The sequence below is a fragment of the Solibacillus isronensis genome, from assembly GCF_900168685.1.
In the GTDB taxonomy this organism is placed as follows: Bacteria; Bacillota; Bacilli; order Bacillales_A; family Planococcaceae; genus Solibacillus; species Solibacillus isronensis_A.
In genome coordinates, this window is the sequence record NZ_FVZN01000013.1 from 230,686 (window position 1) to 420,155 (window position 189,470).

The 189,470-nt window shown below is 39.6% G+C and carries 178 protein-coding genes, 17 tRNA genes, 2 rRNA genes, 1 other RNA gene, 2 pseudogenes and 1 other annotated feature (1 of these 201 running past the window's edge); of the genes and pseudogenes, 58 read left to right on the forward strand and 142 right to left on the reverse strand.

The window, feature by feature from the left end; genetic code table 11:
- On the forward strand, nucleotides 1-543 hold the 3' portion of the coding sequence (locus tag B5473_RS07765; RefSeq protein WP_254865271.1) for a GGDEF domain-containing protein. It extends 57 nt beyond the left edge of the window; the window shows 543 of its 600 coding nt (coding positions 58-600); its start codon lies beyond the left edge, outside the window; it ends in the stop codon at nucleotides 541-543.
- A 787-nt stretch (nucleotides 544-1,330) separates the two neighbouring features.
- Here B5473_RS07765 and B5473_RS07775 read toward each other — a convergent pair.
- Nucleotides 1,331-2,086, reverse strand: a complete 756-nt coding sequence (locus tag B5473_RS07775; RefSeq protein ID WP_413078755.1) for a DUF2935 domain-containing protein — start codon at nucleotides 2,084-2,086, stop codon at nucleotides 1,331-1,333.
- Between the two features lie 490 nt (nucleotides 2,087-2,576).
- Between B5473_RS07775 and B5473_RS07780 the strand changes: the two genes are divergently transcribed.
- Nucleotides 2,577-2,819 (forward strand): ABC transporter, encoded by a 243-nt coding sequence (locus B5473_RS07780; protein WP_079524358.1) that lies wholly within the window; start codon nucleotides 2,577-2,579, stop codon nucleotides 2,817-2,819.
- 206 nt (nucleotides 2,820-3,025) lie between these two features.
- Here B5473_RS07780 and B5473_RS07785 read toward each other — a convergent pair whose 3' ends face one another.
- On the reverse strand, nucleotides 3,026-4,594 hold the full coding sequence (locus B5473_RS07785) for an IS1182 family transposase (protein ID WP_079523334.1): 1,569 nt from the start codon (nucleotides 4,592-4,594) through the stop codon (nucleotides 3,026-3,028).
- A gap of 366 nt (nucleotides 4,595-4,960) precedes the next feature.
- Between B5473_RS07785 and B5473_RS07790 the strand changes: the two genes are divergently transcribed.
- Together B5473_RS07790 and B5473_RS07795 are read left to right on the forward strand one after the other, a co-directional pair.
- Nucleotides 4,961-6,102 (forward strand): IS3 family transposase gene (locus tag B5473_RS07790; RefSeq protein ID WP_139377712.1). Its coding sequence is split into 2 segments (ribosomal slippage): nucleotides 4,961-5,234 and nucleotides 5,234-6,102, totalling 1,143 coding nucleotides; the frame shifts between segments, so codons are not numbered across the junction.
- Nucleotides 6,103-6,381: 279 nt separating this feature from the next.
- Nucleotides 6,382-6,537: pseudogene (locus B5473_RS07795) on the forward strand (UV DNA damage repair endonuclease UvsE); the annotation flags it as partial.
- 180 nt (nucleotides 6,538-6,717) lie between these two features.
- Here the strand turns inward: B5473_RS07795 and B5473_RS07800 are convergent.
- The 7 genes from B5473_RS07800 to B5473_RS07835 form a co-directional block, all read right to left on the reverse strand.
- Nucleotides 6,718-7,470, reverse strand: a complete 753-nt coding sequence (locus B5473_RS07800; RefSeq protein ID WP_079524359.1) for an SDR family NAD(P)-dependent oxidoreductase — start codon at nucleotides 7,468-7,470, stop codon at nucleotides 6,718-6,720.
- A 230-nt stretch (nucleotides 7,471-7,700) separates the two neighbouring features.
- Entirely contained in the window at nucleotides 7,701-8,879 is a 1,179-nt protein-coding gene (locus B5473_RS21065) for an SEC-C metal-binding domain-containing protein (protein WP_303047309.1), read from the reverse strand.
- A gap of 621 nt (nucleotides 8,880-9,500) precedes the next feature.
- Nucleotides 9,501-9,980 carry a hypothetical protein gene (locus B5473_RS07815; RefSeq protein ID WP_079524362.1) on the reverse strand — a complete coding sequence of 160 codons (480 nt, stop codon included), beginning with the start codon at nucleotides 9,978-9,980 and terminating at the stop codon, nucleotides 9,501-9,503.
- 250 nt (nucleotides 9,981-10,230) lie between these two features.
- On the reverse strand, nucleotides 10,231-11,118 hold the full coding sequence (locus tag B5473_RS07820) for a DMT family transporter (RefSeq protein ID WP_079524363.1): 888 nt from the start codon (nucleotides 11,116-11,118) through the stop codon (nucleotides 10,231-10,233).
- A 157-nt stretch (nucleotides 11,119-11,275) separates the two neighbouring features.
- Nucleotides 11,276-12,067, reverse strand: coding sequence for a putative hydro-lyase (locus B5473_RS07825; RefSeq protein ID WP_079524364.1), 792 nt, complete (start codon nucleotides 12,065-12,067; stop codon nucleotides 11,276-11,278).
- Nucleotides 12,068-12,097: 30 nt separating this feature from the next.
- Nucleotides 12,098-13,336 (reverse strand): NRAMP family divalent metal transporter, encoded by a 1,239-nt coding sequence (locus tag B5473_RS07830; RefSeq protein ID WP_079524365.1) that lies wholly within the window; start codon nucleotides 13,334-13,336, stop codon nucleotides 12,098-12,100.
- Nucleotides 13,323-14,108, reverse strand: a complete 786-nt coding sequence (locus B5473_RS07835) for a LamB/YcsF family protein (protein WP_079524366.1) — start codon at nucleotides 14,106-14,108, stop codon at nucleotides 13,323-13,325. Before B5473_RS07835 ends, B5473_RS07830 begins: the two co-directional genes overlap by 14 nt.
- A gap of 271 nt (nucleotides 14,109-14,379) precedes the next feature.
- On the opposite strand from B5473_RS07835, the gene pxpB reads away from it, so the two are divergent.
- Nucleotides 14,380-15,114: a 5-oxoprolinase subunit PxpB gene (gene pxpB / locus B5473_RS07840; protein WP_079524367.1), complete on the forward strand. Its 735-nt coding sequence runs from the start codon at nucleotides 14,380-14,382 to the stop codon at nucleotides 15,112-15,114.
- Nucleotides 15,111-16,106 (forward strand): 5-oxoprolinase subunit C family protein, encoded by a 996-nt coding sequence (locus B5473_RS07845; RefSeq protein WP_079524368.1) that lies wholly within the window; start codon nucleotides 15,111-15,113, stop codon nucleotides 16,104-16,106. Before pxpB ends, B5473_RS07845 begins: the two co-directional genes overlap by 4 nt.
- Nucleotides 16,107-16,231: 125 nt before the next feature.
- Here B5473_RS07845 and B5473_RS07850 read toward each other — a convergent pair whose 3' ends face one another.
- From B5473_RS07850 to B5473_RS07860, 3 genes are all read right to left on the reverse strand, one after another.
- Nucleotides 16,232-16,987 (reverse strand): IclR family transcriptional regulator, encoded by a 756-nt coding sequence (locus B5473_RS07850; RefSeq protein ID WP_079524369.1) that lies wholly within the window; start codon nucleotides 16,985-16,987, stop codon nucleotides 16,232-16,234.
- Between the two features lie 349 nt (nucleotides 16,988-17,336).
- Nucleotides 17,337-17,930 carry a hypothetical protein gene (locus B5473_RS07855; protein WP_079524370.1) on the reverse strand — a complete coding sequence of 198 codons (594 nt, stop codon included), beginning with the start codon at nucleotides 17,928-17,930 and terminating at the stop codon, nucleotides 17,337-17,339.
- Nucleotides 17,931-18,092: 162 nt separating this feature from the next.
- Entirely contained in the window at nucleotides 18,093-18,476 is a 384-nt protein-coding gene (locus tag B5473_RS07860) for a RidA family protein (protein ID WP_079524371.1), read from the reverse strand.
- A 105-nt stretch (nucleotides 18,477-18,581) separates the two neighbouring features.
- Between B5473_RS07860 and B5473_RS07865 the strand changes: the two genes are divergently transcribed.
- Both B5473_RS07865 and B5473_RS07870 read left to right on the forward strand, forming a co-directional pair.
- Nucleotides 18,582-18,923, forward strand: a complete 342-nt coding sequence (locus tag B5473_RS07865) for a winged helix-turn-helix transcriptional regulator (RefSeq protein ID WP_079524372.1) — start codon at nucleotides 18,582-18,584, stop codon at nucleotides 18,921-18,923.
- Nucleotides 18,924-19,014: 91 nt separating this feature from the next.
- Nucleotides 19,015-20,034 carry a VanZ family protein gene (locus B5473_RS07870; protein WP_254865272.1) on the forward strand — a complete coding sequence of 340 codons (1,020 nt, stop codon included), beginning with the start codon at nucleotides 19,015-19,017 and terminating at the stop codon, nucleotides 20,032-20,034.
- A 112-nt stretch (nucleotides 20,035-20,146) separates the two neighbouring features.
- Here the strand turns inward: B5473_RS07870 and B5473_RS07875 are convergent, their stop codons facing one another.
- The 4 genes from B5473_RS07875 to lexA form a co-directional block, all read right to left on the reverse strand.
- Nucleotides 20,147-20,650, reverse strand: coding sequence for a DUF421 domain-containing protein (locus B5473_RS07875; protein WP_079524373.1), 504 nt, complete (start codon nucleotides 20,648-20,650; stop codon nucleotides 20,147-20,149).
- 433 nt (nucleotides 20,651-21,083) lie between these two features.
- A complete protein-coding gene (locus B5473_RS07880; protein WP_254865273.1) occupies nucleotides 21,084-22,043 on the reverse strand; it encodes a nucleoside hydrolase in 960 nt (319 codons plus the stop codon).
- Between the two features lie 805 nt (nucleotides 22,044-22,848).
- Nucleotides 22,849-23,490: a ribonuclease H1 domain-containing protein gene (locus tag B5473_RS07885; RefSeq protein WP_079524375.1), complete on the reverse strand. Its 642-nt coding sequence runs from the start codon at nucleotides 23,488-23,490 to the stop codon at nucleotides 22,849-22,851.
- Nucleotides 23,490-25,928, reverse strand: coding sequence for a transcriptional repressor LexA (gene lexA / locus B5473_RS07890; RefSeq protein ID WP_079524376.1), 2,439 nt, complete (start codon nucleotides 25,926-25,928; stop codon nucleotides 23,490-23,492). Before lexA ends, B5473_RS07885 begins: the two co-directional genes overlap by 1 nt.
- Before the next feature lie 212 nt (nucleotides 25,929-26,140).
- Between lexA and B5473_RS07895 the strand changes: the two genes are divergently transcribed.
- The 4 genes and pseudogenes from B5473_RS07895 (at nucleotide 26,141) to B5473_RS07905 (ending at nucleotide 30,217) form a co-directional block, all read left to right on the forward strand.
- Nucleotides 26,141-26,527, forward strand: a complete 387-nt coding sequence (locus B5473_RS07895; RefSeq protein WP_303047311.1) for a DnaB-like helicase C-terminal domain-containing protein — start codon at nucleotides 26,141-26,143, stop codon at nucleotides 26,525-26,527.
- A complete protein-coding gene (locus B5473_RS20640) occupies nucleotides 26,520-26,669 on the forward strand; it encodes a hypothetical protein (RefSeq protein WP_176142051.1) in 150 nt (49 codons plus the stop codon). Before B5473_RS07895 ends, B5473_RS20640 begins: the two co-directional genes overlap by 8 nt.
- A gap of 230 nt (nucleotides 26,670-26,899) precedes the next feature.
- A pseudogene (locus B5473_RS07900) lies at nucleotides 26,900-28,446 on the forward strand (IS3 family transposase).
- 413 nt (nucleotides 28,447-28,859) lie between these two features.
- Nucleotides 28,860-30,217, forward strand: a protein-coding gene (locus B5473_RS07905; protein WP_139377713.1) for an IS3 family transposase whose coding sequence is annotated in 2 segments (ribosomal slippage) — nucleotides 28,860-29,313 and nucleotides 29,313-30,217 — 1,359 coding nt in all. Because the reading frame shifts where the segments join, the coding sequence is not laid out codon by codon here.
- A 79-nt stretch (nucleotides 30,218-30,296) separates the two neighbouring features.
- Here B5473_RS07905 and B5473_RS07910 read toward each other — a convergent pair.
- The 5 genes from B5473_RS07910 to B5473_RS07930 form a co-directional block, all read right to left on the reverse strand.
- Nucleotides 30,297-30,875, reverse strand: a complete 579-nt coding sequence (locus B5473_RS07910) for a hypothetical protein (RefSeq protein ID WP_079524378.1) — start codon at nucleotides 30,873-30,875, stop codon at nucleotides 30,297-30,299.
- A gap of 171 nt (nucleotides 30,876-31,046) precedes the next feature.
- Nucleotides 31,047-31,709, reverse strand: a complete 663-nt coding sequence (locus tag B5473_RS07915; protein WP_079524522.1) for an HAD family hydrolase — start codon at nucleotides 31,707-31,709, stop codon at nucleotides 31,047-31,049.
- A gap of 105 nt (nucleotides 31,710-31,814) precedes the next feature.
- Entirely contained in the window at nucleotides 31,815-32,195 is a 381-nt protein-coding gene (locus B5473_RS07920) for a hypothetical protein (RefSeq protein WP_079524379.1), read from the reverse strand.
- A gap of 317 nt (nucleotides 32,196-32,512) precedes the next feature.
- Entirely contained in the window at nucleotides 32,513-34,645 is a 2,133-nt protein-coding gene (locus B5473_RS07925) for a heavy metal translocating P-type ATPase (RefSeq protein ID WP_079524380.1), read from the reverse strand.
- Nucleotides 34,638-35,006 (reverse strand): ArsR/SmtB family transcription factor, encoded by a 369-nt coding sequence (locus B5473_RS07930; protein ID WP_079524381.1) that lies wholly within the window; start codon nucleotides 35,004-35,006, stop codon nucleotides 34,638-34,640. Before B5473_RS07930 ends, B5473_RS07925 begins: the two co-directional genes overlap by 8 nt.
- Nucleotides 35,007-35,591: 585 nt before the next feature.
- Here B5473_RS07930 and istA point away from each other — a divergent pair.
- From istA to B5473_RS07955, 5 genes are all read left to right on the forward strand, one after another.
- The gene (gene istA / locus B5473_RS07935) at nucleotides 35,592-37,112 is read left to right on the forward strand and encodes an IS21 family transposase (protein WP_368483368.1); all 1,521 of its coding nucleotides are present in this window, start codon (nucleotides 35,592-35,594) and stop codon (nucleotides 37,110-37,112) included.
- Between the two features lies 1 nt (nucleotide 37,113).
- The gene (istB, locus tag B5473_RS07940; RefSeq protein ID WP_079523243.1) at nucleotides 37,114-37,866 is read left to right on the forward strand and encodes an IS21-like element helper ATPase IstB; all 753 of its coding nucleotides are present in this window, start codon (nucleotides 37,114-37,116) and stop codon (nucleotides 37,864-37,866) included.
- Between the two features lie 121 nt (nucleotides 37,867-37,987).
- Complete coding sequence (locus B5473_RS07945; RefSeq protein ID WP_079524382.1) at nucleotides 37,988-38,446, forward strand: hypothetical protein; 459 nt, start codon at nucleotides 37,988-37,990, stop codon at nucleotides 38,444-38,446.
- Nucleotides 38,447-38,842: 396 nt separating this feature from the next.
- Nucleotides 38,843-39,151 (forward strand): hypothetical protein, encoded by a 309-nt coding sequence (locus B5473_RS07950; protein ID WP_079524383.1) that lies wholly within the window; start codon nucleotides 38,843-38,845, stop codon nucleotides 39,149-39,151.
- The gene (locus B5473_RS07955) at nucleotides 39,138-39,521 is read left to right on the forward strand and encodes a type II toxin-antitoxin system PemK/MazF family toxin (RefSeq protein WP_079524384.1); all 384 of its coding nucleotides are present in this window, start codon (nucleotides 39,138-39,140) and stop codon (nucleotides 39,519-39,521) included. Before B5473_RS07950 ends, B5473_RS07955 begins: the two co-directional genes overlap by 14 nt.
- A gap of 43 nt (nucleotides 39,522-39,564) precedes the next feature.
- On the opposite strand, the gene B5473_RS07960 is transcribed toward B5473_RS07955, so the two are convergent.
- The 3 genes from B5473_RS07960 to B5473_RS07970 are packed head-to-tail and all read right to left on the reverse strand — an operon-like array spanning nucleotide 39,565 to nucleotide 45,881.
- Entirely contained in the window at nucleotides 39,565-42,555 is a 2,991-nt protein-coding gene (locus B5473_RS07960) for a type I restriction endonuclease subunit R (RefSeq protein WP_079524385.1), read from the reverse strand.
- A gap of 15 nt (nucleotides 42,556-42,570) precedes the next feature.
- On the reverse strand, nucleotides 42,571-43,845 hold the full coding sequence (locus B5473_RS07965) for a restriction endonuclease subunit S (RefSeq protein ID WP_079524386.1): 1,275 nt from the start codon (nucleotides 43,843-43,845) through the stop codon (nucleotides 42,571-42,573).
- On the reverse strand, nucleotides 43,842-45,881 hold the full coding sequence (locus B5473_RS07970) for a type I restriction-modification system subunit M (RefSeq protein ID WP_079524387.1): 2,040 nt from the start codon (nucleotides 45,879-45,881) through the stop codon (nucleotides 43,842-43,844). Before B5473_RS07970 ends, B5473_RS07965 begins: the two co-directional genes overlap by 4 nt.
- Before the next feature lie 332 nt (nucleotides 45,882-46,213).
- On the opposite strand from B5473_RS07970, the gene B5473_RS07975 reads away from it, so the two are divergent.
- The 4 genes from B5473_RS07975 (at nucleotide 46,214) to B5473_RS07990 (ending at nucleotide 49,368) form a co-directional block, all read left to right on the forward strand.
- Nucleotides 46,214-47,068: a rolling circle replication-associated protein gene (locus B5473_RS07975; protein WP_139377715.1), complete on the forward strand. Its 855-nt coding sequence runs from the start codon at nucleotides 46,214-46,216 to the stop codon at nucleotides 47,066-47,068.
- Nucleotides 47,069-47,174: 106 nt separating this feature from the next.
- Entirely contained in the window at nucleotides 47,175-47,792 is a 618-nt protein-coding gene (locus B5473_RS07980; RefSeq protein ID WP_079524389.1) for a hypothetical protein, read from the forward strand.
- Between the two features lie 203 nt (nucleotides 47,793-47,995).
- Complete coding sequence (locus tag B5473_RS07985; RefSeq protein ID WP_079524390.1) at nucleotides 47,996-48,178, forward strand: helix-turn-helix domain-containing protein; 183 nt, start codon at nucleotides 47,996-47,998, stop codon at nucleotides 48,176-48,178.
- 632 nt (nucleotides 48,179-48,810) lie between these two features.
- The gene (locus tag B5473_RS07990) at nucleotides 48,811-49,368 is read left to right on the forward strand and encodes a hypothetical protein (protein ID WP_079524391.1); all 558 of its coding nucleotides are present in this window, start codon (nucleotides 48,811-48,813) and stop codon (nucleotides 49,366-49,368) included.
- Nucleotides 49,369-49,424: 56 nt separating this feature from the next.
- Here B5473_RS07990 and B5473_RS07995 read toward each other — a convergent pair whose 3' ends face one another.
- The gene (locus B5473_RS07995) at nucleotides 49,425-49,673 is read right to left on the reverse strand and encodes a helix-turn-helix domain-containing protein (RefSeq protein WP_254865275.1); all 249 of its coding nucleotides are present in this window, start codon (nucleotides 49,671-49,673) and stop codon (nucleotides 49,425-49,427) included.
- Between the two features lie 210 nt (nucleotides 49,674-49,883).
- Here B5473_RS07995 and B5473_RS08000 point away from each other — a divergent pair, with 210 nt between their 5' ends.
- Together B5473_RS08000 and B5473_RS08005 are read left to right on the forward strand one after the other, a co-directional pair.
- Nucleotides 49,884-50,342, forward strand: a complete 459-nt coding sequence (locus B5473_RS08000) for a helix-turn-helix domain-containing protein (RefSeq protein WP_303047310.1) — start codon at nucleotides 49,884-49,886, stop codon at nucleotides 50,340-50,342.
- Between the two features lie 55 nt (nucleotides 50,343-50,397).
- On the forward strand, nucleotides 50,398-51,558 hold the full coding sequence (locus tag B5473_RS08005) for a site-specific integrase (RefSeq protein ID WP_079524393.1): 1,161 nt from the start codon (nucleotides 50,398-50,400) through the stop codon (nucleotides 51,556-51,558).
- Between the two features lie 59 nt (nucleotides 51,559-51,617).
- Here B5473_RS08005 and B5473_RS08010 read toward each other — a convergent pair whose 3' ends face one another.
- The 11 genes from B5473_RS08010 to B5473_RS08060 form a co-directional block, all read right to left on the reverse strand.
- Nucleotides 51,618-52,631: a hypothetical protein gene (locus tag B5473_RS08010; RefSeq protein ID WP_079524394.1), complete on the reverse strand. Its 1,014-nt coding sequence runs from the start codon at nucleotides 52,629-52,631 to the stop codon at nucleotides 51,618-51,620.
- A complete protein-coding gene (locus B5473_RS08015) occupies nucleotides 52,621-53,118 on the reverse strand; it encodes a Panacea domain-containing protein (RefSeq protein ID WP_176142053.1) in 498 nt (165 codons plus the stop codon). The genes B5473_RS08010 and B5473_RS08015 overlap by 11 nt, the downstream gene beginning before the upstream one ends.
- Nucleotides 53,119-53,313: 195 nt before the next feature.
- Nucleotides 53,314-53,670, reverse strand: a transfer-messenger RNA (tmRNA) gene (ssrA, locus tag B5473_RS08020).
- A gap of 159 nt (nucleotides 53,671-53,829) precedes the next feature.
- Nucleotides 53,830-54,207 carry a helix-turn-helix domain-containing protein gene (locus B5473_RS08025; protein ID WP_254865276.1) on the reverse strand — a complete coding sequence of 126 codons (378 nt, stop codon included), beginning with the start codon at nucleotides 54,205-54,207 and terminating at the stop codon, nucleotides 53,830-53,832.
- A gap of 190 nt (nucleotides 54,208-54,397) precedes the next feature.
- Nucleotides 54,398-54,862, reverse strand: coding sequence for an SsrA-binding protein SmpB (gene smpB / locus B5473_RS08030; RefSeq protein ID WP_079524396.1), 465 nt, complete (start codon nucleotides 54,860-54,862; stop codon nucleotides 54,398-54,400).
- Nucleotides 54,863-54,931: 69 nt separating this feature from the next.
- Entirely contained in the window at nucleotides 54,932-57,340 is a 2,409-nt protein-coding gene (gene rnr / locus B5473_RS08035) for a ribonuclease R (protein WP_079524397.1), read from the reverse strand.
- 269 nt (nucleotides 57,341-57,609) lie between these two features.
- Nucleotides 57,610-58,356, reverse strand: a complete 747-nt coding sequence (locus B5473_RS08040; protein ID WP_079524398.1) for an alpha/beta hydrolase — start codon at nucleotides 58,354-58,356, stop codon at nucleotides 57,610-57,612.
- A 309-nt stretch (nucleotides 58,357-58,665) separates the two neighbouring features.
- Nucleotides 58,666-58,893, reverse strand: coding sequence for a preprotein translocase subunit SecG (gene secG / locus B5473_RS08045; protein ID WP_008408959.1), 228 nt, complete (start codon nucleotides 58,891-58,893; stop codon nucleotides 58,666-58,668).
- Nucleotides 58,894-59,007: 114 nt separating this feature from the next.
- Nucleotides 59,008-59,853 carry an ABC transporter ATP-binding protein gene (locus B5473_RS08050; protein ID WP_079524399.1) on the reverse strand — a complete coding sequence of 282 codons (846 nt, stop codon included), beginning with the start codon at nucleotides 59,851-59,853 and terminating at the stop codon, nucleotides 59,008-59,010.
- On the reverse strand, nucleotides 59,850-60,851 hold the full coding sequence (locus tag B5473_RS08055; RefSeq protein ID WP_079524400.1) for a FecCD family ABC transporter permease: 1,002 nt from the start codon (nucleotides 60,849-60,851) through the stop codon (nucleotides 59,850-59,852). The genes B5473_RS08050 and B5473_RS08055 overlap by 4 nt, the downstream gene beginning before the upstream one ends.
- Before the next feature lie 14 nt (nucleotides 60,852-60,865).
- Nucleotides 60,866-61,996 (reverse strand): ABC transporter substrate-binding protein, encoded by a 1,131-nt coding sequence (locus tag B5473_RS08060; RefSeq protein ID WP_079524401.1) that lies wholly within the window; start codon nucleotides 61,994-61,996, stop codon nucleotides 60,866-60,868.
- A 176-nt stretch (nucleotides 61,997-62,172) separates the two neighbouring features.
- On the opposite strand from B5473_RS08060, the gene B5473_RS08065 reads away from it, so the two are divergent.
- Together B5473_RS08065 and B5473_RS08070 are read left to right on the forward strand one after the other, a co-directional pair.
- Nucleotides 62,173-62,817, forward strand: a complete 645-nt coding sequence (locus B5473_RS08065; protein ID WP_079524402.1) for a phosphate starvation-inducible protein PhoH — start codon at nucleotides 62,173-62,175, stop codon at nucleotides 62,815-62,817.
- Nucleotides 62,814-63,425 carry a hypothetical protein gene (locus B5473_RS08070; protein ID WP_079524403.1) on the forward strand — a complete coding sequence of 204 codons (612 nt, stop codon included), beginning with the start codon at nucleotides 62,814-62,816 and terminating at the stop codon, nucleotides 63,423-63,425. Before B5473_RS08065 ends, B5473_RS08070 begins: the two co-directional genes overlap by 4 nt.
- A 58-nt stretch (nucleotides 63,426-63,483) precedes the next feature.
- On the opposite strand, the gene B5473_RS08075 is transcribed toward B5473_RS08070, so the two are convergent.
- The gene (locus B5473_RS08075; protein ID WP_139377716.1) at nucleotides 63,484-63,747 is read right to left on the reverse strand and encodes a hypothetical protein; all 264 of its coding nucleotides are present in this window, start codon (nucleotides 63,745-63,747) and stop codon (nucleotides 63,484-63,486) included.
- Between the two features lie 184 nt (nucleotides 63,748-63,931).
- Here B5473_RS08075 and B5473_RS08080 point away from each other — a divergent pair, with 184 nt between their 5' ends.
- Together B5473_RS08080 and B5473_RS08085 are read left to right on the forward strand one after the other, a co-directional pair.
- Complete coding sequence (locus B5473_RS08080) at nucleotides 63,932-64,861, forward strand: nuclease-related domain-containing protein (protein WP_079524405.1); 930 nt, start codon at nucleotides 63,932-63,934, stop codon at nucleotides 64,859-64,861.
- Between the two features lie 30 nt (nucleotides 64,862-64,891).
- Nucleotides 64,892-65,182, forward strand: a complete 291-nt coding sequence (locus tag B5473_RS08085; protein WP_079524526.1) for a transposase — start codon at nucleotides 64,892-64,894, stop codon at nucleotides 65,180-65,182.
- A gap of 427 nt (nucleotides 65,183-65,609) precedes the next feature.
- On the opposite strand, the gene B5473_RS08090 is transcribed toward B5473_RS08085, so the two are convergent.
- From B5473_RS08090 to B5473_RS08140, 12 genes are all read right to left on the reverse strand, one after another.
- Entirely contained in the window at nucleotides 65,610-67,022 is a 1,413-nt protein-coding gene (locus B5473_RS08090; protein WP_079524406.1) for a DHA2 family efflux MFS transporter permease subunit, read from the reverse strand.
- Between the two features lie 437 nt (nucleotides 67,023-67,459).
- A complete protein-coding gene (locus tag B5473_RS08095) occupies nucleotides 67,460-68,044 on the reverse strand; it encodes a TetR/AcrR family transcriptional regulator (protein WP_079524407.1) in 585 nt (194 codons plus the stop codon).
- Nucleotides 68,045-68,197: 153 nt separating this feature from the next.
- The gene (locus tag B5473_RS20470) at nucleotides 68,198-68,374 is read right to left on the reverse strand and encodes a phosphomannomutase (protein WP_254865277.1); all 177 of its coding nucleotides are present in this window, start codon (nucleotides 68,372-68,374) and stop codon (nucleotides 68,198-68,200) included.
- 184 nt (nucleotides 68,375-68,558) lie between these two features.
- Nucleotides 68,559-69,851 (reverse strand): phosphopyruvate hydratase, encoded by a 1,293-nt coding sequence (eno, locus tag B5473_RS08100; RefSeq protein ID WP_079524408.1) that lies wholly within the window; start codon nucleotides 69,849-69,851, stop codon nucleotides 68,559-68,561.
- A gap of 76 nt (nucleotides 69,852-69,927) precedes the next feature.
- Nucleotides 69,928-71,469 (reverse strand): 2,3-bisphosphoglycerate-independent phosphoglycerate mutase, encoded by a 1,542-nt coding sequence (gpmI, locus tag B5473_RS08105; protein WP_079524409.1) that lies wholly within the window; start codon nucleotides 71,467-71,469, stop codon nucleotides 69,928-69,930.
- Nucleotides 71,462-72,223: a triose-phosphate isomerase gene (gene tpiA, locus B5473_RS08110; RefSeq protein WP_079524410.1), complete on the reverse strand. Its 762-nt coding sequence runs from the start codon at nucleotides 72,221-72,223 to the stop codon at nucleotides 71,462-71,464. The genes gpmI and tpiA overlap by 8 nt, the downstream gene beginning before the upstream one ends.
- Nucleotides 72,224-72,408: 185 nt before the next feature.
- Nucleotides 72,409-73,593: a phosphoglycerate kinase gene (locus B5473_RS08115; protein WP_079524411.1), complete on the reverse strand. Its 1,185-nt coding sequence runs from the start codon at nucleotides 73,591-73,593 to the stop codon at nucleotides 72,409-72,411.
- A gap of 285 nt (nucleotides 73,594-73,878) precedes the next feature.
- Nucleotides 73,879-74,892 (reverse strand): type I glyceraldehyde-3-phosphate dehydrogenase, encoded by a 1,014-nt coding sequence (gap, locus tag B5473_RS08120; protein ID WP_079524412.1) that lies wholly within the window; start codon nucleotides 74,890-74,892, stop codon nucleotides 73,879-73,881.
- A gap of 66 nt (nucleotides 74,893-74,958) precedes the next feature.
- A complete protein-coding gene (locus tag B5473_RS08125) occupies nucleotides 74,959-75,987 on the reverse strand; it encodes a sugar-binding transcriptional regulator (protein WP_079524413.1) in 1,029 nt (342 codons plus the stop codon).
- 171 nt (nucleotides 75,988-76,158) lie between these two features.
- Nucleotides 76,159-76,392 carry a glutaredoxin family protein gene (locus tag B5473_RS08130; RefSeq protein WP_079524414.1) on the reverse strand — a complete coding sequence of 78 codons (234 nt, stop codon included), beginning with the start codon at nucleotides 76,390-76,392 and terminating at the stop codon, nucleotides 76,159-76,161.
- A gap of 804 nt (nucleotides 76,393-77,196) precedes the next feature.
- On the reverse strand, nucleotides 77,197-78,027 hold the full coding sequence (locus tag B5473_RS08135) for a TPM domain-containing protein (RefSeq protein ID WP_254865278.1): 831 nt from the start codon (nucleotides 78,025-78,027) through the stop codon (nucleotides 77,197-77,199).
- A 2-nt stretch (nucleotides 78,028-78,029) separates the two neighbouring features.
- Nucleotides 78,030-78,620: a LemA family protein gene (locus B5473_RS08140; protein ID WP_079524415.1), complete on the reverse strand. Its 591-nt coding sequence runs from the start codon at nucleotides 78,618-78,620 to the stop codon at nucleotides 78,030-78,032.
- Between the two features lie 98 nt (nucleotides 78,621-78,718).
- Here B5473_RS08140 and B5473_RS08145 point away from each other — a divergent pair, with 98 nt between their 5' ends.
- A complete protein-coding gene (locus B5473_RS08145) occupies nucleotides 78,719-79,330 on the forward strand; it encodes a spore coat protein (protein WP_079524416.1) in 612 nt (203 codons plus the stop codon).
- A gap of 146 nt (nucleotides 79,331-79,476) precedes the next feature.
- Complete coding sequence (locus B5473_RS08150) at nucleotides 79,477-79,653, forward strand: asparagine synthase (protein WP_079524417.1); 177 nt, start codon at nucleotides 79,477-79,479, stop codon at nucleotides 79,651-79,653.
- Between the two features lie 465 nt (nucleotides 79,654-80,118).
- Here the strand turns inward: B5473_RS08150 and B5473_RS08155 are convergent, their stop codons facing one another.
- From B5473_RS08155 to B5473_RS08195, 9 genes are all read right to left on the reverse strand, one after another.
- Nucleotides 80,119-80,574 carry a nucleotide-binding protein gene (locus B5473_RS08155; RefSeq protein ID WP_079524529.1) on the reverse strand — a complete coding sequence of 152 codons (456 nt, stop codon included), beginning with the start codon at nucleotides 80,572-80,574 and terminating at the stop codon, nucleotides 80,119-80,121.
- 167 nt (nucleotides 80,575-80,741) lie between these two features.
- Nucleotides 80,742-80,954 (reverse strand): hypothetical protein, encoded by a 213-nt coding sequence (locus B5473_RS08160; protein WP_079524418.1) that lies wholly within the window; start codon nucleotides 80,952-80,954, stop codon nucleotides 80,742-80,744.
- A 19-nt stretch (nucleotides 80,955-80,973) separates the two neighbouring features.
- Complete coding sequence (locus B5473_RS08165; RefSeq protein WP_079524419.1) at nucleotides 80,974-82,455, reverse strand: NCS1 family transporter; 1,482 nt, start codon at nucleotides 82,453-82,455, stop codon at nucleotides 80,974-80,976.
- Between the two features lie 115 nt (nucleotides 82,456-82,570).
- Nucleotides 82,571-83,854 (reverse strand): NAD-dependent dihydropyrimidine dehydrogenase subunit PreA, encoded by a 1,284-nt coding sequence (gene preA, locus B5473_RS08170; RefSeq protein ID WP_079524420.1) that lies wholly within the window; start codon nucleotides 83,852-83,854, stop codon nucleotides 82,571-82,573.
- A gap of 11 nt (nucleotides 83,855-83,865) precedes the next feature.
- Nucleotides 83,866-85,203, reverse strand: a complete 1,338-nt coding sequence (locus B5473_RS08175; RefSeq protein ID WP_079524421.1) for an NAD(P)-dependent oxidoreductase — start codon at nucleotides 85,201-85,203, stop codon at nucleotides 83,866-83,868.
- A gap of 221 nt (nucleotides 85,204-85,424) precedes the next feature.
- The gene (hydA, locus tag B5473_RS08180; protein ID WP_079524422.1) at nucleotides 85,425-86,822 is read right to left on the reverse strand and encodes a dihydropyrimidinase; all 1,398 of its coding nucleotides are present in this window, start codon (nucleotides 86,820-86,822) and stop codon (nucleotides 85,425-85,427) included.
- An 879-nt stretch (nucleotides 86,823-87,701) separates the two neighbouring features.
- Complete coding sequence (locus tag B5473_RS08185; protein ID WP_079524423.1) at nucleotides 87,702-89,219, reverse strand: CoA-acylating methylmalonate-semialdehyde dehydrogenase; 1,518 nt, start codon at nucleotides 89,217-89,219, stop codon at nucleotides 87,702-87,704.
- Between the two features lie 15 nt (nucleotides 89,220-89,234).
- On the reverse strand, nucleotides 89,235-90,590 hold the full coding sequence (locus B5473_RS08190) for an aspartate aminotransferase family protein (protein ID WP_079524424.1): 1,356 nt from the start codon (nucleotides 90,588-90,590) through the stop codon (nucleotides 89,235-89,237).
- A 134-nt stretch (nucleotides 90,591-90,724) separates the two neighbouring features.
- Complete coding sequence (locus B5473_RS08195; RefSeq protein WP_079524425.1) at nucleotides 90,725-92,263, reverse strand: PucR family transcriptional regulator; 1,539 nt, start codon at nucleotides 92,261-92,263, stop codon at nucleotides 90,725-90,727.
- Between the two features lie 124 nt (nucleotides 92,264-92,387).
- Between B5473_RS08195 and B5473_RS08200 the strand changes: the two genes are divergently transcribed.
- Both B5473_RS08200 and B5473_RS08205 read left to right on the forward strand, forming a co-directional pair.
- Nucleotides 92,388-93,635, forward strand: coding sequence for a Zn-dependent hydrolase (locus B5473_RS08200; protein WP_079524426.1), 1,248 nt, complete (start codon nucleotides 92,388-92,390; stop codon nucleotides 93,633-93,635).
- Nucleotides 93,636-93,723: 88 nt separating this feature from the next.
- Nucleotides 93,724-93,984 carry a Parvovirus coat protein VP1-like protein gene (locus B5473_RS08205; protein ID WP_368483373.1) on the forward strand — a complete coding sequence of 87 codons (261 nt, stop codon included), beginning with the start codon at nucleotides 93,724-93,726 and terminating at the stop codon, nucleotides 93,982-93,984.
- A 58-nt stretch (nucleotides 93,985-94,042) separates the two neighbouring features.
- Here B5473_RS08205 and B5473_RS08210 read toward each other — a convergent pair whose 3' ends face one another.
- The 5 genes from B5473_RS08210 to B5473_RS08230 all read right to left on the reverse strand — a co-directional run bounded on the left by B5473_RS08210 (nucleotide 94,043) and on the right by B5473_RS08230 (nucleotide 98,090).
- Nucleotides 94,043-94,837 carry a basic amino acid ABC transporter substrate-binding protein gene (locus B5473_RS08210; protein ID WP_079524428.1) on the reverse strand — a complete coding sequence of 265 codons (795 nt, stop codon included), beginning with the start codon at nucleotides 94,835-94,837 and terminating at the stop codon, nucleotides 94,043-94,045.
- Nucleotides 94,838-95,041: 204 nt separating this feature from the next.
- Nucleotides 95,042-95,764, reverse strand: coding sequence for an amino acid ABC transporter ATP-binding protein (locus B5473_RS08215; RefSeq protein ID WP_079524429.1), 723 nt, complete (start codon nucleotides 95,762-95,764; stop codon nucleotides 95,042-95,044).
- Nucleotides 95,765-96,466: an amino acid ABC transporter permease gene (locus B5473_RS08220; RefSeq protein ID WP_079524430.1), complete on the reverse strand. Its 702-nt coding sequence runs from the start codon at nucleotides 96,464-96,466 to the stop codon at nucleotides 95,765-95,767.
- A gap of 30 nt (nucleotides 96,467-96,496) precedes the next feature.
- On the reverse strand, nucleotides 96,497-97,276 hold the full coding sequence (locus tag B5473_RS08225) for a basic amino acid ABC transporter substrate-binding protein (protein WP_079524431.1): 780 nt from the start codon (nucleotides 97,274-97,276) through the stop codon (nucleotides 96,497-96,499).
- Between the two features lie 742 nt (nucleotides 97,277-98,018).
- A tRNA-Arg gene (locus tag B5473_RS08230) sits at nucleotides 98,019-98,090 on the reverse strand.
- Nucleotides 98,091-98,277: 187 nt separating this feature from the next.
- Here B5473_RS08230 and clpP point away from each other — a divergent pair.
- The gene (gene clpP, locus B5473_RS08235) at nucleotides 98,278-98,868 is read left to right on the forward strand and encodes an ATP-dependent Clp endopeptidase proteolytic subunit ClpP (RefSeq protein ID WP_079524432.1); all 591 of its coding nucleotides are present in this window, start codon (nucleotides 98,278-98,280) and stop codon (nucleotides 98,866-98,868) included.
- Between the two features lie 381 nt (nucleotides 98,869-99,249).
- Here the strand turns inward: clpP and B5473_RS08240 are convergent, their stop codons facing one another.
- From B5473_RS08240 to B5473_RS08340, 21 genes are all read right to left on the reverse strand, one after another.
- A complete protein-coding gene (locus B5473_RS08240) occupies nucleotides 99,250-99,507 on the reverse strand; it encodes an HPr family phosphocarrier protein (RefSeq protein ID WP_079524433.1) in 258 nt (85 codons plus the stop codon).
- Between the two features lie 153 nt (nucleotides 99,508-99,660).
- Nucleotides 99,661-100,602 carry a DNA-binding protein WhiA gene (gene whiA / locus B5473_RS08245; RefSeq protein ID WP_079524434.1) on the reverse strand — a complete coding sequence of 314 codons (942 nt, stop codon included), beginning with the start codon at nucleotides 100,600-100,602 and terminating at the stop codon, nucleotides 99,661-99,663.
- Between the two features lie 50 nt (nucleotides 100,603-100,652).
- Nucleotides 100,653-101,630, reverse strand: coding sequence for a gluconeogenesis factor YvcK family protein (locus B5473_RS08250; protein WP_079524435.1), 978 nt, complete (start codon nucleotides 101,628-101,630; stop codon nucleotides 100,653-100,655).
- Between the two features lie 4 nt (nucleotides 101,631-101,634).
- Nucleotides 101,635-102,516 carry an RNase adapter RapZ gene (gene rapZ, locus B5473_RS08255; RefSeq protein WP_079524436.1) on the reverse strand — a complete coding sequence of 294 codons (882 nt, stop codon included), beginning with the start codon at nucleotides 102,514-102,516 and terminating at the stop codon, nucleotides 101,635-101,637.
- Between the two features lie 14 nt (nucleotides 102,517-102,530).
- Nucleotides 102,531-103,001, reverse strand: coding sequence for an 8-oxo-dGTP diphosphatase (locus B5473_RS08260; protein WP_079524437.1), 471 nt, complete (start codon nucleotides 102,999-103,001; stop codon nucleotides 102,531-102,533).
- A 327-nt stretch (nucleotides 103,002-103,328) separates the two neighbouring features.
- The gene (gene trxB / locus B5473_RS08265; RefSeq protein ID WP_079524438.1) at nucleotides 103,329-104,273 is read right to left on the reverse strand and encodes a thioredoxin-disulfide reductase; all 945 of its coding nucleotides are present in this window, start codon (nucleotides 104,271-104,273) and stop codon (nucleotides 103,329-103,331) included.
- A gap of 76 nt (nucleotides 104,274-104,349) precedes the next feature.
- On the reverse strand, nucleotides 104,350-105,876 hold the full coding sequence (locus B5473_RS08270; protein WP_079524439.1) for a tetratricopeptide repeat protein: 1,527 nt from the start codon (nucleotides 105,874-105,876) through the stop codon (nucleotides 104,350-104,352).
- Nucleotides 105,877-106,060: 184 nt separating this feature from the next.
- On the reverse strand, nucleotides 106,061-106,678 hold the full coding sequence (gene hisIE / locus B5473_RS08275) for a bifunctional phosphoribosyl-AMP cyclohydrolase/phosphoribosyl-ATP diphosphatase HisIE (RefSeq protein ID WP_079524440.1): 618 nt from the start codon (nucleotides 106,676-106,678) through the stop codon (nucleotides 106,061-106,063).
- Complete coding sequence (gene hisF / locus B5473_RS08280; protein WP_079524441.1) at nucleotides 106,675-107,433, reverse strand: imidazole glycerol phosphate synthase subunit HisF; 759 nt, start codon at nucleotides 107,431-107,433, stop codon at nucleotides 106,675-106,677. Before hisF ends, hisIE begins: the two co-directional genes overlap by 4 nt.
- Nucleotides 107,427-108,047: an imidazole glycerol phosphate synthase subunit HisH gene (gene hisH / locus B5473_RS08285; RefSeq protein WP_079524442.1), complete on the reverse strand. Its 621-nt coding sequence runs from the start codon at nucleotides 108,045-108,047 to the stop codon at nucleotides 107,427-107,429. Before hisH ends, hisF begins: the two co-directional genes overlap by 7 nt.
- Nucleotides 108,044-108,637 carry an imidazoleglycerol-phosphate dehydratase HisB gene (hisB, locus tag B5473_RS08290; RefSeq protein ID WP_079524443.1) on the reverse strand — a complete coding sequence of 198 codons (594 nt, stop codon included), beginning with the start codon at nucleotides 108,635-108,637 and terminating at the stop codon, nucleotides 108,044-108,046. The genes hisH and hisB overlap by 4 nt, the downstream gene beginning before the upstream one ends.
- Nucleotides 108,637-109,917, reverse strand: a complete 1,281-nt coding sequence (hisD, locus tag B5473_RS08295) for a histidinol dehydrogenase (RefSeq protein ID WP_079524444.1) — start codon at nucleotides 109,915-109,917, stop codon at nucleotides 108,637-108,639. Before hisD ends, hisB begins: the two co-directional genes overlap by 1 nt.
- Before the next feature lie 14 nt (nucleotides 109,918-109,931).
- A complete protein-coding gene (gene hisG, locus B5473_RS08300; RefSeq protein ID WP_079524445.1) occupies nucleotides 109,932-110,555 on the reverse strand; it encodes an ATP phosphoribosyltransferase in 624 nt (207 codons plus the stop codon).
- A gap of 4 nt (nucleotides 110,556-110,559) precedes the next feature.
- Nucleotides 110,560-111,720 (reverse strand): ATP phosphoribosyltransferase regulatory subunit, encoded by a 1,161-nt coding sequence (locus B5473_RS08305; protein WP_079524446.1) that lies wholly within the window; start codon nucleotides 111,718-111,720, stop codon nucleotides 110,560-110,562.
- 260 nt (nucleotides 111,721-111,980) lie between these two features.
- On the reverse strand, nucleotides 111,981-112,511 hold the full coding sequence (locus B5473_RS08310; RefSeq protein WP_079524447.1) for an acyltransferase: 531 nt from the start codon (nucleotides 112,509-112,511) through the stop codon (nucleotides 111,981-111,983).
- A 2-nt stretch (nucleotides 112,512-112,513) separates the two neighbouring features.
- Nucleotides 112,514-113,155: a pyrophosphatase PpaX gene (gene ppaX, locus B5473_RS08315; protein WP_079524448.1), complete on the reverse strand. Its 642-nt coding sequence runs from the start codon at nucleotides 113,153-113,155 to the stop codon at nucleotides 112,514-112,516.
- 220 nt (nucleotides 113,156-113,375) lie between these two features.
- Nucleotides 113,376-114,257: a prolipoprotein diacylglyceryl transferase gene (gene lgt / locus B5473_RS08320; RefSeq protein ID WP_079524449.1), complete on the reverse strand. Its 882-nt coding sequence runs from the start codon at nucleotides 114,255-114,257 to the stop codon at nucleotides 113,376-113,378.
- Between the two features lie 23 nt (nucleotides 114,258-114,280).
- Complete coding sequence (hprK, locus tag B5473_RS08325) at nucleotides 114,281-115,219, reverse strand: HPr(Ser) kinase/phosphatase (protein WP_079524450.1); 939 nt, start codon at nucleotides 115,217-115,219, stop codon at nucleotides 114,281-114,283.
- A gap of 172 nt (nucleotides 115,220-115,391) precedes the next feature.
- Nucleotides 115,392-115,703 carry a cytochrome c551 gene (gene cccB / locus B5473_RS08330; protein WP_079524451.1) on the reverse strand — a complete coding sequence of 104 codons (312 nt, stop codon included), beginning with the start codon at nucleotides 115,701-115,703 and terminating at the stop codon, nucleotides 115,392-115,394.
- A 55-nt stretch (nucleotides 115,704-115,758) separates the two neighbouring features.
- Nucleotides 115,759-116,613, reverse strand: coding sequence for a YitT family protein (locus B5473_RS08335; RefSeq protein WP_079524530.1), 855 nt, complete (start codon nucleotides 116,611-116,613; stop codon nucleotides 115,759-115,761).
- A gap of 116 nt (nucleotides 116,614-116,729) precedes the next feature.
- The gene (locus tag B5473_RS08340) at nucleotides 116,730-117,968 is read right to left on the reverse strand and encodes an EAL and HDOD domain-containing protein (RefSeq protein WP_079524452.1); all 1,239 of its coding nucleotides are present in this window, start codon (nucleotides 117,966-117,968) and stop codon (nucleotides 116,730-116,732) included.
- Nucleotides 117,969-118,087: 119 nt separating this feature from the next.
- On the opposite strand from B5473_RS08340, the gene B5473_RS08345 reads away from it, so the two are divergent.
- Complete coding sequence (locus B5473_RS08345) at nucleotides 118,088-118,864, forward strand: enoyl-CoA hydratase-related protein (RefSeq protein WP_079524453.1); 777 nt, start codon at nucleotides 118,088-118,090, stop codon at nucleotides 118,862-118,864.
- A gap of 53 nt (nucleotides 118,865-118,917) precedes the next feature.
- On the opposite strand, the gene B5473_RS08350 is transcribed toward B5473_RS08345, so the two are convergent.
- The 7 genes from B5473_RS08350 to B5473_RS08380 form a co-directional block, all read right to left on the reverse strand.
- On the reverse strand, nucleotides 118,918-120,891 hold the full coding sequence (locus tag B5473_RS08350) for a S9 family peptidase (RefSeq protein ID WP_079524454.1): 1,974 nt from the start codon (nucleotides 120,889-120,891) through the stop codon (nucleotides 118,918-118,920).
- 655 nt (nucleotides 120,892-121,546) lie between these two features.
- Nucleotides 121,547-123,097, reverse strand: coding sequence for a fatty acid--CoA ligase family protein (locus tag B5473_RS08355; RefSeq protein ID WP_079524455.1), 1,551 nt, complete (start codon nucleotides 123,095-123,097; stop codon nucleotides 121,547-121,549).
- 138 nt (nucleotides 123,098-123,235) lie between these two features.
- Entirely contained in the window at nucleotides 123,236-125,170 is a 1,935-nt protein-coding gene (locus B5473_RS08360; RefSeq protein WP_079524456.1) for an FtsX-like permease family protein, read from the reverse strand.
- Nucleotides 125,142-125,915: an ABC transporter ATP-binding protein gene (locus B5473_RS08365; protein WP_079524457.1), complete on the reverse strand. Its 774-nt coding sequence runs from the start codon at nucleotides 125,913-125,915 to the stop codon at nucleotides 125,142-125,144. Before B5473_RS08365 ends, B5473_RS08360 begins: the two co-directional genes overlap by 29 nt.
- A 48-nt stretch (nucleotides 125,916-125,963) precedes the next feature.
- Nucleotides 125,964-126,947, reverse strand: a complete 984-nt coding sequence (locus B5473_RS08370; protein ID WP_079524458.1) for a sensor histidine kinase — start codon at nucleotides 126,945-126,947, stop codon at nucleotides 125,964-125,966.
- Nucleotides 126,947-127,651 (reverse strand): response regulator transcription factor, encoded by a 705-nt coding sequence (locus tag B5473_RS08375; RefSeq protein ID WP_079524459.1) that lies wholly within the window; start codon nucleotides 127,649-127,651, stop codon nucleotides 126,947-126,949. The genes B5473_RS08370 and B5473_RS08375 overlap by 1 nt, the downstream gene beginning before the upstream one ends.
- 155 nt (nucleotides 127,652-127,806) lie before the next feature.
- On the reverse strand, nucleotides 127,807-128,799 hold the full coding sequence (locus B5473_RS08380) for a lipoate--protein ligase (RefSeq protein ID WP_079524460.1): 993 nt from the start codon (nucleotides 128,797-128,799) through the stop codon (nucleotides 127,807-127,809).
- A gap of 139 nt (nucleotides 128,800-128,938) precedes the next feature.
- Between B5473_RS08380 and yhfH the strand changes: the two genes are divergently transcribed.
- Complete coding sequence (gene yhfH / locus B5473_RS08385) at nucleotides 128,939-129,064, forward strand: protein YhfH (RefSeq protein WP_008406441.1); 126 nt, start codon at nucleotides 128,939-128,941, stop codon at nucleotides 129,062-129,064.
- Between the two features lie 162 nt (nucleotides 129,065-129,226).
- Here the strand turns inward: yhfH and B5473_RS08390 are convergent, their stop codons facing one another.
- From B5473_RS08390 to hemE, 6 genes are all read right to left on the reverse strand, one after another.
- A complete protein-coding gene (locus B5473_RS08390; protein WP_079524461.1) occupies nucleotides 129,227-131,413 on the reverse strand; it encodes a YhgE/Pip domain-containing protein in 2,187 nt (728 codons plus the stop codon).
- Between the two features lie 89 nt (nucleotides 131,414-131,502).
- A complete protein-coding gene (locus B5473_RS08395) occupies nucleotides 131,503-132,078 on the reverse strand; it encodes a TetR/AcrR family transcriptional regulator (RefSeq protein WP_079524462.1) in 576 nt (191 codons plus the stop codon).
- Between the two features lie 84 nt (nucleotides 132,079-132,162).
- On the reverse strand, nucleotides 132,163-132,666 hold the full coding sequence (locus tag B5473_RS08400; protein WP_079524463.1) for a FixH family protein: 504 nt from the start codon (nucleotides 132,664-132,666) through the stop codon (nucleotides 132,163-132,165).
- Nucleotides 132,667-132,870: 204 nt separating this feature from the next.
- Nucleotides 132,871-134,304, reverse strand: coding sequence for a protoporphyrinogen oxidase (hemY, locus tag B5473_RS08405; protein ID WP_079524464.1), 1,434 nt, complete (start codon nucleotides 134,302-134,304; stop codon nucleotides 132,871-132,873).
- Nucleotides 134,305-134,316: 12 nt separating this feature from the next.
- Nucleotides 134,317-135,249 (reverse strand): ferrochelatase, encoded by a 933-nt coding sequence (gene hemH, locus B5473_RS08410; protein WP_079524465.1) that lies wholly within the window; start codon nucleotides 135,247-135,249, stop codon nucleotides 134,317-134,319.
- A 155-nt stretch (nucleotides 135,250-135,404) separates the two neighbouring features.
- Nucleotides 135,405-136,457 carry a uroporphyrinogen decarboxylase gene (gene hemE, locus B5473_RS08415; RefSeq protein ID WP_079524466.1) on the reverse strand — a complete coding sequence of 351 codons (1,053 nt, stop codon included), beginning with the start codon at nucleotides 136,455-136,457 and terminating at the stop codon, nucleotides 135,405-135,407.
- Between the two features lie 211 nt (nucleotides 136,458-136,668).
- Between hemE and B5473_RS08420 the strand changes: the two genes are divergently transcribed.
- The 3 genes from B5473_RS08420 (at nucleotide 136,669) to B5473_RS08430 (ending at nucleotide 138,371) form a co-directional block, all read left to right on the forward strand.
- A complete protein-coding gene (locus B5473_RS08420; RefSeq protein WP_079524467.1) occupies nucleotides 136,669-137,175 on the forward strand; it encodes a Target of RNAIII-activating protein in 507 nt (168 codons plus the stop codon).
- Between the two features lie 120 nt (nucleotides 137,176-137,295).
- Nucleotides 137,296-137,847 (forward strand): chromate transporter, encoded by a 552-nt coding sequence (locus B5473_RS08425; protein ID WP_079524468.1) that lies wholly within the window; start codon nucleotides 137,296-137,298, stop codon nucleotides 137,845-137,847.
- Nucleotides 137,844-138,371, forward strand: coding sequence for a chromate transporter (locus B5473_RS08430; protein ID WP_079524469.1), 528 nt, complete (start codon nucleotides 137,844-137,846; stop codon nucleotides 138,369-138,371). Before B5473_RS08425 ends, B5473_RS08430 begins: the two co-directional genes overlap by 4 nt.
- 60 nt (nucleotides 138,372-138,431) lie before the next feature.
- Here B5473_RS08430 and B5473_RS08435 read toward each other — a convergent pair whose 3' ends face one another.
- Both B5473_RS08435 and B5473_RS08440 read right to left on the reverse strand, forming a co-directional pair.
- On the reverse strand, nucleotides 138,432-139,610 hold the full coding sequence (locus B5473_RS08435; protein ID WP_079524470.1) for an ABC transporter permease: 1,179 nt from the start codon (nucleotides 139,608-139,610) through the stop codon (nucleotides 138,432-138,434).
- On the reverse strand, nucleotides 139,594-140,343 hold the full coding sequence (locus B5473_RS08440) for an ABC transporter ATP-binding protein (protein ID WP_079524471.1): 750 nt from the start codon (nucleotides 140,341-140,343) through the stop codon (nucleotides 139,594-139,596). The genes B5473_RS08435 and B5473_RS08440 overlap by 17 nt, the downstream gene beginning before the upstream one ends.
- 310 nt (nucleotides 140,344-140,653) lie before the next feature.
- On the opposite strand from B5473_RS08440, the gene B5473_RS08445 reads away from it, so the two are divergent.
- The 5 genes from B5473_RS08445 (at nucleotide 140,654) to B5473_RS08465 (ending at nucleotide 143,268) form a co-directional block, all read left to right on the forward strand.
- On the forward strand, nucleotides 140,654-141,073 hold the full coding sequence (locus tag B5473_RS08445; RefSeq protein WP_079524472.1) for an HIT family protein: 420 nt from the start codon (nucleotides 140,654-140,656) through the stop codon (nucleotides 141,071-141,073).
- Nucleotides 141,074-141,252: 179 nt separating this feature from the next.
- A complete protein-coding gene (locus B5473_RS08450) occupies nucleotides 141,253-141,624 on the forward strand; it encodes a YtxH domain-containing protein (protein WP_079524473.1) in 372 nt (123 codons plus the stop codon).
- 181 nt (nucleotides 141,625-141,805) lie between these two features.
- Complete coding sequence (locus B5473_RS08455; RefSeq protein WP_173364531.1) at nucleotides 141,806-142,369, forward strand: HTH-type transcriptional regulator Hpr; 564 nt, start codon at nucleotides 141,806-141,808, stop codon at nucleotides 142,367-142,369.
- A gap of 140 nt (nucleotides 142,370-142,509) precedes the next feature.
- Entirely contained in the window at nucleotides 142,510-143,049 is a 540-nt protein-coding gene (locus B5473_RS08460; protein ID WP_079524474.1) for a DUF3267 domain-containing protein, read from the forward strand.
- 33 nt (nucleotides 143,050-143,082) lie between these two features.
- Nucleotides 143,083-143,268 carry a hypothetical protein gene (locus B5473_RS08465; protein ID WP_079524475.1) on the forward strand — a complete coding sequence of 62 codons (186 nt, stop codon included), beginning with the start codon at nucleotides 143,083-143,085 and terminating at the stop codon, nucleotides 143,266-143,268.
- Between the two features lie 96 nt (nucleotides 143,269-143,364).
- On the opposite strand, the gene B5473_RS08470 is transcribed toward B5473_RS08465, so the two are convergent.
- Complete coding sequence (locus tag B5473_RS08470) at nucleotides 143,365-143,475, reverse strand: YjcZ family sporulation protein (protein WP_008406467.1); 111 nt, start codon at nucleotides 143,473-143,475, stop codon at nucleotides 143,365-143,367.
- A gap of 147 nt (nucleotides 143,476-143,622) precedes the next feature.
- On the opposite strand from B5473_RS08470, the gene B5473_RS08475 reads away from it, so the two are divergent.
- Nucleotides 143,623-144,471: a peptidylprolyl isomerase gene (locus B5473_RS08475; protein WP_079524476.1), complete on the forward strand. Its 849-nt coding sequence runs from the start codon at nucleotides 143,623-143,625 to the stop codon at nucleotides 144,469-144,471.
- A 48-nt stretch (nucleotides 144,472-144,519) separates the two neighbouring features.
- On the opposite strand, the gene B5473_RS08480 is transcribed toward B5473_RS08475, so the two are convergent.
- Entirely contained in the window at nucleotides 144,520-144,858 is a 339-nt protein-coding gene (locus B5473_RS08480; RefSeq protein WP_079524477.1) for a zinc ribbon domain-containing protein YjdM, read from the reverse strand.
- A gap of 250 nt (nucleotides 144,859-145,108) precedes the next feature.
- On the opposite strand from B5473_RS08480, the gene serC reads away from it, so the two are divergent.
- Nucleotides 145,109-146,206: a 3-phosphoserine/phosphohydroxythreonine transaminase gene (serC, locus tag B5473_RS08485; RefSeq protein ID WP_079524478.1), complete on the forward strand. Its 1,098-nt coding sequence runs from the start codon at nucleotides 145,109-145,111 to the stop codon at nucleotides 146,204-146,206.
- Between the two features lie 313 nt (nucleotides 146,207-146,519).
- Here the strand turns inward: serC and yhaM are convergent, their stop codons facing one another.
- On the reverse strand, nucleotides 146,520-147,455 hold the full coding sequence (yhaM, locus tag B5473_RS08490; protein ID WP_079524479.1) for a 3'-5' exoribonuclease YhaM: 936 nt from the start codon (nucleotides 147,453-147,455) through the stop codon (nucleotides 146,520-146,522).
- Between the two features lie 281 nt (nucleotides 147,456-147,736).
- Here yhaM and B5473_RS08495 point away from each other — a divergent pair, with 281 nt between their 5' ends.
- Nucleotides 147,737-147,922 carry a YhzD family protein gene (locus B5473_RS08495; RefSeq protein WP_079524480.1) on the forward strand — a complete coding sequence of 62 codons (186 nt, stop codon included), beginning with the start codon at nucleotides 147,737-147,739 and terminating at the stop codon, nucleotides 147,920-147,922.
- A 107-nt stretch (nucleotides 147,923-148,029) separates the two neighbouring features.
- Here B5473_RS08495 and B5473_RS08500 read toward each other — a convergent pair whose 3' ends face one another.
- The 3 genes from B5473_RS08500 to B5473_RS08510 all read right to left on the reverse strand — a co-directional run bounded on the left by B5473_RS08500 (nucleotide 148,030) and on the right by B5473_RS08510 (nucleotide 151,858).
- The gene (locus tag B5473_RS08500) at nucleotides 148,030-149,199 is read right to left on the reverse strand and encodes a hypothetical protein (protein ID WP_079524481.1); all 1,170 of its coding nucleotides are present in this window, start codon (nucleotides 149,197-149,199) and stop codon (nucleotides 148,030-148,032) included.
- A 125-nt stretch (nucleotides 149,200-149,324) separates the two neighbouring features.
- On the reverse strand, nucleotides 149,325-150,107 hold the full coding sequence (locus B5473_RS08505) for an enoyl-CoA hydratase (RefSeq protein ID WP_079524482.1): 783 nt from the start codon (nucleotides 150,105-150,107) through the stop codon (nucleotides 149,325-149,327).
- A 65-nt stretch (nucleotides 150,108-150,172) separates the two neighbouring features.
- A complete protein-coding gene (locus B5473_RS08510; protein ID WP_079524483.1) occupies nucleotides 150,173-151,858 on the reverse strand; it encodes an FAD-binding dehydrogenase in 1,686 nt (561 codons plus the stop codon).
- A gap of 377 nt (nucleotides 151,859-152,235) precedes the next feature.
- Nucleotides 152,236-152,482 (forward strand) — a binding site (T-box leader).
- Between the two features lie 76 nt (nucleotides 152,483-152,558).
- On the opposite strand from B5473_RS08510, the gene serA reads away from it, so the two are divergent.
- Both serA and B5473_RS08520 read left to right on the forward strand, forming a co-directional pair.
- Nucleotides 152,559-154,184: a phosphoglycerate dehydrogenase gene (serA, locus tag B5473_RS08515; protein ID WP_079524484.1), complete on the forward strand. Its 1,626-nt coding sequence runs from the start codon at nucleotides 152,559-152,561 to the stop codon at nucleotides 154,182-154,184.
- Between the two features lie 224 nt (nucleotides 154,185-154,408).
- Entirely contained in the window at nucleotides 154,409-155,671 is a 1,263-nt protein-coding gene (locus B5473_RS08520) for a polysaccharide deacetylase family protein (protein WP_079524485.1), read from the forward strand.
- 40 nt (nucleotides 155,672-155,711) lie between these two features.
- Here B5473_RS08520 and B5473_RS08525 read toward each other — a convergent pair whose 3' ends face one another.
- The 7 genes from B5473_RS08525 to B5473_RS08555 all read right to left on the reverse strand — a co-directional run bounded on the left by B5473_RS08525 (nucleotide 155,712) and on the right by B5473_RS08555 (nucleotide 162,131).
- Entirely contained in the window at nucleotides 155,712-156,083 is a 372-nt protein-coding gene (locus B5473_RS08525; protein ID WP_079524486.1) for a DNA polymerase III subunit delta, read from the reverse strand.
- 112 nt (nucleotides 156,084-156,195) lie between these two features.
- Nucleotides 156,196-156,984 carry an HAD family hydrolase gene (locus tag B5473_RS08530; RefSeq protein WP_079524487.1) on the reverse strand — a complete coding sequence of 263 codons (789 nt, stop codon included), beginning with the start codon at nucleotides 156,982-156,984 and terminating at the stop codon, nucleotides 156,196-156,198.
- Between the two features lie 123 nt (nucleotides 156,985-157,107).
- On the reverse strand, nucleotides 157,108-157,353 hold the full coding sequence (locus B5473_RS08535) for a DUF3006 domain-containing protein (protein ID WP_079524488.1): 246 nt from the start codon (nucleotides 157,351-157,353) through the stop codon (nucleotides 157,108-157,110).
- Nucleotides 157,340-158,536, reverse strand: a complete 1,197-nt coding sequence (locus tag B5473_RS08540; RefSeq protein WP_079524489.1) for an MBL fold metallo-hydrolase — start codon at nucleotides 158,534-158,536, stop codon at nucleotides 157,340-157,342. The genes B5473_RS08535 and B5473_RS08540 overlap by 14 nt, the downstream gene beginning before the upstream one ends.
- 142 nt (nucleotides 158,537-158,678) lie before the next feature.
- On the reverse strand, nucleotides 158,679-160,181 hold the full coding sequence (locus tag B5473_RS08545; protein ID WP_079524490.1) for a coproporphyrinogen III oxidase: 1,503 nt from the start codon (nucleotides 160,179-160,181) through the stop codon (nucleotides 158,679-158,681).
- A 437-nt stretch (nucleotides 160,182-160,618) separates the two neighbouring features.
- Nucleotides 160,619-160,963: a YlbF family regulator gene (locus B5473_RS08550; protein WP_065216702.1), complete on the reverse strand. Its 345-nt coding sequence runs from the start codon at nucleotides 160,961-160,963 to the stop codon at nucleotides 160,619-160,621.
- A gap of 22 nt (nucleotides 160,964-160,985) precedes the next feature.
- Nucleotides 160,986-162,131 carry a DUF445 family protein gene (locus B5473_RS08555; RefSeq protein ID WP_079524491.1) on the reverse strand — a complete coding sequence of 382 codons (1,146 nt, stop codon included), beginning with the start codon at nucleotides 162,129-162,131 and terminating at the stop codon, nucleotides 160,986-160,988.
- Nucleotides 162,132-162,239: 108 nt separating this feature from the next.
- On the opposite strand from B5473_RS08555, the gene B5473_RS08560 reads away from it, so the two are divergent.
- Nucleotides 162,240-162,449, forward strand: a complete 210-nt coding sequence (locus tag B5473_RS08560; protein ID WP_008406488.1) for a YheE family protein — start codon at nucleotides 162,240-162,242, stop codon at nucleotides 162,447-162,449.
- A gap of 416 nt (nucleotides 162,450-162,865) precedes the next feature.
- Nucleotides 162,866-164,176 carry a hemolysin family protein gene (locus B5473_RS08565; protein WP_176142055.1) on the forward strand — a complete coding sequence of 437 codons (1,311 nt, stop codon included), beginning with the start codon at nucleotides 162,866-162,868 and terminating at the stop codon, nucleotides 164,174-164,176.
- 61 nt (nucleotides 164,177-164,237) lie between these two features.
- On the opposite strand, the gene B5473_RS08570 is transcribed toward B5473_RS08565, so the two are convergent.
- From B5473_RS08570 to B5473_RS08585, 4 genes are all read right to left on the reverse strand, one after another.
- A protein-coding gene (locus B5473_RS08570) for an IS3 family transposase (protein ID WP_139377712.1) occupies nucleotides 164,238-165,379 on the reverse strand; the annotation gives its coding sequence in 2 pieces (ribosomal slippage) (nucleotides 164,238-165,106 and nucleotides 165,106-165,379; 1,143 coding nt in all).
- A gap of 139 nt (nucleotides 165,380-165,518) precedes the next feature.
- A complete protein-coding gene (locus tag B5473_RS08575) occupies nucleotides 165,519-166,166 on the reverse strand; it encodes a response regulator transcription factor (RefSeq protein ID WP_079524493.1) in 648 nt (215 codons plus the stop codon).
- A 10-nt stretch (nucleotides 166,167-166,176) separates the two neighbouring features.
- Nucleotides 166,177-167,289: a GAF domain-containing sensor histidine kinase gene (locus B5473_RS08580; protein ID WP_079524494.1), complete on the reverse strand. Its 1,113-nt coding sequence runs from the start codon at nucleotides 167,287-167,289 to the stop codon at nucleotides 166,177-166,179.
- A 134-nt stretch (nucleotides 167,290-167,423) separates the two neighbouring features.
- Nucleotides 167,424-168,965 carry a bifunctional GNAT family N-acetyltransferase/carbon-nitrogen hydrolase family protein gene (locus tag B5473_RS08585; protein ID WP_079524495.1) on the reverse strand — a complete coding sequence of 514 codons (1,542 nt, stop codon included), beginning with the start codon at nucleotides 168,963-168,965 and terminating at the stop codon, nucleotides 167,424-167,426.
- Nucleotides 168,966-169,118: 153 nt separating this feature from the next.
- On the opposite strand from B5473_RS08585, the gene B5473_RS08590 reads away from it, so the two are divergent.
- Genes B5473_RS08590 through B5473_RS08600 form a run of 3 tightly spaced genes read left to right on the forward strand, consistent with a single transcriptional unit; the run spans nucleotide 169,119 to nucleotide 170,907 of the window.
- Nucleotides 169,119-169,544 carry a disulfide oxidoreductase gene (locus B5473_RS08590; RefSeq protein ID WP_079524496.1) on the forward strand — a complete coding sequence of 142 codons (426 nt, stop codon included), beginning with the start codon at nucleotides 169,119-169,121 and terminating at the stop codon, nucleotides 169,542-169,544.
- 1 nt (nucleotide 169,545) lies between these two features.
- Nucleotides 169,546-170,016, forward strand: coding sequence for a thioredoxin family protein (locus B5473_RS08595; protein WP_079524497.1), 471 nt, complete (start codon nucleotides 169,546-169,548; stop codon nucleotides 170,014-170,016).
- A gap of 57 nt (nucleotides 170,017-170,073) precedes the next feature.
- Complete coding sequence (locus tag B5473_RS08600) at nucleotides 170,074-170,907, forward strand: RluA family pseudouridine synthase (protein ID WP_079524498.1); 834 nt, start codon at nucleotides 170,074-170,076, stop codon at nucleotides 170,905-170,907.
- A 105-nt stretch (nucleotides 170,908-171,012) separates the two neighbouring features.
- On the opposite strand, the gene B5473_RS08605 is transcribed toward B5473_RS08600, so the two are convergent.
- The 3 genes from B5473_RS08605 to B5473_RS08615 all read right to left on the reverse strand — a co-directional run bounded on the left by B5473_RS08605 (nucleotide 171,013) and on the right by B5473_RS08615 (nucleotide 174,309).
- Nucleotides 171,013-172,581, reverse strand: a complete 1,569-nt coding sequence (locus tag B5473_RS08605; protein WP_079523334.1) for an IS1182 family transposase — start codon at nucleotides 172,579-172,581, stop codon at nucleotides 171,013-171,015.
- 319 nt (nucleotides 172,582-172,900) lie between these two features.
- Nucleotides 172,901-173,449, reverse strand: coding sequence for an acyl dehydratase (locus B5473_RS08610; RefSeq protein ID WP_079524499.1), 549 nt, complete (start codon nucleotides 173,447-173,449; stop codon nucleotides 172,901-172,903).
- Between the two features lie 29 nt (nucleotides 173,450-173,478).
- Nucleotides 173,479-174,309 carry an aldo/keto reductase gene (locus B5473_RS08615; RefSeq protein WP_079524500.1) on the reverse strand — a complete coding sequence of 277 codons (831 nt, stop codon included), beginning with the start codon at nucleotides 174,307-174,309 and terminating at the stop codon, nucleotides 173,479-173,481.
- A 189-nt stretch (nucleotides 174,310-174,498) separates the two neighbouring features.
- On the opposite strand from B5473_RS08615, the gene B5473_RS08620 reads away from it, so the two are divergent.
- Nucleotides 174,499-176,112: a long-chain fatty acid--CoA ligase gene (locus tag B5473_RS08620; protein ID WP_079524501.1), complete on the forward strand. Its 1,614-nt coding sequence runs from the start codon at nucleotides 174,499-174,501 to the stop codon at nucleotides 176,110-176,112.
- 45 nt (nucleotides 176,113-176,157) lie between these two features.
- Here B5473_RS08620 and B5473_RS08625 read toward each other — a convergent pair whose 3' ends face one another.
- Nucleotides 176,158-176,322 (reverse strand): hypothetical protein, encoded by a 165-nt coding sequence (locus B5473_RS08625; RefSeq protein ID WP_079524502.1) that lies wholly within the window; start codon nucleotides 176,320-176,322, stop codon nucleotides 176,158-176,160.
- Nucleotides 176,323-176,691: 369 nt separating this feature from the next.
- Between B5473_RS08625 and B5473_RS08630 the strand changes: the two genes are divergently transcribed.
- Both B5473_RS08630 and B5473_RS08635 read left to right on the forward strand, forming a co-directional pair.
- On the forward strand, nucleotides 176,692-177,579 hold the full coding sequence (locus B5473_RS08630; protein ID WP_079524503.1) for a VOC family protein: 888 nt from the start codon (nucleotides 176,692-176,694) through the stop codon (nucleotides 177,577-177,579).
- Between the two features lie 108 nt (nucleotides 177,580-177,687).
- Entirely contained in the window at nucleotides 177,688-178,455 is a 768-nt protein-coding gene (locus B5473_RS08635) for a sporulation protein (RefSeq protein ID WP_079524504.1), read from the forward strand.
- Nucleotides 178,456-178,493: 38 nt separating this feature from the next.
- Here B5473_RS08635 and trmL read toward each other — a convergent pair whose 3' ends face one another.
- Nucleotides 178,494-178,967 carry a tRNA (uridine(34)/cytosine(34)/5-carboxymethylaminomethyluridine(34)-2'-O)-methyltransferase TrmL gene (gene trmL, locus B5473_RS08640; protein WP_079524505.1) on the reverse strand — a complete coding sequence of 158 codons (474 nt, stop codon included), beginning with the start codon at nucleotides 178,965-178,967 and terminating at the stop codon, nucleotides 178,494-178,496.
- A 17-nt stretch (nucleotides 178,968-178,984) separates the two neighbouring features.
- On the reverse strand, nucleotides 178,985-180,118 hold the full coding sequence (gene queG / locus B5473_RS08645; protein WP_079524506.1) for a tRNA epoxyqueuosine(34) reductase QueG: 1,134 nt from the start codon (nucleotides 180,116-180,118) through the stop codon (nucleotides 178,985-178,987).
- Between the two features lie 99 nt (nucleotides 180,119-180,217).
- Here queG and B5473_RS08650 point away from each other — a divergent pair, with 99 nt between their 5' ends.
- Both B5473_RS08650 and B5473_RS08655 read left to right on the forward strand, forming a co-directional pair.
- A complete protein-coding gene (locus tag B5473_RS08650; RefSeq protein ID WP_079524507.1) occupies nucleotides 180,218-180,907 on the forward strand; it encodes a B3/B4 domain-containing protein in 690 nt (229 codons plus the stop codon).
- Between the two features lie 13 nt (nucleotides 180,908-180,920).
- Complete coding sequence (locus B5473_RS08655) at nucleotides 180,921-181,430, forward strand: DIP1984 family protein (protein WP_079524508.1); 510 nt, start codon at nucleotides 180,921-180,923, stop codon at nucleotides 181,428-181,430.
- 230 nt (nucleotides 181,431-181,660) lie between these two features.
- Here B5473_RS08655 and B5473_RS08660 read toward each other — a convergent pair whose 3' ends face one another.
- Nucleotides 181,661-182,572 carry a S66 peptidase family protein gene (locus B5473_RS08660; RefSeq protein WP_079524509.1) on the reverse strand — a complete coding sequence of 304 codons (912 nt, stop codon included), beginning with the start codon at nucleotides 182,570-182,572 and terminating at the stop codon, nucleotides 181,661-181,663.
- Between the two features lie 128 nt (nucleotides 182,573-182,700).
- Between B5473_RS08660 and B5473_RS08665 the strand changes: the two genes are divergently transcribed.
- Entirely contained in the window at nucleotides 182,701-183,579 is an 879-nt protein-coding gene (locus tag B5473_RS08665) for a DMT family transporter (RefSeq protein WP_079524511.1), read from the forward strand.
- 32 nt (nucleotides 183,580-183,611) lie between these two features.
- Here the strand turns inward: B5473_RS08665 and nagB are convergent, their stop codons facing one another.
- The 19 genes from nagB to B5473_RS08760 form a co-directional block, all read right to left on the reverse strand.
- Nucleotides 183,612-184,343: a glucosamine-6-phosphate deaminase gene (gene nagB, locus B5473_RS08670; RefSeq protein ID WP_079524512.1), complete on the reverse strand. Its 732-nt coding sequence runs from the start codon at nucleotides 184,341-184,343 to the stop codon at nucleotides 183,612-183,614.
- Nucleotides 184,344-184,888: 545 nt separating this feature from the next.
- Nucleotides 184,889-184,969, reverse strand: a tRNA-Leu gene (locus tag B5473_RS08675).
- A 44-nt stretch (nucleotides 184,970-185,013) separates the two neighbouring features.
- Nucleotides 185,014-185,087 (reverse strand) — tRNA-Cys (locus B5473_RS08680).
- A 5-nt stretch (nucleotides 185,088-185,092) separates the two neighbouring features.
- Nucleotides 185,093-185,167, reverse strand: a tRNA-Gly gene (locus B5473_RS08685).
- A 12-nt stretch (nucleotides 185,168-185,179) separates the two neighbouring features.
- A tRNA-Gln gene (locus B5473_RS08690) sits at nucleotides 185,180-185,254 on the reverse strand.
- A gap of 23 nt (nucleotides 185,255-185,277) precedes the next feature.
- Nucleotides 185,278-185,353 (reverse strand) — tRNA-His (locus B5473_RS08695).
- A 39-nt stretch (nucleotides 185,354-185,392) separates the two neighbouring features.
- Nucleotides 185,393-185,468: transfer RNA gene (locus B5473_RS08700), tRNA-His, on the reverse strand.
- A gap of 32 nt (nucleotides 185,469-185,500) precedes the next feature.
- Nucleotides 185,501-185,574: transfer RNA gene (locus B5473_RS08705), tRNA-Trp, on the reverse strand.
- Nucleotides 185,575-185,584: 10 nt separating this feature from the next.
- Nucleotides 185,585-185,668, reverse strand: a tRNA-Tyr gene (locus B5473_RS08710).
- A gap of 6 nt (nucleotides 185,669-185,674) precedes the next feature.
- Nucleotides 185,675-185,750: transfer RNA gene (locus tag B5473_RS08715), tRNA-Thr, on the reverse strand.
- A gap of 7 nt (nucleotides 185,751-185,757) precedes the next feature.
- Nucleotides 185,758-185,833 (reverse strand) — tRNA-Phe (locus B5473_RS08720).
- Between the two features lie 20 nt (nucleotides 185,834-185,853).
- Nucleotides 185,854-185,929, reverse strand: a tRNA-Asp gene (locus B5473_RS08725).
- A gap of 4 nt (nucleotides 185,930-185,933) precedes the next feature.
- Nucleotides 185,934-186,008, reverse strand: a tRNA-Met gene (locus B5473_RS08730).
- An 18-nt stretch (nucleotides 186,009-186,026) separates the two neighbouring features.
- Nucleotides 186,027-186,102, reverse strand: a tRNA-Val gene (locus B5473_RS08735).
- Nucleotides 186,103-186,130: 28 nt separating this feature from the next.
- Nucleotides 186,131-186,205 (reverse strand) — tRNA-Glu (locus tag B5473_RS08740).
- A 12-nt stretch (nucleotides 186,206-186,217) separates the two neighbouring features.
- A tRNA-Ser gene (locus B5473_RS08745) sits at nucleotides 186,218-186,309 on the reverse strand.
- 9 nt (nucleotides 186,310-186,318) lie between these two features.
- Nucleotides 186,319-186,394 (reverse strand) — tRNA-Asn (locus tag B5473_RS08750).
- A 14-nt stretch (nucleotides 186,395-186,408) separates the two neighbouring features.
- A 5S ribosomal RNA gene (rrf, locus tag B5473_RS08755) occupies nucleotides 186,409-186,524 on the reverse strand.
- 120 nt (nucleotides 186,525-186,644) lie between these two features.
- A 23S ribosomal RNA gene (locus B5473_RS08760) occupies nucleotides 186,645-189,470 on the reverse strand; the annotation flags it as partial.

The window sequence follows — 189,470 nt, forward strand, 5'->3', positions numbered from 1 at the left end:
TATTTAGCATTGCCTTTTAATTGGACATTTTTTATTTTGACGGCTATTTTCCTGGGGATTGCCTGGGTGGCCGGCAAGCAATTTGATAAGGTCAAATACCTGTCAGAAAGAGATCCCCTAACCGGTACCTATAACCGACGGACAGTAGAAGAATACTTTCACAAGGCTGCAAAGATAAGCGATATAAAGAAACAATCATTAGGGATCATCATGCTCGATTTAAATAAATTTAAAGAAGTAAACGATAATTACGGTCACCATAAAGGCGACGAACTCCTCATACAAGTTGCCGCAGCATTGAATACGTTTGTTACGAAACACGATTTAGTTGGAAGATGGGGCGGCGATGAATTCGTCGTTCTAGTAGACAATATGAAAGAAAACACAGCCGATGCCTATGTCAAAGAACTCCAGCTAGCCATCACACTGGAAAATGTCGAGGCTTCTGTCGGATATGCAATCTACCCTAAGCACGGAAAGAGTTTTCAGAAGCTTGTGCAAGAGGCGGATGCTTATATGTATAGGGATAAGAAGGACAAGTGACGTTGCTAAATTGCACGTTGCGTCATATATAAACGAATCTTGCGCCCGCCTGAATATTTCAGGGGGGCGCTTTTTTATCGTACAAATAGAATCTATGCATTGTTATGTTAAACAAATCCTATACTTGAGGAAGGAAAGATTTGTTCAGTGATTAGGCGCATCAGCACCGATCATTTTAAGTTATCCATGAAGTTTTTTATTGCGTCCATTCGTATTTTTGAGTTGCACTCTTCACAACGAAAAGTTTTGCTCTCTCTTTCTTTGAATTGTCTATATCTCAGTGTACCTTCATATAATTTGAATGTTTGTCTACAACTACTACACTCGCTTTCGTAGTAAAGCATAGTTTCCCTCCTACTGTGTGATTCATTAGTTTTTAGTTGATTGTTTGAAAATAGTAACCAGTTCGTTTCTTAAATGTACCATTTAGTAATCAGTGATATAAAGAAAAGTAACAATCAATTTTCCGAATTTAGCGGCTTCCTTTAGACTGCCTGTTGCGGATCCGCAACTAGTACAAACAGGGGTAATTGAAGACTACAGATTATTCATACCAAAGGGAAGTAGTGGTTACATATCTTCTGTGACCATCAACGGAACTAACTATGATATTGAAGGGTATATCGGTGTAGATGAAGCAAAGGAGGGGGTAGGTAAATTGAAATTAAAGATTCATTACCTGCCGTGAGTCCGGTACAACCGGACTCATTTTACCAAAGCTGCCTATGCGAAATAACCGTGTCTAACTGGTCACTTCAAACATTAGCTAGAAGTGAACAACCGGCAGCTACTGATTGATTTCCGTCGACTCGGCTAATTTCATTAAATAGTACTGTTCTTCCCTAGCCATGTGGTCAGCCATGGATGCAGAAAATGATCCTAACACTTCTGCGGTTAACTCCATTTCTTCCAGTTCATTTAAAAAAGTTTTAAATAAGCCCATTTCCACTTCAACCTCAGAGTTAAATCGGGTTAACGCCGGGAACTTCTGTATATTCGTACGTAAATAGCCTGTTAGTTCCACTGCTTTCAAATAAAACTGATCAAAGTGTTTTGTAAAGGTACTGCTTTTTTCCTTTAGTCTTTTCTCTACACCATCCAATCGGTCATTAATGGCACCTGCATGACCGGAAGCATCTACAAGCCAGATGAGATGGTGATGTAATTCGTGGAATATTGGCGGTATTCCTCCCTGTTTGAGATACTTTAATATACGTAAATATTCTTCTAATTCGTTCACCATATGATTTAAGAAAGTAGGTGTTAAATGGATTTTCATTTCGCCCGTTATGTGCCGTTCAATTATCGATAGTTTGAAGGCCCTTAATTCATTTACCGCTTCTTCAACATTATTAGCGAAAAGAAGCGCATTGGATTCGTTAAGTGATCTTACTTGAGAAAGAAGTTGATCGAATACCTGTATAAAGGAAGCAGCTCTAGAAATATCCTCCATTTCAGAAGGATATAGTGAATCATAGATAAATCGTGAATGATCTCCCAGCACCTGAAGCCAAAACTGATGTTCAAAAACAGCACTCTTCATATAATTTTCCACGCTATTTACATCCCCTTTTTTCACACTGGTATTCAATTTATTCAGCTTGAAATCAATTTATGAGAGATATTGAAGGAGCTCCTAATAAGAAAGCGCAATTCCTTTTTCAAGAATTGCGATATTGTTAAAGATTGTTATTTAACTAAAGTCCCCCTGAATCCCCAGACTTATTTTTTTGGTTGTTGCAACCCTTGAAAAACTATAATTTATTACCTGGTTTACATAGCTATAGTAACTGTCCTCTTTATGTATAATTCTTCAGTTTCAATTATTAATATCTAAATCTGAATCCATTCTTTTCTTTTAATTTGTTTTTTGTATTAGGAATCCTGTAAGACCTAGTTACTTTGCCTAACAATATGGCTATAAAATGCAAAATATAGCTGTAATAAGCCTTAAGTCTTAATCTAGATAACCTAACTATATTACCTCCATTCACATACTGTAATAATGAATAACTTTGGAAGGAGGTGTTTCTATGAATATTCAAAATAGTATTGTTGGAATTTTCCTTGGATTTCTCACAGGTGTAATTTGGCTGCTACTATCCTTATTAGGGTTCATTACTGATTTTTTGGAATTAATCGGTCTAGGTGGAGCTCTTGGAAATATTTTAAACATTCTAGTTGCGTTAATTGGCTTCCTAACCTTTATTTGGTTTGGAATATGCCTATTCAAGAAAGCGTGGCACTATTGCAGGGGGCATAAACCGGGATGCTAATGGATTATTATAATCTTGGCAACAACGATTTTTGTTGAGGCATCTAATAATTAAAATACCTGCTGACAGTCTTTAGTATTAGGCCGTTTTTTATCATTTTTTTAAAGGGGCTGGGACAGAATTAGTTCCAGTTCACGCAAAAAAGAGAAATTGCACAATGCAATTTCTCTTTTTTGCGCTTTATTAAGAAAATATTGGAAGAGGTATTAACCTCTTACCGCATACTTCCTTAAATTTGTGGCCATTAGTGCCAAACCTATTTCGTTAGTAACCTTTGATTTTCCCCGAACAGAAAATCGACGGAAACACAAATTAGCCTTCAAGAATCCAAAAACTGGTTCCACGTCAATTTTACGTTGACGATAAATGGCAGCCGTTTTTTCTTCTGAAAGCTTCGCTCTTACTTCTTCTTTTTGTTGTTCCCAATTCTCATTAATCATGAGTCTACGATTTTTCCCTTCCGCTGCTTTGGTACACTTTGTACGGAAAGGACACCCTGTACATTCTTCACATTCATAGATTTTAAATTCTCTTTGGAAACCTGATTTATCCGTACGAACAGAATTGTATTGGAATCGTAATCTCTTTTCATTTGGACATATGTATGCATCGTTTTCTTTCTCATACACCCAATTGCTTGTCTTAAAAGGATCATTTTTGTATTTTCGCTTCTGTTCGTTCAAGTAATGATTGAATGTAATGAGTGCTGTTCGTTTTCGATTGTTAAGAATATCCTGGTAATTCTGTTCACTGCCGTATCCGGCATCCGCTACAATATGCTTTGGTAACTCGAAATAATTTTCTTCAATTTGATTAAGAAATGGAATAAGCGTTTTCGTGTCTGTTGGATTTGGAAATACATCGTACGCGAGTGTATATTGACCTTCAGTAGCGATTTGTACATTATATCCTGGCTTCAATTGGCCGTTTTGCATATAGTCATCTTTCATCCGCATAAATGTTGCTTCATGATCCGTCTTTGAATAACTGTTACGTGTGCCAAACACATCAAAATCTTTTTGGTATTTCTGCTTTCTTATGATCCAATCGTGTACTTGTTTAAGTATTTGCTTCGGTGTTTTTCGTTCGCTACGTAATCTTTTTCGCTCAATGACATCGTCAGAATGCTCTATTTTGCTCGTATAGTCGTCGACTACTTCTTCTAGGTGATGTGCTACTTGAGTTAACTCTTCTAATGATAACTGTTCATCATTTTCACGTTTGATTTCAGGAATAATTTGATGTTCAAGTAACTCATCGTAAAGTTTATTTGATTTTTCTACGAGGTTGGTGTGATGTTTTTCCACTGATTTTTTCCAAACAAATGTGAACTTATTGGCATTTGCCTCAATCTTTGTGCCATCGATAAAAATCGCTTCCTGATCGATGAGTTTTTCTTCAACTAACTGACAACGGAATTGTACAAAACATTGGCGAATGAGTTCTTTCATATTTGGATGTACACGAAAACGATTAATAGTGCGATAACTTGGTTCATATCCTTGGGCAAGCCACATCATACGGATACTGTCTCTAGTCAGATCTTCAATTTTTCTTCCTGAAAAAGTGGATTGTGTGTAACCACATAGAATCAGCTTTAGCATCATACGTGGATGATACGATGGGCAACCCGTATGGTGAATGAAAGGAGCGAAAGCTTCGTTTGGAATGCTTTCGACCAAATTATGGATTGAAAAGGCAATATCATTTTTATGTAACTTTACTTCTAAATCTAGCGGTAAAATAAGTTGATTCATGTTATAATCTTTAAACATAAGGACACTTCTTTCGTTTGAAATTTGGTTGTAGGATACTTAAATTTTAACAGAGAATGTCCTTTTTTTATGCTCGAAATTATGCAGAGATTTACTTGATATAGAAGAAAAATTAGTTGTTCGGAGTGAAGGCGGCGACTCCCAGGGGACAAGCACGTGGGAGAGACTAAAGGCTCGATCCGTGCCCCCAGGAAAGCGTCCGCCGTAACGGAGAACAACGGCTACATAGTAGACACAAAATAATAAAGCCGTTCAATTTTACTCATCGTAAAATGGCACTGACCTAAATTAATGAGACAAATAAAAACACCTTTCGTTGAAAAACGGGTATTAAACCTAGTAAATCAACGTGGAGGTGTTTTTTCTATGGGTACAAGAGTAAGCTATCCAGCAGAAGTGAAAATGAAAGCAATCGAAATGAAGCTGTCAGGAATTCCTGCAAAGCAAATAATGGATGAATTGAATATTAAAAATGTTAGTCAATTAAAAACATGGATGAAATGGTATAAAACTGGCGAAATATATCGACTTCATCAGCCGGTGGGGAAACAATATTCTTTCGGAAAAGGGCCTGAGTTTGATTCAGAGGAATCCCGTTTACAGGCTGAAAATCGTTATTTAAAACAGCAAGTGGAAGTGCTAAAAAAGTACAAGGAATTGGAAAGGAAGTGGTTGGACAAGCATTTGTAGAAGTAGTAGAGGCACTTAGAGGCCAAATTTCTATACAAAGAATCTGTGAATTAATGGGTGTGGCAAGGGCCACGTATTATCGTTGGAGAAAACAAAAAGGTGCGCAAACGACAAAAGAAAAACGAGATCAAGATGTTGGTGAAAAATGTGCAGCACATAAATATCGGTATGGTTATCGTAAAATCGCAAGTTTCTTTCCGGATTTAGCCGAGAAAACGGTTCAAAAAATCATGCAAAAATATAATTGGTCGTGTCGTGTTAAAGTGAAGAAACGTAAGCGTACGGGGCAACCAACAAGTATAGCACCGAATCATTTAGAGCGTGATTTCCACGCTACTGAGCCACTTCAAAAGCTCGTAACCGATATTACTTACTTGCCTTTTGGTCAATCGATGTTATATCTTTCAAGTATTATGGACTTATACAACGGCGAAATTATTGCGTACACAATTGGAACGACACAGGATACACAATTCGTAGTGGACACATTGAGTCAAGTAGAAGGAATCTCAAGTGAGGCAATTCTTCATAGCGATCAAGGGTCGGTCTATACATCTTACGAATATCAAAAACAAGTAAAAGAAAAAGGAATTACCATGAGCATGTCCCGTAAAGGCACGCCAGCTGATAATTCCCCAATCGAAACGTTTCACTCCTCGCTAAAGTCCGAAACGTTCTATCTCGACGGAATCCACAGCACAACGAATGCATGTGTGATTCGAATCGTCGAAGAGTATATAAACTATTATAACAATATCCGTATTCAAACGAAACTAAACAACCAGTCGCCGGTGCAATACCGTCAACTGGCTGTTTAGAAGGTGTTTTCTTACTGTCTCAAAAAAGGCAGTCAGTGCCAATTTGAACGGCTTTTTATTGAGGAGGGTTTTGTCCCAACCTCTTTAAGCGGGTTACAATTATCGGATTTTTTTATTCTCCCCAACTAATATTATGTTTCCTACCATTGTTTTCCCCCACCTCCAACTTTATATTAGAAAACTGCTTATAAAGGAAAAAATGCAATTGATTTTAATCGGAATGCAGTATTGGATAATAAATTTGTCCTCTACCATACATACTACAGATGAGGTGGGATAATGACGTTTGTACGATTAGGATACGTTGCGATGAGTATGGAATTAAAAAATGCTTCTCCGTCTCAAACGATGACGTTTTCTCAATTTCAAAAAATTAAGGATCGTGAAGCTGCGATACGAAAGTTAGAACGGATTGCACTGAAAAATTTAGAAAATACATATAGTAAGAAATCGATTCTGGGATAAATTTTTGTGGAATTGCATCACCTTGACTCGTTCCTACAAAACTGTGCCCACCAAGTGCCAAAATCTCCAAGGGTATATTACCACTATAATCGGTAGCGACAGTAGCCAGTTTTCCAAAAGTAACTAATGATATTTATTTAATATACGATATTAATGGAGCATAATAGAGCCGCCATCAACCATCAATGTTTGACCTGTTATATATTTAGAGTCTTCTGACGCTAAAAAGACAGCAGCACGTCCGATATCCTGTTCCGGATCACCGAATTTACCCATCGGAATACCAGCAAGTACCCCTTCATAATATTCCGGCTGTGCTTTTGCCCAAGCTTGTACACCTTCTGAATTGGCGATTGGTGAAATCAGGTTCGCTGTAATACCATCTGCGCCAAATTCATTTGCTACGACACGCGTAATACCGCGAATCGCTTCTTTCGCTGCGGCATAAGCAGCTTGTGTTTTATGCCCCTTTAAACCGGCACCTGAAGCAAAGTTAATAATATTACCACGAGTTTTCTTTAAATGTGGAATAGCCGCCTGCATTAAATACCATGTAGGATAGAAGCCTGTATCCATTGACAATGCTAAATGTTCTGGTGTTGTTTCAAGGAATGGTACTTGTTTAGAAGCATGTGCATTATTTACTAGCACATCTAAACGGCCATATTTCTCGACAACTTGTTCCACGACATTTTTGAGTTGATCATGCTTTGTTAAATCAAATTCAATAAAGCTAGATTGTGGTGAGTGTTGCTGTAATTCCGCCAATAGGTTTGCGCCGGCTTCCGGATTAAGATCAACTGCCACTACAATTGCTCCCTCTTTTACCATTGCACGCCCCATACCCGCGCCGATACCGCCAGCACCACCTGTAATGATCACTACCTTGTCTTTTAATTTCAATACAATTTCTCCTTCTCAGAAAAATCACAATCCTAACGTGATTGTTCCCAGTATCGTTAATGAATTTTTGTTACTAACAAATTAAATATACAGCTACATGATTTTAGAGGCAAATTATCAATCGTAGTTATTATGTGTTTTCCGGGCAAATGCTATTACAGAAAGAAACAAGTTCTAAATCGATTGCTTATGCGTTGTTTCTTTTGCTAAAGAACCTAGTTAGATTAAGTTCACTTCCCACAACACTTCTTAAATTTCTTCCCACTCCCGCACGGACAAGGATCATTACGTCCAACTTTGGGGGTCTTCTCCTCTGTGAAGGATGGCAACTGAATCGATTGAATTTCTTTTTCAAAAGTATTGTTGCGCTCTATTGCTTCCCTTCGCCATGTTTCTAATAATGGATGGTCTTGGTTCATTGCTTTGAAATACGCATAGAACAATTCATCCATGTCGAGCATATAGCCAGTTTCTCCGCGCGCTCCATACTGTTCAATACATTCAAATGTTGCCTCTGAAAAATGGGCGGCTAAACCTTCAATAATCAGCTCCTGTATGTCTATATCTTCCGCTTTCACATAGGCCTCTGCCAAAACTTGCTCGGCAAATTTCGTTTTCGTATGCTTTAAAATAGAAATGACAGGTATAAATAGTGATTTATCTATAATATAAGGTTCTAGTAGCTTTACTATTTCATCTGAATGGAAGCGAATAAGTGCTTCACACAATTCCTCCTGTAAAATATCCTCTTCAATACGATTTAACAGTGATACAAGTTCAGGAATATGTTCAGATAGCTTCATGACTCCTACAGCTCGAACAGCTAAAATCCCATTGATACTTATATAGTCTTCCTCTATTTCATCACGAAGTATGTACTCGACCTCTGTTGGATCATATTCACCGAAACGAATTAAAAGATCTTGAACCTTTTTGGCAGTAAAGTATATATGCGAATCAAAGTTTACATTCATTTCTGCCAGCAGCTCGCCAAAAAGTTCCCAAAGTGGCTCAAAGTCATGTACGACATTCGTTTCAAAAATACTGTAACGCTTTAAAACATCGAAATACCCTTTTGGCATATAGGGAAATAACAATTTTTCAAACTCCAATAAAATCTTTGTCGGTGTATTGTTTATAAATCTCACAATTAAATGCTTTTTATCAGCCGAAACTTCCGCTATCCACGATTGGAATAATGTTAACGTTTCCTTATTCTTTTCAAAGCCTTCACCATTTAATAGCAGTTTTTTTCGAAATCCTTCATGCTCCGCTGCAAAAGCAACAAGCTCATTCGTAAATTCAGCAGGTACAAAAGGATAATCCATTATCTGAGAAAGCCAAAAATCTTGAAGCACCTCATCCTCCGTCAGAATATTTCCCTTCACACGTTCTAAAAAATGATTCATGCTCATCCCTCATTTTCTTTTAATATCTTTAGAGTACTATATTTGCTAATGCGTGGGAAATTAAGCGTTTATTATGGTGACATTTACAATTTCGTGATGGAAGGGTTAAACTTTAAATATCCATTATTGGAGCTCCTTTCGTACGTAATCGGTTGACCAGACCTGATTTCTCGTACGACTGGAGTTTTTTCTTTAGCTATATATTGGGAGCAAAAAAAGCCGATTGAAAAGTTCTCAATCAGCCTTTATTTTTTAACATCTTACTCGTTTCAAGCCCAGCACTGAAAATGGATATAACCATGATGAAGAAAAAAAGAATTTGTATTGAAGGGTTAGCTGTCCAATATCCTATGAAGTTCATAAAGACAAGAATAACAAATAAAAGAGCAGTAACTGTCGTTATAAAACTACGCCAATTTAGAGTCATTTTAATCCCCTTTAAATATGTTAACTTCGATTAAATTAAAGGTTAACATAATTTATTGGTATTTTAAACCATAAACTGTTTTTTCACTTCTAGCTAAAATAATTTTACAGACGGAAGCCTTTTTAAAATTCAGTTGCCCTCAGCATCGGGGATTTCAGTCACTTATGAGTGAGTAACGACAAGCCAATACTTTACTAATCCCAATAATTAAACACTAAATCTCCTACCGTCTGTGATCTGAAATGATTCATAAAACGGAGCTCCACATCATTAAGTTCATTTTCGTTCATCAGAGTAATACCACCGCTTTGAGTTTGATATACTAAGGGCTCTGCTAATTGTGATGCTGTTAATACTGTATAGTGATTTTCAAACAAAGCGCCCAATAATTTATGATCCGTAAATTTCAAGCCCCCTATATCACGATTACTAGTGAAGGCTATATCATCATACATATTATTGTGGAAAATATATAACTCTTCCCCATCAATTTTTACATGAGCATGGGCATAGCCAAGATCAATATCGGGTTCAAAAAAGGCCAAAATGCACCCATTTAATTGCTGAACAGACGCGTAGCAATATTTTTTAAATTCAGCAGTAAGGGCTACCCAATCACGCTCAAGTGATAAATCCCCCGCACTAAAGCCCGTTACGCCTCTTTTTAGAATCATACATAAAGCACCCCTCTCTTGAATTCTATTTTAAGATGTATAGTATGTATAATGGTGGTTTTTCACCGTTCTCCTTTAGATTGCCATAGCTACTGTAATTAAAGCAAAAAAGTATATCCTGATAAAATCAAGATATACTCAGATTTAATTATCTACACCCTTATGATGAGAAAACTCGATTAGCTGTAAACGTTAAACCATACCCTCTCTTTGAATCATGAGGATCAAGGCGGTATCAGTGCACAAATCTTTAATCCTTACTGATACTTTTGCTTTTCGTTTTATACTGGAAATTAACAAAATAAATGCTTATGGCTACTAGCAGCATCCCGATAACCAGTGAATATGTCACCGTTTCTCCTAAGAAAAGCACGCCGAGAAGAACAGCGACAATCGGAATGAGAAACGTATAGGAACCAACTTTGCTTGCCTCACCAGCGTTAACTAGATTGTAGTAAAGGATGTAGGCTAATGGAATGCCAATGGTCGCCCCAAAGCTGAGCCCTGATACATAATGCGTATTCCATTCGATGGCAGACCAACTTTCAAACAACGAGCCGGTACCTAAAAGAAAAGCACCGCCCATGATACATTGAAGTGCTACCATCCAATACGCATCTACTTCTTTGCTTATCTTCTTTACGTAAATTACTCCGAACGCCCAACTTACAGCAGTTAGTAGCCCGAGCGTAACGCCGATTGCTGAAATGTGGACTATCAGACCATCCACACTAACAACTGCTACCCCTACAAATCCTAGAAACAAACCGAGGATTTTGACTGGTGTTAAATATTCACCCAGTAATAGCCAAGCGAAAAGGCCAAGTAAAATCGGTTGAAAATAGACTAGAACGGAAAACAATCCACTCGGTAAATAGAGCAATCCGGCCGTCTGAAGTCCGAAAAACAGAATTGTATTAAAGACAGCCCCAATACAGTACTTTTGCCAGTTTTCCCGCCAATTGATTTTTTCCCTAGTCTTCCAAATGATAACTGTCAGCAGGATGCCTCCTAAAAGCGCACGTTGCCCGGCATAAAGCAATGGCGGGGCGTAGGGTACAGCTAATTTATTGATTGGCCAACTCGCGCCCCAGATTAAGATGAGGGCAATAAGTGCAACAGTCGATTTTTTAAACACTATCTATATCCCCTTTCATCGGCAAAAAGCATGTCCCTATAATCACTGTAAAGTTCAAAGAGACGATGCACGGTTGCATCGCCTCACATATTAGTAAGAGTATTTCACACCCTACCTTTACAATCTATCTTACTATGAAAGTATGATTCACATACATCTATAACACACTGAATGCTTCATCTTTTATATCACTGATGAACATATGTCCTGGTGAATGAGTAATCATAATAGAAGGCTTACTTTCCATCGCAACAGCTTGAGGAGTTACTCCACAAGCCCAAAATACCGGAACCTCCCCTGGTTTGAATGAGACAGCATCTCCAAAATCAGGTTTTGAAATATCCTGGATGCCAATTTGGCTAGGATCCCCAATATGTATTGGCGCACCGTGCACTGCCGGGAAACGTGATGTAATCTGGACAGCACGGATGGCATCCTCTGGCGTCATTGGTCGCATACTAACGACTGTCGGCCCTTCGAACATGCCTGCTTTATTACACAGAATGTTCGTTTTGTACATTGGAACATTACAGTTTTCTTCGATATGTCTAATCGGAATACCGCTCTCAAGCAGTGGAGTTTCAAATGTAAAGCTACAACCGATCAAGAAGCCAACCATATCATCTTCCCAATACTCCGTGATATCTGCCACTTCTTCTGTAAAAACACCATCTCGGTAAATACGATATTTCGGGATGTCTTTACGGATATCTGCATTTTCGGCAATCATCGCAGGAATATAAGAACCTGGCTCCGTCACGTCCAATAATGGGCATGACTTCGGATTCCGCTGGCAAAAAAGTAAAAAGTCAAAGGCATGTTCCTTTTTTAAAATAACCAAGTTCGCTTGTGTATTACCTTTTGACATTCCTGCAGTCGGTCCAGTAATCTCTTGCTTTCGAATCAACTCTCTTATTTCTTCCGCCTCTAACACTCCATAGTTCACCATAAAATCCCTCCCGAAAATCTTCTTACTCTATTATTTAAAAATTAGTGGTACTTGTTCAATCAACGTCACGATACTTAAATAACCCATGATTACCACGACAAATGCGCCCGTAACCGTCAACCAGATCGGATGTTTATATGTACCAACAATATTTTTCTTATGTGCAGCAATTAATAATGTCCCTAAGCCGATTGGCAAAATAAAGGCATTCAACGCACCTACAATAAGCAAGATTGTTACCGGCTTTCCAACAAAAGCAAACGTTACTGTTGAAATAACGATAAACGCAATGATAACCCAGTTTTGGAACTTCTCAATAAGAGGGTGAAATGTTCTGATAAATGAAACCGACGTATATGCAGCACCAACAACAGATGTTACCGCCGCAGCCCACATAATGACACCAAACATACGATAACCAATATCACCTGCAGCTAGCTGGAATACAGAAGCTGGCGGATTTGCTGGATCAATTGCTAATCCTTTTGATACTACTCCAAGTACAGCCAAGAATAATGCCACACGCATTACACCGGTAACAAGAATCCCTGTAACAGAGCTTTTCGTAACTTCCGGCAATGATTCAACTCCTTTGATACCTGCGTCCAATAGACGGTGTCCGCCTGCAAACGTAATATATCCTCCTACCGTTCCACCAACAAGTGTAACAATAGCGAATATGCTGATTTGCTCCGGTTTAAACGTATTTACAATCGCCTCTCCAACCGGCGGCGATGTAGTAAATGCCACGTACAGCATGAGCAGAATCATTACAAACCCTGCACCTTGTGCGACTTTATCCATCGCTTTCCCTGCTTCTTTCACGACAAAAATAAAAATTGCTAAAACCGCACTAACAATAGCACCTGTAATCGGATCCCAGCCAAGCATGGCATTCAGACCCAAACCTGCGCCAGCTACGTTCCCGATATTAAATGCCAAACCGCCAATTACGATAAGTATTGCCAAAACAACGCCCAGTCCAGGTAACACCTTATTGGCAATTTCTTGCCCACGCAATCCGGAAACGGCAATGATTCTCCAAATATTCATTTGTGAAAAGATGTCTAATAGTAATGAAATTAAAATAACAAAGGCAAAGCTCGCAGCCAATTGCTGTGTAAATACAGTAGTTTGTGTCAAGAAGCCCGGCCCTATCGATGATGTGGCCATTAAAAAGGCAGCTCCAAGTAAAACACTTCTACTTACCTTCTTTTTCCCCGTAACGTTGACATCTTTTTGTGTTGCATCGGTTTTAGGATTTTTCATTTTTACCCTCCAACTTACAGATTGCATCTACAGTAATATTGTTCTTATTCAATGTTTCATTTATATATTTTGCAAAGGCTAGTGCATGTGCACCATCACCGTGAATACAAATAGTATCTGCTCGCAGCGGAACTTCTGTTTTTTGCTCAGAAACTACGATTCCTTTTGTCACCATTTTTACAATTTGTGCAACAGATTGCTCTTGATCTGTAATCATGGCATTCTTTTGTGATCGAGAAGTCAAAGACCCGTCTGCTTGATACGTCCTATCTGCAAATGCCTCGTGTGCTGTTCGTAAACCAATCTTCTCTCCGGCCTTCGTCAATTCACTCCCGGAAAGTCCAAATAATATCAATGATGGGGATACATCGTATACTGCTTGTGCAATCGCTTCGGCAAGTTTTGGATCCTTTGCCGCCATATTGTACAGAGCACCGTGGGGTTTTACATGCTGCATTTTTTCATTGAATGTCATTAAAAATCCTTGCAATGCACCAATTTGATAGACGACCATGTCATATCCTTCTTGAGGAGTAATCGCCATTTCTCTTCGCCCGAATCCGTTCAAATCCGGCAAACCAGGATGCGCTCCAATTTTGACACCATTAGAAATGGCCATCTTCACCGTTTCTCTCATCACGCTCGGATCTCCGCCATGAAAACCGCAGGCGATATTTGCAGATGTAACGTATTTCAAAATTTCTTCTTGCTCCCCCAATTTATAGCGACCAAAACTCTCCCCTAAATCACAATTCAAATCTACTTGAAACATACTTCTCCCCTCCATTGATAATCGTTTAATAATTAGTAAGTATTTTCGAAGTTCCCGAAATTCGGAACAGTAGTTTTAAAACTAAAACAAATTCTAGCATAAAAATTTTCGCTTGAATATATTATTTGCAAAATTATTCGAAAATTGTAAATATCGCAATATTCTTAACATATATACTTGATTTTAAATTTGAAAACAAATTATAATGTTAGCAATATCCGTTTTGAAAAACATAAATACCGAAATTCGAAACCTTAAGGAGCTGTTTATAATGGCCTATCAGAAAATTAATGCACACATAAGGCCCTTAGGGGATTCTGCGCTAGTCATTCAGTTAGGTGATGGAATCAGCCTTGCCGTCCATGAAAAAGTGAAAAACCTTTGCAATCTATTAGAAAAAGAGCCGTTTACAGGATTGATTGAATCTGTTCCTTCTTATAATAGCCTTACAATTTATTACAATCCTTTTGCCGTCTTTTTATCAAACACGGTTAAAGAATCAGCAAGTCCCTATAAGAAAGTAAGTGCGTTTATCTTATCGCTGCTGGATCAATTAGAAACAAGTGAAACTTCCGAACAACGATTAATAACAATCCCAGTCGTGTACGGAGGAGAGTTTGGTCCGGATTTAGAATATGTAGCAAGTTATCACGGACTTTCTGTTGAAGATGTCATTCAAATTCATACGTCAAATGAGTACTTAGTTTATATGATTGGCTTTGCCCCTGGGTTTCCGTTTATGGGCGGGATGGATGAAAGAATTGCAACACCACGTAAGGATTCACCACGTCTAGCTATCGCACCGGGTTCTGTAGGAATTGCTGGTAAACAAACAGGCATCTACCCGTTGGAAACTCCCGGAGGATGGCAAATTATCGGCAGGACTCCGCTTGATTTGTTTCTTCCGGAACTTTCACCGCCAACTCTGTTACAGGCTGGAGATCGAATCCGCTATGTACCGATAACGCTTGAAGAGTATGCTGTCTATAAGGAGATGAAACAATGAGCATTAAAGTACTTCATCCTGGATTATTGACTACGATTCAAGATTTAGGGAGATTCGGTTCACAAAAGTTTGGCGTCATCGTAAGTGGCGCAATGGATCCGATTTCTCTTAGAATTGCAAATTTACTTGTCGGCAATGACGAAGGCGAAGGAGCGCTTGAAATAACACTTTTAGGGACAACGCTCCAATTTGACACGGATGAGTTAGTTGCCATTACTGGTGGAGACCTGCAGCCTACAATTGATGGAGAAAAAGCTCCTATGTGGAGACCTGTCCTGATTCGCAAAGGATCTGTTTTAAAATTTAAGTCAGCAATTAATGGGTGTAGGGCCTACGTGGCATTCGCTGGTGGAATCATGGTCCCGGAAGTTATGGGAAGTAAAAGCACTTATTTGCGCGCAGCAATTGGAGGGCTTCAAGGCAGAGCATTACAAAAAGGAGATGTATTGGACAGCGGAGAATTCAATCCAATCAGTCGGGCATTTGTTCATCAGCTCGAAAAAACGACGACTCACTTTAATTGGTCTGTCGATTATAGAGAGTTTATAACATTCGATAAAACACAAACGATCAGGGTGTTACATGGTGCTGAGTTCGAACGTTTTGATACCAGAAGCCAACAAGCGTTTTTCTCGAAGCCCTATAAATTAACGACACAAGCGGATCGAATGGGCTATCGATTGGAAGGCGAATCACTCAGCTTATCAGAGAAATTTGAATTGTTATCGGAAGGCGTTACGTACGGTACCATTCAAGTGCCCTCAAACGGACAACCTATTATTCTGATGGTTGATCGACAAACGACAGGAGGATATCCGAAAATCGGTCAAGTCATTTCCGTTGATCTCCCTTGTTTAGCACAAATGCAGCCAAACAGTAACATTCAGTTCAAGAAGTTTTCTCTTGAACAAGCAGAATTAGAATTGATCAACCAAGAGCAATTGTTGCGTCAATTAGCAATGGGCATCCAGTTTAAAGCACTTCATAAATAAGAGCACATGAAAATCAAAAAATTAATAGCAGTTACGGAAATGATTGAACATGGATACATAACCGTATTTAGAACCAAAACGAGGCGATCTCGCATCCAATTGATGCAGAGACCGCCTCGTTTATGTTATTTGCTATAGCCTAATTGCATTGAAATATCCTCAGCAATTTTTTTTACCTTCTTTGCGTAGATTTCAACGTTCTCATCCTGATAATTCGCTTCGATTCCTGCGATACTTATCCCCGCAATAACTTCTCCATTGTGATTAAAAATCGGGGCAGCAATGGCAGCTGTATGGTTTTCCAATTCAGAATGACTGATTGTATAGCCATCGATTCTCGCTTGTTTGATCGTTTCATAAATTTTATCTTTTTCAGTAATTGTCCCGTTTGCGAATGATTTTGGGTTAATTGACTCTAGATATGTCTCTATTTCTGAATCTGGTAAAAAGGACAAAATTGCACGTGAACAGGCACCAGCATAAAGCGGACTTTTCCTGCCGATTGAAGTATACAAACGAACCTTTTGTTTTGTATCTATTTTCTCAATATAGATGGCTTCATCTCCATCTTTAACAATTAAGTTAATGGCTTCCTTCACATCATTATGTAATTCATGCATAAACGGATAAGCAACTTTACGTAAATCAATCCTGCCTAAAACCAGCTGACCAAATTTGAGAAACAAAAGTCCAAGTCGGTATTTCGAATCGCTTCCTTTTTCCAAGAACTCCATTTCCTCTAATGACCTGAGCATTCGATACACCGAAGATTTCGGAATCCCCGATAGATCAATAATTTCTTGAAAGGTTAATTCAGTATGCTCTATAAATAAATTTAATATATCCATCGAACGGACAACCGTTTTATTTTTGTTGTTCATTAATTTTAGTCTGCCCCTTTCCATTCTTTTCTATATGTATAAAACTCCCTTATTGAAATCTAGGATACACTTTCTGTCTTAATATAAGTATTATACCAAGATTGGATGATAAAACGGAACCTATAGTAAGGGCACATCTAATAAGACACATTTTCTTATGGAACGAAATTCCCTTTATTTGAAGCGTTATTTTCGAGTTTTTTGTATTTTATCAATAATTAAAAATTTCGGCTTATACATAAGGATGTATTGGTTAGATCTTTCCAATTATTCTTAAAAAGGCATGTTTTGAATAGAACTTTCAAAACATGCCTTTGCATAATTTAACATGAATTTTATTTTTAAAACTTTAATCTATCTTCATCCTTCTTTTAAAATCTTCAATTTCAAACGGTTCATTATTTTCTTTAATCCTGCTGAATTCAATAAGTAACTCTTCCTGTTTCGCCTGGATTTTCCTTAACTCTGCCATTTGTTCTTCTCGCTCACATTCTCTCGCATATTCAATGGCACAATCCTTTAATGTATCGGCAAGATTATTTATTAGATAACTTTCAAATTTGTCCAGAATGTTCGAATCTAAATATTTCGGACCTATATTAAGTGTTTTTAACATATGGTTGAGTTCCGTTGCCTTCTGATTCAATTCATTGATTTGGTGTTTATTATTTTCCAACTTTCGAATTGTTAACTTTTCACTTGTACGAAATAAGTAAATAAACGTAGAGATGATGACCACCGAACTTATATAAAATATCATGTCATCCTCAAAACCAGCTAATACTAATAAAATAATCGATAAGGTACTTACTAATAATAATTTCATGAAGGAGATCGGGACTGGCTTTCTCAGTTCTATTAAGTCATTTTCAATACTTGCTTTATCTGACAGTAGTTGTTGCGCTTGCTTTATTTCATCTAAAACCAACTGCTTATTACTCATTAATTTAACCTCCCAAAATTCCAAGTCATTTAATTTCAACTTAGTTTGGTCGGAGCAACAAATTTTAAACATGATATTACTAGTCTTAATTGATTAGCGTCCATACAAAGATATAATTTATTGTAAGTAATATTCAGTTTCTCCGTTTTCTTCATTTTAAATCTATCCCGCATACGCAATCGCGCTAATTTCGATTAATTGCTCAGGTGAAGCCAAATGATTTACTCCGATCAAGCTGCCGGCTGGGCGATGCTGTCCCATATATTCCTTAAAAATTTCGATAGCCGGCCCTGTATCCTCTAGTGCATTCGTTAAATAAATTTCCAAATAAGCAAGGTTCGATCTTGTAATATTAAATCCTTCTAATACACGGTCTAGATTGGCCAGCGTTTGTCGAGTTTGCGCTTCAATATCTCTTTCACCGACAAAGCCCCCTTCCGAATCATGCGAAAACTGCCCAGAAATATAGACTGTTCCATCTACACTAAACCCTTGAGAAATGCCATGATCCCAAAGATCGTGGTTGACTGTTTTAATTTTTTTCATTTTTACCATTCCTTTACTTGAGAATAGGTTAAATATAAAATAGTCCTAAATAAAAAAATAGTACGCACTTTTTTGAAAGGTACTATCAGAAAGGATAGTGTAAATATGGGGATGTCTGACTATGTAGAGAAGGGCAACGTTCGAGAGACACCTTTTGGCTATACATTATCAATTATTGGCGGCAAGTGGAAAATGCTGATTATTTATATATTGGCAGAACACGAAACCGTACGTTTTAATGAATTGCAAAGAAAACTAGGGACGATTACCTTCAAAATATTAAGTTCACAGCTTAAAGAATTGGAAGCAGACGGAATGATTGTACGAAAAGAATATCCGCAAATCCCTCCTAAAGTAGAGTACAGCCTTACCCCTAAAGCACAAACCCTTTTGCCGGCTTTGGAGCAGTTATGTGATTGGGGATTGAAAAATCAAAAAAATAGTTAGAATTTTTATGCGTTTCATAATATAGTTTTTAAGAGACTGAACGAATTTCTAAAAATGAAATTCGTTCTTTTATTTGCTGGTGAAATGGTAGATGAGCGAAAAGAAAGGACATTTTATGAAACAAATAAATCTACGTAAAATTACAATTGTGCTGTTAGCAATCTATACAGCGCTGATCCTCTATTTCCTATATCTTGGGTTTAATAGAGGACTACTCGGAACAGACTCCAGCTTACGATATAACCTAATCCCAGAAGGAATTGCGTTACACTATCCAATGGGAAAAGCCTTTCAAATCTGGTTTTTCGAGTATGGGAATTTTTTAGCGTTCATCCCTTTTGGCGTAGTTATTCCCCTCCTGTTTCGTTGTAGTACTAAACGCTTTATCATCGGTTTTATTTTGTCGATCACATTGCTTGAAACGATTCAACTGCTGACACATTTAGGCGCTTTTGATATCAATGACATTATTATCAATACACTCGGTGCTGCTGTTGGTTTCGCCGCGCAGCGAATCGTCAAGAATAACCGAGATAACCTTAAAGGAATTATCAGAATCGTACTAAACTCTATTGTGCTTGCTCTCGGAACAATAACCATTGTTGGCGGGATTAATCATTATTTAGAAAAAGGCCAAGGAGAAACTGTCGCCCTGCATGATTTGATTCAAGAAGATGGGTCGATCCAGTGGGATAAAAACTTATCTACTTTTACAGTTGGCCAAAATGAAGTAACCCCACAAATTAATTTAATTGATAGAGAGAATACGAAAACCAATGAATTCGTGTATCTTTTAAAAGGCCAATATAAATTTATGACAGGTTATGTGGCAATACCTGACGATGTATTGAACGCTACAAGCACAGAGAGTATCGAAATCGAATTTATCAGCAATGGAGAAGTAATTTATTCGATCGGGTTAACCACTACAAGTGGAGAAAATAGCATAGAGTCATTTGAAGTGCCTCTTAATGAGGTGAATGATTTAATAATAAAGATAAACAGTGAAGATGCGAACCCGATTACACATGCCTTGGTATGGGATGTCAAAGTTACAGAGGAAAATGCGGGGCAGAAGGTTATTAACAGGATTAGAGAAAAGGTTAAATAATTATTTAATATCAGAGTAAGCGAATTATATATCCATAGTCCGTAAAAGAGAAATGTGCCAAAATCCATGATAATAAAGGATTTTGGCACTCTTTAAATTCCTGTGAAATTCGTCAGCTTTCTCTACTTACATTAGCCAAGGTATTTCCTAATTCTCCATTAATAACTGATAAGCTGCCATCGTTTTCGAGAACGATGGCTTGAACTTCCTTTAAGTCCCCGATTCCATCATTTCGTACAGACTGCAGTATATCGCCCTCGCTAATTCTTTCCTTTTTCATCGTTTCTCTCAGAAATGAACCGTTCAAATAGAGTAAGCTCGGCTCGGACTTGATGAGTTTATTGAATTTTTTCCAACGAACAGATGTAAATGTCAGTACGAATTGCAATAAAATCAACAGGACAAATGCTAACAGCCCCTCGAGCAAGCTCACATTTTTATCCAATAAAATTGTAGAGAGTACTGAACCAATGGCTACTGTTACCACTAAATCGAATGCATTTAATTGGGTTAATGACCGTTTCCCCGAAGTCAGCAGAAAGAAGATTAAACCGACATAAGCAAGAATACCGACAGTGATAATTCGAATAAAACTGTCCAATGTTATTGAGAACATGCTACCAGCTCCTCTCAGTAATAATTAGGTTCTTAAGTGGGCAATCCTAAAAAGTAGGTTAAAGAGTCTTATCTAAAATATTCTCGTAACCACTTAAGTTGCTAAGTCTACTCTTTTGTATACCCCATTCATAACCTTCTAAATACTTATTGCTTTAATTTAATGCCTGCTATACCTCTTATTATAATCATGTACAAAGTACTCCCTCTCTTAAATTCCAATTCACGATGTAGAGTATGTATAATGGTGGTTTTAAACATTCCCCCTCGGATTGCCCTAACTAATGTAATTAATACAAAAAAGTACATCCTGATAAAATCAAGATATACTCGGGTTTAATTATCTATTTCCTTATGTCAAATTCCATAGATGCTGAACTGCCACAAGAATCCTTTAGGGAAGGTAAAATTTGGAACTTTTTAGCCAGCGCCTCTTATGATAATCGATCTGAAATCGTCTGCACGGCATCCATAAATACGTTAACAAATGCTTCGCGGTCAACATCGTGCAATACATGCACGTTTGGTTTATTGCCTGTTGAATTGTGTAAATCTACGACTGTCGCACCTGTTGTAATACCCTCTGTTGACATTTCTACATAGTAGTCTGTTCCTTTGAAAAACTCAGGATGCAGTAAATACATGATGGCAGAAACGTCATGGAAGCGGAGCACATCGGCGTAATGCGGCTCACTAAAAGGTGTCGGTTTGGCTACGTCCAAATAGTATGTCACAAGATCATAAGCCTTTTGCGCAAACTCTGTACCGATGTCTAGAATTTTTTCCGCTTCGGTTTGTGTGACGAATGCTTTGTGAGTCACATCTAACCCACACATGCTCATCGGTACGCCTGATTGCATCACAATTTGAGCGGCATGCGGATCTACAAAGGCATTAAATTCGGCAACGGCTGTTTTATTACCACCTTGAGCTGCGCCACCCATCCATGAAATCGTTTCAATGTTATCCTTTACTTCTGGGTGAGCGATTAATAATGCACCGACATTTGTTAAAGGACCTGTCGCAACAATCGTTACCTTCTCCTCACTCGCTAAAATCGTTTCACGCATCGCTGCAACTGCTGGACGGACATTTGCGGGTACTTCCACTTTCGGAAACTCTACTTTTCCAAACCCAAATGCACCATGAATCTCCTCTGCTACTTCAAGCTTACGGAACATAGGCTGCTCAAGCCCTCGTGCAATCGTAACGTCTTCTTTAATATAATTTAAAAATGCATGTGCATTGTAATTCGCCTTACTTTGCGAAATATTTCCAGATGCAGTCGTTACTAAACGAATATCAAAAATATCCTTATTAGCAAATGCTACTGTTAGCATCATTGCATCATCAATGCCTGGATCTGTGTCAATAATTAGCGGTCGTCTTATCATGCTGTTTTCACCCAATTCTTTCATTTATAGTCTCAGTATTAGATTGCCATAACCACTGTGTTAATTAAAGCAAAAAAGTACATTCTGATAAAATCAAGATATACTTGGATTTAATTATCTATATCTTCATGTTGAGAAAACTCGATGAGCATTAAGTCTTCTGTATCCTTCTCGATTTTTTCTATATCCGGATGATCTCAGTCACCTTCTTATTTTTTGGATTTTCTAACAAAACTACTCCATAAATTTCCTTAAGCACAAACATTCATGCTTAAGGAGTTGTTTGTATTAGGTATGGGTACCAACAGGGATTGGTTCATAGAGTAGGAATTCAGCTCATGCTTGTGATGATTCAACTACATAAACTCTAATTTCCGGTCAAAAAAGTCCATGCTATTTCCCTCCTCACAAAATTAAATTTCTATTTCCAATAATATATATACATAGGTTTAATTTTTTCTGTTACGTCTGAAATTATCATCATTAAAACTAAGCTCTATGTTTCATCTATGTTTTTAAGAAGTTTGCTTTTTGCTGAAGACTGAAGCGCATAAAAAAGCCCAACGATATTGACCAAATCAGCCACACCGTTGAGCTTTAAATACACCTAACTTTTGTATCCAAAAAGAGAGGAATTCCTATTCTATTTTTACGCTCTAGTCGCCACTAGCAAGCTGTTTTTATATATGAAACTCTATTTAATTAAAATAATGGATAAAAATTATCATGCCACTTTATTTTTAATCAACACTCTTTAACATACAGCACAAAGATAACTGCTTAAGCTGCTTTTCGAATGAACGACTTAACGTAGGTTTTTACGTCCAAAATCTGCTTTAATTTCTCCCCATCTCTCCGTTTGCCACTTTAACACTTGATTGGAATAAGTATTTTGGTGGAGCCATTTTTCAGCTCTTTCGATAAGGTGCCAAATATTTTCGGTTTTATGATTGCGAGAGATTTGTGTATTGACCTTCTTTTTACGTACCCAGCTAATTGCAGTGAGCGAATCCGTATAAACAGGTAGCGAACTGTCTTTTTGATTTAACAAAGCGAGCGCATGAACTACTGCTAAAAATTCCCCAATATTATTGGTCCCATTCGCTACAGGTCCAAATTTAAAAATTACGTTGCCATTTTTGGTATACACACCTTTATATTCCATATCCCCAGGGTTTCCACTGCATGCGGCATCCACTGAAATACTTTCCTCGATATATTCGTCATTTCCGAAAAGTATGAGCTGTTTAGTATTTTTATTGGCATCGGTAATCAATGACTTTTTACTATAGCCGTTTTCAAAGGCTGCTTTTGCTTCCTGTTCATTAGGAAATGACTTGAATTTTGCATTCTTCACACCGTGAACTTGTTCTTTACAATCTTCCCATGTTTTATAAACACCTGTTTTCTTTCCGGACCAAACGACATAATATTTTTGCTTAGCCATCAATTCTTCTCCTTTTTCAAGACTCCAATCACTTTACCATTAATCAAAACATCTTCTTTTTGCATTTGAATTGGCTCATAGTTTTCATTTTCAGAAAGAAGCAACACTGAATCACCCATACGCATGAATTTTTTCATTGTTGCTTCACCTGCAATAATAACTACAACAATATCCCCATTTTGTGCACTTTGTTGTCGATGAACAATCACCTTATCTCCTTTATCAATACCTGCTCCGATCATACTGTCGCCTGTTACCGTTAGTGCAAAAGTATCCCCCTCAGCTACTAGCCACGCTTTCGGTAATGCAATGAACTCGTCATAGGTTACGTCAATCGAAATTGGTACACCGGCTGCAACATTACCTATATGTGGAATATGACAAATCGTATCGTATTCCATAAATAAGCCTGAATCAACGTCAATAAATTCCACCATGTTTTCATCATCAATTTCTGTTGTGATATTATATTTTTTAGAGTTTTTTAAATTGATATAGGGACGTACATTTTTTGTCTCAGGTAAAAACTGCGGCTGGCACTTCGGTATATCAGCAATGATTTCACCATTTCGATCAATGCATATTACCTCTAAGCCATCTGTAGCTAATCCATAATGTACGCGTGGATCTGCCTGCATGTACGATTTCAGCTGCTCTGCTGCATCTTGAACACCGTGACCAAATTGCTTTACTTCAATAAAAATATAAGGCAGTGCCTGTCCATTTTTATAGATCATTACGGCGATATCTACATAGCCTTTACGTGAAAATAACTGTACGGGAAACTCTAATTCCAGTAATTCGAGAGGATAATGATAAGAACGCTTCAACTCTTTTATAATCCATTGGCGAATCACTTCTTCTTTCGCATTTAAATCAACAATACGTTCTGTCAGCTCATAATTTTGAATGCCGATTGACTTAAATGGATGTAAGCGACAGTCACGTTTCATTGTAAAATTTTCAAAATTCAGCTCTTTCATAAAGCTTGACGGTCTTCCTACTGACGACATATACAGCAATTCGTTCGCACGGGTCATCCCTACGTAAAGCAGCTTACGTTCTTCAGAAATAAGGGCTTCTTCCTCATCCATTTCAAACAGCTTATTATTTGGAATAACGCCTTCACTTAAATCAATAAGAAATATCACCTTAAATTCAAGCCCTTTAATCGAATGCATCGTTACAAGTTTTACTTTCTCTTGGCCAAAGTCAGCATCTTCGTGCAAAATAGCACAACCAATTCCTTCACTTTCCAAGCTCTGTGCAACACTTTCAATTAGGCGCTTTTCCTTGGCAGCAATGCAAATATCCCCTAACCGGTAGTCATTTGAAAGTTCTCGAATTTCCTTTATTAAAAATGCGAGTTGCTCCTCACTTTTTCTAAAATAACGATAAATTGGCGCCTCTCCATGTCGATCAATGAGTGAAGGTTTAACAAAATCGATATTATTATGAATCGTTTGATCGTGCTCAATTAAATCATAAGCTGCTTTTGAAATTTCAGTCGTTGTACGGTAATTTTTGCTGAGCGTACGCGATTTCCCGCTCATATCATAGCCTATCGTCGTATAGGAACGACCTTTCCCAAGCCACGAATGCGAATAAATACTCTGTGTATTATCTGCTACAAATAATAGAGAAGAATAGGGCTTTTCTTTGTAAATACATTTTAAAAACTCTAACTGTAAGCGCGTTAAATCCTGGCTTTCGTCTATAATAATGTGCGTATATTTCCCGTAATCCATCTGCTCCGCCTCAGCCAGTGCAAGAGCATTCATTTTCACAAATGTGACTAACCCCTGCTGCGCGAGGAGTTCATTAAAGAGCTCCATCAGTTCAAAAATCGCCTGACGAATATCTGAGTTTTTCATAAGCTTCTGCGGTAAGCCCTTGCCTCCTGAAGCGCGCCCAGTACGATCCAGTTGTTGATATACATCCAGTTGTTCAATTCGACATGCTACAAGCCAATTAACCTCGTCCAATAAGAAATCACTGTTTTTTAGCGTTAATATTTTCTTTTCCGCATAGCGCTGTTGAACAAGCTGAATCGCACGTTGCATCGCTTGACGTTCCTGCACTTTACTAGCAATCTTCAACTTTTGATTTGTTCGGCTTATATATTTATAAAAATACGAATACATAAGACTATCGATTGTCGTAATTTTTACATCTGAATGCGTATCAAAAAGATTTTCAATACACTGGTCTTCCTCTTCAACAATCTTTTCGTAATGATGCTTAATATATTGGAGTAACGTTTTATTGTATGTTACTAGTAAAATCGAATCATCCTGTTCAGGTGTATAATGATTTTGCAAAAACGAAATACGACGAATAGCCACCGTCGTTTTTCCTGAACCCGCAACACCTTTCACCATCAAGTGCCCATTTGGCTCCAACTCCACAAGCCTTCTCTGCTCCATATTCAGCTTCATCCTGCCACCCCTTCTGGTAAATGCTGTTAGTTCAATTGTATTAATAGATAGTTTATTTAGCAACTATTGTTGAAAAAGATCGAAATGGCAGAGGTGTGAGGTAATGGAGAATGGGTTGAGTTAAAAAGATGGGGTAAATCATATTGTAGAATGATTTCAAAAATCCAATTTAAAAAACCTGTTGTTCTTCAATACATATAGACTGAATATTAATCGATTACTTACAAATTATTCAGACGGATGGCGACTATGAGCATTCGAATATGGCGATGGGTAAAATCAGCCGCGCTTTAAAGCAAATGGCAAAGGAGTTTAACTGTCCGGTTGTTTGCCTGTCACAGCTCAACCGCAATGTTGAGGCGCGCAGCAATAAGCGACCATTAATGAGTGACTTACGTGATTCCGGCTCCATCGAACAAGATGCGGACGTCATTATTTTGCTGTACCGCAACTCGTATTATGAAACAGAAAAGACCGATTCTCCTGATTTACTGGAATTCATCGTCGCGAAAAACCGCAACGGTCCGACTGATACAGCAAAAGCCATCTATAACAAAAAAACAGGACATATTTGGACAAGGAGCGAAGTGAATGCCTAAAATGAGTGTCTATAACCTTCTATTGGGGATGATCAAACATGAGGAAAACTTCGGTGCTTACTGGATTTATCTTGCTTTAAAGAAAGGCTATTTACAAAAACTAACACTTCCTATACCTAGTATCTATTACTTCTCGGAGTAATCTTATCTGTTGAAAAATAATCATTAAGTATCTAATGCCTACTTAAATCATATACCTATACAATACGCATTATTTAATTAATTGATTAATCGATTATAATCGATTATTATATATTCAAACAAGTAATCGATAGAGGTGAGCGTAATGAAGACCCCCTCTGTTAGGATAGATGTCGTACCGAGCTTACGTGGCATAGTAAAGTAAAAACACGGAGGTCGAGACAAATGACAATGAAAAGAGAACGTATCCGCTACACGGCTGAACAAAAAAAAGCCGTTGTTGCACGCATGATGCCACCACAAAACGAAGCGGTAGCGAAAATAAATGAGGAAACAGGCATTACAGAAGCCACCCTATATAAATGGCGCAAGGAAGCACGTGCAGCAGGTAGTGCAACACCTGGCAATGGTCAAACAAGCGACAAATGGAACAGCCATGATAAATTTTTAGTAGTAATGGAAACCTTCTCGATGAATGAAGCTGAGTTAGCGGAATATTGTCGTCGAAAAGGCTTATATCGTGAGCAGATCGAAGCGTGGAAAGAAGTTTGTCTTCAGGCAAATGGTCAGGCATTTGATCAGGCAAAGCAGTTGAATGGGCAATTAAAGGAAGAAAAGCAGCGGGCAAAGGCGTTGGAGAAGGACTTACAGAAGAAAGAAAAGGCATTGGCAGAAGCGGCAGCCTTATTACTCCTTCGAAAAAAGGCCCAAGCGATTTGGGGGGACGACGAGGAAGAATGACCTGCCCGTCAAATCGCAAACTCGCAGTAGAATTGATTCAAGAAGCGAACCGAAACGGGGCGCGATTGGCAAAAGCATGTGAAGAATTGCATATTAGTGTTCGCACGTATGAACGTTGGGTAAAGGACGGGGAAATCCAGTGGGACCAACGCCCTATCGCTAAGCGTCCCCTACCGAAAAATAAGCTGTCCGAAGAAGAACGAACAGAGATTTTAACCGTTGTGAAGCAGGATGAATATGCCGATTTACCACCAACACAAATTGTCCCAAAGTTAGCCGATCAAGGAACGTACATCGCTTCAGAATCAACATTTTACCGTGTATTACGCGAAGAAAAGATGCAAAATCACCGAGGCTTTAGTCAAAAACCGACGAAGCGGGTACCGGAAAGTCATCTTGCTGTGGCACCGAATCAAGTATGGACATGGGACATTACGTGGTTAGCAGGACCTGTGAAAGGTATGTTTTATCGTCTTTATTTAATCATTGATTTATTTAGTCGCAAGGTTGTCGGCTGGGAGGTTTGGGAAACCGAAGAAGCAAACTATGCGGAGCAACTGGTGCAAAAAGCGGTACTGAATGAAAAAATTCAAGGTGCACCACTCGTCCTTCATTCGGATAATGGCAGCCCGATGAAAGCCTCCACTTTTCAAGGGTTTCTGGAGAAAATGGGCATTCAAAGCTCGTATTCAAGACCACGTGTCAGCAACGATAATCCCTATTCAGAAGCGATGTTTCGGACGTTGAAATACCGCCCTGATTTCCCGCGAAAAGGGTTTAAGTCCGTAGTGGAAGCACGTGCTTGGGCATTAAAATTTGTCCGCTGGTACAACGAAGTACATTTACATAGCGCCTTGAAATTTGTGACGCCGGTGCAGTGCCATACTGGTAAACATATCGGAATTTTAGAGAAAAGAAAATTAGTGTATGAAGAAGCCAAACAAAAGCATCCAGAACGTTGGGCTGGGCAGACACGCAATTGGTCAGCGCAACAACAAGTCGCACTGAATCCGATAAAAGAAGTCGTTCAGGAATAAAAAATCCCCCTTTTCCCTGTTGAAGTTCAATGGAAAGCGATTTTCTTTCCATTGAACTTCAACAGGACAGCAAGCACAGCGCGCTAGCTTCGATTGAATTGGGGATTTGATTGGAACGAATAGGAGTTTAGTAGAAAAGTAAAATAGCTCGATGCGACAACTATATTGACAAACACCGCCATCCAGACTCTAACATATTCCATGTATTTTCATAAATTGTAGTGAATTGTCAGAATTGTTTGTGCACCCGGTGCGTGAAATAAAAACTCCCCTGCGACGTTTAGTCAACTAATTAAAGTAAAAAGCAGCCAAGAATGTGTATTAGTCTTAGCTGCTGAATCGAACGTTCCCAAGCTATGATTGAACTGCACCCCATTTGTTAGACACATCTAACAAGGAGGTGCCGTTTTTTTATGGCTAAAATGAGTGCAGAAGAAAAATTAGCAGCGGTTCAAAGATATGTAAATGGAAAAGAAAGTTCAAGGAAAGTAGCGGCTGATATAGGGGTATCCCATCGTTACCTATTAACTTGGGTGAAACAATATGAACATAACGGTGTAGAGGCCTTTGTAAAACGATATACAAATTACACGAAGCAGTTTAAACTAGACGTACTTAACTACATGACTGAACACGGTACGTCCTTATACGAAACCGCTGCTATTTTTAAAATAGCGGCTGCTTCAACGATACGAAATTGGAAAAAACAATTCGAAGCACAAGGAAAGGATGCCCTTCAGCCAAAGAAAAAGGGGCGTCTATCCATGAAAAAAGAAACGGCTAAACAATCTAAGAAAACACCAGTAGAAGGCTCTACTCAAGCACTCCAAGCTCGCATTAAACAGCTTGAAATGGAAAACGAGTATTTAAAAAAGTTGAATGCCTTAGTTCAAGCCAAAGAAAAATCACCACGAAAGACAAAGTAAAAGTCATTTGTGAATTAAGGCATAAATATTCGGTGAAAGCACTTGTGGCATTCGCAGAAATTAAACGCAGTACGTACTACGATATAGTGAAGAAGATGAATCGACCCGATCTGAACGCTGATTTAAAGGTCGAAATTCAAGCGATTTACGATGAACATGAAGGTCGTTATGGTTATCGTCGTATTCGTGATGAGTTAGCGAATCGTGGGCAAAAAGTGAATCATAAGAAGGTTCAACGCATCATGAAAGAGCTAGGTTTAAAGTGCTTAGTACGTATGAAAAAATATAAATCGTATAAAGGCACAGTCGGTAAAATTGCGCCAAATATTTTAAATCGTAATTTTACGGCAGAGGCTCCAAATGAAAAATGGGTAACCGATATTACAGAGTTTAAATTATTCGGAGAAAAGCTTTATTTATCACCTGTTTTAGATCTATTTAATGGTGAAATTATTACCTATACAATTGGTTCAAGGCCGACCTTTTCCCTTGTTTCAGACATGTTAGAAAAGGCGTTAGAATGCTTACCAGAAGACCACCAGCTATTAATGCATTCCGATCAAGGCTGGCATTATCAAATGAAACAATATCGACACAGTCTTGAAACAAGAGGCATTGTGCAAAGTATGTCTCGTAAAGGTAACTGTTACGATAACTCCGTGATGGAGAATTTCTTTGGCATCATGAAATCTGAATTTCTCTATTTAAAGGAATTTGAAAATATCGAGCAATTCAAAAGAGAACTAGAAAAATATATCAACTACTACAATACCAAACGGATTAAGGCAAAATTAAAAGGTATGAGCCCGATACAATATCGAACTCATGCCCAAATGGCTGCCTGAAATTACCGTGTCTAACTTTTAGGGGTCACTTCAGATTTGGGAACGTTATTTTGTATAGAGTTGTATAGCCTTTACTAACTTAATAAATGGATAACTCTAATTTTTGAATTATTTCTTTGTAATTCAAAATACAATCATTAACTGATAGAATTGCAAAATACGGAGTTGGTTTTAAATCAGCCAATAAACATTCATCATAAATAATACTAATATTCAATTCTTTTTGAGGTTTCACTTTTTTTTCTAATAGGAAGCTTGATAATTCCGCATAAATTTTCTGTCCCTTTTCATCAACGGACCGCTCAACTGAAAATCGCCCAGCAAAGCTTGCCCACCATACCTCAAAGGATTTGTATATTTCGTTAAATGCATGTAATGTATCATCTTGCTCAACAAATAACCTGTGATAAAATACGTATTTATCTTCAATGAAAATATGTGCATCATCTAATCGCTGTTCAGAAATCCGTTTCGATATTTCACCCCACAGCTCTCTATACTGCATTTCAAAATCTTCTCGAAAGCCATATTTTATTGGGATGTAAGGGAATTTCAAATCATCTCTAGTCTGACCCTGATTTAAGAATATATTTTGAATATAAACTAAAAAATTTAACGAATAAGAGGCTTCTGTCACCATTAATAATGTATTTTTCATTTAATCCCCCTAATTTATCTAACTTTAAGTATTACAATAAGATGAAGATTATACAGCGACAACCACTGTTAAATCAGTAGTTGTCGCTGTTTGAAATGTTACCAAGCTTTGATTTGGGAACGTTTTATGAATAGCTTTGTATAAAGTATTATGATTTAATATTTTATTGAGTTATTTATTATCCAAGTAATCTAATAGTCTACCCAAAGAATCGATCTTGGCATATGGATTTATTGCGGTATCATTCTTTGCCATATGTGGATTGAACCATATACCTTTTATGTTTGCATTTTGACAACCCATAATATCCTTTTCTAGGTCATCTCCAACGAATAAGGTTTCTTCTGGTTGTACATTAAGCTTATTTAATGCTAATTCAAATATACGTCTGTCGGGTTTGCTAAATCCTACTTCTTCGGAAATAAGTATTATATCAAAACAACTGTTTAAATTAGTATTAATTATTTTAGCATTCTGCCTCTGAGTTAAGCCGTTCGTGATAATTGCAACTTTTACGTGTGTTTTTATAGTATTTACAATCTTTATAGTATCTTGTTTTATAGAAAAACAATTTGGGAAATTATTATTCCAAAAATCTTGAATATCATTGCTGGGCAATCTATGTTTAGGTGGAAATTCATCAAAAAATGATTCTAATACTTTGGTTTTATCGCTATAACCATACGCTCTCTTATCATATTCTTTGAATTTTTGTAGCATTTCGTTTTTGGTTGAATGGTTAACACCTTCATAACATTTTTCTGAAATCATAAAAAACATTTGATCCACTGCGTTATCCCTATCAAGCAAGGTATCATCTAAATCAAATATTATTGCCTTATAACTTAGCAATTAACTTCCCTCCCTTATGTTTTCTTAGATTGAACAAGGATACCAAAGTGTCATTTGGGAACGTTATTAAATAAAGAAATGTATATTTTATTCGTCAAATTTCATTGGAATATCAACTAATGAATAATCACCCGTCCATTTTTGTGTTGTGATAATCAAATCCTCACCTTGTTTTTCAAAGAAGAGTCCACTTCCATCTTTTCGTTTGAATACCCATTCTTTTGGGCTCAACATATCTATGATTATTTCATCAACAATAGATTGATTTTGCTCGTTTACTATGTACCATTCTTTCCCGTTTTCACTAGTTAATTTAATGATTTTTTCGTCAGATTTATTTAGTTTTTCAATCACTTCTTTTTTGCTTATAGTTTCTATTGGTAACGGAGGGTAATAAAGTTTGTTGTAAAATACAAATGCTCCAGCCAATACTACGATTAGTCCGAATGTTATTAATAATCTCTTCATAAGTCACCACCTTTTAAACAGTTATATAAGCTATATTCGATTTAACATTCTAATGTCCTTTTAAAATCGTTCCCAAAGCGACGTTTGGTAACATTTTATTTGAGATTCTATTTATATGTTACAGCCATTCAGAACAGGTGGATTGAACAGTCCTCTTTAAAATAATTTTTCATAGCGTCTCAAGGGATTATTTTCTATAAAAACAGCGACAAACAATGATTTAACAGTGTTTGTCGCTGTTTGAAGTGCTACCAAAATTTCATTTGGGAACGTTATAGTTTTATTTTGTATACTTTATAAATTTTTGAACTTAATTTTTATTCTTTAACTTTCAATAACCTTAAACTGTTTAGCGTTACAAGTAGTGTTGCTCCCATATCAGCAAAAATTGCGATCCAGAGTGTTAACCAACCAGGCATAACTAACAGTAATGCTACTAATTTAATTGCTAAGGAGAAGGTAATATTTTGTTTGATAATGACTAAAGCTTTACGGCTTAATTTAATTGTATATGGTAATTTGCTTAGGTCATCAGACATTAATGCGATATCAGCAGTTTCTAATGCTGTATCAGTTCCAGCACCGCCCATTGCCACTCCAACTGAAGATGCTGCAAGTGCTGGTGCATCATTTACGCCATCTCCAACCATTGCTACACTTTGATGTTTTTCTCGTAGTTTTTTTATGAAATTCAATTTATCTTCTGGTAGTAAGTCTGCTTGAATATCAGAAACACCGACTTGTTTTCCAATTGCTGCTGCGGTTCTTTGATTATCCCCTGTCAGCATTACCGTTTCAATTCCCATGTGATTCAGTTTACTGATGACTTCTTTTGAGGATTCTCTCATTTCATCTGCAACGGCAATCAACGAAAGAATTTCTTTTTCCGTTCCCAAAACCATTACAGTTTTACCTTGAGTTTGCATACGAGTAATATTTTCTGTAATAGATGTTTCAATACCATTTCGAAGGGTTTCTTCAAACAAATTCGGACTTCCTACATAGTACATTTCATTATTTACTTTGGCTTTAACGCCTTTTCCTGTAATAGATTGGAAATCTTCAACCACGATACCTTTAAAGTTTAATCCGCTTTCTTCAGCTTTTCTCATAATCGCTGAAGCTAATGGATGTTGGGAACCATTTTCGATGGCTGCTGTTATTGTCAATAATTCATTTTCGTTCCCGTCAAATGTTACGATATCTGTTACAGCAGGAACACCTTTCGTAAGAGTTCCTGTTTTATCAAACGCAATCGCTTTTAAGTGTCCAGTTTCTTCTAGATGGATGCCACCTTTAATTAAGACACCATTTTTTGCTGCATTTCCAATTGCAGTAACAACAGCCACTGGAGTTGAAACAACTAAAGCACATGGACAACCAACCACTAATATTGCTAAACCTTGATAAATCCATTCACTCCAATCTCCACCAAACAGTGGTGGAAGAACGGCAATTAAAGCAGCCAAAATGACAATTGCAGGTGTATAGTATTTCGCAAATTTATCTACAAATGCTTGAGAAGGTGCTCGCTCTGCCTGTGCTTCTTCTACAAGATGAATAATTTTCGAAAGCGTCGTATCTTCAACTCGTTTTGTTACTTTTACTTCAAGCAAGCCTTCTTCGTTTAAGGTTCCCGCAAAGACCTCATCATTTATTGTTTTAGTTACTGGAACACTTTCTCCAGTAATTGCAGCCTGATTTAACGTGGAAGTTCCCTTAATAACTGTTCCATCCATCGCTAATTTTTGACCAGGTTTTACGATTATGATATCTCCAACCTGAATATCTTCAACATGAACCATCGTTTCTTCAGTTCCACGGCGAATTAACGCTTCTTTTGGAGCAATATCCATTAATGATTCAATAGATTGACGAGCCTTATCCATTGAATAACGCTCTAATGCTTCACTAATAGCGAACAGAATGACAACCATTGCCCCTTCGCCCCATTCACCAATCACAGCAGCTCCTAAAATAGCAATCGTCATGAGCGTATTCATATCGAACTTTAATCTGCTTAGATTTTTAAACCCTTTAATGAATAGCGAATATCCACCAATTAAAATAGATGCTGCATAACCGATTGTTGGAAGGATATGTTCTTCCCCATATTGCTCCCCTAAAAACCAACTAATCACAAGTAAAACGACTGAAATATAAACCTTAATATTTTCTTTTTGCTTCCAGAATGGTTCACGTTCCACTTTTTGTTCTTTTTCATCCCGAATCTTTAAATTCTCAAATGCTCCTGCTTTTTCTAGTTCCTCAATTGTTGCATCGCCTTTCACATACACTTTAGATGCACCAAAATTAACCTTTGCATCCTCAACACCTGGTAAACCTTTAACGTTACTTTCAAAAATAGCTGCACAATTTGTACAAGTAAACCCTTGAACACGATAGGTTTTCATTTCTTCTTCTGTTAATTTGCCTTGTTGCTCAGACATTGACCTTCACCTCTTTCTTATGTGCTAATGCAAGGGTGAACAATTGCTTGATATGGTCATCATCCAGTGAATAAAAGGCTAATTTGCCTTCTTTTCGATACTTTACAATCCCTTGCTTATGAAGAGTTCGAAGGTGATGAGAAGCTGTTGCAACAGAAGAACCAATAATATTGGCAACATCACAAACACATAACTCATCATCTTGGCATAAAGCAAAGGAAATTTTTGCTCTATTTTCATCTGCAAGTGCTTTAAACAATTGGGCAACACTAGAAAGATCTTCTTTTTCTAATTCACCTTGTATTCGATTGACTTTTTCCTCGTCATAACAATAAATTTCACAAGAATCTTTCTTACTCATTAATATCCCACCTTATTATTCAAATATTCATTTGAATATATTATAACCCTTTTTCGCTTTTATTCAAACATTTATTTGAATGATACAATAAATAAAAAAAATTGGGTTATCCCAATTCCAACTATATATTCTTATTCAATTGAACTGACCCGTTAGTTTGAGAACAGAATGTCACAATCTATAAATTTATCTTAACGTAAATTTTCCAAATTCCTTTCAAAAGAAAAAAACCATTAGAAAATTAAGCCAACGATTCGCACCAATTTTAGTACTAAATTAGCAAGACCACATAAAATTATGCGGTCTTGCTAAAACGGGCGATAAAAATTATGTTAATTTAAGGTTTAATTCATCATAAATGTTTATATAACAACAAAAAGAGAGACACAAAATTCATATATGAATTGTGTCTCCAATTCCACTGTTTTTTACTGTTTTCTCCCCAAATCCGAACCGTTGTAACCGCTAAAATAAACTTAACAGTTTTTGCTCATTTCAATTGAACACTTTTTCACCAATTTAATAGTTTCCTGTAAACTGGAATTATCAGTTTATAAGGAGGCTGTACTAATGGAGGAGAAGCTTGTGTTACATATCGAAATTCATCAATTACGCAATCGTCGATTTAAGGTTGCACAAATCGCAAAACGACTAAAAATATCACGTAACACCGTGTATAAATATTTAGATATGTCATTTGAAGATGCAGTAAATGAATTTAGTCAGACTGGACGCAAAAAGAAGCTGGATGAATACCAAGATTGGATTGTAGGTTGGTTACTTGAGTTTCCTAGCTTAACGGGGGCGCAAGTCTTAGATTGGCTACAAGAAAAATTCCCAACGATTGATGTAGGAGAAAGTACGGTTAGGCGTTATGTAAATGAAATTCGTGAAATTTATCAAATTGAAAAAGTAGATGAACCTCGCGAATACGAAGCCGTCATTGAGCTGCCTCCAGGGAAGCAATTACAAGTAGATTGGGGACAAACCATTCAAAAAACAACGGTTGGTAAAGAAGTGAAATTATATTTCGTTGCCTTTGTGTTAGCACACTCCCGGCATAAATTCACGGTGTGGTTAGATCGACCTTTTACAACAAGAGATACAATAGACTGTCATGAAAAAGCTTTTCAGTTTTATGGCGGTATAACGGATGAAATTGTTTACGATCAAGACAATTTAATTGCGGTAAGTGAAAACGCTGGGGATCTTATTTTAACTCAGGAGTTTCAACAATACGTAAAAGACCGGAAATTTAAAATCTATCTGTGCCGCAAAGCAGATCCCGAATCGAAAGGCAAAATAGAGAGTGTTGTAAAATACGTAAAATATAATTTCGCTAAAAATCGAATTTATACAACACTTGAGGACTGGAACGATAGGTCTTTAAAATGGTTAGAACGTACAGGGAATTATAAAGTGCACAATACAACAAAAAAGAGACCTTTCGAAGTGTTTCTCCTGGAAAAGCAACACTTAAGAAAAATCTCTACACCGCTTCCTAAATTAGAAAGCAACCATACAGAAATTATAACAAGGAATGTCAACAAGGACAACACAGTTCGGTACGCATCTAATCGATATTCCGTTCCACTGGGAACATATACGAACTATCCAGTCATACAAATAGTGCCCCAAGGGCAGAAATTAAAAATATTAGTACCGCATACTGGCGAAATTCTTACGGAACATACCATTAGTTTAGAAAAAGGCAAACTGATAAAAAATATAAATCATGGACGTGATCGCTCTAAGTCGCTCGATGAGTTACAACGTAATGTGCTCACTTTATTTCCATATAAAGGAGCCGAGCAATATATTCAAGATGTTTGTCATACATACGGTCGATATCGTAGAGATCAATTATTGTTATTCCAAAAAATTGCGAAAGAGAACCCAGAATGGATTTCTGCAGCAATTGATAAATGTATTCAAGAAAAGTTATATAGCGCAAATGAGTTTCGAGATGTGGTCGCCTATTTTAAGCGAACAAAAATTGAACCAGAGCAGCCAATAACTACTGTAAAAGAATCAAAAGAATCGCTAGCAATAGCAGTTCAAACGAGAGATTTAAAAGAATACATTCAACGTATGGGAGGCAAATAATATGAGTAAAAGTGTGGCAGATATCCAACAGGCATTTAAGCAATTACGTTTAGCAGAAACGGCTGAGGGGCTCCCAGAGCTTCTCCGCCAAGCGGAACAAGTATCGTGGACGTATTTAGAATTCATTGATGAGCTAACAACATTAGAGCTTAGAAGACGAGAAGAAAAGAGTATCGAAAAGCGTTTATCGTGGGCACGTTTCCCATACCATAAGCCGTTGCATATGTTTCAGTTAGAGGAGCAAACAGCGATTACAGAGCGCCAAATGAAACAGCTACAAGAGTTCCAATGGTTAGAGCAAAGTTACAATTTAATTCTTTTAGGACCACCTGGTGCAGGGAAAACGTTATTGGCCGTAGGCTTAGGCATTGAAGCCATTCAAAAAGGCTTTCAAGTCTATTTCATAACAATGGGAGAATTAATTCAGTTATTGAAAACAGAGGAATTTACACATCGCTCACAAATCCAATTAAAACGTTTGAGAGCGTCAGATTTAATTATTATCGATGATGTGATGTATATGGCTTTAGATCAACGGGAAGCCACTTTATTCTTTCAACTCGTACATCAGCTATACGAACAAAGTTCGCTAATATTGACATCAAATCGAAGTCCAGAAGAATGGACAGAGTTAGTGGATAACCAAGGGATGATGACTGCTATTTTAGACCGCCTGTTACACAGAGTCGAGGTCATTCATATGAACAATGAAAGTCATCGTTTAAAACATCAACAAAGAATCTTTAACGAATAAAAAGTGTTCATCCTTAATGAGCAAAAAATGTTCAATTTGGGTTGACGGTGACAACCGTTAGTCTTTTCTGCCTCCTTTTCTTTTTGCTTTTTTATTATATAATTTTTAAAGGGGGTGTAATATGTTGAGAATTATGAGTGAAGATGAAGAAGAAAAATATCTAAAAGAACTTGAAGAAAAATACATATCTAAATACAGTTATTCTTCTTTAGAAGTGATTGAACTTTCTATTACAACTATAGGTTACATGCTTTCAACTGTTGAAATTGACAGTAATAAAGACCATCACAGGGAAATCTCTACCATAAAAAATCGTTTTAAATCAAGTCTTAGGCAATTGAAAAGATTGCTGGAAGAAGAAACTATTTATAAGCCTGATGCTTTATTTAATAGTTATTTTAAAGTAGAAGAGTTGACAAGAATGGTTAATGAACTTGTTGTCATTAGAGATCAGTATGAGCATATTTTAGAAAATGAAAGTAGTAATGAAGTTTTTCTACTTACAGACAAACTAGAGGAAATGAATAACTCTGTTGAATTATTTATAAAAGAGTTTAGAGAAAAACTTAATTTATTGTAATAAAAAACAAGCAGGAGCTATTCCCGCTTGTTTTTCTTATTTGGTATAATCCCAACCCTACTTCTGTAAGTAACTTTTCTACTTGCCAAAACATAGGTTAGTTTGGGTTTTGCATATGGAGACGGTGGGGCTTCTGGAAGCACCACTAGCAATTGCTGTAATTCCAGTGTTTATACAGGTCTTCAGCTAGTTACAAAAAACATTAACTACGGATTTAACTACGTTTAAATTTATTTACCTAATAGTTGCATTTAATTTAACTCTATTTCATATATATAATTTAAAATATATTTAGCTTTTGTAATAAAACAATTCCCCCAAAAATAAAACATATATTCCCAAAAATTTATTTACATGTTATATTTATTTAAAATAATTGCGAAAAGGGGTGTACTTATGATTACTTTTGGGAATAAACTAATACTATCAAAAGTAAATAATACTCACCGTCGTTTTAGATTGTTTTCAACTTTTGAGAAAAGGGGCAATTCTGCAATGCTAAATGCGGTCTTAGATCGACGTGATGATAAGGAGGAGTTAGTTATGAATAAACCTTCTATTATTGAATTAATTGAAGCTTTAGGATACAACGATATACCACCAATTCATCTTTCACCTGGTGTTCAAAAAGATATCGATGAAAAAGGGGATGTCTTTAAAGCACTCTTTGAAGAGGAGTTGTTACAACGTTATGACGAGGCCTGATCCACAAAAAATCCAAAGAATGCTCAAACAAGATGCTGAAGATAGGTCCAAAGCCCAACAAGGTGAATTTTTTATGGCTAATGTCCAATCTTCAGCAGGTTTAATTATGCGACATCCTGTATTAATAGTAGGAAAACATAATGATAGCAATGATAATGAAGATGTCATTGCATGCTTATGTACATCACAACCTAAACGTAGTAATTATGATTTACCTGCTAAATTAAAAGAGGATTCTTTTGTTAGGACTAATAAAATATATTTATTAGGTCGCAATCAATTAATTCATAAAATTAGAAGACATTCAGTTACCCCCCAAGAAATTACTAATTACATAATGAGTGCAAATACAGCTATAAAAATATTATAAATTAAAAGAGCCTCGATAATTTCGAGGCTCTTTTAATTTTAATTCACCGATTCACTTCCCCATAAACCTCATGCATCATATCTTCCATAATCACGGACTTAAACTCATCATTCTCCAATATCTTCATAAAGAACTCTTGGTTACTCCCCATACGGTCAATAACAAAATCCATGAATGTTTTTTCGAAAGCGAACTTGAAATTTTCTTTTGTGTTGTTTGCTGCTTTTTGGCGTAGGTCATCATCATTCAGCATATCCTCTTTCACTTGCTCACGAGAAAGGAAATCAGTCTCTGTGAATTGTGTGCCAAAGCGCTCATTTAACTTTTCTAAAATGCTTGATAAGCGAACTTTTTCATCCTCAGCACCACCACCAGCACCATGTTTCTGTGGATCAAGCTCAACGCCACCTGTTTTTTCTAGCTCGATGCTGCCTTCAAATACCTTTTGATTACGGTAATATTCCAGTGCGACATCATCCGCTAAATAAACATCCTTATCCTCTTTGCCACGTGGCAGTTTGCGTAGTAAGTACGTTAAATAAATATACTGTTTGTGTAATCCTAAGTCGATGAACGTGACCACTTGCAGTACAAAGCCATACGTACGTGTGAATTTCGTTGCTGCCTGCTTAAAAGCAAGCTGTTCCTCTTCTGATAAACGTTTATAGCGTTCAACACCTTGATCAAGAAGCGCATTTAGCTCAGCTTGTGCTTTCGTTGATTTCTTTACACCGCCTGTCACTTCAAGCTCATTTACCCTCTGTACCTCATCCTCCGTAAACACTTGATACGGCTCAATATCGGCCTGCATATCATACAATATGTTAGGATCAGTAATTTCTGATAAACTTGTTGATTCGTAATACGGCTGGAAAGACTCTTTCATTTCATCTGGATCATTCACAAAATCAAGTACAAAGGTGTCATCTTTACCTGGACAAGTTCGGTTTAAACGTGATAATGTTTGCACCGCTTTAATTCCGCTAAGTGGCTTGTCTACATACATTGTGTGTAGCAATGGCTCATCAAAGCCCGTCTGATATTTCTCCGCTACAAGCAGCACCTTGTATTCATCTGAGTTGAACTTTTCAGGTAGCTCCTTATCTGAGAAACTATTCATATCTGGCTCCGTATAATTAATTTCGCCATCTTTTACCGTACCAGAGAAAGCGACGACTGTTTTCAAATCATCATAGCCCATCTCGTCAATGTATTTATCAAACGCAATTTTATAACGGACTGCATGTAAACGACTTGCTGTTACAACCATCGCCTTTGCACGCCCGCCGATTTTACGCTGTACGAAATTGCGATAATGCTCAATAATGATTTCTGTTTTTTGTGCAATGCTATGCGGGTGCAGTGACACATATTGCGCCAGCTTTTTCGTTGCTTGTTTTTGTGATACTTCTGGATCATCGTCTACTTTTTTAGCAATTTTCCAGAACGTCTTATAGGTTGTATAGTTTTCAAGAACATCTAAAATAAAGCCTTCCTCGATTGCCTGACGCATTGTGTACTGATGGAATGCTACTGGCTTACGATCAATGCCTGCTGTTCCGAACTTTTCTAACGTCTTTGGCTTTGGTGTGGCTGTAAATGCAAAGAAAGATACATTATCTTGCTTACCGCTTTTCATGATAGCTTCTACAATTTTCTCGTCCACATCATCTAAGTTGTCTTCTGCAATGCGGTCTTCCTCATACGCTACTTCTAGCGTTTTATCAGATAATACATTCGTTAATGCAGTGGAGGCTTTACCACCTTGTGAAGAATGTGCCTCATCAATAATAACGGCATACTTTTTACGTTCTAGGCCCGCTACCTTTTCTAAAATGAACGGAAACTTTTGTAGCGTTGTGATAATGATACGTGTTTCATTGTTAATCGCACGTGCTAATTGCTCAGAATCTTTATCAACGGGCATCACCATCCCGGCTTTATGCTCCAGCTGGTACACTGCATCCTGTAGTTGCTTGTCTAACACTCGGCGGTCGGTAATTACAATAACGCTGCTAAAAATCGATTCATTATCCTCGTTATGTAGCTTTGCTAAACGGTGAGCAAGCCATGAAATCGAATTCGTTTTGCCCGAACCTGCACTATGTTGAATTAAATAATTATGGCCAACTTGCTTTTGCTCTACATCTTCCTCTAGTTTACGCACAACATCTAACTGATGGAAACGTGGGAAAATAAGCATTTGACGCTCACCAATCGTGTCACCGTTTGAATCTTTAATGTCATCCTTCTTAATAAAGATGAAGCGGTATACAATATCAAGCAGGCTATCTGGCTTTAAAATGTCTTCCCATAAATAATGCGTGCGGTAATTTTCACCATAAGCTAAGGGATTACCTTTCCCGCCATTATTGCCTTTGTTAAATGGTAAGAAGTACGTTTTTCCTTTATCCAGCTTCGTTGTCATAAATACTTCATCTGGATCAACCGCAAAATAAACCGCCACACGCTCATTGAATTTAAACAGCTGCTCACGTGGGTCACGATCATACTTCAATTGCTTCATCGCATGTTCTACCGTTTGATTTGTTAACGGATTTTTCAGCTCCATCACAACAAGCGGCAGACCATTTAAAAACAGCACCATATCTAAGCTATTGTTATGCTTGTCACTGTAATACACCTGGCGAGCAACATGAAATCGATTTAGCTTGTACTGCTCATTTAACGTCTTATTCATATCTGTCGGCGGCTTATTATACGCAAGCTGTAACGTCACACCACGGTCTTTAATACCTTTACGCAAGCATTCCACTAAGCCCTGCTTATGCAGCTGGTCTTTAATGCGCTTTAGCACTTCTTCTTTGTAAGAAGGGCCATATGACTTCTCTAGCGTACGCATACGTTTTTCCTGCGTATCCTCTAAGAAAGCAAACAGTTCCTCTACGTCAATGGAATGCTGCTTAAAAGCGATACTTGCATCCCCTTCAAGCACACGCTTTTTATAGCCAGTCGCAATTAGCGCTGCTTCAATATTCGTTTCAAACCCTTTTTCTGAAGTATCCACTGCCATCACAACTCACCTCACTTAATCAAGTTCCATATCACTTACATCAATTTTTCCTGTTACCGCTTCGTAGATTAGGACTTGGCGGTATTCTTTTAACTTTTTGATTTGATTTTTAACTAGAATTATACTTTCTTCAATTGCTTTAGTTTTTTGTTCTAAATATACAGCAATTTTCTCTTGTTCTTCTAAAGAAGGTAACAGCACTGTAAAATTCCTTAAAAGTCCTTGTGATAACGATGCCCTTGTGACAAGATTCATTTCTTTTACAAAGTAACGTTTACCTAATGCACTTCTAAAATAAAATCTTGCAAATCGAGGATTTAAACGGTTCGTCGTCGGTCTGAATCTGATTAAAAAACCTGCAAACGTTGCTTCAGGTATCGTTTCTAAACATGTTGAAGCGAAACCAATCTCATCAATAGTTTCTGAAGTACGTGTAAAAAATACATCGCCATAATTTACCGAGTAAAGTTTCTTATCTTCTGCTGTTGCATTAACTAAACCACTGGCATTTTTAGGTAATACTTCATTTTTATAAACATCGCCATAACTAATAAAAGGTGTACCAAAACCAAATTCTTCAGAAGATTTGCTAATGCCATTTTGCAAACGTCCTATATAGCCCAATTTACTCAGTTCCCAATGCTCTGGAACGTCACCAATCCATTCAACACCTGAACCTTTCATTTTCACATTCGAATTCAAACCTTTTGTTACGGCTTCTGTGATGATTGATTGGCGTTGTTGTTCTAATAAATTGATTAAAATCATCTGATTTTTTATTAAATTATCAATATTATTTACTTTGTTGTCTAAATACGAAACAATTGTATCCTGCACTATGCTACTTGGACTTAATATTTTATATTTTTTTAAATCCTCCATTCTTAATGATGGCTGCATATGAGAAGGTATTAAGGCCTTTTCGTAATTGAATAAACACATTAGTTGATAGTAATAAAATCTAATATTAAATTTATTATTTTTAGATATCATTATTAGACAATTTTGTGATAAAGAAAATTTCCCTTTTAAATGAGCAACTGTCATAACTTTTGCTCCAACAGTTGTAGTAAAAAGGCACTCACTTAAATCATAATCAAATGAATCAATTAAACCCATTACACCATTATTTTCCGTTTGCCCACTATATACTGGATACTCCCCAGGATTATCATAAAGATATTCTTTCGTATATAATGCTGCATTCTTCCCTTTTTCAAAAGAAAATAACTTTTTTAGAGGTTCTACTTTCCAAAGACTTTCATTAGTCGTCCATGATAATATACTCATCCCATCACCTTCTTCAACTGCTCCGCAATCTCCACTTCTAACGCACGGATTTCGTCCATAATTTCTGCTGAACTACGTAGTGTAGTATATTTATAGAACTGGCGAGTGAACGGAATTTCATAGCCAATCTTCGTTTTCGTTTCATCGATCCATGCATCAGGTACATGCGGCAATACTTCACGTGCAAAGTAATCGTGGATGCCTTCTGATAACGGTACATTTTCTGTATCACGTAAGTCGGTATCTGGTTCAATGTCTGTTTTATTTTTCATGCATACATCAGCTGTCTCATCTTTTTCAGAAAGGCCTACTAGAATCGCTTTTAATACTGGTGCACCAATTGTAATATCAGCTTCTTTAAAAGCAGTCTTTACTAGTTTCGTGAACTCATCACGATTTTTATAGAAAGTATCACTCGCTAATGTGCGTAACACATAAAGAATTTGCGTTTGCAGCTTCTTGCCTTCTTCGATTTCAAAGTGACCTGCATCGCCCTTTTTCTTAGTAGTGGCTAAGTTCGCAAAGCCTTTTTCCTCTACAACACGTGCAAGACGTTCTTCATTTACTTGGAAGTTTAAACGTAATGGACGTTCCACTGTAATTTTTGCATAGCCAAAATCTTCATTATCAAAAATCTTCACATGCTCATGTGGCTGTGCATCACCGTATAAACGAACGATTTCATTGATTTGCTCTTCTGTAATTTCGTTACGCTTGCTACCCATCGACTTTTTCATTTTTTTCGAGAAGTCCACCGCATTCACTAAACGTACCTTGCCTTTATGAAGAGGCGCTTTATTATTCGTTAAAATCCAAATGTATGTTGCAATACCTGTGTTGTAAAATAAGTCATTCGGTAGCGCTACGATGCCTTCTACTAAATCATTCTCTAATACATATTTACGAATTTCACTTTCACCTGAGCCTGCATCACCTGTAAATAAAGGTGAGCCGTTCATAATGATGGCTAAACGGGAGCCTTGTGGGTTTTCTGCTGTTACTGGCTTCATTTTTGATAGTAGATGCAGTAAGAATAATAGCTGTCCGTCACTTGTACGAGGTGTACCAGGACCAAAACGGCCATCAAAGCCTTTTTCTTCGTGCTCGGCTTTAATTGCTTTTTCATGCTGCTTCCAATCAACCCCATATGGCGGATTAGAAATTAAATAATCGAACTTATCATTCGGGAATTGATCCCCTTTTATTTGACCAGAAACATTTGCCGGTAATAACGTATTACCTAGACGGATGTTACGTGCATCTTCACCTTTAATTAATAAATCAGCCTTACATATTGCATACGATTCTCCGTTGATTTCTTGTCCGAAAAATTCTAAATGTGCAGTAGGATTTTGGCTTACTAAATACTCCTGTGCGACAGAACCCATGCCACCTGTACCAGCTGCTGCGTCATATAATGTTTGTGTTAAGCCTGGCTTTGTTAAAATACTCGCATCATCATGCAAGAACAGTAAGTGCGTCATTAAACGGATTACCTCACGTGGCGTGTAGTGATCCCCTGCCTCTGCATTCTCGTTAAAGCGACGGATTAATTCCTCAAACACATAACCCATCTCAATGTTCGATACAGTTTCTGGATGCAAGTCGATTTCACTGAAGCGTTTAATCGTTAAGTACAGTAAGTTATTTTGCTCCAGCTTATCAATTTGGCGCTCAAAGTCGAAATGCTCCATAATATCACGAGCCACTTTTGAGAAGCCATTTATATAGTCACGCAAGTTATCTGCAATATTCTCTGAATCAGTTAATAGGTTGTTAAAGTTGTATTTACTGATGTTATGGAAGTTTTGCTTTGAAGCACGATTTAAAATCGGCTCACGTGCCTCCTCAGTCATTGAAGCGAACTGCTCTGCCTTCGCTAGTACCTCTTCTTTTGTGCTTTCTAATACGCAGTCAAAGCGACGTAATACTGCTAATGGTAAAACAATTTTACCGTAGTCCTCTGGCTTATATGGTCCTCGTAAAATTTCTGCGATTGACCAGATAAAGCTTACTTTATCTTGGAAGTTAATCATTTATATACCTCATTCAAAAATTTATTCGAATTCTACGTGCGGTGGAGGATAATGGAGTTTTCGTGAGATACGTTCCATATAGCAAGCTCAAATCACTTCACATCAACTTCGTAAAATTTCGGTTCACTATTTACAATTATAACTGTTCAAACAACAAAACGTAACATAAGTAAATAACATATTTAACCAAGAGTACAGGCCTTGCTCTTGACTTGATATTAGTAATTAATTATGGACAAGTTTATAAAGTGAACAAGATTGAAACTACACATAAAAGGCAGGTTTTAAAGATAGAACAAGTACAAACAATTAATCAAACAAATGTAATTGACATGAATATGATCAAGATTCGATTAAGTGGTATGTTAGCTGAAGTAATTGTACGCAGTGCTAGTGCTATAAATCATAATAGAAGCGGTGGACGTAAAACTTCCTCTCTTAAGTTGTATACAGACTTAACAGATGAAGAAGTACAGCACGCAGAAGAAGTACGTTCACGTTCGATTAGTAATACGCTGAGAAAATTTAAACGCTTGTTATACGCAAACTTTTCACATGGTTTTACATTTTTAACGCTTACGTTTGATCGAGAGAAGTGCGACTTTGATACATCCGATGCAGCTATTTGCCGTACGAAGTTTACAACCTTTTGGAAGAACTTGAAGCGTGGCACAAAACCCGGTGAATGCATTGCTGAGGATATTAGCATGGTGTATTTAGGTGTAATCGAATTTCATCAAGATGGTTCTGTACACTTTCATATACTGTGTCATGTCTCTAGTGAATATTGCGAGCTTTTAAAGAAGAAATGGCATCATGGGTACTTAGATTTTCAACGCTCAAACGGTGATCCATTATCCGTTCAAAAAATCGAAAGTTATATGCGTAAAGGTATCCATGACCCTCGATTAAATCAGGAAAATCATCGTTATTTAGCGAGCCGTAAGTTAAAACAACCCGTCATTTTCAAATTTACGAATAATGGCCTACCTACTTGGATAAATGACAATAACAGCGAGCTTAAATTTAAAGACAACAGTGAACATGGTTTCACGTACTATCAGTTCATTACACGACTGACAGAAGATGAGTTTCATTCTTACATAGAAAGCTCAGATGCTAACCAGCTCCATTATTTAATCGAGCAGATGGAGATGATTCAGCAGCAACTAGCTGATGTAGCCTAAAAACTTCAATACATTTATCTAAAAAGAAGAGCTTTATCCGATCTTTTAATAAATCTATTACACGAACTTCACAATATCTAATCTAACGACAAAGGAGTCATTTAACATGAACATAGAACGAACAAAATTAGTACACTGCGGAGCTATTACATATGTCTACAACTATGAAAGCTCTGAAAATATTAAATCCTTTTCATTCGAGGATGAATTCTTACAGTTGCAAAGATCCCTTGCAATAAATTTCATTGATGATTATGCAGTAATAGGCTTCACCTTATCAATTAACACCAATGACGTATCTTCCCTGCAAACACGACTAGACAATTTCTTATCGAATATCGCAAAAAGAGGCTTGAAATATATCGCTGTATTAGACATTGCTAAGAAACATCCTTGCGTACATTTAATCACTAATAAGACGGCTAAGCTGACTGATGAACAATTAACCTCTATTTGGGGGAATAAAGTAATCAGAGGTTATATCTCTTACGACGAATTATTAATACGCTATGCAACAGCTGCACGAAAAAGCCAAATGCTTACACCTCAATATCTTTTCACATCGGATAAGCTGAAAAAGCCTCGTACCTTCCATAACGATGCAGCTGACGTTTTCTTTTATGAGCGTGAAATCATGGATGTAGGTACATGTGATGTATATGAAATTTCCGATTCACAACATGGAATAATTACCGTGAGTGAATATATGGGCATCCCCTATTAGCCCGCCTTTTATAAATTCGATTTAAATTAAGGAATTGTAAGTAAAACTATACCTACTCACACAGTATGACTTACAACCGCTTTTATTGAGAGAAGAACGCCTTCCATCATACATGAGCAAGTTCGCTTTTCTACATCTACCCACGTAAAATAAGGGTATACACATAAGCGAAAGCCGAAGGAATATGAAAGCAGGTGATGATGATGAATTTAAACAATTATCCTGATGTATTAAGCGTCAAGGACATCCAGGAGATTTTAAGTATCGGCACGTCAAAAGCATATGCACTCGCAAAGTCAGATGCATTTCGTACCGTTCGTGTCGGCCCCCTCATTAAAATTCCCAAGCAGTCATTTTTAAATTGGCTGAATGGTTCAAATAACTAGCTTAGCTGCTCTCAGAAAGCATTTCCTTTCACTACAGGAGCTTTGCATAATTACAAAGAAAGAACACAGCTATAGCTCCTCAAAAGCCGTAGAATGTGTTCTTTTTATTACTTATTACTAAATTATTTCGGCTAGTGTAGACCTCACCATAATGACCCAGGGGGCGACTAACGCCATAAATGCCAGTCTAGAAAGGAAGGTATACCCCCACGGAATTTTTTTAATATTTATTTCCCCTTACCCAAAAAAACATAACAAATTTCAGCCGATGTTGTACAAGAGAGTACTAATAAGCTATACCCTACTTTTACAATAAATTGCTCACATTCTTTTAAAATATGGTTTCCAAATGGATAATCACCGGTTTGCATATAAACTATTTTCTTCCTTTAAAAAATTTTTTTAGTTTCTAAAAATAAAACTCAAGAGATTTTTTATTCATACGTATGCATAAAAATAAGGAAATGATACTCATTATCTCTTTTAAAAGCGAGGAAGTTTATATCATATAAACTCAAGAGAAGTTATGCGGTACATAATGAAATGCATTACATCAACTTCAAGATTGCACATTCTGTTCAACTATAATACAATCCTAAAAACGTATACTTTTTGTATAAAAGGAGACTAACATGAACAATTCAACCCCAACAATCACCGAGAAATCTACAAAACTATCTACATCAAACAACATAGATGTAAAAGATATTTTCAATCAGGGTAACCTTCCGTCAAAAAATATCAGCAATTTGGCAAGGTACTTTAAATTAGGCTATAAAGAATGCGGTACTCTATGGGACAGTGACATCAAACTAAACACACATTCTATACTGACTATTCTTTCATTCGATTCATGCAAACATTTATTAGGAGAAAAAGATACACAAGAAAATTGGATTGCTTTTAAAACTGGTGCGATTGCGCATCTAGAAAATATTGGAAACAATATAAGCAAAGTTGAGACACGTTATACGTTTATCGAGAAATCTGACGACTATATAGCCCTTGTCGAAGTGGAGAAAACCACATTCAATAAGTTTATCCAAAAAGAATATTCAGATTTATTGGATCCCAAATTATACTTACAGCAAGATTTAGAATTGTTTTTCAAACAAATCTGTACTAACATTTCTCTCTCGTCATTTATTCCTAAAAAAGCCTTTACTAAATACCTTCAGATTTTACATTAACAAAAGGGCTGTTCCGTAAGTTTTTTGCTTACGAAGCAGCCCCTAATAAAATATACTTAATTACTATAAGTTTCTAAAAAACGATTAATTTCTTCACGGGAAACACGGCTAATACCTTCTATTGAAAATACTTTAAGTCCCATTTCACGATATTTTGCTAATGTATTTGGTGATACCCCTATATATTCTGCCGCTTCCTTCAAACTAAACCATTCTTTTGTCACAAGCTTATGTTCATTCATAACATTCACTATAGCTTGCTCCATCATTATTTTTAACATTGATAATTCATTTAACTGATCCATTCTCTAACCTCGCTAACTAATTTTATGGATCTCCTTTCAATTTAAATCTTTTCGGGGCTATTAACTCAACATTCTTAAATAATTATCACCCTATTCACTACGACTTGCGGTATCGCTTAATGTAATTAAATTAACACCAATTATAACTAATTGCAATTAAAATAAAATAAATTGCAATTAGTTATATTACTGTGTTATGATTTTTTCGAGGTGATTCATATTAATAACACAAGTGATCTAGGCATAGCGTTAAAACAGTTGCGAAAAGAAAAGGGCTTAACCATAAAGGATCTAGCAGACAAAATAGGGGTTTCTCAGCCGTTCCTATCGCAAATCGAAACTGCTAAACGTAAGGCTTCTCCAGAGCTATTAGGAAAAATAGCGGAAGCTGTGGATGTATCATACTTCGATTTGTTAAAAATCGCAGGCCACAATGACCTAATAAATCTTTATAACGCAAGACAGATTGATTTAAAAAGACAATCATCAAATGAGCTCATTAATTTAGCGACCGATATAAAGGTTCTATTAGAGCAAACAAACCTCTTAATAAAAGCTGAAAAAGTAAAACCTACTTTTAATGGACATACATTAACAGATGACGAAGCTGCAAGAGCTTTAGCAATGTTTTATATACTATTTCCATACCTTAAAGAACCGAAAAGATAATTCGCTATAAATAGTTCATTTCGATTGTCTACATTAGGCATGGAGGCATGAGATTATGGCAAAGAAGAAAACAGGGTCAATTGAGAGCTATATATTAAAAAATGGTGAAAAGCGTTATCGCTTTCAAATATATATTGGAATGGATCCATTAACAGGAAAAGAGATACGTACTACTCGTAGCAAGTTCAAAACAAAAAAAGAAGCAGAACTTGCATTAGCACGTTTGAAGCTCGAAATCGCAAATGGACAATATAAAAAAATTCAAGCAGAAACATATCAAGATGTGTATGATTTATGGGTTAAAGTATATGAGAATACAGTAGAGGAAAGTACTTTCGTTAAAACGTTGGGTATCTTTCGCAATCATATATTGCCTGCAATGGGTGCATACAAGATTGATAAAATTAATGTAGCTATTTGCCAACGTCATGTTGATGAGTGGATGGAGAAACTTGTGAATGGCGACAAAACGAAAAGTTATGCATCATTAGTTATGCGATTTGCAATTAAGCGAGACTATATCCAATCAAATCCTTTTGATTTAGTTGATCTTCCACGCCAACGTAAAAAAAGCAGCACTAAACAGGAAACTGAAAATTTCTATACCAAAGCACAATTACGCTTATTTTTACAATGCGCTGAGAAACAACCGAATTATAAAGTTTATGCATTCTTCCGCTTATTAGCTTATTCAGGTATGCGTAAAGGTGAAGCTCTTGCTCTTAATTGGGAAGATATTAACTTCAAGGATAATGAAATCAGTATTAATAAAGCTATTGGACAAGGTGTATCCCAAAGGTTATATATAAAGCCTACAAAAACTGCTACCAAGCGTGCTATTAAAATGGACGAAGCAACAATGATCATTTTAAAAGAATGGAAGAAAAAGCAGCAGCAAGCCTATTTAATGCTTGGTTATAATACATTGCAGAAAAATCAATTAGTCTTCAGCAATACTAAAAACAGCTTTATTCAGCCAACCAAAACAAACGATTGGCTTAAATCAATTATTATCAAAAACAATCTTCCTGCTATTTCAACTCATGGATTTAGACATACACACTGTTCTTTATTATTTGAAGCTGGTGCAACAATTAAGTCTGTACAAGATCGTTTAGGACATACTGATGTGAAAACTACGATGGATGTTTATACGCATGTTACCTCCACTGCAAAAGAAGATGCCATTATAAAGTTTACAAACCATTTAAAATAAAATAAAAGGGTCGTCCCAGAATAACTTTTAGGATGACCCACTTCATTATTATTTTTGAGTTACTTTTTTTTCCTCTCAAAATAACCCAGTATATACATATAGGAGAAAATAGATATTACTAAAATTAGCATACTGAAAATAAAAATCATCCACCCCATATTCAAGTGGATTCTTATAAATTGAAAGTCTGCTAATAACTCAAAGGCTCCTAAGAGAATAATTATTATACTAAAGATTCCGCTAATAAATAACGTTGGATGCTTCTTCTCAATTGAACAAGTACATTCTCTTTTTTTACAATGACAATTTCTAAGCTTCTCTCCAGTTAATTTAGCTATACTATTCAATAGTAAAAAAAGTATCGATAAGATAGCCATTAAACAAAGACTTCCCAAAATCATTATCTTCCCCAAAGGAGCATTCACATCATTAAGTATATTTGATAATATTGTTAAGCCTCCAAAAGAAGCTAATAAAATGGCCGCAAAAATACCTAATATTGATATAAAGTCTTTTTGCATTTTCCGTGATTTTTTCTTTACTTTGTTATTAAGATTTTTCAACTCTGTAATTTTTAACCCCAAACTTGAAATTTGTTCTTCAACTTCTCTAGACTGGAACTCTAACTCACTTGTCTTTTTTGAAATATATTCACCTAAAGCTTTTTGTTTTGCATCTAATTCATTAGCGACTTTAAAGAATAATTTTTTCTGATGTTCAACCAATTTTACGTGGTCTTTTATTTTTTCAATAAACTCGTTCCACAAGTCTAGTTCAGTTACCTTTTCTTTTCCTAGTTCATGCATATTTTCTAAATTAAAATTAAATACAGTTAAATCTTCATCTTCATAGTTATCGGATAAGTTAATATCTAATAAATTTTCAGTTATCTCAGAATAAACTCTTTCTTTATGGTTACATGTATGTATCCAATTATCTAGTATGGACTTAAATAAATCTGTATCTATACTTAATTTCTCTTTCTTTAACATTTCTATTGAGCTTTTAAAATCTATATTAAAAGAAGCCGAGCTTTTACCATGCTCAGCTTCATAAGAAACCTTATTCACCATTAACCGTGCTCCCTATAATTCGATTAAAATCCTCATTAGTATAAAAGAGATTTTCTTCTCTTTTTTCTATCTTAGACTTCGCCTCTTTCCAGACATCTTCCTCGTGAGTAATATCTACAAGTCGGAATGAATTAAGAACGCCATATTTATCAATTATTTCATTTAATAGTGCTTCGTCAGCATAAGTCAGTTCTTCAGATTTAATTTTGGAAGTTTTAAAGATTCCATCTTCAAATGTAAACTGAACTGTAGGCGATTCAATAGAACTAGACCCTTTAAATTTATATTCGTTATAGACATCTCGAACTACAGGGCCAAGTTTCCATTTTTCTATTTGCTGTTTAAACGGGAAGTTTTCATTTAATTTAAAATACTCTACAGCAAAGAAATATAGGAGTTTTTGCAATTTAATATGATCTAATGGCAGATTTTTTTCGTGCATATTGTTAATGATATTCGATGCAACATTTACTGCATTATACGCCATACAAAACATCTCCCTCAGTATTTATTTATTTAATTATAACACTTATAATTAATTATGTCATTAAACAGAACTAATGTTCTAGTTTTTTTAACTACGACTGATTGATATTAGATGAAATTCAATGACATAAGAAAAAGGCCAAAACCCTTTAATACCAAGGGTTTTGACCTTCATTGATTTCCATTGAAATCTTAAGTATGGAGACGGTGGGAGTCGAACCCACGTCCAGAAGCTCCAATACGCCGGCTTCTACGCGTGTAGTTTGTCTACTTGCAATTCGCGAGTTCTTATGCCGACAAACAGGCGTCCGAATCGCTAACCTGGAAATCTCTTACCGTTGACTCAGGTGGTGCCAACGATCGTATCCCACTTAAGTTGAACCCAGCGTAGTCTACATGGGCGATAGACAGGCTGAGTGCTACGCGCTATTAAGCTGCGAAAGCGAAGTTTTGTTGTTTGCCAGTTATTATATAACTTCCGTTGTTGACGAAGACGAGACCTCCGACGCGCGACCAGAGCTTGAACCACCCCTGTCGAATCCGTAACGTCCCCGAGTAGTAGTAAACCCGAGTTAAGTTTCGGCATGAGCGAGATGCTCATTAAAACGTGTACCGTATGAGTAGATACACACTGGCTAGTACAGTCAATTATATGACAGAACGGCTGAGCTTGCAAGTAATTCTGCTTCTCTCGTACACTGCCAATATTTCCTTAGCCCTGTTTATATAATTGGTTGCGGTAGTCTACAGGTGTGACACCGTGGAACCTTTTGAACAGCTGCGTAAATTCGAAGTAACCGTTCAACCCGATTATTTTTGAAATTTCCTTGAAGTCCATTTGCGTATATTCCAGTAATCCTTCTGCTTTGTGTAAGCGGACTTTCGTAATATATTCATTGACCGGCATCCCGAACTGCTGCTCGAAAATACCATTATAGTCCGGATTTTCATCGGCAATAATCTCTTCAACCAATGCCAAACAATCGGCATATACACTATACTTTTCAACTAAAATGACAATCTTATCGACCAACTCTGCGTTGCGTAATCCATTCACCTGTGGAAATCCCCCTACATATGCTAATGCCATTGACCAAAACACCTCAAATTTCGTTATCTTTACAAAACCTTTACTCCATTTTACTTTTGTACCCCCATTTTTTAGATTAAAAACCACTATTTTTGCACAAAAAAGAGATGTGTTAAAAAATAAACAAATTCGTTTAACACATCTCTTTTCGTCAATTTAATTATGCCGCTGAAAACAATGGATTTTCCGCTTACTGCTGGCGTTCCTTGAAAGCACGTTCCATGTCGCGCTTCGCTTCTTTTTTCTTCATATCATGACGTTTATCGTAATCTTTCTTACCTTTTGCAAGACCGATCAACAGCTTCGCATAGCCGTCTTTAATATACATTTTCAGTGGAACAATCGTATAGCCGTCACGCTTTACGGCACCGACCAGTTCACTGATTTGCTTTTTATGTAACAGCAGCTTGCGTTCGCGTAAAGGGTCATGATTGTAGCGGTTCCCTTGGTCGAATGGCGAAATATGCATATTTTTTACCCATGCTTCCCCACCCGCAATACTAATATACGCTTCCTTGAGCTGGACACGGGCACCTCGTACGGATTTAATCTCCGTCCCTGTCAGTACCATCCCCGCTTCAATCGTTTCTTCTATGAAGTAATCATGGCTCGCTTTTTTGTTTTGAGCTAAAACTTTCCCTGCGCCTTTTGCCATTCGTTAAACACCTCTATTTTAAAGGAGAGGAGCTATGATGCCGAATATGCATCATAGCTTCACACCTTACTATTTCTTTTTGCTTTTTTTCTTTTTCCCTTTTGCGATGCCTTCGTAAAACTTCGGCTTATCGCCTGATTTGCCTTCTTTGCGTCGCCCGCGTGGATCACGGTCAGATGAGCCTGTACGTTTCGCTTTTTCCGGGCGTGCCTTGCTTCCGCCGCGCGATTTGCGGTCACGCTTTTCACCTGTACGCTCATCATCTTTTTTGCGGCCTTCTCTGCGACCTGCATGGATCACTTTCGATGTTTGGCGACGGGACGGACGTGGGCTGTTCACCATATCGACGATTTCAAAGTCGACCGAAGATTCCTCGATCACGACGTTCGCCACACGGATTTTCACTTCATCCCCGATGCGGAACTGACGGCCGGTACGCTCCCCGATCATCATCATATGACGGTCTTCAAAACGGTAGTAATCGTCGGTCATATTCGAAATATGCACAAGACCTTCGACCGTATTTTCAAGCTCTACGAAAATACCGAAGTTCGTAATCGATGACACAATCCCTTCGAATTCTTCCCCGATTTTATCGGACATGAACTGCGCTTTTTTCAGTGCATCCGTATCACGCTCCGCTTCAACGGCGCGACGTTCACGACCAGATGTATGATCCGCAATTTCATCCATGACCGCGCTCCATTGCACAACCGTTTCCTTCGATGTATCACCGTTAATGAGATACGTACGGATTAAACGATGGACGATTAAGTCCGGGTAACGACGGATCGGTGATGTGAAGTGCGTATAAAACTCTGTCGACAAACCGAAGTGGCCTAATGACTCGGCATAATACTTCGCCTGCTGCATCGAACGCAACAGCATCGTTGAAATGACCGGCTCTTCCGGCAAGCCTTCAATCGAACGAATGACTTCCTGTAATGCTTTCGGGTGTACCGAGTTTCCAGTACCTTTAATCATAATCCCGAAATTTGTCACAAACTCAAAGAATCGTTGCAGTTTTTCCGGCTTCGGATCTTCGTGAATACGGTAGATGAACGGCAGCTCCATCCAGTGGAAATGCTCGGCAATCGTTTCGTTCGCTGCAAGCATGAACTCCTCAATCAGACGCTCAGCAACAGTACGTTCACGTAACACGATGTCAGTCGGCCAACCGTCTTCATTCACCAGTACTTTTGATTCTTTGAAATCAAAGTCAATTGCACCGCGCGCCATACGTTTGTTGCGCAGAATTTGCGCTAAATCAGCCATATCTCGGAACATCGGTACTAAGCTTTCATAGCGCTCCATTAATTCCGGGTTTTCGTCCGGATTTTCTAAAATATTATAAACGTCCGAATACGTCATACGCTCCGTTGTTTTAATAACACTTTGGAAAATTTCATGCTTCACCACTTGCCCTGCCTGGTCGATTGTCATTTCGCATGATAATGTCAGACGGTCGACTTGCGGGTTCAAGGAACAGATGCCGTTCGATAAACGGTGCGGAATCATCGGAATTACGCGGTCTGTTAAATATACAGATGTCGCGCGTTCATATGCTTCCTGATCGAGTACAGAGCCTTGTGTCACGTAATAGCTGACATCGGCAATGTGTACACCGAGCTTGTATGTGCCATTGTCATTTTTCACGACAGTAACGGCATCATCCAAGTCTTTCGCGTCAGCACCATCGATTGTCACGATCACTTCATTGCGCAGATCGCGGCGTCCGACCAAATCCTGTTCAGAAATTTCTTCCGGTACATCGATTGCCGCCTGGACAACCTCCTGCGGGAATTCTGGCGGAATATCATATTTATACAGAATCGATAAAATGTCCACACCCGGATCATTTTTATGACCTAAAATTTTCGTGATCATCCCTGTCGCAGATTTCGTCGCATCCGGCCAGTGCGTTACTTCGACAACGACTTTATGTCCGTCGACCGCACCCATTGCGTCCTCTTTTGCGATAAAGATATCCATATTCAATTTCTTATCATCTGTAACGACAAAACCAAAACCTCGGTTTGCCTGGTATGTACCGACAAATGATGTTTTGCTGCGCTCGACGATTTTCACGATTGTTCCTTCACGGCGGTCACCTGATTGTTCCTTTAATACACGTACGAGCACGGTATCTTCATTCAGTGCACCGTTAACTTCGTGTGCGGGGATGAAAATATCGTCCATGCCTTGTTCTTCCGGTGCGACGAAACCGAATCCTTTGGCATTCCCGATAAAGCGGCCGCGCAGTAAATTCATGCGTTCCGGTAAACCGTAGCGATTGGAACGGGAGCGAACGATATGTCCTTGCGCTTCCATTTTCACGAGCGTTTTCACTAACTCACGGAACTCATCCGCTTCTTCTAATTCAAGAACATCTTCAATTTCCGATACGGTCATCGGTTTATAGCCATCGTCCTTCATCATATCGAGGACGCGCTGTTGTAATTCATTTTGTTGTGTCATGTATTATTTCCCTCCTTTGAACAGAAAATAAAGTTCAAGTTTATTTAAGAAGTGCTTCGCAAGCCGTTGATTTCCGTTTCGGTTACGCTTTCCGCGGGCGTGGCCTTACACGAACGTCTCAGGCGTCACGCTTTTCCCGCTGGAAGCTTGCTTGTGACGAAAGGCTTTAGCCGTCAGTCACACTCGAACCTTCACACCAATCAACTACTAAACGTTTAAATTTAAATTACCCCTCTATAAATAAACTGAACAAAAATTTATTCACACCATTAGACTATCCAATCTAACGAATTTAAAAACGTGAGAACTTCTTCATGAAGCTGGTCTTTTTCTTTGTCGAGTGTGATGACATGGCCCGAATGCTCATACCAGCTGATTTTTTTGTCGTTCGATTCGACGGTGTCATAAATAATATTGGCTGAATCGGGGTTGATGACTTTGTCGTTGCGCGCTTGGATTACTAAAATCGGCGCATACAGTAAGTCGATCGTCTCTCGTACATCGTAAATCAATTGCTGCAGTTCAGGCAGTGATGCCATTCCTTGCTGCTTAATCGCTTCAATCTCTAATTCAATTTCCTGTTCACTTTTACCTTGTTGTTTTTTATATTGTTTTGCATATTCAAGAACGCCTTCAAACATAATGTCTGTCGTGCGCATCGTCACCGGCGAGCACATCGTCACAACGCCTTTCACCGGATGACTTGTCGCAAGCTTGAGTGAAAATACGCCACCGAGCGATAATCCTGCAACAGCGATTTCTTCATAGCCTGCCTCTTTTAATTGTGTATACCCGTTTTTTACATCTTGCCACCATTCTTCGGGATTTGAGACAATCAGTTCTTCTGGCGGAACACCATGTCCTTTATAATGTGGGGCAAGCGATGTGTAGCCGTGCTTTTCCAAAAAGCGTCCAAGCATCCGCACATCTGCCGAACTACCTGTAAATCCATGTAATAATAAAACCGCTCTCGGTCCTGCCTGAAAGAAGAACGGTGAAGACAAAGCTGTTTTCATACTCGTGGCTCCTGTCTTATTGAATAATATGAAAGATACGATTCAATCACACCATTGAATCGTGGAAAACTTTTCATTTCTTTCTTCTATTATACTTCGTTTCCTGCCACACTAAAAGAAAAAGCCCAACCTAGCATTAAATGCTTGGTTAGGCGTTTAATTTCAATCAATTTAATCACTTACGCCTCGGCGTAAGTGCGTCCTGATTCGGCTTTGTGCTTGCACAAAGAACTCCTTGCCGAATCTGTGACATCTGCCAGAGGCTATAATTTCTTTCAGTCGCTGTTTTATACAGCGGGTGAAAGAAATTTAGAATTTCGTAATCGCTAATGCTAATACGAAGAATGCAACAGAAAGAACGATTGTTGTGCGGTGTAGGACTAGATCCATTCCACGAGCTTTCTGTTTACCGAATAGTTGCTCAGCTCCACCAGAGATGGCACCTGATAAACCAGCGCTTTTACCTGATTGTAATAATACAACAACGATTAAGGCTATAGCTACGATAATAAGTAATACTGTAAATAACGTATGCATTTGCTCCACCTCCTAAGTATGGACGTCACAATACAAAATAGTATATCAAAACGAGGGCGCCATTACAATATTTCTTGGAAATGAACATCATATTTTATCCAACAATATCCACTCTTATTCAAAATCATTAAAACGGCATTCGCTTATATTACGCTTCGCCGCCAATGCAAGCGGCACCATCGTTTCAAACAGCAGATCCGCTTCTTCGAAAATCAGTTTGCGCAGTTCAATATTGAAGTACTCCTTCATCCGCGATTCGGTCATTACTTCATGAACAGCCCCGATCACCGCCTTTTTCTCCTTTGCGATCATCAATACTTGATCGGCCAAGTAAAACGCGTGGTTCGGATAGTGCGTGTTTATAATGCATGAAATATTATGCTCTTTTGATAAGCGTTTTAATGTTTCCAAAATGACAACCTGCTTTTGCACATCCAGATGCGATTCCGGTTCATCCAAAATTAAAATTTCCGGATTCGATACGAGTGTCCTCGCGATTAACGCCAGCTGCAGTTCCCCGCCGCTCACTTCGTTGCATGACTTTTTCGCCAAATGCACAATGCCGACTTCATTTAATGCCGCGTGTGCTTTTTCATAGTCTTCCTTGCGTGGCTTTGACAATGAACCGATATACGGAGCACGCCCCATTACCACTAAGTCTTCAATCGAAAAGCCGAACACCATTTTATGCGCCTGCGGAACGTAACCGATTTTCTTCCATAATTCTTTTTGCGAAACTTTTGGAAGCGGTACATCATCGATCAATGTTTCACCAACCCGCCAGTCGTTCAAGCCGGTAATGCATTTTAACAAGGTTGTTTTCCCTGCGCCGTTTGGACCGAGTATTGCCATAATCTTGCCAGGTTCCAGCGTTAAGCTAATATTCGATTCATATATGAACGGCTTCACTTCCTTCTTTTTCGCATAGCAGAAGTTGCCTTCACGTACTTCTATTTTCATGACCAGCTACCTCCTGTACGACGTAAAAGATAAGCAAAGAACGGTGCCCCGACAATCGCCGTTAAGATCGACAACGGAATTTCCGCCGCTGTTACCGAACGGGCGAGTGTATCGATAATAAGTAAATACGCGCCGCCGAGTGCAATCGACATCGGCAGTACGCGCTCATTGTTGCTGTCGACAAACATCCTTGCGATATGCGGAATAATTAAACCGACCCAGCCGACAATCCCTGCAACAGCAACGGCTGCCGCTGTACAAAGTGTCGCCCCTGCAATAACGAGCCACTTCATGCGTACAACATTAATCCCTAACGACTTCGCCTCATCATCCGGCAATGTCAGTAAGTTAATGCGCCAGCGCAGTGCAAGTAAAATGAACATCCCGACTAAAATAATCGGTCCTGCTGTCCATAAATCGCGGTACGAAGCTGTTCCCAAACTTCCCATCAGCCAATACGTAATCGCAGGCAGTTTTTCTTCCGGGTCTGCCACAAATTTCGTTAATGAGATCAATGCATTAAATAACGCACTTGTCACAACCCCTGCCAGAACAAGCATAAAGATCGGCATATTGCGACCAGACCCGCCGATCAAATACGTAAATACGATAGCTGCTAACCCAAAGACGAGCGCAAAACCTTGTGTTACATAACCATTGCCAAACAGTAAAATCCCGATAGAAGCACCAAAACCGGCACCCGCTGCGACCCCTAAAATATCCGCGCTCACTAATGGATTGGCGAACATCCCTTGGAATGCGGCACCTGAAATGGAAAGCCCCGCACCGATCAATAGTGCGAGGATAATACGCGGTAGCCGAACAGTCATGACTACGTTATATTCCATTTGTGTCCAAGATTCTTCTACCGGAAAAATATGCGAACTAAGGATTTTCACCACCGTTACAAAATCGACTTCAAACCGGCCGATGCCAAGTGAAGCAATCGCAAGAACAAGCGGCAATACCCACAGTAAAATACTTTTCCACTTTTTCATAAGAGTCCCTCGTTCTAATACTTCGCAGCGTCAGAAGATGGGTGCAGAATTTGTTCTACTTCTTCGTCCGTTACGTCATATCCGTAAAAATCTTTATAGTAACTCTTAATTTCAGCGTTCATATCATAGTCGAATAGTTCAGGCTGGTTGTTGTTTGCCAACCATTTCAGCATTAACGGTGCATCGCCACTTGGCGGGAACCAGCGATATATCCCAAGCGGAATCTTATACACCTGCTTGTTTTTCACCGCTTCCACTTCGCTCCAGTCCTGACCTGGAATCGTATTATTATATAAATCTTCCGGCTGAATTTCCGTGAAGTTCGTTATGTAGATGATTTCCGGATTCCAATTGTAGATTTGCTCCATGTTCACATCTTTGCGTCCTGTTACGTCGTTTTCCGCAACGTCATTTGCACCTGTTGCGTTCAGCCATTGATTCCCGAAGAAGTTTTTACCGCCAACTGTAATCGCCTGCTCAGATAATTGATACAACATAAGCACATTCGGTTTCTCTTCTGCTTTTAAGCTATCGATCTTTTCATAAATTTCGTTTTGTACATCTGTACCGATTTCGATAAAATTGTCCGCGCGTTCTGTTGTGCTCGCAATTTCACCCGTCAGTTTTAACCAGCTGTTGAATGTTGCAAGTGGCTCTGCTGCCGCTGCATCAATCGCTTTAATCGCTACCGTGTTGATACCTGCAGCACGTGCCTGCTCGACTGATTTTTCATCTGTTGCAATTTCAAAGAACACATCCGGGTTAATTTTCATTAATTCCTTAACGTTCATTTCACCGTTTTGTACGAATGATGTATCCGCATTCAAAATTTCCGGAGCCATTTTCGATAAGATCGAATTTTCAGCTGCATTGTATGAGTTCGGGTGCATTCCTACGATTTCTTTTGCCGAATTTGTTGCGACATACCATGTATGGAAGTACGGTAAAATCCCGCCTGATACGATCGAGTTCACTTCAGCAGGAATCGTTACTTCTGTCCCCGCCTGATCGATGACGATTTTCTCTTCTGCCGTCGTTTCAACCTCTTCTCCTGAAGCTGATGTTGTTGCCTCATTATCTGAACATGCTGCTAGTGCCATTGAAGTGAGTGCAAGCGTTGTCAAAATTACTTTACGTCCTACCATTGTTTTCTCTCCTTAATCTCTCGTTTTCACGAAATTTATTATTTTAATAAAATATTATTTGATTTCCATTCGAGATTGAGTATAATTGATAATGATTTTCATTGTCAATGATAATTCGGTTTGCAAATGAGAATTTGTATCAATTAATTAAATTTACAGGATTAAAGGAGATTTTTATGTCTGAATATAAAATTGTAAAACTGGAAGGCGGACATGCATTCAGCTTAGAGGGACGTGCCATGAATGTCTCTAACGAACCAATGGACCATGTCACATTCATCGACCAGTATGAAATTTCGACTGCTGACCTTGCTCGCTTCAACGTAATGGTCGTAACGGACTTTATCGATCAGGAGCATCTTTACGAGCACAAACAAGTGATTGAAAACTTCTTAAATGAAGGGAAAATTATTATTGCCAACACACATATTTTCCGTCCTTGGCTACCAGGTGTTGGTCTGTTCATGCCAAAGGAAATTAAGTCCCACGCAGATTATGTAATGGAGCCTGCAGCTGAAGGTACATTTTATGAAGGCGTTGACATGATGAAACTTACATACCGTAAAGGCGTTTCCGGATTTTATGCGCGCGGCTCGCATTCGGTAGTCAACAAACAATCGGAAATCGTGCTGCAGTTTACGGATGGCACACCGATCGTTTTCATCGATCGCACTGCTACTAAAGGAACTGTTGTCGCAGCATCTTGCCGTGATTTTCTGACATATGCAACTGGTGAAAACTCGACTCAGCTGATCGCACCACAGTTTTTAGTGTGGCTCGATCAAGAATTACTACGTTTGAAAGAAGGATCTGAAGCATGAGAAAAATAGCCGTATTATATAGTGGGCACGCGCCTCATTACGTGACATTCAATACACCAAAATTCAAGCAGTACTTCGAGAAAATCATCTATTTACCGCGCTTTGTCGAGGAAGATTTGGAAGGAATGGATGTACTGATCGTGCCTTCTCAATTGCACAATAAATTATTGTTGGAAGCAGCACCTGCAATCCGACGCTTTGCAGATAACGGCGGCGTTGTCGTAGCATTCGGACCTCAGCCGTGGCAATGGATTCCGGGCCAAAACTGGGAAACACGCCCGACGAACTTCTGGTGGTGGCTTGAAAAAGATGCGGACAGCGGCTTACGAATGGTCGCACCGGATTACCCGTTATTCCGTGACGGTTTTCTGGATGAAGCTGGCTGCACATGGCATCAGCATGGTGTATTTCACTTACAGGAAGGCATGCAGTCATTGATTGATATGAAGGATGGCGGTTCATTATTGTATGTCGATAAAGTAAGTTCAAAAGGTACTTGGATCGTGACAACACTTGACCCGGACTTCCACTTCGGTTCGTATTTCATGCCGGCAACGGAGAAGTTCATGGACGGCTTCTTCCCTTGGTTAGCGTTCGGGGAAATTTAATTGAAAAAAGCATGGTACCCGCAATTGATACGGGCGCCATGCTTTTCATTTGTTTTAATTAGTCGTTGCTGTTGTCATCTGCATTATCATCAACAGTGCCATCAACAGCGCCATCAACATCTTTATCGTCATCTAAGGTATCTTCTACGTTGTCATCGTTATTGTCGTTGTTGTCGTCGCCATCAACATCTAATTCTACATTCGTATCGTCATTGTTGTCATCGACTAAGCCATCATCTGTACCGTCATCGATGTTGTTGTCGATGTTCGTATCGTCCTCATCGTTACATGCTGCAAGCGATAATGATAGTAACAGCGTCATCATCAGAGTAGGTGTCTTTTTAAGTTTCATATTGTAATAGCCTCCTTTGGTGTATGGTTTTATGATTCCCCGATTTATAAAAGAAAAACATCTTTTATGATTTTCCACCTCAAAAAGAAATTTTCCGGCATTGTATTTTCTTTACGATTTACATTCGTTATAGTGAATTGAGGAGGTGAAAATCGTGCAGCAAACCAGGCATTATTTATTCGTCAAAACATTGTTGAATCGCATGAAAATGGATGATTTGGACGCACCCTCAATCGAGCAGGAATTTTACCGATTGGAGGCCGGCTTATCAGGCGAACAAAAGCTGAAACGGCTGCTCTCGGACTATCATTTTAAATCCGCTTTCCATATTTTTTATAATTTCGAATGCATCAATTCAAAAGGTTTTACCCATCAAATGGACGCTTTGCTCATTACGCCAAATTTTGTCGTCGTTATTGAAGTAAAACAAATGTCCGGCACCCTTTACTACAAACCGGCGCTCCATGAATTTTCCCGCATCCACGATAATGTCAGCGAAAACTTCCCGAACCCGTTTGACCAGGCATACCGCCACCAGCTTTTTTTGGAGCATCAATTTAAAGCGTGGCAAATTTCCATCCCAATTTACCATATCGTCGCGCTCGCCAATCACCGCGCAACACTCGACCATTCCCTTTCCAATTTCCCGATCATGCATATGAGCGGTATCCCCAGGTTTATCGAAAAACTGTATAAGCAGCATCCGAATCCTCGCGTGAATATTACTTTTCTGCAAAATCAATTAGAGCAACTTTATGAACAGCTCCCCCCTCGTAGGGGCATTGAAAGGCACCGGCTACGTAACGGAGTTCTCTGTAAGGAGTGCGATTATGTCAATGAAATGCATTATAGACAAGGCTATTTTATTTGCCCGGTATGTCAGGTGAAAAGTAAAGAAGCATTGTATGAAACTTTTCTGCAATACCGAATTTTAGTCGGCCCACGCATAACGAATAAAGAGTTCCGTGAGTTTTTTAATATTTCGTGTATCCATACTGCTTCGAAACTGTTGGCGAAAGCCGGTCTGGAGAAGCACGGGGTGAATAAAGGGACTTATTATTTAATTCCGGAGAAGTTTGAATAGATGTACAATATAGAAAAGGACGTGACGAATATGAAGGAAAAACAACGTCGTAACCATGTTGATTCGGCAACTAAGGAGCTTATTATCAAATCTGTAGCAGAAGAAGGCGCAAAGGTTTCCGACATCGCTGGTCGATATGATGTCGGCCATTCGACAGTTCATCGGTGGGTGAAAGAATACCGCGAGTCACTGACAGACTTGGTCCCAGCAAGCGAAGCAGAAAAAATAAGAGCAGCTTATGAGAAGAAAATTCGCGCATTGGAAGAAGAGAATGAAATTTTGAGAAAAGCGATTCATGGACTTTCGGACATTGAACGGTAAATCGAGAGGCAGACCCCCACATTCCATAGGCGGGGGTCTTTCTAATATATCCGAAAAAGTTCTAATATAAATTTATTTGTTCTAATATATTACCGATCTTCTAAAATAAATGCGGTTTGTTCTAATAAGTGTTCCAGATGTTCAAATAAAGTATCTACTTCTTCTAATATCGTACCAACATTTTCTAATAAACGACTCAAATGTTCTAATAAAATCACGGTAAGCTTTCTCCCAGCCCTTTTCACCCGGAATAAAAGCTCTTTTCCACCTCAAATTCAAGGAACTTCTAATATCCATCCCAGTTCTTCTAATATCACTCGCACTTTTTCTAATAACCGGCTCCATTGTTCTAATAAAATCCCCTCCACCACCCCAACAAAAAAACAGCACCGGAACCCCCCCGATGCTGTAATTCCTACCTATTAAATTAATTCCCAACCGGCTTGCTGTTCTTCACGAAGAACGAACCAACCAAACCTAATACCGAAACGACTGTCACGACGATGAACGCTGAGTGAACACCGTGTGCTAAAAACTCTGCCGGTAAAGCGTTGCTGAATTTTTCGATATAGTTTTGCTGACCGATTGTGAACATTGTAATCGCAACCGCTGTACCTGAAGCACCGGCGATTTGCGTTAATGTGTTTAATGCTGCTGAACCGTCAGCAAATTTCTGTGGTGCCAATGAGTTCATCGCATTCGTTTGTGCCGGCATGATTGTCATCGATACTCCGACAAAGAATACACATAAGTTTACAATGATAATCCAAGTTGCAGTTGTTGCTGAAATTGTTGTTAAAAATACGATCATCGACACTAAAATCATCGCAAAACCGATACGTGTAAAGATTTTCGCTCCGACTTTATCGAAGTTTGTCCCAACGATTGGTGACATGATGATATTTAAAATGTTACCCGGCAACATACATAAACCTGCCGTTAATGCTGCGAAACCTAATACTGTTTTCAGGAACATCGGCACTAAAATCGCCACTGAAAGAATCATGAACATTGTCGCAACCATCAACGCGACACCTAAAGAGAACATCGGTGATTTGAATACCGATAAGTCGATCATCGGCTCGTCCATTTTTGTTTGGCGAACGCCGAATACTACTAATAAAACTAAGCCAATAACAAGTGGTGCCCAAACGATTGGTTTTGAAATCGATTGCTCCGCTAATGTTGCTAACGCGAATACAACACCACCGAAACCGAATGTAGAAGCTATTAATGATAATAAATCAATTTTTGGACGTGTTACGTTTGAAACATTGTCCACTTTAGCAATTGCTAAAACGATTACAAGGGCATAAACAACGACCATGATCCAGAAAATATATCTCCAGCTTAAAGAAGATACGATTAAACCTGCGATTGATGGACCTAATGCCGGACCTGCCGTTAAGATAATCCCTACAAACCCCATGACCGCGCCACGTTTTTGTACCGGGAAAATCAGCATTACAACACTGAACATTAACGGTAGAATAATCCCTGTTGCAAGTGCTTGTACGAAACGACCTGCCAGTAATACCGCAAAGTTCGGTGCTAATGCGCCTAATAATGAACCGATCACTGCGAACACAACTGCCGCCACTACTAATTGACGTGTTGTAAACCAACGGACTAAATAAGATGATAATGGAACTAATACGGCTAATACTAATAAGTAGCCAGTTGTTAACCATGCTGCTGATGCGGCTGATACACCGAAGTCATCCATAATATTTGTTAACGCCATGTTTAATGCCGTTTCACCAAATAAACCAACGAATGTACTGATCATCAGAACAGCTGCCATGCCTTTTGGGCTTTTCACATTGAATAGTGCTGCCATTTTTGTTTCCTCCTATCGTATAAGACTCTTTTATGAAAGATGATAATTGCTTTGTATCATGCTTTTTGCTGTTATATAACTCAAACAGCACGCTTTAAAATATATCAAATTTTTTCATGGAAATTCAATGACTCAGGCGAAAAATATTAGACCGGTCGTTATAATTGTGAACACTCATTATCCAGTTTTAACCTTAACTGGGCCTATCTTTCGTAGATATTTATTTACATATTTCTGTGTAAACGATTGCATTATTTCCAATAAAATTTGTAGCGTTACAACAAAAACATTGCTACATCAACATTTACAAACGATTTCATATCCATTGCTATGAAAAACAATAATTTTGCAATAGTTTTCCACGAACTAAACATAAAAAACAGGCTAATTGTGAACAATAAAAAAGCCTGTCCAGAAATCACATTCCGGACAAGCCTTTACTTATACTGCGCAACCAACGCAGGGATGACTTTGCTTATATTTAATAACGGCTCGTTCGAACGCTGGGACAATGACAGGGTAACGGCCCCTTCAATCATCGCGCTTACCGCTTTACTCAATGTGACAGCCGCTTCATCACTAAACCCGTTGGCAATCAATTTTGTGTAATAAATTGATTCCCAGTACTTATACGTATCACCGCATACTTTCCGCAAACGCTCATTCATAAATGCCGATTCCGCCGCAAGCAGTCCGAACGGCATCATCGTATAGGAACGCTCCTCAAGTCCATTGTCCAGATCAAATAGGTCGGCCATCGCTAAAATATGGGCATTCAGTGCTGCCCCGACATCCTCGAACTCGTTCATATAATGCTGAATGACCGCACCGATTCGCCGTTTTGACAATACGATCGCTTCTTCGGCAAGCTGCTCCTTCCCTTCAGGAAAATAGTGATACAGCGACCCTTTTGGTGATCCCGATTCTTTAATAATCTGATTTAAACCGGTCCCGTGGAAACCTTGAAAGTAAAACAACCGTGTCGCTGTTTCTAAAATTTTGTCTTTCGTTTGATTAGACATACCGTTCCCTCACCATCTATAACAACTGGTCTAATTTCAACCAAGTATGTGCCGTTAAATTTGAATAGCTTAAACATATCACATATTCTAGCGCTTATATAATAACGAGAGGCCAACGTTCACAAACTTTCAACAAATTATCCCCCAGATTTTCTAATATAATCTAAAATGTTCTAATATAAATTTATTTGTTCTAATATATTTCCGGTTTTCTAATATAAGTGCGGTTTGTTCTAATAAGTGTTCCAGATGTTCAAATAAAGTATCTACTTCTTCTAATATCGTACCGACATTTTCTAATAAACGACTCAAATGTTCTAATAAACTCACGGCACGCCTTCTTCTCGCGCTTTTCACTTGGAATAAAAGCTCTTCTTCAAGGAACTTCTAATATCCACTCCAGTTCTTCTAATATCACCAAGATTTCTTCTAATAACCGATCCATTTCTTCTAGTAAAACCACCAAAAAAAGACACCCGCCAAAAAGCGAGTGCCCAATCCAACTGTAAAACAATTATTTAATATTGTAGAAAGATTTTAGCCCTTCAAAACGGCTAGTTGCACCTAATTGGTCTTCGATGCGTAGTAATTGGTTGTACTTCGCAACGCGGTCCGTACGAGATGGAGCACCTGTTTTGATTTGGCCTGCGTTTGTAGCGACAGCGATGTCAGCGATTGTGTTATCTTCTGATTCGCCTGAACGGTGAGAAATTACTGCTGTGTAGCCAGCGCGTTTCGCCATTTCAATTGCTTCAAATGTTTCTGTTAAAGTACCGATTTGGTTTACTTTGATTAAGATTGAGTTGCCAACGCCTTCTTCGATACCGCGAGATAATTTCGTTGTGTTTGTAACGAATAGATCGTCACCAACTAATTGTACGCGGTCGCCGATACGCTCTGTTAATAGCTTGTGGCCAGCCCAGTCGTTTTCGTCTAAACCGTCTTCGATTGAGATGATTGGGTATTTAGAAGTTAACTCTTCGTACCAAGCAACCATTTCTTCTGAAGTTTTTTCTACGCCTTCACCAGCTAAAACGTATTTGCCTGTTTCTTTGTTGTAAAGCTCAGAAGATGCAACGTCCATTGCTAAACGGATTTCTTCGCCCATTTTGTAGCCTGCTTTTTCAACTGCTTCGATGATCACAGTGATCGCTTCTTCGTTTGAACCTAAGTTTGGAGCGAATCCGCCTTCGTCACCTACAGCTGTGTTGTGGCCTTTTTCTTTTAATACAGTTTTTAAGTTATGGAAGATTTCTGTACCCATGCGTAATGCTTCTTTGAATGATTTAGCACCTACTGGCATTACCATGAATTCTTGGATGTCTACGTTGTTGTCAGCGTGTGCACCACCGTTTAAGATGTTCATCATTGGTACTGGTAATTGCTTCGAGTTGAAGCCACCTAAGTATTGGTATAAAGGAATGTCCAGGTAGTCAGCTGCTGCGTGCGCTACTGCCATTGACACACCTAAAATTGCGTTTGCACCTAATTTACCTTTGTTTTCTGTTCCATCAAGTTCGATTAACGCTTGGTCGATAACAACTTGGTCCAATACAGAATATTGACCTTCAAGTTCTTCAGCGATAATTGTGTTGACGTTTTCTACCGCTTTTTCAACACCTTTACCTAAGTAACGGTTTACGTCCCCATCGCGTAATTCCACTGCTTCATATTCACCAGTTGAAGCACCAGATGGCACGATTGCACGGCCGAATGCGCCTGATTCTGTGAATACTTCTACTTCTACTGTTGGGTTACCGCGAGAATCTAATACTTCACGAGCATATACTTGAGTAATGAATGGCATAATAAAAAACTCCTCTATTGATAAATTTAGTAGGTGCTTGCACAAGGACAAGCTATATAATTAACCGCGCGATCTATTACTGTTCGCTTGGCATAACTAACGATTTTCCTGTCATCTCTGCAGGTTGGGCAATATTAAGTAATTCAAGCATTGTCGGTGCCAGATCGGCTAAAATGCCATCTTCATAAAGCTTAACACCAGGCTTAGTTACAATAACCGGTACCGGGTTTGTTGTATGTGCTGTCATCGGTTTGTCATCCAATGTCACTACTTCATCCGAGTTTCCATGGTCAGCTGTAATAATCGCATAGCCGCCTTTTGCAGTAATCGCATCAACAACTTTCCCTAGACACTCGTCCACCGTTTCGATCGCTTTAATCGTCGGTTCAAGCATCCCTGAATGTCCGACCATATCCGGGTTCGCAAAGTTTAAAATGATCCCATCGAACTTCTCTGCCGCAATAGCTTCCAGTAAAGAATCCGTCACTTCATACGCGCTCATCTCAGGCTTCAAGTCATAGGTTGCCACTTTTGGAGACGCGATTAAAATACGCTCCTCGCCGGCAAACGTATCTTCACGACCACCGCTCATAAAGAACGTGACATGCGGATACTTTTCTGTTTCCGCAATGCGCAGCTGAGTTTTGCCTGCTTTTGAAATCACTTCACCGACCGTATTAACTAAGTTGTCATTTTCATATGCCACATCCGCTACGACATCATCACTGTAATGTGTAAACGTAACGAATTTCAGATTCGTCGGATGATTTTCAGAGCGTGGCATCGCGTCAAACTTTTCATTCGTCATTAAAGAAGATAACTGAATCGCACGGTCCGGACGGAAGTTGAAGAAAATGACCGCATCGTTCGTACTGATCGTTGCAGCAGGTCTTCCTTCTTCTGTCACGACAAACGGCACAACGAATTCATCAGTCAGTTCACGTTCATACGAAGACTGGACACCTGCTGTTGCAGTTGATGCTGTTTGACCGATTCCGTCAACTAATGCATTGTACGTTAAGCCGACACGTTCCCAACGGCGGTCACGGTCCATTGCATAATAGCGACCATGAATCGAAGCGAACTTCCCGATTCCAATTTCTTTCATTTGTTTTTCTGTTTCAAGAATATATTCAAGTGCTGTCGTTGGACCGACATCGCGTCCATCAAGGAAACCATGAACATATACTTGCTCAAGACCATTTGCTTTCGCCAATTTCAATAAGGCAAACAAATGCTCATAGTGGCTATGAACACCGCCATCTGAAAGCAGTCCCATTAAATGTAGCTTAGAACCATGTGCTTTCGCATGTTCAACAGCCGCAAGAAACGATTCGTTACGGAAGAAATCGCCGTCACGGATCGATTTGTGGATACGTGTTAAGGACTGGTACACAATGCGTCCAGCCCCGATATTTAAGTGTCCAACTTCAGAGTTCCCCATTTGACCTTCTGGTAGACCTACTGCTTCACCACTTGCTATTAAAGTCGCATGTGGATATGCATGCCAGTAACGGTCAAAATTCGGTTTATTTGCTTGTGCTACGGCATTACCCTTCACTTCATCGCGAAAGGCAAAGCCGTCTAGAATAATTAATGCAACGGGTTGTTTAGGCATTTGCTGCCGCCTCCAATAATTTCATGAATGATGCTGGTTGTAGGCTTGCTCCTCCTACTAATGCGCCATCGATATGCTCTTGTGATAATAGCTCTTCAATGTTTTCAGGCTTTACACTGCCGCCGTACTGAATGCGCACTTTTTCAGCTGTATCTTTTCCGTATAATGTTTCAATCGCCAGACGGATTGCGCAGCATACTGTATTTGCATCTTCCGCAGTAGCTGTTTTGCCTGTTCCGATTGCCCAGATTGGCTCATATGCAATGACCATATGCTCTACTTCAATTGGAGCAAAGCCTTTTAGTGCCATTGTAATTTGGCGTGCTACTTTTGCTTCGGTTTGATCCGCTTCACGCTCTTCCAATGTTTCTCCGCAGCAAATAATCGGTACAATACCGTAATTAAGAGCAGCACGGACTTTTTTGTTGATCGCTTCGTCCGTTTCATTGAATAGTTCACGACGCTCTGAATGCCCTAAAATAACATAATCAACATTGATATTCGAAAGCATTTTCGGGCTGATTTCCCCTGTGAACGCGCCTTCGTCTTCAAAGTGCATGTTTTGCGCGCCAATTGCCAGGCTTGAATCTTCTGCCGCTACGACAAGTGTCGGTAAATATAATGCAGGCGAACAGATGACCGCATCAACTTTATCTGGGGAAGGAACCTCTTGTTGGATTTCTTCGATAAAATCAACTGCCTCATCAAAGGACTTATACATTTTCCAGTTTCCTGCTATGATCGGTTTTCTCATTCAAAACCCTCCGTTTTTAAAAGATTCTGTTCAATCATGCCGTTGTTTTCCGCTACGGCGGACGCTTTCCCCGGGCGCGGCTCAAGCCTATAGTCTCGAGCATCGCGCTTTTCCCGGTGGAGTCGTCGCCTTCGCTCCAAACAACTAACATCCTGTAGTCACAGATATTTTAGCCTATTAACGTTTTATTTATCGTTTAACGCAACAATTCCCGGTAATTCTTTACCCTCCATTAACTCTAATGAAGCACCGCCGCCTGTTGAAATATGGTCCATTTTCGAAGCGACTTCGAATTTTTCTACCGCTGCAGCTGAGTCACCGCCGCCGATAATTGTGTAGCCGTCTGTTGTTGCCATTGCATTCGCAACTGTTTTCGTACCATTTGCAAATTTTTCCATTTCGAATACACCCATTGGTCCGTTCCAAATGATTAGTTTTGATTGCTTAATGACTTCTGCATAGTTTTCAGCCGTTTTCGGTCCGATATCAAGTCCCATCCAGTCAGATGGAATGGCATCGATTGCCACAACTTGAGTTTCAGCATCTTTAGAAAACTCGTTTGCTACGACAGCATCAACCGGCATGTGCAGTTGTACGCCTTTTGCTTTCGCTTGTTCGATAAAGCCTTTTGCCAGCTCGATTTTATCTTCTTCCAAGAGTGACTTCCCGATATCGTGACCCATCGCTTTGACGAATGTAAATACTAAACCGCCACCGATAATCAGGTGATCCACTTTATCCAATAGGTTTTCAATAACACCGATTTTATCTTTAACTTTCGCTCCACCAATAATTGCTGTGAACGGACGCTCTGGATTTGATAATGCTTTACCAAGTACGTCCAGCTCTTTTTCCATTAACAAGCCTGATACAGCCGGTACATGTTTTGCGATACCTTCTGTTGAAGCATGTGCACGGTGAGCTGCGCCGAACGCATCATTTACATAAAGGTCCGCTAATTTCGCAAACTCTTTTGCCAATGCTTCGTCGTTTTTCTCTTCGCCTTTATGGAAACGAACATTTTCAAGCAGGATAATTTCGCCGTCTTGCATATTGTTAACCGCTGCTTCTACATCTGAACCAGTTGATTCATCCAATTTTTTAACTGGCTTGTCCATTAATTCCGAAAGACGCTCGCCGACTGCTGTTAAGCGCATGTCCTCATTTACTTCGCCTTTTGGACGGCCAAGATGTGAAGCTAAAATTACTTTTGCTCCAGCGTTTACTAGTTGTTCAATTGTTGGAATAGCTGCACGAATACGCGTTTCGTCGGCAATGCGGCCCTCATCCATTGGCACATTAAAATCGACACGCACAAATACGCGTTTTCCTTTTACATCTACATCGTTCATTGATTTCTTTAAAAACATACTGAAAATCCTCCTTCATAGTCGTTCGTCAATTATTGTGGATCGTATACTCGCTAGTTAAAATAGTAACAAAATTCGATAAGACTGTCTTGGTATCGCCTCTGTTTTGTATATTTTCCTTATATCCGAAAAAAGAGCGGTCCGGGTGAGTCCCTGCCGCTCTTTTACCCTTATTTATTATAAGGTTTACATGTATTAAAGGCTATACTTTTTATGCCCGTTTCCTTTTAATATGACACACTTTTCCTTTAATTCCGAAAAAGTATGTCACATTTAGAGGGATTATTATGCTTTTTCGATACCTTGTTTAGCGATATATAAAGCTAAATCCATTAAACGAGTAGAGTAGCCGATTTCGTTATCATACCAAGAAACTACTTTCGCCATACGACCTTCCATTACCATTGTTGATAAACCATCAATTGTAGAAGAAGCTGGGTTACCATTGTAGTCGATTGATACTAATGGTAATTCGTTGTAAGCAAGAATGCCTTTTAATTCGCCTTCAGATGCTTCTTTTAATGCTGCGTTAATTGAATCTGTAGTTACGTCTTTATCCAATTCAACAACTAAGTCAACACATGAAACGTTTGGTGTTGGAACACGCATTGAGAAACCGTCTAGTTTGCCTTTTAATTGTGGTAATACTTTAGATACTGCGATTGCTGCACCTGTAGTTGTCGGGATCATTGATACCGCGCCTGCACGTGCACGACGTGGGTCAGAGTGCGGGAAGTCAAGGATACGTTGGTCATTTGTATATGAGTGAATTGTTGTCATCATACCGCGTTTGATACCGAATTTTTCGTCTAACACTTTTGCAAGTGGTGCTAAACAGTTTGTTGTACAAGAAGCATTTGAAATAACATCTTGTGCTGGGTCATAATCTTCGTGGTTAACACCCATTACATATGTTGGCATATCGCCTTTTGCTGGTGCAGAAAGGATTGCTTTTTTCGCGCCTGCTTCGATATGTTTTGATACTTCTTCCATTGAACGCCATCTACCAGTACATTCTAAAACTACATCTACACCAAGTTCACCCCATGGTAATTTTGCAGGATCTTTTTCAGAAAGCACTTGAATACGTTTGCCGTTTACGATAAATGCATCTTCTTCTGCTTGAACGTCTGCATCATACACTCCATGTACTGAGTCGTATTTTAATAAATGTGCAAGCTGTCCAGCGTCAGTTAAATCATTTACTGCAACTACTTCAAATTCCTCGTGCTTCATTGCTTCACGGAATACTAAACGTCCGATTCGTCCAAATCCATTGATTGCTAATTGTAATGCCATGTGTAATTCCTCCAATAACTTTATTATTAAAATAGTATGTGTAAAATCATACTTTTAAAAACATGTTTAATTTTCAAGAATTGTACTTGCGGTTTGCTCATCTGTAATCAAAATCGTTTGCGATGCGGCATTTTTAAAATACGCCTGAATCGCAGCCGCCTTATTTCTGCCTGCCGCAATGGCAAGAACATGCTTCGCTTTGTTTACTTGATCACGCTGGATTCCAATTGTCCTAAGATGATGAACCGTGTCACCATTTGCATTGAAATAGTAGCCAAATGCTTCGGCAACCGCGCCTTTTTCTTCAAGTATTTGCTGCTCCTGCTGTGAACTTTTACGACGAAGCGCCATTTCCTGTGCTGCCCCGATTCCGTGAATAACGATATCCACCTGTTCATAAAGTGTAATCATTTCCCGAATAATCGGTTCATCCTTCATCGCTTCATACGCCTGCTCACTTAAATGCTCGGGCAAAAACAATGTGCGGTATGTTGCCCCGCATCTTTTTGAAAACTTCGAAACAATTGTATTCGCCTGGAATGTCATCTCATCACCCATACCACCGCGTGCCGCAATAAAATTCGCGTCGCTCAGCACCGGGACATCCGATAAATATTCCTTCATCGATGCAACACTGCTGCCGCCTGTTACCGCAATTTTGACTTTCGCAGTTGCGATTTGCTGTAATACTTGTGCCGCAACTTTACCGAGCTGCTGCTTTACCGTTTCATCCTGTTCGGCATCACCTGGCACAATGATGACACGTGCGATGCCAAAGATGTTTGTAAGCTGCTGTTCCATCGCTACAATACCGGAAAGCTCACGATACAGTTCGTAAAGCTGTTCTATTACTTCATACCCTTTTGGCGTGCAAATCATGCCTTTTTTTTGAATCAAGATCAATTGCTGTTCGCTCAGGACCGTTGTTTCATTCCGGATATCACGCTCTGTCATCTGTAGCTGCTCTCCTAAAGCACGTCTACCAATCGGGCTAAATGTCGCAATTGCTTGTAAAACTCTAAATCTTTTTTGAAAAAGAGCATCAATTTCAGGCATTAGTTTACGCTCAGCTGCAAAAAATGAAATATCCGTCAAAAAACCACCTACCCGATTTATCCTGTTGGACAATATATGTCCCACATAAATAATTTATGTCCCACATGGGGTAAAAAAAATAATTTCTGTCTTTATTATAGATCGCCTTGAAGTGATTTGCAACTTATATGACCGAATTTATAACAAAAAATAGCGAACAGGCACCGATGACTAGTCCACCAGCGCCTCGTACAATGTCGCATAATCAAGCTGCCCGCATTGCACAACGTCGCCGTTATACTCAACAACCGGGATTATCAGCATATACTTTTCATGCGCTTCATCGTCTTCTTCTATATTATAGTGCTCAATCGTAAAGTCGATATCCTCCTGCACAATTTTTAACGTATGAAGTCCTTCGACGCAAAGTCCGCAGTCCGGTTTCGAATAAAATTTAATGATCATTGGCAGTTCCCCCCTTTTTTTATTATTATAGCGAAGTTTGGGTGGGGGTGGTGGGGATTTATTAGAAGATTTTTTGGTTTATTAGAAGGTTCGGGTGGGTTATTAGAAGTTCTCGACCACTTATTAGAACAACGCACCAACTTATTAGAAAACCGCTACACCACCTCATTAAAACTTCGCAACCGCATTTAAAAAATGCGTAACTCATTCCATCAGCTGGGGATTTATTAGAACTTTTTACGCTATATTAGAACTTTCGGCCGACATATTAGAAGTTCTCCATCACTTATTAGCACATCCGGGCTACTTATTTGAACATCGGCCACTTATATTAGAAGATCGGCTTTATATTAGAACTTTTCCGGGTTTATTAGAACATCGCGGATACTTATTAGAAAATGCCCACATCATTTTCATCTACCGCTTTTATTAGAACTATTCCCGCCTATATTAGAACAACCGGCTAACTTATTAGAAGTTCTCGACCGTTTATTAAAACAACGCATCAACTTATTAGAAAACCTGGCAAAAACTTCGCGAACCCATATTAAAAAATACGTTCTGCCGCTTTTATTAGAACTTTCCCCGATATATTAGAACATCCGACTGACATATTAGAAGTTCTCGACCCCTTATTAGCAGATCCCCACCACTTATTTGAACATCGGCCACTTATATTAGAAGATCCGCGTTTTATTAGAACTTTCTCCAGTTTATTAGAACATCTCACCAACTTATTAGAAAACCACGGTACAAAAGAAGCACCCCACCACAAAAAGTGAGATGCCGTCCTTAAACCTCAACCTAAAACTTCCTGCCCGCGCCTCCGCCGAATGAGCCGCCGCCTCCGAAGCCGCCAAAGCCGCCCGATGAACCGCCACCACCGCCGAAGCCGCCGCCTCCGAAACCACCGAAACCGCCAGTGCGGTATACTCGGCGTGCTGTGCGTCGGCGTCCACCTGGGCCACCGCCACCACCGAACTTCGTAATGATGTAGTAAATAATAATGATCAATATAATGAAGCCGATTGAAATCCCGTCATCATCATTTGACGCAACAGGCTGTACTAGATCCGCGCCGCCTGCTTCACCACCCATTTCTTCATATAAAACGGAAAAGATACTGGCGAATGCATTTGTATAATCATCATTCTTTAAATATGGCAACATATACGTATCGATCATGCTGCCAATTTTCCCGTCCGGATAATCTCCTTCAAGACCGCCGCCGACCGTAATCCATACATCATTTTGCCCTGGCCCTTGCTCGGTTGTCGCAAAGATAAGCATACCGTTATCGAGCGCTTCATCACCGATACCCCAGCTGCGCAGCGTCTCTGTACCGAATTCAAACGCATCCATTCCATCGATCGTATCAACAGTCATCATGACAATGACATTTCCCGTTGAACCTTCGAGCGCTTTTGCCGACTGGATCAAGTTTTGTTCCACATCATCGGACAGAACGTTTGCATAATCGTACACGTAAGAATTGTAGGCCGGTTTTTCTGGTATGGCTGCCATCGCTTGGAGTGGTACGAGTATTAACCATAAAAGAAGCGATACCATTAATCTCACATACAGTCCCCCCTTTTTCGAAGCTTCGGTCATTGCCGACTCCTTCATTACTCCCATCATTAATCACCAAAATCGACAGCCGGTGCTTCTTCCACACCTTCTTTAATTTCGAAGTAGTCTTTTTGTTCAAAGCTGAACATGCCCGCGATTAAGTTTCCTGGGAAGCGGCGAACATCATTATTAAACTGCTGAACCGTGTCATTGTAATCTTTACGCGCTACTGTTAAGCGATTTTCTGTCCCTGCCAGTTCATCCATTAAACGTGTAAATTGTACATCCGCTTTTAAATTCGGATAGTTTTCAACTACAACGAGTAAACGGGCTAATGCAGAAGACAGCTCATTATTTGCGTCCGCCGTTTCTTCTACTGTATTGGCATTCCCGTATTGTGTACGGGCATCTGCAATCTGTGTGAAAATTTCTTCCTCGTGTTCGGCATAACCTTTGACCGTATTTACTAAGTTCGGCACTAAATCAAATCGACGCTGCAGCTGGTTTTCAACTTGTGCCCATGCGGCATCCACCGTTTCTTCACCTGTAACAAGTTTGTTGTATTTTGGCACGACAAGCATAGCCGCAATGACAATCAATGCAACAATTGCAATAAGGGCGACTAATACGGCACTTCCTTGTTCATTTTTTTTAAACATTTGCCCCATCCTCTCTTTTTTTAAAAATGCGTATAAAAATACTGTTCGTTTCCACAATAAGAGCGTACGAAATATCTTACTATGGAGGTTACTAATTCATGTTTACCCAATCATCCCAATCTCAAGACAATCAAATGCCTTTTTCAACAAATCATGGTGCCCATGAAATACTGGATGTACATGAAGTACTAAGCGCGATGATCGGCGGATTAAACCAATTCGTCCTGCTTCGCGATCAAATTCAAGATAGCGAGCTTTTATCTATTTTGGATCGTCAGTACGCTTTTATGCTTGATGAGTACAATATTACGATGGAAGCCTTTAAAACAGGTCATGATCCAAAACACCCTACACGCAGCTACAGTATGAACATGGGGAACGATACAATTTATGGCATCAAACCTGGTGAGCCGAAAAAACCGATCACTTCAGCAAGTGAAATTAATGATGCGATTATTTCAGGCTTCTTGCTAAGCGTTCATAAAATGGGAGCTTCAGGGAAAACAGTAGCTGCTTTAGAAAGCACAAACCCTGTTGTTCGTCGTGTACTGCAAGATTCAGTACCAAACTGCATCGAAATGGCCTACGAACTTTCACTGTATCAAAACAAAAAAGGCTATTACCAAGTACCACAACTATCACCACAGGATATGAGCACAATGCTCAATATGTACGGTCAAGCAGAACAAGCAAAAAATATGCCTAACTAGTATGCCCAATAAACTATACGAATGAATCATTGTATAGTTTCAATTTTCAAATAATTAATCCAATATTTACAATAAATATTTCAGGCAGAAGTACAAACAATAGGAACGGTGCTCGTTACACCCACTACGATGAAGGAGGCGCTTTTATGAAAAATATTCGTGAAGGTTTAATTCCGACTGTACTTGGATCAGCTGTCACTGCAACGGGGTATGCAATGAAACAAAAAATCGGTACGAACAAGATGATTGCCAATACCATTTTCGGTTTCGGCCTTGCCCATATTGTATTAGGGGCAATTGACCTTGTAGAACATCGTAAGTAATAAAAGCAGGATTATCTGCTTTTATGAAAAGCTGGCTCAAAGAATCATTACGATTCTTTACAGCCAGCTTTTTTCCTTTCTATTTCGAGACTGAAAACAGCTTAACCCCAACTTAGAAAGGGATTAAGCTGTTTATATTTATAAGAATTATTAATTAAATAAGAGTAAAACAATACCCACAAAAATAATCATATTTGCTGGAATTAACGAACAATTAAAAAAGCACAAACGCTATTCCAGTGTTTGTGCTAAATGTTATTAAATCATATCATATTAATATGCCTTTTATTTATCCGCACTAAGGCGGGATTTCCATCGAAAAATTCAAAAGAACTCTCTGTATAAACCCCAGTATATTTTCTACGATTGCTCCTTTTTAAGGTGATATATCGTAAAGCAGAAATCGCTTCTCGCTGGCTCACCCCCCTGCCCCTTAAGTTAAAGGCCAAATTCCTTCAGCCCGATTTAATCCATATTATATCCACATTCCTCGCAAAACTTTTTCGGTTCATCGTAGACTTCATTACAGTTGGCGCAATTGTATATATAGGACGCCGTAATATCGTCAATCGTTTGCTTTGCTTTCATGTCGGGCGTAATTTCCTCCTCTTCGACACCCGCTAATTTACTCAGCTCATTCAATTCTTCAATATCTTTTTCCAGCTGCGCAATCGTGTTTTCTTTCGCCTCAATTTGCGCGAGCTGATAATTCACCATGCTGACTGAAAACAGGCTGTTGCGGTTCAAATTGACGATTTCCCCGATTTGCTGTTTCAGCACTCTGATTTCTTCTTCAATTCCGTTGATTTGTTTTCGCAGTTTGGACCGGTCGACCGCAAAAGACGTTTTACTGCTAAGCGTCGTCACCTTCTTGTTGACTTTCTTCCTCCATTTCTGAAATGTGCCTTTCCCTTCACCCATAAGAAACCCTCCACTTCGATCAGAAATTTTTCTGGATTCAACTGGTGCATCCACTTGTTCTGATTCAAAATATGTGTTTCCATGTCGAAATATGCCTTTATTATAAATTTTCTCACGAAATAAAAAAGGCGCATCCCGTAAGGAAATGCGCCCGCCACTCAAAATTTTCAACTGCTTAATTGTTCCAACAGTTTACTGGAGAAATATTTTCTTGTGTCTGCCATTTTAATATGCAGTAAACGCTCCTCATGAGTTGCTGGATTGATAAACGTAACGAAAGCTCCTTCCAGATTCTCATCGATCGTTTTAATAATATAGTTTTCAGCAAGCAGTTCATCAATTTGCTGAATTTCTTTTTCTACAAACTGAAATTCTGACATGATCGCACCTCGTTTACATTTAATCTGTGGAAGCTGTTTGCTCTACACCAATCGGTTCTGGAACAGCGTCAATTTCCCAGCTGCGTCCCGCTGTAATGCCTAAATACTCATCATCGCTCGGATTCACGATTTCAGCTTGCGGATACTTCTTGAACCACCAGTATTTCGCCAGCACATAATAGATGGCTGCCCCTACAAAGAAGCCGATAAGTGAAGAGAATGATGGCCAAATATTCGCGATCAGACCGCCAATTACCCAAGCGATAATCCCCGCTACATTGACACCTTTCAAATAGCGATATTGCCCTTCCGCCTCATAAAGGTCCTTTACATTTACTCGTCGCTTACGGAGCAAGTAATAGTCAGCGAATAAAATACCAACAATTGAAGAAAGGATACCGCCAACAACGAGCAGTACGCTATTTAAAATATCGAACAAGCTCCAAGGCTGAACAATTGTTCCGACAATACCGGCAATAACTACACCAACCCAGAACGGTACTTTCGGTCCGCCGATATTCGAGAAAATCGTCGCAGCCGGAATAACGTTCGCAGAAGTATTTGTCGACCATTGCGCCAGTACGATCATCGATAACAGCATTACTAGGACAATACCGCCTGCCGCTTGCTGAAGTGCGTTGATCGGGTCACCTGAACCAGTCGACATATAACAAACCGCACCAATGACGATCATCAGTGTATTGAAAATTGGCTGAACTACTAGTGAACCTAGTAATTGTGTTCTATTTCGTTTAAACCAGTTACGCTCATTTTTCGGTGCTTTGAAGTGACGAGAAAGCGTCGGCATATCCGCAGCCAATGTCGCCCAGAAACCCATGATTGCAGTAGCAACTACCATGAATGCCGTAAACTGTTCAAAACCTGTTTGCGGTGCTTCCACCCATGACCATACCGCTTTGCCTTGCTCTTTCGCTTCAGCAGATAATTGCAAATACATCCAAATCGAAATAAAGATAATGACCGGTGCAGCGAAATCAGCGAAACGTTCAATTGATTTAATCCCTAGCGATACGTTGAACAACTGCAACGTCGCGAATACTAGGAAACAGATAAACCAGTTGTCAAAGCCGACAAGAATGTTCAGAATACCATTGATCGCCAATGCCCCGAAATACGTGTTGATCCCGAACCAGCACGATGCTGTAAATGCACGGGCAAATGACGGGAAGTGCGTGCCGATTGTTCCGAATGGAGCACGCATGTAAACAGGAAACGATAATCCGTGTTCAACACCGATATCCCCGATGACGACCATGAAGATCCCGATTAGAATCGAGCCGACTAGTGTCGCCAGAATGAGCATCGGCATACTAAGATTGACAATTCCTCCTGCACCGATCGCGAATGCCGCGAGTACAATGGCCATCCCAACCCAGATGACGCCAAAGCCCATCATACTAATACTGCGGTTTTCGTGTGTCACAGGAAGTAAATCTGGTGATTTTAAATAGTTACTATTTGTGTCTTTTCTGTCTGACATCGCTACACCTCTCTTTATTCAATTTTTTGGTCTAAAGAGGACGCAGGTCAGTCACCCGTTGTCGCTTGATGCGACGCTGTTAGACTGACATTCATCCTTAAAAAATTTGTGCCAACTACCTCGCAACACTTGAACTGCTCGGAGCAAATCCTGCAATTAGTTTCTGTCTTTCATTCCACGTCATCGGCGGCTGTGTCGGAACAAGTTCCTTCATCGTAATCGCACCTTCTGCCGGACAGACAATCGAACATAAATTACAGCCTACGCAGTCTTCCTCACGCACTTTCAACATTGGACGGCCATCTTCTGTATACAGATCGATACATTGATGGGACGTATCTTCACAGGCAATATGGCATTTATTACAGTTGATGCAAACATCATTATTGATCTCTGCAACAACTTTATAATTTAAGTCTAAATCTCCCCAATCCGAATATTTCGGTACTGTTTTGCCGACTAAATCCATAACCGATTTCAAGCCTTTATCGTCTAAATAATTGCTTAAACCATCGATCATATCTTCAACAATGCTGAAGCCATGGTGCATTGCCGCCGTACAAACTTGCACACTAGTCGACCCCATTAAGATGAACTCAGCAGCGTCCTGCCAGTTCGAAATACCGCCAATCCCGGAAATCGGTAAATTGATATACGGACTTCTTGCACACTCGCCCACCATGTTCAGTGCAATTGGCTTTACGGCCGGTCCGCAATAACCTCCGTGTGCCCCTTTATTGCCAACATGCGGAATTGTGTTCCAAGAGTTCAGATCAACACCGGCCAAACTATTGATCGTGTTGATCATACTAATTGCGTCAGCACCGCCGCGCACCGCTGCTTCCGCCGTTACAGTAATATCCGTAATATTCGGTGTCAGCTTGACGATGACCGGAACTTCAGCAAATTCTTTCGCCCAATATGTCTGCTTTTCCACCAGGTCAGGCACTTGACCCGAAGCGGCTCCCATGCCACGTTCCGCCATACCATGTGGGCAGCCGAAGTTTAATTCGAAGCCATCTACCCCAACATCCTGGACTCTTTTCACGATTTCATGCCATTTCTCGGCTTTCGGCTCGACCATTAACGAAGCGATGATTGTATGGTCCGGGAATCGTTTTTTCGTTTCATAAATTTCCTTTAAGTTCACTTCGAGCGGTCGGTCTGTGATGAGCTCAATATTGTTGAAGCCCGCCACCTTTTGACCATTAAAACTAACAGCAGCAAAGCGAGAGGAAACGTTTAAAATAGGGTCGCCCAACGTTTTCCATACAGCGCCGCCCCAGCCCGCTTCAAATGCACGCTGTACTTGATAGCCGGAGTTTGTCGGTGGTGCCGATGCCAACCAAAAAGGATTAGGTGACTTAATACCAGCAAAATCTATTCGTAAATCTGCCATTTCAATTCCCCCTATGCAATTTCTGAATTTGCGTTTAGTTCATAATGAATCGCGTAAGCCGAATCTTTGCCTTGCTGCGCCGCCGATACAACTGTCGCCTCACCGTACCCGTTGCCGTAAATCGCATCACCGCAAGCGTAAATTTTCGGATTGGATGTCTTTAAGCTACCGTGATCAACATCAATCACACCGCGTGTATTTGCCAATCCTAAATGTTCAATCAGCTCATACTGCTTCGTTTGGCCGATCGCCCGAATCACCGCATCCGCCTCAATCACAAATTCAGAACCAGGAATTTCCGTTAACGTCCCTTTTCCACCTTCGATATCCGTCAGTTTCATTTTGATGCATTCCATTCCGATCACTTTACCGTTTTCGTCGCCAATAATGCGCTTCGGTAATGTCAGCCATCTGAATTCAACACCGTCCTGCTTCGCAAAATCGAATTCAAAATCATATGCCGTCATTTCGTTTGATGTACGACGGTAAACGATTTGCACCTGCTCAGCACCCAATCTTACAGAACATGTCGCTGCATCAATCGCTGTATTACCAGCACCGATAACTAGCACTTTTTTGCCCAGCACCCGATCAGTAAATGAAGATTTTGATTCCTTTACGAAATCAATCGCATCATATACACCGTCTAGGTTTTCGCCTTCAATGCCAAGCATCGGTACTTTCCCCATACCAACCGCTACAATGATGCGGTCATAGTTTTCAAGCAGTTCATCAACTAATACATCTTCGCCGATCTTCGTGCCCGTTCTAATTTCAACACCCAGGTTTTGTACTTGCTGCACCTCCCACTCAACAACATCTTGCGGCAGACGGAATGAAACGATGCCGTAGTAATTCAGACCACCCGCTTTTTCATCCGCTTCGAAAATCGTCACACCGTACCCTAGCAATGCCAGTTCACGTGCAGCAGATAACCCTGCCGGTCCGCTTCCGATAATCGCGACTTTCTTGCCGTTTGTCGGTTGTGGTGTAAACAGATTGACATTCGACTCACGCAGCCAGTCCGTTGCATAGCGCTGAAGATGACCAATTTGAATCGGTTTTTCTTCACTGTTCAACACACAAGCCCCCTCACAAAGCTCGATTGTTGGACAAACGCGCGCACAGCTTGCACCTACCGGATTTGATTCCATAATGACACGAGCAGAACCTTTCATATTATTCGAAGCAATTTTCTTTATAAAGCTCGGAATATTAATGCTCGTTGGACATGCCTTTACGCAAGGCGGATCATAGCAATACAAACAACGATTCGCTTCCACAGTTGCCGCGTATGTTGTTAAGCCATCAAATATCTCTTCAAAGTTCTTCGCTAAACTATTGCTCATTTCATAACAACCCTCTCCAGTTTGATTTGTTATTACTTTTAGCTGTTGATATCTTCATTCAGGCTCTACAGATGGTCACCAACTGCCGATGAAGATAAGCCCCGGTGGATGTCACAGATTTTTTAATGGAATTAATGTCAGCCTAAAAACTCGCATCGAGCGACAAAGGCTGACTGACCCATGAATCTGGACGCAATTACATAAAAGCGTAATCGCCCTTGTTATGAAGTTACTTTAGTGGAACCTTTTACTTCACGACGGATATACTTGCCGCTTCCAAGTTGTCCGACGAATTTTTTATCTTGAATGACATATTCACCGCGCACTAGCACACTTGTCGGCTCACCCGTTACTTCCAACCCTTCAAATGCGTTGTAGTCCACATTCATATGATGTGTTTCCGCAGAGATCGTACGTTTTACTGTCGGATCAAATAATACGATATCCGCATCCGAACCTACCGCGATCGTTCCTTTTTTAGGGAATAGCCCAAAAATCTTCGCAGACTGCGTTGAAATCATATCGACAAACTCGTTTTCCGTAATGCGGCCTTTCGCAACACCTTCTGAATACAGTACTGAGAAACGGTCTTCGATAAACGGTCCACCATTCGGGATTTTTGAGAAGTCGTTCTTCCCTAAAGTTTTCTTGCCGTTGAAGCTGAATGAACATTGGTCTGAACCAATCGTTTGCAGCTGCTTCGCCTTCAATGCATTCCACAATACTTCCTGATGCTCTACAGGACGTAACGGCGGAGACCATACATATTTCGCACCTTCAAAGTTCGGCTTTTCCAATGCTGTCTGGTCAAGCACTAAATACGGCGGACAAGTCTCACCTAACACATTGTAGCCTTTATTACGTGCCGAAATGATTTCATCAACCGCTTCTTTACACGTTACATGCACGACATATAATTGCGCTCCAGCTAAGTTTGCCAGCTCAATCGCACGCTTCGTCGCTTCCCCTTCTACTTCAGGCGGACGAGTAAGCGCATGATAAATCGGCTCCGTCTGACCATTCGCTTTCGCTTCTTCTACTAATTCATCGATAACCGATCCGTTTTCACAGTGGACCATAACTGTTGCACCAAGCTTCTTTCCAACTTTAAATGCCTGGAATAGCGTACGGTCCGTCGCCTGGAATTCCTTCGCATAAGCAAGGAACACTTTGATCGAACTGATCCCGCCTCGTTCCAATGCTTCCGGTAATTCCTGCAGACGCTGTTCATTTAAATCACCAATCATTAAATGGAAGCCATAGTCAATTACGGCTTTATCTTTTGCTTTGCCATGCCAAGTATCGATCGCATCCATCAATGTTGGCGAGCCCGCACTAATACAGAAATCGATAATTGTCGTTGTTCCTCCGTATGCCGCAGCAATTGTTCCTGATTGCCAGTCATCATCTGTTACCGTGTTGTTGAACGGCATATCGAGATGGGTATGAGGGTCAATACCACCCGGGAATAAAAGCTTTCCTGTCGCATCAATAATTTCCGCTTCCGCATCATCTATTTTTGCTGCAATTTGAGTAATGATCCCATCCTCAATCAGCACATCCCCTTTAAACGTATCCGCAGCAGTAACAATTGTTCCCCCAGTAATAATCTTTTTCATATGAACCCTCCTAGTTTTCTAGTAATTTCTATTGAAAAAATGAAAAACCAAAGTGCATCTAGTATTTGAGAATATTTACTAGTTTTTAAGCATATAATTTAATATATAGTATTATATGTAACTATTAGTAACATAATATCTAAATAACGGAAAAAATTTTAAAAAATATTTTCCGTCGCTGAATATCTTGCGAATCCTTCATATACATAACTTTACTGAATATTTTGACTAAAATTAATATACAAAAGGTAATTTTTTCCGTAAATATTTTAGACAAAAGGTTAAAAGTTGTAAGGAAATATTCTATATTTATGTAAGTTTTTCTAACATAATGTATTGTTTTTGTCGGGTATCTATTAGGAGTGAGGTTTTCTCGGAAGTTTTCTAATATATTCGGAGGAAGTTCTAATATATTTTTATTTGTTCTAATAAAAGTTGGATTTTCTAATATATCGTCCTATTGTTCTAATATGTATAGGCAATGTTCTAATATCTCCTCACGATCTTCAAATATCCACCCCGTTTCTTCTAATATCTGCCGGCAATGTTCTAATAAAACTATAAACCCGCATCCACCCGAGCCTAAATCTGCATCTACCAACCCCATTACCACCCAATCTTCTAATAAACACGCGAACTATTCTAATGACCGGTCTACTTCTTCTAATATCCATAACAAATGTTCTAATAAAATATAAACCCGCCTCTACCCGAACCTAAATCAGTACCCACGAACTCTCATTACCGCCCTTTCTTCTAATATCCGCCACAAATGTTCTAATAAAACCACACTCCCGCGTTGCCCGCCAGCCATCCCCAATAAAAATCAAAAAAACAGCCTAACCCCACATCCGGAATCAGGCTGTTTCTTCATGTATTTTAGTTATTGCTAGGGAAAGCGAACGTCGATGCTGTCGTTTCTGTTGTGTCTGGCCAGCGTTCCGATACCGTTTTCGTTTTCGTAAAGAATCGGGCCTGATCCGGACCAAACATATGCCCTTCACCAAAGCGCGAACCTTTAAAGCCGGCAAAGTTATGATAGCCGACAGGGATTGGAATCGGCACATTGACGCCGACCATGCCTACATCAATCTCCGTTGTAAACTTGCGCGCTGCCGCACCATCATTCGTGAAGATCGTAACCCCGTTCGCCAAGTCCTGACCGTTAATGAAATCAATGGCCTCCGAAAGCGAGTTTACACGCACAACATTACGAGCCGGACCGAAAACTTCCTCATCGAAAATTTCCATCTCCTTCGTAATATTGTCCAGTAATGTCGGACCGACGAAGAAGCCTTCCGAGTTTTTCACGATATCCAGTTCACGGCCGTCCACTACAACTGTCGCACCTTGACGTTCAGCTAAATCGATTGCTTTCAAAATATTCTCTTTCGATTCTTTTGAAATAACCGGACCAAAATCCGTGCCCTCTTCTTTATAGCTGCCCACTTTTAAGTTGCTGATTTTCTCTTTCAAAATAGCAACAAGTCGGTCAGCCGTCTCTTCACCAACCGGCATAATTGTAGAGATCGCCATGCAACGTTGGGAAGCCGCACCATATGCTGCACCGATAAACGCGTTCGCCACTTGCTCTAAATCCGCATCCGGCATAACGACCATATTGTTTTTACCGCCGCCTAGAGCAGTTACGCGCTTACCGTATTTTGAACCCGTTTCATAAATATATTTCGCAACAGGTGTTGAGCCGACAAATGAAATTGCCTGAACAGTCGGGTTTTCCAGCAGTTCATTTACCGCATCTTTACTGCCGTTTACTACTGTCCAGATCCCGTCCGGCAATCCAGCTTTTTTCCATAGCTCACTGACAAACAGCGAAGTCATCGGCACCTTTTCGGATGCTTTTAAAATAACCGCATTCCCGACAGCGACCGCCATCGATGTTTGCGCTAACGGTACCATGATCGGGAAGTTAAATGGCGAGATCGCCGCAACAACACCTAAAGGATACTTCGCAGAGTAGGCATTAATTTGACCACCTACATTTACCGAATATTCCCCTTTTACAAGATGAGGCGCACCGATTGCCAAGTCAACCGATTCCAGTGCACGTGTCACTTCACCGCGCGCATCCTCCAACGTTTTTCCGCTCTCCGTACAAATAATATCCAACAGCTGATCCATATTTTCTGTCAGTAAAAATCGGAAACGCATCAACACTTCTGCACGCTTCGCAACAGATAAATCGCGCCATGCCGGGAAAGCCGCTTTTGCTGCTGCAATAGCTTCACGTGTTTCTTCAGCTGTCGCAATCGGAACTTCGGCAATTACTTCGCCTGTCGTCGGGTTATAAACTTTCGAATAGTTGCTGCTCTTCCCTTCGACCAATTCCCCATTGATAAAATGTGTTAATTTTTTTACCGAAACTGCTTCTGTCATTATGAAGATCCCCCTTTATTTAATACTGTTCACTGCTTCAATCACTGTATTGGCAATCAGATCTTTTTCCTCCAATGAAATTGAAAGCGGTGGTGACAGCGTTAATATATTATTGAAGTTCGCTACCGTTACACCGTTTTTCCCGATAATGACGCCCTTTTTCTTACAGTAGGCAATCACTGCATTGACGCGCTCAACATCAAGCGGTGTTTTCGTTTCCTTGTTTTCAACAAGCTCAATACCGATCAATAATCCTTTTCCGCGAATATCGCCTACAAAAGGATGATCCTCTAAATTTTCTTTCAATGTGCGCTTAAGCGATTCTCCGAGTACTACGGATTGCTCAAATAAATTTTCGCGCTCCATAATTTCAATGTTTTTCAGTGCCACCGCACATGCGACCGGTGAACCGCCAAATGTATTAATATGACGGAAAAATTCATATTCCCCATTCGCGACAAACTGCTCGTAAATTTCACGGCGGATTGCAGTTGCTGATAATGGCATGTAGGCACTTGTTAACCCTTTAGCCATCGTCACAATATCCGGCTTAATGCCATAGTTTTGGAATCCGAACGCTGTACCTGTACGTCCGAAACCGCAGATTACTTCGTCAACAATTAACAGCGCACCATGTTTCTCGCACACTTCCTTTACGCCTTTCAAGTAATCTTCATTCGGCACAATGACACCGCCACCTGTAATGATCGGCTCCATAATAACCGCGGCAATCGTTTCGGACATTTCCCAAGTCATCACCTGGTCAATGTTTTTCACACTTGGCAATGTCGTAGCATCGCCGTTTACCGTTTCTTCAGGGTTCCGGTATTGGTCAGGTGGTGCTACATGTAAAAAGCCGGGTGCAAGCGGCTCGTATTTATATTTGCGCTGCGCTTGGCCTGTTGCTGCCAACGCGCCCATTGAACTTCCATGATAAGCACGGTAGCGGGAGATGATTTTATAGCGGTTTGTATCACCTTTTTGCTGATGATATTGTCTTGCCACTTTAAACGCCACTTCATTTGCTTCCGATCCGCTGTTCGAATAGAAGACGACATATTCGTCACCAAGCAACTCACTGATTTTCTCGCTCAGTAAAATCGCTGGTGTGTGCCCATTCGTTAGCGGTGTATATGAGTTTTTAAGCATTTGCTCGTAAGCTGTGTCGGCAATCTCCTTACGACCATAACCAATATTTGTACACCAAAGCCCTGCCATTGCATCTAAATATTTATTGCCATCGATGTCTGTCAGCCAAGCCCCTTCTGCTCGTTCTACGATAAATGTTGCTTCCGGGTTATAAGGCTTCATCGAGTGCCATACATGTTTTTCGTCATTTGCTTTCCAGTTATACTCTACATATTGGCTCATGCATTTCCCTCCTACATTCCTAAACTCTATTTCTATTTTCGCTTATTGGAAGATTAAGGGCATTATACATAGTGTAAAATGGATGTTTGCCTCGATTTCACATTAAGGCCAAAGAGCTTACTAGACCACGCCTCCTAAACCTTCACACCCTCATAATAATTATGCTTCGTCATGAGCAGCATGATTTCCAGGCAGAGACGGTTTTCGTATTTCATAAAATCATTGCCGATGATCTGCTCCACTTTTTCCAGGCGGTGATAAAGAGTTTGGCGGACGATGAACAGTTTTTCGGCGGTTTCCTTTTTTAATCCGTTACACTGAAAATACACATCAAGCGTTTGGATCAGATTCGCGTTATGCTTGCTGTCATACTGACTAAGCATTTCAATTTTTTCCTTCGCTGCCTGCATAAGACTGCTGTTGTTTTGCAGAACTTTCACCATATGGTACAGCACCAGTTCATCGTAGAAATATGAATGCTCCATATGTTTCATCCGGATCTGCAACGTTTCCTGTGCTGTTTGATAGCTTTCTTTTAATTCATTGTAATGCGAAACATATTTCCCAACAGCAATAAGCATGTCCTGTTTATTTTGCTGGATCATCTCATTCATCACGCGGTTCATCCGCTCTTTATACGTAGCCCCTTGCGCCAGATCGTTAACAATGAAAATCAAATATTGGGACTGCTCGACAATAAATGTGTAAAACCCTTCCTTCTGCAATGCCTGACGAAGATTGATTTTGTAATTCGTTAAATCTTTTTTCGCATTTTTCCTTCTCAGCTGATGAATCATAACCATCCAGCCGTTATGCTTCAGCTTCTGGTCAATCTCTTCGATGAAATAAAGCAATTCATCATCGCTGTTTTCACCTTCAAGCCACTTCTCGAAAAACTTCCGGTTCTCGCTTTCCAATTTTTCTTCAATATATAAATCTCTTAAAATAAACTGCGACAGTGTAACAACTGTGCGGTCCAAAATAAGCAAATCCAACTCCGTCATTTCTCTTTTTTCGGAATAGATATAGACCGTGCCGTACAATTGATCAAATAAATTTACTTCAATCTTTGCTTTATGTTTACTACCTAAACGATCAATATACTTTTTGCAATTTTCAATCTTTTTATCCGGGATTGCGAGACTTGTTCCTTTTTTCACATCAAAATAAATATCCACATTTAAATACTTTTGCATATACTGCAAAATCTTTACTTTGTCATTCACCTTCAGAACATAGTTGTTAATCTTCTGGGAGTAATCTTCGAGCTGCCTTAAAATATCGTATTGCTGATGAATGATCGCTGTATGCAAATCTTGCGTAATACCGACAAACGGGACAATCTCCTGAAATACAATAAGCGGAAAATCCAGTTCATCTGCCAGACTGATCACACTTTCCGGAACCGTTTGAATGTACATTCCCAACTCAATACATAGCCCGGCTACATGTAATTCGCTCAGCTGCTTTACAAAATTTAAAAAACCTTGTTCATTATCCTTTAAAATGACGCCCGTTGTCAGAATGAGCTCATTTCCTCTTATAAGCTGCTTCACATCGGTTACTTCCAATATATGAATCCATTTGATCGCACGGTTTAAGCCGGTTTGACCTGCGACGACCTTTGCTGATTCAAAGTATTTTCGATTTAGAACTTCTTTTACGGTTAACATAAGCAGCCCCCTATCATTAACAATTCGTCCATACAATTATTGTAACATTTTACATTAAGTATATATTAATTTGTTATATGCTAGTGCTAATGTTTATATATTATTGAATTTAAGGGGGACATTTATGTTAAAAACAAATCGCGAACGACTTCAAAACACGATTGATTTATTCAGCCAATTTGGGGCAACAGAAAATAATGGTGTCACACGTTTAAGCCTATCTCCCGAAGATATTCTCGCGCGTAACAAGTTCAAGGAAATTTGCGAACAGCTTGGTATGATCGTAACGGTTGATGATATGGGCACTATGTATGCAACACTTCCTTCCAACTCCGATAATTTACCGATTGTCATCGGCTCACACTTGGATTCAGTCATTAAAGGCGGACGCTTCGATGGAGTGCTTGGTGTTTTAACTGCACTGGAAGCCGTCCAAACGATTATTGATGAAAAACTCGAACTGGATCATCCTATTACTATCGTAAACTTCACAAATGAAGAAGGTGCACGTTTTGAACCGTCATTAATGGCTTCAGGTGTTCTTTCAGGAAAATTCGAAAAGGAAAAGATGCTCGCTTCAACTGACCCTAAAGGGGTAACATTTGAACAAGCCCTGAAAGAAAGCGGCTATGAAGGCGATGTCGCAAACCGTCTGACAGAGGCCCATGCGTATTTGGAGCTTCATATTGAACAAGGTCCCGTGCTGGAACATTATAAAAAAGAAATCGGTGTCGTGGAAGGCGTTCTTGGCATGGTATGCTATGACATCACATTAACCGGCGAATCGAACCATGCGGGAACTACCCCTATTTCCATGCGTAAAGACAGTATGTTTGCCGCGATGCAAATCATTTCAATTCTGCAAAATAAATTAAAACAGCTTCCTGAAGATCTTGTTTATACGATCGGGCGCATCAATGCCTACCCGAATATTCATACAGTTATCCCTAGTCAAGTAACATTCTCGTTGGAATCCCGCCATCAAGACCCGGCAGTTATTCAGCAAGTGGAGCAGATTATTTTCGACCTTCCGAAAGAAATCGAAAATTGCGAGCTAAGCTATGAAAAACTATGGAGCCGGGATACAGTGTATTTTGCACCGGAAGTTGTCCATGCTGTAGCGGCAAGTACAGATGAACTGGGCTATTCACGCCATCATATGTTCAGCGGTGCCGGCCACGATGCTCAATTTATCGCAGGCTACATTCCTTCTACGATGATTTTCGTTCCAAGTGCGAAAGGCTATAGTCACCGCGAAGATGAATATACATCTTACGAAGAATGTTCAAAAGGTGCGGATGTCCTTGTTAATGCAGTATTGAAAGTAGCCGAATCTTCGGTTTCACCCGTAAAGTCTGCTAGTGTAAAGTAAAGGTTTTTATGATGAAATCAATAGAATTGCCCTCCTCTTTTTATTAGGTGAACATACTATATGGTACCTACTATAAGGAGGTGGGATGATGAGACGTCCTGCAATGGGGTTCTGCTTTCCTGGCTACCGTTACTGCGGACCGGGATGCAGCGGACCTGGTGCACCAACGAATGCAGTAGATAATTGCTGCCTGAACCATGATGCTTGTTATGCATACGGATACGATAAAAGATATTGTGACGCGATCTTTCAGCAATGTTTAAATCAATACAAAAACCCCTCAACAAAAATGGGGAGGGACGCAAATTTATTTTCCAGAGCGATTCGGTTAAAGAATTTTCTAATATAAACTAAAAACACAGGCATGAATTCCTTTACCATAAAGGGTTCATGCCTGTGTTTTCTTATTAATCGATCTTCTGACCTGTAATTTCTTCTAATTTACCGTTTTCTTTAATTTTTGCTAGACCTTCGTTTAAACGGTTCAGTAACTCTGTGTTACCCTTTTTCACCATAAAGCCGTAATACTCTTTTTCGAACTCATCTGATTCAATTGCTTTTAATCCTGAATCTGGATTGTTCTTTAAGTATTCGATTACAACGGCATTATCGCCAAACGCTGCAACTGTTGCACCATTGATTACTTCCTGGAAAGCAACTGGCTGGTTTTCATAAGCTAAAATTTTTGAACTTGATTTTCCTTGCAGGTTTTGTGCAGCAATATGGCCTGTCGTATTAATTTGAACAGAGATTTTTTGATCTTTTAACTCATCCAATGTTTCAATAGTTGAATCTTCCTTCACAACGATCATTAATGACGCTTCATAATATGGATCTGTAAAGTCATACGTTTCTTTACGCTCATCTGTAATGGTGATGCCTGATGCACCTAAGTCCAGTTCACCATTCGTAATTTGTTGGAATACCGGCTCCCAACCTACATTTCGGAATTCGATTTCCGAACCAATTTCTTCACCGATTGCTTTCATAATATCAACATCGATACCGACAATTTCACCTTTATCGTTCATCGATTCAAATGGGGCAAATGTTGCTTCTGTTCCGACTAGCAGCTTTTTACCGCCACCTTCTCCAGATGTTGCACTTCCTGATGTTCCATCGTCTGCTGTACCGCATGCGGCTAAAATGATTGTTAATGTCATTAGCAGCATCGTTATTAAAAACTTCTTTGTTTTGAACATTATAAAACCCCCTCTATTTTTGTTAAGATTATACATTTTTTAGTAAAACCACACAATATGCAATTCTAAATCTTCTGATAGTTTGATTTATAAAGATTCCTCAAGGAGTCGCCTCCCCTGAATTCCAACCATTTGCGTGCTCTCTACTAAATATAAAAAACTACCTTCTACTACTCATCATAATAGAAGATAGTTTCCATTCTCTTATAGAACTTTTCCTAAAAAGGCTTTTGTACGTTCGTTTTGCGGGTTGCCGAATACTTCATCCGGGTGGCCTTGCTCTACGATGTAGCCGCCATCCATAAACAGTACACGGTCGCCTACTTCACGTGCGAAGCCCATTTCATGTGTTACGACAACCATTGTCATACCTTCTTTTGCAAGGTTTTTCATTACTTCCAGAACCTCTTTAACCATTTCCGGGTCAAGGGCTGACGTTGGCTCGTCAAACAGCATCACTTTCGGCTTCATTGCCAACGCGCGGGCAATCGCTACACGCTGCTGCTGACCGCCTGATAGCTGCTGCGGATAGTTATATGCCTTTTCACGCAAACCGACCTTATCCAATAGCTCCAGTGCCAGTTTTTCGGCATCGGCTTTGTTCAGTTGGCGAATTTGCATTGGAGCCATCGTAATATTATCGATGACCGACATATGCGGGAATAGGTTGAACTGCTGGAACACCATTCCCACTTCTGTACGGATTTCGTTAATATTTGTTTTCGGATCATTAATTTTAGTACCTTCAATATAGATTGCACCATCCGTTACTTCTTCCAGCAAATTCATGCAGCGAAGAAACGTTGATTTCCCAGAACCAGATGGCCCGATGACACAAACTACCTCTTTTTCATGTACTTCATAATCGATCCCTTTTAACACTTCGAGCTTGCCAAAATGCTTGTGTAAGTTTTCTACTTTAATCATTTATGCGCGCTCCTTTTTCTTACGTGGGTTGTAATTAATATCAACTCGTTTTTCGATAAATGCAATGAGCTTCGTTACAGCATACGTCAATACAAGGTACAGGAACGCCGCGAATAAATACGGCTCCCAGAAACGCTGATACGTTCCGGCTACTACTTTACTTACGTATAAAATTTCGGCTCCGGCGATTACCGTTACAAGTGAAGAATCTTTTAACAGTGCGATAAATTCATTTCCTAAAGGTGGGATCATGCGACGGAACGCCTGCGGTAAAATAACTTTGCGCATCGCCTGGCTATGCGTTAACCCTAATGACCTTGCAGCTTCCATTTGCCCTTTGTCGATCGACTGGATCCCTGCACGGAAAATTTCTGCATTGTAAGCGGCGCTGTTTAAAATCAGGCCGACAATACCCGATACCCACCAACCTTGTGAAGTTCCAAAAATAGTTGGAATAACAGCTAAGTGAATTAATAATAATTGTACGAGCATTGGCGTACCACGGAATACGTCGACATAAATTTTAGCCGGCCAGTATATCCATTTTTTTGTTGAAACTTGGCCTAATCCTAAAACTAGACCGAATATGATACCACCAATATAACCACATGCTGTTAAAACAATAGTCGCCCAAAGTCCTTTTGCATATAGTTCACGGTAGTTCCAGATTATATCCCAACGGAAAAAATCTAAAAAATCCATCTGAAACCCTCCAATAAATTAAAATGTAGCTTATTCGATTTCCGTACCTGTAATTTCAGCTAACTTACCATTGTCTTTAATTTTTTGAAGACCTTCATTTAAAATATCCAATAGCTCTTTGTTGCCCTTTTTCACCATAAAGCCAAAGTAATCTTTCTCAAATGAAGTATCTTCTACCGCTTTTAAGCCTGAATCAGGATTGTTTTCAAGGTAATCTAAAATTACTGCATTATCACCGATAGCGGCATCTGCTGCACCTGTCAGTACTTCTGTTAAAGCAACAGAGAAGTTTTCATATGCCAAAATTTTCGAACTTGCAACACCTTGAAGTTCCTGTGCTGCGATATGACCTGTCGTATTAATTTGTACCGCGATTTTTTTGTCTTTAATATCTTCCAATGATGCAACTGTTGAACCTTCTTTTGTCACGATCAGTAAAGTCGCTTCATAATAAGGGTCTGTAAAGTCATATGATTCTTTACGCTCATCTGTGATTGTAATAGCCGCTGCACCCATATCTACTTCACCAGTTGTTACTTGGCTCATCATAGAGTCCCAGCCTACATTCTTCACTTCTGTTTCAATGCCCATCTCTTCGCCGATCGCTGCTAAAATCTCTGAATCTAATCCGACAACATTACCTTTATCATCTAAGTATTCAAATGGTGCATATGTAGCTTCCGTACCTGCAACAATTTTCTTATATTCTTTATCACCTGTTGATGAAGATTCGTCCGCTCCACACGCTGTTAAAATCATTGAAGCTGCAGCTAAAGGTGCTGCCCATTTAAATAGTTTTCTAGTACTCATTATGAATATCCTCCTGGATGTAGTAGTTTTTTTGTTAATAACATGTTCAATTATATTAATTCCACAATTAATATACAACATTTAATTTTTAAAAAATTGATTATTATTGCAGTATGATGAATTAATATAACAAAATTGACGGTATATTTGCATATAATTTAATATTTATTCACTCGATTACTATTTCATTATTGTATTCCCCTCTCCAGAAAGACTCTCGCATCATTACATATATTCCCTGTTTTTTATAATATATGTTAATTGGATGGGTATTTTTTAACAAAAATAAAAAAACTGCACAAGAGGAACTCCCTCTCATGCAGTCTTGAAATTGTTATTTAGTTAGAGAACGAATGAAGGATAAAAAGAACCGGTACAGTGATTCCTTCTATCCTAATGAAACTTCATTCTCTATTGCAAAAAAACCTCAGATGATTTTTTGCAATTGATATTGAAACGTATATTAAAACAGTAAAATGGTGCCCCCTAAAGGACATGATAGTATGGTCTATCTAACTAGTTTTGTAAAAACACAACATTTAATAATGTACTAATTTTCTACATATATTTCAAGTAGGAAAAGTGCTTTTTTACAAAGAAATTTAATTTTTTAGGTGAAGAGCGTTTAAATTAGATTAGTTTCGGAAACTTATAGTGTAGCGTCAAAATTAAACTGTAGAAAAATGGAAGAGAAAGATTATTTTTACTTCATGCTGGTCAATAATAATCTTTAAAAAGAAAGCGCCCTCGGAGGGAATCGAACCCCCAGCCTCAGAACCGGAATCTGAAGTGTTATCCATTACACCACGAGGACATATAAATAAGTATATGAGCAACTTTTTTCATTATACAGATGGAACCCCTTATTTTCAACTGTAAAAATCAGAGTTTATATTTGACCATAACTGACTAATACGTGTATGATAGGTTTACAGCTGAAATATTTGTCAATTTCAGCAAAAGTAATCGAATATAAGCTTTAACAAAGGGAGGATTTTTCAATGAACTTAATTCCTACAGTTATTGAACAAACAAACCGCGGCGAACGTGCATATGACATTTATTCACGTTTACTTAAAGACCGCATCATTTTATTAGGTAGTGGGATTGACGATAATGTTGCGAACTCAATCGTAGCACAGCTATTATTTTTAGAAGCTGAAGATCCAGATAAAGACATCTACCTATATATCAACTCACCAGGTGGCTCTATCACTTCAGGTATGGCGATCTACGATACAATGAACTTCATCAAACCTGATGTATCAACAATCTGTATCGGTATGGCTGCTTCAATGGGTGCATTCCTGCTTTCTGCTGGTGCAAAAGGCAAACGTATTGCATTACCAAACGCAGAAGTAATGATTCACCAACCACTTGGCGGAGCACAAGGTCAAGCAACAGAAATTGAAATCGCTGCAAAACGTATTTTACACTTACGTGAAAAATTAAACCGCATCATGGCTGAAAACAGTGGCCAAGATTACGAAACGTTGGCACGCGACACAGATCGTGACAACTTCATGTCTGCAGAGCAAGCATTAGAGTACGGTCTTATCGATAAAATTTATGAGCGTAACCAATTAAAATAATCGATTCATTCAAGCATACAAGATTCGTCTTGTATGCTTTTTTGTATTCAAAAATAATATAAGACATAATCCAAAAAAGCCATTTTTCTCTCTGGGAGAAAAATGGCATTTTTTCGCTGTGCGTAAAAATTGATTTCCATTCCGGGATGCTTTCCGCGGGCGTGGCCTGAGCCTGTAGTCTCAGGCGTCACGCTATTCCCGCAGGAAGCTTTGCTTGTGACTGTCGCTTACGCTTTCGTCACAGAGAAAATCTTGTAGCGAAAGGCGTAGCCGTCAGCTACACTCGCCCTGCATTCCAATCAATTTTCCAAAATATCCGTTTCTTAACAAGGATTTTTTCCTTACCAATGAAATTTTTACTTTTATGCTAGCTCTTTTGTTTTAATCCGCTTTTTCAATTAGAAGTTGTAGTGCATCGATTGCTTTTTCTTCGTCATGGCCGTCTGCCCATAATGTGACAACTGTGCCTTTTGCAACAGCTAGGCTCATAATGCCCATAATCGACTTTGCATTTACTTTTTTCGTACCTTTTTCTAAAAAGACGTCTGCTTTATAACGATTCGCCTCTTGGACGAACAAAGCGGCCTGTCTTGCTTGTAAGCCCGATTTTAACTTTACTTCTACTTGTTTTTCAATCATGTTGAAATACTCCCTTTCACAACCGTTCATCGCTTCTAAGTTTATCTTAACGAAATTGTCCGAAAAGAACAACAATTGGAAACATCTTTTATGAAATCGTTACCAATTTTTTCTTTTACGCCTCGACGTACTTGCTCCGTACCTTTATGTGAATTAAATACTCTCTCCACGACGGAGCGCATCCGCGATTTCATCGATTTTGCGCAGACGATGATTGACGCCTGATTTACTGACGACGCCAGTTGAAACCATTTCACCGAGCTCTTTTAACGTCACGTCCTGATATTCCACACGAAGACGTGCTATTTCACGCAGTTTTTCCGGCAGTTGATCAAGACCTACCGCATTATCAATATAGCGGATATTTTCCACTTGCCGCAACGCCGCGCCTATTGTTTTGTTTAAGTTGGCTGTTTCACAGTTTACGATACGGTTTACACTGTTACGCATATCTCTAATGATCCGCACATCCTCAAACTTCAGCATTGCCTGTACAGCACCGACTAAATTCATAAAATCCGAAATCTTTTCGGCTTCTTTCAAATACGTTACAAAGCCTTTTTTACGTTCGATCGTTTTCGCATTTAAGTCGTATCGGTTCATCAGCTCTGCCAACGCTTCCCCGTGCTCCTTATATAAAGAATAAATCTCTAAATGGTAGGAAGAGGTTTCCGGATTGTTCACCGAGCCTCCTGCCAAAAAGGCACCACGTAAATAAGCACGGCGTTCACTTTCTTTCGGTATGATTGATTTGGAGATTGTATGATTAAACTCAAATGAATTTGAGACAATTTCTAAATCCGCAAGAATTTCCCGTGCACCTTCACGAACACGGCATATATACACATTGTTCTTTTTAAGACGCATCTTTTTTCGAACAAGCAACTCGACATTATATGGATAAAGCTTCTTTACAATTGTATAGAGCCGCCGTGCGATTGCCGCATTTTCTGTTTGTACGTCTAAGCTCAATTGCCGATTCGCAAAACTTAACGAACCGTTCATCCGTATAAGGGCAGATACTTCAGCCTTTAAACTGCTATCACCTGCTTCTACTTGCGTCAGTTCTTTCTTTGTTTCAGATGCAAATGACATGGATTCGCTCCCCCTTTCCTAGCAACCTATGTAGCGTTTCTTTCATACTACTATTCTTGCATCGTTTGTTTTTTCTGTAATGTATATTCACAAAGCCATTCAGCGAGATTTACCGCATCATGTCGTACTGTTCCATTTTCAATAAGTGCAATCTCTTTTGGAATAATATTAATGCCCATTTCTTGCAGTCTTTCAATATCGAACTTTACAGGTTCGGCATTTTCTTCACGGTAATTTTCGTAAATCGAAGGAGGCAGCTCCTTTTCATTGATCAGTACCGATTGAATAAATGCTTCTCCGACATGTTCATGGATTGCTTCAATATGTTTTGAAGCAGTAAAGTTTCCCGTTTCACCTTGCTGGGTCATTAAATTCGCAATGTAAATCTTTTCACCGTTAGCACGAATAACTGCCTGCCCGATTCCTTTTACTAACAAATTCGGAATGATGCTTGTATAAAGGCTTCCAGGTCCAATCAAAATAAAATCTGCCCGTTCAATCGCATGAACTGCAGCAGGTAAAGGTTTGAGATTACTCGGCTCCAAATATACCCGTTTAATCGGTGCATGGCCTGATGGAATTTTCGACTCACCTATAATGTCTGACCCATCCGCTAATTCGGCATGTAATGTAACCTTCTTATTCGCTGCTGGAATGACCTTTCCGTGCACATTCAGAACTTTGCTCATTTCAGCAATCGCATGGTTAAAATCACCTGTAATTTCCGTTAAAGCCGTCAACATTAAATTCCCGAGCGAATGACCGCCTAAATCGTTTGATTGGGAAAAGCGATATTGAAACATTTGCTCAACTAACGGCTCTACGTCTGAAAGTGCGGCAATTACATTTCGCACATCTCCTGGCGGCGGGATATCATAGTCATCCCGCAAACGTCCAGAAGAGCCACCGTCATCTGCAACCGTAACGATGGCCTTTATATCAAAAGGATGTTGCTTTAAACCGCGTAAAATTGTTGAAAGGCCTGTCCCCCCGCCAATTACGACGATTCTTGTTCTCTTTTTTTTCATTTCATCAATCCTTCCTATGATTGATATCTCTATGTGTAACGATGACTTGATCATTTTTTGCCAATAGCTTCCCGAAGTATTCAGCAAGTGTAACGGAGCGATGTTGCCCGCCCGTACAGCCGAAAGCGATGACAAGCTGTGATTTGCCTTCATTACGGTAATGGGGAATCATGAAAGTGAACAAGTCAGTCAGTTTGGCAATTAACTGTTGTGTTTCTTCTGTTGCCAGTACGTAAGAGGAAACTTCTGTTTGTAGCCCTGTTTTATGCCTCAATTCATCAACATAGTAAGGATTTTTTAAAAAACGGACATCGAATACTAAATCTGCATCAATCGGCAGCCCATGCTTAAATCCAAATGACATAATGTTTAGTGAAAACGTCGGACTGCTCATATTGCTGAATTCCTGGGCGATACGTTCACGTAATTCACGTGGTTTTAACTTGGAAGTATTGACGATTGATTTGGCGCGCCCTTTTACTTCAGAAAGCAATTCGCGCTCCAATTGAATCCCTTCCAGCGGTAATCCCTGAGGTGCAAGCGGATGTGATCGGCGTGATTCTTTATAGCGGCGAACTAATGTGGCATCATCGGATTCTAAAAATAAAATACGGAGTAAAATATCTTCTTCGTCCAGTAGTGCGTCGAGCGATTCGATCAATGAGCCAAAAAATTCTCTCCCACGTAAATCCATGACAACGGCCATACGTGAAATCTTTTTTTCGGAACCCTTCATTAGCGCTAAAAAAGTAGTTAAAAGCTCCGGAGGTAAATTATCTACACAGTAATAACCTAAATCCTCAAAACTTTGAACTGCTACCGTTTTGCCCGCCCCTGACATTCCTGTAATAATCACTAACTCATGTGTATAGCTCGAACTTGCCACTTATTTCATCTCCTCTAGTTTTGTTCCGTCGAGTTTTGGATTTTTTCACTAATCAGCTCAAAATCCTCTGTATATTCAAATGTACCATATTGCGTACCTTTATTTAATGCTGCAAATAATAAATTCGTACGGTCACCTGCTGCCATCGGAAGATCCTTTAAACGATCAATTTCATACCAGTTTAAAATGCCTTCCCGTGTTTCGACAAATGGTGTTCCTTCAACATCTGTTGCAATAAATGTGTACAGCATCCACTCATCGACGACTGTATCTCCATTTTTAATAACCATTGTATATACGCCTTTTAAATGAACGTCTTTTGGTGTTAGATTCGTCTCTTCCTGAAATTCGCGTATAGCGGAGTCATAGATGGACTCTCCTGGCTCCATTTTCCCACCCGGTGCCACAAACCAGCCTCTTCTCGGCTTTTGCAGCAATAATACTTGACCATCTTTAATAGCGAGTAAATTTGTAATACGTTGCATACACAACACCTCAACTTTTTCATTTAATGGATAAGTGAATATATAATATTTCACGAATTCCACATAAGTAAAGACACAATTTCGCTATGTGAAGCGAATTGTGTTTTTCTAAAGCTTATTTCTATTATACCTTGTCCTATGCATTCAGTAAAAGCAAGCGTTTCATTTATAATGCCAGCATTTTTGCCTGAAAGCCACAAAAAAAGAGGTTGCTTCAGCGTAAACCGCTTGAAACAACCTTAGGATAAAATATAAGGGGGTTAAAACAAATTCCACTTTTAGTATACCCTTATTTTGTAACGATATGATTACATTTATGTTAAAGAATTATTGATTTATTTTTTCTTTTATTTCTTCCACGTAATGTTGAGCTGATTGAGCTGCAATACTGCCGTCGCCTGTAGCTGTTACAATTTGACGAAGCATTTTTTCACGAACATCGCCCGCTGCATAAATACCTGGAATAACCGTTTCCATTTTTTCGTTTGTTACGATATAGCCTGCTTCGTTTAAAATATTCAGTGAAGCAAATGGCGCTGTTAATGGAAGCATGCCGACATATACGAATACGCCATCTGTTTCCACTTCTGATTCTGTACCGTCAACTGTTGAAGCTAACGTCACTTTGCCTACTTTACCGTCAACTTCATGAATTTCTTTCACTGTTGAATTCCAGATGAAGTCTACTTTTTCATTCGCAAATGCACGGTCTTGTAAAATCTTTTGTGCACGAAGCTTATCGCGACGGTGTACGATTGTTACTTTATCCGCAAAGCGTGTTAAGTAAACACCCTCTTCAACTGCAGAGTCGCCCCCACCGATTACGATAAGGTTCTTTTGTTTGAAGAATGCGCCATCACATACAGCACAGTAACTTACACCGCGGCCGCCAAGTTCTGTTTCGCCAGGAATGCCCAGTTTTTTATATTCTGCACCAGTTGTAATAATAATCGTGCGCGTTTTATATTGTTTTTTACCTGAAATGATAATTTTGTATTCTTCACCGTCGATGATTTCATTTACATCACCGTAAGCATATTCAGCACCGAATTTTTTCGCATGCTCAAACATTTTTGTCGATAGCTCAGGCCCTAAAATTGTATCGAAACCAGGGTAGTTTTCCACTGCTTCTGTATTAGCCATTTGTCCGCCGGGAATCCCACGTTCAATCATTAATGTTGATAAGTTAGCGCGTGATGCATATACCGCAGCAGTCATACCTGCTGGACCTGCTCCGATAATGACTACATCATAAATTTTTTCTTCTGACATGAAGATCCTCCTCTTGCGTATACCTTTTATATATTTTTATCGTATAAGATTGTTTGTATAAATACAAATATACTGCCTATTCAAAGTCCGACGGTACAAATTCATATAATTCATCATTGTATTTCGATAATGTGGCAGTCGAAATATTATATTTACCCGCAACTGCTTTTTTCGTCACTTTGTTTTCCAGTGCCGTATGGAAAGAATATTCAACAGCAGCAGCAAGCGCTGCACGATTTTTAAACGCATAGCCTTGTTCGAATGCGATTTCTCCAAGTGCAAACCATGTACTTAACACTTGCGCCACTTCCAATGAAATCGAATCATTCGTTTCTGTAATCAGTTCGGCAACTTCCATAAACCGCAGGAATTGCTGTTCTTCCTTGCTGCCGTTACTGAAGTCATAATCCAATGCATACGCCATGCAAAGCTTTTCGATAGCCGTAAAATTCGAGACATTTAAAAGAGACGGGTGTGCAACAATCTCTTGCTTATGTGCAGACCGCTTCAATAAAAACATGCCGAATAATCGGCTTGACTGATGCTCATCTGTTAGTTGACGAATAATGAAGTCACGATGGTTTTCCGCGGAATTGCGTAAAATAGAACCTTCACCACTTACCCACGGTTCCATCCCTTCTTTTGATGGATCCAACTGGATGAGCATTTTCCATGCATCTTTTGCAATTGTTTCATGTCCTGAGAAGTAAGCTGACTGGGCAAGCCAGAAATAGAAGCCAGGCTCTCCATCATAGCCTTTCTTACTCATAGAACGCAGCCATTTATAGGCCTCTTCATATTGCCCGATTAACGCAAATGTCGCACCGAGCTTATAACGGTTTTCCCAATCGAACGGTTGGATTTTCTTCAATAACCCGACCAGTTCATTTAGCTCTTCACTGCTTTTTTCGTAATACGCAAATACGGCCAAGTTGCAAAGTGCATGAAGATTGCCTTTGTTTTCACGCAGCACTCGATATAAAAGTGCTCGTGCCTGTTCCGCGTCTCCGACATAAAAATAAGCTAACGCCAGATTATTGTACGCATTCCAAAGGTCCGGATACTCTTCAATGAGTTGCTCCAGCATTTCGATAGCTGTCTTAAAATCTCCCTGCTCCATATGGCGGCGAGCTTTTTCCTGTGCCACATGCTTTGCCCCATCAAATTCGTCCATGTCATCCATTTCTTCGCCCACATAGTCGACAAACTCCAATATTTCAGAGGCGTCTTCCGTATATGTGCCATTAGGTTCCATTTCTAAATATTGTGCTGCGTATTTTTGGGCATCCGCAATATGACCGATACAGCCCGACACTTCCGCCAGCATGAAAATGATTTCGGATTCATTCGGCTCTAAACTATAGGCTGTGTGAATCAGCTCATATGCATGCTCAAAATTTTGCAGTTCCATTTCAAGTATTCCGTACTGTAGTAACACATGCGCATCATCCGGACTTAAATCCGCAGCGCGCTTTATAAATTTATATGCTTTATCCATTTCGTCTCGTTCTATTGCCTTTAAAGCTTTCTTGTAATAATAATCACCATTCGGAACAAACGACACGACATTAGTAGCTTTTGGTTTTAAACGTTTATTTTCCAATAATATTCCTCCGAGTCATTCCGTTCAATACATTCTATATCATCAAATACGCAGGTCATTTGTTTGTAAACAAAGAAATAAGGAACGCACAGGTGTGGTCCCTTAATCAATTCTTACTATTATAGCATATCCGGCACATATGTACTAAAAACACGTCTGACAAAGCGGTGTTAATTTTTAGTTGTTATTGCTTCTTTCCTTCATGACGTTTTTGCAATACATCAAGCACTTCATAAACATCGACTTTTTGCTCTTGAAGCAATACTAATAAGTGATAAAGAAGATCTGCCGATTCCCATTTCACTTCTTCTGCATCGCGGTTTTTGGCCCCGATGACAACTTCTGTAGCCTCTTCGCCGACTTTTTTACAGATTTTATCAATACCTTTATCGAATAAATACGTTGTGTACGCCCCTTCAGGCATATCGATTTCACGTTGTTTAATCACTTCTACAAGCTGCGGGAGAATCGCGACAGAGCCAGGGCGTTCGTTTTCTACCAAGCTTTCAGTAAAGCATGAAGTCGTTCCGTTATGACAAGCCGGACCAGCTGGAATGACTTCAATTACAAGTGCATCCTTGTCACAGTCTGTTTTGATCGAAACTACTTTTTGCGTGTTGCCGCTCGTTGCGCCTTTATGCCAAAGCTCCTGACGAGAACGTGAATAAAACCAAGTTTCATTCGTCTCAATCGTTTTTTGGAGTGACTCTTCGTTCATATAAGCTACTGTTAATACTTCTTTTGACTGTGCATCTTGTACTACGGCTGTAATTAAGCCTTGTTCATTAAATTTTACGTTCATCGTACACGAACCCCTTTTTCTTTTAAGTAGCTTTTCACTTCTGCTACGCTTGTTTCTTTATAGTGGAAAATACTCGCTGCGAGTGCCGCATCTGTATCAACATCCTGCAATACTTCACGGAAGTGTTCGGCATTCCCTGCCCCGCCACTCGCGATGACAGGAACGGTTACCGCATCACGTACCGCTTTCGTTAATGCCAGGTCAAAACCTGATTTCTCGCCGTCCTGGTTCATCGATGTAAGAAGAATTTCTCCGGCACCTAGTCGAACCGCTTCTTTCGCCCAATCGACTGCTTTCCACGCTGTTTTATTGCGGCCGCCATGTGTGTATACCATCCATGTTCCGTCTTCTTCACTGTACCTCGCATCGATCGCACAAACGATACATTGTGCCCCAAAGTAATCCGCGCCTTCTTTAATAAGCTGCGGGCGCTCCAGTGCAGATGTGTTGACCGATACTTTATCAGCACCTGCACGTAAAATACGCTTCATATCATCGATCGTTCGGATACCACCACCTACTGTAAACGGAATTGCTAATGTTGCTGCCGTTTGACGGACAACATCGACCATCGTTTCCCGACCTTCATGCGAAGCGGAAATATCAAGAAATACAAGCTCATCGGCGCCTTGCTCATCATAAAACTTAGCTAACTCTACAGGATCGCCTGCATCACGCAATTCTACAAACTGTACCCCTTTTACAACACGTCCTTCTTTCACGTCAAGACATGGAATAATTCGTTTTGTTAACATACGCCCTCTTTCACTCCCTGTGTCCAAGCCGTCAATAAATACACACCAAACGGCCCTGACTTTTCTGGATGGAACTGCATACCTGTAAAATTATCTTTTGCCACGATGCCCGGTACTTGTACGTGTTCATAATCAGCTGAGGCGATTAGCTCCATATCATCGATGCCGTTCGCATAGTACGAGTGAACAAAGTAGACATGGCGTTCTTGCGGCAAGTCTTCATTTTTTAACCACACTGGTGTTTGGTTTAATTTCAGCTCATTCCAGCCCATATGCGGAATACGTGTAACATCAGTAAAGCGCTGAATACGTCCTTTGAAAATACCAAGACCTTTCGTTTGCGCCACTTCATCGCTTTCCTCAAACATCAGCTGCATCCCAAGGCAAATGCCAAGCAGCGGCTTTTTCGTCGTTTTAATGAAATTGATGAGCCCCGTTTCTTCCAGGCGTTTCATCGCATCCGGAAAAGCGCCTACACCCGGCAGCACATAAGCATCTGCCGCTTCCAGCTGTCCAATATCACTTGAAACAATTACTTGTACATCCAATCGTTTTAATGCCTGTTCGACACTAAACAGATTGCCCATTCCATAATCAATTACACCTATCTTCACGTTAACAGCCCCTTTGTTGATGGCACACCTTTTACACGTGGGTCGATTTCAACCGCTGCATCCAATGCACGTGCCGTAGCTTTAAAAATCGCTTCAATAATATGGTGTGTATTATGGCCGTAAGGAACGATGACATGCAGGTTAATGCGTGCTTCCAGTGCAAACTTCCATAAAAACTCATGGATAAGCTCTGTATCAAAGTTTCCTACTTTCGCATTCAGTTCCGGAGTAATGCGGTATTCCAAATGCGGACGGTTTGAGCAGTCAACAACAACTTGTGCTAATGCGTCGTCCATCGGTACAAATGCCGTACCATAGCGTTTAATTCCTTGTTTATCGCCTAATGCTTCACGGAATGCTTGTCCTAACACAATCCCGATATCTTCTGTCGTATGGTGATCATCAATCCATGTATCCCCGTCCGCCAGTATTTTACCGTCAAACAATCCGTGCTTGATAAATAGATCGAGCATATGGTCCATAAAGCCAACACCTGTTTTAATGTCGGCTTGACCTGTACCGTCCAAGTTGAGCTCTACTTTAATTTTTGTTTCATTTGTATCGCGATCGATTTTTGCAAAACGTGTCATTATTCTTCTCCTTTATCCCAGCCGCGCGATTCTACCGCTCTTGCATGTCCTTCCAACCCTTCAAGTCGTGCAAGACGCGCAATCTTCGGCGCATTTTGTTGCCAAGTTTTTTCGCTATAATACACAACGCTCGTGCGCTTAATAAAATCATCGACATTTAAGCCACTTGCAAAGCGCGCTGTTGAGTTCGTCGGTAATACGTGATTCGTGCCTGCAAAGTAATCCCCTACCGGCTCCGAGCTATAGCGGCCGATAAAAATCGCACCGGCATGTGTAATCATTTCCGAAACCTTTTCAGCATTATCCGTAATGACTTCCAAATGTTCAGGTGCCAATGAATTGACAGCACGTACCGCATCTTTAATGGATTCCGCTACGTAAATATGACCGAAGTTTTCAATCGATTTTCGTGCAATCGACTGTCGCGGCAGTTTTGATAATTGAATCTCGACCTGATCTGCCACTGCATCCGCCAAGTCATCGCTTGTTGTAATCAGGACAGCACATGCTAATGTGTCATGCTCTGCCTGTGATAGCAGGTCAGCAGCAATTTCATCGGCATACGCACTTTCATCTGCTAAAATACAAATTTCAGACGGACCGGCAATCATATCAATGGCCACTTCACCGAATACTTCACGCTTCGCCAATGCTACGAATATATTGCCCGGGCCTGTAATTTTATCTACCGGAGCAATCGTTTCCGTTCCGTATGCTAATGCAGCAATTGCCTGTGCACCGCCTACTTTATAAATTTCCGTCACACCTAAAATATGTGCTGCAACGAGTACAGCTTCCGGCAATTTCCCGTCATTTCCTGCCGGTGAAGTAATGACAATGCGTTTCACTCCCGCCACTTGTGCCGGGATGACATTCATTAATACAGAAGAAGGATAGGCTGCAGATCCGCCAGGTACATATAATCCAACTGCATCAAGCGGTGTAATCCGTTGCCCTAAATATGACCCGTCTTCTAACGGCAACTGGAATCCCGTACGTTTTTGTTCATTATGATAGCGGTAAATATTATCTGCCGCTTCCTGTAAATCGCCGTATAATTGCGGATCAAAATTTTTCACCGCTTCAACGATTTCACTTTCGGCTACGCGTAAGTTTTCCGGTGCAAAGCCGTCCCACTTTTCACTGTAATATTTAATCGCCGCATCACCTTTTGTACGCACATCCTGAATGACTTCTCGTACCGTTTGCAGCTGCTGTTCATTGCCTTGCTCGAGTTGGCGTTTTAAAGAAATATCGTTATCCAAAATTGTTATTTTCATCTCGTTGGCCCCTCTTATTTCACACATTTTTTCAAGCGTGTAACTAAATCTTGAATGCGATCACTTTTCATGCGATAGCTTACAGGATTCGCGATTAAACGGGATGAAACTTCGGCAATATGCTCATATTCCACTAAGCCGTTTTCCTTCAGTGTACGACCCGTTGAAACGATATCGACAATGCGATCGGCCAGGCCAATCATCGGTGCCAGTTCAATCGATCCGTTCAGCTCAATAATCTCAACCTGCTCGCCGATTCCTTTGTAATACTTCATCGCAATATTCGGATACTTCGTTGCAATACGCGGCGCAATTTCGTTAATCGTTGTGTTTGGCAACCCTGCTGAAGCGATATAGCATTCGCTGATTTTCAAATCGAGCAGCTCATGGACAGTTCGGCGCTGCTCAAGTAAAACATCTTTACCCGCAATTCCAATATCTGCAACCCCATGCTCGACATAAACCGGTACGTCCATCGGTTTCGCTAAAATAAAGCGAATATTTTCCTCAGGTATTTCGATCATAAGTTTACGCGACATTTCCACTTCTTCAGGAAGGTTAAAGCCAGCCTCCAGCAACATTTCATATGCTTCTTCAAAAATACGGCCTTTTGGCATCGCAATTGTTAGCTGTGTCATTTGATTACGCCTCCCTGCTATTGTATTCATTAACGATTTTAAAGTGAGCTTTTAATGCTTCGATATTTTCGATGCCTTCATATGATTGGAAAGTCACTTGCTTTCCTTGTTCACGCAGCAGCTGGACTGTCTGTAAGGCTTCTGCAAAACGCTCAGCCGCAAACAATACAAGCACTTCATCTTTGTCGACGTTGATCTTTGGCATTGCTTCAAATACACGGTCAACACGTAAACCAAAGCCTGTTGCACCGGCTTGTGAACCAAAATGCTGCATTAAGCCGTCATAACGTCCGCCATTTCCTAATGGGAATCCGCTGCCTGAAGCAAACACTTCAAATAACATCCCTGTGTAATAACTCATATGGCTTGATAATGTGAAATCGAATGCGATGTACTCCTCATAGCCGGCAGCATCCAATATTCTGCCCAAATTTCGCATATATTCCAGCGCATCGTTTTTGCGAACATATTTTTCGATTGCTTCAATTGAAGGAAGGCTGATCGCATCTTCAATATAGGCTAACAGAGCATCGGATTTTGTTTTCGGCAAATCAAATGCCAGTACCGCTTCTTCAAATCCGACAAAATTTCGTTGTACAAGAAGATCATTTAAATCATCGGCCTGTGCATCGCTTTCTGTATAGTCCTTCAAAATACAGCTCAATACTCCTGCATGTCCGATTGTTACTTTGAAATCTGTAATTTGATAAGCCTTTACTAAATCGATTGCCGTCATGATCACTTCCGCATCGGCATACACGGAATTGTCACCGATCAGTTCAATCCCCATTTGATCGAATTCAGCCGGGCGCCCGCCTTCTCGCTGCTGCGCACGGAACACATTGGCAAAATAGGCAAGGCGTTGAGGAATTTTTTCTTTCAGTAATTTCGATGTTGCAACACGGGCAATCGGTGTTGTCATATCAGGTCGTAGTACAAGGGTATTTCCTTGGCTATCAACCAATTTAAAAAGTCGGGCATCGGAAATTGCAGATGCTTTCCCGACTGTATCGTAATATTCAACAGATGGTGTTTTAATAAATTCATAGCCGCGCTCACGTAGCATTGCTCGTCCTGTTGAGCGGATCAATTCAAGTTTTTCGTAAATTTCCGGTAACGTATCGCGCATTCCAAGTGGCTTCTCAAACATTTTAATCGATGACATTTTCACACATCCTAATTTTTATACTTGGTTAAATTCTGTATACTATACTTTAGTATACTAGAGTGTTAAATCACTAGTGTATGAAAGTATTTTACTGCTACTTATGTTCGTAGTCAATGGATTCATACAAATATTTAGTTAATTTAATTTTCTGATATATTTTTATATTATACATCATCTTTTGCCAAATTCAGTTATGTGGCGGAAAAGACATAAAAAAATATCCATCTCCGCTTTAGTGGGAAATGGATATTCTGCCATTAATTTTGCCAGACCGGCTTGTCATTCTTTTTTCGTTCTGCCATTTGTTCCGCAGTGAAAATAATGCGCATCGGGTTGCCGCCTGCCATTGCGCCTGCCGGTACGTCCTTATGTACCAATGTCGCCGCAGAAACAATTGCACCGTCACCTATTTTCACACCTGGTAAAATCGTCGAGTTTGCACCAACCATAACATTGCTGCCGATTTCGACATCACCGAGACGGTATTCTTCTATTAAATATTCATGCGCTAAAATTGTCGTATTAAAGCCGATGATCGAGTTATCGCCAACTGAAATACGTTCCGGAAACATGGAATCAGGCATGACCATCAATGCCAACGATGCCTCTTTTCCGATTTTCATTTTTAAAAATGAGCGGTACAGCCAGTTTTTCCAAGCCATAACCGGGGTAACCCGTCCAATTTGGATGACAATAAAGCATTTCATTACTTTCCAAAAGGAAACGGTATTATAAACTTTCCATAATGAATTCGCACCTTGAACTTTGTAGCGTTCTGTTCTGCGCATGCCTACTCCCCTTTCACAATATTCAATAAATCACGCATATGATGAAGCATATAAGTCGGCTTATAAGACATTAAATAATCGACACCTTTAGCAGACCACGCAACACCCGCTGTTCGGACACCTGCATTTTGCCCGCCTTCAATATCATGCGAATTGTCGCCGATCATGATTGCTTCATCTTTACCGACACCTAGCTTTTCTAGTGCTAATAGAACCGGTTCAGGATGTGGCTTTACTTGCTCCACATCATCAAAACCGACAATAACATCAAAATATTGTTCGGCACAAAGTACTTTTAAACCGCGGGCAAGGCTTTCTCTTGCCTTCGTTGAAACAATCGCCAGTTTGATGCCTAATTTGTGGAGCTCTTCCAAAGTTTCGACTACCGCATCATAGCTTGTCACTAAGCGGTCATGGTTAAGTGCGTTCCACTCTTTATATTTCCCGATCATGACATCGGTTTCGCCCGGTGTTAATTCGTCAAACGTCTGTTTTAATGACGGACCGATGAATCTTAGGCAGTCTTCTGTCGAATATTGCCCGGGAAATTTTTCGTCAAAAATATACATGAATGTCTGGACAATTAAATCATTGGTATTTAATAATGTGCCGTCAAAATCAAACAGCAAGGCTTTTGTTTTCATACTGAAGAATGCTCCCTTTTAAAAAACCGCTCGCACTAATGCAAACGGTGTTAAATAGTATTTCCCTAAATGGTGGTGATTTTTATTTTATGAATTATTTCCCTACTTAATAGGGGGTTGATTTCCAATTCAGGTCGGACGCTTTTCAGGGAGTCGCCTCCCCTCCATTCCAATCAACCAGCTTTAGTATTTAATTCGTTCTACTTACTTCCTAGCAAAATTATTTTTTCTTACTCTTCATTTTATTAGTAGTATTATTTTTCTTTTTAGTCGCTGCAGGTTTTTCCTCATCTAAATAGTGGATAACCGGTTTTACTTTCATACGGCGATAAACAATGGCAATAATACCGACTGTAATACCGATGATCGAAACGACTTGAGCTGAGCGCAAATCGCCTACTAAGTATAGGCTATCTGTACGTAAGCCTTCGATGTAGAAACGTCCGATTGAATACCAGATTAAATAGAAGAAAAACATTTCGCCGCGTCGCCAGTTTAATTTGCGGGCAAACAGCAAAATAACTAAACCGACTACATTCCATAATGACTCATATAAAAATGTCGGGTGTACATAGTTTCCGTCTTCACGTATGTACATTTGTTCGATCAGCCAGTTCGGTAAAAACAGGCCTTCCAAAAATTCTCGTGATACAGGACCGCCATAAGCTTCCTGATTCATGAAATTGCCCCATCGTCCAATAATTTGACCCACGAGAATACTCGGTGCTGCAATATCGGCCAGTTTTAAGAAGCTCACTTTGCGCTTTTTCGTAAATATGTATGCTGTAATAAACGCACCGATTAATGCACCATGAATCGCAATACCGCCATTCCAAATTTGAATGATACTGCCCGGATGCTGGCTATAGTAGTCCCACTTCATTACAACGTAATACACGCGGGCTGACAAGATTGAAATCGGAATCGCCCAAATGAGCAGGTCGGCAAAAAATTCAGGATCTAACCCACGTCGGACGGACTCTTTTTGTGCCAGGAAGTAGGCAACAAGAATCCCTACCCCGATAATGATTCCGTACCAGTTCACCGGTATTGGTCCTAAGTGGAATGCTACCGGATTAATTGCTAATAAATTTGTAACCATAAACTTCTCCCTTCAACTACCTATTAATAATCGTCTATATCATCATTCGGAACAAGCATATCGTCCAGACGACGTGAAAATTCCTCCGCTGCATTGACGCCCATTTTCTTCAGACGGTAGTTCATCGCAGCTACTTCAATAATTACGGATACATTTCGCCCTGGCTGTACTGGAATTGTCAGCTTCGTTACTTCTGAATCAATAATTTTCATCTTTTCCTCATCCAGCCCAAGTCGATCATAAAACTTATCCGGATCCCATGTTTCAAGCTCTATTATCAATGTAATACGCTTGTAGGGGCGCACTGCACTTGCACCGAACAGTGTCATAATATCAATGATTCCAATACCGCGAATTTCCAGCAGATGTTCCAATAATGGCGGCGGGAATCCAACAAGCATGTTTTCGCCTTCCTGACGAATTTCCACACTATCATCTGCCACTAACCGATGCCCTTTTTTTACAAGCTCAAGTGCCGTCTCACTTTTACCGACACCACTTTTCCCAACAATAAGAACACCAATGCCATATACATCAACAAGAACCCCATGAATGGCAGTTGTCGGGGCAAGCTTGCTTTCCAAAAAGTTCGTCAGTCGGCTCGAAAATCTAGTAGTCGTCAGCTTCGTAACGAGCACCGGGACATGATTTTCATTTGATGCATCAATCAGTTCCTGAGGCACGTCCAAACCGCGCGAAATAATAATCGCCGGTGTTTCATCCGAGCAAAGCTGCTTCATCCGGCTTCTTTTTTCCTTTTCAGGCAACATTTCAAAAAACGAGAGCTCTGTTTTACCTAACAGCTGAACACGGTCAGCTGGATAATGTGTAAAATAGCCGGCCATTTCCAACCCTGGGCGGGATATATCGCTCGTCGTTATGTATCGTCCAACCCCGGCTTCCCCGCTGACTAGCTCCAAATTAAATTTTTCCATAACATCTTTCGCAATTACTTGAATCATAAATTTGGTACGCTCCTATCTTCTAGCATCTCCACTGTATTTTATCATGTCTATTCCATTTCCAATATATAACGCGCTTAGTTTTTTAAATTATCAATCACATCACTTAGTTACTCGCTGTAAAGGTAAAAAAAGATGAAGCAAATAAAGCTCCATCTTTTTTATGTATACATTACTTTAATGTTGATAAATACTCTGCAGCTGCTTCCGCTTTTTCGCCTTTTACAATCCCAGGAGGCATACGGTCTTTACCATTTAAAATAATATCCAAAATCTCTTCTTCCGAATATTTAGCCCCTAATTGATTCAACGCTGGCGCACTGCCGCCTTGTAATTGACCGCCATGACAAGTTGCACATGATTGCTGAACAACACTTTTCCCGTCGATTTCAGCTGTTTCGCCGTTTGAAGCCGAATCATCTCCACCGCACGCAGCAAGGAAAATTGCTGAACCGAAAACTAATGTAAGTAAACTCTTTTTCATTCTGAACCCCTCCAAAAATGAACTACTATTCATTGCACTACCAATTATAACAAACTTATACTTTTTTGAAACCTTCGCCTAGCACTTCATATGCGTCCGAAACGATGACAAATGCTTGAGGATCAACATTTTTTAAAACTTGTTTCAACCTTGTGAACTCTGTTTGATAAACAACGACCATTAATACCGGGCGTTCCTCACCCGTATACCCGCCAAATGCCGGAAGTCTCGTAATCCCGCGATTGATCTCTTTATAAATCGCATCGCGCACATCCGTTTCTTTTTGTGTAATAATGTAAACCATTTTTGATTGGCTGAAACCTAGCTGTACAATATCAATCGTTTTTGTCGTGACATATAGACCAATTAACGCATACAGTCCTTTTTCAAGGTCAAACACAATTGCCGCACTAACCGCGATCAGGCCATCAATGAACAGTACACTTGTCCCTAATGTTAAGCCTGTATATTTCGTAATAATTTGAGCAAGCAAATCCGTACCGCCAGTTGAAGCATTCCCTTTAAAAACAAGACCTATCCCTAAACCGACAACAATCCCGCCAAAGATAGCCCCTAATAACGGGTTCAGCGTCCAAGGATCCCAGCTCTCCGTTAATATAACGAAGAATGGAAGAGCAATCGTACCAATAAAGGATTTAATCCCGAATTTTTTCCCTAGTACAAGCACGCCTGCTATAAATAAAGGAATATTAAATGCATACTGAACAATCCCGGCATTCCACCCGAACATTCCATGCAGGATTGTACTGATCCCGCTTACTCCACCGGATGCAACCTGGTTTGGAAATAAAAACACATTAAAGCCGAACGCAATGACTGCTGCGCCGACAATGACAAATACATATTCCATTACACTGCTTTTCACTGAACTCTGTGAGCTATATGTCATACAAATCCTCGCTTCTTTTGTAAATTCCATTGAATTATAACAAATCCTACATTAAATGAGAACTTCATCTAACTAAAGGAAAAGCGCCCCATAAAAGGACGCATTCTTTTTTACTTTTATTGGATTATTAATGCCTCATCAACCCATACTTTCACTTCTTCATACATCGGCAAAAGCCCGTCGACAGGTATGTTTAATTGCTGTGCTAAAGGAATAATAATTTCCCACTCCAATTTACTTAAAGCGGTAGCAAACTGTAAATACGGCGTCATCTCCGTATATTCACCGGAGATTGTTTCCAAAATCATTTCCGATAGCGGCAATTGTGTAATGATTGCATTCATCGGGCACTTTAATAAGGAATCGATCAATGAAAACAGACCAACTAAAAAATACTCAGAGAAATTCTTTTTGTAATTAAGGCGGGCAATTTTTTCACATGCTTTTGCTCGGAACAAGGATGCATACATTAACTCCTGAAATACATCGTTATTTCGCTTCACGTCAGATTCACGCATCGCCAGTAAATATATCCATCTCCGCAACTCCGTTAACCCTAGTAATAAAATAGCCTGCTTAATCGAGCGGACTTTCGTTTTCGAACGTCTTGACGAACCATTGATTAATTTGAGCAAACGGTATGATAATGAAATTTCCCGTTCAATATTGTTCGCCAATACATCAATATTTGCTTCATCATCCCGCAACAACGAGATGATCTGGAAATATTGAAACAGATTTGCCGGTATGTCTCTAGCCGTCAGTATTTGCGGTTTTTCAAAGAAATAGCCTTGAAATAGAAAATAACCGGATTCTTTGGCCATTTCATACTGCTCACGCGTTTCTACTTTTTCTGCCAGTAGTTTAATATGAGGAAATTTCGTTTTTATCGTATTTTCAATTGCCGCTCTCTCATTTTCACCTGTATGTAAAAAATCGATTTTTATATAATCAATGTGCCGAAAGAGCTCATCATAAATCAGAACTTCTTCATTAACGACAAAATCATCAAGCGCAATTTTATTCCCCGCATTTTTTAATTGTTTAAGCCGTTCAATTAACGCCATTGTAATCGGAATATCTTCCAATATTTCAATGACAATTTGTCCATGCTCAATAAAATCCACTGATTCCTGCATAATCAGGGTTTCCGTAAAATTAATGAATGATGGCTTTCCATTGGCTACTTCTTTAATGCCGATTGACAGAAATGAATTGATTAGCAGCTCAACGGTTGCTGTATCTGCATCAATATTCGGAAACTGGTTGGTGTAATTATTTCGATACAACAACTCATAAGCTACGATTTCTTCATGTCTGTTAAATATAGGTTGTCGCCCAACAAATACTTCCATTTTGTAATTTCCCCAATACTCGTATATTTTCTCTCTATTAATTATGGAATTTGCTGTTATTTTGCAATTTTCCAATGTACTATAAAATTAGATTAACAAAATTCAAGGAGGCAGTAAATGTGAACACTGTAAAATACGAGCAAAAAGACTTTATTGCATATGTAACACTTGATCGCCCCGATATGTTAAACGCTTTTAATTATGAAATGCTGGAACAATTACGCAATGTTATTGAATCCATTCAAATCCACCCTGATATTCGTCTTGTCATCATTACAGGTTCCGGTGATAAAGCCTTTTCGGTTGGTGCGGACTTAAAAGAAAGAAAAACATTGCCGGATACACTTGTGAAACGTAACTTAAACCGGTTCGGGGAAGTATTCACGCTCATTGAGCAATTACCGCAACCGACGATTTGTGTATTAAATGGCTATGCCTTTGGTGGCGGGCTTGAGCTTGCACTTGCTTGCGATTTCCGTATCGCGGCTGAAACGGTTTCCCTCGGCTTAACGGAAACAGGCTTAGGCATCATTCCGGGAGCTGGCGGAACACAGCGACTGCCCCGCTTAATCGGTGAAGCAAAAGCATTGGAGCTTATTTTGACAGCAAAACGAATGACTGCACATGAAGCACTTGACTATGGTGTCGTTACGAAAGTGGCACCGGTCGAAAGTTTACATGAAGTGACGGCCGACTTTGCCGCACTAATTTTACGAAATGCACCGATCGCAATACAGCAAGCTAAATTTGCTGTAAAACAAGGGATGAAAACAGATATTCAAACAGGTCTCCAAATCGAACGAAAAGCCTATGAACTGACGATTCCAACTGAGGACCGCATTGAAGCACTGAATGCATTCGCCGAGAAAAGAACTCCTCAGTTTAAAGGTAGATAAATTTATACTAAAGAAAACAGGGCCCCCTCTAGTAGGAAGCCCTGTTTTATCTTTTACAAGTATTTCTCAAACCATCCTGTAATTTGCTCAAGTCGTTCTAATCGTAAGTTCGGGATACCTGTACGTGATAAGTTATGGTCACATTCAGGGAAACGGACGAAGCCGACCTCTTTGCCCATTTTCTTAAGCGTAATATAAAGTTGCTCTGCCTGCTCAATCGGGCAGCGGAAATCACGTTCACTGTGCAAAATAAGCAGCGGTGTTTCCACATTAGCCGCATATTTCAACGGTGAGTGGTGCCACAATTTTTCCACATCATTCATATCTGCGAGCATTTGCCATTCAGAAAAATAATAACCGATATCCGATACGCCGTAGAAGCTGATCCAGTTTGAGATCGAACGTTGGGTAACAGCTGCTTTAAAGCGGTTCGTATGACCAACAACCCAGTTCGTCATAAAGCCGCCATAGCTTCCGCCAGTAATTCCTAAACGTGACTCATCGATCCATGCATAGTTTTCCAGTGCATAATCAACACCAGCCATAATATCTTCATAGTCCCCATCGCCATAATTGCCGCGTACACCGTCAACAAACTCCTGGCTGTAACCATGACTGCCTCGTGGGTTTACGTAAAGCACGCCATACCCTTTCGCCGCTAATAGCTGCATCTCATGGAAAAACGTATTCGCATATAAAGTGTGCGGTCCGCCGTGCACTTCAACAATTAACGGATATTTTTCCCCTTCTGTATACTGTGCAGGCTTCATGATCCAACCATGTACAGTTAAACCGTCTTTTGATGTATACGAAATTGCTTCAGGTTCAGACAGCGTAGTCTCTTGTAAAAACTTTTCGTTAAACGTTGTTAACTGCTTACGATCACCTGTTGTAATATCAAAGTCAAACAGCTCCCCAGGGAATGTTCCATTGGATACCGTCATTAATGCACGGTTACCGTTATTAAAGATCGCATAGCCGTATACATGCTCATTTTCTGGTGACGCAGGATAAAGTGCACCCTCCAATGTTGCATAATATAAGCGGATATCCCCTTCAGTCGATACTTGGAAATACAAATCATTGTTTTCTGTCCATACTACAGACGGAGCCGACACACCTTGCTGAATGTCTGCAACCGCATAGTCGCCAACCGGCAAGTCCAGCATTTCCGTCAACTTTTGAGTCGTTTTCGTTTCGGTATCATAAATATAAACATGTCCATGTGTAGCATTTCTGAATGTATGATCCGAACCGCCAAATGCAATGTAGCGGTCATCAAATGAAAACTCAGCCCCGCCAAAGTAGCCGTCTTCGTCTATTAGAACTGTTTCTTCTTTCGTATCTACATTAACTAGATAAAGCGGTGTACGGAACACATCATCCGTATTTTCTGCACGGTTCACACCGATCACCAATGTTTTCCCGTCATGTGAAATACCTTGTAAGCTATGTGAATAATCGCCTTTTGTAAAAGTATTCACTTCTTTCGTAGCTAAATCAACCGAAGCAATTTGTGAATAGCGGTCCTGTTTCAATAACCCGATACTATCTGCTTTGTATTTCATTTTATCCACGACATAGGCTTTCGGGAATTTCGTATCTTCCTTTTCTTCCGCTTTCGTAATATCCAGCCCTTTTTTAACTGTGCTTGTAATCCAAACTTTCTGGCCACAAGGACTCCATAAAAATGAATTTACACCATTTGGAAGTGTCGTAATTTCCTGTGCTTCCCCACCACGGCGGTTTAATATGTATAGTTGCTGTTTTTCATTGCGCTTTACTAAAAATGCGACTTGTTTGCCGTCCGGTGACCACTCGGGATTCGTCACACGTTCATTGCCGTATGTCCATTGTGTTGTTTCCCCTGATTCCAGGTCGATATGGAACAGATGAGCATTGTAATTATTTTCTTCTTTATTAATCACTGTTCGAATAAATACCGCCTCTTGCTCATTTGGCGCAAGTACCGGATTTGTAATAGATTGAATTTCGAACAAGCTTTCTTTTGTAATATACTTCGTCATTAAAACACCTCTTCATTTATTTCGATTCCCGTAATAACAATGTACCATCTTTTATTTGAAATTTCAAAATATAAAATATAAATATATAGAATAAAAGTTTATCCTTCTTCTCATAGAGATTCTTATTTAGTTCCGGTTTTCTTTTGGCGGGGGCCGCATAGCAGCAGTAAAGGCACGCCGTAAACGTCGCACCTTTACTGCTGCTATTATTGCGGCTTGGGACTCCCGCCAAATCAATAGTGTCCGGCTCTAAACCGTAACGCCCTTTAGTCGGCGCTTACAGTGGTAGGCGCCGGTTCTACGCACAAAGTTAATCTTTCTTTATAAAAAAATGATAGCCCTTGTTACAAAAAATTTCTCTCCTTTCTAAAAAGGAGATACTTTATGAGAAAGTAGGCGCCTTGCGAATGCACAGCGCCTCCCGATATAAGCAACGATTGAAACAACGGTACTTTAAGATTGGCAGGCGTCTCAAAAAGCACGAAGAAAAGTCGCAAAGACATGTGCAACATGGCTTGGTGACTTTTGTGCTTAGCCCGCCAATAACCACCGGAACATTATAAGAAGCTTTATGAGGACAATCCCTCAACCGGCACCTTTTTATTTTTCAATTTTTAAAAAACACCCGCCACAAAGTATGGCAGGTGTTGGAATGTTATGTTCTTGCGATTTCTTTTAAAGAACGGCGCAGAATTTTGCCTGTTGTGTTTTTTGGCAGCTCGTCCAAAATTTCAATAACAGTCGGCACTTTGTATTTCACAATACGGTCTGCACAAAATTCGCGAATCGCTTCTATTGTTAAAGTCGGATCCTTTAATACAACGTAAGCATTTACCGCCTCACCGAAATCCGGATCCGGGAAGCCTACTACAGCCGCTTCCACAATTCCTTCATGTGAGAACAATACTTCTTCTACTTCACGAGGATAAACGTTGTAACCGCCTACAATAATCATATCTTTTTTGCGGTCTACAATATAAAAGTAATCTTCCTCATCTTTTGTTGCTAAGTCACCTGTATATAACCAGCCATCACGAATCGTCACTGCTGTTTCTTCCGGCATGTTGTAATAGCCTTTCATGACATTCGGTCCGCGCACGATCAGTTCGCCTACTTCCCCAACGCCCACTTCATCCCCATTTTCGTCGACCACTTTATTTTCAACATTGCTGATCGACTGTCCGATTGACCCTGGTTTACGGTCACGGTCAATCGGATTGAAGCATGTAACCGGTGAAGCTTCAGATAAGCCATATCCTTCAGAAATCCGTACATTGAACTTTTGTTCAAAGTTAAGCAGCAATGAAACAGGTAATGAGGCACCACCTGAAATCGCCATACGAATTGTTGAAAATGCGGCAACATCCGCTTTGTCATATTGATAAAGGAAATTGTACATCGTCGGAACGCCCGCAAATACCGTCGCTTTATAAGCCGAAATCAACTCGAAAATTTCTCCCGGACTAAAGCGTGGCGCTAATAAAATTGTTGCTCCGCGTGTTAACGGTGAATTGACAACTACCGTTAATGCAAAGACGTGGAAAACCGGCAATGTTGCCACAATACGGTCTTCTGATGTCATTTTTAAGTAATCGCCAATATCTCTGGCATTCGAGAATAAATTGTTATGTGTCAGCATGGCACCTTTCGGATGACCTGTCGTACCGGAAGTATATAGAATTATCGCCGTATCATCAGGCGCTACTTCTACTGGATCCGTTGTACGTGCTGTTGTTGCTAATACTTGTGAAAACAGCTTCGTCTTTTCTTTTGCTCCATCTGAAAGCGCGGCATATTTTTCGCCGATGTCTTCTGTCGTTTCGCAAATGATATATTGTTCTACTTGTGGGAATCTGTGCACCCCTGCTTCCACAAGCGGTAATAATAAATCAAGTGCGATGACAACCTTTACATCACCATTTTGGATGATGTACGAGATTTCTTCTGCTGTATAGATTGGATTAATCGGAATTGCCACAGCACCAATACGCATTGATGCGTATAAACTGATGATGAAATGCGGTGTATTACCTAATAAAAACGCGATATGGTCGCCCTTTTTTACACCTAAATCCTCCAAAGCAGCTGCAAATCTTGCAACCGATTGCTCCAATTCACCGTAAGATGTGCCTTTACCTAAAAAGTAGTACGCTGTTTTTTCTGGTTGTTCGAAAGCTTGTTGTCTTACCTTTTCAACTAAATTCAATACACCCATCCCCCTATGCGTAAAATGAAAAAATATTCACTCTATTAGCATTATAGAATAAGTATATTAATAAAACAATATGAAAATCTCGTTTATTCATAAATATTGTACTAAAATCATTTTTTCTCTATTTTAAACTCATCCGCGCACATGTGAAATATAACGCCAGCGGATTAGGAAAAAGTAGACAATTTGGATTAGGGCAAACATTGTAAACGAAAATACGACTTCTTTTACGATCGATAAATTCATGACATCGTTCAGTACGGCTTGCACAACATAGAACGCAAATGCACTATGTACAAAGGCTAATCCCCATGGTAGGAAAAATTGAATCATTAAATTTCTCGTAATAAGACGCTTTAGTTCTTTACCGCTTAACCCTACTTTAATGAGCATATCGAACTGCTTTTTCTCTCGGTCCAAGTTTGCATATATTTTAAAATAAATAAAACTTCCTGACGCAAGTAGAAACACAGCTACTACTAATATACCGATGAGTGTTAATAAAGAATACGTAGCTAATATATAAGAATAATTTAATCCGGCATTTTCAAAGTAAAACGGCAATGTATATTCACTGTTGATCAGATAATCGCGGGCGACCATCTGCTGAATATCAATTCCGACATTTTCCGTTTCGGTCCAGTTAGGAATATCAAACGTAAATAAATGATAGCCAGGCTCGACATATGGTGCCATCTCAAACTCATTTGTCAGCTTTTCAAAGTCTTCATCACTAATAATGATGGAGTTACTGCTAATAATAGCTGTCGGGAAAAACATTTTCGGGTACACACTGTTAATCGTCAGGTCCACGTTATTTTCCTTCAGCACTGTCTTTACTTCCGTCTTCTCCAGCTTTTCAATCGAATCTTCCGAATAAGGAATGAACATAGCTTCCCCGCTTTTTAAATTCACGAGAGGATATTTATATGAAAACAGTAGATGATTAATATCCGTTTCCCGGAAAACTTCAACCGGATTTGATGTATACGATGATGTTTGACGCATAACCGTAAAGCGCGTCATATGATAACTGATGTCATTAAACTCAAGCTCATCGATTATCGATAAAATATGTTCAATTTCATAAGGATTATCCATTTCCCCTTTATACATAAGCCCGATCGGATTGATTTTGTCATACTGTGATGTGTAAGAAGACATCGCCGATAAAATACCGACTGTTAAAAAGGCAAGTGTTGAAACAAGTGTCACTATGAAAAACATGCGTGAGTTGAAACGTAAAATCTGCACCTGTTCGGCGATTGCCAGCATGCGTGCCCGTCTCCAGTAAAACGGCTTATGTCCCTTCAACCGGTCAATAATATAAAGTGTCGTATCGGAAAAGAAATAATACGTCCCCAATGTCACGAAAACAGGGATCAGTAATGTATACGAAAAAATAGATGACTTCGTTGTGATGAGTGCAAGACCGTATCCACATAAAATAAGGATGATTCCTAAAATGGCATTACGCTTTGAATAGGTCGCTGCAGCATCCACAAACTTTGGCCCTCTTATAAAGTTCCGTATTTTAATATCCGGTGTAAAAAGGATGCTCAACATCGAGATAATAACAAATGCGCTTAAATAAACGAATAATGTCAACACAAACGGCTCCCATGACAAATAGAGCGGCAACGAATTTAAATTTAAAATTTCACGGACAATCATAAAGAAAAATTTTGAAAATGCGAATCCGAATACAATACCGGAAATACATGAAAAAATCCCGATTGTCATTGTTTCGATGATAACGAGTTTTCCTAACTGATTCCGGTCCATCCCAAGATGAAGTAAAATCGCAAACTCTTTAGACCGCGCTTCCAAAAAGGCACGCATCGAGTAAAAAATAAAAAACCACGAAAACAGCACGAGAACGATTTCAGCAAAAACCATTCCGGCGATCGATACTTCCCCTAAAAAACCTCGTTCAATTTCAGGATGAAACATGAGCATCGAATAAATAAAGAACACAAAAACACTGAAAAAGCTGGCCATAAAGAAGGCGGCATAGTTACGAAAATTCCGGAAAACGTTACGGTAAGCGAATTGAAGAAAAGTCACCTACATGTCCCCCTAATAAACTTAATACATTTAAAATGCGCTGGAAAAATGTTTGGCGACGATCGTCTGTATAAATTTCATTGAAAAACTCACCGTCTTTAATAAAAATTACACGATCGCAATAACTCGCTGCAATCGGATCATGTGTCACCATTAAAATCGTCGTATCATTTTCTTTATTCATTCTTGCTAAAAGCTCCAGCACTTCTCGCGATGCATTCGAATCCAGATTCCCTGTCGGCTCATCGGCTAAAACGAGCATCGGGTGATGGATCAGTGCACGTGCAATTGCTGTTCTCTGGGCTTGTCCTCCTGATATTTCATTCGGACGCTTCATTAAAATTGACGTTAAATCGAGCAGCTCACTTAAATAGTGCAGCCGTTCCTCCATGACAGATATCGGCTGTTCATCAATTGTCAGCGGTAAAATGATATTTTCCTCCACCGTCAATGTCGGCAGCAGGTTAAAGTCCTGGAAGACGAAGCCGAGCTGGCGGCGTCTAAAATAGGCTAGTTCCTCACTATTAAGCTTTTGCGGTTTCATGCCATTAAAGACAATCTCTCCGGATGTCAGCGTATCGATCATGGATACCATATTTAACAACGTCGTTTTCCCGCTGCCGGATGGACCCATAATTGCGACAAATTCACCCTTTTCTACTTCAAAACTAAGCTGGTTGAGTGCTCGCTTCGTCACTTTTCCTTCATAAACTTTCGTAGCATCTTGTATTTGTAAAATAGACATAGTAACTCCTTTTAACCAAGTCTGTTTCTTTCAATCAATAATAATCCCTCATGACTGAAAAATTACTTCAATTTGTGTACCTTTACCAACTTCCGATGTAATTAAAAGCTGGTGTCCGAGCTTATCACAAATCTCCTTTGCGATATAGAGTCCCATGCCGGTAGATTCTCCGCTTTTCCGGCCGTTTTCACCGGTAAAGAAAGGCTTCATTACACGAGGTAAATCGGATCTAGGAATACCGACTCCTTCATCACGTATGAACAAATGGACATGCTGTTCTTTTTGCACCGCCGTAATATACAATTTTTTATTCGGCTCAAATGTATATTTCACCGCGTTCGTAATGAACTGCCCAATAAGGAAGTTCAGCCACTTCATATCACTCATGACGATTAACTCTTCGTCAATGTTCACTTCCGGAAACACTCGGTTGGCGATAAACAGACGTTTATGTTCATTAACATTTGCCATGATTGCAGATTTTAAAGGCACTTTTCCGATTTGCATATCATCCGAAAAGTTTTCCAGACGTGCATTCACTAAAACCATTTCAAGACCGCGCTTCAAACGTTCGGTTTCCTCCTGAACACTTTTTTTATCCAGCTCTTCTTCCTGCTGCAGCAAAAGCTCCAAAACAGAGACAGGGGTTTTCATCTGATGTACCCACTGGTTCATAAATTTATATTGTCTGGATTGTGCCGCATAAAGCGCCTGCACTTCATGCTGATACAATTTGTACAGCTCATGCAAATAACGCTCTGTCTCCATATATTCCGTTGTTTTCGCATTCTTTTGAAGCGCATCTTCCATCGTTTGCGGCAGCGTGGAAATCTTCGCTAAATAACGGCGTCTCAGCATATAGCGCACGACTAAAAATGAGACAATTAGAAGAAGGCTGATCGCAATCGCATAAATGGCCGTAGTGACACTGCGAAAGCCATCCAGCCAAAATAACGAAATTAAAAATAATGTGAGGGCGATTTGAAAAATCAGGTAGGAAAGATGTTCCTTCACAAATAATTTGATCGCCATTACATTTCCTCCGAGCTTAATAAGAAGCGGTACCCTGCTCCGCGCACAGTTTCAATAGCAGATGAAATGCCATAATCGGCCAACTTCTTTCGAACACGCGTCATATTTACATTTAATGTGTTTTCATCAACAAAAGCCTGATCATCCCACAATTCCTCCAACAGCTGTTCGCGTGACACCACTTTTGGCGCCTGACCCATTAATAATCCTAAAATGACACATTCCTTCTTTTGAAGCGGAACGACAAGAACCCTCAATTGAAGTTCCATCCGTTCCAAATACAATGTAAGCTGTCCTTGTACAATTTTCCGCTCTTCCTGTCTTGCAGAATATTCTCCGTATGTACGACGTAAATGGCTGCGAATTTTAGCGAGTACGATTTCATAGTTAAACGGCTTCGTTATAAAGTCATCTCCACCATTTTCCAATGCAAATATTTGATCCATTTCCCCCGAGCGAGCCGAGATAAATAAAATCGGACATTTCGTAAATTGTCGTAGTTCCCGGCACCAATAGTATCCGTCATAGGAAGGTAAATTAATATCGAGTAAAATTATATGAGGTGAAAATGCTAAGCATTGTTCCATTAATGAATCAAAGTCTTTAATCGTTTCGACTTCATACTGGTATTTTCTTAATGTGTCTGCCAATAGTGCAGCTATTTTAGGATCATCCTCAACGATGAAAATTCGATGTTTTTCCATCTGAATGACCTCCTTTTCAATAGGTTTTCAACTAAAATATCCCTACATAAGTTAATTGTTCATATTGTTCCATTGTATCAAAAAAAGGGGGCTCCCGAAAACAGGAGCCTCCTTTTCTACACACTCTATTACATTCATGATGACTGCAGAATCTGCTAGTAAATTAAATGAAGGAAATCCTCTTCCGTAATCCCGCCAAAGTATACCGGGATTTCAATATCTTTCAGCTTTTCTGCAATTGCGGCACGGTCATATTTCGTTCCGACTAAAAGTTCTCCAACCTCATCTACATCACCAACACCAAAGAAATCTCCGAAGATTTTTGCCTCTTCAATGACCCCTTTATTCACTTCCAGGCGAATATCTAAGCTGCCTGAAGGGAAACGCTTCGTTTTTTGAATGTTAAAGCGTGGTGATTTTCCGTAATTCCATTCCCATAACTGGTAACGGTTTTTTGAAATTTCATGGATGTTGTCCCAATCTTCTTCCGTCAGCTCGTAATATTGAATATTTTCCTCGCCACCGAAAATCGATTTTAAAATTTCCATACGGAACTCTTCTACCGTAATTTTTTCTGGAAGGAAATCAATGATGTTCGCAACACGCGAGCGCACTGATTTGATTCCTTTTGATTCGATCTTGTCCTGTTTTACTTTAAGGGAGTTCACGACAGCATCAATATCCAGGTTGAACATAAGTGTCCCATGGCTGAACATACGACCACGCGTTGAATATTGGGCATTGCCTGAAACCTTTTTCCCTTCAGCCAAAATATCGTTACGGCCTGAAAGCTCAGAGTTAACCCCTAATTTTGCAAGTGCATCAACAACAGGCTGTGTGAATTTTTTATAGTTGCTGAAGCTGTTGCCGTCATCCTTTGTCAGGAAGCTGAAGTTCAGATTGTTTAGATCATGATAAACTGCCCCACCGCCGGAAAGACGACGTACTACAATGATTCCGTTTTCTTCAACGTAATCTGTGTTAATTTCTTCAATCGTGTTTTGATTTTTTCCGATGATAATCGACGGCTGATTAATATAAAACAGTAAAAAATCATCCTTTTCGATATCCATGTTTTTCAGTATATACTCTTCTATTGCCAAGTTAATACGTGGATCTGTAATTCCTTTATTATCGATAAAATACAAGAGGCTCACTCCTTCAAAAATCGTCCATTTATATTTTAACTTAATTTAGGCATTTTGTGTTGACGAATTAAATCTGTTATAATACAATACAATATATAAACAGAAGTAATATAACAGAAACTTAAAGGAGGCATGCACAATGTTAGAAAACGTAGTGGAATTTTTCAAGAATTTACCTGATAAAATTTGCGTTCAATGCGGTGATAAAATCGAAGAACAAAGCGAGTGCTACAGCAACAATTGTGATAAATGTAACTCTCTTTAATTCTTTACACACTGTTTAATTCGTATTACTGACAACTTCATCTTAGAAATAGGATGAACCTATAATAGCTTACTTGAACCACGAGCTCGCTCAATGCTCGTGGTTTTTTCTGTATAAAAAAGCATGGATTCAAGTAATTACCCGAATCCATGCTTTTTCTTTTTATAGTTCTGTTTGTTGATTTGAATAACGTTTTTTATAAAGCAATGCAAAGTAACCGAACGTGATTGCTAAGCATGAAATCATAACTGCACCTAAAATCGACCAGTTAAACATTAGGAATGATGTATCACCAGTGGAAATGGCTGCTTTGAAGCCTTGTACAGAGAATGTCATCGGTAAAATTTTATTGAAGAAATGCAATTGCTCTGGTACTAGTTCAATCGGGAATGTCCCTGCACTTGTTGTTAATTGAAGAATCAACACCACGATAGCAATAAATCGTCCTGGATCACCAAATATAGATACAAGCAATTGAACCATAGCCAAGAATGTAAAGCTAGTTATAATCGTTGTCAGAATGAACTGCGGCATATTATTTACCTCAAGTCCAAGCCCCCAAACGACAATTGCAATCGTTATAAATGACTGCACCAATCCAACACCGATTAATACAGTTACTTTACTTACAAACCAGCTTGCACTATTTTTCGGGATAATGGCTGGTTCAACTAATGGGAATACAATTGAAATTAATAATGCCCCAACGAATAATCCTAAAGAAATAAAGTATGGTGCAAAACCTGTACCATAATTCGGTACATGGTTCACGGAATCTTTTTCGACTTCCACTGGAGAACCGACCATATTGTACGTGTCTTCAGTCGGATTTACAGCGGCTTTTTCGCCAGCTTCCGTTAACTTTTCAGATAAAGTTGTCGTACCATCCTTCAACTCTTTCGTACCATCCGCTAAAGTAGTAGAACCTTGTGCCAACTCACCTGACTTTTCTGCCAATAAGCTCGTACCGTCATATAATTTATTCGAACCATCAACTAATGTGTTCAAACCTTGTGCTAATGTGTTGGCACCTGTTGCAGCACTTGATGCGCCTGCTGTTAATTCATTTAGCTTTTCTGCGATAGTTGTATTGCCTTGTGCTAATGAATTGGCACCTGCTATCAGCTGTGCTGAATTTTGCTGTAATTGTGCAACTCCTGCAGTTACTTGTTGTTGCCCTGCATTTAATTTACTTGCACCTTCACTCATTGCCGCGATTTTATCGTCCAATCCGTTTGTTCCTGCGTGTAGCTGGCTTAAACCGCCACTTACTTGTTTACTGCCTTCTTGCAGCTGTCCTAATGCAGCTTTTAGTGCTGCTTGATTTTCTTCAGGCAACATAGGTAATATCGCTTCCAGTTGCCCCGCCAACTGATCCATACCCCCTGCTACATTAGCTGAACCATCTGCGAGCGCTTTTACTTTGTCATCGATATTCGCTGTACCTTGTGTTAATAAGTTCAGGTTTTCAGCTAAACTTGCCTGACCGGATGTAATGTCCTTTTGTCCGTTTGCTACTTGTGCAACACCATCCGTATAGCTTTCAATACCTTGCTGCAATGTATTGGCGCCATCTGCTGCAGATTTTGCTCCTGTTTCAAGTTGGTTGCTGCCATCCGCAATTTTGGCTACACCTGCCGCCAGATCGGAAGCACCTTTCGCAGCATTTTTAGCACCAGTAACTAAAGCGTCTGTACCATCAGATAATTGAACAGAGCTTGATGCCAATTGTTCTAAATAGCCTTTCAGCTCATCAGCGCCATCCGCCAGCTTCGCGGCACCTTCATCCAGTTCCCCTGCTCCATCTGCTGCCTCGGTAAAACCGTCACCAAGCTGTGTAATGGAATCAAATAACTTTTCTGCATATGTTGCTGAAACTTGCGTATTTACTTCCGCTTTAATGCGATCCATTGCAGTTTCACCAATTTGTGCACCTAAAAAGTTGAAGCCTTCATTTGGAATATAATCAATAACCAATTTTTGTGGTTCATCATCTAATAATGTAGTTGCATGCTCTGAGAAGTTTTCCGGAATTTTAATTAAGATATAATATTTTTGATCCTTTAATTTTTGGTCCGCTTCCTTTGCGTCAACTTCCTCAAACCGGAATTGCTCGCTATCTATCAGCTTATCAACCAATGTTTGACCGAGCTCCATTGTTTCCTCATCCATCACAGCACCTTTGTCTTCATTGACAACGGCAACCGGCAAGTCCTTTAAATTGGCATATGGATCCCAAAATGCCCATAAGAACATCCCGCTGTACATAACAGGAACAAATAGAACGGCAATAACTGAAATAAGCATTTTCTTAGTTTTAAAAATCTTCAGCCATTCTGCTTTTATCACACTAATTTCCTCCTTATAAAACTATATGACCAATATCGTCATTCGGTCATTTCATGGTAAAAAGAAACCACTTCACCAGGAAGTGACTACTAATTTTTCTTTGCCAAACCACGGAAAATGGTTTCGCTGAATAATGTCAAAATTTCTTGTTCGTTGAGTGGTTCATTATGCGTCAACTGCCAATCCACAATAAAAGCCAAATACGATTTAAACAATAAAAAGGCTACATGCTCAGGATTACAGTCAATAACCTCATCTTTTGCAATGCCGTTGCGAATGCGCATCGAGACGTATGAAATGATTTCCGACTCGATTTTCAACAGCATTTGCTGTACTTCAGGTGTGCCCAGTGCTCTTTCCTCATCTATTAGTTTGGCAAACAGTAAATGACGCTCACGGAACTGCAGCATTTTCATCAATGCTGTATGGGCATTTTGCATAAAGCTCGCATTTACATCGATTAACTGATCTGTTTCGCGCTTCATTTCACCGATTAAATGGAATACAACTTCCTGAAACAGCTCTTCTTTATTTTTAAAAAAGGTATAAATAGTCCCTTTTCCTACATTTGCAATTTTAGCAACTTGTTCAATCGTTGTTGCTTTATATCCAAATAATGTGAAGGATTTTGTAGCAGCTATTAAAATTTCATGTCGACGATCCATAAATCCACCTCCTCAAAAAGTGACCGAATGAACACTTCGGTCATTCAGTCACTATTATACACCGTTTTTCTTATATTGCAATATTTAATGGTTATGATCTTCTTCTTTTTCTTCTGTATTTTCTTCATTATGTTCTTCTTCGTGTTCCATCGAATTAGAGCTTGTATCTTCCAGCACTTTGCTCATATCAGGATTGCCGACGATCAGCTCCTGCTTTGGCATCACGTGCATTCCGCGCGCAGTCGTATGGGCAAACATATAGTATACGCCATCATGGTCAAACGTATAGTCAGCGACATAGATTCCGTCTTCTGTCAGTTCTCCGTCCAGCATCTCCCCTTTGTCACGAAGGCCTGATTCCCATACTTCAAACTTAACTTCTTTCGCATCATTTACCGCTTCTTCATCTTGAGTTACACGTGCCGCAAGCTGAATCGTTTCCCCAACGTTCAATTGTTCAGCCGTTTGAATATGTACATCTACAATTGCCGGCACCTCTGCAGTTTCAAGTGTCTCCACTTCAGGATCATCGCCACACCCTACCAGTAAAAAAGGTACTGCAACTAAACTGTAAAACCATTTTTTCATCGTTAAATCTCCCATCCTTATTAACAATTATGTAATTTAATGCAATCTTTCCCCATCCTTAATAGCGTACTAAAAAATCCGGACAGATGCATACAATAATTAAGATAAATTTGTGAAACATTAGGAAATTCTTCAAACAAAAATGCTGCATTAAAAGCGGTTCACTTTTAATACAGCATTTCGTTCAACTAGTCTATTGAATTGTTACATTGCTAATTTTGACTCGGCCAACTGGTTGAGTAATTGCTCGGCAGTATTTCTCCCTTGCAATACGCAGTCCGGAATACTGATTCCCTCATACGAGCTTCCTGTTAAAAAGACCTTCGGAAACTCTTGATAAAACTGTTTTTTCATAGTTGACATGCGAGACTCATGACCTATTGTATATTGAGGCATTGCTTCCTTCCAGCGGGCAACTGTCGTCAATAACGGCTGGGCATCCAATCCTACCGCCCGTTCCAAATCCTGCAATACGATTTTTTCAATTTCACTGTCAGGAAGCTCCACAATCGATTCGTCCCCTACCCGGCCAATGTAAACCCTAAGTAATTCATGGCCATCCGGGGTAACATTATCCCATTTACGGTGACTCCACGTACAGCTTGTAATGGCAAAATGACTATTGCGTGAAACGAAGAAGTTAAGTGCATCTTCATATTTTTGCATCGATCCTTTTTCAAATGCCATCGTAACCGTTGCAATTGTAGCATAATTCATATCCGGAACTTGCTGCATCGTTACAGAGTCCGGGAAGATTCTTTTCGTTACATTAAACGGTGTCGTTACAACGATGTTATCTGCTTGTATAGACGTCCCGTCATTCAGTTCAATAAGATGAGTGTCATCATTATTTTTTTCAATGGAATTCACTTTCAAACCTTTTAAAATCGTTACATCGGTTAAAGCATTTTCCAATGTTTCAATTAATGATTCCAGCCCGTTTTCAAATGATTCGTAATGTAGTTCACCTGGAGTATCTACAAGCGCGTATATACCTTTACCGGTTTTTTTCATACCGAGCAGCAAACTGCGATATTCATTTTCCAACTGATAAAACTGCGGGAACATCGATTGCATACTAAGATGGTCGACATCACCTGCAAAAGTACCTGCCAACACCGGCTCAACTAAATTTTCTACAACTTCTTTACCAAAGCGTCGATTGAAAAATTCACTGATCGGTTCGTCTGCCGCATGCGGTAATTTTGGTAATAGCAAATCCCCTGCTGCGCGGAATTTCCCCATTAAAGATAAAACATTCGATGTCATGAACGGGAGGATTTTAGGTGACCCTCCGAGCAGAATATTACTCGGAATTTGGTGCAACTTGCTACCAACTGCGATGAATGTTCGACCATAATTATTTTGAATCATCTCATGTTCGATATTTAAATCACGTGCCAACTTTCGGACACTGCTACCTGTATCAAAAAACGATTCAGGCCCACGTTCGATAATATACCCATTTTGACGCACTGTATGGATTTTACCACCTAAACGTAGTGACGCTTCGATCAACACGATATCTATCGGTAAATTGTGCGCCTTCGTTTTTTGCTGTAAATAGTATGCCGTCGTTAAACCAGTGATGCCACCGCCAACGATAACAACCTTATTCCTTTTTAAAGTCACCCTCATCATCACTCTCTACTATTTCGCTAATTTTTTATTGATAGCATCTACCATTGCATCAATGAATAAAGAATGTGTATTTGGCATTGTCGGGCGATAGTAGCTTGCACCGATTTCGTCACAAACAACTTTACACTCAATGTCATTATCATATAGCACTTCTAAATGCTCTGTAACAAATCCTACTGGTGTATAGATGAAAGCTTTATAACCTTTTTGCTCAAATAATTCCTTCGTTAAGTCCTGTACATCCGGTCCTAGCCATGGCTCTGGTGTTTGTCCAGCTGACTGCCAGCCCACTTCAACATTCACAATATCTGAAGCCTCTTCAATTAAACGTGCTGTTTCGATTAACTGCTCTTCATACGGATCGCCCGCAAGTTTAATTTTTTCCGGCAATGAGTGGTTAGACACGATTAAGCAAGCATTTGCGCGCTCTTCTTCTGTCATTTTTGCCAACTCGCCATTCACGGCATTTTTCCAGAATTCAATGAATTTAGGCTCGTCATACCATGCTTCAACAGAAGTGATGTTTAACGTACCGCCTAATTTTTCAGCAGCTTCTTTCGCTCGGCCATTGTACGATTTAATAGAGAAAGTTGAGAAGTGTGGTGCTAAAACGATCGATACCGCTTCAGTGATTCCTTCTTTCACCATCGCTTCTACTGCATCTTCTACAAATGGTTCAATATGCTTTAAGCCGATAAATACTTTATATTCTACTTCGTCCTGTACTTCGTTTAAACGTGCACATAATGCATGAGCCTGTGCTTCCGTCATTTTCGCTAGCGGAGAAATACCGCCGATTGCACGGTAACGTTCTGTTAAATCATCCAAATGTTCCTGGCTTGGTTTGCGGCCATGACGAATATGTGTGTAATAACGTTCGATATCTTCTTCTTTATATGGCGTACCATAAGCCATTACTAATAACCCGCGTACTTCTTTCATGTAAGTTCACCTCTGCATGTTTTTAAACACGTTTCTATTTGTTAGTTTTAAAGGTTTTACATCCCGTTTAATTTTTGGGTTCTCCAGTCAACCTTCATCTTATATAGTTTTCTCACCTTCACCGGTGAATAATCAAATATAAATTTATTGTTGTATTATGAACGTTTTGCGATTTGTTCGCGGCTGTATTCATGTACAAATGTTGTTAATCGTTTTAATACAGCTGGATCTACTTCTGGGAAGACACCGTGACCTAAGTTGAAAATATGTCCGCCTGTATGCGCTAAACCTTGATCAACAATATCTTTCGCGCGTGCTTCGATTACGTTCCAGTCTGCAAGTAGTAATGTAGGATCCAAGTTTCCTTGTACCGCTTTTGTTACGCCGCGTGATTCTGCTTCACGGATTGGCAAACGCCAGTCCAAACCTACTACATCAACTGGCAGGTCATGCCATTCGTTTACTAGATGCGATGCGCCTACACCAAACTGGATTAATGGCACATTTAATGCGCGCAATTCAGCAAAAATGCGTGTCATCGTCGGCTTGATAAAAATACGGTAATCTTCTACATTTAATGCACCAACCCAAGAATCGAAAATTTGGATTGCCTTTGCACCAGCTTCTACTTGCGCTGTAATATCCACAATAATCATATCAGCCAGTTTTTCCATTAAAGCAAACCATGCTTTTGGCTGTGAAACCATGAATGATTTTGTTTTAGCGTAGTTTTTGCTTGGGCCGCCTTCGATCATATAGCTCGCAAGCGTAAACGGAGCACCGCCAAAACCGATTAACGGAACATTCAACTGTTCTGTTGTTAACATTTTAATTGTATCTAGCACGTAAGGTGTATGCTCTTGTGCGTTGAAATCACGTAAATTTTCTACATCAGCAGCTGAACGGATAGGATTTGAAATAACCGGACCGATTCCTGCTTTTATTTTTACATCAATTCCCATTCCTGGTAAAGGGGTAACGATATCTTTATAAAGAATCGCTGCATCTACATTGTATTGTTCAACAGGTAAACGCGTCACATATGCACATAACTCCGGCTGCATTGTAATCTCTTCTAATGAATATTTTTCTTTTATTTCACGATATTCTGGCTGTGAACGGCCTGCCTGGCGCATAAACCAAACTGGCGTATGTTCTACTTGCTCACCGCGAGCAGCACGTAATAATGTGTCATTAAATTTCATCATTTTTGATTTCTACCCCTTAAAGTAAATTCTTTTTTATTCTATACCTTAAAAACGTCATTGATATCCATCATCGACTATAAACTTTTAATAAATAATTGTATAGATTTCTTCAATAAATGTCATAAATTTGTCTCTTCTGCTAGAGAACTTTTTGACAAAAGGCTTGAACATCTTTATAAATGGAAATAATAGTGTAAAGGAGGTCGGTCATATGAATTTTTATGTAACTTCAGGAACACCTGACTATATGGAAAAATTAATCGCAAAAAATCCACAGCACCCTTTAATTTTATTGCATGGAAATGGAAACTCGGTGGTGTTGCACGAAACAGATAAAAAATCTATTTTCGCAGTACCTCGCAAGTTTGAAGTAATTGCACAAGATGGGCAGTTTACACAAAAGGGCTATTTTACTTTTTTCAATATGCCCATTATGTCAGATGAGCGCCCGGTTTTCGAGAAAAAAGCTCTCGACGTCATCCCTGCATTGAATTCCAATGATGCTGTAATTGCCTACCGTTTATTGCGTCCGGTTAAAGCAGAAACCTATTTATTTATTATTCAATGGGGCGGACCCGCTTCCTATGAAGTTTGGAAAGCCAGCAATGAGTATAAAACTTCATTTGCCCCTGTTTTTGAAGGTACGACACAAGTGTTACAGTCGATGTTTAACTCATCCTCTTATATTACGACATATAGTGCCGCTTCAAAAGAATAATGTTTTTATGAAAAATGCTACGATTGTATTTCGTAGCATTTTTATATAAAATAATACATATTCAGAAAATTTCGTTTTCCGAATTATTCTGCTTCCTACTAATTAAAAGGCGGTTATGATGTGAAAATTCAAATTCAGTTGTTTAAAGCTTTTTTTGTGTCTGGAATTCTCGGCTTCGGTGGAGGTCCGACAATTATTCCATTACTTCACAAAGAAGTGGTGGAAAAATATAAACTTATGACGGATGATGATTTTTCTGATGTTTTATCAATCGGAAACACATTGCCTGGTCCGATTGCGACAAAGATGGCAGGTTATATTGGTTACCGTATAGGCGGATTGCTCGGGTTAATCAATGCCCTTTTTGCGTCGGTAATGCCTACTGTACTATTAATTATTGTTCTATTAAATTCATTGAACCAATTTAGCAACTCTGATTTTATCAATAATATGTCTAAAGGGGTTATACCCATTGTGACAGTTATGATGGGGCTTTATGCATTCGACTTCTTAAAGAAGTCTCATAAAGCTTTAGGTCTAAAAATTAGCGCTATTATTTTCTTATTCAGTTTTATAACGATCGTTGTATTTGATCTTCACCCTGGGATCATCATTGGTTCACTCTTAGTATTAGCGCTTGCATTGCCGGCTAAAGGAGGAAACGAACAATGATATTTTGGGAACTTTTTATTGCATTTTTAATACCTAACCTTTTAGCATACGGTGGCGGGCCTGCTTCCATCCCGTTAATTGAACATGAAGTGGTAGATAGATATGAGTGGATGACGCAAAATGAATTCAGTGAGTTTCTTGCTTTGGCAAATTCACTGCCCGGTCCTATTGCAACGAAGATGGCGGGCTATATCGGCTTTGAAGTTGGCGGTTTTTTAGGGAGTATTATAGCGTTATTCGCGACAGTTGCCCCTACCCTGATTTTAATGATCACACTTCTGAATCTACTACATAAATATAGAGATTCGCCTAAAGTAAGGCGGTTATCAAGCTTTGTATTACCTGCAATTGCCGTATTATTAATTACATTAACATTCGATTTCGCAAAGTCTTCCTATGAATCAAATAAACTGGTTCCAACGATTTTAATGATTGTCGGCAGCTATCTTGCTTTGGAAAAATTTAAAGTTCCTTCTATTATAGTAATCGCCGTCGGATTATTAATTGGCGGATTCTTGTTATAAACCTAATAGGCACCCATTTTCGCTCAAGAAAATGGGTGCCTTATTTATTGTTACGTTATTTTATTTCGACATTCTCATCGTCAGTTCACTCACTGCGATAATGACAACTGGAATGATGTAAAACTGCGGCTGCATCACTGCACAAAGTGTCACAATAATAGCCTGTACAATGCTGAGTTGACGAAGCAATTTTGCGACAGCCTGTTTTCTCGTATCGCGAGGGATCGGGTAAAGCATGTCCATTCGGAAATCCCCTGCTGACATGAGCGCATACTTAAGCTGAAGCGTTGTCGCAAATGCCAAAGCACCTGCAACAATCCAAGTTACGAATGGAATCGTAATAAACATCGCAATAACAGCTGAAATCGCCGTTAATCGCACCCATAAATAAAAATGGTCGTCTGTACGGATAAACGTACGGTAAATTAAATACGCCTGTGTATTTTCCTTTTTGTAGCTGATCGTTTTATACGCAAAATCGAGCCACGCACGACGTTTGACAGAACCCTTTAAATGCGGGACATCTGTGAAGTAGTTGGCAAAACGGTAAAAACGCATCATACGGTTTTGCTCAAGCTTAATAAAATGTTCGTAAGGCACTGGATTATCCTGTACTTTTTTCTTCAATGTAAATGTATAGTAAGCCATCATAATAAGAAATACGATGCCTAGCAAACCGTCTGTCAATGTCATTTGAATCCCGATAATCGACACGATCGCCCGTACAAAGCGGTCGAGTACTATGGCATTGCCTCGATTCGCATAACGGTAGTTGAACTCGGCACGGACATTAATAAATTTCAAAACCGCGATAAATGCAGCAGTCAGCCAAATTTCACCTACGCTAAGTGTCGTAACCTCTTTCAATAACGGAATCGCTATTATATACAGAACGACCGGCACTAACAGCTGTGACCAAAATGTCCAGTTCATCGCCTTTTTGAAATAGTTCGGCATTTGGCTTTCCAGCGGTAATAAGTACACTTGATCCGGTTCTTTCAGTAATGTGACAGGTCTACTGAATGCTACTAAGCCCCCTACTATAAGGGCAATGAGCCACTCTGCCGGGAAATCCGGCTGCACGACTTTCAGCCATTCGCTGTACTGATATCCCCCTGCCCCTGCGATAAAGACAAGGACAATCGCAATATGCCCTGTAAAGACGAAGCGCATATACTTCATCACTTCGCCGATGTAATGCTCGAAGCGCTTAGCCCATACACTATGCATGCTGTTCATTGTCTTGCTCCTTTGTCATCGCAATATATAAATCATCGAGTGTTGCAGTCGGCATATTGAACGCTTTACGCAAATCATTCATTGTCCCTTGTGCACGTACGCGTCCTTCGTGAAGCAGAATGATACGGTCACAATGTTTTTCTGCAGTCGATAAAATATGTGTCGACATTAAAATCGATGCACCTGCACGTTTTTTATCATCCATTTGGTCAAGCAATGACTGGATGCCGAGCGGGTCTAAACCGACAAACGGCTCATCGATAATATACAGACTTGGATCAACTAAAAATGCGCACATAATCATTACCTTCTGACGCATCCCCTTTGAAAAGTGCGACGGGAACCAATTTAATCGCTTTTCCATACGGAATTCCTTCAATAAAACTTCCGAGCGTGCTTCCAATGTCTTTTCATCTAAACCATAAGCCATTGCCGTTAATTGTAAATGTTCTTTTAATGTTAATTCTTCATATAGTACGGGTGTTTCCGGAATATAGGAGAAACTTGATCGGTACTTGTCCAAATTCTCCTTTAACGTCACACCGTTTAAACGAATTTCTCCAGAGCGCGGTAAGAGCGTGCCAATAATATGCTTGATCGTCGTACTTTTCCCAGCACCGTTAAGGCCGATTAATCCAACGAGCTCTCCTTTGTTAATTTCAAATGATAAATCTTGAATCACAGGTTTTCTCGTATAACCACCTGTTACATTTTGCAGTTGTAAAATTGTCACAGTCGTCACTCCTCTTTTCTAAAATTTAGTTTATCAAAAGCGAATAAAATTGAACACTGAATGCAACACTCAATTCAAAGAACAAAAAGTAAATCCTTCATATAAGAAAGTAGTTTTCCGAATAATCTATGATAGAATAAAGAAAAATAATAGTATCTTCACCATAAATTGGGGTTGTACAATTGATTTTTATTGCAGGCGGATGCTTTCCGAGGGAATTTACCGCCCTGTTTTCCTTTCAATTTACAATAACATTATTTTCTAACTTCTAATGGTGAAAATCAAAAATAAAAAAGGAGCGATAAATAAGATGACTGATTGCTTATTTTGCAAAATCATTGCCGGTGAAATCCCAAGTATTAAAGTTTATGAGGATGAGCATACTTTTGCCTTCATGGACATTGCCCCATTAACAAAAGGCCATACACTGTTAATACCAAAAACGCATTGCAAAGATCTATTTGAAATGTCAGAAGATGTAGCACGAAATTTATACGCTGCTGCTCCGAAAGTGGCTAATGCCATTAAAGCTGCTTTTAACCCGGCCGGTATGAATACAATTAATAATAACGGTGCTGAAGCAGGTCAAACTGTTTTCCATTACCATCTGCATCTCGTTCCGCGCTATGACGAAAAAGATGGACTAGTTGTCAACTGGAATGGTCGTTCGCAGGAATTCCCGCCAGATGTGCTGTCGACACTTTCTGAGGAAATTAAATCACACTTATAATTGCTCCTATCAGTTATATTTACATGATTGTATGAGGAGACTATGGCCAGCATCTTTTTCATCTATGAAAATGCTGGTTTTTCTTTTAGTTCCTTCCCCCCAAACTTTCCAATGTTTATCGGAACATGGATTTGGAAAAAGATTTGGATAACAAATATAAATAAAGTGAGGTTATCAATATGAAAGCAAAATCATTTTTACTAGGTATTACAACAGGCATCGTTAGCGGTGCGGCTGTTATTTTATTTACAGCACCACAATCAGGGACAGCTTTACGCCAAAACTTATTGGAAAATACAAAAAACGCCAAATCAAAGCTCAAAGACGTACAACATGAACTAAATAACGTTAAGCAATCGATCACAACTTTAAAGGCAGAAGTGCAAAATAGTATGCCTAGTATAGTAAATGAATTAAAGGATAATTTCGCAAATTTCAAAACTCAGATAGAACCGGAAGCAATAAATTTAAAACAAGAAATAGAGAAATTACAGAATTCTATAAGTGAAATCGAGAAAAATATTCCTTCAAATAGAAATAATGAGGATTGAACAACAATTCACCACTAAAACTTTAGTACTATATTAAAGTTCAAAAACAGTCAAAATAATCCCAAATTTATCTTTTTATAGCATATATCAACCAATGTTGAATTATTCCATTTTTCTAACTTTAAACTCTTTTCTTTTATTGCTATAATATTTTTAAAATGTTAAATGAAAGAAGAAGGTGATTGCTTTGACAGAAGATTTATACTCGCAACGAGAGGCTATGTTATTTAGCCAAAGAGTCGCACAACTTTCGAAAGCACTATGGAAAGCTATCGAAAAAGATTGGCAAACATGGATTAAACCTTTTGATTTAAATATTAATGAACATCATATTTTATGGATTTCATATCATTTGAAAGGTGCTTCCATTTCAGATGTAGCTAAATTTGGTGTCATGCATGTATCTACCGCTTTCAACTTTTCGAAAAAATTAGAAGAACGTGGATTACTTACTTTCTCAAAACGTGATGAAGACAAACGTAATACATATGTTGAGTTAACTGACAAAGGCGCAGAACTCATCCTACGTATGTACGATCATTATCACGATACAGAACATACGATTTTAACAGGTGCATTGCCATTAAAAGAACTTTATGGACGTTTCCCTGAATTTTTAGATGTAATGGCTGTTATTCGCAATATCTACGGGGATGACTTCATCGAAATATTCGAACGTTCTTTCTTTAACTTTAAAGAAACAATTGATGATAAAGGAAAACCGTCAATCACTACAACTTCATAAAATTTATAATAAGAAATGTCGCCAATTTTAATTGATGACATTTCTTTTTTTATTTATTATAGTTAGTTTTATGTTTAATATTGTCACGTTAATGGAAAAGCATAATACGTCCTTTTCCATAATGTTTTAGGGGGGCTCACATGCATTGTTGGAAAACAATCAACATAGAGCGCGAATACGGTACGGGAAGGCTTGTATTATTGGCAATCACTCTTTTTGTCCTCGTATTTTGCTTTTCATACATTGCATTTAGTTTTAATTTTAACGGTAAGCATATTGATCGCCATTTATGGTTAGTTTTATTAGTAATACCTTTTATTTATCCTATGCACAAATTTTTACATTATATCGCTCTGTTTCAATATAGAAAATCACTCGTCTTTCGTTTTAAATTCCAACATTTAATGCCGGTTGTCCGGATGCGCCTGCAAAACGGCATTCCGAAAAAGTCTTACATTTTCGCACTCGTTACACCTTTTATGGTTATTAATGCAGCATTGATTGCGGGAGGCATTTCCTTCCCTGAATATGCGCATTATTTTAGTGGATTGCTCGCTTTTCACTGCTGTATTTGTCTCATGGATTTTTTATATGTGAAAAATTTAATGTATGCGCCAAACAATGCTATAATTGAAGAAACGCCAAGAGGTTATGAAATTTTAGTTCCGCTTGATATTTAAGTTTTATTGATGCTTTAGAGGGGAGGAATAAATTTGTTACTACTTGTTGTAATCTTATTTTCAGTAATATACTTATTCCAAATAAATCGAATGACTGCCGCATTATGCAGTCGACGTGAAATTCCAGAAGAAAAACAGCCAAAAATTTTCCGTACGATTAATGTACTGATTACGATTTTACTTGTAAGCATGTACGTTGAAGTACTGCTAGCCGTTTAAAAAAATTTAATTATGTAATAAATTTTTTGGTCCATACTTTAATAATTGGAAAAGGTGTGTTAAAAGTCGAAATGACTTTTAACACACCTTTCTTTCTTAGTAGATGAAAGCTGCACCTACAATAATCAATAAGATAAACAATACAACTAATAGAGCAAAGCCAGAGCCGTAGCCAGAGCCGCCGCCATTGTAACCTCCGCCACCCATATTGACACCTCCCTTCTCTCTTTCTCTCAATATCGTATGCACTTGTTGATACAAAACTTAGGCGCTCTTCACATGCAACCATTTTGTTTTTAAATCGTTTATGTTATAGTTACAAGTGCATTAAAGTTAAGTTAGGAGCGTATTCAAATGAAAAAGACCATTTTTGCATTAACAGTTGCTGCTTCAATCGGTTTAGCTGCATGCAGTAATCCTGGAGATGAAGTTGTAGTATCAACAAGCGTAGGCGATATCACTCAAGAAGAATTTTATAATTCAATGAAGGACATCGCTGGCGATCAATTACTGCAACAAGTAGTAGTTGAACAGATTTTAAACGATAAATATAAAGTAACAGATGAAGAAATCGAAGAAGAATTGAAGGGTGTAAAAGAGCAGTATGGCGAAAGCTATGAGTCTGTTTTAGCACAAAGCAATTTAACGGAAGAAACGTTAAAAACAAATATTCGTTTCACATTGTTACAAGAGAAAGCTTTAAAAGATGTTGAAGTAACTGACGAGGAAATCGAAAAGTACTACAATCAAGCATCTCAAGAATTAAAAGCTCGCCACATTTTAGTGGAAGATGAAGAGACTGCAAAAGAAATTAAAGCTAAATTAGATGCTGGAGAAGATTTTGCTAAACTAGCGAAAGAATTCTCAACTGATCCAGGATCTGGAGAACAAGGCGGAGATTTAGGTTGGTTTACAGTAGGTACAATGGTGCCTGAATTCAACGATGCTGCATATGCATTGGAAGTAGACGAAATCAGTGAGCCTGTACAATCTGAACATGGCTTCCACATCATTCAAGTGACTGAAAAACGTGATGTTAAAGATTACGGTAAACTTGAAGACAAAAAAGAAGAAATCCGTGAATCAATCGCAGCTACAAAAGCTGATTGGAACACAAAAATGGCAGAGTTAATTAACGATGCTGATGTAGAAGTAAAAGACAAAGATTTAAAAGACGCATTTTCAGGCTTTAAAGCTGAATAATCGTTAATATATAAAAAATGCGAGACCTATAAACGGGTCTCGCATTTTTTAGTTTTTCTTCACGAATTCCGATTTCAGTTTCATTGCACCAAAACCATCGATTTTACAATCAATATTGTGGTCGCCTTCTACAAGTCGAATGTTTTTAACTCGTGTGCCGATTTTTAACGTAGAGGAGCTTCCCTTTACTTTTAAATCTTTTACAACTGTTACGGTATCACCATCAGCTAAAAGGTTGCCGTTTGCATCGCGTACGACTAATCCTTCTTCTTGCACTGTTTCCGCTGATTGAGACCATTCATGCGCACATTCCGGGCACACATAATTTTGCCCGTCTTCGTACGTATACTCTGATCCGCATTCCGGGCATTTCGGTAATTGTTCCATTTTTATTTACCTCCTGTATTTCATCCCCTCTATACTCGCATAGTTCCTGTTTATAAACAAGATAATAAAAGTAAATATGCTCAAAACACGAACATTCCCTTTTCCTTTGTGACAAAAATCTATAAATTTTCTATAAGTTCTTCTCTTTTATGACTATTAAAAAAATAATTTCAAGAATTTTCACATATTTGTTTCGAAAGGGTATATTATCAATTTATATATTCTAATACTAAATTCAGGAGTGATTGCATTGACAGTAACAACAAAACGCGCATTTAACTTTAATGCTGGTCCATCGGCATTACCATTAGAAGTTTTACAAAAAGCACAGGCAGAGCTAGTAAATTTTAAAGGTACTGGTATGTCTGTAATGGAATTAAGCCACCGTAGCGCTGCATTTGAAGAAGTACATAATGAAGCGATTGCAAATTTACGCCAGTTATATGAAATCCCTGAAAACTATGAAGTACTATTTTTACAAGGTGGAGCAAGCCTTCAATTTTCTATGATTCCAATGAACTTCTTAAGCGAAGGACAAAAGGCGAGCTATATTCAAACAGGTGCATGGTCAGAAAAAGCCTTTGCAGAAGCGAAGCTGTTCGGGACACCTGTAGAGGCAGCAAGCTCAAAAAGCAATAACTACAAAAATATCCCGGCTCTTTCAGATATCCAAATCGATGAAGATTCAGCATACCTTCATTTAACATCAAACAATACGATTTTCGGTACTCAGTGGAAAACGTTCCCGACTACTGGTGACCTTCCACTAATTGCGGACATGTCTTCAGATATTTTATCTAAAAAAATTGATGTATCGAAATTTGCAATGATTTATGCGGGTGCACAGAAGAACTTAGGCCCTTCAGGTGTAACTGTTGTCATCATCCGTAAAGATTTCCTTGAAAAAGCAAATTCAAATATCCCGACAATGCTGAAATACGCAACACATTCTAAAAATAACTCGTTGTACAATACGCCTCCTACTTTCGGTATTTATATGTTAGGTGAAGTATTGAAATGGGTGAAAGCTGAAGGTGGCTTAGAGGCGATCGAGAAGCGTAATGAAGTAAAGGCGAAGTATATTTATGATGTCATCGACAATTCGAACGGCTTCTACTTCGGGCATGCTACTGAAGATTCACGTTCATTGATGAACATTACGTTCCGTGTAGCAGATGAAGAGCTGGAGAAAAAGTTCCTTGCCGAAGCAAAAACAGCCGGTTTTGTCGGTTTAAACGGTCACCGTTCTGTAGGAGGCTGCCGCGCTTCTACTTACAACGCTGTCCCAGTCGAAACATGCAAAGCCCTTGCTGATTTCATGGTAAAATTCCAGCAGGATAATCAATAACAAATAAAGCCATAACATTTTTTCTCATAATTAAAGGCCGTTCAAATTTATTTAGAATTTGAATGGCCTTATTTAAATCCTACTCTTTATCCGTTGTTCTCCGTTACAGCGGACGCTTTCCTGGGGGCACGAGGCCAACACGATGTTGGTCACAAAAGCGTTGCCACAGGACGTGGCGCTCCTAGCTTTTGTTCCAAGTCTATCCCACGTGCTTATCCCCTGGGAGTCGCCGCCTTCACTACGAACAACTAATTTTTCTTTTCTATCAAGTAAATCGTAGTATAAATATTATCAAAAAATCTTATCAGCCAGCTTAAATCATCGGCTTGTAGAATGAGCGGTTATCCAATGGGAATAGGCGCTCTGTAAATTCACCAGGCTTCGTTTTATCAAGGGCACGTGTCAGCATATTCATCTTCGCATCAATATTATCAATATAGTGTAAAATTTCCGCTTCCTGAATCATAGGCTTTTTCGGGCTGCCCCACTCTTCTTTTCCGTGATGTGACAACACTAAATGTTGAAGCAGCATCACTTCTTCACCTTCGATTTTCAGCTCATTGGCAGCTTGACCAATTTCATTGACCATAATCGAAATATGACCAAGCAAGTTACCTTCCACCGTATACATTGTACCTACCGGACCGCTCAGCTCGATAACCTTACCGATATCATGCAAAATAACCCCTGCATATAGTAAATCACGGTTCAGCGTCGGATATAGATCACAAATCGCCTCACTTAATTTCAGCATCGATACAACATGGTCAAGTAAGCCTGACGCATAGTCATGGTGATTTTTAGTTGCTGCAGGGTAAATCAGTAATTGATCTTGGTATTTTTTTGTAAGATTGCGTGTAATACGCGAGATATTCGGATTTTGAATTTGGAAGAAGTACTGTGTAAGCTCTTCAAACAACTGTTCTTTTGGCACCGCAGATGTCGGCAAAAGATCGCTGATTTGAACGCCTTCCTCATCACGTGCAGGTCGGATTTGTTTTACACGCAGTTGGTTTTTTCCACGGTAGTCGTGAATCTCTCCCCCAACTTTTACAATTACCTGTGCACGGTATAGATTTTCATGTTCTTCGTTTGTATCCCATAGCTTCGCTTCAATATCGCCGCTACGATCCTGTAAAATTAGTGACATAAAAGGTTTACCGACAGTCGTTACGCCTTTTTTTGCTTCTTTTATCAATAAATATTGGTCCACTTGTTCACCAGGTTGGAGTTTTGTAATTCCATTCACAAGTAATCGCCCCTTTATAACTCTATTACAATTTATTGTAACATGTATATGCATTATTTATCGATTAAAAGACTATCAATTGCTCCTATGCTGCCAAAAGCTAAATTTTTTTCGCAATATAGCGTTTAGCAATTCAAAAATCAGGGTATAAATCGATGAATTAAAATGTTCATGAACAGTTCATAAAATGCAAATATTTCTCGAATAATGATGGCTGCTTCGTGAATTTCCGAAAAATTTCTAGTATAATTATATTATCTTGCTTATAAAGGGTGGTTTAAATGGAGAATTATCGTTTTACTGCATTTGAAAAAACTGGGGAAACATTATTTGATGAAGTGTGGAATTTCGCAAACGATGATGCTGCAAAAATCGACGGTCAAAAGCAAATCGAAGAAAAAGGTATTGCTGAAAAAACACACCGATTAGTAAACTCATCGGGTAAATTAATTTTATTCCACGTTTAAAATTAAACGTACATAATGAAACTATCAATCCGGCTCTTGCGGACAGTTGATATCCCGCCTATGCGGGATAAATAAAGAGGTGCCCTGAAATTCAGGGCACCTCTTTATTATACTAAGCGTTTAATTGCCTCATATAGCTCTTCATTTGTTGGGACTTGCAAATACATGCGCAGCCTTACAATACGATTCAATTCCTTTTCAATCATACATCGTGCATAATCAACACGATCTTCTGTTGCATACATCTTCCGGAACTCTTCCTGCATATTGTACATTTCGTTAAAATCGCTTAACACTAGTTGAAGTTCTTTTTCATTTAATAAATATTGCTCTACTAAATTGACAAGCTCCTCATTAAAAATTTCCAGCATCTTAACAGCATCATCTTTTATAAATAGGTCAAGCACTTTTTTGACAAGCGTCGTCGTCAATATACTCCCTATAATAAGACCGATGATCCCGCCGATTAAGCTAATGACAGTTGTACTAACATTCGGAATCGATAGGCCGACTCCTCCACCTACGATTAAACCGATAATACTACCTGCAACACTTGCAGCCGTTTTTGAAATATTTTTGAATAGTTGTGCCGGAGACATCTGTTTTTTAATCGCGCGAATTATATCGACGCTCGACATGACACCAGTTACAATTGCTCCTGTTACAACATTTGCATTGAGTAATGTGATAGCTTTTTTAGCAATAACTGAGCTGTACATCGCCTTCTTTGTGGCCGTACTAGCCATCCTCTTCACTACTGCTTTTGCACCGTTTTTCTTTACGGCGCTTGCAATGCCTTCATCCAGCTCAATATGGTCAACAATATTCAGATTATCAATTTGCTTTTCGATTACTTCTTCTGCAAATGGTTCTCCTATAACTGTTAAACCTGTCAGTACTGCATTTTCAACTGCGGTACCTCGTTCTGCACCATTCCACTTACTTTGTGCGAAAGAAATTGCGGTACTCATTCCGATCGTTTCTTTCTTAAAATCGATGCAACCTCTTTCATCAATTACTAGATTATGGATATTTCCGGCATCTAATATGTGACGAACTTGCTCATATGTGAATGCACCTTGTTTAATAATATCGCTATTATTAAAATGCGCATGTATTTCATTATATTGCTCGAAAGGGACTTCCAAGTAATTACTTTGTTCCTGATCCAGCTGTTTTAGTTCAATTTCGCAAATTGCAATCGCATCATTTACATTGGGACAATACACATTGTGTACGATTTGTCGCCGGTTGTTTGATAGCCAAATTTGGTCCATGAAGTTACCTCCATTTTTCGTCTTTCACTATCATATAAGCATTCGGTAATGTTGTACAGTAATATTTTATTAGCCAATAAAAAAGGAGGAGCCAGCGTTGTTTCACCAGCATCCTCCGACATTATTTACTTCCCTTCAAATTGCGGCATTCTCTTTCCGACGAAAGCCTGAATTCCCTCTAAATGGTCTTGTGTTTGACGCATTTTCACCTGTCCTGCCGATTCACCTTCCAATATCTGCTCTAACACAGGCAAGTTCGTATTATGCAATATCAGCTTTGTTTCAATCTTCGCCAAAATCGGTGATGCCAACAGCTTGCCAACAAGTTGGTCAACTGTTACTAATGCCTGACCATCTTCCACATTATAATCAATGAGTCCTAATGCTAGCGCTTCATCGCCGCTTAACACTTTCCCTTCCCATATCATATGCTTGGCTTTTGGTGTCCCTAGACGTTCCTTCATAAAGAAGTGTCCAGCACCGTCAGGAACTAAACCGATTCCGATAAAGTTCATCGCTAATTTACTCGATTGCTCCGCCACAATGATATCGCTTCCTAATGCCAGACTAAATCCTAATCCGGCTGCAGCTCCATGAATTTGTGCAATCGTAATCATCGGAAGTGTATAATAAGCCTTCACTAAACGTGAAATGTCTTCCATAATCGTTCCAAAGTCAGAAAAGTCATCTGATGAAACCATCATTTTTACATCGCCACCAGCTGAGAAGACTCTCCCTTCCCCTCTAATGATAAGAATTTGAACATCCTTTTCATTATGTAGCGCTTCAAAGCAATCCGCCAACTCGCGCATCATTGTAAAATCCATTGCATTCATAGCATTCGGGCGATTTAATGTTAATGTTGCTTTTCGCTCCGCAATTTCCAGCTTAATTGTTTCAAAGTTCAATGTATACACCCCTTATTTATGAATAATCATTCATTTCGACAAATGAATTCATATCTCCTTTATTTTTATACTTTCAATGCTTTGGCTCTGTTCGGTAACGGCTTTAAAGTGGCTAAATATTTACCAACCTGTAAGCCAGTAAATAAACACCCGCCTAAAAATGTCCCTTCCAATGAACGGTAGCCATGTACACCACCACCGCCAAAACCGCTGACTTCTCCTGCCGCAAAGAGTCCTTGAACAGGATTGCCCTCATCATTTAGTACTTGCCCGTTTAAATCGGTTTGTAATCCACCTAATGTTTTTCTTGTGAGTATATTTAAACGTACCGCAATTAACGGTCCGGCTTTCGGATCCAAAATTTTGTGGGGTTTCGCTGCACGGATCAATTTATCCCCCACATAGTTTCTCGCTCCGTGCAATGCATTAATTTGTGCATCTTTTGAAAACGGATTTTCGATTTCACGGTCACGTGCTAAAATCTGCTCTTTAATTTGCATAAAATCAAGCAAGTCATTGCCTGCCAGTTTGTTCATACCATCGACTAAATCTTTTAAACTATCCGCAATGACAAAGTCTTCCCCGTTTTCTTTGAATGCCTGAACAGCTTTAGGAGGCCCTGGTAAAACACGTTTCAGCACGTCCTTTATACTTTTATTTGTCAAATCCATATTTTGCTCAGAACCGGATAAGGCAAATTCCTTTTCGATTATTTTTTCCGTCAAAATAAACCAGGAATAGTCATAACCTGTTTTTTGAATTGCTTCAAGTGTGCTGAGTGTATCAAAACCGGGAAAGTTCGGTGCTTTAAAACGGTTTCCTGTTGCATCAAACCACATCGAAGAAGGTCCGGGTAGTATACGAATCCCATGGTTATTCCATATCGGATCCCAGTTTTTCAAGCCTTCCGTATAATGCCACATCCGGTCTCGATTGACGATACGTCCGCCTGTCCGCTCGGTAATTTCGAGCATTTTCCCATCAACAAATGCAGGTACGCCGGACACCATATTTTCTGGTGGGAGGCCTAGTCGTGACGGCCAATTTTCTTTAATCAGTTCTAAATTTGCACCGATTCCCCCACTAGCGACTACGACTGCATCTGCCGTATATTCAAATGTTCCGATGACTTCCCGTGAACTTTCTTCCCCACGGCGAATGATGCTACTTTCTAAAATGTTCCCCTGAATGCCAGTAACAGCGCCATCTTCAGTCAACAAATCCGTAACTTGGTGGCGCGGCAAATAATCGATTAAACCACTTTCCGAAGCTTGCAATACTTTACTTGAAAAAGCATCTACAATCGCGGGACCAGTTCCCCAAACGATATGAAAGCGGGGAACCGAATTCCCATGCCCGCCTGCTAAAGCACCCCCACGCTCTGCCCAGCCGACAACCGGGAAAAATTGAATGCCCTGTGATTTCAGCCAATCATATTTTTCTCCCGCTGCAAAATCCACATAGGCCTTTGCCCATTCATATGCCCAGTAATCCTCATCCTCTAATCGGTCGAAACCCGCAGAGCCGCGCCAATCCTGCCAAGCGAGTTCCTTACTATCTTTTATTCCCAACCTTCTTTGTTCAGGAGTATCCACTAAAAATAGTCCTCCAAATGACCAAAATGCCTGACCCCCGATTGAGTTTTCGGGTTCCTGATCAACAAGCAATATCTTTTTTTGCGCATCTATGAGCTGGCAAACCGCAGTTAAACCTGCTAGCCCCGCTCCAATTACAATTACATCATAATGCATTTTCTACTCCCCCTTTGTCAGTGCATATGTTATACAATTTCGTGGTATTTTTTATTTCCCCTTCTTTATTATTTTTCTTTAAAGTGTTGAAAATTTAAATTAAGGCAAAATTTTATTGAAATAGTAAAACCGTTATTTTTCCGATAAATACTAGGGTTCTTAATTTTTCTGTAAATTCAAACAAATCCCTCTAAATCAATATCGTTAGCGCTTTCATACTTTCCTTTAAATACGAACATTAAATTTATAAACCCTAAATATCGTTCGTAAAACAACCTCATATCCGCTAATTAATTCACTAATTATTTATTAATTTTGAAAATTCCGTTGACAAAGATGAACAATCGGGTTTATGATGTTATCAAATTTAAAAACGACAAACTATTGTGATAGAGACATACTATTTAGTTTTGTATAGCAAAGAGAGCTGGTGGTCGGTGTAAACCAGTGTATACGCTAAATTAGTTCCACTCTTGAATAGAATAGCCGAAAATCCAAAGTAAGTTATTCCGTCCCATGCACGTTACGCATATTGATAAGGTTGTATGACTATTTTTTTCAGGTAGTCGGCAACGAATAAGGGTGGTACCGCGATTTGTTTATAGAATGCCTTTCGCCCCTTACGTTATTCGTAAGGGACGGAAGGCTTTTTTTTGTATAGTTATTTAAAAATAATAGTGAATTATAAGGAGAGATTATGATGACAGCAACACAATTAATCGAAAAGGCAACAAAAACAATTAACGTATTTATTGCAGATCCACTAAGTGATGACGGTATTTTCCCACTTCGTCAAGAAACAGAATTAAACTTAAATATCATCGTTGATACAGGATTAGCTCCAGAACAATTAATAGCTCGAATTGCAGATGTTGATGTATTACTTGTCCGCTCTCAAACAACAGTTACACGCGAAGTTATTGAAGCAGCGAAAAACTTGAAGTTAATTGGGCGTGCCGGTGTAGGTGTTGATAACATCGATTTAAATGCCGCAACAGAGTACGGAATTATTGTTGTAAACGCTCCAGACGGGAACACGAACTCTGCGGCTGAGCATACAATCGCAATGATGACATCACTTGCCCGCTTTATCCCACAAGCATTCAACACATTAAAGAACGGTAAATGGGATCGTAAATCTTATGTTGGGGTTGAACTTAAAAACAAAACATTAGGTGTAATTGGGATGGGCCGAATCGGTGCTGAAGTAGCTTACCGTGCAAAAGGTCAACGTATGGACGTAATCGCCTATGACCCATTCTTAACTGAAGAGCGTGCAAAAGAATTAGGTATCACAAAAGGTACTGTTGACGAAGTATGTGCGGCAGCTGACTTTGTAACAGTTCATACACCACTTTTACCTGAAACTCGTAACATCATCAACAAAGAACGTTTTGCCATTATGAAAGACGGTGTCCGTATTATCAACTGTGCTCGCGGCGGTATCATTAACGAAGATGATTTATACGATGCGATTGTTGAAGGTAAAGTAGCAGGTGCTGCACTGGATGTATTCGTACAAGAGCCTGCAACAGATCATAAACTGTTAACATTGCCACAAGTGATTGCAACACCTCACTTAGGTGCATCTACAGTGGAAGCTCAGGAATCAGTAGCAGTCGATGTATCAAACGACATTATTAAATTCTTTAAAACCGGTACTGTAACAAATCCGGTAAACATGCCATCTATTCCGAAAGAAAAGCTTGCGGAAGTAGAACCTTTCTTCTCATTAGCTGAAAAGCTTGGTAAGTTTTTAATCCAGGTTACAGAAGAAAGCATCAAACAATTAAATATTTCTTATGCTGGTGAAGTCGCAAACTTTGATGTACGTCCATTAACAGCAAATGCTATTAAAGGCCTGCTTTCAACGAACCACGGTTCTCACGTAAATGATGTTAACGCACGTTATTTAGCTGAGCGTATCGGCATTCAAATTAATGAGCATAAAACAACAACAGCTAAAGGCTTCACAAATTTAATTACGGTTGAAATCGTGACAGAAACAGAAAAACATACTGTAGCTGGTACGTTATTAAATGGTCTTGGCGCCCGCATCGTTAAAGTAGAAGGTTTCGTAGTGGATGTTATTCCAAACGGCAACCTGCTTTACATTAAAAACCAAGATAAGCCAGGTTCAATCGGCCGCGTTGCTACTAAATTGGCAGAAAAAGATATCAATATCGCAACAATGCAGGTTGGTCGCGATCAAATCGGCGGCTCTGCAGTCATGATGCTTGTTGTTGATAACGAAGTAACAACAGAAGATTTAATTTTTGTTGCACAACTTGAAAATATTGATGAAGTAAAAGCCATTACACTATAATCATTTCTACTACTGATGAACGAAAATTTCTTTCATCAGTAGTTTTTTGTTTTAACATCTTTCCCATTCGCATACATAAGTTTAAAGGACGATTTTATCTCTTATTATTTCAAACTTCGATTGGATAAAATCTTACATAAAACTTGGCGAAAGTGAAGACCCCTACCCGATTCCCACCAACCGTTCACTCTATTCGCTCACTTTTTAATAAAAGGAGAGTTTAGTTGAGAAAAATACTTTATTTCTTATTAATTGTTTTCTGTATCGTTGGTGTTTCCCTAGTAAATAACGAGCGTGTCCTTGCAGCAGCCCCTTCTGCCACAATTAAAATCACAACAATAGAGACCGAGGTATTTGATGAAACATTAGAGCAAAAAGTAATTACACTGTCAAAAGCAACACCCGTTATCGTACTTTCCGAAGCGGATGGATGGGCTGAAATTCAATATAAAACGGTGATAGGCTATATTCCAAGCGAATATTTAAAGTCTGCAACCCCTCAATATATGCTCGTACAAGCAAAAGAAGAGCCACTTGTGCGTGTAACGAATACACAGGAGAGCGAGATTAAAGGAAAGCTCCATTTAAATACAATTGTAGAGCTTTACGGATCTGCAACCGCCGACTTTGTTTTTGTAAAATACGGACGTCTTGCCGGTTTTGTCAATCAGCAGGCACTTGTGAAACCTGTTTCAAAAGCGATGATTGTCAAAGGTTCAGCAGATTTAGTTGTAAGAGAAATCGCCAGTTCTTCGAGTACGGAAATCGGCGTGTTACGTAAAAACAGCCCTGTTAAAATGCTCACAAATTTAAAAGGTTGGGCGTTTGTCACAACGGATAAACTATCCGGCTATGTACTGACGAATGGATTGGTTACACCGCCTGTTGTAAAAGAAAAACCAGTAAAGCCCGTTAATCCGAAACCAGCAACGGATAAGAAAATTGCCTTAACATTCGATGATGGTCCCCACCCAAAAGTGACGAAACAAATTTTAAAAACGTTGGAGAAATATGAGGCAAAGGCGACGTTTTTTGTTGTGGGGCAAGAGGTGAAGGAACACCCTGAAATTCTAAAGGCCGTATATAACGCGGGCCATGAGATTGGCAACCATACATTTAATCATGAAAAACTGACGACATTGTCAACTAAGGAAATAAAGCAGCAAATTCAGGCAACCGATTCACTTATAAAGTCGACGATCGGTCAACGGGCAACTGTCTTCCGCCCGCCGTATGGGAGCTATGATGAGTCGATCACTGATCAATTAAGTGTACCGAACGTACTGTGGACAATTGATACACTTGACTGGAAGCATCGTGATCCTGAAAAAACGGTGCAGGCAGTAAAAGACCGTGCAAAAAATGGGAGTATCATATTAATGCATGATATTCATCAGGCAACTGCCGATGCATTGGATGAGGTGCTTGCAACACTCCAAAAACAGGGTTACGAATTTGTGACTGTTTCCGAACTGTTAGGAAAATAAAATAAAAGGCCTGGTGAATGTATATCACCAGGTCCATAATTTATAATGCTTTCAGTTGTAGAAAAGATAAATACTCATTTATTAAAATAGAGTCCTTTTCAAATAGCGGCAATGTCACAATATCCGCACTTTGCGCTACCCCTAATGCTGCAATCGCAACGAAAAATAATACACCAACTGCAATAAATGCAGAAAGTATACGGTGTGCTCCTTGCATTTCCGGATTGGCCTGTTTTCTGTTTTTACTGCGTACAAGGCTGAAGAATCGGTTTTTGTTTTCAGGTAAATGAAGCACATGTTCACATGCCAAACAAAGGTATGCTGTATGATGGTCAACCGTTACCGGATTGATCTGAACTGAATTGTTTGTGCGACCGCAGTTTTCACAGCGACATATATTATTATTTACCATAGAAAAAACCTCTTTCATCCCTTTCATACATTTATTATAGCATGAATTTTTAGAAAATTCATTCTTTTAATACAAAAACGCACTTACCTTAAAGTAAAGTGCGTTTGCTAGTTTATAAAATTTTCACTAACTGTAAAAATTCTGTAAGTGATGTTACTTCATATGTCGGGACAATTTCTGGATTATGCGGTTTACTTTCACGGTTAATCCAAACGTTGCGCATACCGACACGAGACGAGCCTAAAATATCGGTCATTAAATTATCGCCGACCATAATGGCCTCATCTTTCGTAACCTGTGCTTTTTCCATTACAAACTCGAAAATTGAAGCATCCGGTTTACCTTTACCGAAATCACCTGAAATAATAACATGGTCAAAATACGGTACAATCTCCGGAGTAATCTCCAGCTTTAAATTTTGTAAACTTGGTGCACCGTTCGTTAATAGCACAAGCTCGTATTTCCCTTTTAATTCATCCAATACCGCAAATGTATCTTCATAGAAAAATGGTGCTTTTTTACGTTCCTCTACAAAACGCTCCCCAAGTTCTGCGCCTAATGTTGCATCTTCAATTCCAAGGGCCGCCAAACCATTTGTCCAAGCTTCGGCACGATAGGCAGGTACAATTTCTTTCATCTGCTGAAATTGCGGTGTCGGATCATCAAACGTTCCCCAAAGACCTTCAAATGGGTTAATACCGATTAAGACCGTGTAGTCATATGTAGGATAACTTTCATAAAGACTGCGAGCTGCCGATCTTACCGCTACTTCCAACTCTTGTGCGTCGACGTTTTTTTTAGTCGTTGCATATTCGCATGTCTTTTCAAATGCCGTTTTCACTGAATGTTGATCGAATAATAAAGTATCATCTAAATCAAAAATTATTGTTTTAATAGCCATTGTTACGCTCCTAAAATTAATATATGTACCCATACATTTTACCATACTAAAGCGTACAATTTCCGTTACTTTTTGATTTTTCTAAATCTTTTACAACAAATGTAATTAAGGAATAAAAGCCTGTTATTCCTTATTTCTTAATTGCTGTAACAGATTATTAACACGTGTTTTTTGATTTTCAGTTTCTTCTTTCAGTAACTCAATCTTATACTCAAAACCATCATCCAAAATATTTACTATATCGCCTTCTTTAAGCTCTGATGGAATTTCAGCATAATGGATCAGAAGTTGCTCCGTTTCTTCCGGGCGTTTTAAAAAAATCGCATAATCTCCATCAAATCGGTCTAGCGTGTATTTATTGTAGTTCACTTACAACTTCCCCTTTCGCATTGACTAATTGGGCTGCATCGCCGCTGTTTAGCCATATTTGTCTTTTCGACCATTCCAGTACGGCCGTACCTGTTTTTGCATCGGGACCACTTGTAATCGAAAGCTTTTTACCTGGTGTTAAAATAATATCCGGGAAACTAAATACTTGATCACCTTCAACGGATATTAATTCCCAGCCTTCCAAATTAACCGCTTGATTACTATTGTTCTGGATGACAACAATTTCTTCATGCACATCTTTACTGATCAGTTCGACTTTACTGCTCTTTGTTGAGGCTGGTAACGGTATCGAACTCGTTGCCCCGATACCTGTCCACTCCTGTGCATCTATGTCATATGTTACCCCATCTGTAGTAATTACAATCGTTCCGGCTTCTGCAGTACTATATATTTCACTATTTACGTTTTTCAGTATATCAATTACTTCTGCATGCGGGTGACCGTATTTATTGTCCTGACCATAGCTTAATATAGTTGCTAGTGGACTGACCGCTTCTACAAATTTAGGCGAACTGCTCGTATTAGATCCGTGATGGCCTGCTTTTAAAATGGTTGCCTGTACATCGGTTCCTTTTTGTAAAAGCTCCTGCTCTACACCATTATCGGCATCTCCCATAAGTAAAAACGAAATATTTTGGTATTCCGCGCGCAGAACGATTGAAGCATCATTATTATCAGAAGCCGTTTCATCTGCAGCAAGTACTTCTACAGTAAGGTTGTCTTCAAGCTGAAATTCATCTCCCGTTTTAGGGATCGTAAACTTAATATTTTTAGCTTGAATGAGGCTTAGCATTTCTTCATATGTTTGAGACGTATGTACTTTTCCGGAATCGATAAATTCCTTTATTGAGATGGAATTCAGCACTGAAATCAGTCCGCCGATATGATCGGCATCCGGATGTGTTGCGACTACATAATCCAACCGGTTGACTCCTTGTGCTTTTAAATAGGCGACAACTTCCTTACCGGCACCCTTTACACCACCGTCAACAAGCATTGTTTTCCCGTTTGGCGCTTCGATGAAAATGGAATCCCCCTGTCCTACATCAATAAAGTGGACGGCCATTTCCTTTAGTGGTTCTTCGTATGTTTCTTCGGCTGGTTCTGTACATCCTACTACGAATAGTAACGTGAACATTAACAGTCCTATTAATTTTTTCATTGCAACAAATCCTTTTCTTTTACTCTCTTACTAGTTTACACAAGTTGATCTTATTATAAAAATCTCCCCTTCGCGAAAAAAACCAAATAGCACATGCCAATAGTTTGGCTGTGCTATTTGTCGATATTTAAAGGTCATCAAATTAAGAATATAGCTCATCTAAAATGGCGATTTTCTTGGCGATTGATTCTTCAAATGTCAGAATATATGCTGCTGGATCTTTCGGGTTGTGGAACTGTGTAATTTTACCGGTCGTTGGATGCACGAACTTCGAGGAAGCTCCGCAGCCGATACCTAAAATTGTTTGCACTTCTTCCATAATGACAATATTGTAGATCGACTCTTCTTCCGGTTTACAATAACCGACGTTTTCCAAGTTTCCTAAAATATTTTTCTGGCGGTATAAGTAATATGGAACATAGCCGTTTTCAGCTGTCCATTCCGTTGCCATCTGCATCATTTTTCCAACTGTGTCACGGTCTGCTACTTTATACTTATCTTTGTTTCGCGTCATTTCAGATGCACGCTTAAAGCTGAGCGTATGAACCGTTAAACTTTCAGGCTGCATTTTTGCAGATTCCGCTAATGAATGCTCGAACTCTTCAATACCTTCATTCGGCAAGCCGATAATCAAATCCATATTGATATTATTCATACCGGAATTGCGTGATAGCCAAAACTTCTCTACTGTTTCTTCAACAGTATGATGGCGGCCAATTGCTTTTAATGTTTCTTGCGTATAGCTTTGCGGGTTAACGGAAATACGGTCAATGCCCCACTTTTTCAACACTTCGATTTTCTCAGGTGTAATTGTATCCGGACGCCCTGCTTCTACCGTAATTTCACGAATGGACTCGGGATTCGGGAAAGCATCGAACATCGTTTTATATAATGCATCCATTTCATGTGCCTCGATTGATGTCGGTGTACCCCCGCCCCAGTAAATCGAAGTAATGCGCATATTTTTCTCTGTCAGCCATTTCCCCATTTCACGCAGCTCAATGTGAAGGCCGTCGATAAATTTCTCTACGCGTCCTGCCTTACGATTTGATTGGATCGCATAGGCCGGGAATGTGCAATACGCACACATTGTCGGACAAAACGGAACCCCAATATAAATTGAAATTTCCTTTCCAAGCTCGTCCAGATCCGGGATCACCGTAAGTTGACGCTCGACAATCGCTTTCATTAATGCGATTTTCTGATCCGAAATTCGGTAATCTTCTTTTAGTACCGCTGCAATTTGCTCGTCATTCATACCGGCTTTACGATATTTATGATAAAGCTTTGTCGGACGGACTCCTGTTAAAATACCCCACTGCTGAGTCATACCGGAATATTGTTCAAGTACATCAAGCATGACATGTGAAAGTGCACGCTTCATTCGGATGTTTTGCTCTTTTTCCGTTCCTTCTGTCTCATACTTAATCGAATAGTCGCTCGTATATTCCTGCCCATCCACTTTTAGCTTGGCAAATGTGGAAATTGTAAAGTTTTCATCGATAGACTTGTTAAATTCAATCGACATATCCGAACCGTCCTGATCGATCTGAATAACGGAATCCTCGTAAAATAAATTGGCTATATGATTAAGAACACGTGTCCAGTCTTCTTTGAATTGCTCATTAATATGAATCGTTTTCATGTTATTCTCTACCTTCTTATTATAATAAATAAAAAATCTATCTCATTGTAACAAATATTAAGGTAGAAGAAAAAAAACATGTTTATTTCTTAGTTAAATTAGTCTGGATAATCGTCTATAAAACTCCCTAAAACAAAAAAAGAGCCCTTCTAAAATCAAATAGCCATTTTTCTTTAATAGAAAAATGGCTTTTTATTGTTTGCAAAATTGATTTCCATTCCGGGGACGCTTTCCGGGGGCACGGCGTGGGGCCAACAAGATGTTGGTCACAAAAGCGTTGCCACAGGACGTGGCGTTCTTAGCTTTTGTTCCTAGTCTCAGGCATCGTGCTATTCCCCCAGGAGTCGCCCCTCCATTCAAATCAATTTTATAAAGTATATGCTTCTTTATTAATTTTTCGAGTTAAAGAATTCTACTTCTATCCAAGTACCTGGATCTTATAGCCCGTCGTACATTGCCTGGATTGGCTGTGTGATAATACGGTTAATTTCTTGGATTACTGCACTTAATGCCATTTCCGCTTCCAGCATCGCAATAATTTTAGCGTTTTGCTGAGCTAACTGTGCTGTTTTTTGTAAAAATACATACTCTTCTTCTGTAATTTCTTCACCAGCATTTTGTTTGTCCTGCATCTTTAATTGAACATCACGGAAGTTTGTGAATAATACTTTCGCTTCCTCGTCTGCACGTACAGTTTCCACTGCGTTCTTTAAATTTTGAAACTCATCAGTCTTGCGGAATGTTGCTTCAAGTTTATTAATATCTTCATAAATATTAATCATGTAATATTCCTACTTTCTCTTTTTAGTTCGTCAAAAAGACGATTAACGCTTGAATGATCCCGACAAGACCACCAATAATGCCGCCCAGCCATGTGATTAATTTCAGCTCTTTACTAATAATACCTAGTACAAGCTCTTCTAATTTGGCGATAGGGAAAGAATCTACCTGCTCTCGAACGACTTCCGCTAAATTCAATCGCTTCAGTACGTCTTCGATTTTTCCTTCTGCTGCGATAAATGTTTTATCCATCATTTTAGGTAGCAGATCATTTGTAGCCCAGTCTTTTCCTTGTGGCCAATAGTCATTAACCGTTTTATCCAGGCGTGCCTCCAATGCCAGTGCATTTTTTGCATAGCTTTGGATACTCGTTTCAATCGTATCAAAGTTTACATCATTCATAAAGTCCATTGCCGGTCGATTTTTAATTTTTTCCCACTCTGTTGTAAAAATCCGATGTAAAAGTGCAGCTGTTCCTGGAGCTTTTAAAAACTTTATAAGCTCACGCTGTACTTTATCAACGAGTGATGTCGAGTCTCCTAAAAACATTTGGATCATTCCGCCAAATGAACCTTTTGTCGATAAGAAGTCATCAAGCATGTTTTTGATTGTCATCGTACCTTCTGGCGACATAAAATAATCTTCGCCTTTTTGCAGTATCTGTACGACAGCCTCATCGATTTTCTGGTCCAACACAGGCTCCAAATCATTCGGTAATAATTCACGAATGGCTTTTGTAGATAACGTATTTTTTACTTTATGGAATTGTACATGAATAAGTTCATCCACTTTCCCTTCCACTGTTTGCGGTAATTGTGTGAAACCCGCCAAACGAATCCAGTCATTGATCGTTTTTTCGTTAGTAAATATTTCTTGCGTCACTTTATTTTGTGCAAAGGTTAATACACTTTCGCGTATTTCCTTTGATAAGAACTTCTTCTTAATTGTTTCGGGTGTCAGTAAATATTCCGAAACGGTTTTTCCTAACTGAATCGCCAAATCCTCACGGCGTTTCGGAATTAGACCCGGTGTTAACGGCAGCTTCCATTTTTTAAAATAGATTGGCTTATAAGGTCTAAAAAGCATTTTGATTGCCATATAGTTTGTCGCTGCACCAACGACAGCGCCTACAACACCAAGCAGGAATAATAGCGAAATAAATTCTCCCATTTTGCTCACTCTTTCTTCATCATGTGTATGTTCTATTATTAATTTCAAAAAAGAAAAATTGCAACAATGTACTACTTTCTTGTACGATAAAAATGGGAGGGAAGTTTCATGATTCAACATTTTAGCTATAAGCCATTGTTTGAAAACAGTCAAATTCCGGGGTGGTCCATCCGCTTTTTCTATGAGCAGAAACGTTATGTAGCAGAATATTATAAAGATGGAAGCATCAAATTCTTTGGGGAAAGTCCAGCTGAAGAACAGAAAGAACAGCTTGAGAAAATGATTCACGAGTTAATGCTCTTTCACGTTTACGAATAAAAAGAAATGGGAGCAGTCGAATTTTCGATGCTCCCATTTTTATGCGCGTTTCGAGTTAATCATAATTTAGTAGCTGGCTGCAGAAAATTTTAGTTGCTGGCATTTGCTAATTTTTCTGCCTACTAAATTATCATTATCTACCATTTCACAGTAGCATAAATCTATTGAAATTTCAATTTTCTATCAATTTATCCACATCTGGTAAATCATTCATTTTTCTGATTATAGACACCGAATCCTACTCAAAATTTTTTCCTCAATTTTCAAATTCATAAATTGTTTTTTTAACGTAAATATTTTATGATTGTAGTATTAATTTTTTTTTAGGAGGTGTACTCTTTATTTGCCACGCTCATTTGCGCCGCAAATAGAGAATATAGTTGGACGTAGACATAGGAATCGAACTAACCATTAGGTTGATAGCATTTGCTATCTTAATTGCCGCTACGGCATTTTTTGTTGCAACTGAGTTTGCAATAGTTAAAGTAAGAACGACAAAAATTGATCAGCTCGTTGCAGAAGGAAATAAATCTGCTATGCGGGCAAAAAAGGTAATTTCAAACCTCGATGAGTATTTATCTGCTTGTCAGCTCGGAATTACGATTACGGCATTAGGACTCGGATGGCTTGGAGAACCGACTTTCGAAATAATTCTTCATCCAGTATTTGAGTTCTTTAACTTAAGTGGTAATCTCACAACTGTTCTTTCATTTATTGTTGCCTTCTCACTCGTAACATTTATTCATGTTGTCGTAGGGGAATTAGCTCCAAAAACTCTCGCTATTCAAAAAGCAGAAGCCGTAACATTAAAGCTTTCCGGATTTTTAATTCTGTTCCATAACATCATGTATCCTTTCATCCGTGCTTTAAACGGATCGGCGCGTGCATTATCTGGAGCATTTGGCTTGAAAATGGTTTCTGAAACTGAAGAAGCGCACTCTGAAGAAGAGCTTCGCATGATTTTATCAGACAGCTTTAAGGGCGGGGAAATTAACCACTCTGAATACGAATATGTTAATAGTATTTTTGAGTTTTCTGATCGAATAGCGAAGGAGATAATGGTACCTCGTACTGAAATTATCAGTATTGAAAGAGGTCAAACGATTCGCGAAGTATTTGAAGTAATGGGCATTGAACAATATACACGATACCCTGTTACAGATGGAGACAAAGACCATGTCATTGGTCTTGTTAACATGAAGCATTTATTAACAGCTTATATTAAAGATGCTGCAAATGGCGATAAGCTCGTTGATGATTATATGCAACCGGTAATCCGAGTAATTGAAACAATTCCTATTAGTGATTTATTATTAAAAATTCAAAACGAACGTATTCATATGGCTATTTTAATGGATGAATACGGTGGTACTTCCGGTTTAGTTACAATTGAAGATATTATCGAGGAAATTATCGGTGATATTCAAGATGAATTCGATGAAGATGAAATTCCGGAAATTCAGGAAATCGCAAAAGACCACTACATCTTTGACGCTAAAATGTTATTGCAGGAAATGAATGATATTTTAGGTACAACGTTTGAAGATGAAGATATCGATACAATCGGTGGTTGGTTCATGACACAACGCTTTGATGTTCAGGAAGGCGATATCATTGAGTCGGAAGGATATCAGTTCAAAGTTACGGAACTGGACGGTCACCACATTTTGTATATTGAAGTAACAAAACTTCCGCCGTCTGAAACGACAGACGAGGAAATTCTATAATCAAAAAAACCCTCACTTTTTGGCACTGACTGCCTTTTTTGAGACAGTAAGAAAACACCTTCTAAACAGCCAGTTGACGGTATTGCACCGGCGACTGGTTGTTTAGTTTCGTTTGAATACGGATATTGTTATAATAGTTTATATACTCTTCGACGATTCGAATCACACATGCATTCGTTGTGCTGTGGATTCCGTCGAGATAGAACGTTTCGGACTTTAGCGAGGAGTGAAACGTTTCGATTGGGGAATTATCAGCTGGCGTGCCTTTACGGGACATGCTCATGGTAATTCCTTTTTCTTTTACTTGTTTTTGATATTCGTAAGATGTATAGACCGACCCTTGATCGCTATGAAGAATTGCCTCACTTGAGATTCCTTCTACTTGACTCAATGTGTCCACTACGAATTGTGTATCCTGTGTCGTTCCAATTGTGTACGCAATAATTTCGCCGTTGTATAAGTCCATAATACTTGAAAGATATAACATCGATTGACCAAAAGGCAAGTAAGTAATATCGGTTACGAGCTTTTGAAGTGGCTCAGTAGCGTGGAAATCACGCTCTAAATGATTCGGTGCTATACTTGTTGGTTGCCCCGTACGCTTACGTTTCTTCACTTTAACACGACACGACCAATTATATTTTTGCATGATTTTTTGAACCGTTTTCTCGGCTAAATCCGGAAAGAAACTTGCGATTTTACGATAACCATACCGATATTTATGTGCTGCACATTTTTCACCAACATCTTGATCTCGTTTTTCTTTTGTCGTTTGCGCACCTTTTTGTTTTCTCCAACGATAATACGTGGCCCTTGCCACACCCATTAATTCACAGATTCTTTGTATAGAAATTTGGCCTCTAAGTGCCTCTACTACTTCTACAAATGCTTGTCCAACCACTTCCTTTCCAATTCCTTGTACTTTTTTAGCACTTCCACTTGCTGTTTTAAATAACGATTTTCAGCCTGTAAACGGGATTCCTCTGAATCAAACTCAGGCCCTTTTCCGAAAGAATATTGTTTCCCCACCGGCTGATGAAGTCGATATATTTCGCCAGTTTTATACCATTTCATCCATGTTTTTAATTGACTAACATTTTTAATATTCAATTCATCCATTATTTGCTTTGCAGGAATTCCTGACAGCTTCATTTCGATTGCTTTCATTTTCACTTCTGCTGGATAGCTTACTCTTGTACCCATAGAAAAAACACCTCCACGTTGATTTACTAGGTTTAATACCCGTTTTTCAACGAAAGGTGTTTTTATTTGTCTCATTAATTTAGGTCAGTGCCTTTTTCCTGCCGGAGAAAAAGTGAGGTTTTTTATTTATCGGTCTTATTTAGCTTTCATTCGTTTCAGTCAAATTATGTTTTACTGCATATAATGCCGCCTGAGTACGGTCCTGTACATGGAGCTTTGCAAAAATATTCGATATATGGGTTTTAACTGTTTTTTCAGTCACATATAACGAAGAAGCGATCTCCCTGTTGCTTTTCCCCTTTGTCAGTTCTGCCAATACGTCCTGTTCCCGCGGTGTCAGCGGATTTAAAATATGGGGCTTGTTCTCATCTTCACGCAGCCCTTCTTCTAATTGCGTAGTCGCTTCCGGATGGATCGTATTTTCGCCTCGCATAATTTGACGAATCGATTCCACCAAATCATCCGGTTCGATATCTTTTAGCTGGTATCCTGATGCCCCTGCATCCATTGCCGGCAGCACATGGTCTTTATCCGAAAAGCTTGTCAGCATCAGCACTTTAATATGCGGCCACTTGTTTTTTATTTTCTTTGTTGCCTGAATGCCGTCCATTTCAGGCATGACGAGGTCCATTAAAACAATATCAGGAGAAAGTTGTTCAACAAGTTCTACTGCTTCAAATCCGTTTTTCGCTTCTCCTACAACTTCGATATCCTTTTGAGTTTTTAAAAAGAATAATAACCCTCGTCTTACTACATGATGGTCATCTGCTATTAGTACCCGTATCATAAAATCCCCCCTAGTATGGTAAACGGACAAGTAATTCTGTTCCTTTTCCAATTTCACTTACCCAATCCGCGGTTCCTCCAACTGCATGTGCCCGGTCAATAATTGATTGCATGCCGATCGATGGTATACGGCGATGTGCCTCTACATTAAAGCCATGACCTGCATCGTTTACAACGAGTAATACATCGGTAGCGGTCACGTTTATATATATTTCTACAGTCTTTACACCTGCATGTTTACGTACATTATTCAATGCTTCCTGAGTAATTCGGAAAAGCGTTTCCTCTACTCGTGAAGGAAATTGAATGACACCCGAAACATTGACCGTTAATTTCAGGCTTAGCATTTCTGCATACACTTTGATCGCTTCAATGAGTCCGCTTTCCAACCCTTTCGGACGAAGCTGCCAAATGAGTGCACGCATTTCCGTCAAAGCCTCCTGGGTAAGCTGCTGAATATCTTTAAATGTTTCCTTAATATCCTGCTCGTTGCTCATCTCTACTCCAGCACGGGCTGTCAGTGTTACCGAAAAAAGAAGCTGGTTGACAGAATCATGTAAATCGCGTGCTAAACGGTTACGTTCCTGAACAAGCGCAATTTCCTGCTGTTCATTTGTTAAATAAATTCGTTTAATCGCAGAACCCATCTGAAAGGCTACCGATTCAAGTAAATCCAACTCCTCATCCGAAAAGCGTACTGTATTTCTTGAAGCGACATTCAGCAACCCGAAACGTTCCTGTCCTGATTGCAACGGTACCGTCGCATGGTGGGTGATTTCGTTATGGTCGCCTACATTTGCTGCGATGGCACTTTCTATGCGCTGGCATTCAATAATATTCGAAGCTTTTTTTAATTCTTCATTGCGGAAACGGGACACACACCAGCATCCGCCCTTCTTTAAATAGTGGCAATCGTTATGACTAAGCGCATTCGGTAAATCCTGCTTCACGACAAGCTCGGATTTCCCTTTTTTATCGATAAAGAAAATCCAGCCTGTTTCGAATTTCGTACCGCTTAAAAATTTCGACAGCGCCCCATTCAACATAGGAATCATTTCTGTTTCCTCGTTTAACAGCTCAGCAATTTCTTTTAATATGGCAATATTAGATTGGTCTTTTGTCATACTGGCTCTTCCTTTGCAACTTCACTTTTCTCTATCATACCATTTCAATTAAATAGAACGCACCGCTATCCCTCTCATACTTTTGAATGAAAAAAATCCTGCTATTTTTTACAATAGCAGAATTTTCCTGTAAGTTATTTTAAATATTCCACGCGGTACACATCATGGCGTCTGTCTTTTAGATGCTTAACTGTACCGTCTTGACGTTGTCGTCGCAATATTTCCAGATCGACATCCCCGATCAATACCATTTCCAGGTTCGGACTCGTCTCTCCTACAATTCCATCCCGCGCAAATTCAAAATCGCTTGGTGCGAAAATGGCCGATTGCGCATATTGAATATCCATGTTTTCCGTTTCAGGCAAGTTGCCGACCGTTCCGGAAATAACCGTGTAAATCTGGTTTTCAATCGCACGTGACTGTGCACAATAGCGCACGCGTAAATAGCCTTGACGGTCTTCTGTACAAAACGGTGTGAAAATAATATTCGCACCCATATCTGTCGCAATGCGTGCAAGTTCCGGAAACTCGATGTCATAGCAAATCTGAATGGCAATCTTGCCGCAGTCCGTATCAAATACGCGGACTTTATCTCCGTTACTGATCCCCCACCATTTACGCTCATTTGGTGTAATGTGAATTTTATATTGTTTTTCAATCGTCCCGTCACGTCTGAATAAATAGGCGATATTGTAAATTTCTTCGTCCTCTTCCTCAACAAAATGCGAACCGCCGATAATATTGACATTGTAGCGGACCGCCAGACTTGTAAATAGTTCGATATATTCAGGTGTATATTTCGTTAATTTACGAACAGCCTGTGACGGCGATTTTTCATTTAAGAAACTCATCAGCTGCGTCGTGAAAATCTCCGGGAAGACAACGAAATCCGAGCCTGCATCAGAACCGACATCCACAAAGTATTCACACTGCTTCGCAAAGTCTTCAAAGGAATCGATTGCGCGCATCATATATTGCACAACACAAATACGCACTGGATAACTCGTCTTGAAATGACGCTTTGTCAGTGGTCGGTAATCCACGTTGTTCCATTCCATTAATGTCGCATACTTGCCTGAAGCTCTATCGTCCGGTAAATAGTTTGGATTGATACGCATTAAAATAAAGCCGTTCATCATTTGGAATGTCAGCACCGGGTCATATATTTTATGGCGACTTACCGCATCCACATAATCACGTGGACTCATCTCTTCCGAATGAACATGGTAGTTTGGAATTCGGCCGCCAATAATGATAGATTTCAAATTAAGTGTTCGCGCCAGATCTTTCCGCGCCTCATACAGCCTTTGACCGACTTTCATACGGCGATATTCCGGGTGCACCATTACTTCAATACCGTACAGGTTGTAGCCATCCGGATTGTGATTTGTAATAAAGCCATTGTCGGTAATATCGTTCCATGTATGGCGGTCATCGTATTCATCGAAGTTAATGCGCAGGCTCGAGCAGGAACCAATTACTTTTCCATCTAGCTCGGCTACCATTTGTCCTTCAGGGAAAATGGTTAAATGGCTGTATAGATGTGCGCGTTCCCAAGGCTCCATGCCTGGAAAGCATATACGCTGTATTTCTAATATTGAGTCAATATCCTCTGTTGTCATATTTCGGATAATCATTGGTTTTTCAAATTGGGACATATCTAATGAATCTGTCATGCAAAACTCCCCCTCCATATTTAACTTTCCTTTTAATAGCCTTTGATAAACGTAGTAATTTACTTTTTCTCGAATTCAAACTATAATCAATGAGAATAAATATGAAAAACTTCTGCTGATAGAAGTTTCAAATTTGAATATCGAGGTAGCACTATGTCCAAAAAACTTGAAAATGCCTTGCTCATTATTTGGGTTGTATCGTTGACAGCAACGCTCGGATCATTGTATTTTTCTGAAATACGAGGCTACGAACCATGTACATTATGCTGGTACCAGCGCATTTTAATGTACCCTATTGTGCTGATTTCAACGATTGCCTACATCCAGAAAAATGCGAAAATTGCATTAACAACAGCCGTTTTTTCTACAATTGGCGCGGCAACATCTCTTTATCATTATAGCCTGCAAAAGTTAGTTTTTATGCAGGATGCAGCACCTGCTTGTGGTCGTGTAGCATGTACCGGTCAGTATATTAACTGGTTAGGCTTTATTACGATTCCATTTTTGGCGCTTACTGCTTTTGTTATTATAGCAGCAGTTAGTTTTTATATGTTAAAGGTTTTAAAGGGGGAGAAATAATTTGAAGAAGTTAGCGATTGTCGGTGCGGTTATTGTGTTATTATTCGCAGCAATTATTGTGCTGACAAACATGAAAAACAATGAAAAACTAGAAAACAATCCGTACGGTACAGACAACTTAAAACAATCAACAATCGACTTGTTGGACGATGAAAACTATCAAAATATCATTTTACCGAATGCATTAGCAGAAAAAATTGAGTCAGGTGACGGCGTTGTCGGCTATTTCTTCAGTCCTGAATGTTCTCACTGCCAAAACTACACTCCAAAACTTATGCCGATTGCCGATGAACTAGATGTTCAAGTTGATCAATTAAACATTCTTGAGTATACGGATGAGTGGACTACTTATAATATTCAAGCAACACCAACTCTTATCTACTTCGAAAATGGTGAAGAAGTTGCTCGTTTAGAAGGTGACGCACCAGATGAAACAACGCGTCAATTCTTTAACGATGTTGTGTTAAAATAAGATTATATTCAAAATCGTGTTCTTTACGAGCACGATTTTTCATTTGGAGGAAAATTAATGTTCACATATATCATTCACGAAAACGGACAAACCGTTGAAGACCTGCTTCGCGAAAAGTGGCGCTTAGGCAAAAAGCTTGTTCACGAATTACGTATGGCCAAAGCGGTTACAATCGATGGCGAGCCAATTATATGGAAAGAGTCGTTCGAGAAAGGGACGAAAATCGAATTTGCATTTGATATTCCCTCTTCTAACTATATTCCAACGGACAGCTGTGATGTAAATATCCGCTATGAAGACGAGCACTGCCTAATTGTTTCAAAGCCTAAAGGAATGGCGACACATCCAAACGAACCAACTGACAATGACACATGCATGAATCATGTAATGCGTCATATTATGGACAACGGCGGGCATTATGCAGAGCACGTACACCGTTTGGATCAAGGGACAAACGGGTTACTGCTTGTTGCAAAGCATCCGATTGCAAAGTCTATTTTTGACCGCATGATTGAGGAAAAAACAATCATCCGTACGTATGCCGCAGAAGTTCAGGGCAATCTTCGTACAGACAGCGGTACGATCAACGCGGCCATCGGTAAAGACCGTCATCACAATACTCGCCGTGTTGTGTCACCTACTGGCCAGCATGCCGTGACACATTATGAAGTAGTGAATCGCTATAAAGGTACATGTGTTGTCCATGTTGTTCTTGAGACAGGTCGTACACACCAGATTCGCGTGCATATGGCGCATTTAGGTCACCCGATCGTAGGTGATACAATGTACGGTGCACGTGAAACCGCATCAGGCGATTATGAATTGCACGCCATTCAGCTAGCATTTATGCACCCGTTTTTAGACGAGCAGATCATCGTTAAAGATAACTAAAAAACGGGGCTGGGACAGAATTAGTTCCAGTTCACGCAAAAAAGAGAAATTGCACAATGCAATTTCTCTTTTTTGCGCTTTATTAAGAAAATATTGGAAGAGGTATTAACCTCTTACCGCATACTTCCTTAAATTTGTGGCCATTAGTGCCAAACCTATTTCGTTAGTAACCTTTGATTTTCCCCGAACAGAAAATCGACGGAAACACAAATTAGCCTTCAAGAATCCAAAAACTGGTTCCACGTCAATTTTACGTTGACGATAAATGGCAGCCGTTTTTTCTTCTGAAAGCTTCGCTCTTACTTCTTCTTTTTGTTGTTCCCAATTCTCATTAATCATGAGTCTACGATTTTTCCCTTCCGCTGCTTTGGTACACTTTGTACGGAAAGGACACCCTGTACATTCTTCACATTCATAGATTTTAAATTCTCTTTGGAAACCTGATTTATCCGTACGAACAGAATTGTATTGGAATCGTAATCTCTTTTCATTTGGACATATGTATGCATCGTTTTCTTTCTCATACACCCAATTGCTTGTCTTAAAAGGATCATTTTTGTATTTTCGCTTCTGTTCGTTCAAGTAATGATTGAATGTAATGAGTGCTGTTCGTTTTCGATTGTTAAGAATATCCTGGTAATTCTGTTCACTGCCGTATCCGGCATCCGCTACAATATGCTTTGGTAACTCGAAATAATTTTCTTCAATTTGATTAAGAAATGGAATAAGCGTTTTCGTGTCTGTTGGATTTGGAAATACATCGTACGCGAGTGTATATTGACCTTCAGTAGCGATTTGTACATTATATCCTGGCTTCAATTGGCCGTTTTGCATATAGTCATCTTTCATCCGCATAAATGTTGCTTCATGATCCGTCTTTGAATAACTGTTACGTGTGCCAAACACATCAAAATCTTTTTGGTATTTCTGCTTTCTTATGATCCAATCGTGTACTTGTTTAAGTATTTGCTTCGGTGTTTTTCGTTCGCTACGTAATCTTTTTCGCTCAATGACATCGTCAGAATGCTCTATTTTGCTCGTATAGTCGTCGACTACTTCTTCTAGGTGATGTGCTACTTGAGTTAACTCTTCTAATGATAACTGTTCATCATTTTCACGTTTGATTTCAGGAATAATTTGATGTTCAAGTAACTCATCGTAAAGTTTATTTGATTTTTCTACGAGGTTGGTGTGATGTTTTTCCACTGATTTTTTCCAAACAAATGTGAACTTATTGGCATTTGCCTCAATCTTTGTGCCATCGATAAAAATCGCTTCCTGATCGATGAGTTTTTCTTCAACTAACTGACAACGGAATTGTACAAAACATTGGCGAATGAGTTCTTTCATATTTGGATGTACACGAAAACGATTAATAGTGCGATAACTTGGTTCATATCCTTGGGCAAGCCACATCATACGGATACTGTCTCTAGTCAGATCTTCAATTTTTCTTCCTGAAAAAGTGGATTGTGTGTAACCACATAGAATCAGCTTTAGCATCATACGTGGATGATACGATGGGCAACCCGTATGGTGAATGAAAGGAGCGAAAGCTTCGTTTGGAATGCTTTCGACCAAATTATGGATTGAAAAGGCAATATCATTTTTATGTAACTTTACTTCTAAATCTAGCGGTAAAATAAGTTGATTCATGTTATAATCTTTAAACATAAGGACACTTCTTTCGTTTGAAATTTGGTTGTAGGATACTTAAATTTTAACAGAGAATGTCCTTTTTTTATGCTCGAAATTATGCAGAGATTTACTTGATATAGAAGAAAAATTAGTTGTTCGGAGTGAAGGCGGCGACTCCCAGGGGACAAGCACGTGGGAGAGACTAAAGGCTCGATCCGTGCCCCCAGGAAAGCGTCCGCCGTAACGGAGAACAACGGCTACATAGTAGACACAAAATAATAAAGCCGTTCAATTTTACTCATCGTAAAATTTGAACGGCTTTTTATTGAGGAGGGTTTTGTCCCAACCTCTTTTCTTATCTTTTTTCACGCTCAATATAGGTTACTTCATTCGCTCTCGAAAGTTGATAAATTAAGCTTCTACCAGTTGAGTGTAATTCTTTTTCTTTAATTACAAACTGATCCCCTGTTTTTGTTGTAAATGTGATGTCTCCCTTGTTACTGCCTACAACATATTCATAAACAACTTCATCGAGTTCTTCCCACCGATATTGTTGTTCCTCAAATAAATAGTGTCGTTCCAATTGTTCCTGGCTAATCAATAAATAATTTTGAGTCGATAAATAACCAATGCCAATACTCAATATAAAGAGTAACATTCCGATTAAATAAACTTTCATATTACGCCTGTACGCTAAAAGCCAAAACATCACAATTAAAACAAAACCTGTTACAAGTACAAGTCTTAAATTAATCGGGTTTGGAATAAATGTGGCGGCCGACTTATTATACTGAAAAAATTCATTCTGAAAAATCGGATGGAAAATCATAATAAAAGGTGCAACAACTACAATCGTTACTGCTGACATTGAGAAAAACAAACTCGGTGAAAATTTTTTAAACACAGTTTCACTCCCCCTAAGTTAAAACGATGTTAGAAATCAAAATGGAAATTATCCGGATCCTTCCCGAAACGTTCATTGCGATTCAATGCATTTAACTGCTGCATTGTTTCATTTGTTAATTCGAAATGATATAGTTCAATATTTTCTTTAATACGTGAAGCTGTAACAGATTTCGGAATGATGATGACATCATTTTGTAAATGCCAACGTAAGATGATTTGAGCTGGTGATACATTATATTCATTTGCAATACGAATAATCGTTTCGTCGTTTAAAACATTTCCACGGCCTAGCGGTGACCACGCCGTTACCGCGATCCGCTGCTGTTCACAAAATGTGCGCAGCGTTTCTTGGGACAAATACGGATGGGCTTCGATTTGGTTGACCATTGGCGCGACATTGCAAGTTGCCATAATTTTTTTCAAATGATGTTCATGATGATTGGATACCCCAGGTACACGGATAAGCTTCTCATCATACAAGCGCTCAATTGCACGGAACGTATCTACATATTTATCCTCAACCGGCCAATGTGTTAAATAAAGATCCACATAATCCATATCAAGCTTTTTCAGTGATGTTTCAAATGCACGCAAAGTATTGTCATACCCTTGGTCGCTGTTCCAAACTTTTGTCGTAACAAAGATGTCCTCGCGCGGTACAGAAGAATGGCGAACTGCTTCCCCTACTTCTTCTTCATTGTAATAAAGCGCGGCCGTGTCGATTGCACGGTAGCCTAAATCAAGCGCTGTTTCAATCGCCTGAAGTGTTTCATCACGGTCCGTCATTTTATAAACTCCTAAACCTAAATAAGGCATTTCTACACCATTCATTAACTTTTTCGTTGATTGTAAATTCATCTTGTTCACCTCTTACATTTGATTGTGTTTATTATAACATTCTAATTATTTATCGTTTACTAATTGCTATTATTTGTTAATACATACAGTCTTGTAAACTTATTCTCTAGTATATTACTATTTACAGAATAATCTTCCTGCTTCAGGAGTATATATTATAATATATTCTCGTTGAGGAGCTGAAAAACTATGATGGATACACAACTAGTTTTGACTGGATTTTTAAAGCGTGCACAACGGTACTTCCCGAACAAACAAATTATCTCTCGTACAAGCCCCACTAAAACACATCGCATCACATTCAATGACTATGTAAAAAGAACGCACCGTTTAGCGGATGCCCTGACAAAGCTCGGGATGAAGCGTGGTACAAAAGTCGGCACATTTGCCTGGAATCATCACCGTCACCTTGAAGCATATTTTGCGATTCCATGCAGCGGTGCCATTTTACACACGATTAACATCCGCCTTGCCCCTGAACATATTGTTTATATTATCAATCATGCCGAAGATGAAATTTTATTGATTGATAGCGACTTATTCCCGTTAGTCGAGCCTGCACTTGGCCACTTGAAAACGGTTAAGCATATTATCGTCATAGGTGATGAATTAAGCGCTCCACAATCCAGTTTCCCGAATGTATACAGCTACGAACAGCTTCTACAGGAAGCGGATGAAAATTACGAATTCCCGACAGATCTGGATGAAAATTTGCCAGCTGGGATGTGCTACACTTCTGCAACGACAGGTATGCCAAAAGGTGTCGTCTATACACATCGAAGCATCGTGCTTCATAGCCTCGCACTTGGCCTTGCCGAATCCTTTACAGTAAAAGAAAGTGACACTGCCCTTCCTGTTGTACCGATGTTCCATGCAAATGCATGGGGCTTCCCGTTTGCTGCATTGAATTTCGGCTCCAATATTGTTTTACCAGGACCAATGATGACACCTAGTTTAATACTGGACTTGGTTGAACAAGAAAAGGTAACAATTACAGCAGGTGTTCCAACAATTTGGCTTGGCGCACTGGTTGAACAGGAAAAAAATCCACGTGACCTTTCATCTGTCCGTTTAATTATTTCAGGTGGCTCCGCATCACCAAAAGGCTTAATTCAGGCTTACAATGAAAAACTTGGTGTTCCGTACATTAACGCCTACGGTATGACAGAAACTTCACCGCTTGTAAGTATGTCGCATCTAACAAGCGATATGAACGACTATACAGAAGATGAACAGTTAAATATCCGCGTTTCTCAAGGTTTGACAGTTTCGCTAATTGAAACAGAAGTTGTAAATGAAAATGGCCCGGTTCCATGGGATGGAAAAACAATGGGTGAACTGCGTGTCCGCGGTCCATGGATTGCCTCTGAATACTACAATGATGAACGGACTAATGAAGCATTCCGTGATGGGTGGCTTTATACAGGTGACATTGCGGTCTATACAAAAGAAGGCTATATCAAACTTACCGATCGTACGAAAGACCTTATCAAATCGGGTGGAGAATGGATTTCGTCCGTTGATCTGGAAAATGCCCTCATGTCACATCCAGCTGTTTTCGAGGCTGCCGTAATTGCGGTTCCGCATCCGAAGTGGCAAGAGCGTCCGCTGGCATGTGTTGTTTTAAAAGAAGGGGCAACAGCATCTAAAGAAGAGCTTATCGAGTCTATCGAACTGGACTTTGCAAAATGGTGGATTCCGGACGATGTCGTATTTTTAAATGAAATTCCAAAAACTTCTGTCGGCAAATTTTTAAAAGCAACTCTACGAGAACAATTAAAAGACTATAAAGTTCAAATTTAACGAAAGAAAATGTGCACTGAAACGCAAATTTCAGTGCACATTTATTTATTTTCCTTCATCCTCTTCATCATCAAACTGCTGCGGATCTGAAATGCGCTCCGCTTCTTCCAATTGCCCGCCATCTCGTAAGTTCTCCATCTGTTTCCCTAGAATTTTCAGCTCATCCATAGTATTAGCCATATTTCCGTTAACGATTTCTTCTCTTTTCATATGCTATCCCTCCAAATTAATTTAGTATTATTTTTTTCCAATTTTGACTGATTTCTGTCATAAATAAAGTATTCATTCAAATAATTTATGCTATACTGAAAAAAGAGATAATTAAAACATGAGGAGGATACTTCCATGAAATTACTTTTAATTCTTGGTGTCAGCATATCATTTTTAGTAGCTATTTTCACAGCTGGCTATGATAGCAAACCATTCCCAAAAGAAAGATAATTCCACTAGCTTTCCAGTAAAGGACAATCGTCAAGTAGCGATTGTCTTTTTCATTTGACTTTTATTATCACATATTTTATATTAGTTACATAAAGTAAGTTGATTATAAAAAATAACCATTAAGGGAGTTCATATATTATGGCTACACATTTTCATAAAAAACCTAATCTATACCCAGCTCATGTTCAATTAAAGGTTTCTAACTTAGTACGTTCGATCGAATACTACACAACGGTTATCGGCTTTAAAGTATTACAGCAAACAGAAACGGAAGCATACTTAACAGCAGACGGACAAACAAGCTTAGTATCACTAGTCGAAGTACAAAATGCACAGCCGCTTAAACAAGGCTTTGCAGGTTTATACCACTTAGCATTACTATTACCCTCTCGCAAGGACTTAGGAAACATTGTACAGCATTTTGTTAACATGAATATTCGTCTTGGTGCTGCAGATCATGATGTTTCAGAAGCGCTTTACTTGAACGATCCGGATGGAAACGGAATCGAAATTTATATCGACCGTCATGAATCGGAATGGACTTGGAATCAGGATGAACAAGTGCATATGGTGACAGAACAGCTGAATTTCCAGCCGATTTTAGCAGCTGCAGACGGCAACTGGAACGGCCTTCCTGCTGACACTGTTATGGGGCATGTACACTTATCCGTAGTAAATCTGGACAAATCGGAGCAGTTTTATACAAATGTATTGGATTATAATGTTGTGACTCGTTACGGTGCACAGGCGCTGTTCGTATCAACTGGTAAATACCATCACCATTTCGGATTAAACACTTGGAACAGCAACAATGGCCATGCTCCAGCAAACGATATGGTCGGTTTAAAATCCTTTACGGTCGTATTAAAGGATGCGGAATATGCTGAAAAAGTAAAACAAAGCCTGACAACTAACGGATTCATCGTTGAAAACTTTGCAGAAGCACCAGCACACGGTGGCACTCAGTTATTCTCAACTGTTGATCCAAACGGTTTACGCATCGTGTTTACATTAGACGGTGAATAATTACCGGTAACCTAAAGCAAGAGCCCGAAAAATTTTTCGGGCTCTTTTTGAAACTTTCTTTTCTATCCTACGTATACATAACTAATTACAAATAACGGAGGAATTCATTTGTCACTATTTAATAAAGTTTTAGCAAGTGTTGGTATAGGATCTGCAAAAGTTGATACAAAATTACACAAATCAACTTACACATTAAATGAAAATATTTCAGGTGTTGTAGAAATCATCGGGGGTAGCACGGAACAGCAAATTGATGCAATCTATCTAACTCTTTATACAAACTTTATCCGCGAAATTGATGATAAAAAGATTAAAGATGACGCGGTGCTGCACAAATACAAATTAAATGAGCCATTCACAATTCAGGCAGACGAAAAACGCCAAATTCCATTTTCGTTCGCCCTGCCCCCTATTGTTCCGGTAACAACGGGCAACTCGCGTGTATGGATTCAAACGGGCTTAGACATTAAAAATGCGGTAGATCCTACAGATAAGGACTTTATCGAGATTCAGCCAACTCGTCTTGCGAATGGCGTGTTAACAGCGATTCAAAATATGGGCTTCCGGTTACGTAAAGTAGATAACGAACAAGCCCCTTCTTATTTACGCCGCCAAACACCGATTGTACAGGAATTTGAGTTTACACCGACAAACAACACGTATCGCCGGTATCTAGACGAACTTGAAGTTGTCTTTTTACATCAATCACCAAATTCAGTCGAAATTTTATTGCAGGTAGACCGACGTGCCCGCGGACTTGGAGGATTTTTATCCGAAGCATTCGAAATGGATGAAAGCTTCATCCGCCTTACATTATCCGAACACGACAATATCCAGGCAAAGCTTGAGCAAGTGATTAAAACGAAGATGAAATAATAAAAAGGCAAGAAGCATCAGTCGCTTCTTGCCTTGTTTTATTTTAATCCTGGGTAGTTTTGTTGTCTTAGTACTTCGTAAATAACGATTGCCGCTGTGTTTGATAAATTCAGTGAGCGGATATGGTCACTTTGCGGGATGCGCAGACACATATCGGCACGCTCTTTTGCGAATTCTTTTGGCAATCCTGTCGTTTCTCTTCCGAACATAAAGTATAGGTCACGCTCTGTATTGCTGAAATCATGTGTCGTAAATGGCTCATCACTATATGTCTCAATTAAATACACATCGCCATCTTTACTGTACTCGATAAAATCTTCTAAAGAATCATGGTAAACGACATTCACGTGTTCCCAATAATCCAATCCAGCACGCTTCAGCATTTTGTCATCTGTTGAAAAGCCCAATGGACGGATTAAATGTAATGATGTATTCGTTCCAGCACAAGTGCGGGCAATGTTGCCTGTATTTGCTGGGATTTCTGGTTGATATAATACGATATGGTTTGGCACTTTACGATCCTTCTCTCTTAATGATTTAACATTGCCAGTCCTTTTTCAATCTCGGCCAGCACTTCTTCATCCTGCTCTGTATTTCTGGCAGCCAGTAAAATTTCTTCTGCCCCGTCTGTTCCGATTTTTCCGATTGCCCATGCAGCCGTCCCTCTTAATACAGGCCGTTCATCTTTTTGCAATACTTGAATTAAGTCAGGCATTGCCGCTTCTTCTTTAAAGTGGGCAAGCGCTAAAATGGCATTGCGCTGAATCGGCTTTTTACCACGCCATGAGCCGGATACATGTCCAAACTTTGCTTTAAATTCCTTATTGGAAATAGATAAAAGCGGCTGCAGTAACGGTTTTGCGATTTCAGGATCCGGCGTGAATTCATCATGAATCCAGTTTAGCTTTCCTTTATTTTTCGGACACACTGTCTGGCATGTATCACAGCCGTACAAACGGTTTCCGATTTTTGCACGAAACTCATCCGGCAAAAACCCTTTCGTCTGAGTTAAAAAGGCAATGCAACGCTGTGAATTCAGCTGCCCTGGTGCAACGATCGCTCCTGTTGGACATACATCGATACATAAAGTACAGTCACCACATTCGTCTTCCATCGGTGTATCTGGAGCAAACGGGATATTTGTGATGATTTCGCCTAAATAGACGTACGAACCAAATTCAGGTGTAATAATAGAGCAATTTTTGGCACTCCAGCCGATTCCTGCTCGTTCTGCAACCGCACGATCTACCAGTTCCCCGGTATCGACCATCGATTTCACCTTTACATTCGGCACCCGTTCCTGCAGCCAGGCTTCAATGAGCTGCAGACGTTCTCGAACTGCTGTATGATAATCAATCCCCCATGAAGCACGGCAAAAGATGCCGCGACGCTCCCCTTTTTTTCCTTGCGGGGCATCTTGCATGCGTGAAGGATACGCAATGGCAATCGCAATAATACTTTCTGCTTCATCTAATAATTTTAAAGGCTCTGTACGCAGCTCTATATTTGCTTCTTCAAAGCCTGATTGGTATGCTAATTGTTGCTGACGACGTAGACGATTCTTCAATTCATGAAACGGAGCAGCGGTTGTAAATCCGATTTTATCAACACCAATGGATGCTGCATATTTCACTAAATCTTCTTGAAGTTGATGTACTTTCATTTCACATGCTCCTTTCAAATGATACAATAAATATAAATTTATTTTGTATTACATAATTTAGTATTTCTCCCATTAAAAACAATGTAAGAGGTGTTCTACATGAATATTTCAATAAATGAAGCTCTTTTTTCAGTAAATAAACAATTAAAAATTGGCCTTATCCATTATAGCAAAATTATCGTTGAAGAATCTCCTCAAATGATTAAAGGACGTACACAACTTTATCAGGAAAATCTATATTTGGAATTACAGGAAACACCTGTGACAGAGCGAACTGGTATTAAAGAGTGGCGCCAGCTTTGGAAGGCTTTCGGCGGTGATCCGAACCGTTACCGTCACTCTGCGGAAAGTTTAATGCGACGTATCGCTAAACAGCAATATTTAGCACCGTTCCATTCGGCTGTTGATTTAAACAACTTCTTTTCACTGCAGTACGAGATTCCTGTTGGCATATATGATTTAGATGTTATAGATGGGGACGTGGAAATCGGAGTAGGCAATGCGTCGACAGGCTATGAAGGGATCAACGGACGCTTTAATTCATTGGAGAATATCATTCATTCAAAAGATGCGCTCGGCCCATTCGGCAGCCCCTTTGTTGATTCAAAAAGAACGGCAGTAACAGAAGCTACGACAAATGCTCTGCAAATCTTTTATTTACGTCCTTCTCTTAGTGAAAAGGAAGCAACTGAACTATTGAGCAGTGCAGGAAACATGTTTACACAAATTAGCGGTGGCGAATATAAAGTACATATTCTTTCAAAGGAAAATTCAAAAGTTCATATTTAAGGAGTGAAATCGTTTGACTATTAACTTAGCTGAGGCAGTAAAACTGAAAAGTATCATTACGAAAAGAATCCAGGAACGAACAATACAAGTACATTCATTAACACATGCTATTATTGAAAAAGGCGAACAGCCGAAAACACCTGATTATACACTCGAAATGCTTGAAGCAGAGTTAAAAGAGCTTCGTTATGATTCACGTAAACTTGATGCCCTGATCTACCGGGCTAATATCGACAATACTATTGTGTTTAAAGATGAGGAAATGCCTATTGTTGAGGCGATTGAACTTGCGAGCCAATTACGCGCAGAAGCGCAGTTTTGTAAAAACCTTGGTTCAGAAGAGAAAGAAGCATTTTACCATAACTCCGGTGATGCAATGCTTTACCGCGTAGCATTGTATGATCCAATGACATATCGAAACCGTGCAAACGAGCTTGAAAAGGAAGCACATCGCCTTTCCAATTTAATTAATGCCAAAAACTATCAAGTTGAAATCGAATTTGATGACAGCAATTATTTCTAAACCTAGGGCGGTGAGACTCCAAACTGGGTAATAACGAGCGATTATGCTTCGGCATTCCCAACAACTGGTGAAACCAATAACTCTTTACCGTTTACAATGTTACCTTTCACTCATAACCAACCATAGTAAAAGCTAACACAAACTTATAGAGTAATTTTGCTCGCTCGTTATTAAAAGACACCTGCTCACATTTGTGAAAAGGTGTCTTTGCTTTTAATTACATATAATTCTTACTCTACACCCGGTAAAATTCTTAATTCCTTTTCATCTGCATCCAAAATTACATCCACACCTAATGGAATCGCAATATTAGGTTTACAATGGCCAATTTTAAACCCAGCTAACACAGGTTTGTTAAACGGCTTCAAATACCCTTCTATTACCTTCAATACATCTTCATAGTTGTATGTATCATCCGGCATATTAAAGTCTGCTATAACAAAGCCTGATGCAAGCTCCAGCTTTCTTGAAAGACGCAGCTGGTTCAGCATTAAATCAATTTGTTCAATTGTTTCCCCTATGTCTTCAAGAAGTAAAACTTTATTGCGCACATCAATTTCAAATTTAGTTCCTAGCGTACTGACAATACGGTTCAAATTTCCGCCTGTCAATTCGCCGCGTACAACTCCCGGTACAACTGTCGTAAGAGGTGAAATACTTTCCGTATACTGAATTTCAATTGGTTGGAACAGCTGTTGGAACATGTTTTTAGAAAGAGTATCCAGCTCCCCTTTTGGACTGGACATCATCGGACCATGGAATGTCACTAAATTTGCAAACTCGTTTACTTGAGTATGTAAAGCCGTCACATCGGAAAAGCCCCAAATAATTTTCGGATTGTCCTCGATTAATGGGTAACTTATTTTATCGATAATTCTTGAGACCCCATAGCCGCCCGTCACTAAAAAGACTGCCTTCACTTCCGGATCAACAATCATCTGGTGGAAATCTTTAATTCGCTCCTCATCGGAACCTGCCAAATAGCCTTCATATGCCTGTACCGTATTACCAAGCTTATATTTTAAACCAAGCTCTTCTAAAAGCGCTAATTTATCACCTAATGATTCTGTCTTAAGCGGACTGCTTAAATTAACTAATCCTACAGTATCGCCATGCTGTAATCTTGCTGGTCGAATTTTCATGTTAATGACCTCCTTTTACTTCTATCGCTATTGTATCATAGCGTTTTATGTAAAGCGCATTGCAAATTCCATGGGGTTGTCCCTATAATAGATAAAATCATTTTTCCAATATAAGGAGATGTACAATAATGAAATTTCCACCACAGCTACTGCTCATTTTGGCTACTTTATTATGGGGCGGTAACTTTGTAATTGGACGAGCTGTTTCTGGGGATATTCCTCCGATTACTCTTGCTTTTTTACGATGGATTGTCGCCTTTCTCGTGTTTTTCCCTATCGCTTACCAACGTACGAAAAAAGAATGGCCATCACTGAGACAGCATTTGGGTGCCGTCATTGTTTTAGCACTTACAGGAGTTGCTGCGTTTAATACGCTCGTTTATATCGGTTTGCATTATACAACATCCATCAATGCATCATTAATGAATTCATCAACACCGATTATTATATACATACTGAGCTTCATCTTTTTAAAAGAACATTTAACAAAATTTCAACTGCTCGGCACGTTTCTCTCTTTAGCCGGAGTGCTCTTTATTATATCTGGAGGTTCATTACAAAGCCTGCTTTCATTTTCATTCAACAAAGGGGACTTAATCGTATTAGTTGCGGTAGTGTGTTGGAGTGTGTATTCATTACTCATTAAAAAGTACGCTGGGAAATTGCCAGGATACTCTACATTTTTAGTGACGATCGCATTTGGTGCCATTATGTTACTCCCGTTTGCAGTATATGAACAACTTACATCGTCACAAGCAATCGTATGGAACGCTTCGACAATTGGGGCGATTATTTATGTAGGTATCATTGCTTCAATTGTTGCCTTTTTAAGCTGGAACACTGGCGTTGTCTCCTTAGGTGCAAACAAAGCAGGAATCTACCTCAACTTCATTCCATTATTTGCTACAATCTTTGCCGTGCTGTTTTTAAATGAGCAACTCCTGCTTGCTCAAATAATCGGTGGGATCGCTGTTATTGCTGGGGTGTTTATTTCAGCAATAAAATAAAAAGGAGTGCACATTGTATGCACTCCTTTATTTTATTTAACATCTGTATAAATAACGGTAACATCCGGATGGTTGTGCAGAGCGCTTGCAGGGAAGTCTTCTGTTACTATCCCACTGCGCAAACGATCAAAGGCCTCTTGTTTTGATGCACCCGAAATTAATAATACAATTTTTTTAGAACTCAAAATTGTTTTGATACCCATTGTAATGGCATGTGTCGGCACATCAGCAATTGAATCAAAATAAACTTGGTTCGCTTCACGTGTAGACTGTGCAAGCTCTACAATATTTGTACCTAAATCGAAAGGAGTTCCCGGTTCATTAAAACCGATATGTCCATTCACACCAATTCCTAAAAGCTGAATATCAATATTTCCTGCTGCCTTAATCATCGCATCATATTCAGCAGCGGCCTTTTCTAAATTTGATTTATTGCCTGCAGGTAAATTAATATTTTCTTGTTTTATATCGATATGATTAAACAGATGATGATCCATATAATAATGGTAGCTCGATTCATTTGCCGGATTAATACCGATATACTCATCCAGGTTAAAAGACTTGGCCTGTGCAAAAGAGACCTCGCCAGCCTTGTATGCTGCTACCAGCTCTTTATAAAAGCCTTCCGGAGTACCTCCTGTAGCCATTCCAAATACCGTTGCACTATTCTTTTTTAATTGATCTATAAAAATTGTTGCGGCAATTTTACTCATCTCATCATAGTTCGCCGCTTCAATCCATTTAAAATTTGTTGCTACATTCATTTATTTAATTCCCTACTTCCTCACTAAAATACATATTTGTTATTATCTAAATAATAATTGCTACATTTTATCTTCTTTATATTATAATGTTCATTCTATAGTAAATAATTTTAAGAAGCTAGAAAAAAACGTATTACTTCCTATAAAAAAAGTACGTACTGAAGCAAGCCTTATATATATGTAATTTGCATATCTTTCCTTACTTTAAATAAGTAAAACAGAGAAATCAAATAATTTTCTTCAACAATTTTATTATGCTTATACACACAAAAAAGCTGCCATTTTACAATAATGCTTAAACTGGATCATACCTCGCTTAATCGTATCAAGGAGTCTCTTAATGGATTAATACTTGATAATGTTTAATTTAAGACTAAGGAAGTCAATAATGGATTGTTGTTACAATTGTAACGTTATTATAAGAGGGTATTGAAGAAATAGAAATTAGACTATACTCCAATTAAATTAATGAAAGCATATGCAAAAAACCCTCAAAGCCTAATTTAAAGGCTTTAAGGGTTTTTTAATCTGTTGTATTGAACTGATACCGAGTGTGGGACTTGAACCCACACGCCTCGCGGCAACGGATTTTGAGTCCGTCGTGTCTGCCATTCCACCAACTCGGCAAAATAAGGTAAAAAAAAATCGGGTTTTCCGATTTAATAAAATATGGAGGCGGCAACCGGATTTGAACCGGTGATAAAGGTGTTGCAGACCTGTGCCTTACCACTTGGCTATGCCGCCATATTTGGAGCGGAAGACGAGGTTCGAACTCGCGACCCCCACCTTGGCAAGGTGGTGTTCTACCACTGAACTACTTCCGCAAATTAAAAAAATGGCTGGGGTACCTGGATTCGAACCAGGGCATGACGGAATCAAAATCCGTTGCCTTACCGCTTGGCTATACCCCAAATATTTAAATTTTAATATATAATGGGGCGACTGATGGGAATCGAACCCACGAATGCCTGAACCACAATCAGGTGCGTTAACCACTTCGCCACAACCGCCACTATATTATAATTTTAATACTTAAACCTAAATAAAAATGGGGCGACTGATGGGAATCGAACCCACGAATGCCTGAACCACAATCAGGTGCGTTAACCACTTCGCCACAACCGCCACTATATTATTTTAAGTATTTTTAAGTTATTTGGCAGGGGCAGTAGGAATCGAACCCACACTGACGGTTTTGGAGACCGTAGTTCTACCTTTAAACTATGCCCCTATCAAAAGGATGGTGGAGGGGGACGGATTCGAACCGCCGAACCCTAAGGAGCGGATTTACAGTCCGCCGCGTTTAGCCACTTCGCTACCCCTCCAGGTAATGGTGCCGGCGAAAGGAGTCGAACCCTCGACCTACTGATTACAAGTCAGTTGCTCTACCAACTGAGCTACACCGGCAAAAATATGGTGGGTTTGGACGGAATCGAACCGCCGACACTTAGAGCTTCAATCTAATGCTCTACCAACTGAGCTACAAACCCACAATTTAATGTTTTAAAAATGGCGGTCCCGACCGGGATCGAACCGGCGATCTCCTGCGTGACAGGCAGGCATGTTAACCGCTACACCACGGGACCATTTTGGTTGCGGGGGCAGGACTTGAACCTGCGACCTTCGGGTTATGAGCCCGACGAGCTACCACTGCTCCACCCCGCGATAATATTATTTGTTTAATGGTGGAGGATGACGGGCTCGAACCGCCGACCCCCTGCTTGTAAGGCAGGTGCTCTCCCAGCTGAGCTAATCCTCCAACGCTGGATACTACTTATGTATCTTTTTGGTGACCCGTACGGGATTCGAACCCGTGTTACCGCCGTGAAAGGGCGGTGTCTTAACCACTTGACCAACGGGCCTCTAAATTTGCCTGGCGGAGAGTAAGGGATTTGAACCCTTGATGCAGGGTTACCCGCATACACGATTTCCAATCGTGCTCCTTCGGCCACTCGGACAACTCTCCAAGATTTAATGGCTCCGAAGGCAGGACTCGAACCTGCGACCTGCCGGTTAACAGCCGGATGCTCTACCAACTGAGCTACTTCGGAATAATTCTGTAACAGCCTAGCGACGCCCTACTCTCACAGGGGGAAGCCCCCAACTACCATCGGCGCTAAAGAGCTTAACTTCCGTGTTCGGTATGGGAACGGGTGTGACCTCTTTGCTATCATCACTAGACTATTATTCGAAAGACATTATTCATTATATCATACTTTTCTTATTTGTCAAGTATTTTCTATAATAAAATTTCATTCTTTCAAAACTGGATAAACGTTTCATTGAGTTGTGCAATAAAATGTGGTTAAGTCCTCGACCGATTAGTATTCGTCAGCTGCATGCGTCACCGCACTTCCACCTCGAACCTATCTACCTGATCGTCTTTCAGGGGTCTTACTTACTTGCGTAATGGGAAATCTCATCTTGAGGGGGGCTTCATGCTTAGATGCTTTCAGCACTTATCCCGTCCATACATAGCTACCCAGCGATGCCTTTGGCAAGACAACTGGTACACCAGCGGTATGTCCATCCCGGTCCTCTCGTACTAAGGACAGCTCCTCTCAAATTTCCTACGCCCACGACGGATAGGGACCGAACTGTCTCACGACGTTCTGAACCCAGCTCGCGTACCGCTTTAATGGGCGAACAGCCCAACCCTTGGGACCGACTACAGCCCCAGGATGCGATGAGCCGACATCGAGGTGCCAAACCTCCCCGTCGATGTGGACTCTTGGGGGAGATAAGCCTGTTATCCCCGGGGTAGCTTTTATCCGTTGAGCGATGGCCCTTCCATGCGGAACCACCGGATCACTAAGCCCGTCTTTCGACCCTGCTCGACTTGTAGGTCTCGCAGTCAAGCTCCCTTATGCCTTTACACTCTACGAATGATTTCCAACCATTCTGAGGGAACCTTTGGGCGCCTCCGTTACCTTTTAGGAGGCGACCGCCCCAGTCAAACTGTCCGCCTGACACTGTCTCCTACCCCGCTAAGGGGCATGGGTTAGAAGTTCAATACAACCAGGGTAGTATCCCACCGACGCCTCCTTCGAAGCTGGCGCTCCGAGATCTCTGGCTCCTACCTATCCTGTACAAGTTGTACCAAAATTCAATATCAGGCTACAGTAAAGCTCCACGGGGTCTTTCCGTCCTGTCGCGGGTAACCTGCATCTTCACAGGTACTATAATTTCACCGAGTCTCTCGTTGAGACAGTGCCCAGATCGTTACGCCTTTCGTGCGGGTCGGAACTTACCCGACAAGGAATTTCGCTACCTTAGGACCGTTATAGTTACGGCCGCCGTTTACTGGGGCTTCAATTCACAGCTTCGCTTGCGCTAACCGCTCCTCTTAACCTTCCAGCACCGGGCAGGCGTCAGCCCCTATACGTCACCTTACGGTTTTGCAGAGACCTGTGTTTTTGCTAAACAGTCGCCTGGGCCTATTCACTGCGGCTTCTCTAGGCTATGCACCCAAAGAAGCACCCCTTCTCCCGAAGTTACGGGGTCATTTTGCCGAGTTCCTTAACGAGAGTTCTCTCGCACACCTTAGGATTCTCTCCTCGACTACCTGTGTCGGTTTGCGGTACGGGCACCTCTCACCTCGATAGAGGCTTTTCTTGGCAGTGTGAAATCAGGAACTTCGCTCATACGAGCTCGTCATCACAGCTCAACGTTAAAGTATGCGGATTTGCCTACATACACGCCTTACTGCTTGAACACGCGCAACCAACGGCGTGCTTACCCTATCCTACTGCGTCCCCCCATTTCTCAAACGGTGAGGAGGTGGTACAGGAATATCAACCTGTTGTCCATCGCCTACGCCTATCGGCCTCGGCTTAGGTCCCGACTAACCCTGAGCGGACGAGCCTTCCTCAGGAAACCTTAGTCATACGGTGCATGGGATTCTCACCCATGTTTCGCTACTCATACCGGCATTCTCACTTCTAACCGCTCCACCAGTCCTTCCGGTCTGACTTCAACGCTGTTAGAACGCTCTCCTACCACGCATACTCAAAGTATGCATCCACAGCTTCGGTGAATCGTTTAGCCCCGATACATTTTCGGCGCAGCGTCACTCGACCAGTGAGCTATTACGCACTCTTTAAATGATGGCTGCTTCTAAGCCAACATCCTGGTTGTCTAAGCAACGCCACATCCTTTTCCACTTAACGATTACTTGGGGACCTTAGCTGGTGGTCTGGGCTGTTTCCCTCTTGACTACGGATCTTATCACTCGCAGTCTGACTCCCGTGTATAAATATCCGGCATTCGGAGTTTGTCTGAATTCGGTAAAGCGAGATGCCCCCCTAGTCCAAACAGTGCTCTACCTCCGGTATTCTCAATCACGAGGCTAGCCCTAAAGCTATTTCGGAGAGAACCAGCTATCTCCAGGTTCGATTGGAATTTCTCCGCTACCCACACCTCATCCCCGCACTTTTCAACGTGCGTGGGTTCGGGCCTCCAGTGAGTGTTACCTCACCTTCACCCTGGACATGGGTAGATCACCTGGTTTCGGGTCTACGACCACGTACTAATTCGCCCTATTCAGACTCGCTTTCGCTGCGGCTCCGTCTTCTCAACTTAACCTCGCACGTAATCGTAACTCGCCGGTTCATTCTACAAAAGGCACGCTATCACCCATTAACGGGCTCTAACTACTTGTAGGCACACGGTTTCAGGATCTATTTCACTCCCCTTCCGGGGTGCTTTTCACCTTTCCCTCACGGTACTGGTTCACTATCGGTCACTAGGTAGTATTTAGCCTTGGGAGATGGTCCTCCCGGATTCCGACGGAATTTCACGTGTTCCGCCGTACTCAGGATCCACTCTGGAGGGAATGAACTTTTGACTACAGGGCTTTTACCTCGTTTCGCGGACCTTTCCAAGTCGCTTCGTCTAATTCATTCTTTTGTAACTCCGTATAGAGTGTCCTACAACCCCAAAGAGCAAGCTCTTTGGTTTGGGCTCTTCCCGTTTCGCTCGCCGCTACTCAGGGAATCGAATTTTCTTTCTGTTCCTGCAGGTACTTAGATGTTTCAGTTCCCTGCGTCTGTCTTCAACACGCTATGAATTCACGTGAAGATACTATCCGATTAAAGATAGTGGGTTCCCCCATTCGGAAATCCCCGG

What these genes read in the sequence shown, in the direction of transcription:
- B5473_RS08060 (WP_079524401.1), bottom strand. Translation starts at nt 61,996, where the DNA reads ATGGTAGGACGTAAAGTAATTTTGACAACGCTTGCACTCACTTCAATG.
- B5473_RS07815 (WP_079524362.1), bottom strand. Translation starts at nt 9,980, where the DNA reads ATGATTCTAAAAAGAGGCGTAACGGGCTTTAGTGCGGGGGATTTATCA.
- B5473_RS08065 (WP_079524402.1), top strand. Translation starts at nt 62,173, where the DNA reads ATGTCTGAATATAAAATTGTAAAACTGGAAGGCGGACATGCATTCAGC.
- B5473_RS08590 (WP_079524496.1), top strand. Translation starts at nt 169,119, where the DNA reads ATGTCCAAAAAACTTGAAAATGCCTTGCTCATTATTTGGGTTGTATCG.
- B5473_RS08420 (WP_079524467.1), top strand. Translation starts at nt 136,669, where the DNA reads ATGAATTTTTATGTAACTTCAGGAACACCTGACTATATGGAAAAATTA.
- secG (WP_008408959.1), bottom strand. Translation starts at nt 58,893, where the DNA reads ATGCATACGTTATTTACAGTATTACTTATTATCGTAGCTATAGCCTTA.
- B5473_RS08010 (WP_079524394.1), bottom strand. Translation starts at nt 52,631, where the DNA reads ATGGTGAATAAGGTTTCTTATGAAGCTGAGCATGGTAAAAGCTCGGCT.
- B5473_RS08665 (WP_079524511.1), top strand. Translation starts at nt 182,701, where the DNA reads ATGAAATTTCCACCACAGCTACTGCTCATTTTGGCTACTTTATTATGG.
- hemH (WP_079524465.1), bottom strand. Translation starts at nt 135,249, where the DNA reads ATGAAAGAAGTACGCGGGTTATTAGTAATGGCTTATGGTACGCCATAT.
- B5473_RS08025 (WP_254865276.1), bottom strand. Translation starts at nt 54,207, where the DNA reads ATGGCATTAGCATATGTAGGGGGATTTCCACAGGTGAATGGATTACGC.
- yhfH (WP_008406441.1), top strand. Translation starts at nt 128,939, where the DNA reads ATGTTAGAAAACGTAGTGGAATTTTTCAAGAATTTACCTGATAAAATT.
- B5473_RS08190 (WP_079524424.1), bottom strand. Translation starts at nt 90,590, where the DNA reads ATGAGCCAATATGTAGAGTATAACTGGAAAGCAAATGACGAAAAACAT.
- B5473_RS08375 (WP_079524459.1), bottom strand. Translation starts at nt 127,651, where the DNA reads ATGGAAAAACATCGAATTTTCATCGTTGAGGATGATCCTAAAATAGCT.
- B5473_RS07950 (WP_079524383.1), top strand. Translation starts at nt 38,843, where the DNA reads ATGATTACTTTTGGGAATAAACTAATACTATCAAAAGTAAATAATACT.
- preA (WP_079524420.1), bottom strand. Translation starts at nt 83,854, where the DNA reads ATGGCAGATTTACGAATAGATTTTGCTGGTATTAAGTCACCTAATCCT.
- gap (WP_079524412.1), bottom strand. Translation starts at nt 74,892, where the DNA reads ATGGCATTACAATTAGCAATCAATGGATTTGGACGAATCGGACGTTTA.
- B5473_RS08525 (WP_079524486.1), bottom strand. Translation starts at nt 156,083, where the DNA reads ATGGTAAATAATAATATATGTCGCTGTGAAAACTGCGGTCGCACAAAC.
- B5473_RS08575 (WP_079524493.1), bottom strand. Translation starts at nt 166,166, where the DNA reads ATGATACGGGTACTAATAGCAGATGACCATCATGTAGTAAGACGAGGG.
- B5473_RS08340 (WP_079524452.1), bottom strand. Translation starts at nt 117,968, where the DNA reads ATGGAAGTATTTGTTGGGCGACAACCTATATTTAACAGACATGAAGAA.
- B5473_RS08370 (WP_079524458.1), bottom strand. Translation starts at nt 126,947, where the DNA reads ATGGCGATCAAATTATTTGTGAAGGAACATCTTTCCTACCTGATTTTT.
- B5473_RS08630 (WP_079524503.1), top strand. Translation starts at nt 176,692, where the DNA reads ATGGCTACACATTTTCATAAAAAACCTAATCTATACCCAGCTCATGTT.
- B5473_RS07855 (WP_079524370.1), bottom strand. Translation starts at nt 17,930, where the DNA reads ATGAGTAATAAGCAGTTGGTTTTAGATGAAATAAAGCAAGCGCAACAA.
- B5473_RS08650 (WP_079524507.1), top strand. Translation starts at nt 180,218, where the DNA reads ATGAATATTTCAATAAATGAAGCTCTTTTTTCAGTAAATAAACAATTA.
- B5473_RS08040 (WP_079524398.1), bottom strand. Translation starts at nt 58,356, where the DNA reads ATGAAAACAGCTTTGTCTTCACCGTTCTTCTTTCAGGCAGGACCGAGA.
- B5473_RS08115 (WP_079524411.1), bottom strand. Translation starts at nt 73,593, where the DNA reads ATGTTTTTAAAGAAATCAATGAACGATGTAGATGTAAAAGGAAAACGC.
- hisF (WP_079524441.1), bottom strand. Translation starts at nt 107,433, where the DNA reads ATGTTAACAAAACGAATTATTCCATGTCTTGACGTGAAAGAAGGACGT.
- B5473_RS08450 (WP_079524473.1), top strand. Translation starts at nt 141,253, where the DNA reads ATGAAAGCAAAATCATTTTTACTAGGTATTACAACAGGCATCGTTAGC.
- B5473_RS07995 (WP_254865275.1), bottom strand. Translation starts at nt 49,673, where the DNA reads ATGGATCAGTTAAATGAATTATCAATGTTAAAAATAATGATGGAGCAA.
- B5473_RS07880 (WP_254865273.1), bottom strand. Translation starts at nt 22,043, where the DNA reads ATGATAAGACGACCGCTAATTATTGACACAGATCCAGGCATTGATGAT.
- lexA (WP_079524376.1), bottom strand. Translation starts at nt 25,928, where the DNA reads ATGAAGCTGAATATGGAGCAGAGAAGGCTTGTGGAGTTGGAGCCAAAT.
- B5473_RS08005 (WP_079524393.1), top strand. Translation starts at nt 50,398, where the DNA reads ATGGCAAAGAAGAAAACAGGGTCAATTGAGAGCTATATATTAAAAAAT.
- B5473_RS07830 (WP_079524365.1), bottom strand. Translation starts at nt 13,336, where the DNA reads ATGAAAAATCCTAAAACCGATGCAACACAAAAAGATGTCAACGTTACG.
- B5473_RS07920 (WP_079524379.1), bottom strand. Translation starts at nt 32,195, where the DNA reads ATGAAGAGATTATTAATAACATTCGGACTAATCGTAGTATTGGCTGGA.
- B5473_RS07945 (WP_079524382.1), top strand. Translation starts at nt 37,988, where the DNA reads ATGTTGAGAATTATGAGTGAAGATGAAGAAGAAAAATATCTAAAAGAA.
- B5473_RS07775 (WP_413078755.1), bottom strand. Translation starts at nt 2,086, where the DNA reads ATGAAGAGTGCTGTTTTTGAACATCAGTTTTGGCTTCAGGTGCTGGGA.
- B5473_RS08335 (WP_079524530.1), bottom strand. Translation starts at nt 116,613, where the DNA reads ATGACATATAGCTCACAGAGTTCAGTGAAAAGCAGTGTAATGGAATAT.
- B5473_RS08175 (WP_079524421.1), bottom strand. Translation starts at nt 85,203, where the DNA reads ATGAGCAATAGTTTAGCGAAGAACTTTGAAGAGATATTTGATGGCTTA.
- B5473_RS07865 (WP_079524372.1), top strand. Translation starts at nt 18,582, where the DNA reads ATGGGGATGTCTGACTATGTAGAGAAGGGCAACGTTCGAGAGACACCT.
- B5473_RS07970 (WP_079524387.1), bottom strand. Translation starts at nt 45,881, where the DNA reads ATGATTAACTTCCAAGATAAAGTAAGCTTTATCTGGTCAATCGCAGAA.
- B5473_RS08305 (WP_079524446.1), bottom strand. Translation starts at nt 111,720, where the DNA reads ATGTCATCGATTAAAATGTTTGAGAAGCCACTTGGAATGCGCGATACG.
- B5473_RS08260 (WP_079524437.1), bottom strand. Translation starts at nt 103,001, where the DNA reads ATGCAACGTATTACAAATTTACTCGCTATTAAAGATGGTCAAGTATTA.
- B5473_RS08585 (WP_079524495.1), bottom strand. Translation starts at nt 168,965, where the DNA reads ATGACAGATTCATTAGATATGTCCCAATTTGAAAAACCAATGATTATC.
- B5473_RS08220 (WP_079524430.1), bottom strand. Translation starts at nt 96,466, where the DNA reads ATGGATTTTTTAGATTTTTTCCGTTGGGATATAATCTGGAACTACCGT.
- B5473_RS08445 (WP_079524472.1), top strand. Translation starts at nt 140,654, where the DNA reads ATGACTGATTGCTTATTTTGCAAAATCATTGCCGGTGAAATCCCAAGT.
- B5473_RS08540 (WP_079524489.1), bottom strand. Translation starts at nt 158,536, where the DNA reads ATGAAAAAATTAATAGGACTGTTAATGTTCACGTTACTATTCGTAGTA.
- B5473_RS07870 (WP_254865272.1), top strand. Translation starts at nt 19,015, where the DNA reads ATGAGCGAAAAGAAAGGACATTTTATGAAACAAATAAATCTACGTAAA.
- cccB (WP_079524451.1), bottom strand. Translation starts at nt 115,703, where the DNA reads ATGAAAAAGAGTTTACTTACATTAGTTTTCGGTTCAGCAATTTTCCTT.
- B5473_RS08460 (WP_079524474.1), top strand. Translation starts at nt 142,510, where the DNA reads ATGCATTGTTGGAAAACAATCAACATAGAGCGCGAATACGGTACGGGA.
- B5473_RS08130 (WP_079524414.1), bottom strand. Translation starts at nt 76,392, where the DNA reads ATGATCATTAAATTTTATTCGAAACCGGACTGCGGACTTTGCGTCGAA.
- pxpB (WP_079524367.1), top strand. Translation starts at nt 14,380, where the DNA reads ATGGCCTATCAGAAAATTAATGCACACATAAGGCCCTTAGGGGATTCT.
- B5473_RS07860 (WP_079524371.1), bottom strand. Translation starts at nt 18,476, where the DNA reads ATGAAAAAAATTAAAACAGTCAACCACGATCTTTGGGATCATGGCATT.
- B5473_RS08225 (WP_079524431.1), bottom strand. Translation starts at nt 97,276, where the DNA reads ATGAGTACTAGAAAACTATTTAAATGGGCAGCACCTTTAGCTGCAGCT.
- B5473_RS07925 (WP_079524380.1), bottom strand. Translation starts at nt 34,645, where the DNA reads ATGTCTGAGCAACAAGGCAAATTAACAGAAGAAGAAATGAAAACCTAT.
- B5473_RS08215 (WP_079524429.1), bottom strand. Translation starts at nt 95,764, where the DNA reads ATGATTAAAGTAGAAAACTTACACAAGCATTTTGGCAAGCTCGAAGTG.
- B5473_RS08310 (WP_079524447.1), bottom strand. Translation starts at nt 112,511, where the DNA reads ATGCGCAGAACAGAACGCTACAAAGTTCAAGGTGCGAATTCATTATGG.
- B5473_RS08500 (WP_079524481.1), bottom strand. Translation starts at nt 149,199, where the DNA reads ATGGACCAAATTTGGCTATCAAACAACCGGCGACAAATCGTACACAAT.
- hydA (WP_079524422.1), bottom strand. Translation starts at nt 86,822, where the DNA reads ATGAAAAAGATTATTACTGGGGGAACAATTGTTACTGCTGCGGATACG.
- B5473_RS08085 (WP_079524526.1), top strand. Translation starts at nt 64,892, where the DNA reads ATGAAGGAAAAACAACGTCGTAACCATGTTGATTCGGCAACTAAGGAG.
- B5473_RS08205 (WP_368483373.1), top strand. Translation starts at nt 93,724, where the DNA reads ATGAGACGTCCTGCAATGGGGTTCTGCTTTCCTGGCTACCGTTACTGC.
- hprK (WP_079524450.1), bottom strand. Translation starts at nt 115,219, where the DNA reads ATGATTCAAGTAATTGCGAAAGATGTTATGGAAAAATTTAATTTGGAG.
- B5473_RS07850 (WP_079524369.1), bottom strand. Translation starts at nt 16,987, where the DNA reads ATGAACAACAAAAATAAAACGGTTGTCCGTTCGATGGATATATTAAAT.
- B5473_RS07845 (WP_079524368.1), top strand. Translation starts at nt 15,111, where the DNA reads ATGAGCATTAAAGTACTTCATCCTGGATTATTGACTACGATTCAAGAT.
- B5473_RS07785 (WP_079523334.1), bottom strand. Translation starts at nt 4,594, where the DNA reads ATGTTTAAAGATTATAACATGAATCAACTTATTTTACCGCTAGATTTA.
- B5473_RS08165 (WP_079524419.1), bottom strand. Translation starts at nt 82,455, where the DNA reads ATGTCAGACAGAAAAGACACAAATAGTAACTATTTAAAATCACCAGAT.
- B5473_RS08495 (WP_079524480.1), top strand. Translation starts at nt 147,737, where the DNA reads ATGGAGAATTATCGTTTTACTGCATTTGAAAAAACTGGGGAAACATTA.
- B5473_RS07980 (WP_079524389.1), top strand. Translation starts at nt 47,175, where the DNA reads ATGAACATAGAACGAACAAAATTAGTACACTGCGGAGCTATTACATAT.
- B5473_RS07780 (WP_079524358.1), top strand. Translation starts at nt 2,577, where the DNA reads ATGAATATTCAAAATAGTATTGTTGGAATTTTCCTTGGATTTCTCACA.
- B5473_RS08580 (WP_079524494.1), bottom strand. Translation starts at nt 167,289, where the DNA reads ATGACAAAAGACCAATCTAATATTGCCATATTAAAAGAAATTGCTGAG.
- B5473_RS08150 (WP_079524417.1), top strand. Translation starts at nt 79,477, where the DNA reads ATGAAAAATATTCGTGAAGGTTTAATTCCGACTGTACTTGGATCAGCT.
- B5473_RS08145 (WP_079524416.1), top strand. Translation starts at nt 78,719, where the DNA reads ATGTTTACCCAATCATCCCAATCTCAAGACAATCAAATGCCTTTTTCA.
- istB (WP_079523243.1), top strand. Translation starts at nt 37,114, where the DNA reads ATGAGTAAAAGTGTGGCAGATATCCAACAGGCATTTAAGCAATTACGT.
- nagB (WP_079524512.1), bottom strand. Translation starts at nt 184,343, where the DNA reads ATGAATGTAGCAACAAATTTTAAATGGATTGAAGCGGCGAACTATGAT.
- B5473_RS07835 (WP_079524366.1), bottom strand. Translation starts at nt 14,108, where the DNA reads ATGTTTCAAGTAGATTTGAATTGTGATTTAGGGGAGAGTTTTGGTCGC.
- B5473_RS07975 (WP_139377715.1), top strand. Translation starts at nt 46,214, where the DNA reads ATGAATATGATCAAGATTCGATTAAGTGGTATGTTAGCTGAAGTAATT.
- B5473_RS08395 (WP_079524462.1), bottom strand. Translation starts at nt 132,078, where the DNA reads ATGGATCGTCGACATGAAATTTTAATAGCTGCTACAAAATCCTTCACA.
- B5473_RS07825 (WP_079524364.1), bottom strand. Translation starts at nt 12,067, where the DNA reads ATGGTGAACTATGGAGTGTTAGAGGCGGAAGAAATAAGAGAGTTGATT.
- B5473_RS08160 (WP_079524418.1), bottom strand. Translation starts at nt 80,954, where the DNA reads ATGTCAGAATTTCAGTTTGTAGAAAAAGAAATTCAGCAAATTGATGAA.
- B5473_RS08605 (WP_079523334.1), bottom strand. Translation starts at nt 172,581, where the DNA reads ATGTTTAAAGATTATAACATGAATCAACTTATTTTACCGCTAGATTTA.
- B5473_RS07885 (WP_079524375.1), bottom strand. Translation starts at nt 23,490, where the DNA reads ATGGCTAAGCAAAAATATTATGTCGTTTGGTCCGGAAAGAAAACAGGT.
- B5473_RS08200 (WP_079524426.1), top strand. Translation starts at nt 92,388, where the DNA reads ATGTTAAAAACAAATCGCGAACGACTTCAAAACACGATTGATTTATTC.
- B5473_RS07985 (WP_079524390.1), top strand. Translation starts at nt 47,996, where the DNA reads ATGAATTTAAACAATTATCCTGATGTATTAAGCGTCAAGGACATCCAG.
- B5473_RS08075 (WP_139377716.1), bottom strand. Translation starts at nt 63,747, where the DNA reads ATGACGCTGTTACTATCATTATCGCTTGCAGCATGTAACGATGAGGAC.
- B5473_RS07965 (WP_079524386.1), bottom strand. Translation starts at nt 43,845, where the DNA reads ATGAGTATATTATCATGGACGACTAATGAAAGTCTTTGGAAAGTAGAA.
- B5473_RS08545 (WP_079524490.1), bottom strand. Translation starts at nt 160,181, where the DNA reads ATGAAAACGATTCATATTAATGAGCAATTCAAAGAAGACTGGACACGT.
- hisB (WP_079524443.1), bottom strand. Translation starts at nt 108,637, where the DNA reads ATGACACGTTTTGCAAAAATCGATCGCGATACAAATGAAACAAAAATT.
- B5473_RS08365 (WP_079524457.1), bottom strand. Translation starts at nt 125,915, where the DNA reads ATGTCTATTTTACAAATACAAGATGCTACGAAAGTTTATGAAGGAAAA.
- B5473_RS08095 (WP_079524407.1), bottom strand. Translation starts at nt 68,044, where the DNA reads ATGTCTAATCAAACGAAAGACAAAATTTTAGAAACAGCGACACGGTTG.
- tpiA (WP_079524410.1), bottom strand. Translation starts at nt 72,223, where the DNA reads ATGAGAAAACCGATCATAGCAGGAAACTGGAAAATGTATAAGTCCTTT.
- B5473_RS07930 (WP_079524381.1), bottom strand. Translation starts at nt 35,006, where the DNA reads ATGAGTAAGAAAGATTCTTGTGAAATTTATTGTTATGACGAGGAAAAA.
- eno (WP_079524408.1), bottom strand. Translation starts at nt 69,851, where the DNA reads ATGCCATTCATTACTCAAGTATATGCTCGTGAAGTATTAGATTCTCGC.
- B5473_RS07960 (WP_079524385.1), bottom strand. Translation starts at nt 42,555, where the DNA reads ATGGCAGTGGATACTTCAGAAAAAGGGTTTGAAACGAATATTGAAGCA.
- B5473_RS08140 (WP_079524415.1), bottom strand. Translation starts at nt 78,620, where the DNA reads ATGTTTAAAAAAAATGAACAAGGAAGTGCCGTATTAGTCGCCCTTATT.
- B5473_RS08510 (WP_079524483.1), bottom strand. Translation starts at nt 151,858, where the DNA reads ATGCATTATGATGTAATTGTAATTGGAGCGGGGCTAGCAGGTTTAACT.
- B5473_RS08055 (WP_079524400.1), bottom strand. Translation starts at nt 60,851, where the DNA reads ATGAAAAAGTGGAAAAGTATTTTACTGTGGGTATTGCCGCTTGTTCTT.
- whiA (WP_079524434.1), bottom strand. Translation starts at nt 100,602, where the DNA reads ATGTCATTTGCATCTGAAACAAAGAAAGAACTGACGCAAGTAGAAGCA.
- hisG (WP_079524445.1), bottom strand. Translation starts at nt 110,555, where the DNA reads ATGACACAGCTAACAATTGCGATGCCAAAAGGCCGTATTTTTGAAGAA.
- ppaX (WP_079524448.1), bottom strand. Translation starts at nt 113,155, where the DNA reads ATGAAAACAAAAGCCTTGCTGTTTGATTTTGACGGCACATTATTAAAT.
- B5473_RS07990 (WP_079524391.1), top strand. Translation starts at nt 48,811, where the DNA reads ATGAACAATTCAACCCCAACAATCACCGAGAAATCTACAAAACTATCT.
- trxB (WP_079524438.1), bottom strand. Translation starts at nt 104,273, where the DNA reads ATGTCAGAAGAAAAAATTTATGATGTAGTCATTATCGGAGCAGGTCCA.
- B5473_RS07875 (WP_079524373.1), bottom strand. Translation starts at nt 20,650, where the DNA reads ATGTTCTCAATAACATTGGACAGTTTTATTCGAATTATCACTGTCGGT.
- clpP (WP_079524432.1), top strand. Translation starts at nt 98,278, where the DNA reads ATGAACTTAATTCCTACAGTTATTGAACAAACAAACCGCGGCGAACGT.
- B5473_RS08240 (WP_079524433.1), bottom strand. Translation starts at nt 99,507, where the DNA reads ATGATTGAAAAACAAGTAGAAGTAAAGTTAAAATCGGGCTTACAAGCA.
- gpmI (WP_079524409.1), bottom strand. Translation starts at nt 71,469, where the DNA reads ATGCCTAAACAACCCGTTGCATTAATTATTCTAGACGGCTTTGCCTTT.
- serA (WP_079524484.1), top strand. Translation starts at nt 152,559, where the DNA reads ATGACAGCAACACAATTAATCGAAAAGGCAACAAAAACAATTAACGTA.
- B5473_RS08195 (WP_079524425.1), bottom strand. Translation starts at nt 92,263, where the DNA reads ATGTTAACCGTAAAAGAAGTTCTAAATCGAAAATACTTTGAATCAGCA.
- B5473_RS21065 (WP_303047309.1), bottom strand. Translation starts at nt 8,879, where the DNA reads ATGAATCATTTTTTAGAACGTGTGAAGGGAAATATTCTGACGGAGGAT.
- B5473_RS08615 (WP_079524500.1), bottom strand. Translation starts at nt 174,309, where the DNA reads ATGAATTTACAATCAACGAAAAAGTTAATGAATGGTGTAGAAATGCCT.
- B5473_RS08530 (WP_079524487.1), bottom strand. Translation starts at nt 156,984, where the DNA reads ATGGCTATTAAAACAATAATTTTTGATTTAGATGATACTTTATTATTC.
- queG (WP_079524506.1), bottom strand. Translation starts at nt 180,118, where the DNA reads ATGAAAGTACATCAACTTCAAGAAGATTTAGTGAAATATGCAGCATCC.
- hemY (WP_079524464.1), bottom strand. Translation starts at nt 134,304, where the DNA reads ATGAGGGTGACTTTAAAAAGGAATAAGGTTGTTATCGTTGGCGGTGGC.
- B5473_RS08470 (WP_008406467.1), bottom strand. Translation starts at nt 143,475, where the DNA reads ATGGGTGGCGGAGGTTACAATGGCGGCGGCTCTGGCTACGGCTCTGGC.
- B5473_RS08475 (WP_079524476.1), top strand. Translation starts at nt 143,623, where the DNA reads ATGAAAAAGACCATTTTTGCATTAACAGTTGCTGCTTCAATCGGTTTA.
- B5473_RS08430 (WP_079524469.1), top strand. Translation starts at nt 137,844, where the DNA reads ATGATATTTTGGGAACTTTTTATTGCATTTTTAATACCTAACCTTTTA.
- hisD (WP_079524444.1), bottom strand. Translation starts at nt 109,917, where the DNA reads ATGAAAATAACAATTTTGGATAACGATATTTCTTTAAAACGCCAACTC.
- B5473_RS08210 (WP_079524428.1), bottom strand. Translation starts at nt 94,837, where the DNA reads ATGTTCAAAACAAAGAAGTTTTTAATAACGATGCTGCTAATGACATTA.
- B5473_RS08550 (WP_065216702.1), bottom strand. Translation starts at nt 160,963, where the DNA reads ATGATTAATATTTATGAAGATATTAATAAACTTGAAGCAACATTCCGC.
- B5473_RS08600 (WP_079524498.1), top strand. Translation starts at nt 170,074, where the DNA reads ATGTTCACATATATCATTCACGAAAACGGACAAACCGTTGAAGACCTG.
- B5473_RS08400 (WP_079524463.1), bottom strand. Translation starts at nt 132,666, where the DNA reads ATGAAAAAATGGTTTTACAGTTTAGTTGCAGTACCTTTTTTACTGGTA.
- B5473_RS08015 (WP_176142053.1), bottom strand. Translation starts at nt 53,118, where the DNA reads ATGGCGTATAATGCAGTAAATGTTGCATCGAATATCATTAACAATATG.
- rnr (WP_079524397.1), bottom strand. Translation starts at nt 57,340, where the DNA reads ATGACACAACAAAATGAATTACAACAGCGCGTCCTCGATATGATGAAG.
- B5473_RS08135 (WP_254865278.1), bottom strand. Translation starts at nt 78,027, where the DNA reads ATGGGAGTAATGAAGGAGTCGGCAATGACCGAAGCTTCGAAAAAGGGG.
- B5473_RS07910 (WP_079524378.1), bottom strand. Translation starts at nt 30,875, where the DNA reads ATGAAAAATACATTATTAATGGTGACAGAAGCCTCTTATTCGTTAAAT.
- B5473_RS08250 (WP_079524435.1), bottom strand. Translation starts at nt 101,630, where the DNA reads ATGAAAAAAAAGAGAACAAGAATCGTCGTAATTGGCGGGGGGACAGGC.
- B5473_RS08620 (WP_079524501.1), top strand. Translation starts at nt 174,499, where the DNA reads ATGATGGATACACAACTAGTTTTGACTGGATTTTTAAAGCGTGCACAA.
- B5473_RS07955 (WP_079524384.1), top strand. Translation starts at nt 39,138, where the DNA reads ATGACGAGGCCTGATCCACAAAAAATCCAAAGAATGCTCAAACAAGAT.
- hisIE (WP_079524440.1), bottom strand. Translation starts at nt 106,678, where the DNA reads ATGAACGTAAAATTTAATGAACAAGGCTTAATTACAGCCGTAGTACAA.
- B5473_RS20640 (WP_176142051.1), top strand. Translation starts at nt 26,520, where the DNA reads ATGCCTAAAATGAGTGTCTATAACCTTCTATTGGGGATGATCAAACAT.
- B5473_RS08435 (WP_079524470.1), bottom strand. Translation starts at nt 139,610, where the DNA reads ATGAACAGCATGCATAGTGTATGGGCTAAGCGCTTCGAGCATTACATC.
- B5473_RS08090 (WP_079524406.1), bottom strand. Translation starts at nt 67,022, where the DNA reads ATGGCAGCACTATTCAATGTGAAAAGCCCAAAAGGCATGGCAGCTGTT.
- B5473_RS08660 (WP_079524509.1), bottom strand. Translation starts at nt 182,572, where the DNA reads ATGAAAATTCGACCAGCAAGATTACAGCATGGCGATACTGTAGGATTA.
- B5473_RS08480 (WP_079524477.1), bottom strand. Translation starts at nt 144,858, where the DNA reads ATGGAACAATTACCGAAATGCCCGGAATGCGGATCAGAGTATACGTAC.
- smpB (WP_079524396.1), bottom strand. Translation starts at nt 54,862, where the DNA reads ATGGCAAAAGGCGCAGGGAAAGTTTTAGCTCAAAACAAAAAAGCGAGC.
- B5473_RS08625 (WP_079524502.1), bottom strand. Translation starts at nt 176,322, where the DNA reads ATGAAAAGAGAAGAAATCGTTAACGGAAATATGGCTAATACTATGGAT.
- B5473_RS08350 (WP_079524454.1), bottom strand. Translation starts at nt 120,891, where the DNA reads ATGACGAAGTATATTACAAAAGAAAGCTTGTTCGAAATTCAATCTATT.
- B5473_RS08185 (WP_079524423.1), bottom strand. Translation starts at nt 89,219, where the DNA reads ATGACAGAAGCAGTTTCGGTAAAAAAATTAACACATTTTATCAATGGG.
- lgt (WP_079524449.1), bottom strand. Translation starts at nt 114,257, where the DNA reads ATGGTTACAAATTTATTAGCAATTAATCCGGTAGCATTCCACTTAGGA.
- B5473_RS08155 (WP_079524529.1), bottom strand. Translation starts at nt 80,574, where the DNA reads ATGGGTGAAGGGAAAGGCACATTTCAGAAATGGAGGAAGAAAGTCAAC.
- B5473_RS08560 (WP_008406488.1), top strand. Translation starts at nt 162,240, where the DNA reads ATGATTCAACATTTTAGCTATAAGCCATTGTTTGAAAACAGTCAAATT.
- hemE (WP_079524466.1), bottom strand. Translation starts at nt 136,457, where the DNA reads ATGATGAAATTTAATGACACATTATTACGTGCTGCTCGCGGTGAGCAA.
- B5473_RS08050 (WP_079524399.1), bottom strand. Translation starts at nt 59,853, where the DNA reads ATGAAAATAGAAGTACGTGAAGGCAACTTCTGCTATGCGAAAAAGAAG.
- B5473_RS08070 (WP_079524403.1), top strand. Translation starts at nt 62,814, where the DNA reads ATGAGAAAAATAGCCGTATTATATAGTGGGCACGCGCCTCATTACGTG.
- B5473_RS08555 (WP_079524491.1), bottom strand. Translation starts at nt 162,131, where the DNA reads ATGGGAGAATTTATTTCGCTATTATTCCTGCTTGGTGTTGTAGGCGCT.